157 protein-coding genes, 3 tRNA genes, 3 rRNA genes and 1 pseudogene (1 of these 164 running past the window's edge) are annotated in these 230,686 nt (G+C 44.1%); 81 read left to right on the top strand and 83 right to left on the bottom strand.

Annotated elements, in window-relative coordinates; all coding sequences use genetic code 11:
• Positions 1–18 precede the first annotated feature (18 nt).
• The 3 genes from PSM36_RS13020 to PSM36_RS13010 are packed head-to-tail and all read right to left on the bottom strand — an operon-like array spanning position 19 to position 2,750.
• Complete coding sequence (locus tag PSM36_RS13020; protein ID WP_076931296.1) at positions 19–1,089, bottom strand: GDP-L-fucose synthase family protein; 1,071 nt, start codon at positions 1,087–1,089, stop codon at positions 19–21.
• Positions 1,090–1,132: 43 nt separating this feature from the next.
• On the bottom strand, positions 1,133–2,194 hold the full coding sequence (gmd, locus tag PSM36_RS13015) for a GDP-mannose 4,6-dehydratase (RefSeq protein ID WP_076931295.1): 1,062 nt from the start codon (positions 2,192–2,194) through the stop codon (positions 1,133–1,135).
• A 7-nt stretch (positions 2,195–2,201) separates the two neighbouring features.
• Positions 2,202–2,750 carry a hypothetical protein gene (locus PSM36_RS13010; RefSeq protein WP_076931294.1) on the bottom strand — a complete coding sequence of 183 codons (549 nt, stop codon included), beginning with the start codon at positions 2,748–2,750 and terminating at the stop codon, positions 2,202–2,204.
• A gap of 141 nt (positions 2,751–2,891) precedes the next feature.
• On the opposite strand from PSM36_RS13010, the gene glyA reads away from it, so the two are divergent.
• Both glyA and recG read left to right on the top strand, forming a co-directional pair.
• Positions 2,892–4,172, top strand: a complete 1,281-nt coding sequence (gene glyA, locus PSM36_RS13005; RefSeq protein ID WP_076931293.1) for a serine hydroxymethyltransferase — start codon at positions 2,892–2,894, stop codon at positions 4,170–4,172.
• Positions 4,173–4,395: 223 nt separating this feature from the next.
• Positions 4,396–6,492, top strand: a complete 2,097-nt coding sequence (recG, locus tag PSM36_RS13000) for an ATP-dependent DNA helicase RecG (RefSeq protein ID WP_394333057.1) — start codon at positions 4,396–4,398, stop codon at positions 6,490–6,492.
• A 130-nt stretch (positions 6,493–6,622) separates the two neighbouring features.
• Here the strand turns inward: recG and PSM36_RS12995 are convergent, their stop codons facing one another.
• From PSM36_RS12995 to PSM36_RS12985, 3 genes are all read right to left on the bottom strand, one after another.
• On the bottom strand, positions 6,623–8,539 hold the full coding sequence (locus tag PSM36_RS12995; RefSeq protein ID WP_076931291.1) for a SusD/RagB family nutrient-binding outer membrane lipoprotein: 1,917 nt from the start codon (positions 8,537–8,539) through the stop codon (positions 6,623–6,625).
• A 21-nt stretch (positions 8,540–8,560) separates the two neighbouring features.
• Positions 8,561–11,701 (bottom strand): SusC/RagA family TonB-linked outer membrane protein, encoded by a 3,141-nt coding sequence (locus PSM36_RS12990; RefSeq protein WP_083711056.1) that lies wholly within the window; start codon positions 11,699–11,701, stop codon positions 8,561–8,563.
• Positions 11,702–12,160: 459 nt separating this feature from the next.
• Positions 12,161–14,815, bottom strand: a complete 2,655-nt coding sequence (locus tag PSM36_RS12985; protein ID WP_076931290.1) for a DUF5686 family protein — start codon at positions 14,813–14,815, stop codon at positions 12,161–12,163.
• A 252-nt stretch (positions 14,816–15,067) separates the two neighbouring features.
• Between PSM36_RS12985 and PSM36_RS12980 the strand changes: the two genes are divergently transcribed.
• Positions 15,068–16,021 (top strand): IS30 family transposase, encoded by a 954-nt coding sequence (locus PSM36_RS12980; protein WP_076931996.1) that lies wholly within the window; start codon positions 15,068–15,070, stop codon positions 16,019–16,021.
• 23 nt (positions 16,022–16,044) lie between these two features.
• Here PSM36_RS12980 and PSM36_RS12975 read toward each other — a convergent pair.
• Positions 16,045–17,223: pseudogene (locus PSM36_RS12975) on the bottom strand (IS5 family transposase); the annotation flags it as partial.
• A gap of 148 nt (positions 17,224–17,371) precedes the next feature.
• Between PSM36_RS12975 and PSM36_RS12970 the strand changes: the two are divergent.
• Positions 17,372–17,875 carry an ABC transporter permease gene (locus PSM36_RS12970; RefSeq protein ID WP_232001446.1) on the top strand — a complete coding sequence of 168 codons (504 nt, stop codon included), beginning with the start codon at positions 17,372–17,374 and terminating at the stop codon, positions 17,873–17,875.
• Between the two features lie 32 nt (positions 17,876–17,907).
• On the opposite strand, the gene nhaA is transcribed toward PSM36_RS12970, so the two are convergent.
• Positions 17,908–19,098, bottom strand: a complete 1,191-nt coding sequence (gene nhaA, locus PSM36_RS12965; RefSeq protein ID WP_083711055.1) for a Na+/H+ antiporter NhaA — start codon at positions 19,096–19,098, stop codon at positions 17,908–17,910.
• Positions 19,095–19,808: a dipeptidase PepE gene (gene pepE, locus PSM36_RS12960; protein ID WP_076932253.1), complete on the bottom strand. Its 714-nt coding sequence runs from the start codon at positions 19,806–19,808 to the stop codon at positions 19,095–19,097. The genes nhaA and pepE overlap by 4 nt, the downstream gene beginning before the upstream one ends.
• A 170-nt stretch (positions 19,809–19,978) precedes the next feature.
• Here pepE and PSM36_RS12955 point away from each other — a divergent pair, with 170 nt between their 5' ends.
• Positions 19,979–20,638, top strand: a complete 660-nt coding sequence (locus tag PSM36_RS12955; RefSeq protein ID WP_019541251.1) for a DNA alkylation repair protein — start codon at positions 19,979–19,981, stop codon at positions 20,636–20,638.
• A gap of 3 nt (positions 20,639–20,641) precedes the next feature.
• Here PSM36_RS12955 and PSM36_RS17390 read toward each other — a convergent pair whose 3' ends face one another.
• Together PSM36_RS17390 and rlmH are read right to left on the bottom strand one after the other, a co-directional pair.
• Positions 20,642–20,827: a hypothetical protein gene (locus tag PSM36_RS17390; RefSeq protein ID WP_139224172.1), complete on the bottom strand. Its 186-nt coding sequence runs from the start codon at positions 20,825–20,827 to the stop codon at positions 20,642–20,644.
• Positions 20,828–20,875: 48 nt separating this feature from the next.
• Positions 20,876–21,349, bottom strand: coding sequence for a 23S rRNA (pseudouridine(1915)-N(3))-methyltransferase RlmH (gene rlmH / locus PSM36_RS12950; RefSeq protein ID WP_076931288.1), 474 nt, complete (start codon positions 21,347–21,349; stop codon positions 20,876–20,878).
• A 281-nt stretch (positions 21,350–21,630) separates the two neighbouring features.
• Here rlmH and nadC point away from each other — a divergent pair, with 281 nt between their 5' ends.
• From nadC to PSM36_RS12930, 4 genes are read left to right on the top strand one after another with little or no spacing between them, the layout of a single operon-like run.
• Positions 21,631–22,485: a carboxylating nicotinate-nucleotide diphosphorylase gene (gene nadC, locus PSM36_RS12945; protein ID WP_076931287.1), complete on the top strand. Its 855-nt coding sequence runs from the start codon at positions 21,631–21,633 to the stop codon at positions 22,483–22,485.
• Positions 22,486–22,491: 6 nt separating this feature from the next.
• Positions 22,492–22,926: a dCMP deaminase family protein gene (locus PSM36_RS12940; protein ID WP_076931286.1), complete on the top strand. Its 435-nt coding sequence runs from the start codon at positions 22,492–22,494 to the stop codon at positions 22,924–22,926.
• Positions 22,927–22,941: 15 nt separating this feature from the next.
• On the top strand, positions 22,942–24,582 hold the full coding sequence (locus PSM36_RS12935; RefSeq protein WP_076931285.1) for a S41 family peptidase: 1,641 nt from the start codon (positions 22,942–22,944) through the stop codon (positions 24,580–24,582).
• Positions 24,583–24,588: 6 nt separating this feature from the next.
• Positions 24,589–26,544 carry a polysaccharide biosynthesis protein gene (locus PSM36_RS12930; RefSeq protein WP_076931284.1) on the top strand — a complete coding sequence of 652 codons (1,956 nt, stop codon included), beginning with the start codon at positions 24,589–24,591 and terminating at the stop codon, positions 26,542–26,544.
• Positions 26,545–26,548: 4 nt separating this feature from the next.
• Here the strand turns inward: PSM36_RS12930 and PSM36_RS12925 are convergent, their stop codons facing one another.
• Entirely contained in the window at positions 26,549–28,387 is a 1,839-nt protein-coding gene (locus tag PSM36_RS12925) for an ABC transporter ATP-binding protein (RefSeq protein ID WP_076931283.1), read from the bottom strand.
• Between the two features lie 1,066 nt (positions 28,388–29,453).
• On the opposite strand from PSM36_RS12925, the gene PSM36_RS12915 reads away from it, so the two are divergent.
• The 5 genes from PSM36_RS12915 (at position 29,454) to rrf (ending at position 35,254) form a co-directional block, all read left to right on the top strand.
• Positions 29,454–30,984: ribosomal RNA gene (locus PSM36_RS12915) — 16S ribosomal RNA — on the top strand.
• 277 nt (positions 30,985–31,261) lie between these two features.
• Positions 31,262–31,335, top strand: a tRNA-Ile gene (locus PSM36_RS12910).
• Between the two features lie 165 nt (positions 31,336–31,500).
• Positions 31,501–31,574, top strand: a tRNA-Ala gene (locus tag PSM36_RS12905).
• Positions 31,575–32,070: 496 nt separating this feature from the next.
• Positions 32,071–34,970, top strand: a 23S ribosomal RNA gene (locus PSM36_RS12900).
• Positions 34,971–35,143: 173 nt separating this feature from the next.
• Positions 35,144–35,254: ribosomal RNA gene (gene rrf / locus PSM36_RS12895) — 5S ribosomal RNA — on the top strand.
• Together the 16S, 23S and 5S rRNA genes with 2 tRNA genes alongside form the textbook arrangement of a ribosomal RNA operon.
• A 207-nt stretch (positions 35,255–35,461) precedes the next feature.
• Here the strand turns inward: rrf and PSM36_RS12890 are convergent.
• From PSM36_RS12890 to PSM36_RS12870, 5 genes are all read right to left on the bottom strand, one after another.
• On the bottom strand, positions 35,462–35,686 hold the full coding sequence (locus tag PSM36_RS12890; protein WP_076931281.1) for a cyclophilin-like fold protein: 225 nt from the start codon (positions 35,684–35,686) through the stop codon (positions 35,462–35,464).
• A 10-nt stretch (positions 35,687–35,696) separates the two neighbouring features.
• Positions 35,697–36,725, bottom strand: a complete 1,029-nt coding sequence (locus PSM36_RS12885; RefSeq protein WP_394333056.1) for an alpha/beta hydrolase — start codon at positions 36,723–36,725, stop codon at positions 35,697–35,699.
• Positions 36,726–36,773: 48 nt separating this feature from the next.
• On the bottom strand, positions 36,774–37,334 hold the full coding sequence (locus PSM36_RS12880; protein ID WP_076931279.1) for a sugar O-acetyltransferase: 561 nt from the start codon (positions 37,332–37,334) through the stop codon (positions 36,774–36,776).
• An 89-nt stretch (positions 37,335–37,423) separates the two neighbouring features.
• Positions 37,424–38,251, bottom strand: a complete 828-nt coding sequence (locus PSM36_RS12875; protein WP_076931278.1) for a helix-turn-helix domain-containing protein — start codon at positions 38,249–38,251, stop codon at positions 37,424–37,426.
• 108 nt (positions 38,252–38,359) lie between these two features.
• Positions 38,360–38,668, bottom strand: a complete 309-nt coding sequence (locus PSM36_RS12870) for a hypothetical protein (protein ID WP_197684900.1) — start codon at positions 38,666–38,668, stop codon at positions 38,360–38,362.
• On the opposite strand from PSM36_RS12870, the gene PSM36_RS12865 reads away from it, so the two are divergent.
• Positions 38,659–38,991, top strand: a complete 333-nt coding sequence (locus tag PSM36_RS12865; protein ID WP_076931277.1) for a transposase — start codon at positions 38,659–38,661, stop codon at positions 38,989–38,991. The two genes, PSM36_RS12870 and PSM36_RS12865, sit on opposite strands and share 10 nt — an antisense overlap.
• A gap of 243 nt (positions 38,992–39,234) precedes the next feature.
• On the opposite strand, the gene PSM36_RS12860 is transcribed toward PSM36_RS12865, so the two are convergent.
• The gene (locus tag PSM36_RS12860) at positions 39,235–41,745 is read right to left on the bottom strand and encodes a Kelch repeat-containing protein (RefSeq protein ID WP_076931276.1); all 2,511 of its coding nucleotides are present in this window, start codon (positions 41,743–41,745) and stop codon (positions 39,235–39,237) included.
• A 333-nt stretch (positions 41,746–42,078) separates the two neighbouring features.
• Between PSM36_RS12860 and PSM36_RS12855 the strand changes: the two genes are divergently transcribed.
• From PSM36_RS12855 to PSM36_RS12815, 9 genes are all read left to right on the top strand, one after another.
• Complete coding sequence (locus tag PSM36_RS12855; RefSeq protein WP_076932252.1) at positions 42,079–43,878, top strand: MSCRAMM family protein; 1,800 nt, start codon at positions 42,079–42,081, stop codon at positions 43,876–43,878.
• A 163-nt stretch (positions 43,879–44,041) separates the two neighbouring features.
• A complete protein-coding gene (locus PSM36_RS12850) occupies positions 44,042–45,490 on the top strand; it encodes a glycoside hydrolase family 76 protein (protein ID WP_083711053.1) in 1,449 nt (482 codons plus the stop codon).
• Positions 45,491–45,512: 22 nt separating this feature from the next.
• Positions 45,513–48,683, top strand: a complete 3,171-nt coding sequence (locus PSM36_RS12845; protein ID WP_076931275.1) for a SusC/RagA family TonB-linked outer membrane protein — start codon at positions 45,513–45,515, stop codon at positions 48,681–48,683.
• Between the two features lie 42 nt (positions 48,684–48,725).
• Positions 48,726–50,783, top strand: a complete 2,058-nt coding sequence (locus tag PSM36_RS12840; RefSeq protein WP_076931274.1) for a RagB/SusD family nutrient uptake outer membrane protein — start codon at positions 48,726–48,728, stop codon at positions 50,781–50,783.
• 126 nt (positions 50,784–50,909) lie between these two features.
• On the top strand, positions 50,910–51,725 hold the full coding sequence (locus tag PSM36_RS12835) for a DUF3823 domain-containing protein (protein ID WP_076931273.1): 816 nt from the start codon (positions 50,910–50,912) through the stop codon (positions 51,723–51,725).
• 77 nt (positions 51,726–51,802) lie between these two features.
• Entirely contained in the window at positions 51,803–53,986 is a 2,184-nt protein-coding gene (locus PSM36_RS12830) for a hypothetical protein (RefSeq protein ID WP_076931272.1), read from the top strand.
• 151 nt (positions 53,987–54,137) lie between these two features.
• Positions 54,138–55,307 carry an IS4 family transposase gene (locus tag PSM36_RS12825; RefSeq protein ID WP_076931271.1) on the top strand — a complete coding sequence of 390 codons (1,170 nt, stop codon included), beginning with the start codon at positions 54,138–54,140 and terminating at the stop codon, positions 55,305–55,307.
• Positions 55,308–55,401: 94 nt separating this feature from the next.
• Complete coding sequence (locus PSM36_RS12820; RefSeq protein WP_076931268.1) at positions 55,402–57,681, top strand: GH92 family glycosyl hydrolase; 2,280 nt, start codon at positions 55,402–55,404, stop codon at positions 57,679–57,681.
• 387 nt (positions 57,682–58,068) lie between these two features.
• Positions 58,069–58,701, top strand: coding sequence for a hypothetical protein (locus PSM36_RS12815; RefSeq protein ID WP_154671028.1), 633 nt, complete (start codon positions 58,069–58,071; stop codon positions 58,699–58,701).
• Between the two features lie 66 nt (positions 58,702–58,767).
• On the opposite strand, the gene PSM36_RS12810 is transcribed toward PSM36_RS12815, so the two are convergent.
• The 9 genes from PSM36_RS12810 to PSM36_RS12765 form a co-directional block, all read right to left on the bottom strand.
• Entirely contained in the window at positions 58,768–59,952 is a 1,185-nt protein-coding gene (locus PSM36_RS12810) for a glycoside hydrolase family 88 protein (RefSeq protein WP_076931265.1), read from the bottom strand.
• 21 nt (positions 59,953–59,973) lie between these two features.
• The gene (locus PSM36_RS12805; RefSeq protein ID WP_076931263.1) at positions 59,974–61,905 is read right to left on the bottom strand and encodes a heparinase II/III family protein; all 1,932 of its coding nucleotides are present in this window, start codon (positions 61,903–61,905) and stop codon (positions 59,974–59,976) included.
• A gap of 16 nt (positions 61,906–61,921) precedes the next feature.
• Entirely contained in the window at positions 61,922–63,310 is a 1,389-nt protein-coding gene (locus PSM36_RS12800; protein ID WP_076931261.1) for an alpha-L-fucosidase, read from the bottom strand.
• 15 nt (positions 63,311–63,325) lie between these two features.
• Positions 63,326–65,857: a glycosyl hydrolase family 95 catalytic domain-containing protein gene (locus PSM36_RS12795; RefSeq protein ID WP_154671027.1), complete on the bottom strand. Its 2,532-nt coding sequence runs from the start codon at positions 65,855–65,857 to the stop codon at positions 63,326–63,328.
• A 334-nt stretch (positions 65,858–66,191) separates the two neighbouring features.
• Positions 66,192–67,916 (bottom strand): RagB/SusD family nutrient uptake outer membrane protein, encoded by a 1,725-nt coding sequence (locus PSM36_RS12785; RefSeq protein WP_076931256.1) that lies wholly within the window; start codon positions 67,914–67,916, stop codon positions 66,192–66,194.
• A gap of 29 nt (positions 67,917–67,945) precedes the next feature.
• Positions 67,946–71,113: a SusC/RagA family TonB-linked outer membrane protein gene (locus PSM36_RS12780; RefSeq protein WP_076931254.1), complete on the bottom strand. Its 3,168-nt coding sequence runs from the start codon at positions 71,111–71,113 to the stop codon at positions 67,946–67,948.
• Positions 71,114–71,428: 315 nt separating this feature from the next.
• Positions 71,429–73,462, bottom strand: coding sequence for a beta-glucuronidase LacZ4 (gene lacZ4 / locus PSM36_RS12775; RefSeq protein ID WP_076931253.1), 2,034 nt, complete (start codon positions 73,460–73,462; stop codon positions 71,429–71,431).
• Positions 73,463–73,587: 125 nt separating this feature from the next.
• Positions 73,588–77,514, bottom strand: coding sequence for a hybrid sensor histidine kinase/response regulator transcription factor (locus PSM36_RS12770; protein ID WP_154671026.1), 3,927 nt, complete (start codon positions 77,512–77,514; stop codon positions 73,588–73,590).
• A gap of 242 nt (positions 77,515–77,756) precedes the next feature.
• On the bottom strand, positions 77,757–78,929 hold the full coding sequence (locus tag PSM36_RS12765) for a M24 family metallopeptidase (RefSeq protein WP_076931250.1): 1,173 nt from the start codon (positions 78,927–78,929) through the stop codon (positions 77,757–77,759).
• Positions 78,930–79,012: 83 nt separating this feature from the next.
• Here PSM36_RS12765 and PSM36_RS12760 point away from each other — a divergent pair, with 83 nt between their 5' ends.
• Positions 79,013–80,371 carry a sigma-54-dependent transcriptional regulator gene (locus PSM36_RS12760; protein WP_076932250.1) on the top strand — a complete coding sequence of 453 codons (1,359 nt, stop codon included), beginning with the start codon at positions 79,013–79,015 and terminating at the stop codon, positions 80,369–80,371.
• Positions 80,372–80,399: 28 nt separating this feature from the next.
• Here PSM36_RS12760 and PSM36_RS12755 read toward each other — a convergent pair whose 3' ends face one another.
• Positions 80,400–82,946, bottom strand: a complete 2,547-nt coding sequence (locus tag PSM36_RS12755; protein WP_076931248.1) for a hybrid sensor histidine kinase/response regulator — start codon at positions 82,944–82,946, stop codon at positions 80,400–80,402.
• A 616-nt stretch (positions 82,947–83,562) separates the two neighbouring features.
• Between PSM36_RS12755 and PSM36_RS12750 the strand changes: the two genes are divergently transcribed.
• Complete coding sequence (locus PSM36_RS12750) at positions 83,563–84,162, top strand: hypothetical protein (RefSeq protein WP_076931247.1); 600 nt, start codon at positions 83,563–83,565, stop codon at positions 84,160–84,162.
• 113 nt (positions 84,163–84,275) lie between these two features.
• Here PSM36_RS12750 and PSM36_RS12745 read toward each other — a convergent pair whose 3' ends face one another.
• From PSM36_RS12745 to PSM36_RS12725, 5 genes are all read right to left on the bottom strand, one after another.
• The gene (locus PSM36_RS12745) at positions 84,276–85,028 is read right to left on the bottom strand and encodes a shikimate dehydrogenase family protein (RefSeq protein ID WP_076931245.1); all 753 of its coding nucleotides are present in this window, start codon (positions 85,026–85,028) and stop codon (positions 84,276–84,278) included.
• Between the two features lie 62 nt (positions 85,029–85,090).
• Complete coding sequence (gene ubiE / locus PSM36_RS12740) at positions 85,091–85,846, bottom strand: bifunctional demethylmenaquinone methyltransferase/2-methoxy-6-polyprenyl-1,4-benzoquinol methylase UbiE (RefSeq protein ID WP_076931244.1); 756 nt, start codon at positions 85,844–85,846, stop codon at positions 85,091–85,093.
• A gap of 36 nt (positions 85,847–85,882) precedes the next feature.
• Positions 85,883–86,827 carry a phosphoribosylaminoimidazolesuccinocarboxamide synthase gene (locus PSM36_RS12735; protein ID WP_076931243.1) on the bottom strand — a complete coding sequence of 315 codons (945 nt, stop codon included), beginning with the start codon at positions 86,825–86,827 and terminating at the stop codon, positions 85,883–85,885.
• A 201-nt stretch (positions 86,828–87,028) separates the two neighbouring features.
• Entirely contained in the window at positions 87,029–87,964 is a 936-nt protein-coding gene (locus tag PSM36_RS12730; RefSeq protein ID WP_076931241.1) for a PhoH family protein, read from the bottom strand.
• The gene (locus PSM36_RS12725; RefSeq protein WP_076931240.1) at positions 87,961–89,889 is read right to left on the bottom strand and encodes an amidophosphoribosyltransferase; all 1,929 of its coding nucleotides are present in this window, start codon (positions 89,887–89,889) and stop codon (positions 87,961–87,963) included. The genes PSM36_RS12730 and PSM36_RS12725 overlap by 4 nt, the downstream gene beginning before the upstream one ends.
• A 218-nt stretch (positions 89,890–90,107) precedes the next feature.
• Between PSM36_RS12725 and dgt the strand changes: the two genes are divergently transcribed.
• The 5 genes from dgt to PSM36_RS12695 all read left to right on the top strand — a co-directional run bounded on the left by dgt (position 90,108) and on the right by PSM36_RS12695 (position 93,499).
• Complete coding sequence (gene dgt / locus PSM36_RS12720; RefSeq protein ID WP_076931239.1) at positions 90,108–91,436, top strand: dGTP triphosphohydrolase; 1,329 nt, start codon at positions 90,108–90,110, stop codon at positions 91,434–91,436.
• Positions 91,437–91,664: 228 nt separating this feature from the next.
• Complete coding sequence (locus tag PSM36_RS12715) at positions 91,665–92,066, top strand: hypothetical protein (RefSeq protein ID WP_154671025.1); 402 nt, start codon at positions 91,665–91,667, stop codon at positions 92,064–92,066.
• Between the two features lie 117 nt (positions 92,067–92,183).
• Positions 92,184–92,747 carry a GYF domain-containing protein gene (locus PSM36_RS17235; RefSeq protein ID WP_083711051.1) on the top strand — a complete coding sequence of 188 codons (564 nt, stop codon included), beginning with the start codon at positions 92,184–92,186 and terminating at the stop codon, positions 92,745–92,747.
• Positions 92,748–92,765: 18 nt separating this feature from the next.
• Positions 92,766–93,107 (top strand): CD225/dispanin family protein, encoded by a 342-nt coding sequence (locus PSM36_RS12700; RefSeq protein WP_076931235.1) that lies wholly within the window; start codon positions 92,766–92,768, stop codon positions 93,105–93,107.
• Positions 93,108–93,115: 8 nt separating this feature from the next.
• Entirely contained in the window at positions 93,116–93,499 is a 384-nt protein-coding gene (locus tag PSM36_RS12695; RefSeq protein WP_076931233.1) for a DUF2752 domain-containing protein, read from the top strand.
• A gap of 41 nt (positions 93,500–93,540) precedes the next feature.
• Here the strand turns inward: PSM36_RS12695 and uvrA are convergent, their stop codons facing one another.
• Positions 93,541–96,336: an excinuclease ABC subunit UvrA gene (gene uvrA, locus PSM36_RS12690; protein WP_076932248.1), complete on the bottom strand. Its 2,796-nt coding sequence runs from the start codon at positions 96,334–96,336 to the stop codon at positions 93,541–93,543.
• Positions 96,337–96,544: 208 nt separating this feature from the next.
• Between uvrA and PSM36_RS12685 the strand changes: the two genes are divergently transcribed.
• Positions 96,545–98,614, top strand: a complete 2,070-nt coding sequence (locus PSM36_RS12685) for a cation:proton antiporter (RefSeq protein ID WP_076931231.1) — start codon at positions 96,545–96,547, stop codon at positions 98,612–98,614.
• A 105-nt stretch (positions 98,615–98,719) separates the two neighbouring features.
• The gene (locus PSM36_RS12680; protein WP_076931229.1) at positions 98,720–100,240 is read left to right on the top strand and encodes a glycoside hydrolase family 10 protein; all 1,521 of its coding nucleotides are present in this window, start codon (positions 98,720–98,722) and stop codon (positions 100,238–100,240) included.
• Positions 100,241–100,385: 145 nt separating this feature from the next.
• On the opposite strand, the gene PSM36_RS12675 is transcribed toward PSM36_RS12680, so the two are convergent.
• A complete protein-coding gene (locus PSM36_RS12675) occupies positions 100,386–101,822 on the bottom strand; it encodes a TonB-dependent siderophore receptor (protein WP_232001444.1) in 1,437 nt (478 codons plus the stop codon).
• Positions 101,777–102,475, bottom strand: coding sequence for a carboxypeptidase-like regulatory domain-containing protein (locus PSM36_RS17745; RefSeq protein ID WP_232001443.1), 699 nt, complete (start codon positions 102,473–102,475; stop codon positions 101,777–101,779). Before PSM36_RS17745 ends, PSM36_RS12675 begins: the two co-directional genes overlap by 46 nt.
• Positions 102,476–102,874: 399 nt before the next feature.
• Between PSM36_RS17745 and PSM36_RS12670 the strand changes: the two genes are divergently transcribed.
• Together PSM36_RS12670 and PSM36_RS12665 are read left to right on the top strand one after the other, a co-directional pair.
• On the top strand, positions 102,875–104,482 hold the full coding sequence (locus PSM36_RS12670) for a THUMP domain-containing protein (RefSeq protein ID WP_076932247.1): 1,608 nt from the start codon (positions 102,875–102,877) through the stop codon (positions 104,480–104,482).
• 307 nt (positions 104,483–104,789) lie between these two features.
• Positions 104,790–106,316: an AbgT family transporter gene (locus PSM36_RS12665; RefSeq protein ID WP_076931227.1), complete on the top strand. Its 1,527-nt coding sequence runs from the start codon at positions 104,790–104,792 to the stop codon at positions 106,314–106,316.
• Between the two features lie 51 nt (positions 106,317–106,367).
• Here the strand turns inward: PSM36_RS12665 and PSM36_RS12660 are convergent, their stop codons facing one another.
• The 10 genes from PSM36_RS12660 to PSM36_RS12615 all read right to left on the bottom strand — a co-directional run bounded on the left by PSM36_RS12660 (position 106,368) and on the right by PSM36_RS12615 (position 124,840).
• On the bottom strand, positions 106,368–108,053 hold the full coding sequence (locus PSM36_RS12660; RefSeq protein ID WP_076931225.1) for a family 43 glycosylhydrolase: 1,686 nt from the start codon (positions 108,051–108,053) through the stop codon (positions 106,368–106,370).
• A 128-nt stretch (positions 108,054–108,181) separates the two neighbouring features.
• Positions 108,182–109,726, bottom strand: coding sequence for a sulfatase family protein (locus tag PSM36_RS12655; protein WP_076931223.1), 1,545 nt, complete (start codon positions 109,724–109,726; stop codon positions 108,182–108,184).
• 2 nt (positions 109,727–109,728) lie between these two features.
• On the bottom strand, positions 109,729–112,023 hold the full coding sequence (locus PSM36_RS12650) for a glycoside hydrolase family 3 N-terminal domain-containing protein (protein WP_076931221.1): 2,295 nt from the start codon (positions 112,021–112,023) through the stop codon (positions 109,729–109,731).
• Between the two features lie 204 nt (positions 112,024–112,227).
• Positions 112,228–113,601, bottom strand: a complete 1,374-nt coding sequence (locus tag PSM36_RS12645) for a glucoamylase family protein (protein WP_076931219.1) — start codon at positions 113,599–113,601, stop codon at positions 112,228–112,230.
• A 15-nt stretch (positions 113,602–113,616) separates the two neighbouring features.
• A complete protein-coding gene (locus PSM36_RS12640; RefSeq protein WP_076931218.1) occupies positions 113,617–115,284 on the bottom strand; it encodes a glucoamylase family protein in 1,668 nt (555 codons plus the stop codon).
• Between the two features lie 166 nt (positions 115,285–115,450).
• A complete protein-coding gene (locus PSM36_RS12635; protein WP_161947578.1) occupies positions 115,451–116,236 on the bottom strand; it encodes a LamG domain-containing protein in 786 nt (261 codons plus the stop codon).
• A gap of 66 nt (positions 116,237–116,302) precedes the next feature.
• Positions 116,303–117,826, bottom strand: a complete 1,524-nt coding sequence (locus PSM36_RS12630) for a RagB/SusD family nutrient uptake outer membrane protein (RefSeq protein WP_076931214.1) — start codon at positions 117,824–117,826, stop codon at positions 116,303–116,305.
• Between the two features lie 18 nt (positions 117,827–117,844).
• Entirely contained in the window at positions 117,845–120,880 is a 3,036-nt protein-coding gene (locus tag PSM36_RS12625) for a SusC/RagA family TonB-linked outer membrane protein (protein ID WP_076931212.1), read from the bottom strand.
• A gap of 324 nt (positions 120,881–121,204) precedes the next feature.
• A complete protein-coding gene (locus PSM36_RS12620) occupies positions 121,205–124,087 on the bottom strand; it encodes a helix-turn-helix and ligand-binding sensor domain-containing protein (protein ID WP_083711049.1) in 2,883 nt (960 codons plus the stop codon).
• A gap of 27 nt (positions 124,088–124,114) precedes the next feature.
• Positions 124,115–124,840: a hypothetical protein gene (locus PSM36_RS12615; protein WP_076931211.1), complete on the bottom strand. Its 726-nt coding sequence runs from the start codon at positions 124,838–124,840 to the stop codon at positions 124,115–124,117.
• 201 nt (positions 124,841–125,041) lie between these two features.
• On the opposite strand from PSM36_RS12615, the gene dut reads away from it, so the two are divergent.
• The 7 genes from dut to PSM36_RS12580 all read left to right on the top strand — a co-directional run bounded on the left by dut (position 125,042) and on the right by PSM36_RS12580 (position 135,818).
• Positions 125,042–125,476, top strand: coding sequence for a dUTP diphosphatase (gene dut / locus PSM36_RS12610; protein ID WP_076931210.1), 435 nt, complete (start codon positions 125,042–125,044; stop codon positions 125,474–125,476).
• Between the two features lie 73 nt (positions 125,477–125,549).
• Positions 125,550–127,307, top strand: coding sequence for a tetratricopeptide repeat protein (locus tag PSM36_RS12605; RefSeq protein ID WP_076931208.1), 1,758 nt, complete (start codon positions 125,550–125,552; stop codon positions 127,305–127,307).
• 107 nt (positions 127,308–127,414) lie between these two features.
• A complete protein-coding gene (locus PSM36_RS12600; RefSeq protein ID WP_161947577.1) occupies positions 127,415–128,158 on the top strand; it encodes a DUF4292 domain-containing protein in 744 nt (247 codons plus the stop codon).
• Positions 128,159–128,266: 108 nt separating this feature from the next.
• Positions 128,267–129,622 carry a peptidoglycan DD-metalloendopeptidase family protein gene (locus tag PSM36_RS12595; protein WP_076931205.1) on the top strand — a complete coding sequence of 452 codons (1,356 nt, stop codon included), beginning with the start codon at positions 128,267–128,269 and terminating at the stop codon, positions 129,620–129,622.
• Between the two features lie 61 nt (positions 129,623–129,683).
• Positions 129,684–130,964 carry a nucleoside permease gene (locus PSM36_RS12590; protein ID WP_076931204.1) on the top strand — a complete coding sequence of 427 codons (1,281 nt, stop codon included), beginning with the start codon at positions 129,684–129,686 and terminating at the stop codon, positions 130,962–130,964.
• A gap of 375 nt (positions 130,965–131,339) precedes the next feature.
• Positions 131,340–134,246 (top strand): SusC/RagA family TonB-linked outer membrane protein, encoded by a 2,907-nt coding sequence (locus tag PSM36_RS12585; RefSeq protein ID WP_232001563.1) that lies wholly within the window; start codon positions 131,340–131,342, stop codon positions 134,244–134,246.
• Positions 134,247–134,264: 18 nt separating this feature from the next.
• The gene (locus PSM36_RS12580) at positions 134,265–135,818 is read left to right on the top strand and encodes a RagB/SusD family nutrient uptake outer membrane protein (RefSeq protein WP_076931201.1); all 1,554 of its coding nucleotides are present in this window, start codon (positions 134,265–134,267) and stop codon (positions 135,816–135,818) included.
• A 120-nt stretch (positions 135,819–135,938) separates the two neighbouring features.
• On the opposite strand, the gene PSM36_RS12575 is transcribed toward PSM36_RS12580, so the two are convergent.
• From PSM36_RS12575 to PSM36_RS12535, 9 genes are all read right to left on the bottom strand, one after another.
• Positions 135,939–138,743 carry a M16 family metallopeptidase gene (locus PSM36_RS12575; protein ID WP_076931200.1) on the bottom strand — a complete coding sequence of 935 codons (2,805 nt, stop codon included), beginning with the start codon at positions 138,741–138,743 and terminating at the stop codon, positions 135,939–135,941.
• A gap of 115 nt (positions 138,744–138,858) precedes the next feature.
• Complete coding sequence (locus tag PSM36_RS12570; RefSeq protein ID WP_076931198.1) at positions 138,859–139,725, bottom strand: nucleoside phosphorylase; 867 nt, start codon at positions 139,723–139,725, stop codon at positions 138,859–138,861.
• A 25-nt stretch (positions 139,726–139,750) separates the two neighbouring features.
• Positions 139,751–140,737, bottom strand: coding sequence for a flotillin-like protein FloA (floA, locus tag PSM36_RS12565; protein WP_019538011.1), 987 nt, complete (start codon positions 140,735–140,737; stop codon positions 139,751–139,753).
• A gap of 20 nt (positions 140,738–140,757) precedes the next feature.
• A complete protein-coding gene (locus PSM36_RS12560; RefSeq protein ID WP_076931197.1) occupies positions 140,758–141,273 on the bottom strand; it encodes an NfeD family protein in 516 nt (171 codons plus the stop codon).
• A 9-nt stretch (positions 141,274–141,282) separates the two neighbouring features.
• Positions 141,283–142,704: a hypothetical protein gene (locus PSM36_RS12555; protein ID WP_076932245.1), complete on the bottom strand. Its 1,422-nt coding sequence runs from the start codon at positions 142,702–142,704 to the stop codon at positions 141,283–141,285.
• 68 nt (positions 142,705–142,772) lie between these two features.
• Positions 142,773–143,756: a CPBP family intramembrane glutamic endopeptidase gene (locus PSM36_RS12550; protein ID WP_076931195.1), complete on the bottom strand. Its 984-nt coding sequence runs from the start codon at positions 143,754–143,756 to the stop codon at positions 142,773–142,775.
• A 36-nt stretch (positions 143,757–143,792) separates the two neighbouring features.
• Positions 143,793–143,999, bottom strand: coding sequence for a helix-turn-helix domain-containing protein (locus tag PSM36_RS12545; protein WP_019538007.1), 207 nt, complete (start codon positions 143,997–143,999; stop codon positions 143,793–143,795).
• Between the two features lie 10 nt (positions 144,000–144,009).
• On the bottom strand, positions 144,010–144,435 hold the full coding sequence (locus PSM36_RS12540; protein ID WP_076931194.1) for a hypothetical protein: 426 nt from the start codon (positions 144,433–144,435) through the stop codon (positions 144,010–144,012).
• An 11-nt stretch (positions 144,436–144,446) separates the two neighbouring features.
• The gene (locus PSM36_RS12535; RefSeq protein ID WP_076931193.1) at positions 144,447–144,890 is read right to left on the bottom strand and encodes a hypothetical protein; all 444 of its coding nucleotides are present in this window, start codon (positions 144,888–144,890) and stop codon (positions 144,447–144,449) included.
• Between the two features lie 283 nt (positions 144,891–145,173).
• On the opposite strand from PSM36_RS12535, the gene guaA reads away from it, so the two are divergent.
• From guaA to PSM36_RS12520, 3 genes are all read left to right on the top strand, one after another.
• The gene (guaA, locus tag PSM36_RS12530; RefSeq protein WP_076931191.1) at positions 145,174–146,694 is read left to right on the top strand and encodes a glutamine-hydrolyzing GMP synthase; all 1,521 of its coding nucleotides are present in this window, start codon (positions 145,174–145,176) and stop codon (positions 146,692–146,694) included.
• A 72-nt stretch (positions 146,695–146,766) separates the two neighbouring features.
• Positions 146,767–147,009: a hypothetical protein gene (locus PSM36_RS12525; protein WP_197684899.1), complete on the top strand. Its 243-nt coding sequence runs from the start codon at positions 146,767–146,769 to the stop codon at positions 147,007–147,009.
• The gene (locus tag PSM36_RS12520) at positions 146,993–147,295 is read left to right on the top strand and encodes a type II toxin-antitoxin system RelE/ParE family toxin (RefSeq protein ID WP_076931190.1); all 303 of its coding nucleotides are present in this window, start codon (positions 146,993–146,995) and stop codon (positions 147,293–147,295) included. The genes PSM36_RS12525 and PSM36_RS12520 overlap by 17 nt, the downstream gene beginning before the upstream one ends.
• A gap of 68 nt (positions 147,296–147,363) precedes the next feature.
• Here the strand turns inward: PSM36_RS12520 and PSM36_RS12515 are convergent, their stop codons facing one another.
• Positions 147,364–149,424: an HD family phosphohydrolase gene (locus PSM36_RS12515; RefSeq protein WP_076931189.1), complete on the bottom strand. Its 2,061-nt coding sequence runs from the start codon at positions 149,422–149,424 to the stop codon at positions 147,364–147,366.
• 365 nt (positions 149,425–149,789) lie between these two features.
• Between PSM36_RS12515 and PSM36_RS17630 the strand changes: the two genes are divergently transcribed.
• The 4 genes from PSM36_RS17630 to PSM36_RS12495 all read left to right on the top strand — a co-directional run bounded on the left by PSM36_RS17630 (position 149,790) and on the right by PSM36_RS12495 (position 154,660).
• Entirely contained in the window at positions 149,790–151,214 is a 1,425-nt protein-coding gene (locus PSM36_RS17630) for a DUF5672 family protein (RefSeq protein WP_197684898.1), read from the top strand.
• 73 nt (positions 151,215–151,287) lie between these two features.
• Entirely contained in the window at positions 151,288–152,532 is a 1,245-nt protein-coding gene (locus tag PSM36_RS12505) for a glycosyltransferase family 4 protein (protein ID WP_076931187.1), read from the top strand.
• A 3-nt stretch (positions 152,533–152,535) separates the two neighbouring features.
• Entirely contained in the window at positions 152,536–153,618 is a 1,083-nt protein-coding gene (locus tag PSM36_RS12500; protein ID WP_076931185.1) for a glycosyltransferase family 4 protein, read from the top strand.
• A 100-nt stretch (positions 153,619–153,718) separates the two neighbouring features.
• Complete coding sequence (locus PSM36_RS12495) at positions 153,719–154,660, top strand: Stealth CR1 domain-containing protein (RefSeq protein ID WP_076932242.1); 942 nt, start codon at positions 153,719–153,721, stop codon at positions 154,658–154,660.
• A gap of 147 nt (positions 154,661–154,807) precedes the next feature.
• Here the strand turns inward: PSM36_RS12495 and PSM36_RS12490 are convergent, their stop codons facing one another.
• The 13 genes from PSM36_RS12490 to PSM36_RS12430 all read right to left on the bottom strand — a co-directional run bounded on the left by PSM36_RS12490 (position 154,808) and on the right by PSM36_RS12430 (position 169,901).
• On the bottom strand, positions 154,808–155,530 hold the full coding sequence (locus PSM36_RS12490; protein ID WP_232001442.1) for a glycosyltransferase: 723 nt from the start codon (positions 155,528–155,530) through the stop codon (positions 154,808–154,810).
• 89 nt (positions 155,531–155,619) lie between these two features.
• The gene (locus PSM36_RS12485; protein WP_076931182.1) at positions 155,620–156,612 is read right to left on the bottom strand and encodes a Stealth CR1 domain-containing protein; all 993 of its coding nucleotides are present in this window, start codon (positions 156,610–156,612) and stop codon (positions 155,620–155,622) included.
• A 27-nt stretch (positions 156,613–156,639) separates the two neighbouring features.
• Positions 156,640–158,157 (bottom strand): glutamate--tRNA ligase, encoded by a 1,518-nt coding sequence (gltX, locus tag PSM36_RS12480; RefSeq protein ID WP_076931181.1) that lies wholly within the window; start codon positions 158,155–158,157, stop codon positions 156,640–156,642.
• Positions 158,158–158,283: 126 nt separating this feature from the next.
• On the bottom strand, positions 158,284–158,931 hold the full coding sequence (locus PSM36_RS12475) for a WbqC family protein (protein WP_083711166.1): 648 nt from the start codon (positions 158,929–158,931) through the stop codon (positions 158,284–158,286).
• 77 nt (positions 158,932–159,008) lie between these two features.
• The gene (lepB, locus tag PSM36_RS12470; protein WP_083711044.1) at positions 159,009–160,532 is read right to left on the bottom strand and encodes a signal peptidase I; all 1,524 of its coding nucleotides are present in this window, start codon (positions 160,530–160,532) and stop codon (positions 159,009–159,011) included.
• A gap of 80 nt (positions 160,533–160,612) precedes the next feature.
• Positions 160,613–161,338: a 4-hydroxy-tetrahydrodipicolinate reductase gene (gene dapB / locus PSM36_RS12465; RefSeq protein ID WP_076931178.1), complete on the bottom strand. Its 726-nt coding sequence runs from the start codon at positions 161,336–161,338 to the stop codon at positions 160,613–160,615.
• A gap of 41 nt (positions 161,339–161,379) precedes the next feature.
• A complete protein-coding gene (locus PSM36_RS12460) occupies positions 161,380–162,477 on the bottom strand; it encodes an AMP-binding protein (RefSeq protein WP_083711043.1) in 1,098 nt (365 codons plus the stop codon).
• Positions 162,478–162,566: 89 nt separating this feature from the next.
• Positions 162,567–163,634 (bottom strand): o-succinylbenzoate synthase, encoded by a 1,068-nt coding sequence (locus PSM36_RS12455; protein WP_076932239.1) that lies wholly within the window; start codon positions 163,632–163,634, stop codon positions 162,567–162,569.
• Positions 163,635–163,851: 217 nt separating this feature from the next.
• Positions 163,852–164,673 carry a 1,4-dihydroxy-2-naphthoyl-CoA synthase gene (menB, locus tag PSM36_RS12450; protein WP_076931176.1) on the bottom strand — a complete coding sequence of 274 codons (822 nt, stop codon included), beginning with the start codon at positions 164,671–164,673 and terminating at the stop codon, positions 163,852–163,854.
• 57 nt (positions 164,674–164,730) lie between these two features.
• A complete protein-coding gene (menD, locus tag PSM36_RS12445; RefSeq protein WP_076931174.1) occupies positions 164,731–166,479 on the bottom strand; it encodes a 2-succinyl-5-enolpyruvyl-6-hydroxy-3-cyclohexene-1-carboxylic-acid synthase in 1,749 nt (582 codons plus the stop codon).
• Between the two features lie 4 nt (positions 166,480–166,483).
• Positions 166,484–167,557, bottom strand: a complete 1,074-nt coding sequence (locus PSM36_RS12440) for an isochorismate synthase (RefSeq protein WP_076931173.1) — start codon at positions 167,555–167,557, stop codon at positions 166,484–166,486.
• Positions 167,554–168,786 carry a Cof-type HAD-IIB family hydrolase gene (locus tag PSM36_RS12435; RefSeq protein ID WP_076931172.1) on the bottom strand — a complete coding sequence of 411 codons (1,233 nt, stop codon included), beginning with the start codon at positions 168,784–168,786 and terminating at the stop codon, positions 167,554–167,556. Before PSM36_RS12435 ends, PSM36_RS12440 begins: the two co-directional genes overlap by 4 nt.
• Before the next feature lie 101 nt (positions 168,787–168,887).
• Entirely contained in the window at positions 168,888–169,901 is a 1,014-nt protein-coding gene (locus PSM36_RS12430) for an NAD-dependent epimerase/dehydratase family protein (RefSeq protein ID WP_076931170.1), read from the bottom strand.
• A 253-nt stretch (positions 169,902–170,154) separates the two neighbouring features.
• On the opposite strand from PSM36_RS12430, the gene rnr reads away from it, so the two are divergent.
• The 3 genes from rnr (at position 170,155) to ruvB (ending at position 174,367) form a co-directional block, all read left to right on the top strand.
• A complete protein-coding gene (rnr, locus tag PSM36_RS12425; RefSeq protein ID WP_076931168.1) occupies positions 170,155–172,299 on the top strand; it encodes a ribonuclease R in 2,145 nt (714 codons plus the stop codon).
• Between the two features lie 101 nt (positions 172,300–172,400).
• Positions 172,401–173,321: a tRNA epoxyqueuosine(34) reductase QueG gene (queG, locus tag PSM36_RS12420; protein WP_076931167.1), complete on the top strand. Its 921-nt coding sequence runs from the start codon at positions 172,401–172,403 to the stop codon at positions 173,319–173,321.
• 20 nt (positions 173,322–173,341) lie between these two features.
• The gene (gene ruvB, locus PSM36_RS12415) at positions 173,342–174,367 is read left to right on the top strand and encodes a Holliday junction branch migration DNA helicase RuvB (protein ID WP_076931165.1); all 1,026 of its coding nucleotides are present in this window, start codon (positions 173,342–173,344) and stop codon (positions 174,365–174,367) included.
• Positions 174,368–174,449: 82 nt separating this feature from the next.
• On the opposite strand, the gene PSM36_RS12410 is transcribed toward ruvB, so the two are convergent.
• Together PSM36_RS12410 and PSM36_RS12405 are read right to left on the bottom strand one after the other, a co-directional pair.
• Positions 174,450–175,838, bottom strand: a complete 1,389-nt coding sequence (locus PSM36_RS12410) for a DUF4270 domain-containing protein (protein ID WP_161947576.1) — start codon at positions 175,836–175,838, stop codon at positions 174,450–174,452.
• A gap of 146 nt (positions 175,839–175,984) precedes the next feature.
• Positions 175,985–176,803 (bottom strand): glycogen/starch synthase, encoded by an 819-nt coding sequence (locus PSM36_RS12405; RefSeq protein ID WP_076931162.1) that lies wholly within the window; start codon positions 176,801–176,803, stop codon positions 175,985–175,987.
• A 197-nt stretch (positions 176,804–177,000) separates the two neighbouring features.
• Between PSM36_RS12405 and panC the strand changes: the two genes are divergently transcribed.
• The 4 genes from panC to ligA all read left to right on the top strand — a co-directional run bounded on the left by panC (position 177,001) and on the right by ligA (position 181,753).
• Complete coding sequence (gene panC, locus PSM36_RS12400) at positions 177,001–177,843, top strand: pantoate--beta-alanine ligase (RefSeq protein WP_076931161.1); 843 nt, start codon at positions 177,001–177,003, stop codon at positions 177,841–177,843.
• Between the two features lie 5 nt (positions 177,844–177,848).
• Entirely contained in the window at positions 177,849–178,199 is a 351-nt protein-coding gene (gene panD, locus PSM36_RS12395; RefSeq protein ID WP_076931160.1) for an aspartate 1-decarboxylase, read from the top strand.
• 66 nt (positions 178,200–178,265) lie between these two features.
• On the top strand, positions 178,266–179,588 hold the full coding sequence (locus tag PSM36_RS12390; RefSeq protein ID WP_076931159.1) for an MATE family efflux transporter: 1,323 nt from the start codon (positions 178,266–178,268) through the stop codon (positions 179,586–179,588).
• 167 nt (positions 179,589–179,755) lie between these two features.
• Positions 179,756–181,753, top strand: coding sequence for an NAD-dependent DNA ligase LigA (ligA, locus tag PSM36_RS12385; protein WP_076931158.1), 1,998 nt, complete (start codon positions 179,756–179,758; stop codon positions 181,751–181,753).
• Positions 181,754–181,791: 38 nt separating this feature from the next.
• Here ligA and PSM36_RS12380 read toward each other — a convergent pair whose 3' ends face one another.
• From PSM36_RS12380 to PSM36_RS12370, 3 genes are all read right to left on the bottom strand, one after another.
• Positions 181,792–182,346 (bottom strand): hypothetical protein, encoded by a 555-nt coding sequence (locus tag PSM36_RS12380; RefSeq protein WP_076931157.1) that lies wholly within the window; start codon positions 182,344–182,346, stop codon positions 181,792–181,794.
• 48 nt (positions 182,347–182,394) lie between these two features.
• Positions 182,395–183,285: a coiled-coil domain-containing protein gene (locus PSM36_RS12375; protein ID WP_076931156.1), complete on the bottom strand. Its 891-nt coding sequence runs from the start codon at positions 183,283–183,285 to the stop codon at positions 182,395–182,397.
• Positions 183,286–183,463: 178 nt separating this feature from the next.
• Positions 183,464–184,378 carry a glutaminase gene (locus tag PSM36_RS12370; RefSeq protein WP_076931155.1) on the bottom strand — a complete coding sequence of 305 codons (915 nt, stop codon included), beginning with the start codon at positions 184,376–184,378 and terminating at the stop codon, positions 183,464–183,466.
• Between the two features lie 247 nt (positions 184,379–184,625).
• On the opposite strand from PSM36_RS12370, the gene PSM36_RS12365 reads away from it, so the two are divergent.
• Positions 184,626–186,842 (top strand): S46 family peptidase, encoded by a 2,217-nt coding sequence (locus PSM36_RS12365; RefSeq protein ID WP_076931154.1) that lies wholly within the window; start codon positions 184,626–184,628, stop codon positions 186,840–186,842.
• A gap of 67 nt (positions 186,843–186,909) precedes the next feature.
• Here PSM36_RS12365 and PSM36_RS12360 read toward each other — a convergent pair whose 3' ends face one another.
• Positions 186,910–188,115 carry an ROK family transcriptional regulator gene (locus PSM36_RS12360; protein ID WP_019537957.1) on the bottom strand — a complete coding sequence of 402 codons (1,206 nt, stop codon included), beginning with the start codon at positions 188,113–188,115 and terminating at the stop codon, positions 186,910–186,912.
• A gap of 339 nt (positions 188,116–188,454) precedes the next feature.
• Positions 188,455–189,408, bottom strand: coding sequence for an IS1595 family transposase (locus PSM36_RS12355; RefSeq protein ID WP_076929706.1), 954 nt, complete (start codon positions 189,406–189,408; stop codon positions 188,455–188,457).
• A 137-nt stretch (positions 189,409–189,545) separates the two neighbouring features.
• Here PSM36_RS12355 and PSM36_RS12350 point away from each other — a divergent pair, with 137 nt between their 5' ends.
• The 7 genes from PSM36_RS12350 (at position 189,546) to PSM36_RS12320 (ending at position 195,683) form a co-directional block, all read left to right on the top strand.
• The gene (locus PSM36_RS12350) at positions 189,546–191,747 is read left to right on the top strand and encodes a sodium-translocating pyrophosphatase (protein WP_076931153.1); all 2,202 of its coding nucleotides are present in this window, start codon (positions 189,546–189,548) and stop codon (positions 191,745–191,747) included.
• A 125-nt stretch (positions 191,748–191,872) separates the two neighbouring features.
• Complete coding sequence (locus tag PSM36_RS12345; RefSeq protein ID WP_076931152.1) at positions 191,873–192,871, top strand: malate dehydrogenase; 999 nt, start codon at positions 191,873–191,875, stop codon at positions 192,869–192,871.
• A gap of 360 nt (positions 192,872–193,231) precedes the next feature.
• Positions 193,232–193,579: a type II toxin-antitoxin system MqsR family toxin gene (locus PSM36_RS12340; RefSeq protein WP_076931151.1), complete on the top strand. Its 348-nt coding sequence runs from the start codon at positions 193,232–193,234 to the stop codon at positions 193,577–193,579.
• A 12-nt stretch (positions 193,580–193,591) separates the two neighbouring features.
• On the top strand, positions 193,592–194,584 hold the full coding sequence (locus tag PSM36_RS12335) for a type II toxin-antitoxin system antitoxin SocA domain-containing protein (RefSeq protein WP_076931150.1): 993 nt from the start codon (positions 193,592–193,594) through the stop codon (positions 194,582–194,584).
• Between the two features lie 37 nt (positions 194,585–194,621).
• On the top strand, positions 194,622–195,062 hold the full coding sequence (locus PSM36_RS12330; protein ID WP_232001441.1) for a hypothetical protein: 441 nt from the start codon (positions 194,622–194,624) through the stop codon (positions 195,060–195,062).
• 110 nt (positions 195,063–195,172) lie between these two features.
• A complete protein-coding gene (locus tag PSM36_RS12325) occupies positions 195,173–195,394 on the top strand; it encodes a hypothetical protein (protein ID WP_076931148.1) in 222 nt (73 codons plus the stop codon).
• Complete coding sequence (locus PSM36_RS12320) at positions 195,387–195,683, top strand: hypothetical protein (RefSeq protein ID WP_076931147.1); 297 nt, start codon at positions 195,387–195,389, stop codon at positions 195,681–195,683. Before PSM36_RS12325 ends, PSM36_RS12320 begins: the two co-directional genes overlap by 8 nt.
• A 4-nt stretch (positions 195,684–195,687) precedes the next feature.
• Here PSM36_RS12320 and PSM36_RS12315 read toward each other — a convergent pair whose 3' ends face one another.
• Genes PSM36_RS12315 through PSM36_RS12305 form a run of 3 tightly spaced genes read right to left on the bottom strand, consistent with a single transcriptional unit; the run spans position 195,688 to position 197,803 of the window.
• Positions 195,688–196,215, bottom strand: a complete 528-nt coding sequence (locus PSM36_RS12315; RefSeq protein ID WP_083711042.1) for a DUF1858 domain-containing protein — start codon at positions 196,213–196,215, stop codon at positions 195,688–195,690.
• Positions 196,202–197,437, bottom strand: a complete 1,236-nt coding sequence (locus PSM36_RS12310) for a DUF438 domain-containing protein (protein ID WP_076931146.1) — start codon at positions 197,435–197,437, stop codon at positions 196,202–196,204. Before PSM36_RS12310 ends, PSM36_RS12315 begins: the two co-directional genes overlap by 14 nt.
• 36 nt (positions 197,438–197,473) lie before the next feature.
• Positions 197,474–197,803 (bottom strand): cupin domain-containing protein, encoded by a 330-nt coding sequence (locus tag PSM36_RS12305; protein WP_019537948.1) that lies wholly within the window; start codon positions 197,801–197,803, stop codon positions 197,474–197,476.
• Positions 197,804–198,191: 388 nt separating this feature from the next.
• Between PSM36_RS12305 and PSM36_RS12300 the strand changes: the two genes are divergently transcribed.
• The 7 genes from PSM36_RS12300 (at position 198,192) to PSM36_RS12270 (ending at position 210,097) form a co-directional block, all read left to right on the top strand.
• Complete coding sequence (locus PSM36_RS12300; protein ID WP_076932237.1) at positions 198,192–198,782, top strand: RNA polymerase sigma factor; 591 nt, start codon at positions 198,192–198,194, stop codon at positions 198,780–198,782.
• 159 nt (positions 198,783–198,941) lie between these two features.
• A complete protein-coding gene (locus PSM36_RS12295; protein ID WP_076931145.1) occupies positions 198,942–200,132 on the top strand; it encodes a FecR family protein in 1,191 nt (396 codons plus the stop codon).
• A 141-nt stretch (positions 200,133–200,273) separates the two neighbouring features.
• Positions 200,274–203,654 (top strand): TonB-dependent receptor, encoded by a 3,381-nt coding sequence (locus PSM36_RS12290; protein WP_161947575.1) that lies wholly within the window; start codon positions 200,274–200,276, stop codon positions 203,652–203,654.
• Positions 203,655–203,666: 12 nt separating this feature from the next.
• Positions 203,667–205,409 (top strand): RagB/SusD family nutrient uptake outer membrane protein, encoded by a 1,743-nt coding sequence (locus tag PSM36_RS12285; RefSeq protein WP_161947574.1) that lies wholly within the window; start codon positions 203,667–203,669, stop codon positions 205,407–205,409.
• A gap of 246 nt (positions 205,410–205,655) precedes the next feature.
• A complete protein-coding gene (locus PSM36_RS12280) occupies positions 205,656–207,443 on the top strand; it encodes a hypothetical protein (protein WP_179947212.1) in 1,788 nt (595 codons plus the stop codon).
• Between the two features lie 212 nt (positions 207,444–207,655).
• Positions 207,656–209,026, top strand: coding sequence for a Gfo/Idh/MocA family protein (locus tag PSM36_RS12275; protein ID WP_076931143.1), 1,371 nt, complete (start codon positions 207,656–207,658; stop codon positions 209,024–209,026).
• A gap of 48 nt (positions 209,027–209,074) precedes the next feature.
• Positions 209,075–210,097, top strand: coding sequence for a metallophosphoesterase family protein (locus PSM36_RS12270; protein WP_161947573.1), 1,023 nt, complete (start codon positions 209,075–209,077; stop codon positions 210,095–210,097).
• A 156-nt stretch (positions 210,098–210,253) separates the two neighbouring features.
• Here the strand turns inward: PSM36_RS12270 and hcp are convergent, their stop codons facing one another.
• Positions 210,254–211,903 carry a hydroxylamine reductase gene (gene hcp / locus PSM36_RS12265; RefSeq protein ID WP_076932234.1) on the bottom strand — a complete coding sequence of 550 codons (1,650 nt, stop codon included), beginning with the start codon at positions 211,901–211,903 and terminating at the stop codon, positions 210,254–210,256.
• 167 nt (positions 211,904–212,070) lie between these two features.
• On the opposite strand from hcp, the gene PSM36_RS12260 reads away from it, so the two are divergent.
• The 6 genes from PSM36_RS12260 to PSM36_RS12230 all read left to right on the top strand — a co-directional run bounded on the left by PSM36_RS12260 (position 212,071) and on the right by PSM36_RS12230 (position 222,492).
• On the top strand, positions 212,071–212,736 hold the full coding sequence (locus PSM36_RS12260; RefSeq protein ID WP_076931141.1) for a Crp/Fnr family transcriptional regulator: 666 nt from the start codon (positions 212,071–212,073) through the stop codon (positions 212,734–212,736).
• Positions 212,737–212,905: 169 nt separating this feature from the next.
• Positions 212,906–214,801, top strand: a complete 1,896-nt coding sequence (locus PSM36_RS12255) for an IS1634 family transposase (RefSeq protein ID WP_076929716.1) — start codon at positions 212,906–212,908, stop codon at positions 214,799–214,801.
• A 555-nt stretch (positions 214,802–215,356) separates the two neighbouring features.
• The gene (locus tag PSM36_RS12245; protein ID WP_173823191.1) at positions 215,357–216,490 is read left to right on the top strand and encodes an efflux RND transporter periplasmic adaptor subunit; all 1,134 of its coding nucleotides are present in this window, start codon (positions 215,357–215,359) and stop codon (positions 216,488–216,490) included.
• Positions 216,487–219,648, top strand: coding sequence for an efflux RND transporter permease subunit (locus PSM36_RS12240; protein WP_076931138.1), 3,162 nt, complete (start codon positions 216,487–216,489; stop codon positions 219,646–219,648). Before PSM36_RS12245 ends, PSM36_RS12240 begins: the two co-directional genes overlap by 4 nt.
• Entirely contained in the window at positions 219,645–221,039 is a 1,395-nt protein-coding gene (locus tag PSM36_RS12235) for an efflux transporter outer membrane subunit (RefSeq protein WP_076931137.1), read from the top strand. Before PSM36_RS12240 ends, PSM36_RS12235 begins: the two co-directional genes overlap by 4 nt.
• Positions 221,040–221,169: 130 nt before the next feature.
• The gene (locus tag PSM36_RS12230) at positions 221,170–222,492 is read left to right on the top strand and encodes a Gfo/Idh/MocA family oxidoreductase (RefSeq protein ID WP_076931136.1); all 1,323 of its coding nucleotides are present in this window, start codon (positions 221,170–221,172) and stop codon (positions 222,490–222,492) included.
• A 30-nt stretch (positions 222,493–222,522) separates the two neighbouring features.
• Here PSM36_RS12230 and aspS read toward each other — a convergent pair whose 3' ends face one another.
• Positions 222,523–224,280 (bottom strand): aspartate--tRNA ligase, encoded by a 1,758-nt coding sequence (aspS, locus tag PSM36_RS12225; RefSeq protein WP_076931135.1) that lies wholly within the window; start codon positions 224,278–224,280, stop codon positions 222,523–222,525.
• 127 nt (positions 224,281–224,407) lie between these two features.
• Between aspS and PSM36_RS12220 the strand changes: the two genes are divergently transcribed.
• Positions 224,408–224,482: transfer RNA gene (locus PSM36_RS12220), tRNA-Pro, on the top strand.
• Between the two features lie 180 nt (positions 224,483–224,662).
• Here PSM36_RS12220 and PSM36_RS12215 read toward each other — a convergent pair.
• Positions 224,663–225,163 carry a DMP19 family protein gene (locus tag PSM36_RS12215; RefSeq protein WP_076931134.1) on the bottom strand — a complete coding sequence of 167 codons (501 nt, stop codon included), beginning with the start codon at positions 225,161–225,163 and terminating at the stop codon, positions 224,663–224,665.
• Positions 225,164–225,343: 180 nt separating this feature from the next.
• Here PSM36_RS12215 and PSM36_RS12210 point away from each other — a divergent pair, with 180 nt between their 5' ends.
• Positions 225,344–226,585, top strand: a complete 1,242-nt coding sequence (locus tag PSM36_RS12210) for a DUF1015 domain-containing protein (protein ID WP_076931133.1) — start codon at positions 225,344–225,346, stop codon at positions 226,583–226,585.
• A 23-nt stretch (positions 226,586–226,608) separates the two neighbouring features.
• A complete protein-coding gene (locus tag PSM36_RS12205; protein WP_076931132.1) occupies positions 226,609–227,085 on the top strand; it encodes an Lrp/AsnC family transcriptional regulator in 477 nt (158 codons plus the stop codon).
• Positions 227,086–227,168: 83 nt separating this feature from the next.
• On the opposite strand, the gene PSM36_RS17740 is transcribed toward PSM36_RS12205, so the two are convergent.
• A complete protein-coding gene (locus PSM36_RS17740) occupies positions 227,169–227,579 on the bottom strand; it encodes a hypothetical protein (RefSeq protein ID WP_076931131.1) in 411 nt (136 codons plus the stop codon).
• Between the two features lie 346 nt (positions 227,580–227,925).
• Here PSM36_RS17740 and PSM36_RS12195 point away from each other — a divergent pair, with 346 nt between their 5' ends.
• A protein-coding gene (locus tag PSM36_RS12195; protein ID WP_076931130.1) for a SusC/RagA family TonB-linked outer membrane protein crosses the window boundary here: on the top strand, positions 227,926–230,686 show its 5' portion. It continues 203 nt past the right edge of the window; 2,761 of the gene's 2,964 nt are visible here — the first part of the coding sequence; it begins with the start codon at positions 227,926–227,928; its stop codon lies off the right edge, out of view.

Raw genomic sequence — 230,686 nt, 5'->3', positions numbered from 1 at the left:
ACCTGGCACGAAAATATTTTAACCCTGAATGTACCATTCATACATCCTCTTCACACCTTCATCAACATCGACAGTATGTTTCCATCCTAATGTGTTTAATCTGGAAACATCAGTCAACTTTCTCATGGTGCCGTCGGGTTTTGAAGTATCGAAAGTTATCTCTCCCGTATAACCGATGGTTTTTCTGATCAATGCGGCCAGATCGCGGATGCTGATTTCTTTTCCGGTGCCGATATTGATATGACAATTCCGTATCTCGGTTTTCCCCTTCGCCAGATCCGGAAAATCCACATTCTCCATAATATAGACAGAGGCGTCGGCCATATCTTCACTCCAGAGGAATTCCCGCAATGGTTTTCCACTTCCCCATAATTCGACCCGTTCCTTATTGATGCCGTACTTCCGGAGTTTACTTTCCATATCCTGCTGCGTGCTGTTACCCGAAATTCCCTCTACCGGGCGCCGGGTAAGATCCTGCCTGACAGTGTTCCAGTCATCGTTCATCAACGCTTTTGCCAGATGGATCTTGCGGATCATTGCAGGCAATACATGGCTCTTTTCAAGGTCGAAATTATCGTTCGGCCCGTAGAGGTTTGTAGGCATCACCGCGATATAGTTGGTGCCATATTGGATATTAAAGCTCTCGCACATTTTTAATCCTGCGATTTTGGCGATGGCGTAAGGTTCATTAGTATATTCCAGCGGCCCGGTAAGCAACGCCTCCTCAGATATAGGTTGTGGTGCTTCCCGGGGATAAATGCAGGTGCTGCCAAGGAAAAGGAGTTTCCTGACATTATGCCGGAAACTCTCTCCTATGACATTATTCTGGATTTGCAGATTGCGATATATAAAATCGGCCCGGTAAGTGTTGTTGGCGACAATACCACCCACGTAGGCCGCAGCAAGAATTACAAACTCGGGCTTTTCCCTGTCAAAAAAAGATTTTACAGCTCCGGCATCCAGCAGGTCTAATTCCTGATGGGATTGACCTATTAGGTGGGTATATCCTTTCGATTGCAGGTTTCGCCAAATGGCCGATCCCACCAATCCGCGATGGCCGGCGACATATATCTTACTGTTTTTATCCATGATCAGTTTCTTTCATTTACTTATTACGAAGTCAGGTCTCAATCTACGGGGAGAGTTTTCTCACAGTCTCCATGTCGTTTTTCACCATTCGTCTGACCAGTTCTTCGAATGATGTTTTTCGTGGATTCCATCCCAACAGGGTTTTGGCTTTGGTAGGGTCTCCCAATAATTTCTCTACTTCCGCCGGACGGTAATATCTTGGATCGACTTCCACCAATATACGCCCTGTAGCCATATCTATTCCTTTTTCGGCGGCGCCTTCCCCTTCCCATCGCAGCGCTATTCCCGCTTCGGCGAATGCAAGCGTACAGAATTCCCGTACGCTGTGCATCTCACCCGTGGCGATCACGAAATCTTCCGGTACCTCATGTTGCAGCATCAACCACATACATTCCACATAATCGGGCGCATAACCCCAGTCGCGTTTCGCATCCAGGTTCCCCATGTACAGTTTATCCTGAAGATTTTGTGCGATACGGGCGGCCGCCAGTGAAATTTTCCGGGTGACAAATGTTTCTCCCCTGCGTTCGCTCTCGTGATTGAACAAAATACCATTCACCGCGAACATTCCGTATGACTCCCGGTAATTCTTCGTAATCCAGTATCCATACAGTTTCGCCACCCCGTAAGGGCTGCGGGGATAGAAGGGAGTAGTTTCCTTTTGGGGTATTTCCTGTACCAATCCATATAGTTCGGAGGTAGAAGCCTGATAAATGCGTGTCGTCTTTTCTAATCCCAGTATCCTCACGGCCTCCAACAGTCGCAGGGTTCCCACTGCATCGGTTTCAGCCGTATATTCGGGCACGTCGAAACTTACCTTCACATGGCTCTGTGCGGCCAGGTTGTATATCTCGTCGGGTTGAATATGCTGGATGATACGGATAAGAGAACTGGAGTCGGTCATATCGGCATAGTGCAGATTGATGAGGCGCCGTTGTTTCATATCGCGGATCCACTCATCAAGGTAGAGGTGTTCTATCCTGCCGGTATTGAAGGAGGATGAACGTCTCAATGTGCCATGTACTTCATATCCTTTCTCCAGAAGTAATTCGGCAAGATAAGAACCGTCCTGGCCGGTAATTCCGGTAATTAGTGCTTTCTTCATTCCTGTTTTAATTTAGGCTGATATTATATGCAACGCTGATACCCGGCGTGAAGAAACTCTTTTTGCGGATAGCACTCTCTTTACCAGCGAATCCCATATCGCAGTATATGGAAAAATTGAACTGTTGCACGGCATAACCGGCTATGGGTGAGAAAGCCAATCCGGCATAGCTGGCGCCGAATACGGCCCCGATACGCGGTTCCACGAAAAAACCGTCCGAGATACCTTCTTGGGTGAAACGATAGCCCGCCAGCGGCATGATATAGTTGAATGCATCGTCGGCATCATTCTTGATGCTGGAAAGAATTTTACCTTCCCCGTAAGGATTGTTGAAAGCTTTTACACTCAAAGAGATGTAATTATTGGAGTTGAGCGAAAGCAGGTTGTCCTGGGTGAGCCAGCCGATAGTACCGCCCAAGCCGAATTTCTTGTCGCGGCTTGTGTTCGCTACTAAACCGGCATCGACCGAAATATTAATATAGTTGGTTTCCTGTGCTTCTGCCGACTGGATAGTCAGTGCGGCAAGCAGAATGATAATAAAAATTGTTCGTTTCATTTTATTCTAATTTATAAGGTGACTAATCGAATTATGGTTGCATCCATAAAATGCAAATATAGTGAGTTAATTCTGTTCCGGCTCCATTCTGTGCCGCAAAAATCACTATATTTGCACTCAATTCTTTTAAAAAATATTCGAATGAACCAAGACAGGCAGATCGCAGAGATCATAGGGAAAGAGCGTGAGCGGCAGTTGAAAGGTATTGAACTGATTGCCTCCGAAAATTTTGTGAGTGACCAGGTGATGCAGGCCATGGGGTCGGTATTGACCAATAAATATGCTGAGGGCTATCCCGGAAGACGCTATTATGGCGGATGTGAGGTGGTGGATATGAGTGAGCAACTGGCTATTGACAGGCTGAAGGAGTTGTTCGGTGCTGAATGGGCTAATGTCCAACCTCATTCCGGTGCACAGGCAAATGCCGCTGTGTTCCTAGCTTGTTTGAAGGCCGGTGATAAATTCCTTGGTTTGAACCTCTCGCACGGGGGACACCTGACACATGGATCTCCGGTCAATTTTTCAGGATTGATGTTCCAACCGGTGGAATATAATGTACGTGAAGACAATCAACAGATCGATTATGATCAACTTGAAGAGACGGCACGTAAAGAAAGCCCTAAACTGATCATTGCCGGAGCGTCTGCCTATTCCCGTGAATGGGATTATGACCGTATCCGCAAGGTGGCCGATGAAATCGGCGCAATTTTTATGGTCGATATGGCACATCCGGCTGGATTGATCTCTGCCGGATTACTCGAGAATCCGGTGAAATATGCCCATATTGTCACCTCCACAACGCATAAAACCCTACGAGGTCCGCGTGGGGGTGTGATCCTGATGGGGAAAGATTTTGAAAACCCCTGGGGTATCACCACCCCGAAAGGAGAGGTAAAAATGATGTCGGCTCTTCTGGATTCAGCCGTATTCCCCGGTATGCAGGGCGGCCCACTGGAGCATGTGATCGCCGCGAAGGCGGTTTCTTTCTACGAAGCGTTACAGCCCGAATACAAAATCTACCAGGCGCAGGTAAAGAAGAATGCCGCCCGGATGGCGCAGGCGTTTTTAGACAAGGGATATAAGGTGGTATCCGGAGGAACGGATAACCATATCATTTTGGTGGATCTGCGAACCAAATTCCCCGATCTTACCGGTAAAGTAGGTGAGAGGGTATTGGTGGAAGCCGACATCACTGTCAACAAAAATATGGTACCCTTCGATAGCCGTTCCCCTTTCCAGACGTCGGGATTGCGTTTCGGGACACCTGCCATCACCACCCGTGGGGCAAAGGAAGACTTGATGGGTGAGATCGTGGAGATGATCGATACCGTGCTTTCGGCTCCGGAAAACGACAGAACAATTGCGTCGGTGCGTGAAAAGGTCAATGCCACCATGCGGCAATATCCGCTCTTCGCCTGGTAATTTTTTAGAGTGACGAGTGTGATTCGATCAGGCTGATTGAGAAATGAGCGATGAGGAATAGTTTGAACTGTTTCTCATTTTTGTTTACATTTGCGAAAAACTTGCAACTTGGAAGGTGATAAAAATTTGCAATAAAAATACTATACTGCATAAAAAGAGTATGTTAAATCAATTATATTGCAGCGGAAAGAAGAACGTGATCTGGAACGTATAGTACGTAACAATAATGAGTATTCTTCAGACTGACATAAAATTCGTTCCCGGTGTTGGACCCAAAAGGGCAGAGATCCTCAATAAGGAGATCAATCTCTTCACGGTCGGTGACCTGCTGAGGTGGTATCCCTACCGCTATATTGACAGGAGCAGGATTTATTATATCCACGAGATCGATAACTCGATGGCCTATATTCAGTTGAAAGGGAGGATCACTGCGTTCGAATCCTTTGGCGAGGGACGTCGCAGACGGTTGGTAGCACACTTTACCGACGGTACCGGTTTTGTGGATCTGGTCTGGTTCCAGGGGATACGGTTTATAGAAGGGAAGTACAAACTCAATCAGGAATATGTAGTTTTTGGTAAGCCCACCCTGTTCAATGGCAAGTGGAATATCGCCCATCCCGATATCGATCCTTTTATGAATGAGTCGGATCGCCCTGAAGGGTTGATGGCAATGTATAACACCACGGAGAAGATGAAGAACCACTATCTTAACTCCAGGGCGATGCAGAAGATCATCGACAATGCTTTCGGGTTGATTAAAGAGCGGCTACCGGAAACACTTTCGTCCGATGTAGTGAAAGAGGTCAAGCTGATGCCGTTCCATGACGCGTTGGAGAATATTCATTTTCCGAAATCAGCTCCTTTATTACGTGATGCGGAGTATCGCCTGAAATTTGAAGAGCTCTTCTATATCCAGCTTAATATTGTTCGTTATGCCTCGGAAAGGAAAGGGAAGTTGAACGGTTTTATCTTCAGGAGAGTGGGGGATCATCTCAATTCGTTTTATAAGCAAAAACTTCCGTTCCCTTTGACCAACGCACAGAAAAGGGTAATTAAAGAGATCAGGAAAGATACCGCATCAGGGAAACAGATGAACCGTCTGCTGCAGGGAGATGTAGGTAGCGGTAAGACGTTGGTGGCGATCATGTGCATGCTGATTGCGCTTGATAACGGTTACCAGTCCTGCCTGATGGCGCCGACCGAGATCCTGGCGTCGCAGCATCTTGAAACGTTTAGCGAGATGCTCTCGGGAATGGACTTGAGGGTGGAGTTGCTGACCGGTTCCACGAAGAAGAAGGAACGGGACGAGATCCATGCCGGCCTCCAATCGGGTGAGGTTGACATCCTTATCGGAACGCATGCCTTGATTGAAGATACCGTGCAGTTCAATAATCTCGGGTTTGTAGTGATCGATGAGCAGCATCGTTTCGGGGTGGCGCAACGGGCAAAATTATGGACAAAAAACAATCAGCCGCCACATGTGCTGGTGATGACCGCCACTCCTATTCCCCGTACGCTGGCAATGACGGTTTACGGCGATTTGGATGTGTCGGTGATCGACGAACTACCGCCGGGCAGGAAGCCGGTACAAACGCTTCACCGGTACGATAAGAAACGGGGTGCACTTTATGAGTTTATCCGTGAGCAGATCCGTGTGGGCCGGCAGGCATATATCGTTTATCCATTGATTGAAGAGAGTGAAAAGCTCGACCTGAAGAATCTGGAGGAAGGATACCTGCATGTCAAGGAAGCTTTCCCCGAGTTCAACGTCTGTAAGATGCACGGACGAATGAAGCCTGCCGAAAAAGATGAAGTAATGCGGCGGTTCGTGGTCAATGAAGCGCAGATCATGGTATCTACAACTGTAATTGAAGTTGGTGTGAATGTACCTAATGCCAGTGTAATGGTGATCGAAAGTGCGCAGCGATTCGGTCTCTCGCAATTGCATCAGTTGCGGGGGCGGGTAGGGCGGGGAGCCGACCAGTCCTATTGTGTACTGATAACACCTTATGAAATATCATCCGATACCCGTAAGCGGATGGAGATCATGACCGAAAGTAATGATGGATTTGTCATTGCCGAAGCCGACCTGAAGCTGCGGGGCCCGGGCGATCTGGAAGGAACCCAACAGAGCGGTATCCCTTTCGACCTCAGGATTGCTGATCTGGTAAAAGACAGTAATATTCTATATCTTACCCGGGAGATTGCGGAAGACCTTATTGAAAAGGACCCTAAACTGGAACAACCGGAGCATCTGGTATTAAAGCAACAATTGGGCCGTTTGGGTGGAAACCGCTACGAATGGGGAAGGATCAGTTGAAATATTTCATGATAATAATCGGATCTAAAGTATTATGATGCCGACCGCTATGTAATTGATACGAGAGGTCAGAAAATAAAATAGGAAGAATTAAAAAATTCCTCCTATTTTCAATCAATTAAACTACCAGTTAGTGTTTAGCCCACCAAAGCGGTGTTAACACAGCATCGGGACCACCCAGCAATTCCACGGCTTTTTTATATCCTTCAGGATTACTGTTTTCAAGTGAAGCCGGATATTTAAGACGCTGCGGGAAAAATGCACGTTGTTGTGTCGTCTTCACATTGTCCTTAGTTAATGCGGGTAAGTCGGTCAACGGATTTTCAACTACCATGTTTTCAAAGAATGGAAGACCCAAACGACGATAATCATTCCATGTTTCAAGTGGTAACCACGGGTTCTGGGCAATGAACTTTTGGGTGATGATCTTAGTCATGTGATCGTTCAGCGCTTTACCGTAGGATGTTTGGCTCGCCACCGGGTATGTATAAGCATATTTGGCGGGTTGCTTGGTGTAACCGTTTATAATATCCACCTCAACCGTCGAGGGTGGTTCTGTAGTATGATCCCATTTTACAGAGGTTCCAACGCGGTTATAATCGGTAGATGCGATATACGAATCATAGAACTTATCAATCCCATGGTATTCCAAATTTGCTTTTATTCCCCTCTCATAGGCCTCTTTAGCAGCTACAGGTGTTGTCCAACCTCTTACGGAAGCTTCTGCCAATAAGAAATAAGTTTCCCAGGCGGCAAAGAATACACGTCTTTGTGAATGGTTCCTGTACTTTTTAACAAGGATTGGGTTGTAAAGGGAACCGATTACCTGATTCATAGCAGACATATCACCCCAACTTCCCCCGGGCATCGTATTCCAGGTAAACGCAAGATTTATTTTGGCTATTTCCTCTTTCTGGTCTTTGTCGGCGAAAATAGACCTTTCAATAGGGCCTAAGTCATCTTCTGATGTAAATTGAGCGTTAGAGTTACTGAAATCACCCGGGATAGAGTAAAGTTGATATGCCCTGGGATCAATAGAGTAATGGAGTCCATCGAAAACAAAACCGATTGAAGGATCGTTCGTGTAGGTGGAAAATTGGTTTTGATATCTAACACCCATATATCCCTGGGGTTTAATGTAAGAGGAATAGGAAGCGTCCAACTGGTCTGCTGATTTTATACCACCTAAGTTAATCATAAGGTTGTTAAGCGTATTACTCATCAATAAAGCGTTCCACGGTCTGGACATAACTCCTGCAAGAGGATCCCATCCATCACGTTCCTGTACAGAAAACATATCTCCTGCTTCAAGGATAAGTGCACCTTGTGCAGCATCTTCAAACTCAGATTTTGCTTTTGCTTCGTCCACTTCCGATAAACGCATTGCAAGGCGCATACGCATTGAGTTGGCATATTTGATCCATTTTGAGAAATTGAATTCATATGCACGGTCAAATTTTTTATCCACGTCCTGGGGTGTTACATTCACATCTATATTGGCTGCCGCGTCTTTCAGTTCGTCAAGCAGGAAATAATACACATCCTTAACGCTTGAAAATTCCGGATTGGTTCCTTTGAAAGCTTCAATGGGAAGTGGACCAAAGTTATCGGAAAACTCACTCATTAGATATGCTCTCCAAATACGAGCCACCTCTTTGAGGTTTTTAGCCATCTGACGGTCATATTCTACCGCAAAATCATCTTTTTCAATTTGCTTTTCGGCCAAATCCACTGCTTGTGTGGCCGATCTCATCCATTCGGATACATAACGATAGTAATCGGAACTCCAATCGTTGTTGTATGTTCCCAGGTTGATGCCGCCCGAACGATCTTGCCGTCCGGCCCGTCTCCAGTACAATACGAAAGCCCGTTCCGCAATGTGCGGATCTTGTTGGGCATCGGTGATCGCTTTATTTAATATGTATTGCACCTTAATGTCATCCTCATTCGCTGCATTGGGATCTTTGTTTATGTCCTCAAAATCGGAACAAGCACCCAATAACATGATTGCAGCTAAAAACGTATATAATATTTGCCTTTTTTTCATTGTTGTTGTCATTTTAATTTATTAGAAACCGAATGTTACGTTAAAAAGGAATGTCCGTGAAGTAGGAGGAGCCGTATTTTCAAAACCTACGGCGTTAGTGCCAATGGCAAATACCGACTCGGGATCTACTCCTTTGAGATGACTCTTAAGCATTAACGCGTTGTTTACAGAAACTCCCATTCTTAATCTGGTAAATGGAGTATTGGTCAATAATGAACGGTTAAAGTCGTAATTTAACTGTACGTTACGCAGGCGTATATTTGTTGCATCGTAAATATTTGCTTCGGAAATACCGAGATTTCCGGTCGCTGTAGTTACACGTTCCCAATACTGCTGGGGTGTTACCTGCGTTGTATTTACCTGATATTGCTGGTTGTTATCAAGATAAACTCCTTCCACGACAAATTCTTCACGTTTTCCATTGGGTGCTGTTACAGCCGCTGTTCCGGCACTTTGCAGGTACAAGTTTGTAGCAGAAAAAATATCTCCTCCGATACGTGCATCAATAAGGAAGCTAAATGAAAAACCTTTATACTGGAAAGAGTTGGTTAATCCGATTAATACATCGGCTTGCTGATCTCCGACTTTTTCGCTTTCCGTGGTTCCGAGCGGAAGTCCATTTCCGTCCACGATCAATTTCCCATAATGCGGGCTATTTTCGTCGGTAACCCTTCTGAATTTTGTCCCGTAAATTTCGCCATAAGCCCCTCCTGCCGTAGCATAGACCTTAAGGTTGTCATAACCTCCCAATTCATAGAGTGTTACGTCGTCCGTCAGTTCTATGATCGTATTTTTATTTTTGGAAATATTAGCCTGTATGTTCCATGCAAAATCTTTTGTTTCCACCGGACGGGCATTGATCATTAACTCAATCCCCTGGTTTTGGATGTTACCTGCATTGATTTTTCTAAAGTTGTATCCACTCAACGGGTCCATCGGCAGGTTCAGTAATTGACGATGTGCATTCGACTTGTACCAGGCGAAATCAAATCCCAGGCGATTATTGAAAAAGCGGAGTTCGGTTCCTGCTTCCCACGACGAAATTAACTCACTGCGTACGGTAGGATCATACAATGTATTATTGGTTCCGGCTGTCGCGTTATTTTCAGGGTCTTTACCAATGCTATAAGTATTGTAAAGCTGATAGGGGTCGAGGTCGTTACCTACCTGTGCGAAAGATGCACGTACTTTGGCATAGGTAAACCATGACGGCATGCCCTTTCCTTCAGTGTTCAACATGTCGCTTATTACCCAGGAGGTGCTGATTGAGGGATAGAAAAACGATCGGTTATCCGGATGCAGCGTAGAAGACCAGTCGTTTCTGAAAGTCCCATCGATAAACAAATATCCGCCGTAATTCAACTGTGCGGTACCATACACTGAGTTGATCTTCTTTTCATTATATTCACGTTCGGCATCCAGTTTGTTTTTTGAATTGCCGAATGTGAAAAGATTAAGAACAAGTAATTCATCCGGTCCAGCGGTTATTCCGGTTTTTTTCCGGTGCATAAGGTTACCTCCCAATGAACCTCCGAGTCCCCATTTACCAAAAACATTGTCTTTTTGCGCAGAAAGGAGGGCACTAAAATTATTTTCGAAGAATTTATCTTGTCCGAAGCTATAACGTCCGGTATCGGAGAGTGGGCTTCTTCCGTATGTCCTGTTATCATATTCAGTAAAATACATATCAGTTCCCCCTTTGATTTCCCCGTTTAACCAGTCGGTAAATTGATATTTCAACGAACCCTGCATTAAGAAACGTTCACGAACATCATTGCTCAATCTGTATTTAGTCAACCAGTAAGGATTGATTTGAGGAGTGGTGCCCCCTTGATACCAGACCATTCTTCCCTGCTCATTTATCGGATTACTGAAATCACGGATATCGAGAGAACGGGGCAAAGCATACATCGTGAAGAATGGATTTGATGCGTTTCTTCCCCCGACCGGACGATTACGGGCATCGGTTGAAATGTATTGTATTTTGGCATCCGTACTCCAGCGGTCATCCGGTCCGAATTGAGTGGTTGCACGCATTGTCAGATTCGTACGACTCAGGTCTGCTCCCGGAATTTTACTCCAGTCATCGGTCCGTCCCAGTGAGGTATATACGGATACATTGTTATATTGCTGTGAGAAAGCGATGTTCTCTGTCAGATTGATACCCGGTTTATTGAAATAATTGTTGATGTTGTCATAAGCCTGCATTCTTGCTGTTTCACCGTTCCATTTTGTATATTCCTGACCGGTGATTTCGGGACCCCAACTGAGTGGCGACAATTGGTCGTAAGCACCCTGACTCCCCTGACCGAACGTGTTTTGCAATTCAGGGTTCATGAAAATAGATTCGGCAGATATTGAAGAAGAAACTGTGATTCCCAATCCGTCCGTTTTTCGCCCGCTTTTAGTGGTGATTAAGATCACACCATTTCCTGCACGCGACCCGTAAAGTGCGGCAGCTGATCCTCCTTTCAATACGGTCATACTCTCAATGTCTTCAGGATTAATATCTGATAAACCGTTACCCATGTCGGCACTGGGATTCCAATAGTCGTTGTTTTTAGCCCCGGTAAAGTTATCCATAGGTACGCCATCTACCACGATCAACGGTTGGTTCAGGTTTGTAACCGAATTGTTCCCACGGATCACAATTTTAGAAGAACCGCCGGGGCCGTTGTTGGACCGGATGACTTGTAATCCCGATATTTTTCCGGAGAGGGCATTGGCTACGTTTAATTCGCGTGCAGCCACAATGTCTTCGCCTTTTACCTCCTGAATAGCGTATCCTAATGCTTTTTTGTCACGTCTGATACCCAGAGCCGTTACAACAACTTCGTCCAGCAATTCGGAATCTTCGTTGAGTGTAACGTTTATAGTTGTGCGCCCGTTCACGGCAACTGTTTGCGTTTGTAATCCCACATAGCTGAACACTAAGCTGGCATCTGCAGGCACATTAGGCAATGTGAAATTTCCATCGATATCGGTTACTGTACCTTGTGAAGTATTCCCCTCCACGACTACGGTGGCTCCGATAACCGGTTCATTATACGAGTCTGTTACAACTCCGCGGATTGTCAGGTTTTGTGCAGAAACGGTAAATACGTACATACACAAAAGGAACATGAACAATCCTTTCAAACTCTTAAAGTTCTTCATTTTCATTCTTATTGTTTTAATCAATTAATAATTAAATATTGTTTATATTACAAAAAAATAAACTGCAACACAGAAAAACTGTCTTGTCTTTAAAAACATTACCTTATACTTCGATTATCAGAAAAGAGACAGTTGTGATTTTTATTCCGGACTTATCTTGACGCCAAAAAAGTTTTCCACCCATTAATATATTATAATATATAAATTTGCGCAAAAATAGAAAATATATTTTTATTCTAAACTATCAAATTGACATTTTAACAGCCTATAAATAGATAATATATCCTATTAAAAAAAATCTATTTGAAGGGTATGAAAGACATTTTGTTTTTATTTATCGGTGACTAAAATAAAATATTATGATTTATTAGTTTTAGGATCAATTTTTTGTCAAATCAATAATTCCTGCCAGTTTTTTTGCCGATAAAAAACTGGTAAAATCGGAGGTTATGGTCGTGGAGAAATTTATTTCAATGGCTTTTCCATAAAATTCCAAAGCGGATAGCTTAACTTTACACCGAAACGATCGAACTTTTTATCGGTGAAACCGGTGAAAATCCCTGCCCTGCCTAAACCCAGGAACCCTATGGAATAACCGCCCTCCAGATAGTATTTCCTGTTTTCAGTGGACAGGCCATGCAAATGGAACGCTTCATCGAATGAGAAACGTTGCAGGAAAGGCAGGTTTTTCAGAAAGAGATACTGCGATTGATAATTCAGGTGTCCTTCCATCCACCATTTCCCGGAAGCGGTATAAGGTCCCAGAAGGTTGAAACTCCGGTTAAAATCGGACGCAGTGAACAGCATTTGGTTATTCCTGAAATATTTGAAATCATTCGGGTATAACCTGTCGGATGATAAGAACGTGCCGCCCGAAAACAGGTAATCGATCTCTTCGAAAGGGGAGACTTTAATAGTTTGAGAGATTGATGTGGAAATTCGGTCATAAAGTGGTCCAGAATTGTCGGCGAAAAGATCGACTCCTTTTTTGTATGCAACTGAAAAAGTAGGATATTTGGTGGAGACATACCATTTTTGGCCTTCTCTCACGCGGTAGCGGTATCGTGGAGTATAGGAGAGTTCCACCGTAATATTTGTGGCTGTATGATTGGGATATAAAGTGGCGTCGGAGGGAATATTTTCAGGAATATCTTTGCCGATAAAATTAAACGAGGTACGGTTACGCAGGATCGACCGTTTATCTATTTCCGCACTGGTGTACAGATGCAGTCCGTTGGCAATATCTATATAATGGTCGCCTTTGACGTACCGGCTGTCGTAAAAGCGAATGAAATTCTGTCCCAGGTCGATGGCTGCAAGGGTGTTCATCAGTCTCGACTCCCCGTTTTGACTATTTACATCACGGGATATATGCCCTGCCGAGAGATGAAACCGTCCAAGGGACATAGGTGCATAATTCAATGAGGTGGAAACGTGCCATAACCATTCTTTTCGTGCTGTGGCGTAGTAGAGCGACGGGGAAACCGAGAAATTCCGGTTCTTATCGATGGCCCAATTCAAGGAAAGGGTTTGTCCAAGCCAAAGTCCGTCGGTGAAATTGTATTCTCTCAATCCACCCATTAATCCCCCGTAACGGAGTGAAAGATCCCGGTTCATTTTCCATACGCCTCCCTGCGTAATTTTTCCGAACACGGTTTTCGGATTTTCGTCAATCGATAGTACCACTTCATTCCTATCTCGGGATGTTTCAGAAACAGTGTCGCCACCCGACAATGAATCCCTTATCTGGTAACTTCTCAACTCATCTTCCCGAAGCGGAAGTTCACGGATATTTGTCCAGAAAGCTGAGTCTCTCTTCCATGCCAGCGTGTCCACTTTCATCTTTACCTTTTCAATATCTTTTATTTCGAGCGATTCCCGTTGTTCTTTCACCTCTTCCGGTTCCACCATCCGGCTCATCAGTTTCGACATTTTATAGGCCTCTTTGGTAGAGAGTTCTTCCTTTTGGGCCAGCCTCTCCAACTCATCCGATATCTTCTGTTTTTTAGGTGGTATTTTCTGTTCCTCAGACTCATCCGGCAATGCTGTTTCATTGATGGCGACAGGATTTTGGGTTTTATCTGCCTGGACTGAATTATATTTCATTGATGCATAGTATTTTCCCGATCCTTTTACACCCATCGTATTCATAGTCATACTTACATCGTAGGTGGTGGGCAAGTAGACCGAAGGCTGTACCTGATGGTAGTTGATGCGGTAATGCAAGGTAGTGCCCAGTTCACTTGCAACGAGGTCGGCAATATATACGTTCCATGTATCTTCCAGGATGTAGATATAACCCGAGAAGAGGTTGGGGTTTTTCTTTCTGGGAGTTACCTTGATCTTGTTGATGATATGATCGGGCTGGTAATCCACATTCTCCAATTTGAAGGCATAAAACCTGAATGCTCCGGGAGCGAGCGGGGAGATTCTCCCGTTCAGCTCAGCGTTATAGATACTTGAAGTCATAATACTCAATCCCTTGTCCACATTGAACTCTTTGGGAATGGAACTTTTCAGTGCAACCACATTTTGTTGGTAAGTTTCGGGTGATGTAAAGTGAATATTGCTTTTAGATTCCATTACCAGTGGTTTTCCTATGATGGAGTTGATGTCGAAGTTATTGTCGTTGACCTTCATGGCGCGTTTAAGGATTCCCGGGATCTTATCGATGGTCAGGCTTCCCTTTATATAGGCTTCCGATGTATATTCTTTTATCTGATAACGGTAATAAGGGGCATGGGCAATTGCTTTGCGCATGATACGGTAGGCCGGGTCTTCATTACTGGCGGTAGCATAAATCACCACCTCCTTCAGCATATAGGATGTTTCCTGAAGTTCCACACGGATAGTCCGGTTTTCCTTTCCCATTATTATGTCTTTCTTGACACTCTCGTATCCGAGGGAACGAAATTCACACGCATAGGTCCCCGGCTCAAGGGTGGTTTGAAATTCGCCGAGGTTATCGGCAGCAATTCCTTTGGCAATTTCGTAGATATAGACGGTTGAGTTTGGAACAGGTTCTCCTTTTTTATTGACAATAATGCCTTTGAGTTGTTGTGCCTGCAGGCTTGAGGTTATGATAATACAACCCAACGTGAAGAACAGAAATTGCTTCATTGCTGATGTCAATTGTTAAATGAATATCGAGGTGGTAAAGTTACATATTTCCATTCAGTGAAGGTCTAAGTTCAACTTAGAAGTGCAACACCCGGGTGTTGTTTTTTGAAATGATTTCTTCAAAACAATCATGAAAAACACCGCGGGGGTTTGCCTAACGGCCGGGGGCGCGAAGCCCCCGAGGAGAGTCAAGCGGCAACATAAAAGAAAAAGGAGACCGAAGTCTCCCTAAAATTAACTATTATGTTGCTTATGAGAAAAAAATACAAACAGTTAACTTCAGAACAAAGGTACGCGATTTATTTAGGTATAAAAAATGGTGACAGCCAGCGAACCATCGCAGAGTCCATAGGGGTCAGTCCTTCAACGGTGTCCAGGGAACTGGGTCGTAACAAGAAGAAACATGGAGGTTACTCCTGGCGCTTGGCTCACGAGATGGCACAAGAGAGAAAGGAGCGTTTGCCCGGGAACAGGGACACCCCGGAGTGGATTAAACAGAAGGTGTTCCGGCTTGTCCGTGATGAATGGTCTCCCAAGCAGATCAGCGGATATTTGGAGAAATACAAGCAAATCCGGGTTTCCCACGAGACCATTTACAAGTGGATCCGGGAGGACAAAATAGCCGGGGGTGACCTTTACACGCATTGCCGCCACAAGCTCAAGCACCGCAAGAGGCCGGTGGGGTCAGTCAAGGGCATCCCCAACCGGAGAAGCATCCGGGAAAGGCCCGTGGAGGCCGACGGGAGCCGGTTCGGTGACTTTGAAATGGACACGATAATAGGAGCCAATCAATCGGAGGTGATCTTGACGGTAACGGAAAGGAAAACGAACCTTGTAATGACCAGGGGACTGCCCCGGGGCAAGGACTCCAAGGAGGTGGCAAAAGTGCTTGCTAACATGCTGCTACCCTACAAGGATATAATAAAGACCATCACCACGGATAACGGCACGGAGTTCGCCGCCCATGAAATGATAACTAAAAGACTGGGAGTCCCCGTATATTTTACAGACCCCTATTCATCGTGGCAAAAAGGAGCGATTGAAAATGCTAATAAACTCATCCGGCAATACATCCCCAAGGGGGCATCATTCAAGGACTATCCCCCGGGGAGATTAAAGCAAATACAGCATAAATTGAACAATCGACCAAGAGAAAAATTAAGCTTCAGCACACCAAAAGTTGAGTTTTACAAACAATTAATGTAAATTGCACTTGCTGCTTGACTCTGCTCCCCGGTGATTCCCTTGTAGTAATTGCGGGAGAGACGGTGATCTTCTTTCAGGTGTCCGATTACCGGCTCAATACCTGCCCGCTTGCGGAAGTACTTTCTCTCTTTATTCTTCCTATAGGTGCTTAGAGCCTTTGAAAAGGATTTGGGGATGTGGATGAGTGTATCCCTGACTTTACTTCTTCCCCGGTACCCCCTGTCGCAGATACCGTTTCGGGGTTTTCTTTCAGTCAACTTCTCCACTTGCTCGATAGCCTTGTCTAGCGTGTGCCCGTCAAATTCATTTCTAAAACTCAGTGCTCCAACAATTACACCGCTGCCGGTTCGTGTGATGGATACCTTGTTTCCAAACTCGTACAGTTTATGCTCTTTCCCCTTGCTGATGCATTGCACATCCACCTCGTGCAGTGAATAAATCTTGTTCTTGTCTTTCTTCTTCTGGGCCAGTACCCGCTTGTACAGGTCCAGTTCATTCCGGTAACCATCAACCATGGTACCCAGCTTCCTTTCCACATCGCGTACCAGCCGTCCGGCTATGGTTCTCACTTTCTTATCCGCTTTCCTGGCTTTACCCTTGTTTCGTGGGTGATTTCGGAAGCGCTGATCGTAGGAAAGATCTTTCAGGATTCGCCTGTAACTTTGGCGCAAATCCAAACTGTTCCTGTCTGCTATCTTCCAGCACCTCTTGATAATCTTCTTTGCCAGTTTGTCATCCGTGGGGAAGGTGATATTTTTCTCCTGGACAGTGGTGTCGATGTAAACGTCCTTGTCGTTCGAGTCTTTACCATTGATACGGATGCTCTCCCTTAAGATCAGCTCAATACCCTCTTTGCCGATGCGGTGACGGAAATGAACCAGTTCTGACGCTTCACAAGGAACACGAGGTTGGAATTCCTGTTCACCACAAAAATACTGGTAGTAATTGTTTTCACTCCATTGTTCCACCACGCTTTCATCCGAGAGATCTCGGATGTGTTTCAGGATCAATAATCCCACCATCAGGCGAATGGGCTTCGCCGGACGTCCGTTATCGGGACAATACAGGGGTGAGAACTCTCTTTCAAACATCTCCCAATCAATTTTATTGGCCAGAATGAATAGCGGGTGCTTATGATTCAATGTGCTTTCCAGTGAAAAGAACAATGAGTGTTGTGAACGGTCTTGTTGTTTTGCCAGCATGATTTTCTGCAAGATTTATATCTCAAATTTACGAAAACTTGCAGATATAACCAAGGAAAATATCTACTATTTTACTGTATTATAGACTATTGAATGCTTTTTAAGGGTCGACTATTTATGTTCACTGAATATTGTCAGGGAAAAAGAAGTGGGTACGATTGAGCAAATCAACGTCACTCCCGTTCAAAAACACCAGTTCCTTCTGGGGAAATTGATCCCGTTCTGGGTCATTGGAATGGTTATATTCACCATTGGATTATTCGGCATTGCCTGGCCGGTTTACGGTATTGTTCCGGCCGGTAATCTGTTGTTACTTTACGGGTATCTTTCTGTATATCTGGTGGGGATACTTGGATTGGGATTATTAATCTCCACCTATGCCGATACGCAGCAACAAGCCATGTCTGTCGCTTTTTTCTTTATGATGATCTTTATATTGATGAGCGGACTGTTTACGCCGATCGACAGTATGCCCCGTTGGGCTTACATCATTGCACGCAGCAGTCCCGTCACTTATTTTATCGAAGTGATGCGGATGATTGTGTTGAAGGGGAACAGTTTCGAACACATATGGCGCCACTTCTTAATTATGGCGGGGTTTGCCGTATGTCTTAACGGCTGGGCAATTGTAAATTACAGAAAAACAAATTAATTGAAACCATAAAGAGGAAAAGAGTCGTTTGTTTATGTATCGACTTCTTCTTTTTCGCGGGAAAATGCTTTTAGCCATATATAGCCTACGATCATTGCCAGGGCCGAAGCGATCAGTACCGACAGTTTCGCGATATCCTTCAGCATCTTGTCGTCAGGGAAAGAAAGATTCGATACGAAGATAGACATGGTAAAACCAATACCTGCCAATATACCGACTCCTATAAACTGTACCCAGTGGATATTTGCTAACCTAACCAACCGAAGCTTAACCATCAGATAAACGGCCAGTGTGATACCTATCGGTTTTCCCAGGAACAGACCCAGGATAATTCCGAGAGAAAGAGGAGAAGTAAGTCCGGATATGGCTGTCGGTGAAATCAAAATACTGGTGTTGGCCAGTGCGAAGATAGGGACAATGATAAAATTAACAGGAAGACCGAGCCTCTTCTCAAATGCAGGCATCTTACTTACCGGAATGATAAAAGCAAGTATTACCCCGGCAAATGAGGCATGAATACCTGACCGGTACATACAATACCACATGACCAATCCCAGTCCGACCGTAATATAATAAACGGATTTATGCTGAAAATGACGGTTGATAAGAAAGATCGCAAGAGCTACAACTACTACTCCCACCAGCCAGATAAGGTAAAGTGCAGAACCATAAAACAGCGCGATAATAAGAATAGCGCACAGATCGTCTATAATGGCTAATGCTGTCAGAAATACTTTCATGGAATGAGGAACCGCTTTTCCTAACAGGCTTATCATGCCGAGGGTGAAAGCAATATCTGTAGCGGTTGGTATGGCCCACCCGTTTGAATAGGCTGTACCGGCAGTAATTACGGAAAAAATAACTGCCGGAAAAGCTACTCCGAACAACGCAGATGCAGTGGGGAGCATCATCCTGCTAAAAGACGAGAGTTCCCCTTTGGTTACTTCCCTTTTTATGTCGATGGCTACATGAAAGAAGAATAACGTCATCAGGGCGTCATTCACGAAATGAATGATCGTATGGGGTAAATGCAGATCGTGAAATCCGGGAATTGACATTTCCCAGAAATTATAATAAAGGTTCCCTATCCCTTCGATATTTGTTAAGATCAATGAGAAGAAAGTGCATAACAGTAAAAGTATTCCCAATGATCTGCTGTCGTTGATAATTCGTTTGAATATCGACGTAGCCGGTGGTTGCAGGTCTTTATGTCCAGTACTCATTTTCGTTGCAGGAGAAAACTGAAATCATCTTCATTGGAAAGCTCCATCGGTTCCTGTCCATATTTGAAAATACGAGCCTTACGGGGACCTATCAGTTCCATCCCGTCATCTTCTACAAGAAGCATGGTGCTTTCACGAAGTCCCACCACATAAATATCACGATTTACTTCTATAAATTCCCTGATGCGTACCTCTCTGGTCTCACCACCATGATTTGCCGGGTGATCGTCGAGATAATGAGGGTTGATCTGGAAGGGAACCAATTTTAAGGTTTTAAATTTCAGAGGTTCTACAATTGGCATATCATTGGTTGTCCTCAGAGTCGGACAGGCTATATTGGAACCGGCACTCCAACCGATGTATGGGGTGCCTTTCTTCACCTTCTTACGGATCACTTTCATCAGTCCCTTTTCCTGAAGCATTTTTACCAACTGCCACGTGTTCCCGCCTCCGACAACAATGGCATCGGCATTTTCAATAGCTTCCACAGGATTGATGAAGCGATGAATACCTGTGACATGATGACCTATTTCGGCGAAACGGGCATTCACTCTCTCTTCATATTCATCAAAAGAAAAAGTGACCGCTGCATAAGGAATAAAAATGGCGTTATTTGCTTTGTCCCCCAGAAATTCTTTGATCCGGTCTTTGGGATACTCCAGATATCCTTCACCGGGATTGGTGGAGTTACTGATTAAGAGGAGTTTCATCATTTATATATTTTTAATTATAATGCAAATATAATAAAAGCCGAGAGAATAGTATAACTCGTTGAACTTTTCCAAGGCATATCACATATTCTGCAAATATAGTGAAAAATGTTTGAAAATTATTGTTTTATTTCTGAATAGCGTAATTTTGTAGCCAAACAGAATAAGCAATGGAGACAATTTTACGTAATATACGGGCCGATCTGCGGATGTCGATGAATGGTGTGACTGCCGCCAGTATGCGGTCGAAAGGAGTAGGATATCGTATGAATTTCGGGGTGGATGTCCCCCGACTCAAACAAATCGCAGCCAGATACGTGCCGGATAAAGTATTGGCGGAAATAATGTGGAAAGAGGATGTGCGTGAGTTGAAGATACTTGCGACAATGCTCTGTCCGCCTGTCCGTTTTTCTAAGGAAGATGCCGAGCGTTGGGTCCAGGGTGCAGCCAATCAGGAGATCCGTGAACAGGTTTGTAAAAATCTTTTCCAGGAGTTGTCTTATGCCGATGAATTGGTGCAGGAATGGACCGGAAATAAAGATGAAACCATCCGGACTACCGGATATTGGCTTTTTGCCAGGTTGTGCATAATCCGGTCTGACGCAATAAACCGGATCCGGTCTGAAGAGTTATTGGAAAGAGCAAAAGCCGATCTGAAAAATGAATCGTTGCTACTGCGCCAATCGGCATTGAATACGCTGAAGTTCTTTGGTAGACTCTCACCCGATAACGCTGAAAAGGTGATGTGGTTGGTAGCCGATTTTGAATACTCTGTCGATCCGCAGGAGAAAGAAATCTTTGACCTGCTTTCTTTTGAGTTCAAGCTCTAACAGTTACTCTTTGACATTCTTGCTGATAAAAAACAACGACAGAAGGAGATTCAAAATAAGAAAGGCGCCACTTCCCGCTAAAAAAAAACCTTTCCACCGGGGAAATACTATCAGGGAAATAACTGATGCAACTGCAATCAGTGCGATGATGACCCACATGACAGTAAGGATTGTTTTCTTTTTTGACATATTTAATTTATGATTGAATTTACTACAAATTACTGCAAAAGTAAGAATTTATTCGTGATGATAAGGTTCATTCTGTAAAATGGTCATCGCACGGTAAAGCTGTTCGGTGAAGATCAACCTTACCATCTGATGGGTGAAAGTCATTCTGGATAACGACACAGCTTCGTTTGCCCTTTCCCGGATCTCATCAGAAAATCCATAAGGTCCTCCTACAACAAAAATCAACAGCTTAGTAGCGGAAAAACTCTTTTTCTCTATATATCCGGCGAACTCTGCGGAGGAGTATTGTTTCCCCTTATCATCGAGCAGTATAACATAGTCGGACGGTTGCAGCCATTTCAGCAGTTTTTCCCCTTCCTGCTTTTTTTGTTCTTTTTCAGAGAGATTTTTTGTGTTTTTTATATCGGGAATAATCTGCATCTCGAACGGAATATAGTAATTGACCCTCTTTCTGTATTCTTCTATGATTTGTGAAAAAAGAGGGTCGTCGGTCTTGCCTATGGAAAGTAAAATAATTTTCATTCAATTTAATTGTTATTCGTTCGCTTCGCTCTTGTTATCCGACTTCGTTGTTATTTCCTGCCTTGCGGGATGTTCACTTCGTGTTATTGTCAAATAACCATTGAACAACTACTGAATAACTACAGAATATGAGTAATTTGGCCTCAGAAAACGAAAAAAGCAGTCTTTAAGGACAAATATAATTGTTTATTTCTTATTTTTGCACTAAAATTCTTGTAAAAAAATAACAAAACGGGCATATTGTTTGTTTTATGGTATAGCGGAGCAGTATCGTTTTTAGTATGACAGAAAAAGAGTTAATTCATAACCTTATCCGATTAGCTTTTACAGAAGATATCGGAGACGGAGACCACACCACCCTCTGTAGTATCCCGGAGACAGAAGAAGGGAAATCCAAATTGCTTATTAAGCAGGAAGGTATACTTGCCGGTGTAGATATAGCGATTGAAGTATTCCATACCTTTGATCCGGCGTTGCAAGTAGAGGTTTTTCTTCAAGATGGGACATATGTTAAACCGGGAGACATAGCCTTTGTGGTATCGGGAAAGGTACGCTCCATTTTGCAGACCGAGCGGCTTGTACTTAATATTATGCAACGCATGAGCGGTATTGCTACCATAACCAACAGTTATATGAAACTGCTTGAAGGTACATCCGCAAAAGTGCTCGACACCCGGAAAACTACTCCGGGAATGCGTATCCTTGAAAAACAGGCTGTCAAGATCGGAGGAGGAGAGAATCACCGGATAGGACTGTTTGATATGATCCTGTTGAAAGACAATCATGTCGATTTTGCAGGAGGGATCGAAAATGCTATCCGTGGTGCACAAAATTATTTGAAAGAGAAAAATAAAAAACTCAAAATTGAGATAGAGGTAAGGACCCTGGATGAACTTGAAGAGGCGCTCCGCGTGGGTGGAGTGGACAGGATCATGCTTGATAATTTTACTCCTGCACAAACCTTCGATGCAGTGAAGATTGTGAAGGCTGTGAATGAACATGTGGAGTTGGAATCTTCGGGTGGGATCACTATCGATACAATACGCAAATATGCCGAAACAGGGGTAGATTACATATCGGTGGGGGCACTGACTCACTCTGTGAAAAGTCTCGATATGAGTTTGAAAGCAATCTGATGTGACATGGAACAAAACGAGGAAAAGCAGGAATTGCTTGACAGGCGGTATATGCGAATGGCCTTTATATGGGCGGAAAACTCCTATTGCAAACGAAGAAAGGTCGGTGCGCTCCTGGTGAAGAATAAGATGATCATTTCAGATGGTTACAATGGTACTCCGTCGGGGTTTGAGAATGTGTGTGAGGACGAGAATGATGTGACTAAGCCTTATGTGCTCCATGCCGAGGCAAATGCAATCACTAAAGTGGCACGCTCTAATAACAGCAGTGACGGGGCCACACTCTACGTCACCTCTTCACCTTGTATTGAGTGCGCAAAGTTGATCATCCAAGCCGGTATAAGCAGAGTAGTTTTTGCTGAAAATTATCGGTTGAGTGATGGAATTGAACTGTTAAGAAGAGCCAATGTTGAACTCGTTTCGGTGGAAACCGACAAATAAAAGAGGAGAGATTGGATGAATGCAGGAAAGAAGGCCCGGATATGGCTGCCTTTATGGGTAGGCGTTGGTATTGCATTGGGGATATTTATCGGAAGCAGATATAGTCAGTTTGGACGTTCGGGAAATATAGAAGGATCCGGAAAGATAGATGCTGTGCTGAACTATGTCAGGGAGTCGTATGTCGATACGGTCAATATGCGCCAATTGGTAGAGGACGCACTGCCCAATATTATCCGGGAACTGGATCCTCATTCAGAATATATCTCTGCTACCGATATGCGACGGGTGAACGAAGACCTGGAAGGCCATTTCTCAGGGATTGGCGTTAATTTTTATGTCCTGAGGGATACCATTGTAGTAACAGGTATCGTACCGGGTGGCCCGTCTGAGGCCGCAGGTATTATACATTGGGACAGGATTGTGACAGTAAACGACACTTTAGTTGCGGGAACAAAACTGCGCAATGAAGAAGTGATGGAAAAACTACGCGGTGAAATGGGCTCGGAAGTGAAACTGGGGATTCTGAGACCCGGTGACGACTACTTGCGTGAAATCATCGTTACCCGGGGAGATATCCCCATGAACAGCGTCAATGCAGCCTATATGTTGACGAATAAGATCGGTTTTATTAAATTGGGGAAAAACTTCGGCTTTAACACCTTTAGCGAATTCATCTCTGCCATATCCAAATTAAAAAGCCAGGGAGCTAATTCTTTTGTGATCGATCTGAGAGGAAATATAGGAGGATCGTTGGATGTTGTGGTAGCCATGGTGAATGAATTCTTGAACAGGGGAGACCTGATTGTGTATACCCAAGGGCGGAATTTTCCAAGAACCGATAGTTATGCCAATGGATCGGGAACTTGCAAGGAAGACGATGTCGTGGTATTGATCGACGAATTTAGTGCTTCGGCCAGTGAGATCTTTGCCGGAGCTATCCAGGATCACGACAGAGGTTTGGTGATAGGCAGGCGCTCATTTGGTAAAGGACTGGTGCAGGGGCAACGTAATTTTCCGGATGGTTCGGCCGTGAGGCTCACTGTGGCCCGTTATTATACAGCTTCGGGTAGATCTATCCAGCGCGGATATGAAAGGGGAAGGTATGATGAATACGAAATGGAGGCTATTAACCGTTATATAGAAGGTGATTATGTCAACGTGGATACGGTGTCTAACCATCTCACTCCTTTTCAGACGGCAGGAGGCCGGACTGTCTACGGCGGAGGTGGTATTATGCCTGATATCTTTGTGCCCCGGGATACCGTGGGGATAAATCCCTATTATAATATGGTAGTGAATAACCGGTTAGATGAGAAATATGCGATGCTTTATTCTGATATGAACCGTGAAAAGCTGAATAGTTTCGATACCTGGCAGGAACTTTACCGGTATTTGCAGCAACAACCGTTGCTGTTAAACCTGGTGAGCTTTGCAGATCATAACGGTATCAGAAGAAGGCCTTACTATGTTCAGGAATCGAGTGAGTTGCTGGAGAATGTAATGTATGCCTATATTATCCGTAACTTCTTTGGAGAAGAAGCATTCTGGGCTGCCTACCAAAAAGAGGATCCTTTGATGAAAAAAGGAATTGAGCTGATAGAGACAGGGAAGACTACACATCAATCCATTGTGGACGAGGAGTACAAACTTAATTAGATCCTTATGAGTAATTTAATACATAATTTTTTGTCGAATAGGGTTTTATCCCGTTTTACAATTTTCGTGATTGACATTCTCATGATCATGTTTTCCTGTTTAGTGATGTATCTGATGAGATATGGGTTTGTCGGGCTTACACCCGAAGTCAGGGCCGATGGTATCACGTTAGGGGTAATCCTGGTTTTTGTCAATTCGATTACTTTTATATTGTTTCGTACATTCAGTGGCATTCTAAGATTCTCTTCATTCTCCGACCTGATGAGGATTACCTATGCATTGATGCTGGGGTACGGTTTTACTTATCTGGCTATTATAATACTGAAGAGATATCATCCGGGTTTTTATCTGGATGATATTACTTTCATCTCTGTTTTCTTTCTCAATACGTTTCTGATGATCTTTTCAAGGATACTCACGAAAGAGGTATATGAATTTATTACAGGGAGAGATGTGAAACCGGTCAATGTATTTATTTACGGTACTAAAGAAGCCGGTATCAGTGTTGCAAAAGCATTGAAGGGAAATAGCGAATTTAACTACCGGGTACTTGGGTTTATTTCGGACGAAAGCCAGATGGTGGGAAAGGAGTTGATGGGGATAACGATCTATGCGAATAATGAAAATATATTCAGGACACTGGAGAGTAAGGATGTGAAGACCATCATCGTTTCACCTCAGCAAATGGAGGAGATAAAGAATTCTGACCTCCTGAGTAATTTTGTGGATCATAACATCTCATTGCTAACTACTGTACCTTTGAACGAGTGGAACGGAATGATTATGAGCAAGGAGCAGTTGAAAGACGTACAGATTGAAGATCTTTTGCCCCGTGATCCGATCCACATCAATATGTTGAAGATAGCTTCAAATATTGAAGGCAAACGTGTAATGGTGACAGGTGCCGCCGGATCGATAGGTAGCGAGATAGTCCGCCAGGTAGCCAATTTCAATCCCTACAGTATTATTCTTATAGATCAGGCGGAAACCCCGTTACATGACATGAGGCTCGAACTGAAAGATAAATGGAGGGAACTCCGTGCCGAGATCATTGTGGCTGATGTTAGCAATGCCAGCCGGATGGAACGTATCTTTTCCAGGACACGGCCGCAGTATATTTTCCATGCAGCGGCGTACAAGCATGTGCCGATGATGGAGGACAATGTGTCGGAATCGGTACAGACCAATATCCTTGGGACGAAGATCGTCGCAGACCTGGCTGTAAAATACAATGCCGACAAATTTGTGATGGTCTCTACCGATAAGGCGGTGAACCCTTCAAATGTAATGGGTTGTTCCAAAAGGATTTGTGAGATCTACGTACAGTCCCTGGCAAAATATATAGCGAAAAGCGGGAAGAGAACTACGCAGTTTATTACTACCCGCTTTGGGAATGTGTTGGGATCGAACGGTTCGGTAATACCTTTGTTCAGGGAGCAGATAAAGAATGGAGGCCCTGTTACCGTAACCCATCCGGAGATCATCCGCTACTTTATGACCATTCCGGAAGCCTGTCAGTTGGTACTCGAAGCGGGAGCTATGGGTAAAGGCGGAGAAATCTATATTTTCGATATGGGCAAGCCTGTCAAAATTCTGGATCTGGCAAAAAGGATGATACGGCTCTCCGGCTCAAGGAATATCAAGATAGAGTTTACCGGACTGCGGCATGGGGAAAAACTCTATGAAGAACTATTGAACATAGCCGAGCATACCAAACCGACCTATCATGAGAAAATAATGATCGCAGATGTGCGTGAGTATGAATATGAAGAGGTGAACCGCAAAATAAACGCTCTGATTCATGCTTCTTACGAATATGATGATATGCGGACAGTGAAGAAGATGAAAGAAGTCGTCCCCGAATTCCGTAGTATAAATTCTCCTTTCGAGGCGGTAGACCGGCTATTGGAGAAAATCTCTGAAAAAGAATCGTTTGTCCCTGTTCCCAAAGATAAGGGATAGCTTATTATTCGCTTAGGTCGCGTTGCGTATCACATAATGAGGTGTAGTATCCGCCCCGGGCATACAATGTGGAATGTTGTCCTGATTCTACGATGTGTCCATCTTTCATTACATAGATCTCATCCGCATTTTTGATGGTGGACAACCGGTGGGCTATCACGATGGTAGTCCGGTTTTTCATCAGTTTTTCCAGTGCTTCCTGTACAAGCCGTTCCGAGTCGGTATCTAGTGCTGATGTCGCTTCATCCAGAATAAGTATCTTCGGGTTTTTCAGTATGGCCCTGGCAATACTGATACGCTGGCGCTGTCCACCCGACAATTTGCCACCCCTGTCACCGATATTAGTTTGATAACCGTGTTCAGTAGCCATAATGAATTCATGGGCATTGGCTATTTTAGCTGCATTGATCACCTCACTTTCGGTCGGATTGGTGACCCCGAATGCTATATTATTATAAAAGGTGTCGTTGAAAAGGATAGCTTCCTGGTTTACATAACCCATCAGCGACCTCAGATCCCGGACTTTCATATCTTTTATATTGATCCCGTCGATAAGAATTTCGCCCTTCTGTATATCATAGAACCGGGGCAGGAGATCCGCCATAGTCGATTTTCCGGATCCCGACTGACCGACAAGAGCAATGGTCTTTCCCTTATCTATCTTCAGATTCACTCCTTTGATGACCCAATCTGTTTCATATTTAAACCATACATCCTTGTAATCTATATAGGAATTGAATGTAACCGCGACAGATTGTGCCGGGTCGGTAATCTTATTGTCGGCAGTCAGTATTTTGTCGATACGCTCCATCGATGCCAACCCACGCTGCACAGCATAGGCCGATTTGGAAAATTCCTTGGCCGGATTGATAATGCTGTAAAATATGGTGAGATAATAGATGAATGAGGCAGCGTCGATCATACTGTTGCCTTCTAATATTAATGTGCCGCCAAACCATAGTACAATAGCAATGGTGATAGTACCCAGCAGTTCACTCATGGGGTGTGCCAATTGCTGCCTGCGAGCGATCCTGTTCGACATCCGCCTGAACTCGTTATTCCCTCTATGAAATCTTCCGGAGATCTTATTTTCTGCTCCGAATGCTTTGATTACCCGTAGCCCGCTTAGTGTCTCCTCCATCTGCGACATCAGTTCTCCCCATTTGTTCTGAGCCGTGAAAGAACTTCTTTTCAGACTTCTACCTACACGCCCCATCACAAGCCCCATCACCGGAAGCACGACCATTACGAAGAGAGTCAGTTGCCAGCTTAACATTACCATAGTGGTCAGATAGATCAGGATCAGGATTGGATTCTTAAAGAGCATATCGAGAGAGCTCATCACCGAGTTCTCTACTTCATTTACATCGCCCGATACCCTGGAAAGAATATCCCCTTTTCTCTCTTCCGTAAAGAAGCCGAGAGGAAGGGAAAGTACTTTGTCATTGATCTGGTTCCGGATATCTTTCACTACGCCGGTTCTTATAGGAATAAGAAAGTATGAACCAAAATAGGCAGTTCCTGTTTTCAGGAGGGTCATCACAATCAGGAAGGTGGCCAGTGCCATTAATGTGGTACTGCTTCCGTGTGTTTCGATAAGTTGTGTTATATACCAGTTTGCATTATTAAGTAAAATATCCACAAACGAATAGTCAGAACTCCCCCATTCGATAAATGAATATGTTTCCCTGTTTATTTTGAATAAAACCTGGAGAATGGGAATAATGGTTGCAAGAGAAAAGACATTCAATATAGCTGTCAAGATATTGAAGATAAATGCCAGGATGACATATTTCTTATAAGGAGGTAAAAACCGTTTTAAGATATGAATAATACCTTTCATCTGTTTGTGCTTATTTTATACGTTTTATTTGCACCTCTGGTTTGTTGTCACTTACATTATGCCGTTGCGATAACTGTTTCGATAAGCTAACACAAAGGCAAAACTTGTTTTGACTATGTTGAGCGTAGAATTATCAATCGAGGAGCGAAGGCGACTCAATTGTAGAATCGAGGAGCGAAGGCGACTCAATTGATAAGTCAAGGAGCGAAGGCGACTCAAATAGCGCAATAAACTTGAAATGCCTAATATAATTGAATTGTTGCAGTCCTCTAAATGGTGCAATGTAGATTTTGTGCGAAGATACTTATAAAATGTGATTCTATGGAAAAAATTGCATCTTTTCACTTTTTAATATAATTTCTCACTCTCTTGTTTATTCCTGTCTGTAGATTTTCCTTTCCGGATTTTTCATATCGAATATCTGTTTTTCTATTTTTTCTATAGAATGTTGTCGTTTTTCCTGCATTTTTAAGAGAAAATCAGGAGAGGGAATTCTCGGGTTTTTCTCCCGGTTTTGACCTGTTTCCCATTTTTTTTCTGTCAGCCTGAAAAAAAAGATTATTTTTTTTCTTGAGGTAATGATATGATCTTCTTTTGTTTGATTGAAAATCGGGGAAAATGACAGAAAAAAAGATTGATTTTTTTTGTTGAATTGTTTGGATGGTAAGAAAAGAAGTCTCTATCTTTGCACCCGCTTTCAGGAAATAAGTCCTGAGTCGAAAGCAAGGAAAAGCGATCTTTAGGTTATTTACATATACGTTTAAAAGAAGACAAAGCAGAGTATACAAGGGATCGCGGTATGTTTCCCGGGAGCCTCCCAGGTGGGGGCTTGAGGGGAATGGGCATGCCGGGGTCAAATTGGTACCCGTTCAATAAAGGGGTCCGTTGTCATCGGGAGAAGATGCACCGGCCCCATTCTACTAGGAAACTGAAAAATAAATCGTGAATTCGGGGGTCAAGGGAAAAACGAGGACTTTTCGTTCAAAGCAAAGGTTGTTTGTTTAGCTGTTTTGCGGTTATGCCGTAAAGCGGGGTGATTTCAAGGAAAAACCAAAAAAACAAATATACAACGAAGAGTTTGATCCTGGCTCAGGATGAACGCTAGCGATAGGCCTAACACATGCAAGTCGAGGGGCATCACATGAAGTAGCAATACGGATGGTGGCGACCGGCGCACGGGTGAGTAACACGTATGCAACCTGCCTTCAACAAGGGGATAACCCGTTGAAAGACGGACTAATACCCTATAACACAGGGGTCCCGCATGGGAATATTTGTTAAAGGACAACCGGTTGAAGATGGGCATGCGTTCCATTAGCTAGTTGGCGGGGTAACGGCCCACCAAGGCAACGATGGATAGGGGAACTGAGAGGTTTATCCCCCACACTGGTACTGAGACACGGACCAGACTCCTACGGGAGGCAGCAGTGAGGAATATTGGTCAATGGGCGCAAGCCTGAACCAGCCACGTCGCGTGAAGGAAGACGGCCCTACGGGTTGTAAACTTCTTTTGCAAGGGAATAAAGTGGGCCACGTGTGGCCTTTTGCAAGTACCTTGCGAATAAGGATCGGCTAACTCCGTGCCAGCAGCCGCGGTAATACGGAGGATCCGAGCGTTATCCGGATTTATTGGGTTTAAAGGGTGCTCAGGCGGGACATTAAGTCGGCGGTGAAATTTTGCGGCTCAACCGTAAAAGTGCCTTCGAAACTGGTATCCTTGAGTGTGGATGAGGTAGGCGGAATTTGTGGTGTAGCGGTGAAATGCATAGATATCACGAGGAACTCCGATTGCGCAGGCAGCTTACTAAGCCATAACTGACGCTCAAGCACGAAGGCGTGGGGATCAAACAGGATTAGATACCCTGGTAGTCCACGCAGTAAACGATGATTACTGGCTGTTTGCGATATAATGTAAGCGGCTGAGCGAAAGCGTTAAGTAATCCACCTGGGGAGTACGTTCGCAAGAATGAAACTCAAAGGAATTGACGGGGGCCCGCACAAGCGGAGGAACATGTGGTTTAATTCGATGATACGCGAGGAACCTTACCCGGGCTTGAAATGCGTCTGACAGTCGGAGAGATCCGATCTCCCTTCGGGGCAGACGTGTAGGTGCTGCATGGTTGTCGTCAGCTCGTGCCGTGAGGTGTCGGCTTAAGTGCCATAACGAGCGCAACCCTCATCGTTAGTTGCCATCAGGTAGTGCTGGGGACTCTAACGAGACTGCCATCGTAAGATGCGAGGAAGGTGGGGATGACGTCAAATCAGCACGGCCCTTACGTCCGGGGCGACACACGTGTTACAATGGGTGGTACAAAGGGCAGCTACATGGCGACATGATGCCAATCCCCAAAACCACTCTCAGTTCGGATCGGAGTCTGCAACTCGACTCCGTGAAGCTGGATTCGCTAGTAATCGCGCATCAGCCACGGCGCGGTGAATACGTTCCCGGGCCTTGTACACACCGCCCGTCAAGCCATGGAAGCTGGGGGTGCCTGAAGTCCGTAACCGACAAGGAGCGGCCTAGGGTAAAACCGGTGACTGGGGCTAAGTCGTAACAAGGTAGCCGTACCGGAAGGTGCGGCTGGAACACCTCCTTTCTGGAGAGATGGCCCTTGTAAGGCTAAACGGTCAAGACAACCGGCAAAGAAAAGCTTCGCATTGCCCGGAGCTTCCGGTTCACGGTTATTTTTTTCTGAAAAAAAAGGAATGATACAGGGTACCAATAAAATGGATACATGAGCTTTGCAATAGAAACGTATGTGCTAAATAAAACATGACATAATCCACTATAAGGGAAGACATCCCCCCGTTGTAGACGATAAGAACGTATGTAACGAGGCAATAGAGAAGAGGGATGCCGACACGAAACCAGCCAGTCCTATAGCTCAGTTGGTTAGAGCGCTACACTGATAATGTAGAGGTCGGCAGTTCAACTCTGCCTGGGACTACGAATTGGAATTACCAATTACCAATGGCCAATTACCAATAATTAGTAATTGGAAATTAGTAATTAGTAATTAAAAAAACGGGGAATTAGCCCAGCTGGCTAGAGCATTCCGACTTTGGTCGGAAGGGCCAACGGGGCAACCGTAATACCCCGATACAATGAAAAGGGGGAATTAGCTCAGCTGGCTAGAGCATCTGCCTTGCACGCAGAGGGTCAACGGTTCGAATCCGTTATTCTCCACCGGTCCGGTTTGAAAAAGAGCCGGGGGACGGTTTGAGAAAGGCAGTGGGTGATAAGAAAGCGGAGGGCAGGCGAGCCGGAAGCGAGAAACGGCAGAAATATTGAAGTTTGACAGTCCGGAAGGGGACACGGATAAGTTAATAATGAATAATGAAGAATTGCATTCTTGACTATTAATTCTTAACTATTAATTCTTAATTATTAATTATTAATTCAAAAAGGGCGGTTCGACCCCGCGTCAGACAACTATCGATTGCCCGGGTATCCGCGAGGAGCGAAGGGGGGAACAATTGAAAAAGAGATCTTTGACATGGTGAAATAAAACAAGAGCAAAAAACAAAATGAAAAGAGTTCATTGAAATGTGGCATTACCGCCAAGGCAAGTGCAAATTTGCCCCCGATGGCAAAAAGGTAATCCATAAAAAATCAAAGACGCTAAAGTATATTTATCATACCCGGCTGTATCATCGCAAGATGGTGCACACCGGACGGCGAAATAAAAGTGAATAAGGGCACATGGGGGATGCCTGGGCTCTGGAAGGCGATGAAGGACGTGATAAGCTGCGAAAAGCCGCGGGGATTGGCAAATACGAATCGATCCGCGGATATCCGAATGGGGCAACCCGGTACGCGAAGAGCGTACCATTCCACTGTATTGTGGAAGGCGAACGTGGGGAACTGAAACATCTAAGTACCCATAGGAGAAGAAAACAAAAGTGATTCCCGGAGTAGTGGCGAGCGAAACGGGAGCAGCCCAAACCGTACCTGTCTCGGCAGGTACGGGGTTGTAGGACCGGGACATGGCAAGACATCAAGGAAGTGGAACCATCTGGAAAGTTGGATCAAAGAGGGTGAAAATCCCGTACACGTATCCCTGACGAAGCCTACCGGTATCCTGAGTAGCGCGGGACACGAGTAATCCTGCGTGAAACCGGCGGGACCATCCGCCAAGGCTAAATACTCTCCGGAGACCGATAGTGAACCAGTACCGTGAGGGAAAGGTGAAAAGAACCTCGAACAGAGGAGTGAAATAGACCCTGAAACCATGTGCCTGCAAGCGGTCGGAGTCCCGATTCATCGGGATGACGGCGTGCCTTTTGCATAATGAACCTACGAGTTACTCTTGCCGGCAAGGTTAAATACAAGGATGTATGCAGCCGCAGCGAAAGCGAGTCTTCACAGGGCGTGGAGTCGGCAGGAGTAGACGCGAAACCAAGTGATCTACCCTTGGGCAGGTTGAAGTATTGGTAACACAATATGGAGGACCGCACCGGTAAACGTTGAAAAGTTTTCGGATGACCTGAGGGTAGGGGTGAAAGGCTAATCAAACTTGGAGATAGCTCGTACTCCCCGAAATGCATTTAGGTGCAGCCTCGGACTACGAACTTATATGAGGTAGAGCTACTGATTGGATGCGAGGGCTTCGCCGCCTATCAAGTCCAGCCAAACTCCGAATGCGTATAAGTGATACCCGGGAGTGAGGGCGCGGGTGCTAAGGTCCGTGTCCGAGAGAGGAACAACTCAGACCATCAGCTAAGGTCCCGAAATATATGCTCAGTTGCATTTAACGAAGTCCTGCCGCAGCGACAGCTAGGATGTTGGCTTGGAAGCAGCCATTCATTTAAAGAGTGCGTAACAGCTCACTAGTCGAGTGGCGGGGCGTGGATAATAATCGGGCATAAGCATATTACCGAAGCTATGGAACCATATTCTGGTTGGTAGGGGAGCATTCCATCACGGCGTCGAAGGCGCACCGCAAGGTGTTCTGGAGCGGATGGAAAAGCAAATGTAGGTATAAGTAACGACAAAGGGGGAGAGAAACCCCCTCGCCGAAAAACCAAGGTTTCCTGATCAACGCTAATCGGATCAGGGTTAGTCGATCCTAAGGATAAGCCTAGAGGCGATTCCGATGGAAGAAACGGTTAATATTCCGTTACTGTCATGATAAGCTACGCGGGGACGCAGGAGTGACACCACTGCCCACTGACGGAATAGTGGGTTGAAGGGGGTAGGCGTCGAGAGGGGTAGGCAAATCCGCCCCTCGAGCCGAACCTGAAAGTATGGCAAGCCTTCGGGTGAGCCAATAACGTGGGTAAGCAGACTGCCAAGAAAAACCGCTACGCGCCAATTATCATGGCAATCGTACCGCAAACCGACACAGGTGGTTGGGTTGAGAATACTAAGGCGCTCGAGTGATTCACGGTTAAGGAACTAGGCAAAATAGTCCTGTAACTTCGGGAGAAAGGACGCCAGCAGCGATGTTGGCCGCAGAGAAATGGAGAAGGCGACTGTTTAACAAAAACACATGGCTATGCAAAGTCGAAAGACGCGGTATATAGCCTGACACCTGCCCGGTGCTGGAAGGTTAAGAGGAGATGTCATCGCAAGAGAAGCATTGAATTGAAGCCCCAGTAAACGGCGGCCGTAACTATAACGGTCCTAAGGTAGCGAAATTCCTTGTCGGGTAAGTTCCGACCTGCACGAATGGTGTAACGATCTTCTCACTGTCTCGACCGTGAGCTCGGTGAAATTGTAGTATCGGTGAAGATGCCGATTACCCGCGATGGGACGAAAAGACCCCGTGAACCTTTACTATAGCTTTACATTGATGTTGGGCATCCGATGTGTAGGATAGGCCGGAGGCTATGAAGCAGGTACGCCAGTATTTGTGGAGCCGTCGTTGAAATACGGCCCTTCGGGTGTTTGACCTCTAACTCCTTTACAAGGAGGACACTGTATGGTGGGTAGTTTGACTGGGGTGGTCGCCTCCAAAAAAGTAACGGAGGCTTCTAAAGGTGCGCTCGAGACGATTGGTAACCGTCTTTTTGAGTGTAATGGCATAAGCGCGCTTGACTGGGAGACCTACAAGTCGATCAGGTAGGAAACTAGAGCATAGTGATCCGGTGGTTTCAGTATGGAATGGCCATCGCTCAAAGGATAAAAGGTACTCCGGGGATAACAGGCTGATCATTCCCAAGAGCTCATATCGACGGAATGGTTTGGCACCTCGATGTCGGCTCGTCACATCCTGGGGCTGGAGAAGGTCCCAAGGGTTGGGCTGTTCGCCCATTAAAGTGGCACGCGAGCTGGGTTCAGAACGTCGTGAGACAGTTCGGTCTCTATCTATCGTGGGCGTTAGAGATTTGCGAGGCCCCGACACTAGTACGAGAGGACCGTGTTGGACAGACCTCTGGTTTACCGGTTGTTCCGCCAGGAGCACTGCCGGGTAGCTAAGTCTGGGCAGGGATAAGCGCTGAAAGCATCTAAGCGCGAAGCCTACCTCAAGATTAGATCTCTTTATAAGGGTGGTTGCAGACTACGACCTTGATAGGCTGCAGGTGTAAAGGCGGTAACGCAAGTAGCCGAGCAGTACTAATTGCCCGTAAGCTTTGTTTTGTCAGGTCTGGTTAGAGGGTTTGATAAATAGGATTTTAGGAGATTGGTTTACAGATGAGTCCTCTGGTATATTTTGGATTATTGCTTTTGTTTTTCGCCGTGTCAATTTTATGAATTAAGGGTTAAAAGTGAAGAATCAGGAATTTTCATTATTCACTATTCACTTACAATATTAAGGCGGTTATAGCGTTGGGGATCCACCTCTTCCCATTCCGAACAGAGAAGTTAAGCCCAATGGCGCCGATGGTACTGCAATTTTGTGGGAGAGCAGGTAGCCGCCGTCCTTTAAACACGGGTCCCCGTAAGAGCAATCTTGCGGGGGCTTTTTTATGTCCGAAAGTACTGTATTTTAACATATTGCTTTATTTGTATTCTTTTAATCAGAAACTTTATCTTTGTTGTGTGAGATATTCTAAACTTGAAAAATAATATATTTTAAAGTTTTCAGGAAAAAGCCTTTTGAGTTGAATACAAGGATTTTATGTGGATAATCAAAGATTGTAAGGTAACATTTCCTTAAATGCCTTTGCCGAATTATTATCCAAAAGTGTAGCTGTAAAGGTTTGTGAATTGACCTTTATTTTGATTTTACAGTTTACCATAGGTGTTGTATTTTCTGTGTTAGTATTGTTATTATCATCTTCTTTGCTACAAGATGAAGCACTACTTATAAAGATTGACATAAAAGCCAAAATCATTAACAATGGACGTTTCATAATATTGCTGTTATTTTAAATTTTCTTTAAAGAATGTTTCTAATTTATCAAAAGGAATTACATTAACCTTATCATACAAATCCACGTGAATAGCATTTGGGATAATCATTAGTTCTTTTGGCTCGGACGCATTTTTGAAAATGTCTTCGCTGAAGTAACGTGAGTGTGCTTTTTCCCCTGCAATTAGTAAAATTGGTCGTGGCGATATTTCTTTTATATAAGTCAAAATCGGCATATTCATAAACGATAACGCATTTGTAGCATTCCACGCACCTGTTGAATTTAAAGAACGCTCGTGAAATCCTCTCGGAGTACGGTAATAATTGTGGTATTCTTTTACAAATTGCGGTTCATCGCCTTTCAGTTTTTCAGGGTTTAATATTGCTCCTGCGTGGAATGTTCCTGCTTCAGCGTCTCTCCAACGCTGTTCACCTAGTTGCTCTAATATTTGGGTGCGTTGCTCCAATGTCGTAGCGTCATTATAGTCTTTCGAAATTACCCTTGTCATATCGTACATACTTGTCGTAGCAACAGCTTTTACACGTTTGTCAATGGCAGTGGCGTTTAAGGCAAAACCTCCGAAACCACAAATTCCGATAATCCCGATTTTGTTACGGTCAATGTTCTTCTGAATACCGAGAAAATCAACTGCCGAACTGAAATCTTCCGTATTGATGTCGGGCGATGCAACGGCACGAGGTTCGCCACCGCTTTCGCCTGTATAGGACGGGTCAAAAGCCAATACTGCAAAACCACGTTCTGCCATTTGGTTGGCATACAATCCCGAAGATTGTTCTTTTACCGCTCCGAAAGGTCCGCTAATGGCAAGTGCTTGTAAAGGCTCGTTGCCTTGCTCTTTCGGAAGGTATAAATCTCCTGTCAATGTTATTCCGTAACGGTTTTTGAAAGTTACTTTTTGGCGTGTTACCTTATCGCTCAACTCAAAAGTATAGTGTTCTTTTTTTGCTGTATCGTCCATATTTGCTGAATTTTCGTTATTAGTATTTGGATTTTGATTGCAGGACTGCCCTAAAAACATAAGGCTCGCAACTGCTAAAATTGATAATCTTTTCATTTTCTTTCTGTTTTAAATTGTTTTAATGATTTTCGCAGGAATACCGCCTACAATCGTGTTGTCGGAAACGTCGTTTGAAACTACTGCACCCGAAGCTACAACCGCATTTTCTCCAATGGTAACGCCTTGCAATATGGTTGCTCCTGCACCAATCCAAGCATTTTTTTTGATGTGGATAGGTTTCAGTACTAATGCGTGCCTGTTTTTGGGTTCTAATGGGTGTCCCTCTGATAATAAACTGACTTTCGGGGCTATCAATACGTTGTCCTCAATCGTAATTCCTCCCAAATCCAAAAAAGTACAATCGAAATTGATAAATACGTTTTTCCCGATTTTGGTATGCTTTCCGTAGTTGATATACAAAGGAGTGAAAACAGCAACGCTTTCGTCAATTTCCGTAGCTGTGATTTGGCTCAACAATTCCCTGATTTCGGCAGGGTCTGTTGCGTTGTTCATCTGTACCAATAATTCTTTTGTCTTGTACGATGCTTCACGCATTTTATACGTTTCGGGGTCGGTTGGTAAAATGGTTTCCCCATTGCGTAACCGTTCAAAAATATCTGTTGTTTGCATTGCATTACTTTTTACAATGCAAAGTTAAAGACAAAGCCTTACAACAGTTTTGTTATAAGGCTCAAATTATTTTGCTGTAAAGCTCGATTTTAAATTTCTGTCGGCGGTATTCCGTATTGCTTTTTAAATGCAGTAGAAAAATGGGAAAGATTTTTAAATCCGACTTCCGTACAAACGTCCTGCACTTTTTTGTTCTCTTCTTTCAGCTTTATGTAAGCCATTTCCAAACGCTTTTTTATCAGCCATTTTTGCGGAGTGAGGTTGCTTATCTTTTTGAAATCTCTTTTGAACGTTGCTAAACTCCGCCCTGTAAATGATGCGATCTGTTCCATAGTTAGGTCGTCCATATAGTTTTTGTTGAGGAAATCCAAAAGGTCTATTTTCCACGGTTCCGCAAAATCGAACAATATCGGGTAAAGCAATTCATTGTTGTTCAGCAAGGCATAAATTCCCTCCAATAATTTCAGATGAATAACGCCCTCCGTTGGTTTTACGTTGCTGTCAAAATACGGCGTAAGCGACTGAAACAAACTTTCTATATCAGGTGTTTTATTTAGTTTGAAAACGTTTTTGTCAGAAATTTTTATGTCTTTCGGAATTTCCGATTTGTTCATTTTGCTGTAAAACTCACGCAATATATTACGCTGGAATACAAGTGAAATTCCTTTGTACAATTCCTTGCCCTTGCTGTTCTTGTACATTGTCAATCGGTGGTCACGTCTGATAAAGGCACATTCGCCTGCTTTTATGGTTATTCGTTTATTTCTGTCCTCTATTACCTGTTCGCCCGAATACAGATATAACAAAACGTGTTCGGGTTTTGAATGAACGCAATGTGTACCACTTTCGGAAAAACACGAAAGGAATATATCTGAATAGCTTATTGTTTCTAATTTGTCGTCCTGCTTCTCTTTCATTATTTATAGAGGTATCAATGTGCAAATTTAACCTTTTTGTTATTAAAAAACTTTGCTGTAAGGCTCAATTAACATTTCTGACAGGCTCATTAGCACAAAAGAGATATTTCACAACCTCCTGCCTTTCTTCTTTTTCTTCTTCATTCGGTTGGCAAACTGTTCTTCCTCGTAGTCCTCGCCCTGTGCTTGGGGCAACAGGCTGGACAATCCCAAATCTGAACTGTGCGAATGCTCCTGCGTGATAAACTCAAAGAGGTCTTTTGTCGGTTGGTTGTCTATCGTGTTCGTATTGGAAACAGGGCTGTCCTGTATTTTTAATTCGGGTTTGTTTCCATTGTTCCACCATTCGTTGAATACATTTGCCGACAGCGACAAGAACACGGCACTCATATTCCTGACAAATAACTTTGAACTCACGGCCGAACAGATTGCAATGCTTTATAAACCGTTGGCAGATAGAATTCTTCTTCAAATGGATTAAACAGCATCTCAAAATCAAATCTTTTTGGAGAACTTCCCAAAATGCTGTAAGAATCCAGATATACAGTGCAATCATCGCTTATTGCTTGGTGGCAATTGTGGGACACGATTTACAAATCAACCAGACAACTTCCGAGATTTTGCAAATTTCAGGAATCTCTCTGTTGGATAAAATTCCTGTAAATGAGCTATTTGCTGATATAGATATCAATAATATCAAAGAACGAAATGATAATCAACTGTCACTCAACTTATTTTAAGTGGACAGTAATGATATTGAATAATAAAGAAATTACTATGAAAGTAGAATAATAATGCAATGCCTTTCAACGCAGGCCGGAAACAGCAGTAGCCCCGTCATCCTGATAGTTCATCTTAAGAAATATAAATATATGGGATCCTGTATAAATAATTATTAATCAGTTAATTATTCGCGCCAGACAAGGATGTAATAGGTGGAATAGGGAGCCGAATAAACTATCTTACGCACACATAGGATAATTTTATAGCTTTTTTGGATTGGGATACTCCTTTCCCATTATTTTTTTGTATTCTATCAGGAAAGAAAGATACTTGATCTTGGCGCCTTCATGCATCCCCAGTTTCTGCATCGCCTTGATCATACAATTGAGCGCTGTTTCATTCATAGGGTCGATATGAAAAGCGGCTTGTGCAAGATCAATGGTCGTCTGCCACTGCTCCTTATCATAACTCTCCTCCATAGCACGGATGATGAGCGGTTCAATCCGTTTCTCCGTCTTCTCCTTCAACGAATCGTAAAACGGTTTATCTTCATTTTCCAGAAATTTGCCGCGGATTACAATCTCGATCAGCTCTTTGTATTCAGCTTCCCACTGATTTGAGGAAAGAATCTCCATACACCTTGTATAATCACAGTAAATCGGACTTTTTAGCATGATAGTGAACATACCTTTCTCATAAAGAAGTTCTATCCCATCCAGCTCTTCCAATATCTTGCGGAGACGGTTTAAAGTTACATTCCTTATATTTTTTACTTCCTGAAGTGGTTTTTCAGGCCATAACAACCTGCTCAGATGCTGTGAGGTGATACCTTCCTTTTCCTGGCTGTATTGTAATAGCAAACAGAATGTTTCTTTCAGCTTTTTGCTGAACATATAGGTGATATTGCGACTATCGCGGTTACACACTGTAAATTCACCGAACAGATAAATAGAATTGGCCTTAGGTTGTACTTTGTTTTTGTGATTGAGTTTATTAAAAGTGTTGCTGATATCAAATATCTGGACATCTTTTCTTTTACCCCTGCCCGACCGGTATAAAACAATTCCCGTGCCGGTTAAGATCGCCACTATTATCAGGTAAATAATCCATGTGTCACTTTTCTTTCCTGTTGGCGGATGGTTGGCAAGCTCCTTTTCCGTAATTGGAGGAAAAGCCAGAGAATAGATATGCAAATCGGATTTAATATCATCTTCAAATTCATGAACAACAGCATAAAGGGTGTTCAGATCCTCGTCATAGTAGAGATTGGCATTGGTATTGATTTTGTCTGAGTAGATCGGGATGGAGTCACCCAATATGGTATAGTCTCCATCCTGCAGGGAGAATCGATAAAGTTTCAGGAACGACTCGGTGAAGTGTTCCGGGTAACACAATGTATAGAAAAACGACTTGTCATTGATAACCATTCCCCTCACCGGTACTGCATTTTCCTGATTCCATGGAATTTCCCATACTTTTTTGAGCACATTGGTTTGTAAATTCAACCTGTAAAGATCATAAAAATACTCCCTCCCCAGTAACTGGTCTCCCGACAAGTTTCCCGTACCCCCGAAAAGATAAAGTCGGTGACTTTCTTCATGATGTCCCAATGATGTAAAGTATCTGGGAGTGATACCCCCTTGATTATCTATAGGGAAGGAATTCCATTCCTGTGCATCGAGACTATATCGGTAAAACTGGTCGCTGAAGCGCATATTGCCGAAGCCGCCGAATATCATGTATTGTCGTGACGATGCATCGAACCATGAAGCATGGTGATGAAGCTGAGTGGGTAGCCTATCGTAGCTCTCGATCCGCCATTTGAAAGTGTGCAGATCCAGGCTTGCAACGGTCGGGCCTTGATAGGTGCTGTCGTGATATACCTCGTAACAGTATAACCGGTCGTTCTCCTGGTCAATGAAATTTGTACCTAATCTGAGGTCAACGGGACAAGGTTCACTGAATATGATCGTCTCGGAACTCCTTGTTCTTAAATTGAATATCAGGATTGAATCACGATTAAAATAATAGAGCTCTTTTCGTCCGTCATGATAATTTGTACCTGAAACAGTAGAAGAACTGAATTGGGATTCTAATTTCCAGTGATAGGAGTCGTTGATCAGCCAATCGGGATTGGCAACACTTCCCATTTTCTTTCCCCGGATATCATGCACTATATTACCCTGATATTCATCGAGGAGAAATCTGAACTTTCTGTTATTACCGACAGAGAGATCCTTAATGGCAAAAGGAGGTACATCTATGATATGGTCGCTTCTTCCGAATACAATAGTCGGAGCGAACTTATCAGGAAGAGAGATATTATCCGACTGATAGATCTGATCTGCAACAGTAAGAGTAATTATATTACGTTTAAGATCGAATCCGATATGTATGGAAACCCATTCACGTGGAGGATAGACCGACTTATCCAGAGCGACGCTGATCAGATTGCTTCGCCCTTCTTCATTCAACAGGAAAAGATGATCTTTCTCATGCCCGTCGTAAAACAGATTGAATATACGATTGTCACTGTCTTTAATCCGGACAATATTGCCTATGTCGGATGTTAAGTATAAAGAAAGATCAAAGCTGATTTCGTAATTATCTGAAAATGTGACAGGATGCTCACTGAAAACATTATAGGAGGTTCTTTTGTCTATCGGATAACCGTTACCGAAAAAACGGAGTCCTTCCGCAAAAATTCCCTGTAAATTCAATGAGTAAAATATAAAAAAAATATATAATAGTTTCTTAGTGACTACATACATACGATGAATTCCTATTCCTGAGTCATATCATAATCCCCGATATTTAAGAATACCGTTATAAAAAACTCTTTCTACAAAGATAATATAACCACTCACATAATACAAACGGATCACTTTCGTACGGATGATAAAACAGATAGAAGAATAGTTAATAGTTTGATGGATTACTGTTAATTTAAAAAATGTAACCCTTATTTAACCCGCTGATTAACCACGCCGCCTCTATATTTGAAGCCAACGACGAGGTGCATATTTTTAAATATGTGAAAAATGTCAGTGAGGCTGAATGTATTATGTGAAAAACAGAGAAATGTAAATAAATTTATAAATCAGATGAAAAACTTATTCTATGTTGCATTAATCGGATTAATGCTATTATGCCAGGTTTCCTGTGAAAAAGATGAAGGAACTGTAGATAATCGACTCGGTAAAATTGCCGGTATTGTTACAGACGCCAATGGTGACCCTATTCCCGGAATACAGATCACTCTTTCGGGTATCAAAGAAGAGGATATGTCCACAACGAGTGGGGATGATGGTAGGTACATTTTTGAAAATGTAACCTACAAAACGCATGCTCTCACTTTCTCTAAAGATGGATGGCTTACGGTTAGCCTTACGGTTACTGCCGATAAATTTGATGAGAGTGGTATGGCGAATGCCGATATGGAGATGATCAAGGCTTCTGCCAGAATTATCGGGAAGGTTACAGATGCCAAGAATGACGGTGGACCGCTTTCAGGAGTGAAGGTCACTATTGGTGTCGCAGGGACTGTAACAACAGGTGAAGACGGAACCTATGAGATACGTAACCTGGTTGAGGATGATTATACCGTAACATTTACCAAGGATAATTATGTAACGGTCGTACAGCAGGTGTCAAGTTCCGATTTTGTGGACGAGGTGGTAACAGTGAATGTGCAGATGGGGGGAGAAGAGTTACTCCGGGGCCTGACTGCCGCAGATTTGCAAAAAGCGGAGAAATGGTACTATAATGAATACCGGGGAGGTAGGAATGCCGATGATTATCCGCACTGGGACTGGGCATGTAACTATATGAGTACGCTCGATTTCAGGGGTGCATGGCAGGAACAGAATGAAGGTACCACGCTCCAGATCCGTAACAACGGAGATGAACAGAAAAACCCTGCTGATCTGGATGTATTCGACTCTTTCGTGTTCGGTAGCAAGTTGATCACCAATGAGAACAGAATTCTTTCATTAAGACTGCGTACCCATAATGCAGATGAATCGGCTCCTGCCTACTTTGGCGTGCAGGTAGTGGATCTTTCTGCTGAACAGCCCAAAGCTGAAAAAGTGGGTGAAACCCGTACGTATGGTTCGGGAGACTATACCGATTTCGATTTCGACCTGAGCGCTTATGTCGGAAAGGAAGTGATCATCGCCATCGGGATCTACCGGCAAACCACCGGTGACTACTGGAAACAGCTTGTACTTCGTGCTATCCGCTTTGCCGATAGAAAAGTAGAGGGATGGGGTTGGTTGCCCGGAACCGAAGTCATTGACGGATGGAAACTCAGTCGTGAAACTGTACTTTCTACCATGCCGCATACCAAGAAGAAGTTTACCGGAATCAGTCCTGTTGGCGGAAACCGTGACGAATATGTTACTGCGTACCGTGCATGGAGAGGGGTAGCTCATGTAGCAGCGGAGTGGATGTTTATGCCTCTGAAAAAAGATCCGGAAGTGTTCCCGTCAGAAGGATATCTGATCAAAACACGTGGTGATGCTGAGGTGAATACCACTGTACCGGAAGCATACCTCTACGCGAAATTTCCCATAGCCTCCGGAGACAACCGACTGACTCTTAGTACCCGCAATTTCGGGAGCAACTATACCTATTTTAAATTAACCGCGATTGAGGATGACGGTACGGTAACTCATCTTGCACCGGTATCCAATACAGCAGACGAGGCGGAAGCCGCGGAAAACGGATGCTGGAGATTCAAACACGGGGATGGTGGTAAAGATAATCCCGAAGGATATGCTCTGTTTAATTACGACCTCTCACAGTTCAATGGTTCCAATGTTACCCTGGCACTTGGTATCTATAAGGGAGAAACCAACAGGGATGAAAATAAACTGGTACTGCATAATATCGAACTGAAATAAAAAAATTGATTGATGATGTGATGATCCTGATAAATCGGGACAACTTGTCCCGATTTATCGGAAAGTAGTGATGGTTTGACGATGTAATGAGGTGTCAAACGGAATAAAATAAGTGTCGTTAATCCAATTTAATCTTATTAATATAGAAAATAAAATAAATAGTATGAAAAAAAATGTGATTATTGTAATAGGCACTCTTTTCCTGCTCATGACCTGTGCTTGCGGAGAGACTACGCCGGAAAATGGTAACCAGGAACCTCCTCCTTCGCAGGAGGAGAGTCTTGCGGAAAGGAATCTGACGCGAGCCATGGAACTCGCCGATAACGCGATTGCCGCTCATTTTACGGGAAGTGCGATGACTATGGCCCGGTATTACAACCCTTATACCGATACCCGTTCAGATGAGGTGGGGAGTATATGGATGTATACCAGCGCTATAGAAGCAGTCAATGCGATCCTTCACGCACTTCAGGCAGAAAAAGAGCAGGGAAACGATTCGCGCTACAATGAGCACTTCGACCGCTACTCGGAGCAACTCAGTAACCTTTATGACAATGCTGATTACTATCTGGGAACATTCACGCTAACCTCATATACCCAGACGAAGGAATGGACGGTCTACGGTGTCAACCGGGGAGCATCCAAAGGAGGGGCCCGGGTAGATGGGATTGAAAATGTGTATGATGACCAGATGTGGTTGATACGGGAATTGCTGGAATCTTATAAACTGACGGGCGAAGTGCAATATCTTGAAAAAGCAGAATACCTTACTGAATATGTACTCGATGGTTGGGACTGTACTTTTGATGCGGATGGAAACGAGACCGGAGGTATCCCATGGGGGCCGGGATATGTCACCAAACACTCTTGTAGCAATGGACCGTTGGTGAGTCCTTTAGTCTGGCTCCATGAACTCTATAAAGGAAAAGATGATGAGGTGCCCCATCGCTATATCGATCCGGAAGACAGGAGAACAAGGAAGACGCAACAGATGAAGAAAAGCGAATACTATCTCATGTTTGCCGAAAAGATATATGACTGGCAAAAGCAGTACCTGCTCCGGGCCGATGGTGTGTATGACGATATGATGGGTGGATGTACCCCGGGAAATCCTGAATTGGAAACAATCGACGGAGTTACATACCGCAAGGGGATCACCTGCCGCGACAGGGTAGGACCTGCAATCACCTATAACAGCGGTACCATGTTGTCGGGTGCTGCCGATCTTTACAGGGCGACGGGCAATGGAAAGTATCTGGCCGACGGGTCGGGGCTATCGGATGCGAGTTTCACCTATTTCGCCAGGAAAGACATGAATGTGCAAGGATATTATACCTATGATATCAGTGGCTTCAGAAATTGGTTTAACGGAGTACTGATGAGAGGATATGTGGATTTTTACCCCTCCTATTCGAAAGCTGCTACTTATATCGACTCTTTTCAGAAGAATCTGGATTATGGTTACGACCAGTTCCTCTATAACGGGTTTCTACCCACCAACCTGCTGGTCGGATGGAGCCGGACCAACAATAACAACAATACGGAAGGGATGTTCAATTTTGCTTTTGCGGCTGAGTATGCAGTGTTGTCACGGTATGAGCTGACAAAATAAAACCAATAAAAATTTTAAGGGTATGATAAAAAGATTTTTTACCGGAGTGAGTGCCTTTCTGCAACTGGCATTGCTGGTGCTTCTTCTGGTTCCGGCCACATCATTGGCGCAGAATATCAATGTAACAGGAGTGGTCAGGGATACCGATAATGAACCACTGCCCGGGGCAACGGTAATGGTAAAGAACAGTACTGTGGGAACTGTTACCGATATCGACGGGCGTTATTCGATCAATGCCCCGGAAGACGGGGTTCTGGAATTTATGTTCCTGGGATTCATTACAAAGGAAGAACCGGTGAACGGTCGTTCCGTGATCGATATGATTCTGGAATATGAACAGCAGAGCCTCGATGAGGTGGTTGTAGTAGGTTATGCCACACAGAGAAAAGTTACGCTGACAGGTGCGGTATCAGGAGTGAAAGGTTCCGAAATGATACAGACCAAGAATGAGAACCCTCAGAATATGCTTACCGGGCGTATACCCGGTGTAAGGGTATGGCAAAAAAGTGCAGAACCCGGTACATTCAACAATAATTTTGATATCCGGGGACTGGGTAGCCCGTTGGTAGTGATTGACGGGATACCCCGGAGTACCGGAGAATTTCAGCGGCTTAATCCCAACGATATCGAAGACATATCAGTGTTGAAAGATGCGTCGGCTGCCATTTACGGAGTACGTGCGGCCAATGGGGTAGTGCTGGTGACAACCAAGAAAGGTTCCAGAGAAGGAAAGACCAGTATAGAACTCAATACCTCCTATACTTTCCAGCGGCCATCGGGTATGCCGGTGCTGGCCGATCCCTATGAGACGATGACGATCTATAACGAACGGGCTATGAATAATATCAGCGGGGGAAATATCATTTATACGGAAGCAAATTTTGAAGCGTTTCGCAATGGTACGCGCCGTACCACTGACTGGACTTCACTGCTCTTCTCCAACTATTCTCCGCAAACCCAGTCGGATCTGAGTATTACCGGTGGGACTGAGAAAACCCAGTATTATATCGGATTGGGGCATCTTTATCAGGAAGGATTTTTCAAGTCGGGCGATCTCAACTATAATAAGATCAACCTCCGGTCGAATATCACAACTGAGATCATCGACGGCCTTACTTTCGATCTTAATCTGAGTGGTATTGCCGATCAACGCAATACCCCCTATGCCAGTTCGGTCGATATTATCCGGAATTACTGGCGTCAGGGAGTACTCTTCCCGGCCTATGCGGATCCCGAAAATACGATGCTCAATCATGAAGGTCTTGATCTTGAAGAGAATACGGTGGCGATGATTTACTCCGATGTGTCGGGTTACCGGAAATATGCCCAGAAGTACTTTCAGTCCTCTGCTGCCCTGAACTATGACTTCAGTAAGATTTCCGGCAGCCTGCAAGGCTTGTCGGCAAAAGCACTGGTCAGCTATGACTACCGGATGGATGATAATAATATCAATAGAAGAGAGTATTATCAGTATGCTTATAATACGGTAACCGGCTCCTATGATGCGAAACTGTATAACAGGAGCTCTCCCAACCAGATCAGAAGGGAGATGTATAGTAAGAGCCAACTCCTGGGTCAGTTTATCCTGAACTATAACCGTACGTTCGACGACAGACACTCTGTAAGCGGTTTGTTAGGGTGGGAAACACAGAAACGTGTCGGTGATAATTTCTATGCCCAGCGCGATCTCGCATTCAGGATGGAATACCTTTTCGCCGGTGTGGACGAGAACCAGATCGGAGGAATGAGATCCGGACAAGACGATATCTATGAACTGGCCAATTCGGCACTGATCGGTAGGCTTAATTATACCTACGGAGACCGGTATATCGCTGAGGCACAATTTCGTTATGACGGCTCTTCAAAATTTGCCGAAGGTTATCAATGGGGATTCTTCCCTTCGGCATCCGTCGGATGGCGTATCTCTGAGGAGTCGTTCTTCAAAGAGTGGGAACAAGCATCATTTGTAGACCAGTTGAAGCTGCGGGCAAGTTACGGGGTGCTGGGTGATGACGGTGAGTTGAGGTACGACTGGGCAACCGGTTACACCTATCCGGCCACATCCGGAAATGCCGAGAATGGGTATTACAACCAGTATGCTCCCGGTTATATTTTTGGAGATGAATTTGTATACGGGGTTTCGACCCTGGCGTTGCCCAACAGGATGATTACCTGGTTTACCGCGCATACGTTCAACGCAGGGATCGATTTTGACGGCTGGAACGGACTCTTCGGCTTTTCATTCGACTTCTTTAACAGGGAAAGGCATGGACGTTTTGCCCGCCGTGTGGGTGACCTGCCTACAGTGGTGGGAGCGGAGGCCCCACGGGAAAATCTCGACAGCGACCGCCATTTCGGAATGGATCTGGAATTGTCTCACAGAAACAGGGTTGGTAATCTCTATTACAGGATGAAAGCAATGGGGACAATCACCCGCCAGAAATATCTGACCGCTTCTGAGAAAGGACCTTGGGGAAATTCATACGACAGATGGCGTAATGATAACCTTACCAATCGTTACCAGGGGATGCAGTTCGGTTTTGCTACGGACGGACGATACCTGAGTTGGGAGGATATATGGAGTTACCCTATCTATAAAGAGCGGGGTACTTTGCCAGGCGATTATAAATACCTCGACTGGAACGGCGATGGAGAGATCAACGATCAGGACCAACACCCTATTGCCTTTGACCAGACTCCGTGGTTCAACTACAGTTTCACGTTCGACGCGACCTATAAGAATGTGGATCTTAGCCTTCTCCTGCAAGGATCGGCGCTTGGTTCCATGGAATATAAGGAAGCGCTCTACGGAATATGGGGAAGTAACGGCGGAGGTACACTGACGCAATACCTTGACAGGTGGCGTCCCGTCGATCCGTTGGCTGATCCCTGGGATCCGTCCATTGAATGGATCAGCGGTTACTATGGATTTACCGGGAACTATCCCCGTGCAAACTCTGGCTTTAACCGTGTAAGTACCGCCTATCTCCGTCTTAAAAGTATTGAAATAGGGTATACATTACCTAAACTGAGATCTTTCTCGTCAATGGACCTGAGACTATTTGCCAACGCATATAACCTGCTGACATTTACCGGAGTGAAATTTGTGGATCCGGAACATCCGGATGATGAACTGGGAAGACTCTACCCATTGAATAAGACATTTACCGTGGGACTTTCTCTTAAATTCTAAAAGTCTTCCAATAGTTATGTACAAGAAAAATAAAATAATCGTATGAACAAAATATATCAATTAATATTGGTACTGCTTCTCTTCATTACCTCATGTGCGGATCTCGATATCCCGCCGAAGAATATTATCAGTGATGAAGATCTGCTGACCAGCGAGTCGGGTATGAATATCTATCTGGCACGTATGTATAGTAATATGCCGTTTGAAGATTTCAAATACATGGCAGAATGGGGTGTGGAATTCAACGCCTGGCTTGGTGCATTGGGTATCGAAGGTACGGGTGAAGCACTGAATCGTGACGGTATCAGTACTGCTTTTAGAGGTGAGAGAACTCCTTACTGGGGTAAAGCTTTTACTCTTTTGAGGGATGCAAACTACCTGATTGAGAATCTGCCTCTCTATGAAGGTTCTTTCCCTGAAAACATGTATAACCACTATTTGGGTGAAGCTTATTTTGTAAGGGCATTTGTATTCAATGCCATGGCAAGGCGTTTTGGCGGCGTGCCGCTGGTTACAAAGGTCATTCAGTATCCTGCAGAACAGGATGCCCTGGAGGTGCCCCGTGCAAGTGAGGAGGAGACCTGGGACCAGGTGCTTGCCGATTTCGACCGGGCGGTTGAACTGTTACAGCCGGCAAGTCCCAAAAAAGGTTACGCCAACAAATATGTTGCACTGGCTTTTAAATCGGAAGCAATGTTATATGCCGGAAGTGTGGCTAAATACAATGAAACGGTATCCGGCCGTCTTACCGGCTTCGGTGAAAAGACCGGAGTGCGTGTAATCGGTTTTGCTGAAAACGCATGGGAAGCAGCTTCCAGAAGATATTTCAAGGAAGCCTACCTCGCTGCCCGGGAAGTGATCGAAAGCGGAAACTATGCTCTTTACAAGAAAAGATGGGCTGCCAATAATTCCGAAGCACAATATCAGAATATGGTGGATATGTTCAGTGATCCCGAAAGTCCTGAGAACATTTATGTGAAACAATATTCCTATCCCACTATGACTCACGGATATGATGCTTATAGTGCCCCCTTTATCTTTAAAGCACCACTCGCTTCCGGCACCTGTCCGACGCTCGATTTTCTGGAACTGTTCGAAGGATTTGACAGGTATCCTGACGGTACGGTGAAAGTAACTACCGGCAATTCCAACACCCAGGGCGAATACCTTATGTATGACTCTCCTCTCGACTTCTTTGCCGAAGCTGAACCGCGGCTGCGAGCCTATGTGATTTTTCCGGGCGATCGATTCAAAGGAAGAGATATCGAAATACGTGCCGGTATCTATACCGGAAACGAACCTGTTAGTCCGCTCTTTAATGATTATTCTTATCAGACAGCTGAAACCAGATATCAGCATCTGGATGCTTACAGAACGAATCCCAAAACCCTTTATCTTAGTCCGAGAGAGGGCAATAGTCAGGAATTGGTTGAATATAACGGCACACAGATGACAGCAGCCGGCGCGAACGGCCCTTTCTATGACAATGGGGAAGGATGCCTGACCGGCCTCTATGGAAGGAAATGGCTGAATCCCGATCCCTCTTTCGAAGCAGGTGAAGGAAAATCGGATCAACATTTTGTACTGATGCGTTATGCCGATGTATTATTGAATGCCGCAGAGGCTGCCGTTGAACTTGCTCTGTTCGGTGAACCCTCTCCCGACGGTGCAGATCTGATGCAGGTAGCCACTGATGCTGTGAATGATATCCGGGAAAGGGCAGGTGCAACTTTGCTTACCGGTTCCGTCACTCCCGATGTGAGCGGGCGTAATATCGTGCGAAAAGAGAGACGTAAGGAGTTGGCGCTGGAACATAAGACAAAGTGGGACCTGCGTCGCTGGAGAGTACAGCATTACGAAAACCGGGATGGCTTCTGGGGTGAAGTGAGAAATAAAGATTCCTTCAGCAGCAATACCCGTTATCGCTTCCGCGGTCTCTATCCTTTCTTCTCTACCGGGAGTGGAAAATATTTCTTCGATGCCCGCTTCCAGTGGGTCAGCCTGAAAACCTTTGAGTATAATATTATAGATTACTACTTTGGTATTCCAGGCGGAGAAGTGACCAAGAGTCCGGTTATCGATCAGCAACCCAACAGATAATATTTCACAATGTAATGATTCGGTGATGTGATGATGTATGTAACGATGTGGTGATTCATTTTTAATTCCCATATCCCAAATCAAACATCCCAAATCTTTACGCTTTACTCTAATAAAATTAATCAAATGAAGAAGATCGCATATTTTATAATATTGGTTGCCCTGCTCTCTGTATCTTCCTGCAGTATGTTTGAGCTGGATAACTATGAAGCTCCCAAAGAGACGTTACAGGGAGTAGTGGTGGATGCAGCTACCGGAGAGCCGGTACTGACCGACCAGGGGAGCGAAGGGATCAGAGTACGTCTCACAGAACTTAGCTGGGGAGATAATGTGACGCATAATCCCGATTTTTTCTGCATGCCCGACGGTACTTTCCGGAACACAAAACTGTTCAAAGGACACTACAATGTCCGGATTGACGGCCCGTTCATTCCCCTGTTGAGGGAAGACGACCGCGGTGTTCCTCTTGCCGACGAAACGCAGGATGTGGATATTGAGGGTGTGACCGAGGTTAAGTTTGAAGTGCAACCATTCCTGAAAGTGGAGTGGGTGGATGAACCTCAGGTAATTAATGGTAAAATACGGGCAAAGGTGAAAGTGACCCGTGGAGTATCGGAAAGTGAATTCCGTGAGAAAATTGAACCGATGGGCGGTTATAGTAACAGCTTCCTGAATGTGACGGATATTCAGCTTTTCGTGAGCTATTCTCCCACAGTGGGATACCGTGCCCGCGACGAGCGGTGGTCGAGTTCCATCGAATATTCCGGCACCTCTTTTAACAACCTGCTGGGAGAAACAGTTACTATAGAATCCAACGGAACGATCCCATCCGGGCGGGTTGTCTTTATCCGTGCCGCAGCCCGGATAAACTACGATACGCCCAAAGGTAGCGGTACCCGCCGGTGGAATTATAATGCACCATTGGAGGTGTTGGTACCGTAAAATATACTATATTTGAAGTTTAAAGTCTTTCTGATCGAAGGAAAGACTTTAAACTTCTTTTTAATAAAATATAACCTATGAAGAGATCAATGATCACCCTGTTTATCGGATTGTGTCTTTTGATACCATTGAGCGCCCAACAGGAGAAGAAAGTGAAAACCACACTCCAGACATCCCGGGAGTGGAGGCCCACTATTGATGTGAGATCAGATGCCGTGATGGTGTATGGAGTAGGAGGAAATCCTTCCGATAAATCAAGAAGAATACCTTTTGAAGACCGGGTACAATCCTGGCGTGACAGAGGTTATATAACCCATTTTATGACCGGGATAGCATGGGGTGAATACCAGGATTATTTTACCGGGAAATGGGATGGCAAGATGCATCTCGACGAAGGACAGGTGCAGCAGAACGGCGATACCATCTGGCATGGCCATCTGGTGCCTTATATTGTCCCGTCGGAGAATTTCCTGCGCTATCTCAAGGAGATGCATGTGAAGAGAGTGATCGATGCCGGTATTGATGTCATCTTCATGGAAGAACCCGAATTTTGGGCGAGGGCGGGATACAGCGAAGCTTTCAAGCGCGAATGGAAAAAATATTACGGTTTCGACTGGAGGCCGCAGCATCTGTCGCCGGAAAACACCTATTTATCCAATAAACTGAAATATCATCTCTATTATAATGCTCTCGACGAGGTCTTTTCTTTTGCCAAGGAATACGGGAAGAGCAAGGGGATGGATGTGAAATGCTATGTCCCCACCCACTCCCTGGTCAATTACGCCCAATGGATGATTGTCAGTCCGGAAGCGAGCCTGGCCTCGCTTCCCTCGGTCGACGGTTATATCGCCCAGGTATGGACCGGCACTTCCCGTGAGCCGAACTATTTCAATGGCAAAATGAAAGAACGGGTTTTTGAAACGGCATTTCTTGAATACGGCTCTATGGAATCGATGACTGCCCCTACGGGCAGGGAGATGTTCTTCCTTACAGATCCGATTGAGGACTGGCCACGCGATTGGGTGGATTACAAGAAAAATTATGAAGCTACCTTTACGGCTAAGTTGCTTTATCCGCATATCGATAAATATGAGGTAATGCCCTGGCCGGAACGGATTTACGAGGGACTATACCGTACCAGTCGGGATAGCGACAAAAAAGAGAGAATACCGCGACACTACTCTACCCAGATGCAGGTGATGGTCAATACATTGAACCTGATGCCGCGGAGTGAGAATCGGGTGGACGGATCGCACGGTATAGGGGTACTTATGTCGAACTCATTGATGTTTCAGCGTTTTCCCGAACATGACGGGTATGAAGACCCCCAACTGGCTAACTTCTACGGGCAGACGCTTCCGCTATTGAAAAGGGGAGTGCCGGTACAGACCGTGCATATGGAGAATCTGGCCTATCCTGAAACTTTGAAAGATATTAAAATCCTGATCGCTTCCTACTCCGGCATGAAACCTATGGAATGGCAGTCACACCGCTTACTGGCCGAATGGGTGAGAGAGGGAGGTGTATTGCTTTACTGCGGGAGAGACGACGATCCCTTTCAGCAGGTGACGGAGTGGTGGAACAGCGGTGGAAATAATTATGCTACCGCTTCGGCACACCTTTTTGAAGAATTGGGGTTGCCGAAGCCGTATGCAGCAGGTGAATATACTGTTGGGAGCGGAAAGGTCCATATCCTGCGGAACGATCCCAAAGAGTTTGTCCTGGACGAAAATGGTGATACCCTGTTCGTGGACTTATTGAAGAAAGCCTATAGCGAGGTGTCAGGCGAACCTCTCCTTTTGAAAAATTATTTCAGCCTGAAAAGAGGACCTTACCTGATGGTTTCCGTATTGGATGAATCGGTCGGAACCTTACCTTTTATTGCAGAGGGTAGCTTTATCGATCTTTTTGATCCTGAAATTCCGGTACTGAAGAAAAAAGTGGTTAATCCGGATCAACAGGCATTATTGTATGATATCGATGCGATAGATGACAAGGAACAACCCCGTGTACTTGCAACTGCTGCACGTGTGAGCGACGAGAAGAGAGAAGATAATAGCTACAGCTTTATCGCGAAAAGTCCGATCCACACTACGAATGTGATGCGTATTTTCTTGCCGGAAGAAGCTGCAACCTACAAGGTGATGAATAGCGCCGGCGAACCTGTCGATCATGAATTTTCCTGGGATAATGAGAGCGGAACCGCTTTTCTGAAGTTTGAAAACAATCCCGACGGTATCGCTGTGCAGTTGGAATGGTGATAATTGATTTATTGATATGATACATTAGTGGGCACTTAAATAAAAAAATAGTTCTTTGAAATCTTTTGTAGATCGCAGTTTTGAGAAATTTTAGTTGTGTGACGATTTGAAATGCGATGATTATATTTTACTTTGCCCAAAAGTAAAAATCATGAATCAAGGCAAATATATTTTCGCGCAGCTTACAGATTTTCTACCACGCAGGGTATTTGACAATATCGTATCCAGACACGATGGAAACAAGAAAGTCCGAAGTTTCACCTGCTGGAACCAGATGCTATGCATGATCTTTGGACAATTGACAGCCCGTGACAGTATGCGGGACTTGATGCTGAGCCTGGAAGCCCATCAATCCAAATATTACCATTTGGGACTGGGGGCAAGCGTAACCCGGACAAATCTGGGTAAAGCCAATCGTAACCGTAGCTATAAAATCTTTGAGGATTTTGCCTATGTGATGATGGACAAGGCCCGTCAAAGTCATTACAGGGAGGACTTCGAAGTCAAGGTGGACGGGAACGTCTATGCCTTTGACTCCTCCACCATCGACCTGTGCCTGAGTGTCTTCTGGTGGGCGGAGTTCCGCAAGCACAAGGGAGGCATCAAGTTGCATACATTGTATGACCTGAAGACTTCCATTCCGACTTTCGTGTTGATCACCAGCGCAAAGGTCAATGATATGAACGCGATGGATTATCTTCATTATGAATCCGGGAGCTTTTATATCTTCGACCGCGGATACGTGGACTTTGACAGGTTGTACCGGGTGAATGAATCCGAAGCCTGGTTTGTCACGCGGGCCAAGAAGAACTTCAAGTTCCGCAGGATGTATTCCCGGGAAGTTGACAAGTCGACGGGCGTGCAATGCGACCAGATCGGGAAACTGGAGGGATTCTACCAGCAAAAGGACTATCCCGGCAAACTGCGCAGAATCAAGTATCACGACGTGGAACTGGGCAGGGACTTCGTTTTTATAACCAATAACATGGACTTGACGGCCGTCGAGATAGCGCTACTGTATAAAAAACGCTGGATGGTTGAGCTGTTCTTCAAATGGATAAAACAACACCTGAAAGTAAAAAACTTCTGGGGAACGACCATCAACGCCGTTAAAATCCAGTTATATTGTGCTATCATCGCTTACTGTCTGGTAGCCTTGATTGGTTACGAATTGAAAGTTGAGCGTCCAATCTACGAAATTCTGCAAATACTCAGTATCTCCCTACTGGACAAAACTCCTATAAGAGAGATACTTACGAATTGCGATTACAAAAATGTCAAAGAGCTCGATTATAAACAATTAAAAATCAACTGGATCTAAGTGTCCAGTAGTGGATATGATAATGTGATGATTAAATTAAAATTTTGAAATCCAAAATCTTGAAATTCGATAAAAAAAAATAAAAAATAATTATATGAAGAAGATCCTGTTATTGAGTCTCGTTTTTTTCCTGGGGATGATTCTTATGGTGAGTGCGCAACTCTGTAATCCGGTTGATTATGTGAGTACGTTGGTGGGAACCGATTCCAAGTATGAGCTCTCTACTGGGAATACCTATCCTGCAATTGCCCTGCCCTGGGGGATGAATTTCTGGTCACCCCAGACCGGTAAGATGGGTAGCGGATGGATGTACACCTACCATTCCGATAAGATCAGGGGGTTCAAGCAGACCCATCAGCCCAGTCCCTGGATGAACGATTACGGCCAGTTTTCGCTGATGCCTCTTACCGGAAAGCCGGTTTTTGATGAGGAAGAGCGGGCGAGCTGGTTCTCCCATAAGGCGGAGATAGCCAAACCCCACTATTACCGGGTTTACCTGGCCGATTACGATATAACCACCGAGATCACTCCTACGGAACGCGCTGCCATGTTCCGTTTTACCTTTCCGGAGAACGATAGCGCCTATATCATTACCGATGCTTTCGACAAAGGCTCCTCTATCCGCATCATCCCTGAAGAGCAAAAGATCGTGGGTTATACTACCCGCAACAGCGGTGGAGTCCCTGATAATTTCAGGAACTACTTTGTGATTATTTTTGATAAACCTTTTACTTATGTTGCTGCTGTAAAAGATGGCGAGATTGACGAAAATGAGAAGGAATTTACCGGAAACCATGCCGGTGCGGTGATCGGCTTTAAGACCTCCAGAAGAGAGCAGGTACATGCCAGGGTAGCCTCCTCCTTTATCAGTGAGGAGCAGGCACTGCTCAACCTGAGGGAATTGGGAGACGACTCGTTCGAAGCTATCAGGGAAAAGGGAGAAGCCCGTTGGAATGAGGTGCTGGGACGGATCAGGGTAGAGGATGACAATATCGATAACCTGAGAACATTCTATTCCAACCTTTATCGTACACTGCTTTTCCCGAGAAATCTCTCCGAGATCGACGCCGACGGCAACATTTACCACTACAGCCCTTACAACGGGGAAGTGCTTCCGGGCTATATGTTCACCGATACCGGTTTCTGGGATACTTTCAGGAGTCTTTTTCCTTTCCTTAATCTTGTCTATCCCTCCGAAAATGTGAAGATGCAGGAAGGATTGGTGAATGCCTATAGGGAGAGTGGTTTTCTTCCCGAGTGGGCCAGCCCGGGCCATCGTAATATCATGGTGGGTAATAACTCCGCCTCGGTGGTAGCCGATGCATATATAAAGGGATTGAGGGGATACGAAATTGAAACGCTCTGGGAAGCGCTCAAGCACGGCGCCAACAACGTGCATCCCACAGTGCCTGCGTCGGGCCGTACCGGTTACGCAGAGTACAACAAGTACGGGTATATCCCCAATAATGTGAAGATCAGCCAGAATGTGGCCCGTACGCTGGAGTACGCCTATAACGACTGGACTATCTACCGCCTGGGAAAAGCTTTAGGTAAGCCGGAGCCGGAAATTGCTATCTACGGTGAACGGGCGATGAACTACAAGAATCTTTACAATCCCAAACATAAACTGATGGCGGGACGTGCGGACGACGGCTCATTCTCCGACTCGTTCAACCCGACCGACTGGAGCCGTGATTTTACTGAAGGGAACAGCTGGCACTACTCATGGTCGGTCTTCCACGACCCACAGGGATTGATCGACCTGATGGGAGGACGCAGTGAGTTCGTCAATATGCTCGATTCCGTCTTTGTCATTCCGGGACTGGAAGGAATGCAAAGCCGCTCCATGATCCATGAGATGCGTGAGATGCAGGTGATGGATATGGGACAATACGCACATGGCAACCAACCCATCCAGCATATGGTTTATCTCTATAATTACGCCGGTGAACCGTGGAAGGCCCAATACTGGGTAAGGGGAATCATGGATAAGCTCTATTCTGCTGCCCCCGACGGTTACTGCGGCGATGAGGACAATGGTCAGACCTCCGCCTGGTACGTCTTTTCCGCATTGGGATTCTATCCTGTTTGTCCCGGCAGTGATGAGTATATCCTCGGTTCACCACTATTTAAATCGGTAGAGATTGACCTGGAGAATGGCAAAACTCTGCAGATCCAATCAACGGATAATGCAAGGGGGAATCGCTATATCGAAGAGATGGAACTGAACGGCAAACGATATACAAAGAATTTCCTTACCCATGGCGACCTGATGAACGGGGGTAAGATCACATTCAGGATGAGTTCCCAGCCCAATAAGGAGAGAGGAATTCAGCGTGAGGATTTCCCTTATTCCTTTTCGAATAACAGATAAGACAGACAATAGGTATATTTATTACCTACCATATATATAAAGGTAAGTTTTCGTCGCCAAAGGTGAAAACTTGCCTTGTTCTTTGTGTTCCTTATCCTGCCGTCCGGATTTGGTAGGGTAGTACAGATACGGTCGGAGGAAGGCGAAAAATTTAACCATAACCATGCAACGTTTTTAGTTTTTTTGCATCTTATAAATGAATGGGTGTATCTTATTATTTATCTTGATTAACAATCAAATATTTAATACTTTTACCATAGAATTAGCCGAAAATATGAATCCATATCTGCCATCGGGCTTTAGATACTACTTGTGAACAGAGTTTGCAAGTGAGCGGTATTATGTTGAACTACATGTAAATTTATCAATCAATTAAAGATATATACAATGAAAACGGAAAAACTGTTATTTGGGATGTCACTCCTGTTTACACTAATTGCAATGGCAGGATGTGAGAAGGAATCAGAGGAATTACCCACGTGTCAGAATGATCAATTACTGTTTGACTTTACGATTCAGTTATCAAACTATATAGATGAATTGATCTCTTTTCATCACGAGCGTAATCCGTCTTTTTACTATATGTATATGGATGATGTTGCTAAGCTAAATCTGGAAGATAAGATAGTTTACTACGAATCCATCGGTGAAGGTTATCAACCAAGTTTTTCCTCGTTGTGGGACGGTAGTGAAGAACGAGTTTACACAACCGAATATGTTTTATCATTGAATTCTGTGTTAGATACGATGGATGCCTCGTTGCGGAAACATTTACTGTCCGTGGCAATCGATAAGCACCGGAAAAAGTTTGGTGTGGAATATGTCACTCCTTTTCAAGCTCGAAGATCAGGTATATTATTGATATTATCCATCTTGCAATATGAAAATGCATATACTGTACTGGATAAAATATGCGGCTATTGTAGCAAATATAATCTGGATGATCCAATCGAGTTATCGGTCAATAATAATTTCAATAAATTTCTTATAAAGGAGGTATCACGTTATTTATCGAAATAAAAAATAAACACTCCGTCCATTTGCAATAACTGCAGATGGACGGGGTTCATTTATGGCTCGTGATTATTACTCTTCAATATCCCTTTTACGTTTCAATGCTTCGAGGAAATAGTAATCGGCGTAATTCAAAGGAACATCGATTTCGTTGTTGTGAGGGATACTTCCTACGCTGTGCATCAGCAGGAAATGGCCGTTTGTTCCCGGTTCCGCACGATATGCTGGTGATGCAAGACTTTCCATAATGAGGTCTGCATATTCCTTGTATTGCTGTGGATTGTCGACATCCATTGTACTGATTTCATATAAGGCCGAAGCTATGACTGCTGCGGATGAAGCATCGCGGTATTCGTTCGGGATTTCCGGCGCATCCATATCCCAGTAAGGGATCAAGTCTTCGGGCATATCCTTATGGTTACGCATAAAATTGAATGCTTTCAGTGCCATCTCGATGTATTTCCGGTCACCGGTTTCCCGGTAGCAGAGGGTAAATCCGTAGATCGCCCAGGCTTGCCCGCGGCTCCAGGTTGATTCGTGGGCATATCCCTGTGCCGTGTGGCGATTACGTACCGAACCATCCTCCATACTGTAGTCAATTACATGGAAGGTGCTTCCATCGGGGCGGAATTGCTCTGTCAGCGTTCTGTTGGCATGCGAGATGGCAATTTCACGGAAAGAAGGATCGTCTGACAATTTGGTAGCTTCGAACAATAATTCCAGATTCATCATATTGTCGATGATTACGGGACATTCCCAGCCGCGTTCCGACTGCCATCCACGCTCGACGTCCCATGATTGCAGAATACCAGCGACCGGGCGGAAACGGGTAGAAAGCGATTTTGCCGCCTGGATAATAATATCTTTGTATTCGGGTTCACCGGTCAGACGTAAACCGTTCCCGAAGCTACAATAGACCATGAAGCCTACGTCATGGTGCCAGGTGAGATTTTTGGCCTCTTCGATGCCTTTTGAATACTTATGTGCCAGAGGGCGATAGGACTCATCTCCGGTCAACTCATAGAGATACCACACTGAGCCGGGGAAGAAACCGCTGCGCCAGTCGGCATAACCACAGTAGTAGACGCTGCCGTCTTGTTTTAATGTTACCGGATTCAGGAATTTGTCACTCGCTTCAATTACTTCGATCTCTCTGCCGATCTGGTCAACTGCAAAATCGATATTTTCCCGGATAAAATTGTTCTCCTCTTTTGTTCCTGTACCGCATGAAACCAGTGCGAGTACAAAGACCGACATCACTAAACTCTTCATTTTATTTTATTTTATTTTATGGATTGTGTATGTATATGTTCCCGAAGGGATTACTTTTTTTGCATTCAATGAAACCCGATAGATTTCTTTACCCCATACATTGGAAAGGCGGGGATCATCAAGTGTAATCGTCTCAATTACAGGGGTAAATATATTCTTATCATATGATAATTGTGCATTTACGCTTTCTACCTTGACGATTATTTCTCCCGGACGACTGATATCGACAGTCCCCCAGGTCAGGAAATTGACCTGATTAGGAGTCTCCGCTCCATTCAGGGCAAACCGGTCTTCTATCTTTAGTTCGTTTTTACCTAATGTATATGCACGTGTCCACTGTTTTACTCCGGCTTCTTCAGGGTAGGCTGTCGCTATATTTGCCGAGAACTGCATACGCGCCGGATTGAATTTTACATCGGTAGCCTTATACTTTGTCCCGAATGGTTGGGCTGCACCGTTGATGAGCGGCAGGTTGTGATAATTACTTTGCATCGTCCAGATGGAATAACGTTCTGAACTGAATGTCTGGCGTGTATATGTCCCTACACCGGCATCGATAAAGACGGGGACTGTATCGAGATAGAGGGAAAATGTACCAATATCGTTGTGGTTATGGCTTTCGTTATTATATCCCCCTTTTGCTGCCAGGAAAAAGCCGTTTTTATTCGACATGTAGCAGAATTCCGTCTCGGGATACCAAGTGTGTGATGGTGTTTTATACGTCGGCATAACTTGTTGCATTTCATCAAAGTAAAGAAGGGTCTGCAGTGTCCTGAAAATGTCACGCCCCGATGAAACCGCTATTTTTTCCGATCTGCTGTTCAGATAGGCCGCAAAATGCATCATATCTTCACTCCTGACTGCCTTTCCGTAACGGTAAATCAACGGGCCGCTACCACCGCCTTTTGCCGACGCATCTGCGAAATTTACTACCCAACCGTTCCCTACGTAAGAGCGAACGATATATTCCCCCATATTTTTGATCATGGGATCATCGAATATGGAAACTTTCCCGCCTGTGCCGTCATACAGCATTTGCAGGTAATCATACATTTTCCCTGCGGCGTGTCCCCAATAAGATGGGCCTTCCTCACACGCCCCGTCGGAGTGGGTGTAGTTGATAAACTTATCTACCGAAACCATTGTCCGGTAAACCGCTTCGGCAAGTTTATCACGGTCGTTCTCCAGCAGGAAGAAAGTCTGGAGGACATTGAAATTGCACCAAGGATTCCAGTTGTTGACCATCATGCCTGGTTTATAATCAAGGGCCATCCACCAGAAACTACTGTCATTCATGAAAGTATCCAGTGTCCGTTCCTGTAATTCTTGCCGCAGACGCTCCGAAATAGCCGGATTTACTTTGTCAAATTCTCCATGCAAATAATAATATACCCAGGCCAGAAGTGAACTTAAGTCGCCTGATGTTAAATCAATGACATGTTTTTTATTATCGGGTAGAGAACGGTGAGATATTTGTTCCCGTCCCAAATGAGCAGATAACACCCATGAACTCATTTCGCAGGAATAAAAAACGCCGTTGATCAACTGGTCGATAAACCTGCCTTTTCCTTCAGCCAGCTCTGCCATCAAGAGATCGGCAATAGCCTGGTTATTCTGACCGAAAGGATCTTCCATGATACGACGGTTACCGCTTCGTTCAAATTCAATATAAGCAGTAGCCGGAACAACCTGCCATTCATAAGAAAGTCTTTTTTCTCCCTCGCTGATAAAATGATCTTTTGTATTCCCGAGAAACTGATCCCAGCCTGCACGGTCAGTGTAAGTGGGGTAGGGCACCCATTGTTGATCGGAGATTAATGCAGATTTTATTTGCTCCAGTGAGGCTGCTTTTTGCAGCAAATCCTTTTCAGTGTATGCATGAACAGGAATGGAGCAGATAAACAAAAATGGTAAAATTGAATGAAAGAGGATCTTCATGTCGTGAAAGTGTAATTTATAGTTCTACTTTTATCGTGTAAATAGGAATGGTTTGTTTTTGGATCATGTCACTTGGTACCTGAATCCGAACACCACCATCTACATATTCCCAATTCAGTTGATAGCCTTCGTCTAACAGCCCAATCTGTTTTATATTCCTGGTTTTATCTAATGATTTTATTACAAAATCAGTGTCATACACATGTCTTGCTATAATATAGAGGCATCCCTCTTTGGTGGTAAATCTAAAGTCGGGGTATTTATCTTTGGGAATGGCATCAAAAACAGCATCATGAAACTCTTTATCAACTGTTTCCCTTTGTTGATTTTCACTAAAATCTTCCCCGAAAATATGCCATGGCCTTGTTTCGTAAATTGCTTCACTATTAATTTCCATCCAATTATGGAACGAGTCTAACCCCGGTCTTGTAAGTGAGGGGAATGTCCCTTTTCTTGTCGGGCCTATGTTAAGCAATAAATTACCGCCTTTACTCACTACATCCACAAAACTCCTGATCAGGATTTCCGGCTCTTTGTATACCGTGTCAAATTGATTATATCCCCAATTTTTGCCCATGGTGATACACGTTTCCCATGGATTTGGATTTATCTCATCGGTTAATTGTTGCTCTTTTATAGAGTAGTCGCCCAGATTATTCCCGATTCGGCTGTTGATTAAACAGGTGGGTTGTATAGATTCTATTAATTCCCTGATCTCGCCACTTTGTTTTTCAGTGACAAGTTCAGGCGTATCAAACCATATCATGGCTATATCTCCGTAATTTGTGAGTAACTCGACGAGTTGAGGTTTGACTTTTCTCTCAATATAGGCATTCAAATCCTTGGCATCTTCGTCGGGATAATCCCAGGTATTGCTTCTTCCTGCTTTTTCCGGCCAATTGGTGGGCACATCGGGATCTTCCCAGTCACGGCCCAAAGAATAATATAAACCCAACATAATGCCTTCGTCCTTACATGCTTTTGCCAATTCTTTCAGAGGGTCTTTCCCATATGGAGTAGTTTTTACGATGTTGTAATCACTCACTTTTGAGTCATACATGGCAAACCCGTCGTGATGTTTTGTTGTAAATACAATATATTTCATCCCGGCTTGTTTAGCCGTTTTCACCCATTGGGTTGCATTGAATTGTGTCGGATTGAATTCTTTCGCTATTGCTGCATATTCCTTTAAAGGAATTTTTTCATACAACATAAAGTGTTCACCTCCTCTGGAAGGAACACCTTTCCATAATCCTGCTGTTTGAGAATAAAGCCCCCAGTGGATGAACAGCCCGAACTTGGAGTCCTGGAACTGTTGCATTGCCTGTTCATCTCCTTTATTCTGAGCAATAGATGCCATGTAGAACATAGAGAATATAACTAATACAAAGAAAACCTGTTTCATATCTGTTTTATATTATCACATAGAGTCTGTTGTTAATTCGTATTCAGCACCCTTTGTCGTTTCAAAGTCAAACAGATAACTATCCTTTAATGATAAAGGAGTTATTGTTCCGGAATAAACAACTCTACCGGATTCCTCATCCACAAAGTAAAAACTATTAGGATTATCGCCTGTGGCCTCATTCAATTTTACATCTTTTGAAGTCAGTGCCTGGTGCGTCCTTATCCTGCAATTACCTCCGAGGGCAGAATGAATTGTAACTCTTGAAATCTGTCCGTTTTTCCATTCCAGATCGACTGTAAATCCGCCCCTGGCACGTATTCCTTCTATATAGCCATCCTGCCATTTATCCGGCAATGCCGGTAACAGGAAAATTTCTCCCCCATGGCTTTGTAAAATCATCTCAGTGATACCTGCCGTCCCTCCGAAGTTGCCATCAATCTGGAATGGAGGATGTGCGTCAAACAAGTTGGCATATGTGCCTCCACCTCTGGTCGATATATCAGTAGCATCTACAAATCTCAGACCGCTTTTGAGCATCTGGTATGCATGGTTTCCATCTTCAAGCCGTGCCCAGAAGTTTATCTTCCAGGCCATAGCCCAACCGGTTCCTCCGTCACCGCGCATCTCGAGTGTCCTTTTGCACGCCGCAGCCAATTCGGGGTTAAGCCTTGACAGGATCTGCTTTCCCGGATGAAGGCCGAACAAATGAGATACATGCCTGTGTTGAGGATCCACATCCGTAAAATCTTCATGCCATTCCTGTAGTTGGCCTTCACTGCCAATATGCAACGGATAGAGGTTATCCCTGGTATGGATAAGTCGCTCTTTAAACTCTTTGTCCAATTCCAAAATTTCCGATGCCCGGATACAATTACTGAACAGATCCCATATCATTGACATATCCATGGTGGAAGCCTTTGCAATCTCTCCCTCTTTAAGTACACCATTTGCGTCGGTATAATAAAAACTGTTCTCTGGAGAAGAAGATGGATTTGTCACGAAATAACCGGTCTCGGGATCTTCCTGTAACCACTCCAGCATAAACAAGGCAGCGCCTTTCATCAGGGGATAGGCTCGTTTTTCCAAAAAATCACGGTCTCCTCCAAAAGCATAATGTTCCCATAAATGTTGGCAAAACCAAGCCCCGGCCATGGGCCAGCACGACCATCTTGGCGAGGCTTTGGGGTCTTTGTCATAACCACCCGAGGGAACAGTCTGTGCCCATAGGTCCGTATTATGATGGGCAACCCATCCGTTTTGTATGCCATAATTTATCTGGGCTGTTTTCTCCCCGCTTTGGGATAAAAGTTCAATCAGGTCGAACAATGGTTGATGGCATTCGGCAAGGTTTGTTGTTTCCGTAAGCCAATAGTTCATTTCCGTATTAATATTTGTCGTGTAATTGGATCCCCAGGGAGGTTGTATATGTTGATTCCAAATGCCTTGTAAATTTGACGCTTTACCGCCGGGTCTCGACGAGGTGATAGCCAGATAACGACCATATTGATAATACAATTCTACCAAACCATTATCGGAATCATCTTCACTAAAACGCCGTAATCTCTGGTCTGTTGTCAATGTATCCTGCAAACTCCCTTTCTTTCCAAGAGAAAAACGGACCTTATTGAATAACTGTTGATAATCATGGATATGTGACCCAAGTAACTGTTTGTAGCTACGATCCAGTGCCGACTTTAAATATTTCTTCGCCTCTTCCGAAGGATCTTTCCCTTCATGCCCCGGAGATTTTTCAATCCCGTTGAAACTGGTGGCCGCTGATAGAATAATAGTTGCTGAATGGGCATTTGTTACAGAAATAATACTATCATTTCCTTCTGAAGATCCTCCCTCCAGTACCAAACGCGAATGTACCTCAAATTCCATCCCTTCACCATCAGGGTCATACACGATCTGATCTGGAAATTCAAGTCTGTGGGCAACATATGAAGGGGCTTTACCTTTCAATATTAAAAGATTTTTTCCGTTGGATTCTGCCCTGTATTTTAATGCACTACCTTGCCATATGTCAAATGAGAGTGCATTTTTTTTATCTGATTCCAGATGGATAACCATCACTTGGTCAGGATATGAGATAAATGATGTACGGGTATAATTTACTCCGTCCATTTCAAATTTTACTGTCGCCGTTGCATTCGAAATATTCAGATCCCTATATATATTTTTTACTTCTGCGGTTTCCGCCATTCGTATATACAGGTCGGAAAGAGGTAGGTAGCGTGCAGTATAGGGACCCTGTGCATTCTTCTTCCATAACTCTCCCGCACCGGTGTAATCCCCTTTGTCTATTGCCTGACGAATAAGTGGTAAAGCCTCTTTGGCTTTCGGATTTGTGCAGTCTTTCGGGTACCCCGACCACAATGTCTCTTCATTTAACTGGTACCTTTCATTCAATGGATCACCGAACAGCATGGCACCTATTCGTCCATTACCCAGTGGTAACGCTTCTTCCCATATAGAAGCGGGGGTATTGTACCAAAGTTTTAATTCTTCTTCCTTTTCTTTTTTATTTGAGCAGGATATCATTGAAAAAAACAATAAAGTTAGCACTACATTATAAATCCAAAGTCGTATCATATTGATTTGAAGGTTGAAATTGTTTTTTCCAACATCTGTGCCGGATTTTTATCTCTTTTATCTGTATAGCAAACTCTCCGGATTCACCCCCGTGGTCGTTGATATTATTGCCATTGAGGATAAAGAAATCTTCGGGGTCATGATTAACAAGTCGGAGAAACACGCTCATTTTGTCGATTTTAAAAAACTAGAAACTGTAAGCTCGAAGTTAGTGAAATATTAATAAAAAACAACTTATCCGGAAAGAAATTATTCTCTCCGGATAAGTAAAAGATTTATGATATTACCATCCCGGATTTTGGGTTAATGATTCATTCTTTTCGATTTCATCACTCGGGATAGGCCATAAATAATCACGATCTTCATTGAATTTACGGGTAAGCAGTCGTTTACCGGTAATTCCAAGCTCATCTTTGTTCAGCATCGTGTGGGATAATCTCCAACGACGTAAGTCGCTGTCCCTGAATCCCTCATTGGCCAATTCATAAGCTTTTTCCTTGAAGATACGATTGAATACTTCCTCTTTGGTACGGGCTTCGAGATGTGCAGGTCCGCTGTTTAACAAGGCCATATCCACACGGGCACGTACTTTGTTGATGTATTCAACGGCTTTGTCTTGATTGCCTACTTCATTATAACATTCTGCTAACATCAGGTAGACATCCGCTAAGCGAATAATACTATAGTTGACAGGGGTATGTTCACGGTTTGTGGCTGTGCCGTCCCAATCACCTTCCGGAACATACTTTCTCCAGAAATAGGTTTCCCATCCACCTCTGTTATTACGCATAAATCCGTTAGCTTCGTTCAAGCCGACAATACCTCCGTCCGCTTTTTTAGCGAAATAGAAATCCATTTCTCTCGGAGCATTTGAGTACCATCCTAAATATTTGGTATAAGGCATGATCAGAGTAGCACTCATACGAGGGTCACGCTGTTCATACATTTCCATGATAGTTTCGGCTTCTTCAGGAATCTCAAGAATTCTTGTTCCGTCATCAGTGGATAGACAGCGCCATACACGCTCTTTTACATCGTTACTAGTGGTATATCCCGGGAACAACTCATTCCAGTCAAACGGTCTTCCGTCTTTATATTCATACATATCCGCCAATCCTGTAGAGGGAACCGTATTGTTCCAGCAGCTACCACGGGTATTACGGGTTCCTGCATAGAAAGCGAAAGGCATACCATACATTTGTCCGATATTACCAATATTTACGATGGTGAAAACTGCTTCAGGCGATCCGTTGCCGGCAGGTGTAAACAGTTCTGCAAAATCAGGATGAAGAGAATGTCCGTATTGGGGTTTTAATACCTCTTCGAAGGAGTTGATAGCAGCCTGGTAATCTTTGTTGTAGAGTTGGACTTTTCCTAATAATGCATACACCGAGCTTTTGGTGGCACGGCCGTAATTCGCTGCATCCCATTTATCGGGTAATCCTGCCTGGGTTGCATCCTGCAAATCTTTTATTATGAATTGCCGGGTATCTTCGGCACTACTACGAGGTTTATCAAGATTATTGATGTCTGTTTCCAGATTAGTGGTTTCATCATAAATCGGAAGACCGCCAAAATAGTCAAACAAGTGGAAATAGGCCAGTGCACGCAGGAATTTAGCCTCTCCAATAAGCATCTTTTTTGTCTCTTCGTCAATTTCGGATGATGAAATACCCCGGATAGCCAAATTTGCACCTTGAATCGAATTATATCCATTTTGCCATTTACCATTCAGAAAACCGGTAGTGGGTGTGGCTGTGCCTAAAATTAACGCTTCATACTGGTCGTAACCTACTGCCACGTCAGAATTGATGTCTGTAAGGAATTGTTTGCCATACAGGTCGGTTCTTTTAAATGTAGCATATACCCCCATTAAACCTTGTTTACATTGATCTTCGGTCTTCCAGAACGTGGCCGAACTAAGCTGGTCAAAGGGTGATCTGTCTAAATCATAACACCCATTCATAGCAATAAATGCGACGATGATGAATAAATATATTTTTCTCATATTTTTCTGTTTTTGATATTGTTAACGAATTAGAAAGTTACATTTAAACCAAATACAACTTCACGCATAGTGGGATAAGTGACCCCACTGATTTCAGGATCATATCCTTTCCAGTTGGTAAAAGTGAAGAAGTTTTCCAAACTGGTATAAACCCTTACTCTTTCCATCAATGCTTTCTGAGATATATGTTTAGGCAATGTGTATCCCAATTGGATGTTACGGATTTTCAGATAGTCTTTGTTTGCCACCCACAATGTTGACCCACGTTCATTTCTGGTATCACTGTAATCCAGTAATCTGGGATATTTTGCAGGTGTTTCACGACCTTCATACCATCTGTTATCGATCACATCTTTATTCAATTGGTATCCTACCCGTACTGTAGAACGGTAAAGATTACTGTGATATACATCTTTTAATCCGGCTTGTCCTTGCAGCAACATAGAGAAATCAATTCCTCTCCATTCCGCTCCTAAACTCATACCGAAAGTCCATTTCGGACTGTTTCCATGACCGACTGCTACCCTGTCGTTATCACTTAACACACCATCTCCGTCTGTGTCCTTATAGAGTATATCACCCTTTTGAGGCCTTCCCCATGGAAATACTGTTTTTCCTGCAGGAGCATTGTCTACCATGGATTGTACATAAGCCAGGTCTTCATCTGTAGTAATAAGACGATCCACTTCAAGGATGTATAAGGTCCTGATGGGATATCCTTCCTGAATCATTCTGCTACCATCAATGGATCTGTCATCTCCTTTGAATTTTTCTACTTTATTGTTTATATGAGTTACGTTAAACCCTACATTGTAGTTGAAATCTTTTCCTAAACGGTCGTTCCAGGTGACAGCAACTTCAACACCCTTGTTGCTGACTTCGGCCGCATTTTGGCGTGGCAACGAAGCATTTCCGTGGACGCGCGGTGCCGGTAAATCAATAAGAATGTCTCTGGTATATTTGTTGAACCACTCTGCAGTAACCGATAAACGATTCCTCAATGCATTGAAATCAACACCAATATTGGTCATGGATACAGTTTCCCATGTCAGATTGGCGTTGGCTAATGCAGTCTGGGAAAGTCCCATTATAACCGTGCGACCCAGGACATAGTTTGATTGTGCATAAGTAGATTGAGCGGAGTAATTACCATCTAAATCCTTGTTTGTTCCTAAGGCATTATTTCCTAGAGTACCATATGAAGCACGGATTTTCAGGTTATCCAACCAGTCTGTATTTCTCAGGAAATTCTCTTCTGAAATACGCCATGCCGCAGAGAAAGAGGGAAATACTCCCCACCGGTTATTTCCTAAGAAACGTGATGAACCGTCACGACGTAAATTGGCTTCGAAAAGATATTTATCCTCCCATGATAAATTTACACGGCCAAAGTATGATTGCATCGCCCACTCAGTAGCATTACCGCTTGAAGAGGATTCTCCGATGGCTCCGTCTATAACCCACAATGAAGGATCGAGCAGGTCATTACGGGTTACCTGGTGGTATCCGCGGTGGAATTGCTCCTGGCTTGCTCCCAACAATACCGTAAGCCCGAGTTTATCATTAGCTAGCTTAGTGTCGTAGAGGGCCGTGATATCTCCCAGATTTCTGAGCCTTTTTTCTTCCCGGTTCATGATGCTGGTCTGTCCCTTTCCATCGGTATGCAATGCTCCGGTCTGGAAATTCCACATCGGTACAAAAACCGGCTTGCTTGTTTTGGCTTCCTCCCAGTATTCAAAGGAGTAAGAGCCCTGTATTGTCAGTCCTTTGAACGGAGTCAATACTCCATAGAACCGCGATCTGAAATTGTAAGTATCAATATCACCTGCCCGGTTCCTTAACCGTAGATAAGGGTTATTGGTGGCATTCTGAGGGTCGTCCTCCACATTCGCGTTAATACCTAACCGATTCTGATCATCCAAAAGAGGTATCCCCGGGTTACCTCCACTCATCGCATAGGTGTAAATATCATTGATGGCGTCACTGATAATCGGGGTAGTGGAGTAATATCCATTCACATTCGTTCCGATTTTCAGAAAATCTTTTATTTGTGCGTCGATATTTGTACGCAAAGAATAACGTTCATATCCTGTATTTTCCAAAATACCGGGATTGTTCAGATAATTGAAAGAGGTGAAGAATGTCAGTTTGTCGGTTCCCCCCGAAGCCGAAATGTTATGCTGTTGTGCAATTCCGGTTTGGTATACGTCAAAAATATCCGTATTGGGATATTTTGTCTTGTCGGCATCATTCTCATGGTCCCTCCATGTTTTAATAATTGCATCGGAGAATTGACGGGGTTTATTACTGTTTAACAACCCTTCATTCAGATACTCCATGTAATCTGCATAATTTGTGACCAGATCAAAAGGTTTATTCAATGTTTCAAAAGAAACGTATCCATTATAGTCTAAACGCATATGGCCGGCAGAACCTTTCTTTGTCGTTATAAGAATAACCCCGTTGGCTGCCCTTGATCCGTAGATGGCAGATGAAGCGGCATCTTTTAAAATTGAAATTGAAGCAATATCCTGGGGATTGACACTGCTCATATTACTTTCCACGCCATCCACAATAACCAGGGGGGATGAGTTATTCAATGTCCCTTGTCCACGAACTTGAATTGTTGCATCCCCTGCATTGGAAGGCCTATTATTGCCGGAATTAACATAAACCCCGGGAGCTGTTCCGTAGAGAGCAGTGGAAACGTTGGAAATAGGCCTTTTTTCTGCCATATCTTCAATATTAACTGAAGCAACAGATCCGGAAAGGTTAACCTTCTTTTGAGTACCGTATCCTACTACGACCACTTCTTCCAACGCCTGGGTATCTTCCTGCAAAGTAATATTCACTGTTGTTCTACCTGCAGTATTGACCTCCTGAGTCAGATAACCGATATAGGAAATCTGAAGAACGGCATTCTCTGCGACACTTAAAGAATAATTCCCGTCAATGTCGGTTACCGTACCGTTTGTCGTGCCTTTTTCTATAATGTTAACGCCAATAAGAGGTTCATTGTAGCTATCCACAATAACCCCCGTAACCTGTTTTTTCTGTTGTTGAACGGCGGATGACTCTCCGTCACTCAATACTCCGCTTGCATAACTGTTATGCATGCTTAACAATAAAAAAACAGAAACAAATGTAATGGTGAAGAATAATTTTATCCTACCCCTTGATAGATTACTGATTTTCATATAAATGCATGTTTTTAGGTTGAAAAATGTTTTTAACTTTTAATTTTTTTGAATTTGTACATTAGGTATTCTATATAAATCACAGGATTATAGACTAAGCCCTCATATTTTTGGGTAGGGCAAAAGCCGCGAATTTATAATAATATATTAATTGTGTAATTTTTAGTTTTTAACTTTATTCGGATTGAAATTTATTTTTTTGTAAAATATGTTGCAAACATACCCTATTTGAGGAGTGTGGATGTGCACAAATTGTCTTTTTAACTTGTATCAATCGTCCAGCATGGACACTTTAACTATATCGAAACCATAAATTTATTGAAGGAACCATTCTGTAAAATCTGTGTAAAGGTGTTTTGCGGAGTCTGCTTTTACTTCTATATTGTTCCTGCCTTTCTCCAGTGAGATATTCTCCCAGATAATTGTGGCGTAAGTATTGGCTTTTTGTTTCCCCATGCTTTTGCCGTTTATCCATAATTCAGCTTCAGGGAGATTCGTGAAAACAGTTACGGTTGTTTTGGTATTTGTCCGGTTAGTATGGCGGCGATCTGCAATATATACGAACGGTTCTTCTTTATTCCAGTTGGCTTTATAGAAGAAGAAAGCGTCTTTCTTGACTTTCCGGTCGAAAGTAACCAATCCCTTGTCATTGATTCCCGGCCGGTCACCCTCGGTACGATGGGCTGCTCCGAAATCAAACAGGTTCCATATAAATGACCCCCAGATGAAGGGGCGTTCATTGATCGCTTTCCAGTTGCCTATGTGATAGGCTGTCTGCCAGTTCTCGGGATGCCACCATCCGGAGGCTGATCCTGCTTTTACTTCTTCCTGTTGATGATAAATGCTGGCACCTGCACCATATTCACTGATAGCAATTTTGTATTCCGGGAAATTGCCGTGGATACGGTCGCCCCATATGGCCATATCGGAAAAACTGCCTCCATACCATCCATAATATTTATTCCACCCTACTAGGTCGCTTTGTCTGTTCAAGTTATTATCGTCGCCCAGGAAACTGGCGGCTACTGTGGGACGTGTAGGGTCTTCCTTATGCGCCAGGGCGTTTAGTTCTGCGACATACTCTTCGGGGTTGTCGCCTTCGGTTTTCAATTCGTTATACAATCCCCACATGCAAATAGAGGGGTGGTTATAGTGTTGCCTGATGAGTTCGATTAATTGCTCTTTGCCATTTTCCCTGAAAGAGGGTTGATTCACATATCCCTGCTCGGCATAGCCTCCGGGGCCAATAAAAGGTATTTCTGCCCAGACAATCAGTCCGTTCTTGTCTGCCAGGTCATAAAAATAGGTGGCTTGCGGATAGTGGGCTAAGCGCATAGCATTCGTCCCCATCTCCAGAATAATCTCCATATCCTCGTCGTGATGCATCGGATGGAGTGCATTTCCTACCTCAGCCCTGTCCTGGTGGCGGCAGATACCTTTCAACTTGATATGTTCACCGTTGAGGAAGAATCCTTTATCAGCATCTACATGGTAGTAGCGTAATCCAAGGGATTGGGTAACTTTGTCTTTTACTTCACCGTTCATAGATAAAACTATTTCTGCCCTGTAGCTGAAAGGATCCTGCTTTCCATTCCAGAGGCGCGGTTTATTGATTGAGAAACTGATTTCTTCCTGTAAATTTTCTCCCTGTTGAAGTTGAATTTCTTTCTGTTTCGTTAGGATATTTTTAATGCCGTCGTATATATTCAATGTCAAAGTGGCATTCTGCGCATTGGCATAATTGCTCAACTTTATACGGGCTGTTACATCAGCACTCTCTTTTGATACCTTATCCTGTATCAGATACACGCCCGGTGAAGCATAGTCGGTCAGTGAAATATGTTGTTCTTCGGTAATGATGAAGTACACATCACGGTAAATTCCGCCGTAAAAATTGAAATCTCCGACCAACGGCATGATATCGAGCTGGAGTGCATTATTTACGCGAACAAGTATTTCGTTCTCTTTCCCGTAATCCACATATTCGGTGATATCAAATACAAAAGCACCATAGCCTCCCCTATGTTCTCCCACATGATTTTGGTTGATAAAAAGATTGGTGACTGTATTAGCCCCTTCAAAGCGGAGGTAAAGGCGCTTCCCTTTCAGTTCTTCGCCTATTGAAAGTTTTTTTCGGTAGTTGCCAACTCCACGATGATAGTCTTGCTTACCTGACAATGCATCCTGCGCGTTCCATGTGTGAGGAAGGTCTACCCTTCGTTCTGAGTCTTTCTGCACCTGCCACGAAAAGCGAAACTGCCAGTCATCGTTTATACGGATTTCTCTCCGTGATGCTTCCGCTGTAATCGTGCACAAAAAAGCAAATAATAAAATAGCGAATCCCTTCATAGTATATCCAAATTTTAAACAAAATTAGAGAGGATACTATAGAAAGGGTGTATAGATCATCCAAAAAAGTAGCACAGATTGTCCCGGTACGGGTTTTTAATATAAGTGGGAAGGAGGCTAAATGGTTAAGCTTGTTTTTTCCTGTATTGTGCGGGAGAAACACCGTATTTGGTCTTGAAAACCCTACTGAAATAAACCGAAGAGCCAAATCCCAGTTGTTCGGCGATCTCTGTAACTTGTAACTCCTGATGTTCACACAATAAAATGGCGGCACGTTTAAGGCGTTGGTTCCGGATGAACTCATTCGGAGTCATGCCTGTTAACGCCTTGAATTTGGAGAAAAGGGAGCTGCGGCTTAATCCGGCATCCGTAGCTAATCTGTCCACATCAAATTCCGGATCGTCGAGATGTTCGTCGATTGCTTGATTAATCCGTTTTAGTAAGTTTTGATCCAGTGAATTGAGTGCCAGTGAGGACAAGTCGAAGTCAGGTTGTTCGCTCAATCTGCGCTGCATCAGCAGCCGGTTCCGGATAATATTATTACATCGGATCAAAAGCATTTTTGAATGAAAAGGTTTTCCTATATAATCATCCGCTCCTTGTTGTAACCCTTCTATGTTTTGTTCGACACTATCCAGGGCGGTAAGCAATATCACAGGGATATGGCTCAGGTCGATATTGTTTTTGATATGCATGCACATTTCTGTTCCGGTCATTCGGGGCATCATGACATCGCTTACTATCAGATCGGGCTTTTCTTTCATGGCTATTTCCAACCCCTCTTTTCCATCATGGGCTTGTAGTACCCTGTAAAGAGGAGTGAAAAGGGTACGGAGCATCTGGAGCAGTTCCTCATTATCTTCGACAAGCAATACCGTATATTTCTTTCCTTCCTCTGTTTCCGGAAAGGTTTTGGCCATTTTCTCGTAATCTTCCTCCGTAAGTAATTCAGGCAATGCTCCTTCTTTCATTGTGGGTTCTTCCGGGTGATCCAATACCACTGTTTTGCCGTCTTTTTCGAAATGAGCTTTTCCTTTTAGCAACTTCACACTGAATATGGTGCCGTAATCGCGTTCACTTTGCACTGTGATCTCTCCGTGATGTAGTTGTATGATGTTCTGACTCAGGGCTAGCCCGATTCCGGTTCCCGGATTTGAACCTGAAGATGAGATACCGTTCTCGGCCTGATAGAAAAGATCAAAAACTCTCCGGGACTCTTCCGGCGATAGTCCGATCCCATTATCAATCACCTGAACTGTGACTGTTTCTTCCTCCTCTTTTATTACCAGGTCTACAGACCCTGCTTCCCGGACGTATTTAAACGCATTGGAAATTAAATTGAAGAACACTTTCTGCAATTGATATGCATCAAACCAAAGGAATAGTTCATTACTTGAAGTGGATATATGATAACTGATTTGTTTCTGCGCAGCCAATTCACGGAATGACAGATAGACATCTTTCAGGAAAGGGATGAGGTTCTGCTCAGAAACACGTAATGAGACAAAGTGCTGCTCTAATTTCCGGAATTCCAGTAATTCACTGATGAGTCCCCGCATACGGTTCGCATTTTTGCTGATTTTCAGAATCTTATTATATACTGTGGGAGATAAGGATGTGCTTTGAAAAAGAAGGTCTATCTGGCTGATTATAAGGGTTAATGGTACCCTGAATTCATGGCTGATATTGGTGAAGAAACGCAGTTTGGCCTGTGTAAGTTTTTCGTTGCGCTCTTTTTCCTGCTTCTCTTTTTCTAACGACAACGCCAAAGCGCGGCGTGAATTACGTGTATGGACAATAAATGCAAGCACTGAGAAAGTAACCAGCATATAGGCTATCCATGCCCACACCGTGTTATACCATGGTTGTGAAATATGGATATACAAAGATATTTCCTGTACGGGCGGAGCATCGAAAGACGATTCTTTTTCCCGCACAATGAGCCGGTAAGAACCGGGGTTAAGGTTTGTATAATAGATGCTGTTGAGATTAGTCGGGTTCCATCCGGCATCAAACCCTTCCAGCATGTATTCATATTCATTGTTGCGCTGAATGTTCACGTAGTTGGTTGAAGCAAAATTAATAACAATGTTATTCTGGTCGTATGCCAGATCGATCTTATCCGTAAAAGGCAGTGCCTGAGATAAAACATGTGAATTGTCCCCCGGGGTAAGTTGTTCGTTATGAACATAGATATCGGAAAAATAAAGAGTATATTCCTTTTTGGGCAGGTCAAGTTCCGCCTCCTTAAAAGAGGTAAGCCCGTCTGCGCCTCCTATGAATATCTCGTCATCACTGCATATTAAGACCCCGCATCCCTCGGTAATAGAGGTAATGGGAAGGGGTACTCCCAATCTGACGAACCGGGAAGTTTCCTGTTGCGGATTAAAAAATGTGACACCTTTATCCCCGGTTATTAACAGGGCCCCGCTTCTTGTCTGCGCTATATTATAGCAATAGTTGCTCATAAGGTGTCCGCTTGAAACGGTATAGGCCGTAAAAGTGTCATCTGCATCGTTATATCTATAAAGTCCTGATCCTCTCGTGCCAAAGTAGATACTTCCCTCGTATTCAATTATTCTGGTTACGCCGAAACGTATCCCGTGCTTGGTCAGCGAAATTTCTTTTACGTCGGAAGGGTCATTTAGATTCATTCGGGTGAGATTGCCTGAATGGGAATACCACAAATACCCTTTTGAATCGATAAAAAAGTTCACGCAATAACGTTCCAGATAGGTGAATTTTTCTGTTTTCAGATCCATCCGGAAAAGCCCGTTTCGTGCCGAAACATAAAGATTGTCATTATATATTTGCGTGTGATAGGTAATCTCGTTGGGACGTGGAGAGGTCGGATCTTGTGGCTGTTCAATGTAATGGTAGAAACGTTGCGTCGGGATATGGAATTTAGATAATCCGCCGGTATGTGTGCCAATGTACAGCATATCCCGTTTTTCATCATAACTGATACTCTTTAGATTATTATGGGGAGGCCCGTTTTGATCTTCCGATACGAAATAGTGAAAGGTTTGTTTCTTCCGGTTCAGCCAATTCAGCCCCCCGCCCTCAGTACATATCCATAGGTCCCCGTTCTTATCTTCTATCATATTTCCTACGAAAGGATAGTTCAGGCAATCGTTACGATTGGGATTATCTACGTAATGGGAAAAAATATCTCTTTCAGGATTAAAATAATTCACACCTCCGTAATATGTACCAGCCCAAATTGTTTCCTGGCGGTCAAAAAAAAGGGAAAATACGGATGAATGGCTCAATCCTCCGGGTAAATTATTACGCGTGTACAGCGAGAATTCTTCGGTATAAGGGTTGAATTTTTGTAATCCTTTGAATGTGCCGAACCATATATTTCCATGATTATCTTCTACAAACTCTCTTATCTGGTTACTTGCAATGCGGGTTTCTAAGGGGTTATCCTCCGTATAGAGGCTTGTCGTCCCGTCGGGGGCCATCCTATACAATCCCTCCATACGGGAGCCTATCCAGATGTCTTTGGTGGAACTTTCAAATATGCTGTATATATCTTTACCGGGAATAATTATTTGTGGACTAGCTCCTTTTTCCATTAGATAAAGGCCGTTATTTGCTCCCAGCCATATTTTATTTTCCGATACAACCAGTATACAAAAAACAGAGTGAATATTTGTTTTCGCCCGGAATTGGAGGGAATCTCCTTTCGGATCATACGTGAATAACGAATCTTCAACTACACTCCATATATCTCCTTTGTAAGTAGAGAGTGTCCTGACTCCATTCGTGCGAACTATATGGAATTCCTGTTTGCGGATATCGTACCGCATCAAAGCACCGTCTGTCCTGAAAAAAACGTCTCCCTCCCGGTTACTTCGGATAAAATCACATTCATTCCCGTAGAGCACTTTCATAGGGCCTCTGTTCTCTCCATTCGCCCAGGGTTTGTAAACAATGGTATTATTCCCATCATAAATGGTAATTCCCTCCCGTGTCCCAAACCACATCCGTCCTAATATATCCTGATGAATAGACATCACAGACGTCTGGGAGAGCCCTTCTCCCATCCCGATGTGTTTAAAATGTACAGGAAACGCCGGTAGGAAATGGCACAGGAAAAAAAATATAGCCAAACAGTTTTTCATCGATGACATCCAATGTTTGGCTGCAAATATAATAAGAATAATGTAAAATTGCTAATATTTGCTAAGATGCCTCTTTGGCTTTCAGTGGGTAACAGCTATACTTTAATAAGTAAACTTTTTGCAAGTTGTATAGAGATAGTCGGATATACATGCGAAAGTTGGATTTATGACAATGCAATCATCGCTTCTTCGCAGAGGGTGATCTTTTCAAAGCCCGATTCGTGTACCACGTAGGTATTCTCTATCCCCACAGCACCAATACCCGGAAGCACGAATTTAGGTTCCAGGGCAAATGCTATTCCCGGTTCCAGCACCTCTCTCGAACGTGGGGTAAGTACCGGAGGTTCGTTGATTTCCAGTCCTACGCCGTGACCAATAAACTGGGCTTGCTGTATAGTGCCCATGAAATAGGGTGCTAACCCATTTTGGTTGACTATCTCTTCTGCCAGCAAATAGAGCTCGGAACAAAGGGCTCCGGCCCGGAAGTTCTTCATGATGGCATTATGTATATCGATGGAGACCTGATGTACTTTATAGGCCATATCAGGAGTATGCTCAATTGCAAAAGTGCGGGTCATATCGTCCATCCATGGGCGGTAGTTTCCTGCCATATCTACCATGAGGGTAGTACCTGGCAGGAGTAGTGTGCCGTTAGCTCCCAGCGGTAGCAATGGAGAGATCCCTGCTCCACCCAAGGCATAATCATAGGGTGATGCTGTTTGGGCATTATCTCCGGCCAGCATGCTACCCATAAAAATATCCATATTCTCACCGAAGGAGCGGAAGATACCGACTGATCCATGGAGGCGCATCTGACGTTCTATTTCTATTTGTAGCTCCAGGTCGGTCATTCCTTCACGATATAAAGAGGGGATTAATTCATATACATAGGCGTGAATCCTAGCGCTCTCACGCATCTGCTCCAGTTCGTATTCAGATTTTACTGATCGTATTTTCCTTACTTCCCCTGAAATATTCTTAGTTTCCGGCATACCCAATGCCGCTTGTAAGCGAGTGGCCGCACTGAATGAGAGTTGATCGGCTTCGACCAGAATGCGTTTGGGTAAAGATATTCCGATTTCTCGTAACATATCGGGAATCTGTTCCGGTTTACGGATCTGTTTTGCACGTTCATCCACAATATTGGAAGGACGTTTCACAAATAAAATAGGATCCCCTTCCGGGAATAGGAACATAAATCCGTCAAAAATAAATCCACAGAGCCAGTACTGATTAACGGATGAAGTGATGATGCAGGCGTCTGCTTCCATCTCTGTGATAGTTTGTTGTACTCTTTTCAACCTCGAGTCGGCTTCATATAACGGTAATTTGTTCATATAAAATGTGGCTTTTTGACGTCAAAATTAGCTGATTTTTTTGAAAAACCACTATCTTTACACCATTACTGGTTGGGGAGGTGATGAACGGAAGAATACTGATAGTTGAAGATGATCGTTCTTTTGGGCTTATGCTTCAAAAATGGTTCGAACGGAACGGGTTTTCGGCAACACTATGTTCAGGCATGGTGTCAGCCCAGGAGGTGCTTTCTCAATCCGAACCTTTCCAGATAGTCCTTTCTGATCTGCGTTTGCCTGATGGCGACGGTATTATGTTATTGAGTTGGCTGAATGAAAAGCGTCTGGCAGTACCGGTAATTATTATGACGGGTTATGGTGAAGTCCAGACGGCTGTGTCGGCTATCAAACTGGGTGCTTTCGATTTTCTGGAAAAACCCATCAATCCCGATATCCTTACAAAAAAGATTGAAGCGGCTTTTGAAGTGAAGCAGGAGAATATCGCTCCTCCTGAGAAACCGCGACCCGAGAGAAAATATAATAAGGAGACCAGGGTGTTTGTGGAGGGACAAAGCCCGCTTTCATTGCAAATGTACACCCATATCGATTTAGTGGCACCCACCCAGATGGCGGTGATGATCGTAGGTGAGAGCGGAACCGGGAAGGAGCATGTGGCGCGTCTTATACATACCCGGAGTAACCGCTCTAGCGGTCCCTTTATCGCAGTGGATTGCGGTAGTTTGTCGATTGAATTGGCACCGAGTGAACTTTTCGGGCATAAAAAAGGATCTTTTACCTCCGCGATAGAAGATAAAACCGGCTTTTTCCGGGAAGCACATGGCGGAACTCTGTTCCTTGATGAGGTGGGTAATCTGCCTTACGGAGTGCAGATGCAGTTGCTTCGTACCTTACAGGAGAAGAGGGTGAGGCCGGTAGGCACTTCGACGGATCTAGATGTAGATGTGCGGATTATCACTGCTACTAATGAAAATCTGGAGAAGGCGATTGAAGAGGGAAATTTCAGGGAGGATCTCTACCACCGTTTGAATGAATTCATGATCAGGGTACCATCATTGCGGGAATGTGAGGAAGATATTCCATCTTATGCAGATCATTTCAGGGAAGAAGCCAATAGGGAACTTGGCCGGGAGGTGGCTGTCATTTCCCCCGATGCGCTGGCGGTGTTGAAGAACTATCACTGGCCTGGAAATCTGAGAGAATTACGAAATGTAATCCGTAGGGCTGTCCTCTTTACAAGAGGTAGCATTATCACAACCGACAGCTTACCCCTACTCACTACAAGAAAGGAAGAATCATTCCCAAAAATGGATATTTCTCTCTCGGTGGAGCCGGAGGAGGAGAAAGAACGAATACTGAGAGCACTTGAGCAGGTGAAAGGGAACAAGACCAAAGCCGCTGTCCTGCTGCAGATCGACAGGAAAACACTCTACAATAAAATGCATCAGTATAATATAGGTCTATAGAGTGAGGATCTCCTACAACGAAACAATCTTATGACAAGTAGTTATTGCTGATATCTACAGTGAATTTTCTTATTTCCTCAACTGTTTTTAATAACTCTTCTTTCCAATTGGGATAGGATGATTCGTCTTCTCCTCGCAGCCTGTCCATTTTGCGCAAAACCACACACATGTGATCGGCATCAAGCTGACTAAAGAAGGGGTAAATCCTGTGGCTTAGTTGTTGTGCTTTCTCAAAGTCGCCCTCTTCGATGTATGTTGCGAGTGTGTCCATATCTTTAGTGGCCGACCCGACAAAACCTCCCAGGATATCTTTGATGGATTCTTCATCTTCCTGAAAAAGAGCGGAAAGTTGTGGGAATTTCTCACTAAGGGCATTTCCTCCATCTGTAGAATTCATTTTTTCTAGTTGCTGGATATTTTCTCTCTTTGTATGATTTTTTTCTTCCTCTACCGGAATTTTTTTCTCCTTATCCAGGATCTTTTTTTCCTTCGACAGGATATCAGCAAGCCCACTCATCTGGATAGGTTTTCTTATTAAGCCGGAAAATCCCTCCGAAAGAGATCTCTCAGTGGAATAGTCGTCGTGGGCCGTCATTAACCATACAGGTATCCGGCTGTCTCTTTTCCTGATCTCGCGCAGGATATCCGCCCCCGTTATCTTTGTCATTTGCATATCGGTAAATACGATGTCGAATAAGGAGATTACTCTCAGAAATCCATTCACGTCATCCGGATTACTGCATAGTTTTACCTTATACCCGTTGCGGACAAGATACTCCCTGATCATATTTCCCAATGCAATATCATCTTCAAAGAGCAGTATCTTGTGGAACTGTATTTCCTTTTGTACAGAGTTGTTGCTGCCGGGTATAAGGGAGTTGCCGCCATTACCTGTCGGCGCATCTTTTCCCGATACCTGTCGTATAGGAAGGGTGATGGTGACGCAGGTTCCTTTTCCTTTCTCCGATGTCACCGCGATAGTTCCTTTTAACAAGTCTACCAATCCTTTTGTGACATACATTCCGAAGCCGCTCCCTTCTGCTTTCAATGGATTTTGCATGCGGGAAAAAGGCTTGAATATTTCAGGCAGCTCGTTGGAATCCATGCCAATACCGCTATCGGAGACAGTGAAAACCAGTTGGCCTTTATTTTGCAATCGGATAACGACACCGCCTTGGAGTGTGTACTTCACGGCGTTGGAAACTACATTGGTAAGTATCTGTTTTAGGACTGTGTAATCTGTATTGATATACAATGGGGAAGAGGCCAGATTTTCCAACTTCAGGTCCAATGATTTTTCATCCGTCAAAGGTTGGAACATGCGGGTGATATCCTCCATCAACTCAATAAGGTTGAATTGACTATAGTGCAGTTTGGCCGAATTCTGTTGCAGGCGCGAGAACTCAAGCAAATTGGTCAGCATATTCAGAATGTGTTTTCCCGAATTGCGGGCAGATTGCAGTTGCCGCTTTTTATTTTCGTCACTCTCTTCCGAATCCCACATTTCCATATATCCCATCATGGAACTCAGAGGTGTTTTGACGTCGTGCGATACGGATAACAGCAATTTGTGCCGGCTCTCGATCAATTCTTCCGTAAGTTGTTTCTCCTTTACCAGGTCCGCCCGTGCTTTTTGTCCTTTATTAAGATCGTCAATTATGAAAAAAATAATGATAAGAATAAAAAAGATGGAAAGTGCACCGACGACAATGGCAAACCGGAAAATCCGCTGGGTGAGCTTTTCGCTGTTTTCTGTTCCACTCCATGCGATCTGGATGGTTTCATTATAAAACTCATTAGTAAGTTGGGAAATGTGGAGTGAAATATTTTGTTCGGCAACCAGGAGCTCTCGCACCTCTCTCTCAATCCCCTGTATTCGGGTGAAGTAGGACTTCGATGCCTCTTCCGTTATATTTTTCAGATCGGCATACATGACGGTATCTACTCTTGAGGTTGACCTTGCTTCTTGTTCGATTCGTATAATATTGATGGTTGTATCGGGTGTGTGTTGGGGGTCAAAAACATTTCTCAGACGGTTCCAAAATCCCTTTTTCGGGGTTTCTTCTACCACCTTTGTCGTGTCGGTACTGGTAATCACTATGACAGAATCCTGGATAATTTCATCGTAACTGTTGATTTTTTGGTCGAGTTCCGTAAGAGGATTTTGAGACCTGAAGAGTCCCGTTAACCTGCGTACAATCCTGTTTTTTTCCTGTAGTAATGAATCTATATCCTGTAGCAGCACATCTTGCTCCTTCTCCGGCTTCATATTCTTTATATTCAGTATTTGTAGGGATATGTCGGATGAAATAGAATCGTATTGCTGTTGGAGTACTCGCCGGGGAGATGAGAGGTACATATTCAATACATCCTGTGCCTGTTGTATGGATACAATTAACTGATTACTCTGGGACAGGACTTTATAGGAATTGTCCATCTCCAATTTTTGGAGGTCCATATTCTTTTTAAGGGAATAAGAGTAGACGAATAATCCGGAAAAATAGAGAATGACCACAAGAAATATCAATCCTATTTTTATCCTGACTCTTTGTTCCGGTGATTTTTTTTGTTCCATTCGTCCAATTTTTAGATCCCTTACTCAGGTTTCGCAAGTCAATTGCATACATCTCGAAAGATACATACGGAACTTAAATCCCTTATAAAAGTAGTAAGGGACTGTTCCTGATACTTTATATAGATCAAAATATAGATCAAAAACAATTCAAATGTAGTGAAAACTAAGAGAAAAACCAAGTTCGTTTGAACTATTCTGTTAAGAGAGAGCAGAACGAGTTTACTCGTTTTGCCGAATGCAGAATCGAAAATCGAAGAGCTTGCGATTCAAATAGCCCGGCTCGTTGAATTTTTCCGGGACGCCTCTTAATTGTGGAAATTGTGGAATTGTATATCTTGGTTGTGGAATTTCTCCACAATTTCCACATTTTTTCCACAACAATGGTGTTTGGCATGTTTATTATATTATGCGGGTAAGATGGTTGTAATCTGTGTCTTATGATGTGTGCGTGGTTTCTTTGTATTGTTTGGTATTTGATTTGATATATAATTGTCGGCGAATAGTCGCCAAGACAACCAAAACAAACGGAATAAAAATTCAATCAATGCAGTTTTTATTTTTCTAAAAATTTATTGTTATGAAAAAGGTTATTTTATCAGTCGCAATTATTACAGGTATGCTTATTACGACAAACGTCTATAAAGCACATGCTATCCAAGAACAACCCACTGTGGCAGTAGTTTTAGACGATGATGGTTTTGTTGAAGTGCAGTTGCAGGATCTTAGCGAAGTTGTTCAGGCAGCGATCAGCGCATTTACTCAGGAATATGATATAACATCGCTTAAGTACAATGCGGAGAAGCAACTCACAAAAGTGAAACTTACGAAAAAAGATGATCAGTCTGTCAAGAAAGTTTATCTTGATGCTGAAGGAAAAGAAGTAGAAGCTCCGGCAAAGTCCGAAGAGACAGGAACAATAGAACAGGAAACTCCATCGGCTGAATTGTCGGAAGTGATGCAAGACAACGGATTTGTGAATGTTAAGTTGGAAGATTTGAATGAAAAAGTACAGGCAACTATCCGTACTATTGCCGAGACCTATGATATCACCTCTTTGAAATACAACGCAGAGCAAGCTGTCACCGAGGTGAAGGGTACCAGTAAGGCGGATCAGTCTGAAAAAGTATTCTACCTGAATAATGAAGGAGAAGAAGTAGCACCGCCAGCTTCTCAGGAACAACAACAGGAAGAAACAGAAATTCCGATGTCATTGTAAAAAACAAACAAACTACACTATCGCACCTCTATATATTTCTTAGTTAACATATTCTTCTTAATACAATGACTAAGGACGCGATCGCCCCTTTACTGAGAGAAGTAAGGGGGCGGTTATTTTTGCCATATCTCCCAGGCAGCCAGCGCCTGAAGCTCCAGCATCTCCCTGCCGTTCTTGGTCGTGGCACCCTGTGCCTTCCCTTTTTGCAGAAAAAGTGTCTCTTCGGGATTGTAGATCAGATCATACAATAAATGGCGGGACGAGAGAAGATTATAGGGTATATCGGGACAATGATCTATTTCAGGGAAGGTGCCTGCCGGGGAAGCATTTATAATAAGGGTATACTCTGAAATGATCGCTTGCGAAAGGCTGCTATAGGTAAATTTGTTATTCCCGGGAGTACGTGATACCTGTTTCCATTCGATTTGCATGTCTGTAAGCGCCTGGGCAACTGCTTTCGATGCTCCACCGGTACCCAATATCAGTGCTTTTCTGTGAGATGCCGGATCTATCAGCGGCGCAATTGACCGTTTGAATCCTATGTAATCCGTGTTATAACCGGCAAGCTTGTAATAATACATATCTCCTGGCCTCCTCTCCACTTTGATTACGTTCACAGCACCAATTTTTTGTGCTTCCGGTGAGATTTCATCCAGAAAGGGGATTACCTGTTCCTTGTAGGGAATGGTTACATTTAAACCTTTCAGTTGTTGGTTGAAAAGAAGGATATGACGGAGTTCCTGAATATCCTCGATTTCGAAATTCAAGTATTCTGCACCGATCCCCTCACGATTAAATTTCTCAGTGAAAAATTTCGCCGAGAAAGAGTGTTTCAGGGGAAAGCCAATCAAGCCGTAAGTATCCATCTGTAAACTAAAAATGGAAAATTATCAAATTAATAAATCGCGAAATTCACCTTTCCACCTTTTCACCTTTCCACATGAATAGGTTTTTCAGCCATATAAAGGGTGACGATCCCGAGCGTATACCTTCTTAACCGGATATTGGTGAAACCATTTTTTTTCAATATCAACATCATCTCTCTTCCCTGTGGGAAAGCGGCAATTGATTCGGGCAGGTAGTTGTATGCACGCTGTTCAGTAGCAAAAATCCCCGACAGAACCGGCATTACATGTTTGGTATATGTGGCATATAGTTGTTTCATCGGAGTCTCTTGTGGCGTAGTGAGTTCGATAAAGAGAAACAGGCCGCCCGGTTTCAATACACGGAGTACTTCCTGAAAGCTTTTGTCGATATCTTCGAAGTTACGTACTCCGAAAGCTATGGTGGCTGCATCAAAACTATTATCGGCAAAAGTGAGATTTGCACAGTCCTGTACTTCGAAGGTGATGATATCCTGCAATCCTTTTGCCTTAACTTTTTCTTTGCCGATATTCATCATCCCTTCGGATATGTCCACCGCCGTGATCTTCTCCGGCTGTAGTATCTTCTGTGCCAGGACCGCGAAGTCTCCCGTACCGGTGGCAATATCCAATAACTGTTTGTGGGGATATTTCCTTAGTTCTTTCAGCGCATCGCTCCGCCAATAATCATCAATCCCCAGTGACAGTGTTCCGTTCAGTTTGTCGTATTTCGGGGCGATACTATCGAACATCCGCTTTACCTGCTCCTTCTTCGGCTGGTCGGGATTATAAGGGTTTACCTTTTCTACTTTGTAAGCCATTCTTGTAGTCTTTGTAGCTGATTGGACATATAACCATTAGTGAGTTTGCAAATACTCGGTAATATTTTTTTCAATACGCGATACCAGATTGCCGGTATCGGCTTTCACAAATTTTTCGCCTACAATTTTCTCGTACAATTCTATATATCGTTCCGATACGCTCCGGCAGTATTCATCGGTCATCTCGGGTACCTGTTGTCCGGATTGTCCCTGAAATCCGTTATCCATTAGCCATTTGCGTACGAATTCTTTAGAGAGCTGTCTTTGTTCTTCGCCTTTTTCGAAACGTTCCTGATAGCCTTCACTGTAGAAATAGCGTGATGAATCGGGGGTATGGATCTCGTCGATCAGGTAGATCTTGCCTTCTTTCTTGCCAAATTCATATTTAGTGTCGACCAGGATCAGTCCTTTCTCGGCTGCCATTTCGGTGCCACGTTTGAACAGGGCATAAGTATATTTTTCCAGTTGTTCGTATTCTTCCCTGCTGACCAATCCCTGTGCGATGATCTCCTCTTTCGAGATATTCTCGTCATGTCCTTCATCAGCTTTCGTGGTAGGGGTAATCAGAGGTGTTTCGAACTTCTGGTTCTCACGTAATCCTTCGGGTAAGGGGAGGCCGCATAACATACGTGTCCCCTTTTTATACTCGCGCCATGCACTGCCGGTAATATAACCGCGGATTACCATCTCCACCTTGTAGGGTTCGCACTGATGCCCTATCGTCACCATCGGGTCGGGGGAAGCTGTTTTCCAGTTAGGCACAATATCGGCTGTGGCATCGAGGAATTTAGCTGCGATTTGGTTCAGCACCTGTCCCTTATATGGAATGCCTTTTGGCAGTACTACGTCGAATGCCGAAATACGGTCGGTGGCAATCATTACCAGTGTCTCATTACCGATGCTGTATACATCGCGTACTTTTCCGTGATACACACCCGTCTGTCCGGGAAAATTGTAATCTGTTCTTGTCAATGCATCCATATTATTTGATTTGATGATTTACTAATTTACTAATTTGATTGAACTTATAAGTCAAGAAGTCAAAGAAGTTGAGAAGTGGAGAATTTTGAATTCTGAAATCCTATATTTCAAATTGTCTTTATTCTTTGTTCTTTGCTATTTATTCTAAACAGTCCTGGTACTTGAATATTGGCTCTGATATTTCTTTTCACTTTTCATTCTTCATTCTTCACTTTTCTCATACGCCTCCACTATTTTCTGTACAAGTTTATGGCGTACAATATCTTTCTTGTTGAACTCTACCCTGCCGATACCTTTGATACCCTTCAGTACTTGCATGGAGTGGATCAATCCCGACTGCTGCGAGTGTGGCAGGTCGATCTGCGTGATATCACCTGTAATGATCATTTTGCCGTTCAATCCCAACCGTGTCAGGAACATCTTTATCTGCGGCTTGGTGGTATTCTGCGCTTCGTCAAGGATGATGACGGCATCGTTCAATGTACGTCCCCGCATAAAAGCAAGCGGGGCGATCTGTATGATTTTGCTTTCGATATACTCTTTCAGTTTCAGGGGAGGAATCATATCCTCCAGCGCATCATAGAGCGGCTGCAGATAAGGGTCGATCTTCTCTTTCATGTCCCCGGGCAGAAATCCCAGTTTTTCACCTGCTTCCACGGCGGGACGGCTCAGGATGATCTTTCGTGTCTTTTTTGTCTTGAGTGCTCTTACTGCCAGTGCGATGGCTGTGTAAGTCTTTCCCGAACCGGCCGGGCCAATGGCAAATACCATATCGTTTTCGTCGAACGCTTCTACCAGTTTCTTCTGGTTGGCAGTACGGGCTAAGATAGGCTTCCCGTTCAGGCCGTGGATAATCAGATTGTCCACATTCACGATAGCAGGCGCCTTGCCTTTTACCATATCCAGAATATCTTCTTCTCTCAGCACATTCATTTCATTACTGAACTTCTCCAACTCGTGGATCTTCTCCTCAAAACCGATAAGTTCTTCCTCCTCGCCGATCACCTTGATCACATTACCCCTAGCCACAATACGCAACTTGGGATATAGTGTCTTGATCAATTGGATATTGCTGTTGTTGATGCCGAAAAAGACAACCGGATCCACATTCTCTATGATAATGATGCGTTCAATCATTCGCTGCTCTTTGAGAAGTTTAACGAATATTGGTGGGATTTGTTCTCCTGGCCTTCGATATAATTAATAAACGCATTGTTTACAAGCCGATTCCCGCCGGGAGTCGGATAGTCGCCCGAAAAGTACCAGTCGCCACCGTGACCGGGACATGCCTTATGGAGGTCTTCAATGCTTTGGAAGACGATCTTCACTTCAGCTTTTATATCTTTGGATGTCAACATCTGTGCTATCTTGTCGGAAATCTCTTCATCGGTGAAAGGAGCGTAAATATTCTTTACATAATTCACAATATGCTCCTTCTTCATATGCCGCTGTGCTACCGATTTTTTATATGTCTCGTCGATCACATACTGCATGCCACGCTCCTTCAACAGTTCAATGGCTGCTTTGAAAGCAATGAATTCGCTCATCCTCGACATGTCTATTCCGTAGCAATCAGGGTAACGTATCTGTGGTGAAGAGGATACGATGATGATCTTTTTCGGATTGAGCCTGTCCAGTATTTTGATGATGCTCTGTTTGAGTGTAGTCCCGCGGACAATGCTGTCGTCGATAATCACCAGGCTGTCCACACCTCTTCTTAATGATCCGTAGGTCACATCATAGACGTGTGCGGCCAGGTCGTTTCTTGTATTTCCCTGTGCAATAAAGGTCCGCAATTTGATATCCTTGATCGCCACTTTCTCGGAACGTACCCGTTTGGAAAGGATTGCGTCAATCTCTTCTTTACTTAGTGAGTTTCCTTTTTCAAGGATCGTGAGCGCCTTCTTATGATTGAAATGATCCTCCAATCCCTGTAACATGCCGAAGTAAGCTACTTCTGCAGTGTTAGGAATAAAAGAGAATACCGTATTGTCGAAATCGCCATTTACGGCTTCCATGATCTTGGGAACCAGCAATTCTCCCAGTTTTTTTCGTTCCAGATAGATGTCATGGTCGGAGCCTCGTGAAAAGTAGATCCGTTCGAAAGAGCAAGGGGTGATCTTTTTCTTCTTTTCCTGTATCTGATGCAGGTTGATGGAGCCGTTGCGCTTTACAATCAGGGCTTCACCCGGGTTGAGTTCATGCACATCGTCTTTCTTCAAGTTGAATGCCGTCTGGATAACCGGACGTTCCGATGCCACTACCGCCACTTCATCGTCGTGGTAATAAAAGGCCGAGCGGATACCCCAAGGATCACGCAACACAAAAGCATCACCACAACCAATCAGGCCGCAGAGCGCATAGCCGCCGTCCCAGATTCCGGAAGCGCGTTTCAGAAGCGAAGGGATGTCGAGTTTCTCGGCTATCTGATGACTCACTTCCTGGCCGGTCATCTGTTCTTTATCCAGGTGATCGTACTGGTATTGTACTTCACGGTCCAGATAATGGCCGAGTGATTCCAGCATGACGAAAGTATCGGCGTAATCGCGCGGATGTTGTCCCTCCTGGAGGAGTTGGTGGAACATTTCATCCACATTGGTCATATTGAAATTCCCCGCTAAAGCAAGGCTCCTTGAAGCCCAGTTGTTACGGCGCAGGAGCGGATGCACGTAGCTGAGACCGCTCTTGCCGGTAGTACTGTACCGTAGATGCCCGATAAAGAGTTCCGCAGCAAAAGGAACCGATGTCTTGACAAATTCGATATCACTCAGTTGTTCTTTTGAGAATTGCTGGAATGATGTGTGTACATGGGAGAAAATTTCCGAGATGGCACTTGATCCCAGTGCCCTTTCTCTGAAGATGAACTCATTGCCGGGAGAAGCCTCCAGCTTCACAGCACCCAGTCCCGCTCCTTCCTGGCCACGGTTGTGCTGTTTCTCCATAAGCAGGTACATCTTGTCCAACCCGTATTGCCAGCTCCCATACTTATTATAATAATAATCGAGGGGTTTGAGGAGGCGGATTACCGCAATCCCACATTCGTGCTTGATAATATCAGTCATTGAAAAACCTTTCTGTAATTAAGGCACAAATTTACTCTTATTTGTGGAAATTCTACAGGTATCATAACGATAATCTTATCAAAAAAATGTCAATGATCCAATTTTTCGGATAGTTCAATTACTTAGGCGTTTTCTGCGCTCGGCAAAACAAATTTATTTGTTTTGCTCTTGCTTAACGAAAACGTTGGTGTTATCTTTGTCTATATAAACAAAATCGTATGGATTGGGAACGTTTATTATCTGCAAAGAGGTTTGGAATGGAGCATTATGAGAATGCGAAGAAACATGAACGCACGGAGTATCAACGTGATTATGACCGGTTGATTTTCTCGTCGCCTTTCCGCCGGTTGCAGAACAAGACGCAGGTATTTCCCTTGCCGGGAAGCATTTTTGTGCATAATCGACTGACACACAGCCTGGAGGTCGCTAGTGTCGGCCGCTCCATGGGAGAAAACGTAGGACGTGAATTGCGAAAAAAATATCCCGGATCAGAAGCCCATTTCGAAGAGATCGGCTCAATTGTCGCTGCTGCATGCCTGGCGCATGACATGGGAAATCCGCCGTTTGGCCATTCGGGTGAAAAGGCGATTTCCACTTTCTTTTCTGAGGGAAAGGGAGCTTTTCTGAAGGGCGAGGTGGAGCAGGAAGGGGGTCGCTGGAGCGATTTCACCTGCTTTGAAGGGAATGCCAATGCCATACGGTTGCTGATGCACCAGTTCAGGGGAAGGCGGGAGGGAGGTTTTGCAATGACCTATTCCACGCTGGCTTCTATTGTAAAATATCCTTATTCTTCGGAATTAAGCGGTGGCAAAAATAAATTTGGTTTTTTTGCTTCGGAAGAGGATGATTACCGTCAAATCGCGGAAGACCTGGGTGTAGCCAAACAAAACGAGTATCCGTTGAGATTTGTCCGTTATCCATTGGTGTATTTGGTGGAGGCTGCCGATGACATCTGTTATCAGGTGATGGATATCGAAGATGCACACAAGTTACGTCTATTAACTACAGAGAAGGCCATAGAACTGTTCCTCGGTTTTTTTGAAGGTGAGAGCCGAGAGCGATGTGTGAGGATTTTATCATACGTGACCGATGTAAACGAGCAGATCGCCTATTTGCGTTCCGCTGTGATCGGCCTGTTGGTCGGTGAATGTTCGGCACTCTTTCTTGCAAACGAAGAGCAGATCCTTGCAGGGGAATTCTCCGGCACACTTATCGGAAATGTTTCCCCTGTGATAGCAAAGGCTTATGGACGATGTGCCGAATTTGCCCTGCAATATATATATCGATCTAAAGATGTACTCGATATTGAATTGGCCGGTTACCGGATTATTGGATATCTGTTGGATGTTTTCACGGATGCCATTCGGAATCCCCAACATGCCTATTCAAAACTTCTTCTTGACAGGATTCCGGAGCAGTATGAAACCGATTCTACGACCCTTTATGGCAAAACTCAATCGGTGATCGATTACATTTCTGGTATGACCGATGTCTATGCGCTTGATTTATACCGCAAAATAACAGGAATGGGTTTGCCGGTTGTCTAATTTTGCTTACAATTTGACAAAAAACGATATTTTTTTATTTTTTATTGAAATTATTTGCTGAGATTTAATTTCTTTTTTATATTTGCATCGTGGTTTTTTCATAATAGTATTAGATTTAAGGTTAACATGTTTGGCAGAGTGTCGAGAGACATTCTGCCGAATGCTTTTAACGCTTCATATTTTTTATCTTTCCTAAACTTTTTTATTTTTGTGGTATAAAACTAAAGTATGCGAAAAATAATTTTTATTCTTTCTATTGTCTTCCTTTCTTTGTCTTTTATACAGTGCAACTCGAATGAAAAAGCACTTACAAAGAAACTTGAGGAGATGGCTGTCAACCTCAATATGTCGGCTCCGGTAATGCTCGACCAGTACACCCGGTTTGAAGAGGCTTCGGTGATACAGGGGAATATATTTCGCTATCGTTATACGGTATTGAATACATCAAATCCCGATTCGTTAGTCGAGAACGGATTACAATCATTAAAGGAAAATATCGAAAAAGAATTTTCATCGAATCCTGATCTCCGTATTTTCAAGGAGAACAATGTGACCATTGAATATGTTTACAACGATGAAAACGGGCGGACTATCCGTTCATTACAAATTACATCGGAACGTTTTCGTTAAGCAATGAGTAGAAGACGAGTTTACTCGGACTATACCGTTGCGAGAATTAACAATCGAGGAGCGAAGGCGACTCAAAACGACTAATATAATTGAAGATTACCAGTAAAAGAAAGATATATGAACCGTTATTTTTATATTGACGCTGAAGGAAAGCAAAAAGGAACCTTTTCGCCCGAAGAATTGAGACAAGAAGGGATAAAACGCGATACACTTGTGTGGACACAAGGCATGGAGCAGTGGAAACGGGCAGAAGAGACGGAAGAGTTATACTTCCTGTTTTCCGACGCGTACAAGAAGCCTCTGGCAGGTGAGGGCCAGCCCACTGTCCGGTATGACCGGCCCGGAGAATCTACCGAAACACAGCAAATTCAGCCAATGCCCAGGACATGGTTGGTGGAGTCGATCCTGGTCACCATCCTCCCGTTTATGCTTTGCAGTAGTATCCTAAGCCTCCTTGGAATTATCGGTATCGTGTATGCTGCGCAAGTAGAATCTTTTTATAACAGGGGTGATTACGCTGCTTCGCTGGAATCTTCCCGTTCTGCGGCAAAATGGACTAAGATTGCCATGTGGATCGCCATTGGTTGGATCGCACTTATCATAATAGCTATCATATTGTTTGTTGTATTTATCGGTTCCCTTTCGGGCTTTGCCGGTATGGAGGATCTGTTGAATACTTAACCGTAGAAAAATATTGTAATGGAATATAGAAATGAGCCGCCTCAAGAGCAGCAACCGTACGACATACCCTCGTTGAAACCCGGCAACTGGCTGTGGCAATCCATTTTGGCCACTCTCTTTTGCTGTATGCCTTTTGGAATTGTGGGGATCATCTATGCCGTAAAAGTCGATTCACTTTACTTTAACGGAAAATATGAAGAGTCAGAGCAGATGGCCCGGAAAGCAAAAATGTGGACGCTGATCTCCGTAGGAGCAGCGCTGCTGTATTGGATCTTATGGATAATCATGTTTGCTACCGGTAATTTGCCGGAATATATGGAGAATATTATCGAAAGCAATGCAAGCGGTTATAATTTTTAGACGCTGTTGTGCGTAAAGGGCTAAAAATAGGAATAGGTGCTGCCGTAGCTGTATTAGTTACGGCAGCGCTTTATATTTTTTACACTTTCGATCCGGAAGCACAACCTCTTTTCCCGAAATGCCCTTTTCTTCTCGCTACCGGTTATGAATGTCCGGGATGTGGGTCGCAGAGAGCTGTCCATAGTCTTTTGCATTTTAATATAGGAGCCGCATTGAAGTACAATGCATTTATGGTATTAGCGATTCCCTATATTTTTCTGGGTATTTACCTTCAATATTTTGGAGGGAAAAAACGATTCCCCGGAGTTGAAAAATTCTTTTTCGGCAGGTGGGCGGCTGTTGTCCTGTTGGCCGTAATAATTGCTTATTGGATATTGAGAAACCTGTGGTAAGTATGAACTCTCTTACAAATCACCTTTATCCCTTGCCCGTTTTAATGTAGTTTTTCCTTCAAAAAACGGCCTGTATGAGATTGCTCACATTGGACGATCTGCTCCGGGGTACCTTCACATACGACCTGTCCGCCGGCTTTACCTCCTTCCGGCCCGATATCGATAATATGGTCGGCACATTTGATGATTTCCATATTGTGCTCGATAATGATTACGGTATGTCCCCGTTCTATCAAAGCGTTAAATGCTTGTAGTAATGTTTTGATATCATGAAAATGGAGGCCGGTAGTCGGTTCGTCGAAAATAAAAACAGTTGGTTGCGCCTTTTCCTCCCCCAGGTAGTAGGCCAGTTTCACACGTTGGTTCTCACCACCGGAAAGGGTGGAGGAGGACTGTCCCAGTTTGATATACCCCAGTCCCACATCTTGTAACGGTTGCATTTTCTTCACGATTTTCTTCTCCGTTGTTCCTTTCTGTTGCCCGAAAAAGTCGATCGCCTGGTTGACCGTCATCTCCAATATATCGTGAATAGTCGCTCCCTTATATTCTATTTCCAGCACTTCGTCAGAAAACCGTTTACCGTGGCACGATTCGCATTCCAGCCGGATGTCGGCCATAAACTGCATCTCCACGGTGATGGTACCTTCGCCTTTACATTCACTGCAACGTCCTCCCTCCACGTTGAACGAGAAATAGGCCGGAGAGAAACCCATTTGTTTTGCCAGCGGTTGTGCGGCATAAAGTTTACGGATTTCGTCGAATGCCTTGAGGTAGGTGACCGGGTTGGAGCGTGATGATTTCCCGATAGGATTCTGGTCTACGTATTCCACTCCTTTCATCAGCTTGAGATCTCCGCCGATACCGTTGAATTCGGCATGCTCCAGCGCAGTACCCTTATAATGGTGTTGTAATGAATTGAAAAGCACATCATTCACAAGAGATGATTTACCCGATCCACTGACGCCTGTTACTACGGTCATCACGTTCAAGGGGAACTTCACGTCGATATTCTTCAGGTTATTCTGTCGGGCTCCCTTTACTTCGATATAGTTGTTCCATTTACGGCGGACTTTGGGTATTTCAATCTCCTCTTCACCCGTAAGGTATTTGACGGTATAGCTGTCGCTTTTCTCTTCCAACTCGGCTACATTGCCTTGGTAGATTACCTCACCTCCCAATCGACCTGCCTTGGGGCCTATGTCGATGATATAATCCGCTGCACGGATAATTTCCTCATCGTGTTCTACCACTACGACTGTATTTCCCATTTGTTGCAAGTCGCGCAATACACCGATCAGCAGATAGGTATCGCGTGAATGGAGTCCGATACTTGGTTCGTCGAGGATATAGAGCGAGCCCACCAAACTGCTACCCAATGACGATACCAGGTTGATGCGTTGGCTTTCACCTCCGGAGAGCGTATTTGAAAGGCGGTTGAGGGTGAGATAACCCAGTCCGACATTCAGGAGGAACTGCACCCGATTACGTATCTCTGTAAGAAGGCGCTCCGCAATGGCAGCATCGGTTTCGTTCAATGTAAGTTGATCAAAAAATGCCTTCAGTTCGGTGACCGGCATCACTACCAGTTCGGTGATCGATTTTCCGCCTACCTTTACGTAAAATGCTTCTTTCTTGAGTCGTGAACCTTTGCACACGGGGCAACCGGTCTTTCCACGATAACGGGCCAGCATGACCCGGTATTGTATCTTGTAGAGGTTTTTCTCAAGCATTGCGAAAAAATCGTTGATCCCGTAAATGCCGAGGTCATGTCGACCGTTCCAGAGGATATCCTTTTCAGTATCCGTCAGGTCGTAATAAGCCCGGTGGATAGGAAAATCGACTTTATAGGCATTATGTACGAATTCCTGCCTCCATTCACTCATCTTTTCCCCTCTCCAGCACTGTACGCACTCCTCCTGTACCGAGAGGCTCTTGTCGGGGATTACCAGATTCTCATCAATACCTACTACCTTTCCGAATCCCTCGCACTTGGGGCATGCACCGGCGGGACTATTAAAGTTGAACATCATCTCGGTCGGTTCTTCGAAAGTAATGCCATCCGCTTCGAAACGATTGGAAAAAGTGAATGATTCAATTCCGTTTTCACCCCAGAAACGGACAATACATTCACCATCTCCTTCCAAAAAAGCAGTTTCCACCGAGTCGGACAGCCGGTTCATTGTCGCCTTGTCGGAGGAACAGGAGAGGCGGTCGATTACCAGCAACACCTCGTTCTCCGACGGTAATTTATTCTGTTCCAGCAGTTCTTCAATACGGTAAAACTGTTCTCCTACATCTATTCGGGTAAAACCCTCTTTCAGCAGTATCTCCAACTGGTTGCGCAGATTACGCCCGTTCCGCAACTGGATATGAGACAGCACTGCCATACGTGTTCCCTCGCGATATTCCTGCATTTTAGCCACCACATCGTGTACGTAATGGCGTTTTACCTCTATGCCTGAAACGGGAGAGATGGTTTTGCCGATGCGGGCATATAACAACCGCAGGTATTCATAAATTTCAGTAGAAGTACCTACCGTGGAACGCGGATTGCGTGAAGTGGTCTTTTGTTCGATGGCGATGGCGGGAGGAATGCCGTGTATATAGTCACATTCCGGCTTGTTCATGCGTCCAAGGAACTGCCGTGCATAAGCTGAAAGGCTCTCTACATAACGCCGTTGCCCTTCGGCATACAACGTGTCGAATGCCAGTGATGATTTTCCTGATCCGGAGAGTCCCGTGATAACTGTAAAAGTGTTGCGGGGAATGTTTACGTCGATGTTTTTGAGGTTATTGACGCGTGCCCCTTTTATTTCGATCTGTTTTGAATTACTCATATAACCTTTGCTATAACCCACAAAGATAACTATTTTATCTCCAAAAAACAATGTGCATCCATCATATTCGCCAAATCTGCCGGTAAAGGTCCTGGGTGATAAAAAGAGGCCAGTCGCCCGATAAATCAAAGAAAATAATTATTTTTGTCGATCAATATGGAAATCTCACTTCCGGAATCTGTTTCCCAAAACTCTCAAGAATCACTCTATGGAAGCTTTTCTGTCAGAATTACAACATGAGTTTACTTTACCGTTTTCCAATCCGGTATTGATATTCGCGCTGCTTCTGTCGATTGTGCTTCTGGCGCCTATCCTCCTGAAACGGATCAATGTGCCGAGCATCATCGGGTTGATCGTGGCAGGTGTGATTATCGGCCCGCACGGGCTTAACTGGATAAACAATACCCATGCCGGGGTAGAGATGTTCTCTACCATAGGACTGTTGTATATTATGTTTATAGTGGGGCTGGAACTTGATTTGGGAGAGTTTATACTGCATAAGAACAGAAGCCTCGCTTTTGGATTTTATACTTTTGTTATCCCGCTGCTTGTCGGTTATCCTGTTTGTCATTACCTGCTCGGTTACAGTGCGGATGCCAGTTTTCTTACAGCAAGCATGTTTTCCACCCATACCCTGGTGGCTTATCCCATTGTGAGCCGTATGGGAATTGCCCGTAATCAGGCGGTTGCGATTACGGTGGGAGGTACCATCCTTACCGATACGGCCGTGCTGATTATTCTCGCGTTGGTTTTGTCCAACAGCAACGGGGGACTGGATGCCGGTTTCCTCATAAAATTGCTGCTCTCGCTACTGCTCTTCTCATTGATTATCTTCCTGATAGTGCCTCGCATTGCCAAATGGTTTTTTAAGAGAGCCACACCGGAGAAATATTCTACCTTTATCTTTGTACTTTTCGTGGTATTTTCTGCCGGTTTTCTGGTGGAACTGGGAGGAATTGAGCCCATTATCGGGGCATTTGCCGCGGGATTGGCGCTGAACAGGTTGATCCCTCATTCCTCGGCATTGATGAACCGGATCGAGTTCTTCGGGAATGCGCTATTTATCCCCATTTTCCTGATCTCGGTCGGGATGCTGGTCGATATCTCCGTGGTGCTGAACGGACCGCGTACCCTTATCGTAGCGTTAACGCTCACCCTGATGGCGCTCGTAGGGAAATGGCTGGCGGCGTGGGCGACGCAGAAGACATTCCGCTACTCAAATACCCAGAGAAACCTTATTTTCGGACTGAGCAGTTCACATGCGGCGGCTACGCTGGCCATCATTCTTGTGGGCTACAGAGCGGATCTGCTGGATGAATATATTTTAAACGGTACTATTATACTGATCCTGCTCACTTGTATTGTAGCCTCGGTCTTCACACAAAGAGCGGCCAAAAAGATCGCGATCAGTGAAGAGAATGAGCCCCTTATCCCCTCTTCCATGGGCGTGTTTGCCCAGGAGAAAATACTGGTACCTATCGCTAACCCTACCAATATCGGTCAGCATGTGGAACTGGCATTGTTGCTGAAAGATAAAAAATCGGTGAATCCCGTCTCCCTCCTGGGGGTAGTGCCTAATAACCAGGAGGCGGAAAAGAATATAGTGAGCTTCAGGAAACAGTTACAGGGATTTGTCTCGAGAGCTACAGCAGCAGAAGTGAACATAGATATTATCACTACTATCGACCACAATCCGGCGGATGGTATTGTGAGGACGGCACGTGAGACGATGTCGGACATTGTTATCCTGGGATGGCCGGGCAAGGCCGGGTTATGGGATAAACTGCTGGGAGAGAAGGTCGACCTGATTATCAAGAATATGGATAAGAACCTGTTTGTCTGCCATGTGGAGCGAAACCTTATTTTGAATAAACGGATTGTCGTTGTCTCGCCGCCACTGGCTGAAAAAGAAGATGGTTTCGGATTGTGGGTAAGTAAGGTGTCGAAGCTATCCTCCGAGTTGTCGATCCCCGTGTTGCATCTGGGACACCCTGAAACCCAGAAGATTATTTCCGGACAGAAGAAATCGGGAAACTTTATTTTTCAACCGTTTGTGGATTGGAGTAATCCGTTGTCCTGTGGAGATCTGATCAAAAAAGATGATCTGATTATTCTGGTTTCCGCCCATGTAGGGTATATTTCTCATATCCCGGTTTTAGAGAGTCTGCCTACACGGTTGGAGAATCGCTTCCCGCATCACAACCGTATTGTAGTCTATCCCAAACAGCACCTGGCGGATCAGTTGCTGGAGACGGAAGACCATATTTTTATTCCTTAGGATTTCAGATTTCAGATTCAAAATTCAAGATTCAAGATTTCAGATTTGACTCCGTCGATTTGCAATTCAAAATAAATTGGAAATTAGTAATTGGTAATTAATAAGATGATTCACTTTATTAGATTTAGTTTTCTTTTGCTTATTGTAGTGCTGATCACCGCTTGCGGTACTACCAAGCAATCCCTGACGCGTACTCCCGACGCAGCTCCCAAACGTGAATTTCGCGGCGCATGGGTACAGACTGTGGGTCAATCGCGTTACAGCCAAATGAACAGTGCAGCCATGAAGCATTATATTTCCGATATGGTACGGAAATTCGATGAAGCCGGTGTCAATGCGGTGATTTTTCAGATCCGTCCCGAAGCCGATGCTTTCTACCGGTCGGAACTGGAGCCGTGGAGCAGGTTTCTGACCGGTGAGCAGGGGAAAGCACCCGACGATCCCGCCTTCGATCCCCTGGCTTTTATCATCGAAGAGTGCCATAAACGGGGAATGGAGCTTCACGCTTGGTTGAATCCCTACCGGGTAAAGACCAATATTAACAATACCCTTGCAAAAGGCCATATCTATTGGAAGCATCCGGAACGGTTTGTTCAGTACGGAACCCAATTGTTTTTTGATCCGGGACTGCCTGAGAACCGGGGATTTATATGTGAAGTGGTGCGCGATATCGTTACACGCTATGATGTGGATGCCATCCATATGGACGACTACTTTTATCCTTATCCCATAGCGGGCACATCTTTTCCCGACGACAACAGTTTCAGTATGTACGCCGCTTCGCAGGGGTTCTCTCCCTCGCAGCGCGGCGACTGGCGCCGTAATAACGTGAACCTGCTCATCCAGCAGATCAAACTGACCATTGCCGGCACCAAACCGTGGGTGCGTTTCGGCATCAGCCCCTTCGGGATTTACCGAAACAAAAGGAGTGATCCGAACGGGAGCGATACCAACGGTTTGCAGAATTATGATGACCTGTATGCCGACATCAAACTGTGGGTGGAAAAAGGATGGATCGATTATAACCTGCCTCAGCTCTACTGGGAGATCGGTCATAGCGCTGCCGATTATACCACCTTGCTGCATTGGTGGAATGCCAATAATTTTGAACAGCACCTTTATATCGGGCAAGACCTGAAACGAAGCATTGATAAGAACGAGCTGAACGTAAAGATCCGCCAGTCACGCGAAATGTCTTTTGTCCATGGTAATTGTTACTGGTACGGATACCAGATACTTGACAATTTTGCAGGAGTGGCTGATGCGATGAGAACCGATCTTCATCGTTCCAGGACATTGATTCCGGCTTATACACATTTGTACAAGGGACGTCCCGCAGCCGTGAAGAAACTGACGGATGTGTATACCGAAGATATGCATTTTCTCACATGGGAATATAAAAAGGAGCTGTCGAACCCTGAATCGGCACAACGGTTTGTTGTTTATCGCTTCCGTCGGGGAGAAAAAGTGGATATCAACCGGGCAGAGAATATTGTAAAAATCACGCCTGACAATTTCTTCGTATTGCCTTATGAGGGTGGTGAAAGCCGCTACACTTATGTAGTAACCGCATTGGATGCTTTTCATAATGAAAGTAAGCCGGCAAAGACCAAGGTGAAATTATAGAACAAAGGTGAATATCAATATTGTTTTGGGTAAGGAAAAGTGTCTTGTCATGCAGATATCCATCTGGTTACAACGAAAAATTTCTCTCTTCCAAAAGAAGAGAGAACTTTTGTTGGTGTTACTTCGAAAGGTATAGAGGAAGAAGCTAAAATATATAATTTAACGCGACGGCAAAGTTTCTCGGATCTGTCGGATTCAAATAACCACCACGATAATATGCCGTATAACCGGTCGAGTCGAAGATATTGTTAAAGAATGCTCTTATGTGATAGTTTTTATACCGGTAACTTACATGAGCATTGACAGTAGTATAAGGATCGGCCATAAACGGAGGGGTATTGGGCTGTACGTCATGTCCGGGTACGACTGTATAGGTATATTCCGCGAGCGGACGCTCACCCACATAATATACACCTACCCCGAATGACAGGTTCCGTAAGCCTCCCGAGAGGATCGAATAGTTCAGCCAACCATTAGCGGTATGCCTGGTTGCATTCATTGGCGAAGAACCTTCGTGGTAATAGGGACTATCACGATAAGCAGCATCCAGATATGAGTATCCGAACACAACGTCCATATTTTCAAGTAACCTCCCGGTTAAGTCCAATTCAATGCCCTCTCTTGTAAGGTTGCCGGCTTTGATATAATACCCGGTTCCGTTACCGCTTTCGTCTAATGCCTCGTATGTAAGATTGTTGTTACGGATCAGGAACCAGGTTGCATTGAAACGTAGCCTATTACCGAACCATTCGCTTTTAAAACCGGCTTCGAACTGCTTTTCACGTGCAGGACCTACCGGTGTTTGTCTATCCTCCAGCAGTAGATTCGCTGCTCCCCGCAAAGAAGTGGTCGTCGTATAAGACGCGAAAATATTAAAGTCTTTAAACGGTGTGATGATCACGCCGAAAAGCGGGTCCCATACGTCTCCGCCGGTTGAGGAAATGGTATTGTCGCTGATCCCGCTTACCTGGCTGTAACGCAATCCGAGCGAAGCTTTCAGATATTGGTTGAACGTAATTACTTCCTGGAATAGTAATCCGTAAGCATATTCCCGTGTCGTAGTCGGTGTCCCGTCGGTTAATGTCACCGAAGGAGCTGTGTTAGGGATCCCGGCCAGCACATCAATAGTATCCACTAGCATGGAATTAGTACCAATGGTTTTCGCATTAAACCATCGATAATCAAATCCGACATTGAAGGTATGTTTGATCGAACCCGTCTGAATATCTTTTCCCATAAAATCAATCTGAAGAACCCCGTTTTTATCGTTTCTCTGGCTGCCGCTATACCTTCTTGAACGCAAATTATAATTTCCGGTGGAAGTTGCATTTCCCAATTGGGATACATGTGCCCTGACGGATTTTATATCCAGATCGGATCCGGCATAAGCCACTCTTACGCTGTATCCGTCTCCGAGATCACGGGTGACATGCGCCATATACGATAAGGCATTGCTTATCTGGCGATCGGTAGAAAACCCGAGGAATTTGTCATGAGGCATTTCGTAAATATTATTCACGCTGTCGGCGCTCAGGTTCACAGTTCCCTGGTCGGGAGTACGGGAATCGTGCAGGTAATCCATTTCCAGTCGGTTAGAAAGCCTTGTCCCCTGAAATCGGAGTGAATTCTTACGCCGTTCTTTACCACCGGAATACCACGGTAACCTCTTGATGTCAGACTTTCGGATGTATTTCCGTAAGTGGCGAATGTTGTCAGGCCGGGCGCATTGCGTACCGCATCGTTCAATGTGAGTGCACCTTGTTCGGCAATCATTTTGTGGGAGATTACCGAAATACTTTGTACCTGTTCATCCAGCCGAAGCGGGATACGGGTAAGCGCATCCATTTTTTCAGGTCTTTCGCGACGTGCCCCGAATACTTCTATTTCCGATAATATATTTCTATCGGGCTGTAACCGGAAATTGATCTCTTTCGTCATTCCTTCCTGAAATTCTATTTCCCGTTCAATCGACTCGAATCCCACATAACTCACCACCACTTTATATTGTCCGGCAGGTACACGGTCTATTTCGAAGTTCCCGTCCCAGTCGGTATCATCACCTATGCCTAACTGCTCGATAAAAACAGTAGCGCCAACCAATATCCGGTTGTTATTATCATAAACTTTGCCTTTAAAAGTGCTGTTTTGTTGTGCAAAAACACTTAAATTAACAATAAAGAGAAAACCGAGAAAGAAAAATAACGTCTTTATAGCGATTAATGATTGTGTATCCATATGCGTATGACTTTTAAAATTTGTATACATTACGGGGAGTATACCGGTAATAAATGACCTTGCTCCCTCCTTCAATCTACAAAGGAATAGGAAAAGATAAAAGGAGACAATCCCAAAAACATATGATTTTGAAGTAGAAAAAATCCCATTATTTAGGGATATTCAACCCCCATCGTCCATCCTGTCCGGAAATCATATATATTCCTTCCTATCAATAAATATCGATTTTATTCAACGGTGATGAGGTAAAATCGTTTTACGGATGTTATCTTTGTACCCATATTAAAAAGAGAACGGATGATTGAAAACGAAGGCTTTCGTAAAGTGAATGAACCGAAAGCTACCCGGTCGGAGCTTTCTCACAGTGAAGATACGGCCGGTCATAATGAACATTTTCCGATGATCGCCAAAACACTGGCGGAGTTGGAAGATGTGCTGGCGGAAGAGCTGATCGCACTGGGTGCGGACAATGTGGAGTTGGGTACCCGGATGGTGTCGTTCACGGGCGACAAGGCGCTGATGTATAAGGTGAATGTGCATTGCCGTACGGCGCTGCGGATTCTGAAACCTTTTTATACCTTTAAAGCGGAGAGTGCCGATGAGGTATATGAAGCGGTGAAACAATTCAACTGGGATGATTACCTCTCGTTGGATACTACGTTCTCCATCGATGCCGTAGTCTTCTCACATATTTTCACTCATTCCAAATTTGTGGCATACAGGGTAAAGGATGCTATTGCCGACTGGTTCAATGAGAAGTATGAAAAACGTCCTTCGGTAAGCGTGTCTAATCCCGATATCGTGTTGCATATCCATGTGGCACATAACAAATGTACCCTCTCGCTTGATAGTTCGGGGGAGTCGCTCCATAAGCGGGGTTACCGGGTAGCACAGGGAGACGCTCCGCTGAACGAGGTACTGGCGGCCGGCATGATCCTGAAATCGGGCTGGAGAGGGGAGTGTGACTTTATCGATCCCATGTGTGGTTCCGGAACGTTGCTGATCGAAGCTGCCATGATTGCGCTGGGTATCCCTCCTGGTATTCACCGGCCCCATTTCGCTTTCGAAAAATGGAAAGATTTCGACAGTGAACTTTTCAGCACTATCTATAATGATGATTCGGGGGCACGGGAATTCAATCACCGGATTATGGGGTTCGATATTTCTCCCAAAGCCATTGCTATTGCTGAGAAGAATGTAAAGAATGCGGGGCTGAAAAAATATATTGATCTGGAAGTAAAACCGTTCCGGCAATTCGCTGAAGCGCCTGCACCCGAAGGTATTCTGATGACCAATCCTCCTTACGGGGAACGTCTTAAGGTAGAGGATCTGGACGAACTCTATTCGATGATCGGCGAGCGGTTAAAGCATGTCTTTCCGGGATACCGGGCTTATGTGTTAAGTTATAGGAAAGAATCATTCGATGCGATCGGTCTCAAGCATTCCACACGCTACTTCCTTTATAACGGTGCGCTGGAATGCGAGATGCGCGAGTACGAGATCTTTTCCGGCAAGCGTGATGATCGCCCGGTAAAGGGAGCACCCCGCAGCAGGGGCCGCTCGGACGGCTATGATGCGCACTCTGAAAGGAATTCCAGAGAGGGTTATCGTCGATCCCAACGTGCTAATGAGACCGGAGAAGAGAAATCACGGGATGAATACCGCCCTAAAAGAAGTGATGATGATCGTAACCGGGACAAGCCTTTCAAATCCGATAGACCATTTAAACCACGCAGGTCGTCCTCCAATCCTGACAAACCATTCAGATCGGATACACCTTTTAAGTCACGCGAGCGTTCCGCACCTCGTGGAGAGGGCCGGCGTGAAGTCCGTTCCGGCGATCCGGGAGACAAACCCTTTAAATCCCGGGAACGTTTCTCTCGCGAAGAGGGACGAGGGGGTCGCTCTGACAAACCAGGAGCTAAATCTTTTAAATCCGATAAGCCGTTCTCCGGTAAAAAATTTTCTGATAAGGATGCTAAACCGAGAGATTTTAGGAAAAAATGATTACATATCGTCCAACGTAAGACAAGTTGTTTCGATAGTTCCAGTTCCAGCTCTCGGTTATAAAATTTCATACGATTATAATTATTTGTTTTATCGCCGTCGTTATTTTCGCGGTAGTGGAATTTATACCCATCCACCCATTCACCTCGGTGTGAACTTCTTTCGGGGGTAGATATGTGTAGATTTCAATTTTGAAATTCCACTTTTTTAATTATCTTTGCCTCATAGAAATGTAAAAAGTGCTGAAAACAATCCGCTCCGGTCCTACCGGAGACTCTGCGGATTTGTTAAATAACCTGATTATAATATGCAACTTAGACCTTCCCGCAATGCAGGTGGCCGATTTTTTGCTTTTGTCGAAAAGGCAGGGAATGCTTTGCCCCATCCCGCCGCCCTTTTCGGTATATTTGGTGTGATCACATTAGTTTTGTCAGCAATTGGCAGTTATTTCCACTGGCATGGTATTCATCCTGCTACAGGAGAACAGGTGGAAATAGTGAACCTACTCTCCCGTGATGGTATTCACCGTATCCTGCTTGAAATGGTGGATAGTTATACCGGCTTTGCACCGTTGGGGATCGTGATGGTGGCGATGCTGGGGATCGGGATTGCCGAGAGCAGCGGACTGATAAAAGCCGCGATCAACGCCCTGTTGATAAAAGCGCCTCCTAAAATGATCACATTTATGGTCGTATTCACCGCTATCCTTTCCAATGTGGCATCCGATATCGGTTATCTGCTGATTATTCCGTTGGGAGGGGTAATTTTTCACGCATTGGGCAGGCATCCTATTGCCGGTATCTCGGCCGCTTTTGCCGGTGTGAGCGGCGGTTTCAGCGCCAATATCTTTATCGGTACCATCGATCCGTTGCTGGCCGGGCTTTCAACGGAGGCGGCACATATTATCGACCCCGATTATTATGTGATGCCCACAGCCAATTACTATTTTATGGCGGTTTCCACCATCGTGATCACCGTTACGGCTACATGGGTGTCAAGAGCATGGATTGAACCGCGCTTAGGGACTTATAAAGGCGATGTGCCGCGTGAAGAGGTCGGGCAGTTAGCCCCTGCCGAGAAGAAAGGATTGATCCGTGCATTGGTTGTATTTCTCGTATGGAGTGCGATTTTCCTGATAGGGTTGATCCCGGATAACGGTTTTTTCCGTGGTGACGATAATACTATTCTTCATACGCCCCTGCTAAGAGGGTTTATTGCTGTATTATTCTTAGTGGCGGGAACGTGCGGGATCGTCTATGGATATACGGTGGGGACTTTCAAGAAGCATGGGGATGTGATTACGGGGATGAACAGCAGTTTCAAGGGATTAACCTCTTTCCTGGTACTGGTGTTTTTCGCAGCCCAGTTTGTAGCCTGGTTCCGGTGGAGTAACCTCGGATTGTTGCTTGCCGTGAACGGTGCCTCATGGCTGCAAAGTATAAATATAGGATTGATACCGTTAGTGATCCTGTTTATCCTTTTCTCCGGTTTTATCAATATGTTTATGGGGAGCGCCTCGGCAAAATGGGCGATCATGGGGCCGGTATTCATTCCTATTTTCATGTTGCTGGGTTATTCACCCGAATTGTCGCAGGCCGTATACCGTATCGGTGACAGTGTGACAAACATTATCTCTCCCATGATGAGTTTCTTCGCCCTGATCATTGTCTACTATCAGAAATATGATCCAAAAGCGGGTGTGGGAACCCTTATGGCTTCGATGATGCCTTATTCCATTGCATTCTTTATTGTCTGGACGCTGATGATGATCGTGTGGATACTCTTCGGAATTCCATTGGGACCCGAAGCGCCGTTGTATTATACGCCTGATTGATCGTTACACATTATTGAATTGATAACCATTGTTTAATCGTTTCCGGTTATTTTATTTTACGTGGATTGGCTTTAAAGGAGTCGAGATACCGTTCTCATTGAACGCTTCAATGGTGAAATAATATTCCTGATCGGTGGTCAATGCCTTTAACAGTAACTGATTGTCGTCATAAATGAGCCAGGAGCTATACAGCTTATCCGGAGCGATCCCCCAACGGACATTGTAGCCCTGCACATCTTTTTGTGCATTCCAGGTTATCATTGCGTCGCGGCGGTCGTCCTCTCTTTGTACATGGAATCCTGTGACAGGACCAGGTTTCTTCCCCTCACCAATCCCGAATACGCGGATATCGGAGATAGCCAGGTGAGGAGTGGGTACTTCGATGTTCCTGTACCGCAGGTAGCGGATCCTTTCCGCTTCCGGCAATTCTACGTAGTCGTTGGGGTTGTCCCTGAAACTGTTACTTTTATCTATCAATACTCTCCAATCCTGGCCATCCAATGAACCCTCCACCACATACCTGTGCCTTAATCCGGGGATTCTTCCGTACATGTCGGATTCGTGATCGAAGTAGTTGATCTGCACGGCATGCACCATACCCGCTTTTTGCAGGTCTATGGTAGCCCACTGGCTGTCACCGTTGTCCCCGGCAAGCCAATAGGTTTTTACTTGTTCGTCAGTCAATTTTTCGGCGGTATGATCTCCTACGGAGGAAGAAACCGTGACCGGTTTTTTATAGGATAACAGCATCCAGCCGGTAAATTCTCCCGCTTTCCCGGGTTCGGACGGGGCATAACGCGGATAGTCGCCGAAATAGGTATCGCTCCACATCAGTCCGTCATTATCAAAATGGAGCGGGAACATGCAAAGCCGCCGTTCCCAGTTGACATTGTAGGAGAGCGCCATCGAGGCAAAGTGCCAGTAAAGGTCTTGCGGACCTTTTACGGTACTTCCATGTCCCGCTCCATTCATAAATCCTCCCGGTTTAAAACTAACCGGATTGTTGGGAGCATATTCAAAAGGCCCCAGCGGATGGTTGCCGATATATACGCCATCGGCATACACATTGAATTCGGTTCCCGGGGCTCCGTATTGCAGATAATATTTGTTATTGTGCTTTGTCATCCAGGGTCCTTCAATATACCCCGGAATGGTGTCGCTGTTGTTCTCGCCAAATCTTTCCCATCCATGTTTGTCCATATCCTTATTGAAAAGGGAGTCTACTTCTCCATAACGGATAAAGCGGTGATCCTTGTTCAATCTCTGTCCGCGGATAGGGTGAAGGTTGGACGATCCCCAATAAACAAAGGCTGAGCCGTCGTCATCTATAAAAAGTGCCGGGTCCTGAAGATTATGCAGGATGGCCGGAACGGCTTTCCAGTCTCCTCGCTTCGGATTATCGGTATACAGCACGCTCATTGCTCCGGAAGGGTCTCCCATCACGTACAAGACCGAATCTTTATAATTGTGGGCGGCGGGTGCGTTGCTTCCCTGAGGATACCATTTCTCAGGCTCGATGAAATTCCAGCTTTGCAGGTCGGTAGAGTGCCAGTAACCCATGGAACGGGTGACGAACATATAGTACTCTCCCCTGAATTCCACCACTGCCGGATCGGCCCCCGAGCGATAGGAGATATCCTTGTCGGAATTGTAGATCATATAGGTGTAATCTATATTAACCGGATTACAATAGGTGCGCATCCTTGTATTCTGTGCGATGGTACTGAAAGAAATCATACACACGATACCTGCGATTACGACGGAGATTTTTTTGTTGTACATAATATTATGTTAATTACCAATTACCAATTACTAATTACTAATTACTAATTACCAACTGTCAACTGTCAATTGTCCACTGTCAATTACCGATGTTCTTCCGGAACTTCATAAAGGGCCTGTAGCCGCAGTATTTCCTGCTTCAATTTACCTGTAATTTCCCCGGTACCTTCTTTCCCGTAGATATTCTGCATTTCCATCGGATCTGCCTCCAGATCGAAAAGTTCCCATATCCCTTCTTTATAGAAATGAATGAGTTTATACCGGTCGGTTTTCACTCCGTAATGGGCCCGCACACTGTGGAAGCCGGGAAATTCATAATAGTGGTAATAAAGCGACCGGCGCCAGTCGTCCGGAGTCGTACCTGTTTCCATCAACTCTTTGAATGACCTGCCCTGCATATCTGCCGGTACTTCGATCCCGCAAAAATCCAGGAAAGTAGGGGCAAAGTCTATATTCTGTGTAAATCCCTCTATCTTTGTGCCAGGGGGTATATGTCCTTTATACTGCATGAGAAGAGGCATTTGGAAAGACTCTTCATACATGAAACGTTTATCGAACCAGCCATGTTCACCCAGATAAAACCCCTGGTCGGTAGTATAGATCACGAGGGTATTTTTGTCCAGTCCGGTTTGTTCGAGGTAATCGAGGATCTGCCCCACGCTTTCGTCTACTGCCCTGATAGTAGCCAGGTAATCCTGCATATAGCGTTGGTATTTCCATTCGGCGATTTCCTTCTCATTCCGTGGGGTAGTATAAAAGTCGTTGTTCCGTTCCCGGTATGCATCAAAGAAACGTTGTCGCTCGTCCGGTGTCAGGGTTTCGATAAAAGCATGCGGCCAGGGGTCATAGAGCAGACTGTCACTATTGATACCTGTCACCATTTTCAGGTCATGCCCTTCGTACATATCGCGGTAGATATTCATCTCCTGATGTTTTGCGGCATACCTGCCTTCGTAATCATCGAAATAGTTCTCCGGCACGGGAAATACCGTTTCTTCATACAGGTTGTAGTGTCGTTCCGCCGGAACCCAGTTACGATGTGGGGCTTTGTGCTGCATCATCAGGAAGAAAGGCTGCGTGTCGTCCCTTGTCTGCAGCCATTGCTTGGTGAAGGTGGTGATCAGGTCAGTGACATAACCGAAGTACTGCACCGTATCATTCTCCGTGATAAAATCAGGATTGTTATAATCTCCCTGGTCTTTCAGTATCATCCAGTGGTCGAAACCGGTGGGTTTAGAGATCAGGTGCCACTTACCGATCAATGCGGTTTGGTACCCGTTCTCCTGAAGAATTTTTGGAAGTGTCTGTTGTGTCCCGTCGAATTCTTTATTCCAATTAGCCAGGAAGCCGTTTTTATGACTGTGCTTGCCGGTCAGGATACTGGCCCGGCTCGGTCCCGAGATGGAGTTGGCGCAATAGTTGTTCAGGAACTGCGCCCCGTTGTCGGCTATCCGGTCGATGTTTGGTGTAGGAGCCAGTTTTGAGACAGGATGCCCATAAGCGCTGATCGCCTGTGTGGCGTGATCGTCGCTCATGATAAAAATGATATTGGGGCGTTTGTCCGGTTGTTGGGCAATAGCCGGTAACGCCGATAAAGCAAACGCCCCGATGGTGATGATTTTATTCATTTTTATTTAATCCAGAAATCAATCTCGTTGGAATTATCGGCAGCATGTTGTGCTACCCAGAGTTTCATATTGCCAGGCTCTGTCTTTTTCTGCATATCGATACCGTAAAAAGCCAGATCCTCGGAAGCCAGTTCGAACGTTACCTGTTTAGACTTACCTGCTTGTAATGCGACCTTTTGAAATCCTTTTAATTCTTTCACCGGGCGGGTTACACTGGCTACAAGCTGGCGGGTATACAGTTGTACCACGATCTCACCATCGACTTCCCCTGCATTCCTTACATTAGCTGTCACTGTGATCTTGTCGTCTTCTGTTTTCAGTGTCTTTTTATCGATCTGTGCATTACTGATCTCAAACGTAGTATAGCTCAATCCGTATCCAAAAGGATAAAGAGGCGTGATGGAGGTGTCGAGGTAGTTGGATTTATAGTCTACCGACTCATCATTCAGATCCACCGGCCGGCCGGTATTCTTCTGGTTGTAATAAATAGGGATCTGGCCTATGTTCCGGGGGAATGACATCACTAATCGTCCCGACGGGTTGTAATCGCCCGCGATCACATCGGCTATACCGTGTCCTCCTTGAGTGCCGGGAAACCAGGCTTGCAGGATAGCGTCCATTGTTTCATCTTCCCATGAAAGATCGAGCGGACGTCCGCTCAGGGTGACCAGCACCACCAGTTTCCCGGTTTCTTTCAATGCCTTTAGCAGTTCGCGTTGCGGTTCGGGCAGGCGTATGTCGGTTCTTACGGCTGCTTCACCCGACCAGTTGAAATCTTCTCCCATAGCAGCGATTACGATATCGGCACGTCGTGCGGCCGCTACCGCTTCGGCTATTTTTGCCGGAGTAGTTTCAGTGATAGAGGCTCCTTCTGCATAGATAAGTTTTACCGTAGAGCCTTCATATTTCTCAGTGAGTCCTTTCAATATGGGCACGCTCTTATTTCGGTCGCCCAATCCGGCCCATTCACCGTTGAGATTGATGGAATCGTTCATCAGCGGACCGATTAAGGCGACTGTTTTCCTGCTCTCTTTGGTGACGGGAAGAACCTGATTGTCGTTCTTCAGCAGTACCACCGATGATGCGACGGCTTTGCGTGCGGTCTCCATGAATTCGGGCGTCATCGTGTTTTGCTTTGCTCTCTCTTCGTCGAGGTAACGATAGGGATCGTCGAAGAGACCCAGCAGGAACTTCATTTCGAGGATGCGGCGTACGGCGGTATCGATACTTTTTTCAGATACTTTTCCTTCCTCGACGGATTCTGTCAGATGTTTAATAAAGGTTGCACCGGTCATGTCCATATCGATCCCTGCGTTTACCGCCAGTTCTGCGGCATGTTTTTCATCTTTTGCCACACCGTGGGGCACCAGTTCGTTCACACCGGTATAATCACTGACCACAAAACCTTTAAATCCCCATTCGTTGCGCAGCACTTCGGTCATCAGCCACCGGTCTGCAGTGGCTGGTACGCCGTTGATCTCGTTAAAAGAGGCCATGAAAGTACCCACGCCTGCTTCGTGTGCTGCCTGGTAGGGCGGCAGATATACATTCCGGAGGGTATGTTCCGACAGTTCGGCTGTGTTATAATCCCTGCCCGACTCGGCGGCACCATAAGCCGCCAGATGTTTGCCTGTGGCAAGGAGCGTAGTGAGTTCACGCAGGGAGTTGACGTCTCTTCCTCCCTGGAAACCGACCACCCTGGCTTCTGCCACCTTGCTGCCCAGGTAAGGATCTTCTCCTGCACCTTCCATTACACGGCCCCAGCGGGCATCCCGGCCAATGTCGACCATAGGTGCGAAGGTCCAGTTGATCCCGTCGGATGCCGCTTCAATAGCTGCGATCTCAGCTGTCCGTTGCATCATCTCCAAATCCCATGAGCAGGCTTCAGCCAGTGGAATAGGAAAGATGGTTTTATAGCCGTGGATCACATCCTGTCCGAAGAGGATCGGGATACCCAGCCTGGTTTCTTCCACGGCGATTTGCTGCATCCGACGGATCCCTTCTACGGAGGTCGCATTGAAGATGCTGCCTATCAATCCTTTTTCCAGATAAGGCTGGAAGTCATCGGACATCACCGGGCCGGTGATCGACCAGTTGGCGGAAAACTGCGTCATCTGTCCGATCTTTTCTTCGAGTGTCATCAGTTTCAGTACTGAATCCACCCGCTGCTCAATCCGCTTGTCGCCACTAAAACTTTGCCACTTGCCGTTTCCCGAAGTGCCGGATGAAGGTGATCCGCAAGCAGCAAGCAGGATCACCGTTAGTATGTATACTGTTGAAATAATGTATTTTTTCATTGTTTCTATTGATTATCATTATAAATTACCAATGACAAATTGCTAATTGCCAATTTGTTATGGTTCTGAAATTTTGAATCATTGAATCTGGAATCTTCACTCCGTAGATTGTCTGTCGTCTCTCGGTATAATGCAAACAAGTTTGCTGCTGCCCTCGTTCCTAAGAAAATTCATTTTTAGTTTTTCACTATTCACTTTTAATTTTTAATTTTCATACGTGAATCCCAGTTTCTTCAATCCTTCCTGGATCTCAGGTGCCCCCATGAACAGGTTCCAGAGCAATCCGGTACGGTAGTTTTCGATCATTGGCGTAATAGTGAGTTGGTCGATAGCCAGGTATCGTTGCGGATACCAGTTGTCCTGTATACTGAACGCATCGTAAAACCCATACTTTCCCCATATCTTATCGCCCAGGTCGAAATAGAAGTGCTTCAATGCCTTCATCGATTGTTCGGGCGTGTAAGGGAAGCTGGATAATGATGCAGTAGGCGTAATTACGCCTAAGTCATTCTTCACCGGCATATGGGCCGAATATCCGTTCACTGAATAGCTGGCTGTCAGTCCCCAACAATTATCGCCATATCCTTCAAACCCTTTGGGGTTCTCCACGCAGTATTCGTAGTTTATAAGCGCATGATTCCTATTAAGTTGCCAGTAATCGGCATATTGGTCTTTCAATCCTTTCGGACTGAGCCCGATATGGGAATAGTGCGACCAAAACAGAGGCCCCCCGTATGCTTCCGCTCCGTTATGCTTCAATACTAAAGGATGGCCATAAGCCACGGCTTCGCTTTTGATGTCTCCGCCACGGGCCCATCCATTATGGTAAGCCGAAGCCGGGATAGAGTGGGTAGGAGAGGATGCTGCCAGAATATAAGTGATAAGGCATTCGTTGTAGCCTTCCAGCGGGAAGTTCATCTCCCAGCCGTATTCCGGGCTCCAGTGCCAATAAAGTACATCCTGTCCGTTCAGGTACCATGTCCAGTCCATTTCCCGCCAGAGAGTATCAATCTTTCCCGCCAGTTGTTTTTCGCTCTCGTTTCCGGCCTTAAAATATTCCCTTACGCAGAGCAAGCCTTGCATAAGAAAAGCGCTTTCTACCAAATCGCCGCCGTTATCTTTCTTCCCGAACGGTTTTACTTTTCCTGTGGGGCCGTGCAGCCAGTGAGACCATACTCCGTGAAAGCGATCTGCAGCAGCCAGGTAGTCGGCTATCTTATGTAACCGCTCAACACCCTCTTCACGGGTAATAAAGCCACGTTCGATACCGACGAGCAGACCGGCAATACCGAACCCGCTACCCCCTGTAGTAATCACATCTGCATCATCCTGAGGATAAATCCCATCCATGTGAATACGTTCCGGTGCCAGTCCCGATATGGGTTCAGCTCCTTCCCACATATAATTGAAATGTTTTTTTTGAATAAAGTCGAGTAATTCGTCGTCCGATGCGAAAGAGGCGGGACGGCTTTCTTCCCCGGTTGTAGCCGGCTCTTTTTTACTGCTATTGTTGCACGCTATGAGAAAAATACCACTGATAGCCAGTGCGATGATTGATAAGAGTATGCGATTATTCATCTTTCTATGATTGTTTTAATTTTTTCTTTGTTGGAATCCTAATTTCGTTAAACCTGCCTGTATTTCGGGAATGCCCATGAACAGGTTCCAGGGCAGGCCGGTACGGTAATTTTCGATCATAATGATGATAGGACCCTGGTCAATAGCGATGTGTTGGTTATCAAACCAGTTCTCTGAAAGGTTGAACGCATCCACAAATCCATGTTCTGCCCAGAGTTTGTCTCCCAGTTTATAATAAAAAAAGTGCAGTGCCCTCATAGATTCTTCCGGCATGTAAGGCATGGACGCCAATGCCGCTGTCGGGGCAATAACACCCCTGTCGTTGGTCGGAGAATGGGCGCTGTATCCCTGATTCCCGTCGCTGGCGGTCAGACCCCAGCAATGTTCGCTGTAACCACTGTATCCTTGCGGATTTTCCACACAATAACTGTAATTGATCATCGCATGATTCCTGTTCTGTTCCATATAATCGGCATATTGATCCTTCAATCCGTTGGGATTCAACCCGAGGAACGAATAATGAGCAAAGAACATCGGTCCGCCGTAGTTGGGCCCTAAAGGCAAAGTGATGCCATGGTACGAAGCGCCGTTTCTCATCCCGCCGTTCCGTGCCCATCCCTCGTCATATACTTCTTTGGAAATAGGGTAGGTAGGAGATGCTGCCGCCAGCAGGTAAGTGATCAGGCTTTCGTTCCATCCCTGAATCTTCAGGTTTTGGTGCCATTCATGTTGAGGACTCCAATGCCAGTAGAGTACTTTTTCATCCTCTTTTTGGAACCATGTCCAGTCAATTTCTTCCCATAACCGGGTAATGTCTTCCCGCAGTTTTATTTCTCCGGCGGCATCGCTGTTGAAATATTGCCTTGCAGTGAGCAACCCCTGGAACAGCAGGGATGTCTCCACTAAGTCGGCTCCGTTGTCATAAGTACTGAATGGAAGGGTTTCCCCGGTTTCTCCATGAATCCAATGGGCGAAGGCTCCGTGATAGCGGGTTGTCCGGGTTTCCAGGAAAGTGACAATGGTTTGTATGCGGTTAAGCGCTTCCTCCTTGGTGATGAACCCTCTCTCTACTGCTACGATCATTGCCATCACGCCAAAACCCGTACCGCCGGTGGTCACCGTGTTGCCCGATGTGGTTCGCTCACGGGCCATTCCGCTTACAGGATGTCCAAAATCCCAGAAATAGTTGAAAGTTTGTTTCTGGACTAATGTAAGTAACTCTTCATCGGAGATGCGGGGGAATTTATCCACCGGATCGATCCCGGTGGTGATCGTATATATTTTTCCTGTTGAGATAGGATTACCTGATACTGATTTCAATCCAGTATTGATTGTCAGCCGGTAAGCGGTGAACTGGTTCAACGGGGTGGTTGACTGGATAGCGACGGTATTCCCCTCGGTGTGGTAAGTCAGCGCTACAGCCTGCCCGGCTGTTGTGGGCTGCAATGTGATATTGTTCTGCAATGTATTTGGGTCTACGTTGTCGGAGAAAGTAAGCGTGACATGCAGGTTGGGATCGACCTCCGCATAAGAGGCGGCATTGACCACTCCGTTGATCTCAATTTCTGCTAACTGAAACGTGCCGGAAACAGGAGGTTCTTCCTTACTACCGCAGGAAGCAAGAAAAATCATCCCGAAGAATAGCAGAAAACAACTCCATTGTTGAAAGCGTACTTTACTCATGCCGGTTCTCTGTGATAATTTTATTGTGGATGGGACAGTATTCCCATTTTCATATTGATACCAACAACATTATTCAAAATGTATATAAATAATAAGAGAGGCAATTAAGAGGGAACGAGCCTTCCCTCTTAATTGTCAATACCAGACAGTGCCCTGATATGATGAATTATTCCGAATCCCGAGCAATAAGCTCCTGGATCTCTTCTGCCGTTAACGCTTTATTAAAGATACGCAATTCATCTATCAAGCTATTGTCTGAGAGGTGTCCCCATTCCGTAAACCGGGGAGCTCCCGATCCAATGGACATCCTATCGCACCCTTCCCAACTTATTTGAGATAAATCGTTCGATGCAACTTCTTCTCCGTCAATATAGAAAAGCGCTTTTCCTTCGGTTAGCGTCAATGTAATATAGCACCAATCTGCCGTTGCCGGGTCAATATCTGCATTGACTCCTCCATCGAGCCATCCATCTGCAGTCCCGTTTCCTACATTTGCTTTGATCCGTTGCATAGTACCTGCACTTTCACGGAATATCCTGATTCCGGATGTCCGGTTATTCTGTGCATTGTCACCTGCACCCGCCGTTACGGGGCCGATAACGATGATACCTGCCCGGTCAGGATTTCCATTTACTTTGTACCAGAACCCAAAAGTCATATCATTACTTAGCGGAGCAGCCAGATTGGCTATACTGAATGTCAGATAGCTGTTGGCCGCACCGGCATATGCCTGTCCGCTTTTTCCATCGGCAAATCCCGGATTTCCTACAGGCGAGGCTTCCACTAAGCTTTGATAATCTTCATAACTATCATCAAATGACATATAAAATATCTGTCCATCTTCTCCAATAGGTGGAGGAGTAGGCTCTTCCGGATAATCGAAAGGTGGATTTTGCCCTAAATCCTGAAAACACGAGGGAAGTAAAAACAGCAGGGATGCTGTTAATACCATATATTTGAAATTTTTCATCATCATAGTGATTAATTTTTTCTGTATTTGTGATATGTAATTCTAAAATTAATAGTTGGGATTTTGCACCAACACACCATCCGACTTGTCTATTTCAGTCTGAGGAATAGGCAGTAATGCATGTCTGGCCTGGTAATTTGTCTTACCTGCGGCATGCAGTACCTCCTGGGCAATTCCCCAACGTACAAGATCATAGAAGCGATCAAACTCCATAGCCAACTCAATACGTCTTTCGTGACGGATTGCTTCTCTTAACTGGGCCTGATCTGTAGTAGTTACTTGGGGAAGAATTGCATTATTACCTCCACGTGCACGACTACGCACCATCTCGAGATAAGTCAGCGCGGCCGATGTATTCCCCAGCTCATTAGCCGACTCGGCAGCCATCAACACAACATCGGCAAAACGGATAATACGGATATTCACCCAGAATCCGCCGTTGGTATACATTGCCCGCCATGTAGGATTTGTATAGGCCTTTTTATTATAATAGGCGTTGACGACTGTGGAAGAGGCTATTGGTTTTTCACCCCATGGTTCATTCGCTATAGCACCCGGGGCATCTGCTTCTACTTGAGAGCGGTAGAAATAGAGCAATGTTTCATTTTTGCGGGGATCACCTTCCTCAAAAGCATCGGCCAGAATTTCAGTAGGTGTATTCCAGCCCCATCCCAGATTCCATTGTCCGGCTCCACGTACTCCCTGGACTTGTGCAAATTGGCTACCTATCTCATTACTCCCAGGCAAAGCTGCCGTTGATGTACATTGAAGTTCAAAAACAGATTCACTTGAATTCTCACCATCTTCACGAAAGATTTTATTAAACGGGGTATTCAAGTCATAAATCCCAGAGTTAATCACTTCCGTGGATGCCGTATACATGTTCTGCCAATCGTTACGCATCATATAAGTACGTGCATGTAATGCACGGGCAGCTCCCCATGTAAGACGTCCGATATATCTGCTTTCCCATGTTTGTGGGAGATATTCGGTTGCAGTAGTCAAATCGGCATCGATCAGTGCATAGATATCCGCTGCCGGTGATTTAGGAATGTTCGCTTCCTGTGCATCGGAAATTTTAAAATCGATCAAAGGTACTTCACCGAAAGCTCGTACCAGATTAAAATAAGCGAAAGCTCTAAAAAAATGAGCTTCAGCTTTATTGATCAGTGTGCCCTCTCCTGCATCCGCGCTGCTTTCTATGTTTTCGATCACATTGTTGGCTGCATGAATAATCGCATAATTCGATGTCCAGTAACTACCCAATGCGCCATTACCGGTATTATAGTCGAAATCGTCATACATCAATGCGAAAGCAGAGCCATCGGCTGCCGTGCTCCCCTTCTCCGTATCTTCGGATCTGAAGGTGTGGATAGCAAACGCGGTGTTTCCAGATGTTATATGGAATCCTCTCAACTGTGCATAAATATCGAATACGGCCGCTTCAAAGCCTCCTCCGATAGCGTCTCCTTCATTCCATTGCCCCTGCGGGTTTTGTTCCAGTAAATCCGTACAGGAATATTGGCTGAGTAAGAGGAAAGAAGTAATAATTATAAAGAAATATCGTTTCATACCTTTTTGTTTATATGGTTAAAAAGTAATATTAATACCTGCTGTGTATATGGTAGGCATAGGATAAGTACCTCCATCAATTCCGAAAGCTGTGGAACTTCCTCCTATTTCAGGCGTATATCCTGTATTCCTGCTCCATGTTTTCAGGTTCTGGATATTGACATGAAGTCTGAGTGATTTCAGATAGATCTTCTGCAATAACTCGGGACTAAATGTATATCCTAACTGGATGTTCCTCAATCTGAAGAAACTACCGTCTTCAATAAAATAGTTGGAATTCATATAATTGATGGCTCTTGAAGGATTGAGTATGGGTTCCCAGTTGGAAGTCCCTTCTCCATGCCAGCGATTTTGCCTGTCGACAAGGTAATTAAACTGGGCGAAGTTATTATTGTCCCATGTACGGTAGATCTCGTTTCCGTAAACCCCCATGAAGTCGGCTGTAAAATCGAAATTTTTATATCCTAACTGTAAGGAGAGGCCGTAGGTGAGATCGGGCGTAGGATTACCGATCATTGTACGGTCGGCTGCTGTAATTTCTCCATCGCCGTCTACATCCCGGAATTTAAGATCTCCCGGAAGCACACTTGCCAATGTATTTGTCGGAGACTGTCTGATATCTTCCTGATTCTGATACACCCCTTCCACTTCGTATCCGAAGAAATACCCGATCGGGAAACCTTCGGCTGTGCGGGCAATGCTTCCTGTGCCTGCATAGATGGCATAATCTTTGTTTATCAGAGATTTTACCTCATTCTCAATAGTCGTTAAATTGGCAGACAGCCCGTATGCGAAACCATTTTCCAGCCTGTCGTTCCATGATGCGGAAAGTTCAAAGCCGCGGTTTTGTATAGCGCCAAGATTGGCTAAACCCGGCGTTGTTCCTGCAATCCCTTCCACGATTGCCAGCATATCTTTCGTTTCTTTACTATAATATACCGGTTCGAGCCGCAACCTGTTTCTCAGGAGATTCATTTCAAATCCTACTTCCCAGGAATACGTCTTTTCCCAATTCAGACCGGGTGACACCAGGTAGTCCAATCCATATCCGGTGATGATATTATCTCCAAATACGGCGGAGCCTGAACTTGACAGGGCCGGATATCCCGGATACCTGTACGTTTCGCCGATATTCTGATTCCCCAAAACACCGTAAGAACCTTTAATTTTTAAATAATCGATCAATTGTTGGTCTGCCATGAAACCTTCTTCCGACATGATCCATCCTGCTCCTAACGAATAGAAATTATTCCATGAGTTGCCGGTATTTTGAAACACCGATGCTCCGTCCCGTCTGAATGACGCATTAAGCAGGTAGCGGTCTTTGAATTGATACAATCCCCTAGCTAAATAAGAAAGCGTGCTTCTCCTCCATTGAACACCACTATTCGTTGCGGAACTCCCGTCAGAGATAATGCTCAGCCACCATTTATCCGGATCATTAATGATCGGATAGTCAGCGTCTAATCCCTGACTTCGACCTGCCCTAATCATTGACGATTCTATATAGTTGGATGTGAATCCGAGAGTTCCGGTTAAACTATGATCCCCCCATTGGTTGATATAAGTTAAGATCATGTCTGCCTGGGCTGTTGTCCTGTTTGTTTTTTCCTGTACTACAGACTCGGTACTATTCAGGTGATCCTTTGTCCCTCCAACCGGATTATATACGTAATTGATCGGGTTGTGCTGCCTCAATTCGTTCGATATATAATCCAGCGAAAGGGTTGTTTTAAAGGTGAAATTACGCAGAAAATCCACTTCTCCGTATATATTTCCGGCTACCCGGTTATTTGTAGCGATGGTATGAGCTGCCTGGCCTTCCACACTGAGCATCGGATTATTCACCTGTGCCGACTGGAAGTCGGGGAGCACATGGTATAATCGCTCCGACTCTTCGGTATTTGGATTAGTATAAGTGCCGTAAACCGGTGCAATTGGAGCGGCTCTTACGGCAGAAGCTACTTGTTTGGCGTCAGGAGGTAATGTGCGTGCTCCGTTTACCTGATAACCGAAACGCAGGAAATCCGTAACATTGTAATCACTACTCAGATTGACGGTGTATTTGGTCAGTTCTTCATGTTTGATCGATCCTTCTTCTTTGGTATAGCCCAAACTCAGGTAAAACCGGCTTTTATCCGTAGAGCCTGTGATACTGGCATTGTTGGTTGTGAAAAATGCGGTTTGGAATATTTGATCCTGCCAATCGGTATCTGCCTGCCAGTTCGTATAGTCAAACGGGTTTGCTCCCTGATTGACTAACTGTTCATTATAAAGCAGTTTGAATTGATCGGCATTTGTCACGGATATTCGGTCGTTTACATATTTAAACCCGGCCGATGAATTGATATTCACGATCGTTTGCCCTGCTCTGGCACGCTTCGTGTTAATAATAATGACGCCGTTGGCACCACGGACACCGAAAATAGCCAGAGAAGAGGCATCTTTCAATATCTCCATCGATTCTATATCGGACGGATTCAGATAATTGATGTTATCCACAAACAATCCGTCCACTACATACAGCGGAAGATGTCCTGTGATAGAGTTCGTTCCCCTGATGCGGATTTCAGGATCTTGTCCTGCCCGGCCCGTATTCACTACCTGCACACCCGATACTTTCCCTTGAATAGCAGCCAGCGGGTTGGTGGAGGGACGGTCAGCTATATCACTGGCTGAGACCGTAACGATCGATCCTGTAAGATCACGTTTCCTTGCGGCACCATACCCTATCACTACCACTTCATCCAGCGCCTGTACATCTTCGCTGAGAGTAACATTTATAGTGGTACGCCCATTGACGGGCTCCTCGAGGGTCTGCATCCCTATGTAGCTAAAGACCAGGGTTGCGTCATTTGATACATTAGGTAGGGAGTAATTCCCGTCCATATCGGTTACGGTACCATTAGAAGTACCTTTCACTAGCACGGTGACCCCTATGGCGGGCTCTCCTGTGGCTCCTTCCATAACTGTTCCCGAAACGGTTACCTGTTGTGCAGATAAAAGAAGGGTACAGAAAATAGAACTTAGTAATGTTGCAATTTTCAGTTTCATGGATCCTTTTTTAATTTGTTCAATAAAATTTCAGTTGTTTTCTATACTCGACAAGGTCAAGTAAATCATTCTTCCCTCTATGGCATAGAATAAGTTTACTTACACTATCCCATTTAATTAATCTAAAGCACTCACAATAGATATATTATTTTGAACAAAAGTAAGGCGGGTATTGTGCTGTGGAAAAATAAAGAACCTCGTTAAAAGTACGCTATGTTATATAACATATTTTTAAAGGGTACTTTTTTACTACTTCTTTGGGAGTTAATTATTTGTTTTTCAGTTGTGTGAAAAGATTTAATTCATTGTCTTTGTAGTACTTTATTATTGGAATTTAATCATAAAATCAACCAGATTATCAGTTTCCGAAAGATTCAGTTTCTTACGTAAACGATATCGGGCTGCTTCTACGCCGCGGATGGAGATGTTAAGCATTTCTGCAATTTCTTTCGATGAATAGTTTAATCTGAGCAGCGAGCATAACTTCAGGTCGGTAGGGGTGAGCGACGGATACCGTTCTTTGAGTTTCCGGAAGAAATTCTCATGGATCAGGTCAAAATTGCTTTGAAAGAGATTCCATTCATCCTCTTCCGGGAGGTTTTTCCCGATCATGGTGAGTAGTTCGTTGCCCTCGGTGCGATTGATTTTTCCCGCAAGAATGAGTGATTGGATACTTTCCCGCAAATTTTTTAAAAATTCGGAGTGATTGATCAGCATCATGGCGGCACTGGCCAGCTCTTTTCCTTTATAGGTGAGTTCTGCTTCCAGTTTTTCGTTCTGTAATGTAGTGATCTCTTTTTCCTGCCGTTCTATCTGGGCTATGCGCCTGTTCTCCTGTTCTTCGAAAAGTTTGTGTTTTTTACGGACAATTCTCTGTATATGTTTTTTTATCAGAAATCCTGCCAGGGACCCGATAATGAGGGAATATACCAGATATGCCCACCAGGTTTTGTACCATGGGTTTTTTATACGGAATGAGTAGCTTGCGGTAGACAATACTTTTCCCGAACTGTCCTTTATATGCGCGTAGAGGGTGTAGTCACCCGCAGGAAGGTTATGGTAATAGGCAGATCTGCTTCCGTCAGTATTTACCCAACGGCTATCGTATCCCTGCAAATAACTTTCTATCTGGAATATCTTTTTAGAGAATTCGGGGTACAGGAACTGGAATGTAATATTGTTACTCTGGTAAGCGAGTATACCCTTTTGGGATGGATCGAGATAAAAGAGCTGATCGTTATTCCGGTTGTGAAAGGTTATAGATGCGATTTGCAGGTCTGTCTTTACTTCCGGTTGTCCATCAGAGAACGAATATTTTCCTATTCCCCCGTTCATGCAGAAGTAAGAGACGTTGTCGTCGGTTACCAGCAGGTTGGCTCTTCCCGCATTGGGCGGGTTATTCAGGATACTGTATGGTATACGGTCTTTGATGACGTATTTGTTTTCACTGTATTCCACCAGAACATACTCTTTATGGCGTATGAACCAAAAGAGCTCATCGTTCACGGGAATAATGCGATGGGTGTCGGCAAGGCCGGGCAGGTCGTTGTTCAGCAGATCGAAGGGGATGACCTTGTGTTCAATATCGTCATATGTGAAAAAACGGTCACCATCTGCAAAAACAATTCTTCCCCTCAATTTCATCACCTTGATGGGCCGGTATGTAGAGACCTGCGTACTGTCGAACGACAAATAATTCTCTATCTCAATCACCTTCCGAAGATCGCTATCCAGTTTTAAGCGGTATACGCCTTTGTACATATGTCCTGCCCAGATATTGCCAGCGTGATCTATTTCAAGGTTTTTGATCAGGTCCGAAAAGCCTTCCACGGCGTGACTGAAAGTCCAGTTGCCCGAAGAGTCCTGTATATAGACAAATAGGGAAGTATAGGAGGATTCCAGCAGAATATCCCTGCCGTTGATCGTCGCCTGTTTCATATCCATACCTCCTGTGCGGGCTCCCTGAACAGGTATCTCATGGAAATCCTGCAGGAGTGAAGTGCCCAGATTATGCCCCACGAAGACCTGATTACCGAAACTTTTGATGAACCACGACTGGATATCGAATCCGGGAACAGGGAAAAGTTTTCCATCGGTGTCGGAAAAACTGAAAATTCCCTGATTAGTTGCCAGGTATAGGCGGTTGTCGTGAAACAGGATGTCTTCTACCGGCCCGATCTGGCTATCTACCGGTTCAAAAAAAGACAAGGAGGAGTGTGTCCTGATGTTGGAGATGCCGTTGTCGAGAGCAGCCCAGACTGTCTGGTCACGATCTCTGAAAAGTGCAAGTACGGTATTGTTATTGAGTCCATTGTTCCGATCGATATGCCATAACTGTTCACCGTTTTTATCAATCGCAAAAATGCCGCTGTTGAGTGTTCCGAAGATGTATGAATCGCCTGAAACGATAGCACGGTTAATAGTGCTCTGAAGCAATTCATTGCTGCCGGAAATATGCCATCGTGTTAATGTGCGTTCTTCTTCGGAAAACCGATATAATCCGTTTTTGGAAGTGACCAACAGCCAATCCTCCTCATAGGGGAGCAGGGCTATTACATTATCGTTATTCCACCGCTCACGTGTAAATACCGGATGAAAATGCTCACCGTCGAAGAGGCAGAGACCGTTGCCGATCAATTGTGCGAACATCTTTTCTCCCGCCGGGAAAAAGTATAAGACTGCGGGATAAGGTTTTCGACTCCTTACTTCCTTACCGTCGTAGATGAAAATTGTCGAAAATGACTGAAAATAGAGTTTTCCGTTAAACGGGTAGATGCCCCATATCTCATCATTATGGAACTGATGATCCTCCACATTATGCCTGAGCGAGTGATAGATAAGTTGATTGGTTTCGTTGGACTCGAAATAACCGAACTCCTCGAAAGAGCCTACGTAGATACGTTCGTTACTGTTGTGGGAGTCGATATAGATAGATTTAACGGAGAGGTTATTAGGCAGGTTATGTAAGTTCCAGTTGACGCCGTCATAACTGAGCATTCCGTTATCATTACCGAAATAAATCACCCCATTGCTCCCCTGGGCAATGGCCCAGTTTTGGTTACCAGCGTTGTAAAGGTCAGTTGTGTAGTTGTAGACGGGAGGGATAAAGGGAATCTCCTGTGCGGCTGGCGACACGGCAAAAGTGATGAATACCACGGTGAAAATTGCCGTGTAAAACTGTTTTCTACAGGCCGGTTGTATCGTCATATCTGATATCAGCGCAATTACAGGAGCTTATTTTTTCTCCAGTATATTTTCAATCTCTTTTTCGCTCAGCACTTTTACATTGGTGAAAAGGAATTTGGTATCGAGAAAATTACCGTATTGGTTACATTCGGTGATAGCGTCATTGAGACTCGATTTTACATCCTTGCTGAATGGGAAGAGCATCAGAATGGTAAAGTAATTTTCCCTGATCTCAAATTTTTCAATCACGACATCTGCTTTTTGCAGTTGAAAGGTAAACTCACGCTCAACCATCTCTTTCTGCAAATCGGTAAAGTGTTGCCTGTCATTGGTTGTGAAAAGTGCAAAGAAACGCAGTTTCTTGTCCTGTCCGCCCAACCCGGAGGAGATATAGACCTGTTGGTGTCCGGAAAGGTCAGAACTTAATACGATGCGACTGCTCACCAATGCCATGGACGACCAGTGCAGTAGTTCCGGTTCCAGTGGGCTGCTGTGATAGGTCTCAATGGAACGGTAAGCACCTACGTCGGGGATAGATGCCAACAAGGTCAAACTTCTCTTCTTTCGCTCGATAGGCTCATCGGGGGAAAATAATATGCTCACCTCATCATCGCGCACAAAAAGGCTGTTCTCCCTCCGTAAGCGGTCGAAGTACCTGAAAAATTCCATTTGCTCCTCAATCGGTACCAGGTCTTCGAGAATATGGAATGAGTCTATACCTTGTTCATTTAGTGTCTGGCGCAATTTTGCCAAAAGATCATTGTGATCACTCATATTACAAAGATAAAACTTTTTCGTTAAGTGAGAGCAGAACAAATATATTTGTTTTGCCGAACGATGAAAAAGTCTAACTTCAGTGAACTTTTTCGTTAAGTGAGAGCAGAACTATATTTATTTCATTAAATTTCATCAAATAGGCTCCTAATTCCTCGGAATTGTATAAATTCGCATGATTAAACAGAATAGACGTTTCTGATGGAAATTAAAATAGTCAATAAGTCACGGCATTCCTTACCCGAATATGCTACGGCATTTGCTGCAGGTATGGATTTGCGTGCAAATTTAGAGGAATCTATAGTATTGAAACCGCTTGAACGGACATTAGTGCCCACCGGTATTTATATTCAACTCCCGGAAGGTTACGAAGCCCAGATCCGTCCCCGTAGCGGATTAGCCATCAAGCATGGTATTGGAATTGTGAATGCTCCCGGGACTATAGACGCCGATTATCGTGGTGAAATAAGAGTGATCCTGGTGAATCTTTCGAACGAGGACTTCACCATACAAGACGGAGAGCGCATCTGCCAGATGGTGATAGCACAACATGCCCGTGTGGAGTGGAAGCCTGTGGATTCACTCGACGAAACGGAGCGTGGTGCCGGAGGATTCGGCCATACCGGCAGGCAGTAGTTATTTCAATGCCACCTTAGAAAGGAGCGCGCACTTTACTCACTTGCTATAATGTAACTTTATAAGAACAAGAATGTTATATCTGATAACTGTTATAAAAAAAATACCTCTCGCATTCCTGCTGTTGTTGTCTATATCTTTAATATGGCCGCTAGAGATAGTGGCGCAGCAGGAGAAAAAGGGACAGGGAATCCAACTCGACGAGGAGACAAGACGCAAATTCGACTATTACTTTTACGGGGCATTGAATGCAAAAGCCCTGGGGAATTACGACCAGGCGATCGATTTGTTTCAACATTGCTATGCACTTGATTCTACCAATGCCAATGTATTGGTAGAACTGGGAACATTTTATAACGTGTTGCAGGAGAAAAATAAAGCCCTTGATTTTTTTCGGCGGTCGGTTACCTATGATCCCGATAATTATTATTACAACATGATGCTGGCCGGTTTAAGCAAGGAACTTGGCCTGAAGCAGGAAGTAATCGATGTCTATAGCCATTTGTCGCAATTGTATCCGGAAAAACTCGATGTCCGGTTTGAGCTGGCCAATGCTTTTGCAGAAGCCGGGGAATTTCAGGAAGCAATCGATACGCTCGTCGAATTGGAAAAGAATACCGGTATCAACGAGATGATCGCCCTGAATAAGTTCCGTCTCTATTCAATGATGGATGAGAAAGAACAAGCTTTCGACGAGATTAAGCAGATCATTGAAAAAAATCCCTCTGAACCGAGATACCTTATTCTGATGGGAGATCTGTATCTTGAAGATAATCAGGATGAAGAGGCGTTGAGGTATTACGAAAAGGCCAAAGCGGTTGATCCCGATTATCCTGCGCTTATCCTTTCCATGGTAAATTATTATGAGAGAACCAACGATAAGCAGGCGGCACAGGCAGAGTTACAAAAGGCTGTTGCAAACTCGTCGATGGATGTAGAGGTGAAATTACAATTGCTTACCCGCTATCTTGGTATTCTGCAACAGAGCCAACAGGATATGAAGCAGGTGAACTCTCTTTTTGAAACCCTTTTTGAGCAGCATCCCAATAATTCCCAATTAAATATGATCTATGGGAATGTACTTTTATTGCAAGGAGACAAAGAGGGAGCCTCAAAGCAGTTCGAGAAATACATCGAAGCCAGTCCGGAGGATCCTGCGGGATATGAACAATTACTTCGTATTGCTTTGCCCGACCAGGATCTGGAAAAAATAAAAGAGGTGACCACTGAAGCATTGAGACATTTGCCGCAGGAAGCCCAGTTCTATTTCTATTTAGGTGCAGTTCACTATCAACAGAATAATCATCAGGAAGCATTGAGAGTTTTCGAGGATGGATTGGCCAATGCCACTATGCGAAACCCAATTGTGGAGTCCGATTTTCATGGACAGATTGGCGATCTGAATTATTTTCTCGATAATAAAGAAAAGGCTTTCGAGAGTTATGAAAAGGCATTGCAGTTGAATCCGCAGAATCTGCCTGTTTTAAACAATTACAGCTATTATCTGTCATTGGAGAAGAAAGATCTCGATAAAGCGGAACAAATGAGCGGCATCACGGTGAAGGCGGAGCCGGCGAATCCTACTTATCTCGATACATATGGGTGGGTGCTATATGAGCAAGGCTCTTATACATTGGCTAAGATCTATATAGAACGGGCTATTGAGAACAGTGAAGAGGATGATCTTTCGGCAGAGGTGGTGGAGCATTACGGAGACGTGCTGTTCCAGACCGGAGAGAAAGAGAAAGCATTGGAACAATGGAAAAAAGCCAAAGAGTTAGGGGGAGATTCCCCTGAATTGGATAAAAAAATAAAAACCGGCGAATTGTAATTATGGATATTTCTCGTTATCGACAAATTTTAGTCATTTGTTTATTATCTGCTGTGGCATTCACCGCTTGTAAACCGAAACAGAGGATAGTTTATTCTACTTCTCCCGTGGTGAGCAAAGCTCACCATGAACTTTTCAGTGATATTATAGCGAGTGAATTTCCTTATCGTACTCTTTTAGCCAGGCTCAATATGGGAATGACTTCCGGTACAAAATCATATAGCTCCAGGGCTAATCTGCGGATTGTGAAGGACGAAGCCCTTCAGATCTCTATACAGCCGCTTTTCGGTGTGGAGATGTTCCGGATCTACATTAACCCGGATACGTTGTTTTTACTCGACAGGATGAATAAACGGTATGTGTTGGAATCGTTCTCCACGTTAAAGGAACTCTATCCTGTTGGATTCGACTATTATACGATGCAGTCGTTGTTTACCAATGCGCTTTTTGTATCCGGAAAAGGGAAAGTTGATGCCGATGATTACACTCTTTTCACTTATAATCGTGCCTCCGATCAGAATTATCATATTACTGCCCAAGACGGCAATTCCGGTATCGACTATTCGTTTACTGTCAATGGAGATGACCGGATCACCTTTGCCCATCTGATGCAGTCGGAGAAAAAACATTACATGCAGTGGGAATATCATAATTTTATGATGTTAAACAATGTGCCATTTCCACATAAGATGAATGTGACGCTCTCTTCTGCATCACGGAAAACCAATGCGGAGTTGATCTTTTCCGATGTAGTTACCGATACCCCGTTAGAGTTGGAACTGAATGTACCGTCGAACTATACGAAAACGTCTATCGATGAGGTACTGAAAGTTCTCTCTCCGAAGAAGTGATAAAAAGTGAATAGTGAAAAATTAAATGGATGATTTGAAATCCCGAATATCTTAAATAGTCGACTTTTCATTTTTAGTTTTTCACTTTTAGTTTAAACGATTAATCGTATGAAGAAATTTGTATTCTTACTACTTTTCCACGCCGTCGCTCTCCTTCTGTTGTCGCAAACACAGCAGATCGAGAATTTGCAGCGGCAACAGCAGGCATTGATGGAAGAGATAAGAAGTACGAATAAACTTTATCTTGATGTTAAAAAGCAGACTACAACAATCTTGGACAGGATTAACCTTATCAACAACCAGATATCGGCCCGCAAAAAATTGATAGATGTACAGAGCCGGGAGATAGAAGCGTTGCGGAAGGAGGAGGTGCGTCTCGAAAGTGAGATATCCCGACTAAATAAAGAGCTGAAAAAGAAGCAGGAATATTACGCCGATGCGATGAAAGGGATGCTGAACCATAAGTTCAGCCAGAATAAACTGCTTTTTATCTTATCAGGTAAATCGGTAGGGGAATCGTTACGGAGAATGCAATATTTGCGTGAATATTCCAAATGGCAGAAAACACAGGCTGAAGAAATAAAGAAGCAGCATGCTGAAATAAAGGAAAAACAGGGATTACTGGCTAAAGCCAAGGCTGATAGAGAAAAAGCATTGGCCTCGTTACAGGAGGAACAGAAACGGTTACAGGGAGAAGAGAAAACACGTCAGTCGGAGATGGCGACTGTCAAGGGACAGGAGCGGGAATTGCAGAGGACACTTCGGGAAAAACAGCAACGGGCTGACCAGTTAAATGCCCAGATTGAGAGACTTATCGCTGAAGAGGTGGCACGGCTGGAACGTGAGGCGGAGGCCAGGAGAAAAGCGGAAGAGGCTGAACGGCGGAGAAAAGCGGAAGAGAAGCTGGCTGAAGATCGGCGAAGGGGTGAGAGCCGTGAGGAGACCGGGCGTGAGACCCCCGAGAAAACAGAAGAGCGTGCCTCCGGTGCTGCGCCGGGACCCAGAATTGAGGCCGGCAGGAGTACAGCATCGGCCGAGACCTTTAATCTCTCGAAAGATTTTGCTGCCAACAGGGGTAAACTGCCTATGCCGGTTACCGGTACAGCAGCCATTGTGGGTAATTTCGGTGCCAAAAAACATAATGAATGGAATGTTACTACCAATAGTAATGGGGTTGATATTCAGGCTGAAAGAGGTGCTAATATCCGTAGCGTATTCGATGGGGAAGTTTCGAAAGTATTCTCCTTCCCCGGTTCCAATACCTGTGTGATTGTACGTCATGGTGATTACTATACATTCTATGCCAATATATACGACTTGTTTGTAAAGCAGGGAGACAAAGTGAAAACCGGACAGTCATTAGGGCGGATCTTTACTGATCCGGATACAGGTGTCTCCACGATGCATTTCCAGTTGTGGCAAAAGACAAACAAGCTCAATCCGGCACCGTGGCTTAGCAGGTAATCAATTGAACGTCAGATTGGTAATAGCCTAATATCAATAAATAATAATTGAAATAAAACATATGTCGCTGAGAATCAGACTAATTATCATGAATTTCCTCCAGTTCGCAATATGGGGGGCCTATCTTACTTCCATGTCCCGTTATTTGGGACCTGCCGGACTGGGATCGCACATCGGTATTTTTTACTCCGTACAAGGGATAGTATCCATTTTTATGCCTGCCATTATGGGGATTGTGGCCGACAGGTGGGTGCCTGCGCAAAAATTGCTGGGAATAAGCCATCTGGTTGCTGCTTCCTTCATGCTGTCTGCCGGCCTATATGGATTATATAGTGGAACGGAAGTCTCATTCTCCACTATTTTTGGCCTTTATGCATTGAGTGTAGCTTTTTATATGCCCACATTGGCCCTGTCCAATTCGGTAGCTTATACTATTCTTGAAAAGGGTGGAATGGATACGGTAAAGGCTTTCCCGCCTATACGTGTATTTGGTACGATAGGTTTTATCTGTACTATGTGGCTTGTGGATATACTGGGATACCAGACTTCTTCGATGCAGTTTGTGGTGAGTGCCGTATTGGGCTTTATGCTTGGGATTTATGCGTTCACATTGCCCAATTGCCCTGTGTCAACGGCGACAGGTAGTAAGACCCTGTTTCAGGCGCTTGGGTTGGATGCCTTCAAACTCTTTAAAATAAGAAAGATGGCGATCTTTTTTATTTTTTCGATGCTGTTGGGTGTCGCCTTGCAAATTACTAACGGATTTGCCAACCCATTCATCGCCAGTTTTGAAGCTTATCCGGAGTATGCCGGTACTTTTGGCGTAAAGCATTCAAATATACTGATATCCCTTTCCCAGATATCGGAAGCGCTTTGTATCCTGTTGATCCCTTTCTTTTTGAAACGTTATGGCATCAAGAATGTGATGTTAATGGCCATGTTTGCTTGGGTATTACGCTTTGGTTTTTTCGGTTTGGGAAATCCCGGCAGCGGTGTATGGTTGCTGGTATTCTCCATGTTGGTATACGGCGTGGCTTTCGACTTCTTCAATGTTTCAGGATCGCTGTTTGTGGATAAGGAGACGCCGCATAACATCCGTGCCAGTGCACAGGGAATGTTTATGTTGATGACCAATGGGATTGGTGCCACAATCGGTACGTTGTGGGCACAATCGGTGGTAAACCGCTTCTGTTCCTGGACTGACGTAACGGTAGGAACTGCCACCAAATCGCTTTTGGTGGGCGATTGGCAGAGCGTCTGGTTTATCTTTGCCGGTTATGCCCTTGTAGTTACCATTCTGTTTGCCATCCTCTTTAGATATAAGCATGTGCCGGATAAATAAATGAGAAACTAAACAACTGAAGATATATAAAACAGGAGGAAACACCAGAGTTTCTTCCTGTTTTTATATAGGGCTACTTTAAAGTATCATCAGTTTTAATTGTTAAATATATGTTATTTCTGTAAATTTTATTCTATTTTCATTGTTTTATTATTTAAATTCCCTTATATTTGCTTTTGTTAAATGTGTGAAAGTTTTTTCTTTCATTTGTGTAGTAATGTGATAACATGAAATGGACTTTTATAATATAGTCTAATGATGCCTTTTTCCGGTTACTTTTCCGGAATTGCTATGATGAATTGATACGCTTTAATCTAACTAATAAACTAAACCAATTGTATGAAAAAAAGAATGCTTTATCTATTGAAAGGGGCAATGTTGATTGCTATATGGACATTGTCTCTACATCTGTTTGCACAGAATCTTACGGTAAGTGGTACGGTGAAAGATACTGCAGGAGACTTGCTTATCGGTGTGACCGTGCAGGTACAGGGTACTTCCATTGGTACTGTGACTGATGCTGATGGACGCTTTGTACTACAGAATGTCCCATCTTCGTCTTCATTGGAAATATCTTATGTCGGTATGCAAACGGTAGTTATGCCGGTTGACGGCCGCACAAACCTTGATATTGTTTTAAGGGAAGATACTGAAATACTGGATGAACTGGTAGTTATCGGGTATGGCACACAACGTCGTCGTGAAATTACCGGTTCGGTAACGAATGTCTCTGCTGAGAACTTCAATAAAGGAGTTGCCCGCGATGCTGCCGACTTGTTGCAGGGAAAGGTGGCAGGCTTAAATATCACTACACCTTCAGGAGATGTGACGGTTGGTTCGCGTATCCGTCTGCGCGGAGTTTCCACGCTGCAGAATGACCAGGGGCCTTTCGTGGTGATCGACGGTATCCCGGGTGGTGACCTGCAGACGGTAGCGCCTCAGGATATTGAGTCGATTTCTGTATTGAAAGATGCTTCTTCGGCAGCGATTTATGGTTCCCGTTCTGCCGGCGGAGTTATTCTGATCACTACAAAAAGAGGATCGGGTGTTCGTACCATGGTGTCATATGATGGTTATATGGCTGTATCCACGTTAGCGAACAAACCGGATCTGTTGACTGCTGACCAGTGGCGGGCGTATGCCAGAGAAACAGAAAGAGATGCTTCTGAATTTGACAGGTATAATGCCAATACCGATTGGTTCGATGAAATTACCCATGCGGGCATTACACAGAACCATGGAGTGTCATTGTCGGGTGGTGGTTCAACCAATAACTACCGTGCTTCTTTCAACTATCTGAACAGGGAAGGAGTTGTGCGGGACAATGATCTGGAACGTTTCAATTTCCGTTTCCAGTTACAACAAAGAGCCATTAACGACCGGCTTCGGATCGGGTTGACCGGTTCCGCGACCATGGGTGAATGGAATGAAGCGAATAAGTATAATTTTGTATTGGCCTACAATATGTTACCGGTGTATCCGGTGAAACTGGACAACGGGGAATGGTTCGACAGTCGTGATTATGACCAGGGAAATCCGGTTCGTAACCAGACATATAACCAGGATGTAAGGAAAAATATACATTTTTACGGTGCAGGGGATCTCTCTTTTACTATTTTTGATGGATTAGATATCAAAACTACTTTATATAAAGATCGTCACACGGAAGAGAGAAGCCAGTATCTTCATTCCGAGACCCAGGCCGGCCGTAATGACGGGGGGTATGCGCTCCGCGAAAATAAAATATGGGATAAGACCTTGATGGAGTGGACCCTGGATTATACTACTACTTTCGGTGCTTCCGACAGGCATAGGCTTAATGCCCTTGCCGGTTATTCCTGGGAAGAGAATGAATATTCGTTCCTGAAAGCTGCGAACAGAAACTTCACCACTGACCTGTTAGGTGCAAATAATCTCGAATCGGGACAAGGATTGAGACCCAACGATGTGGGATCGGCGAAGAATATGAGCCGGCTTATCTCTTTCTTTGCCCGTGCTCACTATGCTTATGATGAACGTTATATGATAACAGCCACCTTGCGCCGTGACGGTTCGTCGAAGTTTGGTGCAAACCATAAATGGGGTATATTCCCTTCCGTATCGGCAGCATGGGGTATCTCCCAGGAGTCATTCATGGAAAATGTGAATTGGCTCAACGACCTGAAATTCCGGGTAGGGTATGGTGTTACCGGTAATCAGGCAGGACTTGATCCTTATAAAACATTACAGTTGTACGGAACCAGTGGTACCTATTACGATAACGGAGCCTGGCTGACCGCCTATAAGATCAGCCAGAACGCCAATCCCAATCTGAAATGGGAGGAAACAGCCATGTTCAATATCGGGCTGGACTTCTTTATCTTCAATGAGCGGATAAACGGTACGATTGAATGGTATGACAAGCGTACCAAAGATATGCTGTATACCTATCGTGTGCCGACTCCGCCTTATCTGCATTCGGATATGATGGCGAATGTGGGTGATATGAAGAACACAGGTGTGGAACTGGCCCTGAATATTGAGGCCATCCGTACCCGGGACTTCAATTGGAATACATCGCTCACTTTGGCCCATAACAGGAATGAGATCACCAGAATGTCTAATGATGTGTATACTACCAGCCGTATTATGGTAGGCGATGCGTGGGTACGCGGCGGTTCCGGAAGGACTACCCATGTGATTGAAGAAGGATATCCGGTAGGACAGTTCTACGGCCCGAAATATGTGGGAATATCCGATGATGGAAAATATATTTTCCTGAACAAGGAAGGGCAAGAGGTGAATTCCGTTACGGCGGAAGACTACACTTATATCGGCTCTGCACAGCCGGACCTGACGTATGGATGGAACAACCAGTTTAATTTTAAGTCATGGGACCTCTCCTTTTTCTTTAGGGGAACACTCGGAAACAAGGTTTTGAATATGGGACGAATGACATATGGCCATCCGGGATATCTTATCGGCGCAAACGCGCTGAATGATCCCCTGATCTATCAATTGAAGGTGGTTCCCGAGTACTCCTCATTATATGTTGAGGATGCTTCTCATTTGCGTCTCGACAATTTTGCTCTGGGATATACTTTCAATACCAACGGCGTGAATTGGTTGGATCGGGCCAGGGTGTATGTGACGGGGCAGAATCTCTTTGTTCTCACCAATTATAAAGGTCTGGATCCCGAAGTGGATGAAAACAGGAATAACGGTCTGGCCCCGGGTGTGGAAGACCGTGAATACTATCCCAAAGCACGGACATTTTCAGTTGGAATCAGCCTCACTTTCTAATATTAAAATCAGACGAATATGAAACGAATAAGAAAAATACAATTGTCAATCATATCGGTAGTATTGGTTCTTACAGGAGGTATATCTTCCTGTACCAATCTCGATGAAACAGTATATGACACGATTCCCGCGGATCAATTCGGAAAGAAACCGGCGGAAATCAACGCGATCATTGCCCCTATCTATAAGACACTGAAAGGTGTCTGGCCGGGCGAAATCTTCCTGCTCTCGGAACAAACCGGGGACATGGCCATCACACCTACCCGCGTGGGCGGTGACTGGTGGGACGGCGGCGTCCACATGGAGATGAAACTGCATACGTGGCAGGCCCGTAACGGGCAGATCTCAACCGCCTGGAATAACTGTACCTCAGGAATTACTACCTGTAACCAGATATTTGCCACCATTGAGGATTCTGAAATGGACGAGGATCTGAAGGAGCGTACGCTGGCAGAGATCCGGGGCATTCGCGCTTTCTGGTACTACATATTGATTGACTATTTTGGCAATGCTCCCCTGGTGGCGGATTATGAAAGTACCGAACTGCCGGGACTCTCTTCGCGTCAGGTACTCTACGATTTCGTCATCGACGAACTGAATGAGATAAAGGATGTATTGCGTGACGACGTGACCAGTGAAAGCTATGGTAAATTTACACAGGGCGTTGCCTACACGTTGCTGGCCAAGATGTATCTCAATGCGGAAGTCTGGACCGGAACGCCTAACTGGCAGGGTGTGATAGACGCGTGCGACAAGGTGATGTCCCTCGATTATATCATTGAACCGAACTGGAAGACCAATTTTGAGGTGAACAACCAGGTGTCGAATGAAATCATTCTTCCGATTGCTTTCGGTAAAGCCGACGGTGGTAATCACATGCACTATCGTACGCTCCACTACCTCGATCCGATTGCTTTGGGTATGAATATAGGTACCTGGAACGGAGTGAGTGCACAGCCCGATTATGTGAAACAGTTCGATGATGCCGACCAGCGAAAACTGGGTTCATTCCTCATCGGTCCGATGATTGACCCGGCAACCGGGAAGGTATTAGTTACTGCCCACAGCCGTGACCTTATCCATACTATCGATTTCAATATCATCCCCGGTACGATAAGGGAAGGCATGTGGGGCGAGGTGAATCAGGAAGAAGGAGCCCGCGTGAATAAATGGGTGTTTGAAAAAGGTCTTTCCAATTCCGATCAGGAAAATGATTTTGCCATCTTCCGCCTTGCCGATGTCTACCTGATGAAGGCGGAAGCGTTGCTCCGTCTCAACCGGGACAATGCCGAAGCTACCCGCCTGATCAATGTCATCCGTGAAAGAGGATTTGGGAATGCCGATCATAATTATGAATCTGTTACACTGGACGACTTGTATCTGGAACGTCGCCTGGAATTGGCATGGGAAAATTGTAACCGGCAGGATATGATCCGTTTCGGTAATTTCCTCGAACCGGGTTATCTGCGTCCCGGAAGATCCTCCGAGCATCTTCTGCTTTTCCCCATACCCGAATCGGCATGGCAGACGAATAACAAATTGGTGCAGAACCCCGGTTATCCGCCGTTCTGACAAATACGAAAGCGTTTTTTGACACGAAAGAGAATCGCGGAGTAATAATATAAAAAACAGGAGGAAGTCTCATCGGCTTTCCTCCTGTTTTTTTAGTATGATAATCCTATGGATATATGATCATTCCGTTATTTTCGGCATCATCACTATTGTTTTCAGGTTACCCTGATCGAGCAGTGCTTTGGCGAAACTCCGAAGATCATCCTTTGTGATGGCATTTACAGTTTCAATATATTGAGTGTGATTATCTTCGCCGTAAAAATATTTGTTGTCGAGGATATTCAGCCAGTAACTGTTCTCTTTCAGATTTTCGTTGTAACTCTTGTTCATATACTCTTTTACCTTGGCAAAATCGCTATCACGCGGGCCATCTGCCGCAAATTCCTTCAGTACGTTTAAGACAATTTGATTGAGATGTTTCATTCTCTCCGGATCAGTGTCGAACATGATCTGTAAGATGGTTTGCCCCTCCGGATAACGGGAGATAGAACCTCCTGCGTATACGCCGTAAGTACCTCCTTCCTCTTCACGCACTTTCTCAGTGTAGATGATATCGAGGATCTGATCGAACATACTCATCAGTATCCGGTTCTTCATGTCCCGGGTTGTTTTTCCCGTTATTGTGTTGAATACCGAAGCTTTGGGATTTTGCATCTCCCGTTGGAAAATATTTTCGAAGCTTCCTTCCCGGAAATTCATGGGTATTTTTGCAAATTCACCTTTCTCGGCCTTGCCCGGTAATGAAGCCAGATACTGTTCTACTACGGGACGAACCTTCTCCTCATCGATGTTACCCACGAATGTGAACACAAAACTGCCGGGATTGGAGAACCGTTCAGCATACATCTCCATGATACGGTTGTAATTGACCTTTTTCAAATCATCGGCCTTTATTCTTTTTGTCAATGGATTATCGCCATATAAAGCGCTCGACACAGAGTCGCTGAAAGCTACCATCGGTTCGGCTTCCTGGTTTTTCAACTGGGTCTCCATGCGTTGGATAAATGATTGGAAGGCATCGTTATCCTGTCGTGGAGCAGTGAAATAGAGGTAAACCAATTGTAGCATAGTTTCGAAATCCCTGATGGAAGAAGAACCGTTGAAATCCTGTGTGGTGAGGCTGATACCCGGATGCGCGGATGCTGTCTTTCCAGCCAGTACTTTGGGTAGATCGGTTGCGCTGAAATTACCCACTCCTCCCAGTGTAGCCACATTACTCATCAGCCTGCTGTTAACCGGATCCTGTGCCCCATAATGGGAGTATCCGCCGGCACTTGTACCGGTCATTACGATCTGGTCGTCCTTGAAATCGGTATTTTTCAGGATCACCTTCATCCCGTTTTCCAATGTCCACACCGTAGCATCCATCGCCTCATCCTTTTCTGCTTTTATGATCTTACCGGGAGTGGGAGGCGTAGCCACCAACGGCTCATCAATCACCTCTTCTGCATAAGGCTCGATAGTTTCAGCCTGTACCGACGCCAGTACGTTAAGCAATGCGTCTTCACCAGGATATACCAATCCTTCTTTGTCAGGACCGGTAACAGCAATAACTATGTTTTCATCACCAATCAACTGTTGAATGGTTTGGTTGATTGCTTCTACCGGAATATTGGGTGCTACCGCCTGCAGAAATTGATATTCGAATTCAATACCCGGAATAGGTTCTCCGTCGGTAAACGCACGTACATATTCCTGTGAATAGGAAGAGTTCCTCTGCTTATCTCGGTTGTTATACGCATCTTCATATCCTTTGAGGATGTTGGTGCGTGCTACCTCATATTCCGATGCGGTGAATCCGTGCTGTTTTACTCTTTCCGTCTCACGTACCATGGCTGCCAGTGCACTCTCTATTTTGTCTTCCGCACTTCCTGCCACCACGGTCCAGGCAGCTTTTGTCTTGGCCACAAAATAATCATCGTCATACGCAAATGCGGAAGTGAAAGGTGCATCGGGTTTCTGTATGATTTCGGCAAACCGCTGGTTCATCATAGCAGCAGCGGCATTTAATATATATTCTGTGATATACCCCATCTGGGTATTCCTAAACTCGTCAGGCATCGTATCGTGCTTGTAAAACAGCATTATCTGTGTATTACGGGCTTCCTTGTCGGTAGCAATGGCTACGATGGGATCCTTATTATCAGGAACAGGATAGTATTCCCGTTCTGCCCTTTCTTCATCGAGTCGGATGGGCGAGAACAGTTCCTTTATCTTTTGCTCCATCTCATCCACATCGATATCACCCACAACGATGATCCCCTGCAAGTCGGGACGATACCATTTATGGTAGTAGGCTCTGATCTCTTCCGGTTTAAAATTATTGATCACATCGATGCTTCCGATAGGCATGCGGTTGGCATATTTGCTGTCGGGATACATTTTCGGGAGTAACTGATCCCACAACCTTTGCTGTGCTCCGCCACGGGTGCGCCACTCTTCCCGGATCACACCCCGTTCGTTTTCGAGCTCTTCCTCTTCAAGGGCAATGGCGTTCGACCAGTCATGAAGCACAAGAAGAGCCGAGTCTACCAGGTTTTTATTGGTTGTCGGGATATTGGATATATAATAAACCGTTTCATCGAAAGAGGTATAGGCGTTGATGTTAGTGCCGAACTTAATTCCATTGTCCTGCAGATAGTTCAGCATACTTTTTCCGGGGAAATTGGTCGTCCCGTTAAATGCCATATGCTCCAGGAAGTGAGCCAGACCGGCCTGATTATCTTCCTCCTGCATGGATCCCACTTTCTGTGCAATGTAGAAATCGGCCCTGTTTTCGGGAAGGTTATTTTGCCGGATATAATAGGTGAGTCCGTTTTCAAGTTTTCCGGTCCTCACCTTCGGATCTACAGGGAGAGGAGGGTTTTGCTGTGCATAGGCAACCAAAGTAGCTGCAAGAAGCAATAATGTGAATAGTTTTCTCATATTATAAGTTATAAGTTATGAATTATGAAGGATGAGAAGCAAATCCTGAATTGCAAATCGATGTAGTCAATTAACAATCGGCGTAAGCCAAATTTTTGAATCTTGAATTTTGAATCTAAATCCTGTCCAGTACTATTTGCAAAAGATCTTCTATGGAGCCTTTATAGTCGGCATTCGACTTCAGGGCCACACGGTTAGCAATTATAGTGCAGACAGTCATTGCCTTATGTCCCATCAACTTCCCTAATCCCGCGACAGCAGAACTTTCCATTTCGTAATTGGTGATAGAATGCTCCCCGAAACGGAACGACTCAATTTTAGCATTCAGGTTGGGATCGGCCAACGGCAGTCGTACATGCCTTCCCTGGGGGCCGTAAAAACCGATGGCGGAGATGGTAACCCCACGGATCATATCGTGACCTATACGGTCGACAAGTTCTTCGTCGGCACTCACCACGTAGGGAGAACAGTGGTACGGTGACCATCCCACCTCTCTTTGGAAAGCCTCTTCGAAATCCTTTTCGCGGATCGATTCGGAACCGGCATAATAATGGATAAGGCCATCGAATCCGATTGATTTTTCCGATACCACGTATGAACCTACAGGGCAATGCGGCTGCATACCTCCTGATGTGCCTACCCGCACCATTGTTAGTTGTTTGAGTTCCTCTTTGACCAATCGTGTGTTGAAATCGATATTTGCCAATGCATCCAGCTCCGTAAGTACTATATCAATATTGTCCGTGCCGATGCCGTGCGAGAGCGCAGTAATCCGTTTCCCTTTATACGTTCCGGTGACGGTATGGAATTCGCGGCTGCGTACATCGCATTCAATGCTGTCAAAAAATGAGGCTGTCATCGTTACACGATCAGGATCTCCCATCATTACAATCTTGTCCGAAAGGTGCTCCGGTCGGATATGAAGATGAAAGGCACTTCCGTCGGAGTTGATGATCAATTCCGATTCAGGTATGATTCTCATAATATGTATTGTCTGTGATAATTATTTATTTTTTATTTCCGCCGCCCTGCGGTTTGGCAATAGAATCCCTCATATCCGTATCAGCCTTGATATTTTCCATCCGGTAATAGTCCATAATACCGAGATTTCCGTTACGGAATGCTTCGGCCATGGCGATCGGAACTTCTGCTTCAGCTTCAATCACTTTGGCGCGTGCTTCCTGGGCTTTGGCCTTCATCTCCTGCTCTAAGGCGATAGCCATGGCCCGCCGTTCCTCAGCGCGTGCCTGTGCAATATTCTTGTCGGCCTGTGCCTGATCCATCTGTAATACAGCACCGATATTTTTACCTATATCGATGTCGGCGATATCGATAGAGAGAATTTCAAATGCTGTTCCTGCATCCAATCCCTTTTTCAATACCAGCTTGGAGATTGAATCAGGGTTTTCGAGTACCGATTTGTGCGATACTGCCGAACCGATGGAGGAGACGATCCCTTCCCCTACACGGGCAAGAATAGTTTCTTCACCGGCACCACCCACTAATCGTTTGATATTGGCACGTACCGTCACCCGGGCCTTGGCGATCAACTGGATACCATCAATAGCTACGGCAGAAACGGGAGGTGTATCGATCACTTTCGGGTTCACAGACATCCTGACGGCTTCCAGTACATCGCGACCGGCCAGGTCAATGGCCGTGGCCATCTGAAAAGTAAGGTCGATATTTGCTTTGGAAGCGGATACCAATGCATGCACTACCTTTTCTACGTGTCCCCCGGCAAGATAGTGCGCTTCCAGGTTATCGCGGGTAACCATCTTCAGTCCGGCCTTGTGGGCCTCAATCATCGCGTAAACGATGGTGTGGGGCGGTACGCGGCGCAGGCGCATCAGGAAGAGTTGCACGAGCGAGATGCGTACTCCTGCCGATAATGCATTTATCCACAGGAAAAAGGGAACGTAATGAAAGAATATCAATAAAAAGATGATGATTACGGCAATCGTAATAATCAGTGGGAATGATAAAACTGTCATAATAAATTTGTTTTGATGTTTTATATTAAATTATTTTTTGTCTCCTCTCCGGGTAAAACAGTTTCTTTTTTCTTTACCAGTACATTGTAGGTTTCCACCTTTACCACTTCTATTTCAGTGTCTTCGTCAAGAAACTCCCCGTCGAATGATTTACCTTCTACTTCCACATCGTTGATCAATACCTGCCCGATGGGATTCAACCGGGAAAGCGTTACGCCACTGTCGCCAATGCCAATTTTCTGCAAATAGGAGGTATCCACTTTCCCTTCGATGTTTGTATCTAAAGAGATTTTTCGTAATGACTTTGATTTCAGCAGCCAGAAAAAACTTCCGCCAAGCAGTACGGCTGTTCCTGCGAGTGTAATATTCCCTACGGTACTACCCTGAAAGATATAGGCATATATTATTCCTCCTATCAGGAAAATAGCACCGGCAATACCTGCAATACTGATCCCGGGGAGCAGGAAGATCTCAATGAGCATGAACACTACTCCCAACAGGATCACGGCGATGATGATGATCAGATCGAATGTCATATACGGTTACTATTGATTAAACTGAGTGCGTATTTCTTCATTTCTTGCTTGCATTTTGAGTCTTTCCATTTCCCGGAAAATAGATTCGCTTTCTTTTTCCAGGCTGAGGATCGATGCTGCAAGAGCGTCGCTTATTGCTCCACCGGCATACTGGTCTCTTTTTTGTGAGAGTTCTTCATTCAGTGCCTGTAACTGTTTTTCATAACCCAACGCCTGAGAAAAGAGCGACCTTGCATGATCATTCCTGAAATCCGACAGGGTATGGTAAGTCGTCCGGTCATTGATCACAAATGTAAAATCACCTGCTGTTTCTTGCCTTGAGACTGTCTTTTGCTGTGCCAGTGAACGAAGCGGTCCATAGTCTGCGCCTTCCTTCCATGTGTCGGCAATGGAAGAGATCCGTGCTCTTCGTGCCAGATAACCGGCATCCTCACTTTCGACCAGTTGCACCTGTGGGTTCGGGATAAAGGTATATATACATACCGAGTCGGCCGGTTGAAACCGGTCGGATGCGAACCACCCGATGCCTTTCTCTTCATCAATCGCTAACATGTAATCATTAAAAGGCGAATTGAAGGGCATATTCAACTGGTTGGGATTGAGATATGAGTCCGAAGCAAGATTATAGCGGGTGACGAACAGATCATATCCTCCGAAGGAAGATTCATCTGTAGAGGCAAAATAGAGAGTCATCCCGTCACTCAATACGAATGGAAATGCCTGGCTACCCTCTTTATTGATGGTTCCCGGCAATCTCTTCTCATTTCCAAAGGTATCAAGCAATTTGTCCATAGTATAGAGATTGGTGCCGGTTGCCGCATCACCTTCGGAATAGTATACTTTGTCCTGTCGCTCGTTCATGTAGAGTGTTTCATCTGTCATTGAACGGCCGGAGAAGAATTCCTGCACCGGCATTAATGAACCTGATGAGGCGCTCAGGTTATAAGCCGACAGGAAATCGGACTTCAAGACCACCAGGCTATCAATGATCTGAATGTCTTCTGTCCGATTTACCGCTCTTTGCAGCCTTTCAGCGTTTGCCCGCTTCTGATCCAGTATCTCCAATGCCTCGTTATCTCTGCGTTTGGCCTGTTGGTATTTGTCGAACTCTTTTTCGGCATCTTCGAAACGGTACAATTTAGCGTAGAGCTCGCCCAAATAGAGGTAAGCATCCGGAATTCTACGTCCTGAGGCGAATTCGAGATATTTCTGTGCTTCTGTTATTTTTCCGGTTTCGTAGAGACTAGCACCCAGCCATTGGTTGACAGAGGGGTTATTGGGATTATTGAGATATTCTGCCTGAAAAACGGGCAACGCTTCGGCATAACGGCCTTCCAGATACCAGCTCTTGGCATCGTCAAGCGTTTGCCCTTTTGCATAAAGACAAAAAAATAGTAGAATATAGATAGAAAAAAAGCGATTTCGTTTCATACAGCGTAACAAACTAATCCTCAAAGATAATAATTTGTTTCGTTTTTGTCCCAATTAAGGATAAGAATTTAGTGTCCTACGCTTTGTTCAACTGTCTCAACCGTAACAGATGGAGCAGGAGGTGGCACAGCTACAACTTTCCTGTTCATAATTTTGAAATCCCACTTGTATATACGTTGCAGGATTACAACTGCCAAGATGCTTGCTATTGAAATGGAGATAAGGCTTGCAACGGGATCGAGATCGTGCAGCAGGAACAGTGCATCGGTCTGTAATGCCGATGCTTCGTGTGTGACAAGTACAGCGGTGAGCGCATTATTGATGAAATGGATGCCGAGGGCCAGTTCAATACCGTCATCGAGAATGGAAATAAGTCCCAGCATCAGCCCCATAATGAGATATTGCGGCATAGAGAGCCAAAAGCCATACTCTTTTACTTCAGGATTAACGATGTGCATCAAGGCAAATAATACGGATGGGATGATCAGTGCCCACCATCGGCTTTTAGTCCATCGTGCCACACCTTGTGCCAGATAACCGCGGAACAGCAGTTCTTCTATACTTGTCTGGAACGGCAGTACCAGAAGAATGATCAGTAGTAGCGGAAGAAAAGTGCCGGCGTTGAACCGGAACTCATACTCGCCCGGTGAAGAGGTCAGCAAGCTGATGGCAGTATCTGCCAGAATGATAATCCCCCAGACGATAATTCCCATCCGGACGCGGTTCCAACGTATCTGCTTCCGGCCGTTGATGGTCTCACGGACCGTACGCCCATGCAACGGCTTCACCAGTACTGTAAACAGAAAATACATAATGACGAAAGTGAGCATCATCACCAACAGGAAAAGATTAGACGAAATGCCGTAGTCAGATGGGTTTTGCATAGCAGCCGAGAAGTCGCTGATATTTCCTCCGTTGGATAGGATGACAGGGAGTAGCAGGAGGAGCAGAGGTATAGCTGCCATTTGTGCTGCCACCATAACAATTACGGCCATTAAAATGTACCGGCCGATACCATTCTTGCCTTGTAAGGCACGTTCTAAGTGTTTCATTTGTGTATGTTTTAAAAGATTATTCTTTCGCTAAAATTATTCATCTCTCCACTCCATAATATCCCCCGGCTGGCAGTTCAACTCTTTGCATATGGCTTCCAGCGTGCTGAAACGGATTGCCTTGGCTTTCCCCGTCTTCAGTATCGAAAGATTGGCCGGAGTGATTCCCACCCGTTCCGATAACTCGTTCAGGGAGATTTTCTTTTTGGCCATTTCAACATCTAAGTTTATAATAATAGGCATAAGTCTTTTTCTAAACAGTTAATTCTTGTTCTTCCTGCATTTTTATACCGATCTTAAAAATATAGGACACAAAAACAAGTGTTCCGCCAAGAATAGCAAGAATGCGTGCCCCTGAAGGTCGATCACCTGTAAAGTAACTAAAAAGTATGTCAGATAAAAGTCCCAGTAAAAGGATGATAAAACCAAAATAGCGGAAGGTTATCTCATTTCTGCGAATAAAAACGCCTTTCTTTTTTATATTTTGTAAAATTGTAACATAAAAGGCAATAAGAAATACCGACCCAAGTATAAAAACACTCTGGGGAATAAGATTGTTTGTAGAATTTTCAGATACATTGGTGAGTAAAAAAGGATAATCCAATATATCTTTGAGAATGAATACTCCCAATAAAAATCCGATTAGGTTGCTAATCCTTTTGTAATGCTTTATTTCCATATCTGTCTTGATTAAATAGTGAGTTCCTGTTCTTCTTTTAACTTTCTTGAAATGCTGAATATCAACGAGAAAAATATAAAGGAGAACCCTGCCAGAATCAATAAAATACTTGTAGGGTTTGAAAACGTACTAATGGGTAAAAATTTGATCAAAAGGGAAGAGATGCAGCCAAGCGCAATAATGATACATCCGAAGATCATCAGAAGTAATTCGTTTGCTTTGGTAAAAACGATTGCTTTTGCAGCCCGATTGGCCAGGATAAAAAATACAATACAATTGCATATTATTCCCCAGGCCTGTATTCCCCGGACGAGAAAATGCCATATAAATGTGTCAGTACTGTCTTTTCCCATTTCGTAGGATAATGTAAATATGCTCGTAAGCTCCCATACTCCAATAATGGCGGTGATGACGCTGATGACGTAGCAGATGTGTATTAAAGATTTAGTTTTCATATTTTTTTGCCTTTACTGTTCATTACCTTGTGCTGTTAGGAAAGTTTTATTCTGCAAATATACTGCAATGTTTTAATATAACAATAAAAAAATATCGAAAAACAATAAAAATATTTCTTTTATCGATAATATTTTATTGAATATTTAGTGATATGTGTTCTTGTGGACTTTTGTGAGGTGTTATTTTGCCGTTTTTCCATGCTCTTTTCTTATCTTTGCATCCTGAAAACTTCTATTTTTGAATTGACGCCCCTCTGTCGGCGTTCCAACCCGGTTATACGATATGCACGAAAAAATTATCATCCTCGATTTCGGTTCGCAAACTACGCAGCTGATAGGTCGCCGCGTGAGAGAATTGAACACCTACTGCGAAATAGTGCCTTACAATAAATTCCCTTTCGGGGATGACTCGGTAAAGGGAGTGATCCTTTCCGGGAGTCCTTTCTCGGTGAATGACACCGAAGCTTTCAAAACCGATTTAAATGAGATTCGCGACCAATACCCTGTATTGGGTATTTGCTACGGTGCGCAATTAATGGCGCAATCGGCTGGAGGAGCTGTGGAGAAGAGTGATAGCCGTGAGTACGGGCGTGCCCGTTTACGCGTTACAGATAAAAATGATCCTTTGCTGGGATTCATTATTCAGGAGAATCAGGTATGGATGTCGCACGGAGATACAATTGTTCGTATACCGGACAGCTTCCGGGTGATTGCCTCAACCGATGACGTCGCTTTGGCCGCTTACAGGGTAGATAATGAAAAAACCTGGGGAGTGCAGTTTCATCCCGAGGTGTTTCACACGGAACGCGGAACGGAAATATTGGATAATTTTCTCGCTGTTTGCGGCGTGAAGAAGGACTGGACACCTGCCTCATTCATTGAAACCACCGTACAGGAATTAAAAGAGCAGTTGGGTGACGACAAAGTGATCCTAGCCCTTTCGGGAGGTGTGGATTCGTCGGTCACGGCAGTGTTGCTCAACAAAGCCATTGGCAGGAATCTTACCTGTATTTTTGTGGATCACGGCCTGTTACGTAAGAATGAGTTCGAGACCGTATTGGAGAATTACGAACATCTGGGACTGAACGTAATCGGAGTAGATGCAAAAACCTATTTCTACAAAGAACTGGAAGGCGTGACTGACCCGGAGCGTAAACGTAAGATTATAGGGAAAGGATTTATCGATGTGTTTGATAGGGAAGCCCATAAACTGGAAGATATCAAATGGTTGGCACAGGGTACCATCTATCCCGATATCATCGAGTCGCTCTCTATTACCGGTGTTACCATTAAAAGTCACCATAACGTAGGGGGATTACCTGAGAAGATGCACCTGAAATTGTGTGAACCATTGAAGCTTTTGTTCAAGGATGAAGTGCGCAAGATAGGGTTAGAATTGGGTATGCAGCCTCACCTGATCCATCGCCATCCGTTTCCCGGACCGGGATTGGGCATCCGTATCCTGGGAGATATTACCCCTGAAAAGGTACGGATTGCACAGGATGCGGATGATATATTTATTTCGAACCTCCGTACGGCCGGATTGTATGATAAAGTGTGGCAGGCAGGGGCTATCTTGTTGCCGGTGCAGTCGGTCGGTGTGATGGGGGATGAGCGCACCTATGAAAATACGGTCGCATTGCGAGCCGTGACATCGACAGATGCTATGACGGCCGATTGGGCACATCTGCCTTACGAATTTCTGGCGAAAGTATCGAATGAGATCATTAACAAGGTGAAAGGTGTCAACCGCGTTGTGTACGATATTTCATCGAAACCTCCTGCCACCATCGAGTGGGAATAATTCTTTTTCTTTTTGGGAATTTCGGATAAAAACCCTATTTTTTGGGAATAATAATACAAATAACGAGGAGTTATGATGACAACTGATATCGAAATGTTGGATGAGAAGCTTGCATTGATCCAATGGATCTCAACCGTTGATGATTTTTCTGTTATCGAAAGAATTAAAAAAATCAGAGAGGAAGAAACAGAAGATTGGTGGAATTCTATCTCTGTGGAAGAGAAAGAATCTATTGAGAAGGGGATAATTGATGCCGACAATGGAAATGTAGTACAGCACTCGGAAGTCCGAAAACTCTATGAAAAGTGGTTATAAGATCCGTTGGACGAAACATGCTTTGAATGAACTGGGACAAACCATCCGGTATCTCGAAAAAAATTTCTCTGAGAAAGAGATAAAAAGACTTGTACAAAGAATCGAGTCTACTACCGAAGTAATTGCCCGTAATCCTAAATTATATCCTAAATCTGAAAAAAAAGATATTCGGAGGGCGGTAGTTTTGAAATATAACACACTTTATTACAGGATTAAACAGGATACCGTAGAAATACTTTCTTTTTTCTCAAACAGGCAAAATCCGAGAAAAAGAAAAATGCGTTGAATCCACGGTATATGATGTGTAAACAAAGCAGATTTATTTTCTGATTTGCAATGAATGTTATGTCTTAATTATTGCGGCCGTTTTAATTCAGGATAGGCAATACGTGAATGGTACATCGTGGCTAGTTTTTCTACAAAAACATCTTTCACTGTCTGTATATCCTTGAAAGTGATAGGAGCAGATTTGAAATAACCCTCAGCCACTTGGGCGTCGATAATTTTGTCGACCAGATTACGAAGTGACTCTTCCGTATATTCGGGAAGGCTGCGCGACGAGGCTTCCACCGCATCGGCCATCATCATAATGGCAGTCTCTTTCGAGAACGGATTGGGACCCGGGTAGCGGAAATCTGCCTCATTGGTTTCTTTGCCGGGATTGGCATTTTTCCAGGAGATGTAAAAAAACTTAGGCATACTTGTCCCGTGATGGGTCTCGATGAAATCGATGATCTGCTGAGGGACATTATGTTTCTGTGCAATCTTCAGCCCGTCTTTCACATGATTGATTATAATACGTGCGCTTTCCTCGTAGGGGAGTCCTGCATGCGGATTCATGCCCGGTGCCTGATTTTCCGTGAAAAAAGCAGGATTAGCCATTTTCCCAATGTCGTGATATAACGCCCCTGTCCTTATCAGGGAGGCATTTGCTCCCAATTTTGCCGCTGCCGCCATGGCCAGGTTGGATACTTGTAATGAGTGCTGGAACGTGCCCGGCGCTTTTTCAGAAAGTTCTTTCAGCAGTGGTTTATTAATATTGGAAAGTTCTACTAATGAGACACCGGAAATAAATCCGAAGGATCTTTCCACCAGATAAACCAGTGAATAGGAGAACATGATAAAGATAAAGTTGATAAGGAAATAGACCAGTACCACCCAGTTGATTTCATTCACATTGCCTTCCTGATACAGTTCAAGACCTGTATACACCACAATGTAGGTGAGCAGGATAAAGAAAGAACTTTTGATTAGTTGCGAACGTTCCGACAACTCTTTCAACATAAATATGGATACCATGGCTACCGCGATCTGGATGACGATGAATTCGAAAGGAAACGGTACCATAAGTGAACTCATAATGATGGTAGTGAGACTGGCAAACAATGCCGTACGTGAGTCTATGAAAGTACGGATAAGGATGGTGACGATGGCGTAAGGGACGATGTAAATGCTGAAAAGTTCGAACCTGACGGTAATAGCTGTAAGTAATACAAAGAAAGCTATCAGCAACACCATAAAAACCACATGTTTCCGGTTGCGGTATTCTGCCGGTCGGAAATAGAGCAGGTAAGTATAGAATGAACCAAACATGAACAATATGAGCATGAACTGCCCCAGTAGCATCCAGTTGTTTCTGGTAGTGCCGCCGCTTTGTTCCTCGGTTACCCGCTTCAGGGACGAGAGTATATTATATGTCTGTGGACCGACAATCTCACCCTGATCAATGATACGTTGCCCTCTTTGTACCATGCCGTGGCTTATATCCACCTGTTGAATAAATTCATTCTGGGCCTTCTCTGATGTAATTGCATCATATAATACGTTTTCGTGGATATATTCATTGATATTGGCAGCTTTGAGGATATCGGCATCAATACTGGAGGGGACATCATTCAGTACCTTCTCATAAGCGGAACGAATAGTAAAAAAAGTTTCCACTTTTCTGGACTCTGCCACATTACCCTTTTTTAACCGTAATGCCTGCGTATGTGATTGGTAGATACGATCATAATCTTCCGAACGCATAATGCCGTTATCAAATACCTCATTTAATTTGTTTCGGACATAGAGTTTATATTCGGGTGCAAGTTCGGCTAGCCTGGCTTTCAGGTTTGCATCCGCGTCAAATTCGGCGAGAGCACTCTTCTGGATCTCCTCATCAACCACAAAATAAGGCTCATAATATTCCAGGATACTATCCTGTTCTGCTTTCAGTTGGGCTGCCGGTTTGTATACAGGAAAATCGAACGGGGCAGTGAGCAGTCCGTATTGCCATGGCCTGCCTTCGTTGAAATTATATTTAAAACTTCCCTGACGGGGGAAAAAATAGGTAGTGAAAAGTACGGCAATAATAAAGACCAACGGGACGAATATTTTTGTCTTGATTCTTATTCTCTTTTTTTTCGTTTGCATAGTCTTTTATGTATGGTATTTCTATTTTTAGAGAACATCTGACCTCAATGAATTGTTTTTATACGAAGAGTATATATTAAAAGAAAAAAGTGAACTCATTGAAGTTAATCTTTGTTCGCTGCAGCAAAGTTAAGGTAAATTTAGTTGTTTTGAAATAGTCCGCTATGGAGTCAGATAAAATGTTTCTGTAGATGAATTAAAAAAGCTACTTTTGCAGCAAAAAAGTACGTTTAAATATAATTCCCTAGAAAAGAGGCTTTCCTCACGTTGAAGTTATGCCCGTTAAAAAAGAATGTATAGTCCTTTTCCCGATTTATAAATCGTTAGAGGTTAATGATAGAACAGTAATAAGTAAGGCAATAGAGATGACACAGGGCATAGACAAGGTTTTTGTCATGCCTGAGAATTTTGTGATCGATGAGAGTTTTTCCGGTTTTGCCGATATACCTGTTGAACGGTTTCCGGATTATTTCTTTACCAGTATTTCGGGATATAACCGACTGATGCTTGATGTGGATTTTTATAGACGGTTCAGCGGTTACAAATATATGTTGATACACCAGACGGATGCGTTTTTGTTTAAACCCGATCTTCAATACTGGTGCAGTAAAAACTATGACTATATCGGGGCGCCGTGGCTTGCACCCCGTAAAATTAAAAAAGCAGAACTTTATGCATTTGTGCTTGCCGTATGCCCTTGGATATACTCGGACTCTAAAAGAAGATCGGTGAAGCTTTATAATAATATCGGGAACGGAGGTCTGTCGTTGCGCAAAATCGGTACCTTCATAAAAATACTTGAATCTGCCAAAGTGCAAATGATTTTGAATACCTATTTGGAAAAACAGGTATCCGGCACATTGTACAATGAAGATATTTTCTGGAGCTTTGAAGGTCGCCGGTTATATAAAAAGTTCAATAAGCCGGACTGGCGCGAAGCTATGTATTTTTCCACAGAATTGCACCCTTCGTTTGCATATAACCTAATGCATAAGCAGCTGCCGTTTGGGTGTCATGCGCCATTCGTCTATGAGCCTGAATTCTGGAAAGATCATATCCCATTCGTTCAGATCCGTATGAAAAGACAACCGTTTATCAGTATTATTTGCGTTGTATACAATGCCTCTTCCTGCATATCTGGGTGTATCGATAGTATTATCGAACAACGGTGTGTAAACGACATCGAACTGATCATAATTGACGGAAACAGTACCGACGGAACTCAGGATATACTTGAAAAGTATGGAGACAGGATAACATTCTGGAAAAGTGAACCCGATAAGGGAATATATGATGCTATGAATAAAGCGCTGGATCACGTTCGTGGTAAGTGGATTTATTTCATTGGTGCTGACGACAGACTCTTGCCCGATTTCTCTTCCTTTGTGGAGAACGAATTAAAAGACCAGCATAAGATTTATTATGCCAATGTTTTATGGAAAGGAATTAAATCAAGAGGTTTTGTTTCGGATTACGAACAGGCTAAAGGAGGTATTTTTCATCAGGCGATTATTTATCCGGCAAGTGTTTTTAAAAAATATAGATACAATACCGAATATAAAGTATCGGCAGATTATGCTCTTAATATGCAATTGCATCGCGACAAATCTTATGAGTTTGAATATCGGGATTACATTATAGCCTACTTTAATGATACGGGAGTATCGTCATATGGTGAGGATAAAGCATTCCTGCGGGATAAAAGAAAACTTATCATGGAAAATTTTGGGATTGTAGTGCGTTTCCGGTATAATTTCAGGATTATAAAACATAAATTGAGGAAAAAATAAGTTCGATAATATTTCATCCAGATAATCAAGTGATTGAAACTGACAGGTGGATTATATGAGCCGCAAACATATTATGGATAAAATAGCAATAATCGTACAGCGATATGGTAGAGAGATCAACGGAGGAGCAGAAGTGCATGCACGGTTGCTGGCAGAACGTTTGAAAGAGAAGTATGACGTGGATGTCCTGACCTCCTGCTCTTTGGCTTATCCTGCATGGGATAATCATTATCCTGCAGGCGAGGAGATGATGAATGGTGTACGGGTATTGCGGTTTAAAGATGAAGGTGCAAACCGTAAAAAGACCCGCCGGTTAGGACGTTATCTCCGTGGAAACTGGAAGTATTACCATAGAGGATATACGATAAATAATTTCATTACCCTTTCTATTAGGCGTATATGGTACAGAAGAAAAAAAAATCATGGCCGGGTCTTTGATCGTTGGATTGTGAATCATGGTCCTGTTTGTAAAGAAATGATAACATATCTGGAACAGGAGAAGAATCAGTATAAGGCATTTATTTATTTTAATTACCCGTTCTATCCTACTTATTTCGGGTTGCAACACACATCCGGCAAAAGTATTCTTATCCCATTGGCACATGATGAGCCGATGCTTTATCTTTCAGGCTTCGAAAAGATGTTCTCTCTACCGGGATTCATCATGTATAACACAGAAAGTGAGAGGCTCCTGCTTGAATCAGCTCATCCCGTTACGCGAACAATCAGGTCTGACCTTGCAGGTGTCGGTTTTGATCTGCCTGTATTGGATGAAAACAGTGAACCCCCAATCAGTTTTCCTTATTTTGTGTATATCGGACGTATAGATGTTGGTAAAGGGTGTTTGGAATTGATGAACTATTTTTCTATGATGAATAGATCGCAACATAGAAATATAAAACTGGTAATGATTGGGAAGAACCATCTGAAAACCTTTGTGAAGGATGATAATATTATTTTTACCGGATTTATCGGAGAGGAGGAAAAACTGTTATACCTTCAGCATTGTGCGGGTTTAATTATCTCTTCACGACACGAAAGCCTGTCGATGGTTACCCTGGAAGCAATGTCCTTTGGTAAACCGGTTTTGGCGAATGGTTATTGCGATGTGTTGAAGCGACACATAGAGAAGAGCCAGGCTGGGTTCCTCTATTATGACGTGAAAGATTTTAGCGTACAGGTTGATAAGATACTGAATCTTTCCGATAACGGCAAGCAGGTTATTGCACGAAATGGCATGCAGTACGCCGAAAAAAATTATCGATGGGAACGTATCATTGAAAAGTTTGATATTGCAATTGACTATGTGGGGGCGTAAGATATGTGGAGAAGAAACAAGAGAAAACAGAAGAAGGTTTTGGTCGATTTGTCGGAGTTGAGCAACACCTACTGTGGTTTAAAGCAGGTTGCATTAGCTTATGGGAACTATTTCAAGGAGAATTATAAAAGAAATGAGACCGGGTATATATTGACGCTTCTTATACCCAGAAAGATGTTCGGCAAGTTTGGACGTGAAGTACGCTATATCAGTTCTTCAAGCTGGTTCTTGAGACATTGCCGTTATCTGTTCCCTTCATTCGATATATGGCATGCTACCCATCAGTTAAGCAGATTTAAACCTGCTTATTCCCGGACGAAATTCATACTTACGATTCATGACCTGAACTATCTCTATGAAGCCACCGGTGAGCAGCGGGAAAGGAAACACCGGCGATTGCAGCGCAAAATCAACCGGGCTGATGAAATTGTTTGCATCTCGGAATTTACCAAACAGGAAGTGGGGAAAAATCTGGTTTTGAACGGCAAGAGATGCAAAGTCATTTATAATGGTGTTGAAAATATCGTTCGGAAACCTGCTTTGAAACCCAATAGAGAAATAAAAGGACATTTTTTCTTTACCATAGGGACGGTCATGAAGAAAAAGAACTTCCACGTATTGCTCAACATGATGAAACTAATGCCGGACAGGCATCTTTATATAGCCGGCGATAGCAGTCTGGAAGAATATGGCAAAATGATAAAACAACGAATTGAGACAGAAGGGATTCATAATGTTACTCTTTTGGGAACGATCCCTGAAGAAGAAAAGATTTGGCTTTATGCAAATTGTGAAGCTTTTTTGTTCCCTTCGTTATTCGAAGGTTTCGGACTTCCTGTCATAGAGGCCATGCAATTTGGCAAACCTGTTTTTTCATCCCGGGAAACCTGCCTGAAAGAGATAGGAGGGGAATTCGCCTATTTTTGGAAAAACTTCGATCCGCAAGAAATGAAACGGTTAATCGATGAAAATCTGGAAGGGTTTTATCAGGACAAGGATCTGGCACAGAGACAAAAAGAATATGCCCATTCCTTTTCGTATGAAAAACATTTTAAGGAATATCAAAAACTATATTCCTTTCTTTAATTTGTAGCTTAAGTTAATAGTATAGATTTGTAGTTGGATTAAAAAAAGCTACATTTGTGATTTGGTGCTGTCGGTATGAGTGTGCCGTAAATATAAAGTTATGCAACCATTTGATATTGACTTGGTATATCTCTGGGTAGACGGGGATGATCCTAAGTGGTTAAAGAAAAAAGAACAGTTTACAGGAAAATTGGCAGATCGTTCGGAAGAGAATAATAAGGGGAGATATGTCAATAACGATGAACTGAAATATTCATTGAGGTCTGTAGAAAAATATGTTCCATGGATCCGGCGGATTTATATCGTCACAGATAATCAGTGCCCGGAGTGGTTACAGGGAGATCATCCCAAAATTCGTATCGTTGATCACACCGAGATACTTCCCGAAGAGGCATTGCCTTGTTTCAATTCAAGTGTCATCGAGTATTTCCTCTATAAAATACCCGATCTTGCTGAACATTTCCTGTTTGCAAACGATGACATGTTCTTTAACAAAGCACTTTCTCCGGATTATTTCTTCAATAAAGAGGGTTTTCCTATTGTCCGGCTGAAGAAGAAGTTTTTTGGGAAATGGCATTACCGTTTAAAAAAACTTATTCGCAAAAGGTTAGGGCAATATATCTCGATGGTGGTGGAAGGTGCTTCACTTGTTGAACAGAATTTTGGGAAGTATTATTCCGGTATTCCGCATCACAATGTGGATGCTTACGTGAAATTTGATTACAGATATGCTGTAGAGCATGTTTTTGAAAGTCAGGTAAAGAAGTCATTATCAAGTCATACCAGGATGTATGGAGACATGCACCGTTCCGCTTTCTTGTATTACTCATTGGCTGTGGGTAAAGGAGATATGAAATATGTGGGACGGAAAGAATCGAACCGCATACTTGTTCATAAACACAAATATGCCGACCGGATAAATAAATACCAACCGGATCTGTTTTGTTTAAATGATAGTCAACGCACCAAAGACATAGACCGCGAAAGAATAAAACCTTTTCTGGAGGCGTTATTTCCGGAGAAATCCTCTTTCGAAAAGTAGTTCTTGCCCACCTCAACTTTTGCATCCTGATCCGATATGTATGCAACTAAAGCGGAGATATTTTAGATGACTTATGGAAACCCATTACCCGTGATGAGCGTAAAAAGAGTAAGGGTGGTGGGTAAATCTTTTTCAGGAAAGAGCCTGTCAAAAATGCCGTGATATATATTTTCTCCAGATATAAGAGATCTTGTCCGAGTTAATTCCGGGTATTTTAAAATTGTGTTCATCAGCAAAATTGAGAATATAGGATCTTGCATGAAGCCAATCCCGACGATATTTTTCACGATGTGCTTTCTCCCGGATTGTTGATATGGAATTTTCCCAATTATAATAGAAATAGATAGTATTGGGCACGACTACTAATTTATCGGCATAGTATACTGCATGAAAAGAGAATATAAGGTCCTCCACAAGACGTCCTTCCTCAAATCTCAAATTATGCTTTTTTAGAAAATCAACTTTGAAAAGGTATCGCCATACATATCCCCATTTCCCGACATAAGTAGCTTTGAGTTTATCGTGTGTCGAGGTATATACTTTGGTTTTCCTGAAGCGTTGCGATTTATAATTGAATCTTTCATTCCACATACCACCGCAGGCTATGTCAGCATCGGTTTCCTTAACAGCTTTCGCCATTTCCCTGTAGTAATCGGGATTAACAGCATCATCTATGTCCATGAAATGAATATATTGACCTTTGGCTGTGTCTATCCCGATATTTCTGGCTGCTGACAAACCCCGATTCTGCCCGAGATGGATCACTTGTACCGGATATTCTTGTGTGATAATTCCGGACTGATCAGTGGAACCGTCGTTTACGACAATAATCTCCAGATTCTTATACGATTGGTTAAGCATGTTTTCCATACATGGCCTTATATACTTCTCTCCGTTATAGACAGGGATGATAACAGAAATTAATGGCTCTTTCTCCATAGCATAGAGTGTGGATATGACTATAATTCAAACCAGGATTTTTCCGGTAAGATAGTTTCAAATGCCTTTTCTATCTCCTGCATCACCCGGGTATAATTCCTGATATGGGCGTTGTCGTTGAGGCAGATCAATTTATAACTCTGATCGTAGATAGCTTTTATCGCCTGCTTGGATCGTAGTACGAGCGGGAACATTTTTGTATTCTTGTAGGTATTGTAGGGTTCGAAGTTAGACCGGCAGATCTGCCAGGTACGGAACAGTTCCTGAGTATAATCCTCCGGGCTCCGAAAGCGGTTAGTCGATACCGCAGTCAATTTGTCCCCGGCATAGTCCCAGACCTCTTCAAAAGTCGACTTGAGGTAGGGTTGGGCATTATGCGGCGTGATAAGTGTCACAAACTTTCCATAAGGTCTCAGTAATCGCGTCAGATTAGCTTTTTTACCGTAGGAAGGATGAAACCATTTATCCTGATCGCGTTGTAGCACTTCATGTTTATCAAACCTTTCGTTGATAATCCTGATATTGTTCTTCAGGCATTTCGACCATAATCCCATTCCTGAATTGTAGCGGAATGCGGCAATATCATTGGGTAACCCATTGGTATAAAAACGATCCTCTCCTATATGGTTGATGATAAAGAAATCATCGTTGAAGTAAACAAAACGATCAGCCAGGTCAGGGATTTTATGAAGATATATCTCTATAAGTGAAGAGTTGAATACGGGTAAAAACTTGGTGGGGATATAGTCACTGTGATTTACCAGGGCAAGCTTGGGGTGATCGGGATTGAGCCATTCCGGCTTTTGACCACAGGTGACGAAATGTATTTTCCTCACCCATGGCGCAAATTTCTCTACCCCTCTGAACCAATATTTCAGAAAGCCATAGTCACGGAAACGGGCTTCGGAAACCTCATTCTTCGAGTTGTCGATTTTACCCGAATATTTGGTGAAATCGGCTTTCCATTGCGGGTCGTCCATATCAACCCAGGTAATCACAAAATCGATATCCATTGCTGTTATACAGAATTAAATTTACCTTTACGGCAGAGTAGATATTGCCTGTTCCAAACGGTGGAGTGTTTCCTCTTTACCAATCACTTCGGTAATGTCGAACATATGCGGCCCTTTTCCTGCACCTACGATGGCCAACCGGAATGCATTCATAACGTTTCCGGTATGTAATTGGTTCTGTTGGATCCAATCCATTACAGTTTTCTCCTGGTTTTTTGCAGAAAAGTCGTCTGTTCCTTCAAGCAATGCTGCTAATTGCTTCATCTGCGCAGGAGTCTCTTCTTTCCAGCGTTTTTTCACCGTTTTTTCATCATACCCGGTGGGTGCCACGAAGAAAAAGTATGATTGGTCCCATAGTTCACCGATAAAATGAATGCGTTCTTTTACCAGCCTAATCGCCTTTACCACCATGTCATTGGAGACTGAAATCCCCTTTTCTCCTAAGACCGGCATAAACAGTTTTGCCAGATCGCTGTCTGACATTCTGAGGATATACTGATGGTTGTACCATTTGGCTTTTTCTACATCGAACTTAGCGCCGTTTTTACTGCATCTCTCGAAAGAGAATGCCTGCACCAGCTCATTGAGGGAAAATATCTCCTGCTCCGTACCCGGATTCCATCCCAGAAAAGCAAGGAAATTGATGACCGCTTCCGCTAGATAGCCGCTTTCGCGGTAGCCTGATGAGATCTCACCGCTTTTCGGGTCATTCCATTGTAGCGGAAAGACGGGGAAGCCAAGACGGTCTCCATCGCGTTTACTCAGTTTGCCGTTTCCTTCCGGTTTAAGCAGGAGCGGCAGGTGGGCAAATTTTGGCATATCGTCTTCCCATCCTAAGCTTCGGTAAAGCCATACATGCAAGGGAGCCGAAGGAAGCCATTCCTCTCCACGAATCACATGGGTTATTTCCATCAGGTGGTCATCCACCACATTGGCCAGGTGATAGGTAGGTAGTTCATCCGCTGATTTATAGATCACCTTGTCGTCAAGTACCGAAGAGTTGATAACTACCTTGCCCCGGATCATATCGTCGACAATAATCTCCTGGTTCGGCTCTATCTTAATGCGGACAACATATTGTGTACCCGATTTTATCAAAGATACAGTCTCTTCTTCCGATAACGTAAGCGAGTTACGCATCTTACCCCTGGTAGAAGCGTCATACTGGAAATTAGAGATTTCCGCCCTTTTAGCTTCCAGCTCTTCCGGTGTGTCGAACGCGATATAGGCTGCCCCTTTATCAAGCAAAGCATTGACATATTGTTTGTAGATCTCTTTTCGTTGAGACTGTTTATAGGGCCCGTAGCTTCCTCCTTTCAGTGGGCTTTCGTCAAACGGAAGACCCAACCAGTCGAATGTTTCCTGGATATACTCTTCCGCACCCGGCACAAACCGGGAAGAGTCAGTATCTTCAATTCGCAGGATAAAATCTCCTCCCTGTTGTTTGGCAAAGAGATAGTTGTATAGTGCCGTGCGCACCCCGCCGATATGCAGCGGGCCTGTGGGGCTGGGGGCAAAGCGTACCCTTGTCTTGTGATGCGTCATAATTGTTTTATTCAAATTCAGAAAGTGTTCATTTACTGATATATCCTGTCAAGAGCACACCTCTTGTTTCTTCAGCCTACAAAAGTAGGAAAAAATGGTGATGAATTGAAATAAAGCCGATATCTATCATGAATTCGTTATTTTCGGCAAGTTATCCGGTATGTAGGGATATTTGATCAAGTAAAGCCTTGTTTCGTTACCAAGGTTAAAAAGCATGTCGATGATACTCAGATTTGGAATAAATCCCCATTTTTCAGCAAAAACCTGGTAATATGCCTGTGTTTCATAGGAGGAAGGTCTTTTAGGATCTATGGCTTCACGTAGATCGATCGTATTTGGAGAAGTCTCTTTCACATATTCCGGAGTATAACTGCAAGGTGTCTCAATACCGATGAAACCACAGACAAGCAGGCGTAATGATTCGTTAAAGTCGTGCAGGAATCGGTATTTTTTTTCGTAGAAAGATCGGAAATCCTCTTCGAAATATTGAAAAAAGGGAGTAGAATTGTACGCCGAAACAATGGCATTCCAATGCAAATGCCGCCAGTCGCCATGTTCCGCGATACGTATATCCTTCATCCGGCTTTTTCCTTTTTCCGGCTTCTCCACCGGGATACTCAGGGCCAAGGGACCGTTTGCCCCGCCGATGATGCAACGGTTACGATATGACTGCTTCCGGTAATTGTCCTGAATCTCGATAATCGCATTTTCGGCATGAAAAAGTGCTGCATAATATTCGACCGGAGCCAGATAGAAAGAGGGAAGAAATATCATCATATCAACACATTATCACTACTTCCCGATGAATCGGGACAAGTAGTCCCGACTTGCAGGGATCAATAAATCGTCCTTTATGCCGGTATCTTGGCGCTACGGAACAACCTCTTCCATCTTATCTTTCCGTTGAACCAGTTGTTGTCTTTTTCCAGAGATAGCCAGATAAGGATTGGTTGACCTACGATATGGTCTTCAGGGACAAATCCCCATACGCGGGAATCGGCGGAGTTATGGCGGTTGTCTCCCATCATAAAATAATAGTCGAACTTGAAAGTATAAGAGTCGACTGCCTGCCCGTTGACAAATACTTTACCGTCGCGATAGGCAAAGTCGTTGCCCTCATAATTCTTGATGCACCGTTCGTATGCGGCTACCTTGAAATCAGTATCAGTATCGAAATTGATGGTCGCACCTTTTTGGGGAATCCACAACGGGCCGAAAGTATCGCGCGTCCATCCGGTCTCATAGTTGATTGGGTAATAGTAGCCCATTCCCCGTTGTTCCTTCTCTTTGATTACATCCCAGACAAACGGTTTGGCTTTTAGTTGCACCACCATTTCATCAGTAAGAGCTATATTAAAATAAACTCTTCCATTATTGCCATTGCGTGGATGCAATCCGCTCCAGGCCATACTCAGACTATCTGCTCCGGTCAGGTCCTGCGAGTGGATTACTATCTGCCCGTAAGCATCATATATTAAATAATCGGCTTTGTTGATACCTAACTCCTTGAAAACATCGGGAGAAATGATAGTCCCGTCGGTATGTATCATGTAAGAGTGTTGAGAGAGGCGGGGGTTAGGGAGGAAAGTACCGTCGATGAATACAGAGTCGTTTTTCATCTGGATGGTCTCCCCCGGAAGACCTATACATCTCTTTACATAATTCTCCCGTCGGTCCACCGGACGGTAAATAATATCTCCGTAGGTGCGTTTATCAGCCCGGACACCGTTGATACCATTGGGATTCCTTTTTACTAGCGAGTAGAAATCTTCCGACTGCCGGTTCAGTGCTACTGTATCGCCGGTAGGGAAGTTAAATACCACGATATCGTTTCTTTTCACTTTGCCAAATCCTTTTAAACGCCTGTATTTCCACTGCGGCTTTTCAATATATGATTTTCCGCCGACTACCGGCATGGTATGCTGGGCAAGTGGGAACGACAACGGGGTGATGGGTGCACGGGGACCGTAACTCAGTTTGCTTACAGCCAGGAAATCACCCACCAGCAGGGATTTCTCAAGTGATGAAGTGGGGATCTGGTAATTCTGAAAAAAGAAGGTATTGATGAAATAGACGGCTATCAACGCAAACAGGATAGCATCCACCCATTCCATGGTTTTTCTGAAGGCGCTGTTCTTCGACTGTTTCCAGAACGACCAGGGTACGAATTTGGTGATATAAATATCAAAGAATAGCAAGATAAAAAGCAATATCCAGGGTGAACCGGCCCATAGGGAGAACAGTATGGTAGCTATTACCCATATGGCAAACCATACCAATTGCCGGCGTGAGGCATTTGAAAACCTCGTGGCTAAACTGGAATGGGGCGTTGTGGCATTTTTAGCCTGTTGATTTTGAGAAGGTTTATTGCTCATTTTATTTCAATTTCATTAATCATATTATCCGGATTCTGTTTTGTGTCGAACACATTTGCAATTATGATACGTCTGATGTTTTAACGGGTGAAATCCAACAGGTCTTCCATTGTAAGGAAACCTTTCTTCCCTTTGGTAAACTCCGCGGCGAGTACTGCTCCGAGGGCGAAACCTTTCCGGTTTTTTGCATCATGTGTGATACGGATAAGATCTGCGTCGGATTCATAAATCACCGAATGGATGCCCGGTACTTCTCCTTCCCTAAAAGCATCGATACGCAAAGTATCTTTGTCCAGTGCATCGTTATCCAAAGCCCATCCTTCTTTCCTGTCGATATTGGCAAGGATACCTTCTGCCAGGGTAATAGCTGTCCCACTTGGCGCGTCCAACTTATGGATATGGTGGGTTTCCTCCATACGTACATCGTAACCGGGGTAGTGGTTCATCAGTCCCGCAAGATATTTGTTCAACGCGAAGAAGATATTAACACCCAAGCTGAAGTTAGAAGCATAGAAAAATGTTTTCCCGTTTTTCCCACATGCTTCTTTGATTTCATCGAGGTGTGCAAGCCATCCCGTTGTTCCCGACACCACAGGTATTCCGGCGGCAAATGCTTGTCGATAATTGCGTAAAGCACTTTCGGGAGAGGTGAATTCAATCGCTACCTCTGCACCCTTGAATTCGGAAGAATCGAACTTTTCCTCCTCGTCCATATCGATGATGCATACTATCTCATGACCTCTTTCACGGGCGATTTTTTCGATCTCATGCCCCATTTTTCCGTAACCGATAAGTGCTATCTTCATTTTATCCTTTTATTATTTAAATCATAGGCAAAAATACAAAATTAATGGATATATCCTGTTGTCGGTGACGATAGATTAATCTTTTTTGCGAGTTGCTTCATCGCCAAGCGGTCTGTTTTGCCGTTCCCTGTTTGTGGAATGGTTTCAACAATATGGATAAGCAATGGCTGCTGATGACGGGGAAGGAGTTGTCTGATGGCTTTTTCCACGTAACCCGGATCATCCGATTGTTCTATCATAAGAATAATCGCTTCGCCTAATTTAGGGTGGGGGATGGAAGTAATCGCGAAATTCCCGGTGATATGAGGCTGTAAAACCTGCTCAACCTCCTCTATCTGTATTTTGATGCCACCGGAATTGATCACGTTATCGATTCTTCCTATAATGCGGAAGCTACTGTCCGGGCGAAGTTCGGCAATGTCATTGGTTGTGAATGGTTCATCTGCCACCAAAGGAGCATCTACTATCAACCTGTTGTCTTCGGATAATGCCAGCCTGACGGATGGAAAGGGAGAATAATAGCTGCTGGCTTCGGCCCCGCTGATCCTGCGCAGGGCGATATGTGAAAGGGTTTCGGTCATGCCGTAGGTAGAGTAGATCGCGTTTGGAAACATTTTTAGCTCTCTTTCGAGAGTTTGATCTATTGCCCCTCCGCCGATGATCAGATGTTTGATCCGGGATAACCGTTGTTTTTCTTCTGTGGTTTGAAGGGAATTGTAGGCCTGTAGCGGTATCATCGCTGCAAAGTCGAACGGAATAACTGTCCCTGCAAGAGGATGTCCGCACGGCTCAACCGGGTAGATGTCCAACCCCGCATACAGGGCACGGACAACCATCATCTTCCCTGCGATATACTCTAAAGGCAAGCATAGTAGAGCCCTGTCTCCTTTTCCCAAACCGAAGAAACCGCAGGTGCTTTTAGCGCTTTGCAGCATCTGTTCTTTCCGTACAACGATTTTTTTGGGTTTCCCTGTTGATCCGGAAGTATGCAAGCGGAGTGTGGGAGAATTAGAGAACCACTCTTTCAGGAACAGATATAGTTGCCGGCGAAAGGTCGATTTATCGGCAAAATCGTCTATTTGGTCACCTGTAAAATCTGCCGGAGTGTAAATTATGCCTTCTATGCTTATTTGTGACATTTTTTTAGAAATAAGAAGTTGGAAGTTAGAAATTAGAAGAAGTCTGAAGTTGAGAAGTCTAAAGTAAGAAGTTTAGAATTCATTGGTAATTAGTAATTGGTAATTAGTAATTCTCCAAGTCCCTCAGTCTCCCCGGTTCCCTTCCCGAACCACAACTGATCCCCCCTGATCTCCAAAGGCATGGGGATATTGTTCGTGTACAAAGTGCCTGTACCTAGTCCTTGTGGTAACGGATTGTTGAATAAAGAGCACCACTGTGCGATACTATTGAGTCCTATATTCGATTCCAACGCCGATGTGATCCACCATGCTATGTTCATTTCGCCGGCCAGTTCGATCCATTCGGTGCATCCGGCTATACCTCCATGCAGGGATGGTTTTAGTATAATATATTGAGGACGGATTGTTTCCAGCAATATTCTCTTTTGGGAAGGATCATTTACTCCAATCAATTCTTCATCCAGTGCGATGGGTAGGGGAGTGGAGGCGCATAATCCTGCCATTTTCTGCCATTGTCCTGCCGGAATAGGCTGTTCGATGGAATGGATATCGAGTTCGGCTAATTGATGGAGCTTGTCCAATACCCTGTTATATTCAAAGTTCCCGTTGGCATCCACGCGCAAAGTCGTTTCCTTTGAGGTGTAATGACTTCGAATGAAACGCAGCAGATCGAGCTCCCGCTCGAAACCGATCGCCCCGATTTTGAGTTTGATACAACGGAACCCTGTTGACAATAAGGATTCTATCTGTGCCATCATGGAGGCATGATCTCCCATCCAGACAAGCCCGTTAATGGTGATACCATCTTCTCCGCGACTGAACGGTGCATCCCATAACTGCCATGTCCGTTGTTGATAGTGCCGCATAGCCGTCTCCAATCCGAAAAGAATTGATGGGTAGTTACGCAATAATTCCGTGTCGACCTGCTGTTTTTCTTCCGTTATTTTACAGAGAGCGGTCAGCGTCTCAACGTAATCCGGAGTATAATCACAACTGAGGTCATGGAGCGGCGCACATTCACCTATCCCGAAATGAGATTTATCCTCTTCGTCCTGAAAAACGACATACCATACCTTGTGGTCGGTATAAACACCTCTCGATGTACCTGCCGGTCGTTTGAACAGGAGGTTGTACGGTCTGATCTTTATCCTGAACATAATCCTCTTCAATTTCATTAGGTGTTTTGAGCCGCCTTCGTTCCTCTCTTTGTTAATTGAGTCGCCTTCGCTCCTCGATTTTCAATTCTGCGCTCGGCATAACCAAAGCAAGCTTTGTTTCTTCTCTTGCTTAACGAAAATATTCGTTTTATAAAACGAGCCTGAACATCATTACACCCTGGAACATGCTTAAAAGGTCTTGTGTCTTGGTTCCTGTTCAGGGCAATTTGGGGAATTGTTTGAAGTTCGGTTTCCGTTTTTCCAGGAACGCCTGTTTTCCTTCCTGAGCCTCGTCGGTCAGGTAGTAGAGCATGGTGGCGTCTCCGGCTAACTCCTGTATGCCCGCCTGTCCGTCGAGTTCAGCATTCAGCCCTGCTTTGATCATGCGGAGCGCTAACGGGCTATGCTGCATCATCGTTTCTGCCCATTCCACCACTTCGTTTTCTAATTGACCGAACGGTACGACTTTGTTCACCAACCCCATTTCGAGCGCTTCCTGTGCGTTGTACTGGCGACAAAGAAACCATATCTCGCGGGCTTTCTTTTGTCCCACAATGCGGGCGAGGTAAGAGGATCCGAAGCCGGCATCAAAACTTCCCACGCGTGGGCCGGTCTGCCCGAAGATGGCATTCTCCGATGCAATAGACAGATCGCAAACTACATGGAGTACATGTCCTCCGCCGATGGCGTATCCGTTGACCATTGCGATTACCGGTTTGGGGATTGACCGGATCTGCTTTTGCACATCCAGCACGCTTAGACGTGGTATACCATCTTTGTCGATATATCCTCCTTTTCCCTTTACATTCTGGTCGCCTCCCGAACAAAAGGCTTTATCACCTGCCCCGGTGATTACCACCACGCTGATATCCGATTCTTCACGGCAGATGCGCAGGGCATCGCTCATTTCACCGGTGGTAGTGGGTGTAAAAGCATTGCGGTAGCGCGGACGGTTGATCGTGATCCGCGCGATCCCATTATAAAAATCGAAAAGAATATCTTCGTATTCCCTGATGGTTGTCCATTCTCTATTTGTCATAGTTCTATTAAAATTAGTCGTTTTGTCACTTTAGTATAAACTGCACAGGTTTGACTTCTAGTCATCTAACTTAAAACGTCTTTTTTGCTTATGATAATATAATCGTATTTGTTCTGCATTCTTTTCCATGGAAGTAAACACTTCCAATAGAACCGGTTTTTCGCTGTCAGTATCTGTAAAGAGTGGCAATTGCTGTTCCAATTCCCCGGCGTTGTGGGCAGAAAGATAGAGAAATCCCTGTTGTTCTGCCCAGGCCTTTGCTTCGGTTGTATGAGCGGCAGCAATATACTCATGCAATACTTCCGACTTGTTCAGTCCTGGAAGCATACCGAATATCTCTCCTCCGCCGTTATTATTCAGCAGGATGCGTAAATTGCGGGTGCTGTAATTATTCCAAAGTCCGTTCATATCGTAGAAGAAACTTAAATCGCCAATCAACAGAAAAGTGAGTTTACCCGACGACGAAGCATATCCGACCGCTGTGGAAAGTGAGCCTTCTATCCCGTTGGTTCCCCGATTACAAAACATTCTTACCGACGAGGGAATATCGAATAACTGTGCCAGACGCACACTATTGCTGTTTCCTAACTGTAAGGAAGAGTTTTTCGGCAACGCATGCATCAATGCACCGGCTGCATAAAGATCGGAGAAGGCCACGTCCGGTTCCGATACGGATGCACAGGCTCTTTCCCAAAGGTCCCGGAAACCTCTTGCCTCTTTGGAATTTTTTATTTCCCTAAAATCTTTTGTCTCATCGAACTCTCTTACCCTGCTAAATTCTTTTTCCTCCAAACAGGGCAGTCTCTCTGTCAGATAGAGCAGAAATGTTTCATTATCGCTCCTTACAATATCAGTAACCCGCTGAAATGTATCTGTGACCTCGCCGGAGGGAGAAATATGCCAATGTTCGCGGATACGGGCTGAGCGGATGAACTGTTTCAGCCGCTTGGAAACGATATGTCCACCTAATGTGATGACCAGATCAGGTGTTAACTCTTCTAATTCTTTTTCCGATGCCGCATAAAGTACCGTGTCAAAAACTGAAGTCTCTTTTACGGGGATATTGGATAACTGCTCCGCCAGCACTACAACGTCCCATTCCTTACGGAGTTTTTCCAATATTTCGGTTAAGCCATTGCCCGGCAGCAATTGTCCGACAATGACCATCCGTTTGGAATAACTGCCGAATCGTTCTCTATATCTATCTTCCTTATGGATCATGTATCCGGGTGCAGATTGCCGGATCACACGGACAAGAGGGAGGGTTGGTGTATTGAAGCCAAACAGAGGTTCACCTAAAGGGATATTTATATGTGAGGGACCTTTTACCTCGTTATCCAGGCTGAGTATAGCCTCATTGATCAACCGGTTGCAATACCATTCTTCCTCCTCATCTGCTATTTGGGGGAGTTGAACCGACCGGCGGGTGAGATCTCTGAACAGGCCGCTCTGCGGAATGGTTTGCCCGTCCATCTGCCCGATCCATGCGGCAGGGCGATCCGCAGTGATCACTAACAGGGGTAACTGCTGATAAAAGGCTTCAGCCACAGCCGGGCCGAGGTTCAGTGTTGCCGTTCCCGATGTACAGCAGACAGCTGCCGGTTTCCCGATAGCCTGTATGATGCCCAAGGTAAAAAAACCGGCGCTCCTTTCGTCTACAACACTGTAACAGGTGAAATCCCTGTCTGTCGCAAAAGAATGGGTAAGCGGTGAATTCCGTGAGCCGGGAGACAGCACGATATGGGTAATATCATGCGCTTTGAGCAGCGCTACCAATTGTAAAACATTTTTTTTTTCGGAATACATGCCTTTATTGAAGTATATTCAACATCACCTCCAACTTATGTTCGGTTTCTTCCCATTCGTCATCCAAAGATGAAGATACGAGTAAACCACTGCCGGCAAACAAAGTAAGCAAATTTTTCTCAATATGCATGCATCTGAGGTTTACATATATGTCGGTTTCTCCTTCTGTGTCGAGCATGCCGAGGAATCCGGAATAATAAAGACGATCTTGCTCTTCGTTATGCTGAATAAACCGGTAGGCTTCATCTTTCGGAAGTCCCGATACTGCCGGCGTGGGGTGGAGCGCTTTTAGTAATGTACCAGGCTTTGGCGTTTCCGGCAAGTTGAAACTGAAGTCTGTCCGCAGATGCGCCAGATTTCCGGCTTTTATTGTGTAAGGCCCGTTTATTTCCGGTGTGATATGAAAGGAGGAAAGTTGTTTTAGAAGATAGGACGTGACCAGATGCTGTTCTCTTAGATTCTTGTCATCCCACGTTACAGTGCCCGAATTGGGATAGCGGGTTCCGGCAAGGGCGACTGTATGCCATTCATCTCTTACCCCTCTTAGCAGTATTTCGGGTGTGCTTCCCAGCCATGTGCCGCTTTGAGGTGTATGGAAAAGGTAAACATACGAATGGGGATATTTCTCCACGGCATTGAAAAAAGAACGTCCCGGAGAAAATGTGTCTTTTCTATCGATGATCTTGCTTCTCGACAGTACCAGTTTTTTCAATTCCCCGTTTGCCAATGGTTTGTGGAATCGGTCGAAGAGGTAGCTGTACTCAACTTTATTCTTGCTTATATGCTTTTGGAGATATGCTTTTTCCTGCCCATCTTTCCGGATAGAGATATTTACTTCCGGAAAAGTGGTACGATCCGGCCGTATCACTATGAGGGGAGATGTTGCGTTTGTCCGGAAAGGAGCGATCACAAATCCCTGTTGCTCGTTCAGTTCCTCGATATCCCTGAGGATAGAGGGGGTACCGGACGTTTGCATCACAAACCGGGGTGCTGTTTCGTGCGGCAGCCTGAAAATCGCGAAATAGGCGTCCTGTTCGATCAGTACATCTAAAATACGGTAACTATGTTGTTCTGTCATCTCTTTTTTAATACACTGTTGACCACTCTGATGGAAGAGATTAGTTTGTCGGTCGAAGTGAAGACATCTACATTCCATACATGAGATGAACGCCCTTTGTGGATAATTGTTCCCACAGCACGTACCGTATCACCTTCGTGGGCCGAAGATATATGGTTACCGCTAACCTGCATCCCGGCAATAATCTCATCCGGTTCGCAAATTAGCATCGATCCCATTCCGGCCACTGTTTCGGCGAGCGCTAATGTGGCGCCGCCATGCAGTACTCCAAAGGGTTGCCGGGTACGTTCATCTACGGGCATTACCGCCTCAATCCGGCCTGACGAAGCATAGGTATATTGAATGCCCAGATTACCCATCAGTGTATTACGGTTGCCGGCATTCAATTTGTCCGGTGGAATATCTGCTGGACGGACTGCGGCAATGATAAATTTCTGGACTGCAATAGCGACTCCGTCATTATCATTACTTTCGGTGATATAATCGGCACATGCCTTGATCGAGTCCTGCGCATTTCCCATAGCAATACCTAAACCGGCGAGTTGGAGCATCGAGAAATCCCTCCGTCCATCACCGATTGCCATTACCTCTTCAGTACTAATCTTTAACTTTTCAATCAGGACACCCAATGTATTTCCCTTATCGACAAATTTGGGCACGACTTCAAGGAAGAATGATTCAGAGCGGTATACGTCCAGGACGCCGGCCAGGCGTTTCCTCCATTGATCTTTCAAAGCTACCAATGCTGTCTCGTTATCGCTGACCAGTACACATTTAGAGGGCGAAAAATCCACCGCTTCAGAAAGGTTTTCTACTGCTATGATCTCCATACCGTTGAGCGCCGCCTCATCCTGGATATGTTTGTTTTCCGGATCCGTAGTGATAAGTTGATTTTGGTGATAGGTGAAAATAGCGAAACCATTCTTCTGTGCCTTCTTCTCGAGATAGGGCAGCATTGCCGGATCTATCCGCTTTTCGAATAGCACCTCACCGCTCCCTGCATCCACAATTTGAGTCCCGTTGTAAGGAAGGATATAGCCACCCCATTTTTTCATTTCCAGTTTTTCAACCAGATGTCGTAGTCCGTATGGAGATCGCCCCGAAGCCAATACAATGCGGATCCCCGCATGTTGTATTTTCAACAGGGTGGTCAAAGTCTGTACGGATAATTCTTTTTTGCTGTTCACTAATGTGCCGTCCACATCAAGAACCAATAGTTTGTATTTCATATTTATTTAATTCAAAATTTAAGATTATGAAATTTTCACTTCTCAACTTCCGACTTCTTTTTTAATCATCATATCATTAAATTGTTAAATCATCACATCAATCAGAGCCATCCCTCTTTCCGATACCACTCAATCGTTTTCTCAACCCCCTCTTTCAATCTGTATGCCGGCTGAAAACCGATATCTTCTTTCAATGGAGCAATCTCACAAGCCCAGTTGCGTTGTTTCATAATCCTATACTTATCGCTGTTAAAGGTAGTAGCTTTACCAAAAATAGCAGCGGTTTTTTCACTTATAAATGCTGCGGGCTTTACCAGAAAGAGTGGGATTTTTAACCTCAATACATTCTTTTTATGCAATACATCCCGTACAATGGCGTTGAATTCACTGTCGGTATACATATCTCCGTCGGAGACGAGATACTCTTTTCTCCGAATCCCTTTTTCAATCAGGGAGAAAACTATATTTACCAGATCTTCGATATAGATAAAAGAGAGGAGTTGTTTTTTATAACCTGCTCCCACGTCTAATCCATTTTTTACTGCTCTCATCAGGATAAGATAATCCCTGTCGCGGGGGCCGTAGACACCGGTAGGACGTAAAATCAGATAAGGAAATCCGTCGATACCCTTCAGCCAGTTTTCGGCTTTCAGTTTGCTCCTTCCGTAAGCTGTATTAGGGGTGGGAGTCTTATCGGCACACATGGGAGTATACCCAACTTCATCCCCGGGGCCCATAGCCCCGAGGGAGCTCATAAATACAAAAGAATCGGGAACATTATCCGTCTCTATCAGTGCCTCTACGAAATTTTTGGTATATTCCCAATTTACTGTATCGAAATCCGATTTGCGGCGTGCCTTTGTCAGTCCCGCAATATGTATGATGTCATCGAAATGTCCATACTCATTTGTAAAATTCCGGAGTTGTTCCTTCAACTTCGTTTTATCGCCATAGTGCAGGTCGATAAAACGAATGCGTTCGTCCTGCAGGTACTGCCGGCTACTGCTCGTCCGTATTCCGGCCCAGGTTTCATATCCCAGTTCCAGTGCCTTGTCAACAACGGTACTTCCTATAAATCCGCTGGCACCGGTGATGAGGATCCTTCTTTTTCGCATACTATCTCCCTTATCTTTTATACAAAAATAGCGATTACTTCAGGATTTGAAAATGAAGAAACGATTTAATTTTGTTTTATTGCATGTAATATTTATGAGATAAATTCACATGCACAAGGATATGATTAGAGTATCTTGTGTCTTATGTCTTGATTCTTGGCTCTTGGATCTGTTTTCTATGAAATATTTTATTACTTTGTATTTAACTAAAATGCGATTGAATTGTTTAAGTAGAAACTGACGTAAATAAATTATGAGTAAAAAAACAACACCTATACCTTCCGTAAATAAACCCAAAAAAAAGGAGTTGATCCCTTTAGTAACCAATTTTCTTTCCCGGAATAATGATAAGCAATTCAATTATAAGCAGATAGCAGCTGCGCTGGATATTCGTGGAGAAGAGGGACGACGTGTACTGATCAGTGTGCTCGACAAGCTGCGCGATGAAGATGTGCTTTTAGAGACATCCCGCGGCAGATACCGTATCAACAACAGGGGATTGATGCTGGAAGGCCGTTTTGAACGACGGAGCAATGGCAAAAACTTTTTTGTGCCTGACGATGACGGAAATATTATTTATATACCCGAACGGAACAGTAAGCATGCCATGAACGGAGACAGGGTTCGTGTCCAACTGTTGGCAAAGCGGAAACGGGCTGATACCGAAGGAACGGTTGTAGATATACTGGAACGTGCCCAAAGCCGTTTCGTGGGAATACTGGAGGTGCAGAAACACTTTGCCTTCCTGGTGATGGATAGTAAGTTCCTTTCGAATGATATCTTTATTCCGAAAGAAGAACTCAATGGTGCCCAAAATGGAGACAAAGTGTTGGTGGAAATTACCGAATGGCCTGCAAAAGCCAATAATCCCGTAGGAAAAGTGATTGATGTGCTGGGCAAGCCGGGACACAATGATACCGAGATGCATGCCATTCTTGCCCAATATGATCTGCCTTACAGCTATCCGGAGAAAGTGGAGAAATTTGCCGACCTGATCCCTGAGGGAGTCGATAAAGAAGAGATTGCCAAACGGGAAGACTTCCGTGATGTATTCACTATTACCATCGACCCGAAAGATGCCAAAGATTTCGACGATGCCCTTTCCCTGCGTCAACTCTCATCCAATCAATGGGAGGTGGGAGTACATATTGCCGATGTGACCCACTATGTGAAACCGGGAGACCTGATCGACCGGGAGGCGGAAAACAGGGCGACCTCCATTTACCTTGTCGACAGGACCATCCCCATGCTGCCAGAACGGTTGAGCAACGGGATATGTTCGTTACGCCCTTATGAAGAGAAACTCTGTTTCTCGGTGATCTTTACGCTGAATGATAAAGCAGAGATAAAAAAATCGCGTATTGTAAGAACCGTGATAAAGTCGGACAGCCGGCTGACCTACGAAGATGCACAGGCGGTGATCGAAACCGGAAAGGGCGACTTTTCCTCTGAGATACTGCAATTGCACCATCTTGCCAGGCAATTGCGAGAGAGGCGGTTTGCCAATGGTGCCATTAATTTTGAACGGTATGAGGTGAAATTCAATCTCGATGAGAAAGGAAAGCCGTTGGGAGTCTATTTCAAGGAGTCAAAGGAAGCCAACCATCTGATCGAAGAGTTTATGTTGCTGGCTAATAAAAACGTGGCCGAATCTATCGGCATAGTACCCAAAGGGAAGAAACCCAAAACTTTTGTCTATCGCATACACGATGTCCCTGATCCGGAAAAACTGGATACATTCAATACATTCATCCTGCGATTCGGGCACAAGATAAAACCCGACGGCTCGAAAGTGGAAGTGGCGAAGAGTATCAACTCCCTGTTGGATAAGGTGCAGGGACGCCCAGAGGAGAACCTGATTGAGACTATCGCAATCCGTACTATGTCCAAAGCGGTCTATTCCACCAGGAATGTAGGACATTACGGTCTGGCGTTCGATTATTATACCCATTTTACTTCTCCCATCCGGAGGTATCCTGATATGCTGGTGCACCGTCTGCTGGAACGCTATCTGGAGGGAGGGCAAAGTGTAGACCAGGGATCCCTGGAAGAGGAATGCAAGCACTGTTCCCAAATGGAGCAGGTAGCTGCTAACGCCGAACGGGATTCTATCAAATACAAGCAGGTGGAATTCATGGCCGATAAGATCGGTAAAGTCTATGATGGCGTAGTCTCCGGTGTGACGGAATGGGGGATTTATGTGGAGATCAATGAGAATAAGTGTGAAGGTATGATCCCTATCCGCGAGTTGGATGATGATTTCTACGAACTGGATGAAAAGAATTTCCGGTTAGTCGGCCGGCGTACCAGAAGAGAGTATCGTCTTGGCCAGCCTGTTTCCATTCAGGTGGCAAGAGCCAATCTCGACAGGAAACAACTTGATTTTACGCTTGCCTAAAATTTAACTCCCTTACAAAGTATTGGCATAAGGTGTGTGAACTCGGTTTAACTACGGAGGTTTTTGTAATTATGCGGGGAGAATAATGGAAACGCCGTTTTATGACATTTTCCGAAGAGATCAAACAATATGCGTTATCGCTTGGCTTCGATGCCTGTGGTATCTGCCGCGCTACCGATAGCGGGGAGGAGGAACGGTATATGCAGTGGCTGGCTGAGAACGGCAATGCGGGTATGGAGTACATGTCCCGTAATATCGACAAAAGGCTTGATCCCAGATTGTTGGTGGACGGTGCCAAATCCATCATTTCGGTAGCATTGAACTACTATCCGCACGAGAGATTAGCCGAAGAGGTACCGCAGTTTGCCTATTACGCTTATGGCAAAGACTATCATGATGTGGTACGCGAGAAATTGAGCCGTTTGTTCGAATTTATAAAATCCCGGTATCCGGAGGTTACAGGGCGCTATTTCTCTGATTCGGCTCCGGTACTGGAACGTTTCTGGGCGGCACAGGCAGGATTGGGATTCGTTGGGAAAAATACATTGCTGATCATTCCCCGCAAAGGTTCTTATTTTTTCCTGGGCGAACTCATCGTGGATATGGAGTTGGATTATGACTCTCCAATTTCCATAAACTGTGGAAAATGCCGCCGCTGTCTCGATGCTTGTCCTACAGGTGCCATAGAGAGACCTCATTATCTCAATGCGAATAAGTGTATCTCCTATCAAACCATTGAGAATAAGGGGGAGATATCTTCCGGCATAGCTCCTTTGTTGAGCAATAATGTGTACGGTTGTGATATTTGCCAGAAAGTGTGTCCCTGGAATCGTTACTCCAGGCCGCATAGTACTCCCGAATTCATGCCGTTGGATGAATTTTTGTCACTCGACCTGAAAAAACTGATCGAAATGGATGAAGAGGATTATCGGCGGATATTTCGTAAATCGGCCGTGAAAAGGGCCAAATTCTCCGGATTAAAACGGAATGTGGCTGCAATTTCCAAAACTCCCGATAAATAGTTATTTTTGCATCAACAATGATGGAAGAGAGTTTCGATATACATAGTAACCGCAATTTCAGGGAGACCGAGCGTGAGTTTGAGAATAGTTTGCGTCCATTGACCTTTGGAGATTTCAAGGGGCAGGGGAAGATCGTGGAAAACCTGAAAATATTTGTCAGCGCGGCCCGTTTGCGTGGCGAGTCGCTTGATCATGTGTTGTTGCACGGCCCTCCCGGCTTAGGCAAGACAACCCTTTCGAATATCATCGCCAATGAATTGGGTGTGGGATTCAGGGTGACGTCGGGGCCGGTGCTCGATAAGCCGGGTGATCTGGCCGGAGTGCTTACCTCACTGGAACAGAATGATGTGCTCTTTATAGACGAAATTCATCGGCTTTCTCCCGTAGTGGAGGAGTATCTTTACAGTGCCATGGAAGATTACCGGATTGATATCCTGATTGATAAAGGCCCCAGTGCGCGTTCTATCCAAATTGACCTGAATCCTTTTACACTTGTGGGAGCTACTACCCGCAGCGGTTTGCTGACCAGCCCGTTAAGAGCACGTTTCGGTATCAATATGCACCTTGAGTATTACGATCTGGAAACCCTTACCGGGATCGTCCTGCGATCGGCCGACCTGTTGCAGGTTAGCTGTGATGGCCAGGCAGCGTTAGAGATCGCTTCCCGGAGCAGGGGGACACCCCGTGTGGCTAATGCGCTATTACGGCGGGTACGTGATTTTGCCCAGATAAAAGGGAACGGAAAAATAGACAGGCAGATATCGTCTTATGCACTGGAAGCACTCAATATCGATAAATACGGTCTGGACGAAGTAGACAATAAAATCTTACTGACTATCATTGATAAGTTCAAAGGAGGGCCGGTAGGGATTACTACCATTGCTACGGCTGTGGGGGATGATGCCGGCACCATCGAAGAGGTGTATGAGCCCTTCCTGATCAAAGAAGGATTTATCAAGCGTACCCCGCGAGGCAGGGAAGCGACCGATCTGGCATACCGCCACCTGGGACGAAAAAAAGGAGAAGGGCAGGGACTTTTATTTTGATGTCCCGATCGCAACGAGGTAAATATCCCGTAAGGCAGGGTAAGATTAATAGCCGATGCGCCGGTAAATAGAATGGTGTGTGCTAGAAATTACTGAAAATCATATCCAGCTTCAGATTTCCTTTACGTTTATCCAATCTGGCTGCTGCCGGCCACATACGGTGTTGTATTGCGGTTAGAACCGGTGTTGAAGAACCGTAGTAACTGGTTTGTTGTGAGACATAGGTTGCGTCTACCGGAATAAGATAATAGACCAGTTCGAATTCGTCTGAATTTCCCCCCCTCTTCTCATTATAGTGGTTGATCATTGTGGAAATATTCCCGAAACTATAAGAGTAGGTAGAAGCGTCGAACTCGGAAATGAAGCTGGTTATTTTGTCTTCGAGCTTTCTGTTTTCAAAGAATCCGGCCAGCGAATCTTTATTTACCAATAGCAGATAGGTCGGAGGACTCAATTTCACCATAGTGTCTTCGTCCGGCTCAGGCATGGCATATACAGTAAAGTTTGCCAGATTCAGGGCCTGTGATTGCAACTTCTCATCCATTTCCGACAGAGGAAAGGTAATCTCTGTCATTACCCCGGCAGGGCTTTTGATATACGCATAGTCAGGATTTTCCTCCAGCAACTGGTCGTTTTTGTTTTGAATATGGTTGATCTGGGTGACCTCCGGAGTAATATTCAGGCGCATGGCGCTTGTACGGATAGTATCCCCCTTGCCATCATATGTACCGCCTTTGTCCAGGTACTGATAATGTACCAGAAGTGAAGTGAGGCTTACATTGAGGATGGTGCTCTTACCGAAATTGGTAGTAAAATACAATCCCGGGAAAAATTTTCTAAATTCATCCACATTCACCAGTTGCCCGTGTCCCTCTTTTTTATATTCGGCAAGAAATTTTTCACCCAAAGCGTTCGGGAGCATCACATTGATCTCATATACCTTGATAGAACTTCCTGAACTGGTGGTTTCAGTCCTGTAGGTTGAATTCTTTCCGGTAAATGTTTGTGTGCCCAGAGGCGCCGACATATCGGCATACTCCGTGGGGTCGACATGGGAATAATTGTTTATCCCCTTTAGCGATTTGGTAACTTCATATACAGACAACCCCATCGGCGACAATGAATCTCCCATCATCGTGGTGTAAGCGAGCTGCACTCTCACCGAGTCAATGGAAGCGCCGTCATGGAATTGTGCACCTTCGGGAAAATAGAACTCTCCGATATATTCGGACTTAATAGTACCGAAAACAGGATCAGTATATTCGCCCAATACAGGGTATTGTGTTTTGGAAAATATAGAATCTATCTGAACGGTGCGTGCCTGTAACTCCAGTGTATCGACACCTACCGCGAGACGGTCTGGTCCGGGTTGTATGGTAAATCCTATCGGATCAAGATTGTCGTTACATGAAACGGCGGACAGGGCGATAACGGCAATAACAAGTACTCGGCACAGGAATTTGAATTTCATTCGTTCAATCAAGTTTGTTTTCAATGACGCAAATATCTGAAAAAAATGTGGCAAATAAAAACCGTCGAAACGCTTTCTTTTTATTTTTAAAGATATTTGTATATAGATGCGGTAAAAAAATAAATTCATTAGGGATTTTAACCGGATCAGCTGTCAATTTCCTCGTAGAATGCGTCGATCTCTTCCACTCTTTTGTCAAAATCGGAATGGTAAGGCAGGAACTTCACCCCCTTTTCCTGGATGTATTGGATGATTTCGGGATTTGCCTTTTCACTGCCCTGAACAACACCATCAGAGAAATCAATAGCCAGTTTCATCAGATTTGTATAATCGATCATGCCCCGTTCTTTTACTTTCTCGATCTCCGGATCTCCAATTCCGTCAAAACGGAGTTTTTCTGCAAATCCATTCTGGAAAGATTTGTTGAAAGATTCGTCGTAAAGGGAGTAAATCACTTTTGCACCCTTGAAGCAAGGATCATCGGCATATCCTTTCTTGATATAAAGAGGAGCCAATGCGCTGAACCATCCGTGACAGTGGATAATATCGGGAACCCAACGCAACTTCTTGATGGTTTCCATTACCCCGCGGATAAAAAAAATGCTCCGTTCGTCGTTGTCGTCATATTCCAGTCCTTCCGCATTGACGAGTGTTTCGCGATTCTGGAAATAATCATCGTTATCAATGAAATAAACCTGCATCCGGGCCGACTGGATGGAGGCTACCTTTATAATGAGGGAATGGTCGGTGTCATCAATGATGAGATTCATTCCAGAGAGGCGGATCACCTCATGAAGTTGATTACGGCGTTCGTTGATGTTCCCGTACTTAGGCATAAAAGCGCGTATCTCTTTACCCTTCTCCTGTATGGCCTGGGGCAGATAACGTGAAGTATTTGAAATATTAGTCTCTTCGAGATAAGGATAAATTTCCTGTGAAACGTACAAAACTTTTTTCTGGGACATGTAGCTAATTATCTAAATTTGAGTACAAAGATAATAAAAAAAATCCACATAAATACAAAATAAAAATGCATCTATTTTGTAATCAGCTTATATAGAGCTGTGTAACATCTTTTTGCTTTCTGTTATATGGAGAATTGGCACGGTTTTTTTCTGTATGTGGCAAATATTTTGTTGCTTTGCACTGTAAAATCAGATCAATGAGAGTTATTCATACTATAGCAGGGCTGAAGGAACTGCTTCAACAGCACCGGCAGGAGGGCAAAACCATTGGTTTTGTGCCTACCATGGGTGCGCTTCACAAGGGACATATCACCTTGGTGGAACGTTGTGTGGCGGAAAATGATATCTGCGTGGTAAGTATTTTTGTCAATCCCACGCAATTCAATAACCAGGAAGACCTGAGGCTTTATCCCCGTACTCCTGAAGAAGATTATGAACTGCTGAGAAGTACCGGAGCTGATGTTGTGTTTGCCCCTTCGGTGGAAGAGATATATCCCGGGCCGGATATCCGGATCTTTGATTTTGGCCTGCTCGACAAAGTGATGGAGGGTGCCTTCCGTCCCGGTCACTTCAATGGTGTGGCCCAGGTAGTAAGTAAACTTTTTGCTTTTGTGGAGCCTCATAAAGCCTACTTCGGTGAAAAGGACTTCCAGCAATTAGCTATTGTCAGGGAGATGGTTAAGCAGCAGGAGCTACCCGTGGAGATCGTGGGAGTCCCTACTGTCAGGGAACAGAACGGTTTGGCTATGAGTAGCCGTAATCAGCGGCTGTCGGTAGAACAGAGGGAGCATGCTTCGGAAATACACCGTATCATGCGGGAGAGTACCCTGTTAACCGAAGAACAATCGCCGGATCAGATCATTCACTTCGTAACCGGGTCAATAAACAATGTACCTGACTTACGTGTTGAATACTTCGGGATTGTTGATGGGGATTCATTACAACCGGTCTCTACCTGGCAGGATTCCGGAAATATTGTGGGAGCAATTGCCGTCTATTGCGGTGATGTGCGCCTGATTGATAATATAAGATACAGATAACATATATGTGGTTAGAAATATTGAAATCCAAAATACATAGGGCAACGGTAACCGATGCCAATTTGAATTATGAGGGAAGCATTACGATCGACGAAGATCTGATCGATGCGGCCAACATGATCGTACATGAAAAAGTGGCGGTAGTGAATAATAATAACGGCGAACGTTTTGAGACTTATGTGATCCGTGGTGAACGCGGATCAGGAATTATTTGCCTGAACGGAGCAGCTGCACGGAAAGTACAGAAAGGTGATGTGATCATCATCATGAGCTACGCGTTGCTGTCGCCCGAAGAGGCAAAAACGTTCCAGCCTGCTGTCATCAATCTTGACGGTAACAACCGGATAAAAAAATAATCCTGTCGATAATCATACAGATCCGCCGATTGCCAGAGCAATCGGCGGCTTTTTAGTTTAAAATAGGTGTATTCCAATAAGCACATCATCAAAATCAGTACGCCCATCCTGTTGAGTTTGCTTGCGCAAAACATCATTCAGGTGATTGACACCGCTTTTCTCGGTCGTGTAGGAGAAGTGGAACTGGGTGCATCAGCTTTGGCCGGTATTATTTACATCGCTATATACACGCTGGGTTTTGGGTTCAGTATGGGGAGCCAGATCCTTATCGGGCGGAGAAATGGTGAGAAGAATTACAACAAGATAGGAGATATTGTTATTCAGGGAGCTATTTTCCTGCTTATCCCGGCTATATTGCTGATACCTCTGCTGCGCTACGGAGCTGTTCACTGGATACCGGCAATGTTTGAGTCGGCCGATGTTGCCGGGGCCGTAACGGAATATCTTGAATGGCGCGTTTTCGGTATTATTTTCGCCTTTGTCAATCTTATGTTCCGGGCGTTCTATATCGGCACCGCACGTACCAAAGTGCTTACTGTCAATGCTGTGGTGATGGCCGGGACGAATGTGATATTTGACTATGGTCTGATTTTCGGTAATCTGGGAATGCCCGAACTGGGAATTGCCGGGGCAGCTATCGCATCGGTAATTGCAGAATTTGCTTCTACCGTTTTTCTGCTTGTTTATACACGCAAAACGGTTGATCCCGATAAATACGGTTTCAGGAAAATCAGGTTTCAATGGTCTGTAATTAAAAAAGTACTGGATATTTCTGTCTTCATGATGGTGCAGTATCTTTTTTCCATTGTTACCTGGATGCTTTTCTTTGTGTTTATTGAGAATTATATGGGAGAAAGACCTCTGGCGGTAACCAATATCGTGCGGAGTTTTTATACTATTCTTACGATCCCTTCGCAAGCATTGGGGGCCGTGGCGAGTACGCTGGTGAGCAATACCATCGGAGCGGACAAAAGAGATGAGGTGATCAATCTGATAAAACGAATAGCTTTTATAAGTCTGGGAGTAATGGTCTGCGTGATAGGTATTGTCTCTGCCTTTCCGAGGACGATGATCCGTATCTATACGGATGATCCCTCCCTTATCAATGATACCGTTTTGCCGTTTTATGTGCTTATCTCATCATTACCTATCTATAGTATGGGATCAGTACTGTTTAATTCCGTATCGGGTACAGGGAATACCCGTACCGCCCTTAAATTTGAGATTATCACATTGTTTTTTTATCTTTCATATATGTGGTTTGTCATTATTCACATGCGTTTTTCCGTAGCTGTGGCATGGACAACGGAACATGTGTATTGGTTCTTCTTGCTTACGCTTTCGTTTATTTACCTGCGTAGCGGTAAATGGAAGGAAAGGAAGATTTAAATTTCTGAATTTATACTATCTTTACTGACGGAAAAGGAAATAACAGAGTGGTAAAGAGATTTAGGATTTCACAATTTCAACATTTCATAATTCAACAATTTCTTAACTTCTAAATATCCGACTCCTAATTTCTTGGTTCTCAGTTCTTAGTTCTAAATTGTATAACAATGGAATCAGTCAAACTGCAGATTGAGTCGCTTCGCAGCCAACTGCATGAACATAATTATAACTATTACGTATTGTCGCAACCAACGATTTCTGATTTTGAATTCGACCGGTTGATGCGACAACTGATGGAATTGGAAGCAGCATACCCTGAGTATTATGACCCTAACTCGCCATCGGTACGGGTGGGAAGCGATATTAACAATAATTTCACACAAGTGGTTCATCGTTTCCCCATGCTTTCGCTTCAGAACACCTACTCTGAGGGGGAAGTGACTGATTTTTACAATCGTGTCAAGAGGACACTGAACGAAGAGTTCGAGATAGTGTGTGAGCTCAAGTTCGACGGGACTTCTATCTCTTTGGTCTATGAGAACGGGCGGCTGACACGGGCGGTGACCCGTGGTGACGGACGGAAAGGAGATGATGTGACCGCCAATGCGCGGACCATCCGCAATATACCGTTGGTGTTGAAAGGTGATGATGTCCCCCCTTATATTGAGGTGCGGGGGGAGATATTGATGCCGTGGAGTTCTTTTGATGCACTGAACAAAGAGCGGGCTGAACAGGAAGAACCCCTGTTTGCCAATCCGCGCAATGCCGCTTCGGGTACCCTGAAAATGCAGGATTCCCGGGTGGTGGCTTCCCGTAAGCTGGAATCCTATATCTATTCAATGTTGGGTGATTCCCTCCCGTCCCGCAGCCATTTTGAGAATATGACCCTGGCTCGCGGATGGGGGTTGAACGTGTCAGACACCATGAGGAAATGCGGGACCCTGGAGGAGATCTTTGCTTATCTGAAAGAGTGGGATGTTGCTCGAAAGACGCTTCCGGTGATTACCGACGGAGTTGTGCTGAAGGTGGATTCCTTGACACAGCAACGCAATTTAGGGGCTACCTCCAAATTTCCCCGATGGTCTATCGCTTTTAAATTCAGCGCCGAACAGGCGGTTACACGCCTGGAATCGGTTTCCTACCAGGTGGGACGGACAGGTGCCGTTACTCCCGTTGCCAATCTGGAGCCGGTGTTGTTGTCTGGTACCACCGTGAAAAGGGCTTCTCTTTACAATGAAGATGCGATTCTTGCACTTGACCTGCATATCGGTGACAGGGTCTATGTGGAGAAGGGGGGGGAGATCATTCCCAAGATTACCGGTGTAGATAAGGAAGCCCGTTTCTTGTTGGGTGACAGGGTCACTTTCACCCGCAAATGCCCTGATTGCGGAACCCCTTTGGTGCGCAATGAGGACGAGGCCGCCTATTACTGTCCCAACAGCGAGGGATGTCCCACGCAGATAAAAGGGCGTATCGAACACTTTGTCACCCGTAAAGCCATGGATATCACCATAGGTCCGGAGACTATCAATCTGCTCTATGAGAAAGGGCTGATCAGTGACGCTGCCGATCTTTACCGGTTGCGGTTCGAAGACCTTGTCTATTTGGAGCGTTGGGGACAAACAAGCGCCAATAATCTGCTGGAAAGTATAGAAAGATCGAAATCAGTATCCTATGAGCGGGTTCTGTATGCCCTGGGCATCCGCTTCGTGGGCGAGACCGTAGCGCGGAAACTGGCACAGGCATTTCCGGATATCGATCAGTTGGCCCAGGCGACTGTGGAGCAACTGGTCGCTGTGGATGAAATCGGCGAGCGGATCGCGCGAAGTGTGACCGCTTACTTTGCCAACACCCTCTGTGTGGATTTCGTACGGAGGTTGCGGCAGTACGGTTTACAGTTTGCGTTGAGCCAAGAGATGCTGGCTGCAAAGACCGATAAATTGAAAGGATTATCTATCGTCATCAGTGGTACATTCGAACTCCATTCGCGGGATGAGTACAAGGCTATGATCCTGCAAAACGGGGGAAAGAACAGCGGGTCAGTTTCGAAAAATACCGACTACATTCTTGCCGGAGAGAATATGGGGCCGGCCAAATTAGAAAAAGCGGGAAAATTAGGTGTGAAAATTATTGACGAAAAGGCTTTTCTGGAGATGTTGCAATAAACCCGGCGGTTCACCCTGTCCCATGATCTTGCTTTGCCCTACTCGTTGTTATAGGCTTTAACCAGCCGGTCGGTTCTTTCGTGCCTTTTCCTGTTGCGGGCACGGATTGGATCGAAATCCCGGCCGGAGGGTTTCACTATTTGGCCGCCGGTGGGGATTATTTGCATATTCTTTCCCACAAACTCATACCGAACCGATCCTGCCGGTCGTTGATTGATGGGAGGAGCATTGGTGACTGTCGTATTTATGTGTGTTTTGTATTTTTCCGGTGGATTGAGTAACTGTATCTTGTCTCCTCTTGTGGGAAGCCTGGTGGTTGGAGACACTTTGAGGATTTCTTTGTCTTGCTCTGGCAATATCTGGGGAGAATGTTGATATTGTTGCTCTCCGGATTGTTTTTCGGGCGTAATGAGTGACTGACGAAGCCTTTTTTTCATTTCATCATTCAAGTCCTGTGCATCTAATTCCGTCACGATTAATCCGAATAGTATACACAAAGGTATCAAACAGGAGGCATTTTTCATCTGTTCATTGTTATTACCGGAAAGCGGGCGTTTACTCCTATAGATGCCTGCATTCCGGGAATGCTGCATGATTTTCCGTTAAAGAAATTTATCGGAATGTTAAAACGACGAAAAATGCTAATCTTTCATATCGAAACTATACGAACCGATATGATGTCCATCGGCAAAGATATCGGCTTTGTAAGTGCCGGGCATGAGAAATTCTTCAATATCCCAGTACATGGTGACCGGCATTTCCTCGCCGCCGTATTCTACGATGCGTTTCATCGAATAAAGAATATTTCCGTTCTCATAAGGGAAGGTGTTGGACGGGCTTTTTGAGAGGACCGATCCGTCGGGTGTCATCATGCGGACGTATACGGTGCGCTCTCCAGGCTCCGCGGTGATATTGCGGGCAATGGTGAAGGAAACTACAAACTGCGTGCTCCGGCTCAGGCGCGACTGGTCCCTGCCCCTGTCATTTACCGCCTTGGCGCTGATGTTCGTGGCTACCAATTGCGCTGCCAACGATACTCTTTCCGAGAGTTGTTCCCGCTCCTGGGATACCTGCCTGAGGGTTTGAGTGGTTTTCTGATATTGATCGGTAATCTGCCGGTTTTCCGCTCGCAGTTGCTCATTGAGCCTGTTGAGCGAATCAATCTGCTGCACATAGGAACGAAGAATTTTGCGCAATGTGGCCAGCTCATCCTTCAGCCGTTTGATTTCAGCCTGATCGCTCGCTTTGGTCATTCGAAGCTCTTCCTGTAGACGAAGCACCTTTGCCTGTTCATTCTCCAGTTTATATAACAGCGAGTCGTTCTGGACACTGAACTTAAACCCTTCGTATTGCAATGAAATGGCTTCATATTCATCCTCCAATTCCTGTTTATCGATAGTGAACTGTTGCTGCATCTCACTCATCTGTGTATTCCTGGTGATGAGAAATCCGATGAGAATAGCCATCACAATGACGAGGACACCTATTACGGCAATCAGCTGTGGCGTGCGTTCTTTTAAGTTTATCTTCATCTAAGTGCTTATTTTCCAATCGACCGCAAAAATAACCCTTTTCAAGCTAAAGCCCAATGATTCACCGGCCTTTTTCGTAAATTTAAGAATTAATCGTCTCTTTACCCTAGAACTGTGGATGGCATTCAGAGCCGTTGCTCTCGTTTTTATTCTCCCGATGAGAAAAGTCTACCCGTCGTTAAAAAATGGAAGAGCTGGTTCTGGAGGTCAACTCTTCCAGGAACAACATCCCCTTGAACGAATTTCCTTTTTTGTTGAGTCGTGGACTCCATACGGCAATGGTGTACTTTTCCGGATGGACTGCCACTATACCCCCGCCCACACCACTTTTTCCGGGTAACCCCACTTTAAAGGTGAACTCTCCGGCTTCATCGTAAAAGCCGCAGGTCTGCATGAGCGCATTGACTCTTTTGGTGCGACTCGCAGTGAGTATTTGTTCGCCGGAAAATGGAACAATCCCGTTGTTGGCAAGAAAGAGAAAAGATCGGCAAAGCTCTTTGCAACTCATCTCAATAGAGCAGATATGGAAATAAATATCCATCACCCTGTCGATATCATTTTTGATGTTGGCGAATGATTTCATCAGGTTAACCAGGGCATAGTTTCTGTAACCGGTTTTTTTCTCCGATAGTGCCACTTTGGAATTATAGTCGATACTGTCAGTTCCCGTTATTCTGTGGATGAACGACAGGATATTTTCTTTTGGAGAAGCCAGTTCACTCGCAAGAATATCACAGATCACAATGGCACCGGCGTTGATAAACGGGTTACGCGGTATGCCCCTGTCGTACTCCAACTGAACCAGAGAGTTGAACGGAGTCCCCGCCGGCTCTAGCCCGGTGCGTTCCCAGATACTGCTCTTTATACGTGAATAAGCAAGAACAAAGGTGAATACTTTGGCTATACTTTGAATGGAAAAGCGCTTTTCTGCATCCCCGAAAGCAAATTCTTCACCTCCGACAGTTGTGAGATGCACGCCGAACTGATCGGGATTTACATGTGCTAACTCAGGGATGTAATCGCCTACCTGTCCGGGGTCTTCTACCGACTGCAACTCACTGTGAATTTCCTGAAAGAGTGTTTCGTAATGCATTTTATTGTGAAGATTAGAAATAAGAATTTAGAAAAAAGAACTTAGAATTAGAAGCGCTGATCTATAAGAACTAAGCATCAGGCTTACGTTTCAAAGATAGGGAAAAGCTGGAATTAATTACCTTTTTATGGCATTTTTTCTTAACTTTATCGACTCAAACGGGAAATTAATGTGGAAAGGTGGAAAAGGTGAATTTGATAATTCTCCACTTCTCCATTTCAGACTTCTTAGTTCTAAATAAAATCATATGAAGAAATTGGTGTTATATCTGCTCCTGTGTTGCTCATTTATCTTTACTGCTTCTGCCGATGAGGGGATGTGGATGCTCCATCTGTTGAAACAACAAAAGTTAGCCGAGATGCAGAAACTTGGGCTGGAACTGGAGGACTACGATATTTATGATCCTGACGGTATTTCATTGAAGGATGCAGTCGTCTTTTTCGGAAGAGGATGTACAGGAGAAGTAATCTCGTCAGAGGGATTGGTACTCACCAATCATCACTGTGGGTATGGGCAGATACAGAATCATAGTTCTTTAGAAAATAATTATCTGGATGACGGTTTCTGGGCAATGACCAGAACCGAAGAACTTCCCAACCCCGGGTTGACTGTTGCCTTTATCGACCGTATGGAAGATGTGACCGATTATGTGAAACAGTGCCTTGAAAGGGATAAAAAGCAAGATACCGATGGTGTTTTCTTTCTTTCGCCCTCTTATCTTAACCGGATTGCACGGGAGAAAGCAGGAGAGGAACTCCTGGCCGTCCCCGGTACCGAAGTGGAGATAAAGCCTTTCTTTAACGGTAATCAATACTATATGTTTACCAAAAAGATCTATTCTGATATTCGCCTTGTTGGTGCTCCGCCGAGTTCCATCGGCAAGTTTGGTGCCGATACCGATAACTGGATGTGGCCACGCCATACGGGCGATTTTGCGTTGTTCCGTATCTATGCTGACAAAGAGGGAAATCCGGCCGATTACTCGCCGGAGAATGTACCGCTAAAACCCAAACGATGGTTGAAAATATCTGCCGGAGGGGTTGAAGAGAGCGACTTTGCGATGATTATGGGATTTCCCGGTACAACCCATAAGTACTATACCTCATGGGAAGTAGCCGAACGAAGAGATATCGATAACAGGGTACGTATCGATATGCGGGAAGTGCGCCAGAAGGCTATGTTGGAGGAGATGCTGAACGATCCGGCTGTAAAGATCCAGTATGCAGCTAAATATTCCGGCTCCACCAATGCCTATAAAAATGCCATTGGTACCAACTGGGCTATTGATATGCGCGATTTCGAACAGTTGAAGCTGGAACAGCAGAATCGTTTGTCGGAATGGGCAAAAAATAATCGAAAACCTGAATATATTGAGGCGCTGAAAGAAATTGAACGAATAGTTGATGAAAGAGCCGATCTACGTTACAGAAGCTGGATGCTCAATGAAGGAATCATACGGGCTGTGGAATTTGCCAATGTGCCTCAAAGGGGATGGAATATGCTGACACAAGCGGTGGACAGTGCTGCGGCCGAAGGTGCGGATTCCAACGTTCCGGATGGTATAGAGGACGCAGTCCTGCAACTGGAGCAGGATTATAACTTATTTGCCGATAAAGATTACAATATTGATGTAGATAAAAGGGTTTCTGTGGCCATGCTCACCGAATATACCCGGTTGATTGGCATTGAAAAACAACCTGCTTTCTTCAATATTCTTTATACCCGGTTCAATGGGGATGTGGAGGCATTTATTGATTATATTTTTGATCGGTCTCTATTTGGAAACAGGGAGAATTGGGACTTGTTTTATTCCGATCCCCGGGCGTTCATCTCCGATAAGGCTAAGATGGAGCAACTGAGGAATGATCCTATGTTCCTGTTTGCCCGTTCGGTGACCGAAGAAGCACTTTCGCTCGGCACTCAACTAAGTAAATACGATGTACCGTTCTCCCTGGCGCGCCGTACCTATATGGAAGGGATTCTTGCCATGGACGGACCCTATACCCATTTTCCCGATGCTAATCTTACATTGAGGCTTACTTACGGGCAGGTGAAAGGCTACCAGCCCCGTGATGCGGTCACTTATGCCCATCAGACCACTCTGAAAGGTGTGATGGAAAAAGAGGATCCTGATAACTGGGAGTTTGTTGTGGCGGAAAAACTGAAAACTCTTTACCTGGAAAAGGATTTCGGTAGCTATGCCCTGGCCGACGGTAATATGCCGGTCAATTTCGTGGCTACTACCCATACTACAGGCGGTAACTCCGGAAGCCCTGTGTTGAACGGTAAAGGAGACCTGATCGGGATCAATTTTGACCGGAACTGGGAAGGAGTAGGAGGGGATATACAGTATTTACCCGATTACCAGAGAAGTATCATCGTAGATATCCGATATGTGCTTTTTGTGATCGATAAGTTCGCAGGAGCCGACCATCTGATAGAAGAGTTGGAACTATTTCGTTAAGCAATATGAGCAGAGCCAAGCTTGCTTGAGCTATGCCATTGCGAGAAATAGTCTAATGTAATTGAACTTATTCGTTAAACAGGCGGCTTCGGGCAATCATGCAGGCACCGATGATCCCGGCCTTATTCTTCAGTTTTGATGTCACGATCCGGGTATCTTTATTGACCAGATTCAAGGAGTGTTTTCTGATGGAACTCCGTATGGGTAGCATGATAAATCCTTCTGTTTCGGCTACTTGTCCGCCAATAATTACCAACTCCGGATTGAAGATATTGATGAGGCCGGCAATATATTTACCCAATTTATACCCCACCTCTTCCACGATCTCGATACAGAGAGGATCTTCCATATTGGTGGCCTTGATAATGTCGGTAAGGGTGAGTTTATTGATATCTTTTATCTGCTCTGTGAGGAGAGTACTTTCTCCTTTCGAGATACGCTCCATCACCATTCTGTGTATTGCTAAACCGGATGCTTCTGTTTCGAGGCATCCTTTTTTCCCGCAATGACAGAGAATCTCATTCTCGAAAATCGGAAAATGGCCGAATTCACCGGAAAAACCTGATTTCCCGTAATAGGGCTTGCCGTCGATAATAATACCAATACCCAACCCCCAGGAAATATTTACAAAAATGACATTCTGTTCCCCTTCCGATACACCCTTCATATACTCGCCATAGGCCATGGCACGCGTGTCGTTATCAATTCCTACATTGTAATTTAACTTTTTTGTAAGTGTTTCACTGATAGGGTTTTCGCTGAAATAAAAACTGCTGTAACTATATCCCGATTCGGGATTTACACGGCCTGAGATATTCAGGCTGATGTTGAAAATCTTTTTTTTGAGTTCTCCAGTCTTGTCAATAAATTTCTGGATGTGGTCGCAAAGAAGATCAAATGATTCCGTTGTATTTTCATAAGTGTAGGGAATACTCATCTGATATTCAACTATATTTCCAGTAAAATCCATCAGAGCTATGTTCAGGTGATGCCGGCTCATATCCACTCCTACAAAATAAGCGGAAGTAGGATTTAATCCGTACACGCTCGGATGTCTCCCGCCGGTCGTCTGAATCTTGCCGAACTCGGCTATCAATCCCTGATCCTTGAGTTCGGCTATAAATTTGGTTATAGTGGGTACACTGAGGTCGAGCTCTTTGGATAATTCGGCGATGGTGTCATTCCCTGTAGTGATAAAGTGATTGATAATGTCTTTCTTTATCTGAACATTTTTCGGGCTTTTATCGCTTTTTAAAAGAAAATTCTTTACCATGATATATCTGTTTAGTATGCAAATCCAGATCACTCTAATCCATTACTGTGAAACTACTCGTCCTGGGTGGACGAGTTTCTGCAATGAAAACAAACAAAGATATGAACTTTTTCGTTAAGCGAGTGCAGAACAAATTTATTTGTTTTGCCGAGAGTAGAAAAAGCCTAATGTAATTGAAAAAAATGATCTAATAAGGGTAAAATATAAAGAAATCTTTGTGATATGCCTTTCCGATCTTTTCTTTTTTGGTACTTTTGTACGAAATAGTGATAATGCCTTTTTTAGTGACCTGGTTTATGGAATAGAAACATAACATTAAACTATAAATAAATAAAATGATTATCCGCAATAGTTCCTATTGTAAATTCTTGACTTGAAATCAGGAGCATACGTTACAGCGGCTATCAACAGTCTTTCAAACTGGTTTTCCCCGAAGTAACGCCTGTTGAATTTATAACAGAACTGGTTGAGATAATATTGCAAGTATTCCGGTTTTATCTTGTAATACACGCCCAAGAGCTGTCGTTTGGCATTGCTGATCGCGGTATGGACCCAGGGCAGCACATTGGAAAGATCCTCGTGTGGAATAACGGATGCCGTATGTGAATGGACATGCTCTTTCAATTTAGTGTAAGAAGTTGAGTCATCGGTGGTCAGGTCCGCCGTGCTTTCAACGTGCTCTTTGACATTCCTTGTAATTGTACCGGCTTTCAAGTCGTTGATGACTTTCATCTTCAGGTATCTGACCTTCTTGGGTTTCTTACCCGGTTTGGGGTTTTCAACGGTTTTGCTTTCAGCCATTACCAGCACTTTGGTCTTTTTTTGGCTCCCGCGGCCGCGCTTCAACGGTTTGTCCCTCTCTTGAAGGGATATTTCGGTGGAAAAGAAGGCGTCGTCCAACTCGATGGCTCCCTCAAGGGTGTACTCATCATCGCGTTTGCCCATCACGTCACGCAGTTTATTGACCATTTCCCATATGGGCTGGTAACGCTTGTGCCCCAGCTGGCGCTGCAGCTCCGCCGCGGAAAAGGAGCCCTTGGTCGCCGTGAGCAGGTGCATGGCCACGAACCAGTAACGGTAAGGCAGGTTGGAGTGCTGCATGACGGTGCCTGAACGCAAGGTTTGGCGTGCGCGACAACGCTTGCATTCATAGGCCTGCTTGTTTTCCAGCCAATAATGTTCTTTACAATTGCAATGCCGACAGGTTACTCCCATTTGGTCTCTTTGTTCTTTGAATTTTTTCCGACAGGATTCCTCATCGGGGTAATTTATAGCAAAATCCAGGATATTCATAGCTTGAATCTTTATATCGTTATCGATGTAAATATAATGAATATCAGTGAATTGCACAAGCATTTTTGAAACTTATTTATAACTTTTTCCCGCTAAATTCTTTAGGAATAACTGCGGATAATCATAATAAATAATCTATGAATTACTTTTATCTTGTACCAGTCGCCTCTATTGTGGCGCTGATTTTTGCATATTACTTCTTTAAGAGAATGATGAAGGAGAGTGAGGGCACGGAGAAAATGAAAACCATTGCCCGTCACGTTCGAGAGGGTGCCATGTCGTACCTTAAACAACAGTACAAAGTGGTGACCGCAGTATTTATTGTGCTGGCTCTTCTTTTTGCTGTCATGGCTTTTTTCGGCCTACAAAACAATTGGGTGCCGTTCGCTTTTCTTACCGGTGGTTTTTTCTCGGGTCTGGCAGGGTTCTTCGGTATGAAGACGGCCACCTATGCGTCGGCCAGGACGGCCAATGCTGTACGCCGTTCGTTGAATAGCGGGCTACAGGTAGCATTCCGTTCGGGTGCCGTGATGGGGCTTGTGGTAGTAGGGCTGGCATTGCTCGATATCTCTGCATGGTACTTGATCCTGGATCACTTTGTGGAGGATGCCGATGCCGGGCATAAACTGGTTATGATTACCACCACCATGCTTACCTTTGGGATGGGGGCTTCTACACAAGCCTTGTTTGCCCGCGTAGGCGGCGGGATCTATACCAAGGCAGCCGATGTGGGTGCCGACCTGGTAGGGAAAGTAGAGGCTGGCATTCCGGAAGATGATCCGCGTAATCCGGCTACCATTGCCGATAATGTGGGAGACAATGTGGGAGACGTGGCAGGAATGGGTGCCGACCTCTATGAATCTTATTGCGGCTCTATCCTTTCCACGGCTGCATTAGGAGCATCGGCCTTTATAATGAATCCATCGATGCAGAAGAATGCCGTATTTGCCCCTATGATTATTGCCGCCATTGGTGTGTTTCTTTCCATTCTTGGGGTCTTTTTGGTAAGGACCAAAGAAAATGCTTCTGTAAAACAATTGATGGATTCTCTTAACCGGGGGGTGAATGTGAGCGCGATCCTGATCGCCGGTGCCACATTTGGTATATTGTACCTGCTGGGTTTCACGAACTGGTTGGGCTTGTCCTTCTCCGTAATCGCCGGTCTCCTTGCCGGGATTATCATCGGGCAGGGCACTGAATATTTCACATCACATTCATACAAGCCGACAAGAGGTATTGCTGCCAGTGCCCAAACCGGCCCTGCTACAGTAATCATCTCCGGAATGGGAACAGGGTTTATATCCACGGTAGTGCCGGTGGTTACCATTGTGTTGGCTATTGTGATTTCCTACCTTTCCGCCATTCGTTTCGATGTGCAGAATATGATCTCTGCAGGCAACCTGAGTATGGGATTATACGGTATCGCCATTGCTGCGGTGGGGATGCTCTCCACACTGGGAATTACCCTGGCTACCGATGCTTATGGCCCTATCGCCGATAATGCCGGTGGAAATGCGGAGATGAGCGGGCTGGAGCCGGAAGTGAGAAAGCGTACCGACGCGCTGGATGCATTGGGAAATACTACTGCCGCTACCGGCAAAGGATTTGCCATAGGATCGGCGGCACTCACCGGACTGGCGTTACTGGCATCCTATATGGAGGAGGTACGGATCGGCATGCTTCGCCTGGGTGACGATGTGCTTGAATTGGCAGACGGAGACACAGTGGAGGTGGCCAAAGCCAGTTTTGTCGATTTTATGAACTATTTCCAGGTTACATTGATGAATCCGAAAGTACTCGCGGGCATTTTCCTCGGATCGATGATGGCCTTCCTTTTCTGTGGACTCACGATGAATGCCGTGGGCAGGGCGGCACAAAAAATGGTGGAAGAGGTACGCCGCCAGTTCCGTGAAATAAAAGGGATAATGACAGGAGAAACTACGCCCGACTATGCGCGCTGTGTGGCTATCTCTACCAAGGGGGCACAGCGGGAGATGTTGTTGCCTTCGCTGTTGGCCATTATCATACCCATATTGACCGGTTTGATTTTTGGTGTAGCCGGAGTAATGGGGCTACTGGCAGGCGGTTTGGGTGCCGGTTTCGTGCTTGCCGTCTTTATGGCCAATTCAGGTGGAGCCTGGGATAATGCCAAGAAATATATCGAAGAGGGTCATTTGGGCGGAAAAGGAAGCGAAGCGCACAAGGCCACTGTGGTGGGTGATACTGTCGGTGATCCGTTTAAAGATACTTCCGGCCCCTCCCTCAATATCCTTATCAAGCTAATGAGCATGGTGGCGATCGTGATGGCCGGTTTAACAGCAGCATGGAGCCTCCTGTAGGTCGTTCCTTTTTAGGGTTTATTATTAGTTGGGATGCCTCCTGATACGGCAATATTTTGTATATTTGAAGCCTTAAATCACACTTGTATCAGGACGTATTATTAACATTCAAATATAAATCAATTATGAGCTTTCTGACGAACGACAAATTAACGATTGTAGGAGCTGCCGGCATGATCGGTTCCAATATGGTGCAAACAGCAGCCATGATGCGTTTAACGCCCAATATCTGCCTTTATGACCCGTTTGCATTGGGTCTAGAAGGAGTAGTGGAGGAGATGCGCCATTGTGGCTTCGAAGGAGTAAACTTCACTTACTCCACAGATGTGAAAGAAGCTTTCACCGGTTCCAAGTACATGATCTCTTCAGGTGGTGCACCCCGTAAGGACGGTATGACCCGTGAAGACCTGCTGAAAGGCAATGCGGAAATCGCTGCCCAACTGGGAAAAGATATCAAGGAATATTGCCCCGACCTGAAACATCTGACCATCATCTTCAACCCGGCTGATATTACCGGACTGGTAGCCCTGATCTATTCAGGATTGAAACCGTCTCAAGTAACTACATTGGCGGCGTTGGACAGCACCCGTCTGCAAAGCGAACTGGCAAAACATTTCGGCGTGGAGCAGAGCAAAGTGACCGGTGCCCGCACCTATGGCGGTCACGGCGAACAGATGGCTGTTTTCGCTTCTACTGCCAAAGTGGACGGCAAACCGCTTACTGAACTGATCGGAACTGATGCTCTCACTAATGAACAATGGGCTGAATTAAAAACACGCGTAACCAAAGGTGGTGCCAATATCATCAAACTGCGCGGCCGTTCTTCTTTCCAGAGCCCCTCTTACACTTCTGTTGAGATGATCCGTGCCACCATGGGTGGTGAATCTTTCCGTTGGCCGGCCGGATGCTATGTGAATAGTCAGGGATTCGAGCATATCATGATGGCAATGGAGACCACGCTGGATAAAAATGGTGTTTCATTCGGTGAAGTGAAAGGGACCGATGCCGAAATAGCCGAACTGAAACAGAGCTACGGACACCTGGTGAAACTGCGCGACGAAGTGATCGCCATGGGTACTATCCCTCCGGTAGATCAGTGGAGTAGCGTAAATCCGAATCTGTAAGAAAAGGAAGTATGCCCTAATATTATACAGTATAGTTAAAAAACCGGCTCTGAAAAGGGCCGGTTTTTTCATATATGGAGCATATTTTCCAATTATCTTATCATGAAGTCAAATCCATGTTAATAAACATTTCTTTAGGTTTATTTTGTAGATTTGCAAGAAGAAAATAATTTATGCCAAATGGCTCAGATTTACGATAATATTCAAACAATTAAATCTCGGATTAAAGATTGATATAATTGAATGAAAAAAACTTGCGCTAAAATAGATTTTTTAGTTGATAATACCCGTATATATAAATAAAATATCAACTTTTTAGTTGTATATATAAACATTATACTATATCTTTGTGTTACCATAATGAGAACCAGACAAGACGTTGAGAAGTTCTTGGAAGAGATCAGGACCAAAGAAGCTTGCGGTTTGATAACCTTTATGTTCCTGAACCAGCGGGAAAAGAATGCGCAAGCATTGCTTGATTTGGATATACCTCCGGATAAGCGGAAGGAAGTAATTTTACAATTGAAGGCTGAAGATTTCTACAGAATAGAAGAAGGAGTCTATCAGGAGCAATACGAAATGGTGGCTTTCGGTAAAATAGTAAAAGGTATTGAAGTGTATATAAAAATCTCCGTCACCAAAAGAAACGTAATATGTATCTCATTTCATAAAGCGGAGCATCCCATCATCTATCCTTTTAAAGATTAAAGTTGAATAACAATGTTAAGTCCGTTTACAGAGAAAGAAATGTTCGTTCGGAAGGAATGGCGTGAGATGACATTCCGGAAAGAAATCTTCAAGATTTGTTTTCATTCCTGGAAGTGTGAAGATACGGGTGAAGAGTTCGAGGATGAACATTTCGCACAATTGAATTACGATCAGGTCATCAATCAATATAGGGAGAAATATAATATTCCCTATCCCGATGAGATAAAATCCATACGGGAAAAATATGATCTGTCGGCAATAAAGATGTCGCATGTCTTGGGATTCGGAGACAACACATACCGGCAATATGAAGCGGGAGAGGTGCCTACACAAGCCAATGCCCGATTGATCCAGATGGCTGCCGACCCGAGAAAATTTCTCGATATGATTGATCTTTCTCACGCATTGGAAGGTAGTGCTATAGAAAAAGCAAGACACAATGCGGAGAGATTGATTAATAAGGCTGATAAGGAAGAAACAGTAGTCAGAAACTATCTTTTCGACGGCAAACGGCGAAGTCGGTTCACCGGATTTGGCAAACCGGATTTTGAGAAATTTGTGGAAATGATTATCTATTTCTGCACCCATCAACGACCGTGGAAAACGAAATTGAACAAGTTATTGTTTTATGCGGATTTTACCTTTTTCAAAGAATATGGTGTCTCCATAAGTGGATCGGAGTATTACGCGATTGATATGGGGCCTGTTCCGGATAATTTTAATAGTATTTTCGAACATCTGGCAAAAATGGAACTGTTGAAAGTGCATAACAAGACATTCCCGGATGGGGGAGTGGGGGAAAAGTATCTTCCTGCAAGAGAATTCAATGATAATTTGTTCCAACAGCAGGAACTGGAAATGCTGCAAAGTATTAATGACAAATTCAAAGATCTCTCTACCCAGGAAATGGTTGATTTAAGCCACGAAGAGATTGGTTGGCAACAGAATGTGGATAATCCGCATCAACCAATTGACTATTTGTATGCATTTGAGTTAAAGAATTAGCATTCCCATGGATTTGTCCTTTCTTGGAAATAAAGATTTGCTGAAATTACCTAAAACAGCCTTTTTGAGCAGCAGGAAAATTTCCCCGACTGCCGTACTGAAATGCTACGATTGGGTCACGCAGGAACGGGACAAAGGTACATGTATTATTAGCGGGTTCCATTCCCCTTTGGAGAAAGATGTCTTAACCTTTCTACTTAAAGGAAAGCAACCCATCATACTGGTTATGGGGAGGGCGCTTTACAAACAAATCCCCGATCTTTTGCAAAATCCTTTGAAAGAGAAGCGACTTCTGCTTATCTCTCCTGTTTCGCAGACGATAATGCATCAATCCCGACAAAGTTGTTTTACCCGAAACAATTATATCATTGAGATGGCAGATAAAGTTGTCTTCGGGTCTTTAGACGAAAAAGGGAGTCTATATCGCTTGTATCTTGAAGCCAAAGCCAATGGTAAGCACGTAGAGATAATAAGTTAGATACGTTGTTTAGTTCTATTTCAAAGATTTATAGTTTTAAATTTGGATTTGTGAGATATTAATCTTTATTTTATACCGGATATCCTTGGGGCTAAAATAAAGATAATGGTATGACTACATTGATAATAAAGATAGACGAAGAAACTCCAGAAGTGAAAAAGACACTGGATTATCTAAATTCGCTTGCAGGAGTTAGTATAACTGCTCATAAGAGAGAAAATACAAAAAGAGAAAGTGCTTGGGATAAGGCTATTGCTGAAGGGGCAATTACTGTCGATGAATTTGTAGGTGAAGTAAAACGGCAACTTAAGGCACATTACGATAATGCGTGACGTCATTGTATCTGATACAGTTGTAAATAAGATATCAGAACTGCGAGATTATCTTGCGATAGAATTAAAGATGTCAGAAAATGCGGCAATGAGTCGTGTTGATCGTATTGGTGATTTCTTAAAATCATTGGCTAATTTAGTAGAATATCCGTTATGCCGCTTTAAAAAATGGCGTTCTCTTGGTTATCGTTGTGCTGTATTTGAAAAAGATTGGATTTTTGCATATGAGTTGGTGAAGGAAGGGGTAATAGTACAGGATATGTCAAATACAGCACTTCTTGCTGAATAAAATATTACCTCTTCACAAAAGTTCTTACCATTCCCTTCTCCGGTGCAAGCATGGTGACCTTGAATCCCCTTTTTTGCAGTAGATTGATCAGTGGGGCCGGAGGAAAGGGGGAAATCAATTCCATACATTCGCCGGGAGACAACTTTTCAGCTTCTGTAATAACCAGGTCTTTGGGATGATCTCCGGCTGCAATGATGGGACGTACATCTAATGTAAATGTAACGGGCGTTTCGGGAATTTCCTGTGAAAAAGGAACAGACATCTCTTCCCCGTCAGGACAAAAATCGTCCCCCAATTCAGGCATTCCGGCTTCTTTCCGTAATGTGTTTACCATGTCTACTACATTGACATTACCCACTTTGGCAGCCTGCTGCAGCGAAGTTGCTTTAGCCACTGTATTTCGTAGCACCGGGTTTTTCAGTGCTGCGAAAGCGGGTGAGAACTGAAGAATGATCCCCTCTAATTCCGGATAATTCTTCAGTAGTTCAGCCACCTTTGTGTCGGGTGTGATATCTATTCTATCTCTGCTCATACGATAACAAACGTTGGTCGCCTTCCAGCTTTCGCATGGTGGTGATATCCTGTGTCACCTCCACTACACCGAGGTATTCACCTTCTTTCCCGCGGACGGCAGAATATTCGATGTAAATAAAACGTCCCTGAAAATTCGACATCCAGAAAACAGCCTTGTTCTCTTTCCCGCTTCTGAAATCGGTGAGTATCTGCTCCACTATATGTACACTGCCGGGCGGGTGGCACATCCGTACATCGCGGCCAATGATGGACCGGTTGCGTTCGAAAACGCGGTTGGGACTGTGCGAGAAGAAACGTACCTTGTCGTTCTTATCTACAAAGGTGATGTCGATAGGTAAGTGCAGGAACAGAGCCTCTAACTCGTCCAGATTAAATGCGCCTGAAGAGAGACGGATGGCATCGGCTGTCACATATTCCTGTTTTTCCACCTTCACACCGCCCGGCGCCCATTCATCCTCCGGATCGATCAGGCAATAACCAAATTCCGGCGTCTCCTGATAGATTTTGTACCATTCATCTTCAGTAAGCGTATCCATAGACATCGGCAAGAGAATCTCTTCCTCTTTCATGATCATTCCGGCAATCATCTCTACCGTGTGGTCAAGCACCAACTGTATAATCGATCTTAACTCTTCTGTACTGGAAATAGGTGATGCAAGCGCTTCATGCGAATTTTTCAGTAATTCTCGTGTCTCATCATGTTTACCCCACATCACTTTGGGCGGCCCGGTGATCAGGTGTTTTTCCAGAAACGGGAAAAGTTGATACTCCTTCCGTTTGTAATGCTTGTCGATATCGGAGAAGTTGTTGAAGATGGTACGCAGTTGAAGTACATATCCCGTCACTTGTGCATCGGTGATATCCGCAATCTTTTTCTTTATCTCTTCGTATGCCTCGAGCTGTTGGCGGATAGCGATATTCTCTTTCTTGAAAGTGTCTACCGGATGGCCTGCAGGTATTTGTTTTGCCCCTTGCTGGTCGATGCTCCCGTCGAGTACCGCCGTATGCAGGTCGCAGAATTCAAGTATCTCCTGTTCGGTAAGTGCATTGCTGTTGATCAGTTCCTGCTCTACCTCCACTACTTCGTGGTAGGGAATGCTTTTCAGCACTTCAATCAGCCGTTGGCGCAATATTTCGGGATTGTCCCCTTCGTGCAGCCTGAGAAGGAGATGACGCAGCATCTCTTTGCGCTGCGTTGAGTTATTGATGAATTCGCTCATATATAAAGTTTATTTTACCGGTCAGTTTCTACCCTTTTATTCTTCTCCGCGGATCATAGTCAGCAACATCTTGAAGCGCTCAACGGCTGTCAGAGCATGGGGTATATTAGCCGGCATGATGATGCAATCTCCTTTTTTCAGAAGATGCGGTACACCGCCAATCCGTATTTCAGCTTCTCCGTCCAGTATCTGTACAAAAGCGTCGTAGTTTGCGGTATGTTCGGTCAGCCCCTGGTCTTTATCGAAAGAGAAGAGAGTGATATTCCCTACTTTGTTTTTGGTGACTTGTTTGCTGACTACCCCGCCGGAAGCGTAATCTATCGATTCTTCGAGGGCGATGACTTTTGATTTTTCGTATGTTGCCATAATCTCTGTTTTTATTTGTTATTTGTGGGGGACATTTTCATCCTGTTGTATTTACTGGAAAGATCCCGTCTATACTTTTTGATTTGATAAAAATATCTCATGTTGCTTACAAAAATACTATTTAGAACCAGTATAAATTGTAACCGAAGTTACATAAATTGCTGTTTAGGTTATTTTAATATAATTTAGGAGCCTATCAACTTTCTCCTAATTATTGCCAGTTAATAGTGTGCTTTTCTCTCAAAATATCGTAACAAAAACACACTTTTCTCTATTGTCCTGTAAAGGATTTAGTTTATATTTTGGAAATGAAAGCACAAAAAGTGTTTTGGTAACCCACTATTTTGTGTACATTTGCACACGATATGCATGCAAATCACACCGCATTATGAACGTTTCTGCTCCCGATCATACCAGCTTATTCACAAGATTCAAGAAAGGGGATGATCATGCATTTTCCTTTTTTTATCAAATTTATATAAATGATTTGTACGCTTACGGAATAAGCCTGGGAGGGGAAAAAGAAGTTGTAAAGGATACCATTCAGGATATATTCCTGAAAATATATTTCGAAGAAAAAGATTTTTCTTCTATCGATCACTTGAAGTATTTTTTACTGAAATCTCTTAAAAACAGGCTTTATAACATCTATAAATCTAAAGCTGTTTCGACCACTACCGATATTTCTGAAGATGTTCTCAGCTTTTCCATCACGACAACCGTATTAGATAGGATTATCGATGAAGAAGACCGCGTTATTATTAAACAGCAGATAGATGACCTCCTTTCAAAACTTACTTCCCGCCAAAAGGAAGCTATATATCTCCGTTTTATGCAGGAACTGGAATATGAGGAAATTGCCGAAATAATGGATATAACACAACATGCCGCACGGAAGCTGATTTCCCGTTCCCTGAAACGGTTGAGGGACGACGAACAACTACTATTGATCTGTTTATTTATGCTGATCTTTTCTTAATTTTCATTTTTTTTTGAGAAAATGGGTATAAAAAATTATTCCGTTTGTATATATAGAAACGAGCATGATAACTGTTCTCACACAAGAGCATGATTAAAAGCGAGTTCCATACACCGACAAGAAAAAAATAAAATAATCGTATGAAAACAGACGGGATAAATGCAGGCAGATAAATATAAAAACTATACCGCAACAGATTTCCTTAAAGACAAGGATTTTATCAGGTGGCAGCTCTTCAACGGTGAAGAAGACATGCTGTTTTGGAACGATGTTGTTGAAAAGTATCCGTTTCTGACATTGCCGATAGAAGAGGCTGTTATCCTGTATAAGGACAATATCAGGTTCAATGATTTCAGCATGTCCCGTCCGGAAATATCAGAGTGCATAATTTCACTGCAAAACCAAATCTGTTATAAAAAGAAAAGAAGAACCTCAAAGCGTATTGTTTTGAGTATATCCGCCATAGCCGCGAGTGTTGCTATCATCATATCCCTGCCGCTTCTCTTCGACAAAGGCAATAATGTGCAGGATATTTCAACCTTTGCCCGGACATTACCCGACAATAGCGATTTCTATTCGTCCGACACTAAATTGATCCTGTCGGAAAACAACACTGTCGTTTTAAACAATAAGGAATCTTCCATCCAATACGAAGAAGATGGGATAAAAGCTGATGACAATCTTATTCTAAAGGAAGAGTCGGCTCCTTATAACCAGTTGATCACACCTTATGGGAAACGTTCCGTCATAACTTTCTCCGACGGGACAAAAGCATGGGTGAATGCGGGCAGCAGGCTTGTATATCCTGCCGAATTCAACAAAGGAAAAAGGGAGATCTATGTGGATGGGGAAATCTATGTAGAGGTTTGTGAAGATAAGAAACGCCCGTTTGTGATAAAAACGAGTCAGATGGATATCGAGGTATTGGGTACGAAGTTTAACGTGTCGGCATATGAAGCCGATAAAACAAATAGTGTTGTCCTGTTATCCGGGTCGGTAAGTATTTCTTCCAACTCGCGAAACAAGAATATCATCCTGAAACCGGATCAAATGTATTCCGATATCAAAGGCTCCCATACCGTTGAAAACGTGGATGCCAGCATCTATATTTTATGGACACAAGGATTATATCAGTTCGAAAGTGAGAAATTGGCAAATATCGTCACCCGCCTTGAGCGGTATTACGGCATACGGATCGAATGCGATGCCGCCATAACAGAACTGAAATGCTCCGGGAAACTCGACCTGAAAGACGACATGAACAAATTGCTGGATGAATTATCCCGTGCATTACCCATCACATATAGGAAAAATAATGACGGAAGTTATACGATAAATACAATATCCTGAATTTTAAACAACTAAATTAAAAGATGCCTATGACGAAAATCTGACTCTTAAAAAAGCAACCGGATGATAGGTTCAGTATCATCCGGCCAGAACTTAAATGTAAAACCAGTTAAAGTTTCAAATTTAAATCATTACAAATGTATGACAAAAAACAAACACCTTGGCTTAAAAAAAGCTAATATTAGACGAACATGTCGAATTATGAGAGTATTTTTTTTATTCTTGACACTAGGTATTAGCGTCTGCTTTTCCAATAACAGTTATTCCCAGTCGACAAAGATATCCCTTAATCTGAAAAATAAGACGGTCAAACAGGTCTTGTCCGAAATAGAAAGGAACAGTGAATTTATTTTCTTTTATCAGGACGATATTCTCGATGTGAACAAGAGAGTTACGGTAAATACCGATAACGGGACAATTGAGCAAATCCTAAAAGACGTTCTCAGTGCTACCGATAATACTTATTTTATTTCTGACCGTTCAATTTACATTATAAAAAAGACTTTGGATAATATTGTGCATGAAGAAGATATTGTACAACAACAAAAAAAGACAATTACCGGTACCATTATCGATAAAGACGGAGAATCCATTATCGGTGCCAATATTGTGGAAAAAGGGACTACAAATGGGACGGTGACGGATGTGAATGGAAAGTTTTCCCTGAATGTGGAAGACGACGCCATACTCCATATTTCGTATATCGGTTATTTGGCACAGGATATCAATATAGCAGGTCAAACCTATTTAAAAATTATTTTACAGGAAGATACACAAGCATTGGATGAACTGGTTGTGATTGGTTATGGTACAATGAGGAAGAGTGATTTGACTGGCTCTGTAGTTAGAGCAGACTTTGAAAAATTCCGAGATCAACCTAATATTTCTATTTTACAGTCATTGCATGGTTCGGTAGCAGGCTTGAATGTAAGTCAAATTACGCAAGCAGGTTCCAACCCAAGTTTCTCAATTCGTGGAAGGACATCGATTTCTGGCGAACAACAGCCATTAATAATATTAGATGGGGTGATTTTCCGTGGTAATTTAATTGATTTGAATCCTGATGATATAGATCAAATAGATATACTTAAAGATAATAGTGCTGCTGCAGTTTATGGTTCACAGGCAGCTAATGGAGTAATAATTATTACTTCAAAATCGGGTGAAGGAAAGAATATGAAACCTCTAATAAATTATTCAGCTAGTTATTCCTTGCAATCACCTACAGTTGAGTTTATTCCCGGTAATGGAGCAGATTTTATTAAAAAAAATACACAAATCGAATGGAAACAAAGTAGAACTCCCGAATCCGGATATCTTGAGCCTAGGCCCGATTACAATGTTTCTGCTACGTTTAAGACAAATGAACAACTTGAAAATTATTTGAATGGAAGAGAAACTGACTGGTATAATCTTTTAACAAACGACCATATTTATGTAAATAGTCACAATCTCAGTTTATCAAATAGAACAGAATACCTAAATTATTTTATTTCGCTTGGATATACTGATCAACAGGGGTATATGATTAATGAAAAATATAAAAGATACAACGCACGTATTAATGTTGACAATAAATTAACAGATTGGCTTACTATTGGAGTCCAGACCTTTGGGTCAATCAGTGACAATTCAGGCATGGTACCTTCAACATCTGATAGATATCTTATGCCATTTGAGGCTGCATATGCTGAAGATGGCAGCCTTAATCCTCTCATTGAGGGTAGAAGTGTTTCGCCTCTGGTTGAAGCAGAAGCGGATAACCTGGATAAAAGGTATAACATTTTTGGTAATTTATATGCTACAATCGATTTTCCTTTTCTAAAGGGTTTATCTTATAAGTTTAATTTTTCTAATAATCTAAGAACAACCCGGAATTATTACTTTCAGCCCTATAGTAATAATTTTCAGGGAAGAGGACAGAAATCATACAGCTATTTACATGATATGTCATCAGACAATATACTCTCGTTTAAACGTAGATTTAATAGAATACATAATCTTGATGTAACGCTACTGTATGGATTTGAAAAAAGGAAAAATGATTATACTGACGCCAGATCATCAGTTTTTATCAATGATATTTTAGGTTATAATAGCCTCCAATCAGGAAGTTCAGATTTACAGGAAACTATTTCAGGGGCTTGGGAAGAACAAAGTCTTTACAGTATGGCTCGACTTTTTTATAGTCTATACGATAAATATATGATGACAGCAACTGTTAGACGTGATGGATTTTCTGGATTCAGTGAGAATAATAAATTTGGAGTTTTTCCCTCATTAGCATTAGGCTGGGTTGCCTCGGAAGAAACTTTCTTTGAAAACTTCCTTGGTGTAATGAACTATTTGAAGATCAGAGGGTCATACGGCTCTATTGGGAATCGTACGGTTGGTCGGTACCAAACATTAGCAAAAGTTGATGGTGGTTTCAGATATGTTAACTCTTCAGGCACACCTGTTTATGCAAAATCAATCAGTGATCTTGCAAGTCCAAATTTAAAATGGGAGACAACAACAGGATTAAACTTAGGTGTTGATTTCGGTTTTTTTGATTCAAGAATTTCCGGACAAATCGAGTATTACAATAATAATACAAGAGATCTCCTTTATAGTGTAGATATTCCAAGTATCGGTAGATTCTCAAAATTTCCTGATAATCTTGGAAAGATACATAATCATGGCATTGAAATAACTTTATCAACAATCAACATTAAAGAGACTGATTTTAGTTGGACTAGCGATTTTACCTTTTCACGAAATAGGGATGAGTTAAAAGAGTTGTTGGGATTTGACAATGATGGTGATGGTAAAGAAGATGATCTTATTTCAGAAGGTCTTTTTATTGGTCATCCGCTCAGTACTATTTACCATTATCAGGTAACGGGTAAACTATACCAAATTGGGGATGACATACCTGCTACAGCGGATATCGGTTCCCAGGAAATAGTCGATCAAAATAATGACGGTAAAATAGATCCCGAAAATGATAAAATAATATTGGGATATGGTGAACCCTCTTATAGATTTAGTATTTCAAATCAATTTACATACAAAAATTGGTCTCTTAGTGTTTTTATAAATTCAGTTCAAGGTGGAAAAGATTATTATTATGCAATGGATAACATACATTATCAAACGTTGGGGACTGGTTTCTCAAATAGCGAGGATGTATATGGTCAACATTATCAATTGAATTTTCCTACTGGGTTAGATTATTGGCTACCGGAAAACCCAAATGCAAGATATCCTAGAGTTGGGACGGCTATTTCAAGTAATTTATTAGCAACATCTTTTGTACAAAGAAATTTTGTCAGGTTACAAGATGTATCATTGAGCTATAAGGTGGAAAAAAAATATCTTAATAAGTTTAATCTTGAAAACTTGAGATTTTTTATCAGTGGGAAAAACTTATATACATGGACAAAATGGCCGGGATGGGATCCTGAAACCGGTTCTGGAATAAGTAGGAATGGCCGTCCTGTATTAAAAAGTTATACATTTGGTTTAAACCTGGAATTTTAAAAATTGATGGAAATGAAAAAAAATAAAAATAAGTCACTTAACAAGAAAAACTCAATACTGTTAAGTTTTTTCAGCTTTATTCTAGTAATATTTTTAGCTTTATCCTGTAATGAAAATGAATTTTTGAAAGAAATTCCTATCGATTTTTATTCACCAGAGAATTCTTTTGTTACAGCTGGAGATTTTGAAGCAGCCATTTATAGTTTGCATTCCTCTTTGAGAGATCAATTATGGGGGCAGAGTTCACAATCAAGATTTCCAAGAATCGGGTGGTATGGAACAGATTTGGTTGAGAGTAGATATGATACTGATGGGAGTCACAATTATAGTGTTTTGTGGGGCCCACATGGATTGACATTTGATATATGGGAGTTAAGTTACCGATTGATTTTTGATGCTAATGTTATATTAGAACGTTCGGAGAGTGATATTAGCCAATTAACACCTGAAGAAAAAGTTTATTTTCAGGCAGAAGCTCGATTTTTTAGAGCTTATGCATACAATATATTAGCAAACCTATATGGTGGCGTACCTATCGTACTTGAAGAGATTAAATCACCAAGGAGGGATTTTGTTAGAGCAAGCCGACAAGAGACGTATGAACAATGCGCTAGTGATCTGGAATTTGCAGTTGCCAATCTTAATGATATTGATAAAGTTGACGAATCACGAATTAATAAATTAGCTGCGAGCCACGTATTAACTGAAGTATATATATCATTAGGCAGGTGGCAAGATGCTATTAACGAGGCATCTAAAGTTATTAATCATCCTGGCACTAAACTTATGACAGAACGATTTGGATCTAGTACAGAGTATCTGTTTAATGATCCTAACTTCTATGAGGGAGATGTATATTGGGATTTATTCAGACAGGGTAATCAGGATAGATCAGCTGGTAATACTGAATCTATTTGGGTTCTTCAATATGAGTATAATGTAGCGGGTGGAGGTGATCAGAATTATGAGTTAGAACGCTTTGTAGGTCCTGATCTTACCAAAGCACATATATTTCAAAGTGATGGGGGAACATCCCCAGTTCTTGCAAAACCTAATACTTATTATAATGGGCGAGGACAAGGTTTTAATAAGCCAAGTCCATATTTTCTTACTACTTTGTGGGAAAAAAGTGGTTATGATGTAGATATTAGAAACTCAAAAGGGAATATTATCCGGGATGTAAAAGTAAATAATCCAGGAAACGAATATGATGGTAAATGGGTCATTGCAGATAACTTACCTTTAAAGATATCCCATAATGATGATACGACACGGCATTTTTATCCAATTATTGGAAAGGTAATAACACCGGGGAAACATCCTGATCCATATTGGGATCCTGACCAGACAATACCAGGCTCTCTTCTTGGCTCTGCTCAACACACATGGAGAAAACATTATATGATTCGGTTGGCGGAGACATATTTATTGAGAGCTGAAGCTTATTTAGGTAATAACGATCTGGAGAATGCAGCCAAGGACATTAACGTTGTACGAAATAGGTCGAATGCTCCAAGCATTACACCTAATGAAGTTGATATTGACTATATTTTAGATGAAAGACTCAGAGAACTTTATTTTGAAACTCTTAGAATCATTACACTTGCTAGATTAAATAAAGTCGTTGATAGAGCTAAAAAGCTAAATCCAATTGTTGGATCAACTATTCAGTCTCATCAAAATTTGTGGGCAATCCCATTTAGTGAAATCAATAAAAATGTTGAAGCTGTGCTTGAACAGAATCCAGGTTATTAATATCGGAATTTGAGAAAGAAGATATTTTCCGGAACCAGTGTCTTCGGGCGCTGGTTTTTAAATCTTTCATAACTTGAATCATTCTAGTGGTAAGCCTAAATAGAACAAAGATTTATCTAAAAAACACCTAAATTTAGATCAAATAGAAGACAACGAGAGAATTATATAACAAAAAGATTCTTTCATATTATTCTTTTTTAATTGATTATAAAATCTCTAATTACAATAGTTTACAATTTACTTATTATGTTCAAATATATAATTTCCCTCCTTTTTTTTATTTTATTTTCTTGTTCTCCAAAAGAGAACAGTCCAAGACCTCTTAGTGTTAATGAAACTGTCAAGGGATGGATTATTCTATCCGATGATGTTCATGAGGACTCTTTGGTAATTGAAAAATCTCTCAACTATAGTATTAATCATTTACAGATATCACATCATCTTATTCATGATTTAAAACATGTTCGAGATCCTAAAAGGTTAGAAAAGGCTGATATACTAACAAAATATGCTCATTCAAAAGGGATTCAGGAAGTTGTTTTATGGGATAGATCCCTATATGAATTGGATTATTATCCTGATCAGTTTAAAACAGGTCCTAAAGGTACAATTAATTTAGACGATGACGCTTTTTGGGAATGGTTTAAAGATGACTACCGTGAAATGCTCAATTTAGCTCCCAATATACAAGGTCTAGTTCTTACATTTATAGAAACTGGAGCAAGAGTTGAAGATCAGTATTCTGAGAAATTAAAAAGTAATCAAGAAAAATTAGCTGCGGTGGTAAATGCTATTGCTTCAGTAGTAATTGAAGAACGAGGGTTAAACCTATATGCACGAACATTCTCTTATACCTATAAGGAGTATGAAAATATTATCGGCGCAATTGAATTGTTTGAATACCCTGAAATCAGATTAATGATGAAAGAAACACCTCATGATTTCTTTCTTACCCATCCAAACGATTTTCTCGCCGGTACTATTAATAGACCAACAATTATAGAATTTGATACGGGGGCAGAATTTAACGGTCAAGGTATAATTGCAAACACTTGGCCCGAGCATATTTTAGATCGTTGGAGTGATTTTTTAAACCGTGATCATATTATAGGCTATACAGCTCGTACTGATAGATATGGGGATACTAGAATAGTAGGGCGCCCTTCTGAAATCAACCTTTATGCATTAAAGAGATATTTAGAAGATCGAAGTTTAACTTCCGACGATATTTATGATGAATTCATAACGTTAACGTATAACGAAGAAGCTCTTCCTTTTATTAAAAATGCATTCAAAAATTCTTTTGATATTATTACATCAATCTTGTACACACTTGGGACAAGCACCGCAAATCACTCAAGCCTAAATTACGACCCTTATCCATCACATTGGGCACGTCATGTTTCCGGAAAATGGCTCGATCCACCTGTAGTTTATGTAGAACATGAAGTTGATCGTGGGTTTCATTATTGGAGAGATATAATAAATATATTAGCTCCAGATTGGGCTAAAGCTGGAGGAACTCAACTGTATGAAATTCCATGGGTAATAGATAATGAATGGTTGACCCGCGGAGAAAAAATGAATGAGGAGTTCCTGTCATATGTAATGACCGAGAAAGAGTATGGTGTATCTTTAGCAGAAGCTTCTTTATTTGAAATCACTAAAGCAAAACCATATCTATCAGAAGATCAATATACGGAACTATTTGATTACTTTAATCGAACGTTAATAACTGCCCGTTTACATAAAGCTGTTAGCACTTTATATTTTGGGTATAGAATATATGCCAAGGGACTATCTTATCAAAATCCTAAACTGATAGAAATAATAGGTAATGCTTTGGATGACTGCAAAGAAATTTCGGGAATAATTAAAAATTATAATAGAAAAGTTCCAATTGGCCAATGGAATTGGAAAGAAGATGCAAATATGGCTCTTCAGTATTGTGATTGGATCGAGAATGGTACTTGGCCAAATAAGACTAGAGGATATTCAACAAATTTAAATGGAATTGCATTTACAAGAGAGTAATAAATGAGTCACTGAAATAAAATACTTATTAAATGTATTATAATTTCTACAATCAATATGACTGTGAAAATTGATTTTAAACATGATAAAACTAATTTTTATTCATAAAGTGATAATACAAGGAAACCTTACAGATGAACAGATATAAGAAAGTCTGGGAAATTTAATAGTGATAGATAGAGAACTAATAACTAAAATAAATACATACGAACATGAAAGAAAATAATCCAACCATGTCGAGACGGAACTTTTTAACGGTATCAGGAGCTATAGCAGGAACAACCATTATAGATCCCAAATCAAAAATCTTTGCGAACAGCGCAATTGATATGAGAGAGAATACCAGAAAAACAAGAATAGCCTTGGTGGGAACCGGTGTTAGAGGGATAGGCATGTGGGGAAACAGTGTTGTCAGAGACTATGGAGACTATATCGAATTCGTGGGGCTCTGTGACAAGAATCCCGGGAGGCTCGAGACCGGCAGGCAGATGATCGGGGTTGACTGCCCCACATTCGCCGATTTCGAGCAGATGATGCGTCAGGCCAAACCTCAGGTACTTATAGTCACTACCGACGATGACACACATGACTATTTCATCGAAAAGGGGATGGAAATGGGGGCGGACATTATTTGTGAAAAACCGATGGCCATTGATGAGAAAAAAATCCAAAGAATAATAGATGCTGAAAAGAGAACGGGCAGGAAATGTAGGGTCACCTTCAACTACCGTTACTCGCCACACCGTGCGAAAATATGGGAGATCCTCCGTTCGGGTGAAATAGGAAAGCTGACATCAGTCGACTTCCACTGGTACCTCGACACTTCCCACGGGGCGGACTATTTCAGGAGGTGGCACAGGCTGGAGGAAAAGGGAGGTTCACTCTGGGTACACAAGGCCAGCCATCATTTTGACCTGCTTAACTGGTGGATCGGCAGTGACCCTGAAAGCGTATACGCACTGGGCAGCCTGGAGTTCTACGGGAAAAACGGCCCGTTCAGGGCGGACAACTGCAGGAATTGTCCCCATACAAAAGAATGCAATTTCTATTGGGATATAACAAGGAATGAAAGGCTCAAACAGTTATATGTCGATAACGAAAAATATGATGGATACTATCGGGACGGTTGCGTGTTCAGGAACGATATCAACATTTATGACAAGATGGCTGCAACCATAAAATATATGAACGGCGTACAGGTGTCCTACTCCCTGACCACCTATTCACCCTACGAGGGGTACCGGATCGCGTTCAACGGAACTGGAGGACGGATGGATGCCTGGATCCAGGAGTCAAAACCCACATCGGATGCAAATTATGACGAGATAGTGGTTTTCAGGAACTTTGGGAAGAGGGAATATATCCAGATACCCCAGGGATCGGGGCACGGGGGTGGCGACAAACTTCTCAAGGATCAGATATTCATCCCCAATACGAAAGATCCTCTCAGGCAAGCAGCCGAAGTGAGGGACGGGGCATTGTCATGCCTGGTGGGAATTGCCGCAAGAAAAAGCATAGCCTCAAAAGAACCCGTCATGATAAAAAGCCTTTCATCATTGATCCCTCAAGAAAATAAATTATGATATATTAGTATGAAACTCTTTAATTATGTAATTCTAAAAAACAAACTTATGTTGGATTTACACAAATGCATAGCTAAAAGATATTGCCACTTTCTTATTTTATTGTTGGTTTTTCTAATTATTCCAGTATTTGCATTTTCTAAAGAAAGAAATGATACATTAAAATTTGTACATCTTACTGATGTACATCTTATTTTAAATCCTATAAGTTATGACTCAAGCTTTGTCCAAAGACGATTTGGGAAATCTTTCCCAAATGCGCAGCCATTTGTGAAGTTTTTGAATAGCCATCCGATGGCAAAAAAAACCGATTTTGTAGTTGTAACAGGGGATATGATAGATTTTTATGAGGCGGAATCAACCGAAGGAGGATTAATGGGGAATCAAATAGAATTGTTTCACAAAATTATGAATTATGAGACAAATTCTGTCGTTTACTTAGTATTAGGAAATCATGACATAGCCAGCTATCCCAAAAATAGGTATCATCAGAATCATGCAAATATTGCAAAATTAACATGGGTAAAGAATTTACCTGTTTTTCACCAAGGTACTTATTACAGTAGAATATATAACGTAGGAAGTACAGTATACCGCTTGATCTTTCTAGATAATGCTTATCTTTCAGTTAGGACACACAAGGAACAAGCTGCTTTCATTATTGATCGCCCTCAATTGGACTGGTTACAGGCACAATTAGATGAATCGTCTGATGATAAAGAAATTATTTTTATGCACATACCATTGCCAACTTCTGATAATCAAGATGAAAAAAAAGGGAATCCTTCTTTAAGCTATGACGATTATGTAAATAAAACTAATACTCAAGATTTTCTTGATGTATTAAAAGAAACGAATAATGCTTCCGTTCAATTAATTGTAGCTGGACACATACATAGAAACGACTTGTTTGATTTTAATTTCTCAGAAGATTTCAGCTTCAAACAAATAATAACCGGTGCTTTTAGAGACAATATTGATAACTGGCGCTTATTCCAACTTACTGAATCAGATATTATGATTTCGATCCCTGATTCTACAGGTCAAACAACAAAAATATCCCTAAAATGACTAAACTTTTTTTTGATAATACTGTACTTATGATCTTCCTTTTAAGAAACAGGCTTACTAAATGATGATTGAATTCACAGGTTTGAGAATATATTCTGCAATGAAAAACCGGCTTTGTTAGGAGCCGGTTTTTTTACAGTCAACTTTGTCTTATTATCAAGCATTTAACAGTGCTTTCATATCTTCATCCACAGTGGTGATGCCTGCTATTCCGAAATTGTTGACCAATACGTTGACCACATTTGGCGAGAGAAATGCAGGCAAGGTGGGGCCTAAATGAATATTCTTTACTCCGAGTGAAAGAAGCGCCAGCAGTACGATCACTGCTTTCTGTTCATACCATGCGATATTGTAGGCGATGGGAAGATCGTTCAGGTCATCGAACCCGAAAGCTTCTTTCAACGCCAATGCAATCTTTACCAACGAGTAGCTGTCGTTACATTGTCCGGCATCCAATACACGTGGTATGCTATTGATATCACCCAATGGCAGTTTGTTATAACGGTATTTCGCGCATCCGGCGGTAAGGATTACCGTATCTTTGGGTAGTTTCTCTGCAAATTCGGTATAATAGTTGCGTCCTTTTAAACGCCCGTCGCAACCTCCCATCACGAAGAACTTGCGGATAGCACCTGTCTTTACGGCATCCACCACTTTGTCAGCCAATGCAATGACCTGGTTATGGGCAAATCCGCCGATAATCTCTCCGCTCTCCATTTCTGTGGGGGGAGCACACCTTTTCGCATGTTCGACCAGCGCGGAAAAATCTTTGGGCTGCCCGTCCTTACGGTCTTCAATATGTTTGAATCCTTCGAATCCGGAAGCCCCTGTAGTATACACCCTATCTCCGTAAGTGGAGTTTTTTCTGGGAGGTACGATACAGTTGGTAGTGAAAAGGATCGGGCCATTGAAATTTTCAAAATCTTCAATCTGATGCCACCATGAACTACCGTAATTACCTACAAAATGGCTGTATTTCTTGAATGCCGGGTAATAGTTGGCCGGCAACATTTCGCTATGAGTATAGACATCTACGCCGGTTCCCCCGGTTTGCTTCAATAGCTCTTCCATATCTTTCATGTCGTGCCCGCTAATCAAAATGCCGGGGTTGTTACGGACGCCTAAACTGACTTTTGTGATTTCCGGATGACCGTAGCTCGAAGTGTTGGCCTTGTCCAATAACGCCATTACCTGTACACCGTACTTCCCGGTTTCCAGTACCAACCCTGTCAATTCCTCTGCGCTCAGTGAATCGTTGGTCACATCTACCAGTGCCCGCTGCATGAAACCGTAAATTCCATTCTCTTCATAACCCAGGTTAAATGCATGTTCGGCATAGGCAGCCATCCCTTTTAATCCGTATATAGTCAATTCACGGAGTGAACGGATATCTTCATTTTCGGTAGTGAGAATGGTTGTCTCCACTGCTTTCTCTGCCATCTCTTCTTCAGTGTCTCCTCTCCAGAAGGCTCCGTCAAAAGTAATTCCGGCCCTACTCCCCCCTGCGGAGAGTAACCGCTCTTCAGCGGCATTCCGCATTTCATAAGCCATTAAGATACGTGTGATAAACCGGCTTTTGTCGAAATTGGCATTGGTGATGGTCATGAAGAGACTATCGGTAATGAACTTGTTGATCTGGGGAATCTCAATCCCCAACTTCCTTAAGCGAACAGTGTAGTGGGAGATGCCTTTACAAAGGAACATCAACAGGTCCTGCAGGTTGGCCACATCGGCTGTTTTCCCGCAAACACCCTGTATGGTGCAACCTTCGTTCTTACTCGTCTCCTGACACTGATAGCAAAACATTTTTTCCATATTATTTCGTAAGATTGATTTGTGTAATTGTTTACTGCAAAGGTATCGGCCCATCATGACAAAAAGTGTAACCGTGGTTACACCCTGCCGGATTTTATCCTCCTATGCGGTTTACAAAAGAAAATCATCTAATTTTGTATCAAAATGATGAAATAGTTATGGCTGATTATAATATATTTTCCTGTCCCCTTTTCTTTCATTTGTCCAAAGAGGAGATAGATGGGATATTGGAGCGTTCGGTATCCGAAGTGAGGGAAGTAGATAAAGGCAATTATGTGGTTCGGCAGGGTGACCAGGTCCAGTTCCTTTATCTGCTGATGGGAGGCCTGGTGCGTACCGAAATGGTGACCAAAGAGGGAAATGTCTTAGAGATTGAGTTCATTGAACCGGTCAGGCCGCTTGCTCCTGCTTTTCTGGTTGCCACTGAGAACCGTTATCCGGTAGATGTGATCACTGCCGAGAAAAGCACTTTTTATCTGATCCCCAAATCGATGTGGATGAAGGAGATGATGCAGAATGAAACGTTGATGGCCAATTTTATGAAGGTCAACTCCAATATGACCGTATTTCTTTCTAAAAAGGTGCAGATGATGTCTATCAAAAGCCTGAAAGGAAAATTATCCCTTTATATATTGGAAAATACAACTCCCCAGTACAATTCTTTTATATTAAGGCGTACCCAAACCCAGTTGGCTGAGTACTTTGGCGTACAACGCCCTTCACTGGCCCGTACCCTGGGAGAAATGATCAGGGAAGGAATGATTTCCCTTTATAAGAGAGAATTGAAAGTGCTGGACAGGAGAAAACTTGAAGAGTTGGTATAGATATTAACCCAACTTTCACCCTCAAAATTATTTTTGATAAAAAATGAGCCTGTTTTATGCTCCTTTGATGTGATAGCCATTTGATATTCAGCGATCGTATTTTTCGGAAGTATGTCAAATCCGGATTGTAGGACACTTTTGAATGCAAGTCTTGTTGTATTTTTGTCTCATGCACGTGAATGTACAACTACGTTTCAATTCCGCCACGGGACAGGAAGCTCCTTACTATCGACTGAAGGAGTCTTATCGAGATGTGCGCGGACATGTGCATTCCCTGATTGTACTGAATATCGGTTTTGAACCATGCCTGAAGCCTCTCCAGGTCAAACGTATTGCACGTGCCTTGACTATGCGTTTTCAACACCGGCATCATGGATCTCTTTTCCCGGAAAATAAGGATGGACTTTCTCACGAAGAGCGCCTCTTTGCCGAACGATACTGGCAACGCATGCTTGCCGAAGGAGGGATCGACCGGTTCAACCAAAAAGAGAACCAATCCAAAGAAGAGTCCGAAAGGTATATAGATTTGGATACAGTAGAACATACCGATGCCCGTAACATCGGCGCGGAATGGCTTTGCAAACAAACCATTGACCGCCTGGGGCTGGAAGATTTTCTAAGAGGCCAGGGCTGGAATGAAAACGCCATTCATGCCGCTCTCTCCCATCTGATTGTCCGAACCGTTTATAGTCCATCGGAATGGGCTACACACCGTGTCATGAAGGAGAATTCCGCTGCTTGCGAACTTTATTCAGGTACTCCGGATTGGACTCCGGGCATCAATGCACTCTACCAAATGCCGGATCGTCTTTATGGGATCAAAGATAAATTGGAACGACATCTTTGCCAAAGGACGGATAACCTGTTCAATATAGATAATCGTATCGTGCTTTTTGACCTGACCAACTTCTATTTTGAAGGCCGTAAAGCAGGAAGTCGCAAAGCGCGTTTCGGACGCAGCAAGGAGAAGCGCAACGACTGTCGATTACTGGTATTGGCCTTGTGCATAAACAGGGAGGGATTTATCCGTTATTCCTCTATTCTTGCAGGCAATACCTCAGACCCCAAATCACTTCCCGGTATGATTGACAAGTTGGCTGTCAAAACCTCCGTCACCAGTAAAAAGACCTTGGTTGTAATCGATGCAGGCATCTCCACCGAAGAGAACCTGCAAGGCATAAAAGAAAAAGGATACAATTATCTTTGCGTATCCCGCACACGGTTAAAAGACTACAGCCTCTCGAAGGATCACCGGACGGTAACCGTACATGACACCAGAAAACAGGAGATTACCTTGCGGGAAGTGCAGACCCGGCCTGAAGAGGATTATTATCTGGAGATCACCTCTCCCTCAAAAGCAATGACGGAAGCCTCCATGAACCGTCAATGGAAAGAACGCTTTGAAGGTGAGATGGAGAAAATCAACGAGGCCATTACAAGGAAAGGAGGTACCAAACGTTACGAAAAAGTAGTTGAACGAGTCGGCAGAGCCATTGAGCGTTATCCCTCCATCGCGCGACATTATCAAATAACGTACCTGTGCAATGAGAGGAAACCAGCTGAAATGCAAAAAGTAAACTGGACGATCAAGGATATTACCGCAATAGACAAAAACACGGGAGTCTATTTCCTGAGAACCAACGTACGGACTTTTGGCGAACAGACGACCTGGGAGTATTATAATTTGATTCGTGAGATAGAATGCACCAACCGGCAGCTAAAAACGGATCTCAATCTACGACCCATCTATCATCAAAAGGATGAACGCAGTGATGCGCATTTATTCTTCGGACTACTTTCTTATTGGATTGTCAATACGATACGCTTTCAACTCAAGCAATCGGGAGAAAACGCTTATTGGACAGAGATTGTTCGCCGCATGTCTACGCAGAAATTGGTGACTACAGAAGCCGTCAATGCCCTGGGTGAGAAGGTGGAACTGAGACAATGCAGTCGGCCGACAAAGCAAGCGGAGAGGATATACTCCATCCTAAAGATGAAACAGGCGCCGTTCAAGAAAATAAAAATATGTAGGTCACAGTCACCGCCAAGGGGATCGTCCTGACTCATTCTGGACAGGATTGCGTGGAAATGTAAGTGAAAGTTGGGTTAAGAGACTGTTTAAATTTGCTTCTAAGCCGGTCAATATCATTTGAAGTGATCTTTTGAAAAGAAACGAAATAAGAATCCCTGCCAGTTAAAAAAAGTCAATTGCTTCCTTATATAAAAGTATTCCCCTTTATAATTTACCCCTTCAAAGAAAATATTTATACCTTTGTCATACAGGAAATCGTTCAGTTGTAATTGTGTGGTGTCTGTGAGGCGCTGATTTTCAATGTTTTTGCTGACCGGTTTTCTGTTGTCGTTTAAAGTATAATATACCCCGTATTGAGGGGAAAACAGGAGAATACGATTATTCGTAACTCTATTTTTGAAGTTGATCCGAATATTAAAAAAGAAAAAAGTACCCACGGACGCACTGAACATGTTCAATCCCGATGTGTTAAACAATTCTGACTTGTTATATATAGCCGGAATGTATATTCCGTTGGGTATTATTTAATCAAACAAACTACAACTATTTATGTGTATAATGCAAAGGCGATTCTTTTTAGGGTTGATGCTTGTATGCTCATTTCTTCCATTCTATTCATGTAAAGAGACAGCGGAAGTATATCCTGTCGTAGAGATAGAAAAAGTTCCACGGGACAATATCGAGATCCATGGTTATTATGTGGGTTCTATCAGGGCCTACAGGAAAGTGGAAATACATGCGAGGGTAGAGGGTTATCTGGAAAAGATGACTTTTGAAGAAGGAAAAAGGATTGAAGAGGGAGAACCCCTCTTTTATATCAATAATGCCACTTATAGAGCCAAAGTGGAGAGAGCCAGGGCACAACTGAAGAAAGATGAGGCCATGGCAGCCAAGGCAAGAAGAGATGAGGAGCGCCTCCGTCCACTCTATGAACAAAATGCGGCAAGCCGTTTGGATCTGGACAATGCAATTGCAGCAAGGGAGATGGCTGATGCAAGTGTGTCGATGAGCAAGGCCGAGTTGGAGCAGGCTGAGTTGGAACTGAGTTATACAATTGTCCGTTCACCGCTCTCCGGTTATATCAGTGAACGGTACGTAGATGTGGGAACACTGGTCGGAAAATCACAATCATCATTGCTTGCCACAGTAGTGGAGCGTGATACTGTATTTGTTGAATTCAAGCTGACTGCATTGGATTACCTGAGAAGCCAACAGCGGAATGTCCGTCTGGGAGAGCTGGATGCTACCCGTTCATGGCAACCTGCCGTTACCATCACTCTGGCCGATAATAGTATATATAAGGAGAAAGGAATCGTTGATTTCGCTTCACCCTTGGTTGATCCTCAGACCGGTACGTTTGGTGTGCGTGCCGCCATACCCAATACCGATCAGCAACTTTTGCCCGGACAGTTTACAAGGGTAAATCTGTTGTTGGACGTACTGGAGGATGTGGTGGTAGCACCGCGAAAATCCCTTATCATCGAGAAAGGAGGGGCTTTCCTGTTTGTTATCCGTCCCGACAGCATAGCTGAGTGGCGTTTTGTGGAGACCGGCTATGAGCAGGGTAATAAGGTAGTTATAACCCGTGGATTGTCTACCGACGAGCAAATAGTTACGGAGGGATATCATAAACTTACCCATGGACAGAAAGTAATTCCCCATACACGTGAGCAGATAGAGGCGGATGAACAGAATAGAATGCAAGGAGACAGCATATGAAGCAGGGATTTTTTATAGATAGACCTGTCCTGTCTACCGTCATATCTCTCTTTATTGTAATTGTCGGTATTATAGGGCTTGCTTCGTTGCCGATTGAACAATATCCCCAGATAACACCTCCAATGGTCAGGGTCAGCACTTCCTATCCGGGAGCGGATGCATCGACTGTTTCGCAGGCAGTGGCAACACCCATCGAGCAGCAATTAAATGGAACCCCGGGAATGCTCTATATGGAATCGAGCAGTAATAACACCGGGGGATTGACCATTTCCATTACTTTCGATGTAAATACGAATGTGGACCTGGCGGCGGTGGAAGTACAGAACCGGGTAAAACTGGCTGAGGCACGTCTCCCCGCTGAAGTTTTACAAAACGGGATCACTGTAGAAAAGCAGGCTTCCAATCAGCTTGTTACATTGGCGCTTGTGTCTGATGATCCGAAATTTGATGAGATATATCTGAGTAATTATGCCACTATCAATGTGCTGGATGTATTGCGCCGTATTCCGGGTGTAGGTCGTGTATCCAATGTGGGAAGCCGGTATTACGGTATGCAGATATGGGTTTATCCCGACCGGATGGCCAGTTACGGGCTTACGGTGCAGGACCTGCAAAAGGCTCTGAGAGACCAGAACCGGGAGTCTGCTGCGGGGGAACTTGGGAAACCACCTGTCAAAGGGGTAGATATCTCTATTCCTATCACCGCCCAGGGGCGTCTGTCCACCGTGCAGGAATTCGAAGATGTGGTGATCAGGGCCAACAGCGACGGTTCATTTATCCGTATCGGTGATGTGGCCCGGGTTTCACTAGAAGCATCTACCTATACCACGGAAAGTGGATTGGACGGAAAAAATGCAGCTATCCTTACGGTTTATATGTTGCCGGGAGCCAATGCCATGGAGGTAGCCAATGAGATAAAAAATGCCATGCATACCATCTCCACAGATTTTCCTGAAGGACTAGATTACCTTATTCCTTTTGATATCACCGAATATATTTCGGAATCGATAAAGGAAGTCTATAAAACGCTTTTCGAAGCGCTGATACTTGTTATACTGGTGGTATTCCTTTCGCTGCAAAGCTGGAGGACCGCAATGATACCAATTATAGCGGTTCCTATATCGTTGATAGGTACTTTCGGGTTTATGCTGATGATGGGATTCACCCTGAATACACTAACACTGATGGGGTTGGTGCTCGCTATCGGGATAGTGGTGGATGATGCGATCGTGGTTGTCGAAAATGTAGAACGCATTATGGTGGAATACAAGATGAATGCCCGTGAGGCCACCCATAAGGCGATGAGACAGTTGACCGGAGCATTGGTCATCACCTCACTGGTATTGGCGGCAGTATTCCTTCCGGTTAGTTTTCTGGGCGGAATTGTCGGATCAATGTACCAGCAATTCACTATCACCATTGTTGTCTCCGTATTCATATCCACAGTAGTCGCACTGACGCTTAGTCCCGCCATGTGTGCACTGATCCTCAAACCACGGCATGGCAGGAAAAATATAATCTTCAGGCGGATTGACAATTGGTTTGCTAAAGGAAACCGTTTATACGTAAAAGGTATTTACAAGACGATCAGTCATCCCAAAAGAATCATATTCTGGTTTGGCATGGTCTTGGTCGCTATCTTTCTGTTGAACCGTTTTGTTCCGTCGAGTTTCATTCCCCAGGAGGACCAGGGTTTCTTTACCGTAGAACTGGAAATGCCTGAGGGAGCTACTATCGAGCGTATGCGTAATGTGGCAGAGAGGGCAATAGCGTATATTGACCGTCATGAAGCCGTTGATCATGTGCAAAATACAACCGGCTCCAGTCCTCGCGTGGGTATTAACCAGGGACGTACAACCCTGGTCGTGATATTAAAGCCCTGGAAAGAGAGGGATATGGGAGTAGATGATGTGATCAATGATATACGACAGGAGTTTTATCATTATCCCGAGGTTAAAGTCTTTGCCAGCAGGCCGCCTGTAGTTCCTGGCCTGGGAGAAGCGGGAGGAATCGAGATGAAATTGCAGGCAAGGTCAGAAGCTTCCTGGGATGAGTTGGTGGCGGCGACCGATACATTTTTGCATTATGCCAATAACAGTCGCCAGTTGGCCAATATCTCCGCTTCTTTGCAACCCGAAATACCACAGCTGTATTTCGATCTCGACCGCGATAAGGCTATGGCGTTGGGCGTCCCTGTCTCGGATATCTTCTCTACGATGAAGGCTTATCTGGGTGCAGTGTATGTGAATGACTTCAACATGTTCAACCGTGTATACAGGGTCTATATTCAAGCCGACCAAAGTTTCAGGATGACGGGTGATGACCTCAACCTTTTCTTTGTTCGTGCCTCTAATGGAACCATGGTTCCACTGACCTCTCTCGGTTCCATGGATTATACTACCGGCCCCGGCAATATATCCCGGTTTAATATGTACACTTCGGCATCGATCCAGATTACACCGGCCGCAGGCTATAGTTCCGGAGAAGCCATGGCTGTGATAGAACGGATCGTGAGAGAACATCTCCCGGAGAATATCGGGCTTTCCTGGAGCGGACTTTCGTTTCAGGAACAGAGGGCACAGGGCAATACGTTCCTTGTCCTGGCATTGGTGTTTCTTTTCGCGTTCCTCTTCCTGGCAGCTTTATACGAAAGCTGGTCCATCCCTATGGCTATTATTCTCTCTTTCCCTGTGGCTGCATTAGGTGCCTATCTGGGGATATGGATTGTGGGACTGAATAATGACATTTTCTTTCAGATAGGTTTGGTTACACTGATCGGTCTGGCGGCAAAGAATGCCATACTCATCGTTGAATTCGCCAAAGTACAGGTAGATAAAGGTGTGGAGCCTGTCCATGCGGCTATAAATGCGGCAAGACTACGTTTTCGGCCCATCCTGATGACTTCATTGGCATTTATTCTGGGGCTTGTTCCTCTTGTACTCGCTTCGGGGCCAGGTTCAGCCAGTCGCCATTCAATTGGTACGGGAGTGTTCTTTGGGATGATCTTTGCAACAGTGGTGGGTATTATTGCGGTGCCGTTCTTCTTTGTACTTCTTTACAGGTTGAAGAATAAGGTATCTCTGCCTGCCTGGGTGAGATTTCCCAAGATGAAAGATAAAATCAAAGTATTTTACAACAAGAAAGGCAAAAAACAATGAAACCATTTAACGGTTATATAGTAATTGTATGTGTGCTGGCCCTTTTGTTGAGTTCCTGTAAAATAGGTCGCGAATTCAGCCGTATAGAGAACACAGGTATGCCGGAGCATTTCAATGGGGCTAAAGAAGTGCAAATGCCGGGATTATCTACGGATGATATAGGGTGGAGTACCCTTTACCAGGATACCGTTTTGCAGAATCTTATTGACAAGGCGCTGGAAAACAATAAGGATATGCTCATTGCTACGGCGCGTATCAAAGAGATGATCGCCAGCAAACGGATCAGTTTTGCATCCATGCTTCCGGAAGTCTCGGTAGAAGCTGGAGGGCAAAAGGAAATGCTCAATTATGGTGGAGACGACCCAAAGCATGATCCGGAGTTCAGGGTGAATATGAATATCGGTTGGGAACTCGATATATGGGGAAATCTACGCTGGAAAAATGATGCAGCTTTAGCAGCCTATATGCAGTCAGTTGAGGCACAACGTGCTTTACACCTGACAATTGTGGCGGAGGTGGCTCAGGCTTATTTCGAGTTGAGGGCATTGGACAGGCAGTTGGCCATTGTCAGGCAAACCCTGGTATCGAGAGAACAGGGAGTGCAGTTTGCCAAACTCCGTTATGAGGGTGGACTTATATCAGAAATACCCTACCGGCAAAGTTTGGTAGAGCTGGCACGTACTGAAACGTTGGTTCCTGATATTGAAAATGAGATCAAATTGAAAGAGAACGATCTTGCAATTCTGGTGGGTGATTTCCCCTCTTCTTTCATCCCCCGGGGACAACGTATCGATGAGATTGACTTTCCGGGTGAACTTCCTGTGGATTTGCCTTCTTCCCTGTTGCGTCGTCGTCCTGATATCCTGCAGGCAGAACAGCAGTTGATCGAGATGAATGCCATGGTAGGCACAGCATTGACCGATATGTTTCCAAAACTCAGTCTTACCGGGCAATTAGGTGGGGAGAGTGACGAACTGGGCAATTTTCTCCAGAGCCCTGCCTGGTTTATATCAAGTTTCCTGACCGGGCCCATTTTCAATTTCGGGAAAAACAAAGCTCGCCATGCTGCTGCCCAGGCTGCTTACGAAGCACAAGTATATGAATATGAAAAAACGGTATTGAATGTATTTGCCGAAGTGAACAATGCTATCTCTTCACTGGAAAAAGCCAGGACAATGAGATTATCGCATCAGAAACTCTATGACTCTGCCAATTCATATCATCAATTGGCGCAACTACAGTATATAAATGGTCTAGTGAGTTATCTTGATGTGCTTGACTCCCAGCGTCAGTTGTTTGACGCGGAGATTGCCCTCAATGACGCAACCCTCAATGAATTGATTGCTACTGTAGATATGTATAAGGCTCTTGGCGGGGGTATTATACGTTAACACTGCTTGTTTTGACCTGTTTTTATATATTTTTCCGTTAAAAATAAAGGAATTGATAATAAAACCATATATTTGCAACAGAAAACGACTAATTTGATAGAACTATTCATTATCATATTATCTAAAAGTCATGAGTAATCAATTAACAAGAAGAAAGTTTCTTAAAACGGCCGCTGTAGGTGCAGTTGGAATGGCTGTTTTCCCGCAGTTCCTCTCCTCGTGTAAACAAAACAAGAGTACGGGAACAGATGATGGAATTATTCGCCTGGGATTTATCGGGTTGGGTCAGCAGGCAATGTACCTGTTGAATGGTTTTATCGGTATACCGGGAGTACAAGTGGTAGCCGGAAGTGATGTGTATGGTGTCAAGAGGGAGCGTTTTCTGCTACGAGTGAACAAGCACTATACAGAAAACCAGTCGGAAGTAGCCGTAGAGGTATATGAAAACTACAAAGAACTGATTGCCCGCGAGGATATCGACGCTGTGGTAATTGCTACACCCGACCACTGGCATGCATTTATGGCTATTGAGGCTTGTAATGCGAAAAAGAATGTTTATCTGGAAAAACCGTTGACATTTACTATTAAAGAGGGGCAAATGTTAACGAAAGCGGTGCGTGACAACGGGGTGATTTTAAGTGTAGGCAGCCAACAGCGTTCCGATGCCAATTTCCAGCATGCTGTAAAGATGGTACAGGAAGGGAAAATCGGAAAAATTGAGAAGGTAAATGCTTATGTAGGCGCTCCTCCTACACCTTACGACCTGCCTGAAGAGCCCGTGCCGGCAGATTTGAACTGGCCGTTGTGGTTAGGCCCGTCAGAGTACGTGCATTATAATTCCCAGTTGAACCCTCCTATTTCGCTCGATCCCGAACAGAATGAACAGTTCTGGGGCGCATGGCGCTGGTATAAGGAACTGGGTGGAGGTTTTACTACCGACTGGGGTGCACATATGTTCGATATCGCCCAATGGGGACTTGGAATGGACGGAAGCGGTCCCGTGGAGATTATTCCGGCAGGATATGAGGATACCAAATACCTGACTTACAAATATGCCAACGGGGTGGTGATGACCGAGGAACCGTTCGACGAAAAACAGACCAAGGGAGTCAAATTCTGGGGTGATAAAGGATGGATCGAGGTGTCGAGAGGCCATTTCAAGGCTTCTGATGACAGTTTGCTGCCCCCTGTAGCGGAAAATACAGAAGGTGCTTACGAGACAAAGATCCCTCATCTCGTGAATTTTATTGAATCGGTGAAAACAAATACCGATCCGGTAGTTCCTGTGGAAATAGGACACCGTTCCTGTACGGTTTGTACGTTGGGAAATATTGCCTACGACCTGGGGCGCCCCGTTAAATGGGATCCGGCAGCAGAGAAGTTTGTAGATGATCCCGAGGCAGATGCGAACAGATTGTTCAATAAAACCTATAATGAAGGATATATCCTTTAATGCGAAGATGACTAAACCAAAAAAAGCTGCTTAAGGCAGCTTTTTTTGTGACAGTATGATACCCAGTTCGTCTAACTGTTCCTGCTCTACACGGGAGGGAGCATCGATCATCATATCGCGTCCGGCATTATTTTTCGGGAAGGCAATGCAATCGCGGATACTATCCAGTCCGGCAAAGACGGAAACAAACCTGTCCAACCCGAAAGCAATCCCGCCATGCGGAGGAGCACCGTATTGGAAAGCATTCATCAGAAATCCGAATTGCTCCTGCGCCCGTTCTTCTGTAAATCCGAGTACGGAGAACATCTTCTTTTGCAATCCGCTGTCATGAATACGGATGGAGCCGCCACCTATTTCCACACCGTTGATCACCATATCGTAAGCATTGGCACGAACAGCTCCGGGATCGGAGTCCAGCAGCGGAATATCTTCCGGTTTGGGCGAGGTGAAAGGGTGGTGCTTCGCGAAAAATCGATTCAACTCTTCATCTTTTTCCAATAATGGGAAATCTGTTACCCACAGGCATTTATAGTTGTTTTTGTCTCTTAATCCCAGACGGGTGCCCATTTCTAATCGCAGTTCACATAATTGTTTCTGCGTTTTTTCAGTCTCTCCACCCAGAATCAGTATAAGGTCACCCGGTTGGGCATTGCATCGTTCCGCCCATTTTTTGAGATCCTCTTCGGTGTAGAATTTATCGACAGAAGATTTCAACGAACCGTCTTCATTATACCGCAGGTAGATCAATCCTTTAGCTCCGATTTGGGGGCGCTTTACAAAGTCGGTCAGTTCATCCAGTTGCTTGCGTGTGTAAGAAGCACACCCTTTAGCACAGATAGCTCCTACATATTCTGCGGAATCAAATACGCCGAATTCACGCCCGGGGGTAAGATCTTTTATCTCCGTTAATGTCATTTTGAAGCGGGTATCCGGTTTGTCCGATCCGTATAAGCGCATGGCGTCTGCATAGGTTATACGGGGAAAATCGGGTATTTCGATATTTTTGATCGACCTGAACAGGTGTTTTGTCAATCCTTCAAAGGTTTGTAATACATCTTCCTGGTTGACGAATGACATTTCACAGTCGATCTGTGTGAATTCCGGCTGACGGTCGGCTCTCAGGTCCTCATCACGGAAGCATTTGACGATCTGGAAATAGCGGTCGAACCCCGATACCATCAGTAACTGCTTGAACAATTGTGGAGATTGCGGCAGCGCGTAGAATTCACCCGGATTCATGCGGGAAGGAACAATAAAGTCGCGAGCTCCTTCGGGGGTGGATCCGATCAGTACCGGTGTCTCCACTTCCAGGAATCCTCTCTCGTCGAGGTAACGGCGTGTCTCGAAAGCCATCTTATGACGCAGTTCCAGATTCTGCCTTACCACATTACGACGCAGGTCCAGGTAACGGTATTTCATCCGCAATTCATCCCCTCCGTCGGTGTCGGTCTCGATAGTGAAGGGAGGTGTTTTGGAAGCATTTAGTACAGTCAGAGTCGAGACGATGATTTCGATGTCCCCGGTAGGAATATGAGGATTCTTACTACTGCGTTCCTTGACGGTACCAGTAATCTGGATCACCCATTCTCGTCCCAGCTTGTTGGCCTGGTCGCAGAGATCCTGATCCAGTTCCTGGTTGAATGACAATTGTGTGATGCCATACCTGTCGCGCAGGTCAAGGAAGGTCATTCCCCCCATCTTGCGGATTTTGGATACCCATCCGGCTAAAGTAACCTCTTTCTCTATGTCGGCCAACCGGAGTTCGCCGCATGTATTGCTTCTGTACATAAGATATTATCGTTTGATATATTGGACTGCAAATTTACACAATTCTCGCGTGAATCACGCAGTTAAATAAAAAAACCGCTTAGATGTTGAGATTATCGGAAAATAGTTGTACTTTTGCATCCGATTTCGGGGTGTAGCACAGTCCGGTTAGTGTACCTGCTTTGGGAGCAGGGGGTCGCGAGTTCGAATCCCGCCACCCCGACGAAATTAAAAAGCCTTGATAATCAATATGTAAATGTTGATTATCAAGGCTTTTTTTGTATATAAATGCCAGTGAGTTCCGGGAATATGCTATCTTTGTGGGTGTCAAGGCCACGGGCTCGTGTATAAAATAGGATCATCGACTTTTTTATATAAGTTTCACTCGTTTTTGCAAAATAGGTTATTTCACGATCTCTGCAAAATCTTCCAGATTCTCATCCACATATTGCGCGATAATGGAGATCTCTTCCTCTTCTATATAGAAGAACTTCTCCTCCAATTCATCAAACTGTTCAAAGTCGGTATACATCGCCATGAATTCTTCCTCCGTCGTTTCCCGTTCCAGTTCCGTACGATGGGTATCGTATATTTCTTTGGCTTTATAGAGTATCTTTGAAAATCCTTTCGCCCCCATCTGTTTTAATGCTTTCGCAACCGGATTATCGAAGATATATCCTCCGTAGCCATTCTGGATGAGCTGTACGAATCCGCCTTCATTCACTTCTTTGGTAAAGAAACGAAGTGCCAGTAGCGTGTGCTGATACCCGTTCAGACGATCCATATTTTCTGCTGTGATCTCCCCGTCCAATGCTTCAAGATAAGCATCGATAAATACTTTCAGAAATTCGTCCATCCCTTTTTCAGCAGCCTCAATAAGTTTGTTTTCGTGAATCTGTATCATGTGATCCTTGTTTAATTGTTGTGCGAGAAGCTTATTATGCAGGAGTTAAACCTGTTTGTGTCGTATACCTGTTTCTCCATGACAAATGTAACGGTTTTTTCTTAAATGGCTTTGTGTTGTCCCTTTATTCGGGAGAAAATAGCTATATTTGCGCAATAATCTTTTAAGAATAAACCTAAGATGAAAGTAAAACCTTTTAAGGGTATTCGCCCGCCGAAATCACTGGTAAAAGAGGTGGCATCACGTCCCTATGATGTGCTGAATTCAGAAGAGGCCCGTAAAGAGGCCGGGGGAAATGAGAAATCACTGTATCGTATCATCAAACCGGAGATCGATTTCCCCGTAGGAAAGGACGAGCATGATGCAGATGTATATGAAAAAGCCGCCGAAAATCTGAAGATGTTCCGGGATAACGGGTGGCTCGTGCAGGACGATGAAGAGATGTATTATGTGTATGCACAGACAATGAATGGCAAAACCCAGTACGGTTTGGTGGTGGGAGCTTATGTAGAGGATTACATGACCGGGAAAATCAAGAAACATGAGTTGACGCGTCGCGATAAGGAAGAGGACCGCATGAAGCATGTGCGGGTGACCGATGCCAATATGGAACCTGTTTTCTTTGCCTATCCTGACAATAAGGATTTGAATGGAATCGTGGATAAAGTTAAGGCCCGTGAACCTGAATATGATTTTGTTTCGGCCGACGGGGTAGGGCATCACTTCTGGTTGATATCGGATGAGGAAACTATCCGCCGGATCACGGAGATATTCGAAGCCGTTCCGGCAATGTATATTGCCGACGGTCATCATCGTTCTGCCGCTGCAGCACTGGTGGGCGCCGAAAAAGCAAAGAGCAATCCCAACCACATAGGTGATGAGGAGTACAATTATTTTATGGCGGTTTGTTTTCCTGACAGTCAACTTACCATTATCGATTATAACCGGGTGGTGAAAGATCTCAACGGACTCACTCCCGATGAATTCATAAAAAAATTAGAGAAAAACTTCGTTGTAGAGCCTGCCGGATCGGAGATACAGAGACCGCAAAACCTCCATCAATTTTCTATCTATCTTGACGGACGTTCGTTTAGCGTAACCGCAAAACCCGGTACATACGACGATAATGACCCTATCGGTCAACTCGACGTGACCATTACTTCCAACCTGATACTGGATGAGATATTGGGTATCAAAGATCTTCGTAGTGATAAACGGATCGACTTCGTGGGTGGTATCCGTGGCCTGGGGGAACTGAAAAAACGGGTAGATAGCGGGGAAATGGCGCTTGCCATCGCTTTATATCCTGTCTCAATGAAACAGTTAATGGATATTGCCGATACGGGTAATATCATGCCTCCCAAAACTACCTGGTTTGAACCGAAATTGCGCTCTGGACTGGTAATACATCAATTACACTAATAATATTCAATTTAAAACGATCTATGGCACATCATGAATTAGACGAACTGGATGAAAAAATCCTCAGGATGATAGTGGATAATGCACGTATCCCTTTTCTGGAGGTAGCACGGGCATGTGGTGTTTCGGGTGCGGCTATCCATCAGCGGGTACAAAAACTTACCGGATTAGGAGTGGTCAAAGGCTCGGAGTTCCTTCTGGATGCCGAAAAGATCGGTTATGAGACCTGCGCTTATGTGGGGATATTCCTTACTTCTCCCTCGACTTTTGAGTATGTTGTAAAAGAATTGGAAAAAATACCTGAAGTGGTGGAGTGTTATTATACTACCGGCCAATATGATGTTTTAATCAAAGTGTTCGCGAAAAACAACAAAGACCTGTTGCGCATCATCCATACTGAGTTACAACCTCTTGGTTTGTCAAGAACCGAAACATTGATATGTTTTAAAGAAGGATTCCGGAAAAAATTGCCTATTCAGTTTATTGAAAAAGAGGCGTGATTTTCTTTGATAAATAATTTTATTCTCACACCTGTCTTATAGGTAGAAGGACTTGATGGCACTTGAGATTGTCATTGCGGGAGTTATGGCTTGGTAATACTTGGGAAATTATAGAGTGTACTCCCGCTATTGAGTTTTTCTATCAATTGGTCATTTTGATCCATTAACGTTTTATTCTCTATTTTCAGCATCGTATTCTCTGTAACCAGTTGTTTTATTTCCTCTATTAACCTGTTGACTGTTTTATCTGATATTTCTTCCTCCCGGAGAGGTGCTGATCTTAACATTTCACCTCTTCCCGTGATCAGCCACTCTGTATTGTATCGGGGATAATTTTCAACTATTAATTGAATCCATTTCGCTTGTATATCGGTGCCATTGTTAATGGCCCGTGATAAAACGCCTTTACTGGCTCCTATTTTTCTCTCCAGAGCCGTTATTTTTACATTTTCATAATCGGCTATTTGCTGGATTCTATATAAAATGCTCTTCATTTAGGTAAAATTATCTTCGTTACTACTTGTTTGTTGAAAATTATCATCTATATTTGCAGTGATTCAAAAATTACTACACCTACTACATGGTAAAGTTAGTAAAATTTAAGAGAAGATATATGAATCAAGAAGAATTTAACAAATCTGGACTTTTCGTTCAGTTGTTATCAGCACCACAGTGATGATATGATGCGCAACCGTATTGTAAAAAACAGTCCCTATACAATACGGAACCAGGTTGGGGAGAAAAAATAAAAAAGAAAAAAGGATGAGCATGGATGGACTTGGATAAACAAGATCAGCCAATTTATTAATCTAAAAACTGAGAATCAAAAATTTTAATCGTATGAAAAGACTAAATTCCAATTTAGTAAAAGGAATTTTGTTTACATTCTTGTGGACATTTTCCTTGTGTATGTTTGCACAGAATATTACCGTTACCGGAACGGTAACCGATGCCGGCGGAGAACCGCTGATCGGGGTGACTATTCAGGTACAGGGAGCTACCAATGGTACTGTTACCGATATGGATGGTAATTTTACACTCAATGATGTAGCGCCGGATGGAATATTGGAGATTTCTTATGTAGGGATGGAATCACAGGAAGTAGCCATAGACGGTCAGACTAACATTCAGATAACCATGTCGGAAGATACGGAACTGCTGGACGAAGTGGTGGTAGTAGGATATGGCACGATGGACAGGCGAGAAGTAACGTCTGCCATAAAAACGGTGAGTGCCCGTGATTTCAATCCGGGAGGCGCGCGTAATCCCCTTGATCTGATCCAGGGAAAAGTGGCCGGATTGAATATGACCCGGACGCAGGGAGCTAACCCCAATTCCGGCGTAGATATCCAGCTACGGGGAGTTACATCCCTTACCGGGACAAGAACTCCGTTAATTGTGATTGACGGTGTACCGGGAGGTAATCTGGATCTGTTGCAGCAGGATGATATTGAATCGTTCAATGTCTTAAAGGATGGTTCTGCCGCCGCTATTTACGGCACGCGGGCCAATGCGGGAGTTATTCTTATCACCACGAAAAAAGGACAGGCCGGGGAACCGCAATTCAACTATTCGACCTATCTGCAACATGAAAGGGTGAGTGATAAGCCGGGTATTTTGAGCGCTACGGATTTCCGCGACCTGATCAGTCAGGGAGTAATCGATGCCGATCAGGATTTTGGTGCATCCACCGATTTATTTGATGAGCTGATCAATAAAAATAATCTGAGTCATTATCATAACTTCTCCGCGTCGGGAGGTACGCAAAATACCAATTACCGTGCCTCGGTTTTTTACAGTAACCTCGAAGGTATTGCCAAAGAAAATTCCCGTGAACAGTTCGGAGGGCGTATCAATATTAACCAGAAGGGGTTGCAGGACTTGTTGACGATGTCGTTGAATCTTGCCACAAACGTCAATAAGGCTAATATGCTGGGTGGAGCAAGCGGCGATTTCGAACAGGCTATTCAACGGAATCCGACAGCCCCTTTGTATAATGAAGACGGTAGTTTTTTCGAAACGGAAGCATTTAACAATTACAACCCGTTGTCCCGTCTGGCTAATCGTATTTCCGAAAGAAACCAGCAAACAACTTCTGCCGATCTCAGCCTGCAACTGCGACTGACGGATGAGTGGTCGGTTTCGGGCTTTGGTTCGTATATGCGTAATACATACAATGATCGTTATTACCGTTCTTCAAAAGATTGGGATAATCGTGCCGGAACGGAGTTTCAGGGAATGGGATATGCTTCCAAATCAAATCATCTGGCCTGGACAAAAACTTTTGAAGCGACAACCGACTACCGGAAAACATTCAACGATATACATACGATCACGGCCATGGCAGGGTACAGTTATCAATATGAAACATTTGAAAATTTTAATGTAAACAATAGTGGTTTTACTACAGATGCTTTTCTAGACTGGAATCTCGGTGCGGGAAGCGCGATCAATGACACCAGTTTGCCGCGTCCGGGAATGGGTAGCGAAAAGCAGGATAATACACTGGTCGCCTTTTTTGGCCGTGTGAATTACTCTCTTGCGGATAAATATTACCTGCAGGGAATTCTGCGACGGGAAGGCTCCTCCCGTTTCGGGGCGAATCATAAATGGGGTAACTTCCCTGCCGTGTCGGCTGGGTGGACCATCAGCGAAGAAGGATTTATGGATGGTGTGGATTTTGTGGATGAGTTGAAATTTCGTGTGGGTTATGGTGTTACGGGGAACCAAGGGATTCCCAATTATCAGTCATTGGTTACTTTGGGCACCGGGGGAGTATATCCTCAGAATGGCGTATATTATCAAACCTACGGTGCTGCCCGCAACCCGAATCCGGACCTTCGCTGGGAGCAGAAAGCCGAATTGAATTTCGGGGTAGATTTCGCTGTTCTGGAAAGGAGGATCAGTGGTTCCATCGATATATATAACAGGAATACAAAGGATCTGTTATACAATTATAACGCACAACAACCACCGTATGTACGTGATCTGATATATACCAATGTAGGAACATTAAGGAATTCGGGGATCGAGTTTCAGATCTCTGCTATACCCCTACAACAGAATAATTTCAACTGGAATATTGATTTTACGGCAAATACCCAAAGTAACCGGTTGACGAAACTTTCCAGTGATCTGTATGAGGCTAATTGGCTCTCGTTCTACGGACTTCCTTCCCCAGGTAACTTAGGAGATGCATTCCGTCTGGAAGAAGGTGGTTCGGTCGGTAATTTCTACGGCAAGCGTTTTGCCGGATTTACGGAAGATGGACAATGGCTGTTCTATAAACAGGACGGATCGACCGGAACAGCCACTGAAATGAGTGATGACGACCTGACCGTTATCGGGAACGGTGTCCCGAAATTTCAGGCATCGCTCACGAACACCTTTACATATAAAAATTTTGACCTGACGTTTATGTTCCGGGGTAAATTCGGTTTCGATATCCTGAATTTGAAGGAACTATATTTCGGGAATAAAAAATGGCTGCCGAATAACCTGTTCAAGAGTGCTGTTACAAAGCATGATCAATTAGACGATGATCCTCAATACTCAGACTACTATCTTGAAAAGGGGGATTTTGTGAAGCTCGACAATCTGA

The sequence above is a fragment of the Proteiniphilum saccharofermentans genome, assembly GCF_900095135.1.
Classification (GTDB): domain Bacteria; phylum Bacteroidota; class Bacteroidia; order Bacteroidales; family Dysgonomonadaceae; genus Proteiniphilum; species Proteiniphilum saccharofermentans.
The sequence above is the reverse complement of the archived record's forward strand: the minus strand, read 5'-3'. Positions and strand labels throughout refer to the sequence as shown.

What these genes read in the sequence shown, in the direction of transcription:
- PSM36_RS12930 (WP_076931284.1), top strand. Translation starts at nt 24,589, where the DNA reads ATGAGTAATTTAATACATAATTTTTTGTCGAATAGGGTTTTATCCCGT.
- PSM36_RS12620 (WP_083711049.1), bottom strand. Translation starts at nt 124,087, where the DNA reads ATGACGATACAACCGGCCTGTAGAAAACAGTTTTACACGGCAATTTTC.
- PSM36_RS12535 (WP_076931193.1), bottom strand. Translation starts at nt 144,890, where the DNA reads ATGAAAACTAAATCTTTAATACACATCTGCTACGTCATCAGCGTCATC.
- PSM36_RS12595 (WP_076931205.1), top strand. Translation starts at nt 128,267, where the DNA reads ATGAAGAAATTTGTATTCTTACTACTTTTCCACGCCGTCGCTCTCCTT.
- PSM36_RS12850 (WP_083711053.1), top strand. Translation starts at nt 44,042, where the DNA reads ATGAAAAAAAATGTGATTATTGTAATAGGCACTCTTTTCCTGCTCATG.
- PSM36_RS12995 (WP_076931291.1), bottom strand. Translation starts at nt 8,539, where the DNA reads ATGAAAAAAAGGCAAATATTATATACGTTTTTAGCTGCAATCATGTTA.
- PSM36_RS12235 (WP_076931137.1), top strand. Translation starts at nt 219,645, where the DNA reads ATGAAACCATTTAACGGTTATATAGTAATTGTATGTGTGCTGGCCCTT.
- PSM36_RS12505 (WP_076931187.1), top strand. Translation starts at nt 151,288, where the DNA reads ATGGATAAAATAGCAATAATCGTACAGCGATATGGTAGAGAGATCAAC.
- PSM36_RS12230 (WP_076931136.1), top strand. Translation starts at nt 221,170, where the DNA reads ATGAGTAATCAATTAACAAGAAGAAAGTTTCTTAAAACGGCCGCTGTA.
- PSM36_RS12880 (WP_076931279.1), bottom strand. Translation starts at nt 37,334, where the DNA reads ATGCAAACAACAGATATTTTTGAACGGTTACGCAATGGGGAAACCATT.
- menB (WP_076931176.1), bottom strand. Translation starts at nt 164,673, where the DNA reads ATGACAAATAGAGAATGGACAACCATCAGGGAATACGAAGATATTCTT.
- ligA (WP_076931158.1), top strand. Translation starts at nt 179,756, where the DNA reads ATGGAATCAGTCAAACTGCAGATTGAGTCGCTTCGCAGCCAACTGCAT.
- PSM36_RS12660 (WP_076931225.1), bottom strand. Translation starts at nt 108,053, where the DNA reads ATGATTTCTTTCAGTACCATCGCACAGAATACAAGGATGCGCACCTAT.
- PSM36_RS12545 (WP_019538007.1), bottom strand. Translation starts at nt 143,999, where the DNA reads ATGCCTATTATTATAAACTTAGATGTTGAAATGGCCAAAAAGAAAATC.
- PSM36_RS12320 (WP_076931147.1), top strand. Translation starts at nt 195,387, where the DNA reads ATGCGTGACGTCATTGTATCTGATACAGTTGTAAATAAGATATCAGAA.
- PSM36_RS12785 (WP_076931256.1), bottom strand. Translation starts at nt 67,916, where the DNA reads ATGAGAAAAATATATTTATTCATCATCGTCGCATTTATTGCTATGAAT.
- PSM36_RS12800 (WP_076931261.1), bottom strand. Translation starts at nt 63,310, where the DNA reads ATGAAACAGGTTTTCTTTGTATTAGTTATATTCTCTATGTTCTACATG.
- PSM36_RS12845 (WP_076931275.1), top strand. Translation starts at nt 45,513, where the DNA reads ATGATAAAAAGATTTTTTACCGGAGTGAGTGCCTTTCTGCAACTGGCA.
- PSM36_RS12575 (WP_076931200.1), bottom strand. Translation starts at nt 138,743, where the DNA reads ATGAGAAAACTATTCACATTATTGCTTCTTGCAGCTACTTTGGTTGCC.
- PSM36_RS12560 (WP_076931197.1), bottom strand. Translation starts at nt 141,273, where the DNA reads ATGACATTCGATCTGATCATCATCATCGCCGTGATCCTGTTGGGAGTA.
- gmd (WP_076931295.1), bottom strand. Translation starts at nt 2,194, where the DNA reads ATGAAGAAAGCACTAATTACCGGAATTACCGGCCAGGACGGTTCTTAT.
- dapB (WP_076931178.1), bottom strand. Translation starts at nt 161,338, where the DNA reads ATGAAGATAGCACTTATCGGTTACGGAAAAATGGGGCATGAGATCGAA.
- PSM36_RS12835 (WP_076931273.1), top strand. Translation starts at nt 50,910, where the DNA reads ATGAAGAAGATCGCATATTTTATAATATTGGTTGCCCTGCTCTCTGTA.
- PSM36_RS12365 (WP_076931154.1), top strand. Translation starts at nt 184,626, where the DNA reads ATGAAGAAATTGGTGTTATATCTGCTCCTGTGTTGCTCATTTATCTTT.
- PSM36_RS12285 (WP_161947574.1), top strand. Translation starts at nt 203,667, where the DNA reads ATGAAAAAAAATAAAAATAAGTCACTTAACAAGAAAAACTCAATACTG.
- PSM36_RS12370 (WP_076931155.1), bottom strand. Translation starts at nt 184,378, where the DNA reads ATGCATTACGAAACACTCTTTCAGGAAATTCACAGTGAGTTGCAGTCG.
- PSM36_RS12980 (WP_076931996.1), top strand. Translation starts at nt 15,068, where the DNA reads ATGAGAAAAAAATACAAACAGTTAACTTCAGAACAAAGGTACGCGATT.
- lepB (WP_083711044.1), bottom strand. Translation starts at nt 160,532, where the DNA reads ATGAGCAATAAACCTTCTCAAAATCAACAGGCTAAAAATGCCACAACG.
- PSM36_RS12515 (WP_076931189.1), bottom strand. Translation starts at nt 149,424, where the DNA reads ATGCAAACGAAAAAAAAGAGAATAAGAATCAAGACAAAAATATTCGTC.
- PSM36_RS12300 (WP_076932237.1), top strand. Translation starts at nt 198,192, where the DNA reads ATGAACGTTTCTGCTCCCGATCATACCAGCTTATTCACAAGATTCAAG.
- panD (WP_076931160.1), top strand. Translation starts at nt 177,849, where the DNA reads ATGTGGTTAGAAATATTGAAATCCAAAATACATAGGGCAACGGTAACC.
- rlmH (WP_076931288.1), bottom strand. Translation starts at nt 21,349, where the DNA reads ATGAAAATTATTTTACTTTCCATAGGCAAGACCGACGACCCTCTTTTT.
- PSM36_RS12955 (WP_019541251.1), top strand. Translation starts at nt 19,979, where the DNA reads ATGGAGACAATTTTACGTAATATACGGGCCGATCTGCGGATGTCGATG.
- PSM36_RS12860 (WP_076931276.1), bottom strand. Translation starts at nt 41,745, where the DNA reads ATGTATGTAGTCACTAAGAAACTATTATATATTTTTTTTATATTTTAC.
- PSM36_RS12830 (WP_076931272.1), top strand. Translation starts at nt 51,803, where the DNA reads ATGAAGAGATCAATGATCACCCTGTTTATCGGATTGTGTCTTTTGATA.
- PSM36_RS12640 (WP_076931218.1), bottom strand. Translation starts at nt 115,284, where the DNA reads ATGAGTAAAGTACGCTTTCAACAATGGAGTTGTTTTCTGCTATTCTTC.
- PSM36_RS12745 (WP_076931245.1), bottom strand. Translation starts at nt 85,028, where the DNA reads ATGGATACTTACGGCTTGATTGGCTTTCCCCTGAAACACTCTTTCTCG.
- PSM36_RS12680 (WP_076931229.1), top strand. Translation starts at nt 98,720, where the DNA reads ATGATTCACTTTATTAGATTTAGTTTTCTTTTGCTTATTGTAGTGCTG.
- PSM36_RS12795 (WP_154671027.1), bottom strand. Translation starts at nt 65,857, where the DNA reads ATGATATCCTGCTCAAATAAAAAAGAAAAGGAAGAAGAATTAAAACTT.
- lacZ4 (WP_076931253.1), bottom strand. Translation starts at nt 73,462, where the DNA reads ATGAAGGGATTCGCTATTTTATTATTTGCTTTTTTGTGCACGATTACA.
- ubiE (WP_076931244.1), bottom strand. Translation starts at nt 85,846, where the DNA reads ATGGCTTACAAAGTAGAAAAGGTAAACCCTTATAATCCCGACCAGCCG.
- PSM36_RS17390 (WP_139224172.1), bottom strand. Translation starts at nt 20,827, where the DNA reads ATGTCAAAAAAGAAAACAATCCTTACTGTCATGTGGGTCATCATCGCA.
- PSM36_RS12715 (WP_154671025.1), top strand. Translation starts at nt 91,665, where the DNA reads ATGCGAAAAATAATTTTTATTCTTTCTATTGTCTTCCTTTCTTTGTCT.
- PSM36_RS12985 (WP_076931290.1), bottom strand. Translation starts at nt 14,815, where the DNA reads ATGAAGCAATTTCTGTTCTTCACGTTGGGTTGTATTATCATAACCTCA.
- rnr (WP_076931168.1), top strand. Translation starts at nt 170,155, where the DNA reads ATGAGTAAAAAAACAACACCTATACCTTCCGTAAATAAACCCAAAAAA.
- PSM36_RS12275 (WP_076931143.1), top strand. Translation starts at nt 207,656, where the DNA reads ATGAAAGAAAATAATCCAACCATGTCGAGACGGAACTTTTTAACGGTA.
- PSM36_RS12215 (WP_076931134.1), bottom strand. Translation starts at nt 225,163, where the DNA reads ATGATACAGATTCACGAAAACAAACTTATTGAGGCTGCTGAAAAAGGG.
- PSM36_RS12255 (WP_076929716.1), top strand. Translation starts at nt 212,906, where the DNA reads ATGCACGTGAATGTACAACTACGTTTCAATTCCGCCACGGGACAGGAA.
- PSM36_RS17630 (WP_197684898.1), top strand. Translation starts at nt 149,790, where the DNA reads ATGACACAGGGCATAGACAAGGTTTTTGTCATGCCTGAGAATTTTGTG.
- PSM36_RS12750 (WP_076931247.1), top strand. Translation starts at nt 83,563, where the DNA reads ATGCTTATTACGACAAACGTCTATAAAGCACATGCTATCCAAGAACAA.
- PSM36_RS12815 (WP_154671028.1), top strand. Translation starts at nt 58,069, where the DNA reads ATGAAAACGGAAAAACTGTTATTTGGGATGTCACTCCTGTTTACACTA.
- PSM36_RS12700 (WP_076931235.1), top strand. Translation starts at nt 92,766, where the DNA reads ATGGAATATAGAAATGAGCCGCCTCAAGAGCAGCAACCGTACGACATA.
- PSM36_RS12520 (WP_076931190.1), top strand. Translation starts at nt 146,993, where the DNA reads ATGAAAAGTGGTTATAAGATCCGTTGGACGAAACATGCTTTGAATGAA.
- PSM36_RS12270 (WP_161947573.1), top strand. Translation starts at nt 209,075, where the DNA reads ATGTTGGATTTACACAAATGCATAGCTAAAAGATATTGCCACTTTCTT.
- PSM36_RS12685 (WP_076931231.1), top strand. Translation starts at nt 96,545, where the DNA reads ATGGAAGCTTTTCTGTCAGAATTACAACATGAGTTTACTTTACCGTTT.
- PSM36_RS12430 (WP_076931170.1), bottom strand. Translation starts at nt 169,901, where the DNA reads ATGCGAAAAAGAAGGATCCTCATCACCGGTGCCAGCGGATTTATAGGA.
- PSM36_RS12635 (WP_161947578.1), bottom strand. Translation starts at nt 116,236, where the DNA reads ATGGTATTAACAGCATCCCTGCTGTTTTTACTTCCCTCGTGTTTTCAG.
- PSM36_RS12570 (WP_076931198.1), bottom strand. Translation starts at nt 139,725, where the DNA reads ATGAGAATCATACCTGAATCGGAATTGATCATCAACTCCGACGGAAGT.
- guaA (WP_076931191.1), top strand. Translation starts at nt 145,174, where the DNA reads ATGCACGAAAAAATTATCATCCTCGATTTCGGTTCGCAAACTACGCAG.
- nadC (WP_076931287.1), top strand. Translation starts at nt 21,631, where the DNA reads ATGACAGAAAAAGAGTTAATTCATAACCTTATCCGATTAGCTTTTACA.
- PSM36_RS12655 (WP_076931223.1), bottom strand. Translation starts at nt 109,726, where the DNA reads ATGAATAAAATCATCACCATCGGGGCGTTTGCTTTATCGGCGTTACCG.
- PSM36_RS12315 (WP_083711042.1), bottom strand. Translation starts at nt 196,215, where the DNA reads ATGAGCAGAGATAGAATAGATATCACACCCGACACAAAGGTGGCTGAA.
- PSM36_RS12205 (WP_076931132.1), top strand. Translation starts at nt 226,609, where the DNA reads ATGGCACATCATGAATTAGACGAACTGGATGAAAAAATCCTCAGGATG.
- PSM36_RS12770 (WP_154671026.1), bottom strand. Translation starts at nt 77,514, where the DNA reads ATGGGAGAAGGGCTCTCCCAGACGTCTGTGATGTCTATTCATCAGGAT.
- PSM36_RS12495 (WP_076932242.1), top strand. Translation starts at nt 153,719, where the DNA reads ATGCAACCATTTGATATTGACTTGGTATATCTCTGGGTAGACGGGGAT.
- PSM36_RS12935 (WP_076931285.1), top strand. Translation starts at nt 22,942, where the DNA reads ATGAATGCAGGAAAGAAGGCCCGGATATGGCTGCCTTTATGGGTAGGC.
- menD (WP_076931174.1), bottom strand. Translation starts at nt 166,479, where the DNA reads ATGTATTCCGAAAAAAAAAATGTTTTACAATTGGTAGCGCTGCTCAAA.
- PSM36_RS12555 (WP_076932245.1), bottom strand. Translation starts at nt 142,704, where the DNA reads ATGAAACGAAATCGCTTTTTTTCTATCTATATTCTACTATTTTTTTGT.
- uvrA (WP_076932248.1), bottom strand. Translation starts at nt 96,336, where the DNA reads ATGAGTAATTCAAAACAGATCGAAATAAAAGGGGCACGCGTCAATAAC.
- hcp (WP_076932234.1), bottom strand. Translation starts at nt 211,903, where the DNA reads ATGTTTTGCTATCAGTGTCAGGAGACGAGTAAGAACGAAGGTTGCACC.
- PSM36_RS12290 (WP_161947575.1), top strand. Translation starts at nt 200,274, where the DNA reads ATGACAAAAAACAAACACCTTGGCTTAAAAAAAGCTAATATTAGACGA.
- PSM36_RS12855 (WP_076932252.1), top strand. Translation starts at nt 42,079, where the DNA reads ATGAAAAACTTATTCTATGTTGCATTAATCGGATTAATGCTATTATGC.
- PSM36_RS12675 (WP_232001444.1), bottom strand. Translation starts at nt 101,822, where the DNA reads ATGGATTACCTGCACGATTCCCGTACTCCCGACCAGGGAACTGTGAAC.
- PSM36_RS12780 (WP_076931254.1), bottom strand. Translation starts at nt 71,113, where the DNA reads ATGAAAATCAGTAATCTATCAAGGGGTAGGATAAAATTATTCTTCACC.
- PSM36_RS12340 (WP_076931151.1), top strand. Translation starts at nt 193,232, where the DNA reads ATGAGAACCAGACAAGACGTTGAGAAGTTCTTGGAAGAGATCAGGACC.
- PSM36_RS12475 (WP_083711166.1), bottom strand. Translation starts at nt 158,931, where the DNA reads ATGATATTTCTTCCCTCTTTCTATCTGGCTCCGGTCGAATATTATGCA.
- PSM36_RS12990 (WP_083711056.1), bottom strand. Translation starts at nt 11,701, where the DNA reads ATGAAAATGAAGAACTTTAAGAGTTTGAAAGGATTGTTCATGTTCCTT.
- PSM36_RS12645 (WP_076931219.1), bottom strand. Translation starts at nt 113,601, where the DNA reads ATGAATAATCGCATACTCTTATCAATCATCGCACTGGCTATCAGTGGT.
- PSM36_RS12540 (WP_076931194.1), bottom strand. Translation starts at nt 144,435, where the DNA reads ATGGAAATAAAGCATTACAAAAGGATTAGCAACCTAATCGGATTTTTA.
- PSM36_RS12295 (WP_076931145.1), top strand. Translation starts at nt 198,942, where the DNA reads ATGCAGGCAGATAAATATAAAAACTATACCGCAACAGATTTCCTTAAA.
- PSM36_RS12500 (WP_076931185.1), top strand. Translation starts at nt 152,536, where the DNA reads ATGTGGAGAAGAAACAAGAGAAAACAGAAGAAGGTTTTGGTCGATTTG.
- PSM36_RS12925 (WP_076931283.1), bottom strand. Translation starts at nt 28,387, where the DNA reads ATGAAAGGTATTATTCATATCTTAAAACGGTTTTTACCTCCTTATAAG.
- dut (WP_076931210.1), top strand. Translation starts at nt 125,042, where the DNA reads ATGGAAATTAAAATAGTCAATAAGTCACGGCATTCCTTACCCGAATAT.
- glyA (WP_076931293.1), top strand. Translation starts at nt 2,892, where the DNA reads ATGAACCAAGACAGGCAGATCGCAGAGATCATAGGGAAAGAGCGTGAG.
- PSM36_RS12735 (WP_076931243.1), bottom strand. Translation starts at nt 86,827, where the DNA reads ATGGATGCATTGACAAGAACAGATTACAATTTTCCCGGACAGACGGGT.
- PSM36_RS12585 (WP_232001563.1), top strand. Translation starts at nt 131,340, where the DNA reads ATGTTGATTGCTATATGGACATTGTCTCTACATCTGTTTGCACAGAAT.
- PSM36_RS12455 (WP_076932239.1), bottom strand. Translation starts at nt 163,634, where the DNA reads ATGTTCAGGATAAAGATCAGACCGTACAACCTCCTGTTCAAACGACCG.
- PSM36_RS12345 (WP_076931152.1), top strand. Translation starts at nt 191,873, where the DNA reads ATGAGCTTTCTGACGAACGACAAATTAACGATTGTAGGAGCTGCCGGC.
- PSM36_RS12210 (WP_076931133.1), top strand. Translation starts at nt 225,344, where the DNA reads ATGAAAGTAAAACCTTTTAAGGGTATTCGCCCGCCGAAATCACTGGTA.
- PSM36_RS12670 (WP_076932247.1), top strand. Translation starts at nt 102,875, where the DNA reads ATGATCGCCAAAACACTGGCGGAGTTGGAAGATGTGCTGGCGGAAGAG.
- PSM36_RS17740 (WP_076931131.1), bottom strand. Translation starts at nt 227,579, where the DNA reads ATGAAGAGCATTTTATATAGAATCCAGCAAATAGCCGATTATGAAAAT.
- PSM36_RS12820 (WP_076931268.1), top strand. Translation starts at nt 55,402, where the DNA reads ATGAAGAAGATCCTGTTATTGAGTCTCGTTTTTTTCCTGGGGATGATT.
- PSM36_RS12525 (WP_197684899.1), top strand. Translation starts at nt 146,767, where the DNA reads ATGATGACAACTGATATCGAAATGTTGGATGAGAAGCTTGCATTGATC.
- PSM36_RS12760 (WP_076932250.1), top strand. Translation starts at nt 79,013, where the DNA reads ATGAACGGAAGAATACTGATAGTTGAAGATGATCGTTCTTTTGGGCTT.
- PSM36_RS12335 (WP_076931150.1), top strand. Translation starts at nt 193,592, where the DNA reads ATGTTAAGTCCGTTTACAGAGAAAGAAATGTTCGTTCGGAAGGAATGG.
- PSM36_RS12350 (WP_076931153.1), top strand. Translation starts at nt 189,546, where the DNA reads ATGAATTACTTTTATCTTGTACCAGTCGCCTCTATTGTGGCGCTGATT.
- PSM36_RS12625 (WP_076931212.1), bottom strand. Translation starts at nt 120,880, where the DNA reads ATGAAACTGAAAATTGCAACATTACTAAGTTCTATTTTCTGTACCCTT.
- floA (WP_019538011.1), bottom strand. Translation starts at nt 140,737, where the DNA reads ATGACAGTTTTATCATTCCCACTGATTATTACGATTGCCGTAATCATC.
- queG (WP_076931167.1), top strand. Translation starts at nt 172,401, where the DNA reads ATGACATTTTCCGAAGAGATCAAACAATATGCGTTATCGCTTGGCTTC.
- PSM36_RS12890 (WP_076931281.1), bottom strand. Translation starts at nt 35,686, where the DNA reads ATGAAACGTCCATTGTTAATGATTTTGGCTTTTATGTCAATCTTTATA.
- pepE (WP_076932253.1), bottom strand. Translation starts at nt 19,808, where the DNA reads ATGAAACTCCTCTTAATCAGTAACTCCACCAATCCCGGTGAAGGATAT.
- PSM36_RS12485 (WP_076931182.1), bottom strand. Translation starts at nt 156,612, where the DNA reads ATGGATATCGATTTTGTGATTACCTGGGTTGATATGGACGACCCGCAA.
- PSM36_RS12440 (WP_076931173.1), bottom strand. Translation starts at nt 167,557, where the DNA reads ATGACAGAACAACATAGTTACCGTATTTTAGATGTACTGATCGAACAG.
- PSM36_RS12605 (WP_076931208.1), top strand. Translation starts at nt 125,550, where the DNA reads ATGTTATATCTGATAACTGTTATAAAAAAAATACCTCTCGCATTCCTG.
- PSM36_RS12240 (WP_076931138.1), top strand. Translation starts at nt 216,487, where the DNA reads ATGAAGCAGGGATTTTTTATAGATAGACCTGTCCTGTCTACCGTCATA.
- PSM36_RS12730 (WP_076931241.1), bottom strand. Translation starts at nt 87,964, where the DNA reads ATGATTGAACGCATCATTATCATAGAGAATGTGGATCCGGTTGTCTTT.
- PSM36_RS12310 (WP_076931146.1), bottom strand. Translation starts at nt 197,437, where the DNA reads ATGAGCGAATTCATCAATAACTCAACGCAGCGCAAAGAGATGCTGCGT.
- PSM36_RS12550 (WP_076931195.1), bottom strand. Translation starts at nt 143,756, where the DNA reads ATGAAACACTTAGAACGTGCCTTACAAGGCAAGAATGGTATCGGCCGG.
- PSM36_RS12885 (WP_394333056.1), bottom strand. Translation starts at nt 36,725, where the DNA reads ATGTTTTTAGGGCAGTCCTGCAATCAAAATCCAAATACTAATAACGAA.
- gltX (WP_076931181.1), bottom strand. Translation starts at nt 158,157, where the DNA reads ATGACGCATCACAAGACAAGGGTACGCTTTGCCCCCAGCCCCACAGGC.
- PSM36_RS13020 (WP_076931296.1), bottom strand. Translation starts at nt 1,089, where the DNA reads ATGGATAAAAACAGTAAGATATATGTCGCCGGCCATCGCGGATTGGTG.
- PSM36_RS12825 (WP_076931271.1), top strand. Translation starts at nt 54,138, where the DNA reads ATGAATCAAGGCAAATATATTTTCGCGCAGCTTACAGATTTTCTACCA.
- PSM36_RS12460 (WP_083711043.1), bottom strand. Translation starts at nt 162,477, where the DNA reads ATGTCACAAATAAGCATAGAAGGCATAATTTACACTCCGGCAGATTTT.
- PSM36_RS12755 (WP_076931248.1), bottom strand. Translation starts at nt 82,946, where the DNA reads ATGGAACAAAAAAAATCACCGGAACAAAGAGTCAGGATAAAAATAGGA.
- PSM36_RS12940 (WP_076931286.1), top strand. Translation starts at nt 22,492, where the DNA reads ATGGAACAAAACGAGGAAAAGCAGGAATTGCTTGACAGGCGGTATATG.
- PSM36_RS12665 (WP_076931227.1), top strand. Translation starts at nt 104,790, where the DNA reads ATGCAACTTAGACCTTCCCGCAATGCAGGTGGCCGATTTTTTGCTTTT.
- PSM36_RS12375 (WP_076931156.1), bottom strand. Translation starts at nt 183,285, where the DNA reads ATGAAGATAAACTTAAAAGAACGCACGCCACAGCTGATTGCCGTAATA.
- PSM36_RS12245 (WP_173823191.1), top strand. Translation starts at nt 215,357, where the DNA reads ATGCTTGTATGCTCATTTCTTCCATTCTATTCATGTAAAGAGACAGCG.
- PSM36_RS12405 (WP_076931162.1), bottom strand. Translation starts at nt 176,803, where the DNA reads ATGTCCCAGAAAAAAGTTTTGTACGTTTCACAGGAAATTTATCCTTAT.
- PSM36_RS12875 (WP_076931278.1), bottom strand. Translation starts at nt 38,251, where the DNA reads ATGAAAGAGAAGCAGGACGACAAATTAGAAACAATAAGCTATTCAGAT.
- PSM36_RS12410 (WP_161947576.1), bottom strand. Translation starts at nt 175,838, where the DNA reads ATGAAATTCAAATTCCTGTGCCGAGTACTTGTTATTGCCGTTATCGCC.
- PSM36_RS17235 (WP_083711051.1), top strand. Translation starts at nt 92,184, where the DNA reads ATGAACCGTTATTTTTATATTGACGCTGAAGGAAAGCAAAAAGGAACC.
- PSM36_RS12435 (WP_076931172.1), bottom strand. Translation starts at nt 168,786, where the DNA reads ATGAAATACAAACTATTGGTTCTTGATGTGGACGGCACATTAGTGAAC.
- PSM36_RS12725 (WP_076931240.1), bottom strand. Translation starts at nt 89,889, where the DNA reads ATGACTGATATTATCAAGCACGAATGTGGGATTGCGGTAATCCGCCTC.
- dgt (WP_076931239.1), top strand. Translation starts at nt 90,108, where the DNA reads ATGGATTGGGAACGTTTATTATCTGCAAAGAGGTTTGGAATGGAGCAT.
- PSM36_RS12590 (WP_076931204.1), top strand. Translation starts at nt 129,684, where the DNA reads ATGTCGCTGAGAATCAGACTAATTATCATGAATTTCCTCCAGTTCGCA.
- PSM36_RS12305 (WP_019537948.1), bottom strand. Translation starts at nt 197,803, where the DNA reads ATGGCAACATACGAAAAATCAAAAGTCATCGCCCTCGAAGAATCGATA.
- PSM36_RS12260 (WP_076931141.1), top strand. Translation starts at nt 212,071, where the DNA reads ATGGCTGATTATAATATATTTTCCTGTCCCCTTTTCTTTCATTTGTCC.
- PSM36_RS12840 (WP_076931274.1), top strand. Translation starts at nt 48,726, where the DNA reads ATGAACAAAATATATCAATTAATATTGGTACTGCTTCTCTTCATTACC.
- PSM36_RS12810 (WP_076931265.1), bottom strand. Translation starts at nt 59,952, where the DNA reads ATGTCGGTCTTTGTACTCGCACTGGTTTCATGCGGTACAGGAACAAAA.
- PSM36_RS12490 (WP_232001442.1), bottom strand. Translation starts at nt 155,530, where the DNA reads ATGGAAAACATGCTTAACCAATCGTATAAGAATCTGGAGATTATTGTC.
- PSM36_RS12580 (WP_076931201.1), top strand. Translation starts at nt 134,265, where the DNA reads ATGAAACGAATAAGAAAAATACAATTGTCAATCATATCGGTAGTATTG.
- nhaA (WP_083711055.1), bottom strand. Translation starts at nt 19,098, where the DNA reads ATGAGTACTGGACATAAAGACCTGCAACCACCGGCTACGTCGATATTC.
- PSM36_RS12280 (WP_179947212.1), top strand. Translation starts at nt 205,656, where the DNA reads ATGTTCAAATATATAATTTCCCTCCTTTTTTTTATTTTATTTTCTTGT.
- panC (WP_076931161.1), top strand. Translation starts at nt 177,001, where the DNA reads ATGAGAGTTATTCATACTATAGCAGGGCTGAAGGAACTGCTTCAACAG.
- PSM36_RS12765 (WP_076931250.1), bottom strand. Translation starts at nt 78,929, where the DNA reads ATGAACAAATTACCGTTATATGAAGCCGACTCGAGGTTGAAAAGAGTA.
- PSM36_RS12650 (WP_076931221.1), bottom strand. Translation starts at nt 112,023, where the DNA reads ATGAAAAAATACATTATTTCAACAGTATACATACTAACGGTGATCCTG.
- PSM36_RS13010 (WP_076931294.1), bottom strand. Translation starts at nt 2,750, where the DNA reads ATGAAACGAACAATTTTTATTATCATTCTGCTTGCCGCACTGACTATC.
- PSM36_RS17745 (WP_232001443.1), bottom strand. Translation starts at nt 102,475, where the DNA reads ATGGATACACAATCATTAATCGCTATAAAGACGTTATTTTTCTTTCTC.
- PSM36_RS12360 (WP_019537957.1), bottom strand. Translation starts at nt 188,115, where the DNA reads ATGGTAAAGAATTTTCTTTTAAAAAGCGATAAAAGCCCGAAAAATGTT.
- aspS (WP_076931135.1), bottom strand. Translation starts at nt 224,280, where the DNA reads ATGTACAGAAGCAATACATGCGGCGAACTCCGGTTGGCCGACATAGAG.
- PSM36_RS12805 (WP_076931263.1), bottom strand. Translation starts at nt 61,905, where the DNA reads ATGAAGATCCTCTTTCATTCAATTTTACCATTTTTGTTTATCTGCTCC.
- ruvB (WP_076931165.1), top strand. Translation starts at nt 173,342, where the DNA reads ATGGAAGAGAGTTTCGATATACATAGTAACCGCAATTTCAGGGAGACC.
- PSM36_RS12380 (WP_076931157.1), bottom strand. Translation starts at nt 182,346, where the DNA reads ATGCAGCATTCCCGGAATGCAGGCATCTATAGGAGTAAACGCCCGCTT.
- PSM36_RS12615 (WP_076931211.1), bottom strand. Translation starts at nt 124,840, where the DNA reads ATGAGTGATCACAATGATCTTTTGGCAAAATTGCGCCAGACACTAAAT.
- PSM36_RS12355 (WP_076929706.1), bottom strand. Translation starts at nt 189,408, where the DNA reads ATGAATATCCTGGATTTTGCTATAAATTACCCCGATGAGGAATCCTGT.
- PSM36_RS12630 (WP_076931214.1), bottom strand. Translation starts at nt 117,826, where the DNA reads ATGAAACGATATTTCTTTATAATTATTACTTCTTTCCTCTTACTCAGC.
- PSM36_RS12325 (WP_076931148.1), top strand. Translation starts at nt 195,173, where the DNA reads ATGACTACATTGATAATAAAGATAGACGAAGAAACTCCAGAAGTGAAA.